At 31.9% G+C, this 230686-nt stretch carries 210 protein-coding genes, 3 tRNA genes, 1 rRNA gene and 1 other RNA gene (1 of these 215 cut by a window edge); 103 read left to right on the top strand and 112 right to left on the bottom strand.

Annotation, left to right across the window (positions count from 1 at the left end):
* Positions 1–213: 213 nt before the first annotated feature.
* A 5S ribosomal RNA gene (gene rrf, locus BM053_RS10695) occupies positions 214–323 on the top strand.
* Positions 324–696: 373 nt separating this feature from the next.
* Positions 697–1197: a CAP domain-containing protein gene (locus BM053_RS10700; protein WP_091476687.1), complete on the top strand. Its 501-nt coding sequence runs from the start codon at positions 697–699 to the stop codon at positions 1195–1197.
* Positions 1198–1459: 262 nt separating this feature from the next.
* On the opposite strand, the gene hutI is transcribed toward BM053_RS10700, so the two are convergent.
* Complete coding sequence (gene hutI, locus BM053_RS10705) at positions 1460–2695, bottom strand: imidazolonepropionase (RefSeq protein WP_091477275.1); 1236 nt, start codon at positions 2693–2695, stop codon at positions 1460–1462.
* 70 nt (positions 2696–2765) lie between these two features.
* Here hutI and corA point away from each other — a divergent pair, with 70 nt between their 5' ends.
* The 6 genes from corA to BM053_RS10735 all read left to right on the top strand — a co-directional run bounded on the left by corA (position 2766) and on the right by BM053_RS10735 (position 8113).
* Complete coding sequence (gene corA / locus BM053_RS10710; RefSeq protein ID WP_091477675.1) at positions 2766–3836, top strand: magnesium/cobalt transporter CorA; 1071 nt, start codon at positions 2766–2768, stop codon at positions 3834–3836.
* 23 nt (positions 3837–3859) lie between these two features.
* Positions 3860–4552 carry a DUF1003 domain-containing protein gene (locus BM053_RS10715; RefSeq protein ID WP_091477276.1) on the top strand — a complete coding sequence of 231 codons (693 nt, stop codon included), beginning with the start codon at positions 3860–3862 and terminating at the stop codon, positions 4550–4552.
* A gap of 158 nt (positions 4553–4710) precedes the next feature.
* On the top strand, positions 4711–5613 hold the full coding sequence (locus BM053_RS10720) for a retron St85 family effector protein (protein ID WP_091477278.1): 903 nt from the start codon (positions 4711–4713) through the stop codon (positions 5611–5613).
* A 192-nt stretch (positions 5614–5805) separates the two neighbouring features.
* On the top strand, positions 5806–6765 hold the full coding sequence (locus tag BM053_RS10725; protein ID WP_091477280.1) for a retron St85 family RNA-directed DNA polymerase: 960 nt from the start codon (positions 5806–5808) through the stop codon (positions 6763–6765).
* A gap of 271 nt (positions 6766–7036) precedes the next feature.
* Positions 7037–7495: an SRPBCC family protein gene (locus BM053_RS10730; protein WP_091477282.1), complete on the top strand. Its 459-nt coding sequence runs from the start codon at positions 7037–7039 to the stop codon at positions 7493–7495.
* A gap of 180 nt (positions 7496–7675) precedes the next feature.
* Complete coding sequence (locus tag BM053_RS10735) at positions 7676–8113, top strand: VOC family protein (protein WP_091477284.1); 438 nt, start codon at positions 7676–7678, stop codon at positions 8111–8113.
* Positions 8114–8208: 95 nt separating this feature from the next.
* Here BM053_RS10735 and fumC read toward each other — a convergent pair whose 3' ends face one another.
* The 3 genes from fumC to arsC form a co-directional block, all read right to left on the bottom strand.
* On the bottom strand, positions 8209–9606 hold the full coding sequence (fumC, locus tag BM053_RS10740) for a class II fumarate hydratase (protein WP_091477286.1): 1398 nt from the start codon (positions 9604–9606) through the stop codon (positions 8209–8211).
* 541 nt (positions 9607–10147) lie between these two features.
* On the bottom strand, positions 10148–12619 hold the full coding sequence (locus tag BM053_RS10750) for a TonB-dependent receptor (protein ID WP_091477290.1): 2472 nt from the start codon (positions 12617–12619) through the stop codon (positions 10148–10150).
* 65 nt (positions 12620–12684) lie between these two features.
* The gene (arsC, locus tag BM053_RS10755) at positions 12685–13026 is read right to left on the bottom strand and encodes an arsenate reductase (glutaredoxin) (protein WP_091477677.1); all 342 of its coding nucleotides are present in this window, start codon (positions 13024–13026) and stop codon (positions 12685–12687) included.
* A 59-nt stretch (positions 13027–13085) separates the two neighbouring features.
* On the opposite strand from arsC, the gene BM053_RS10760 reads away from it, so the two are divergent.
* From BM053_RS10760 to lpxD, 3 genes are read left to right on the top strand one after another with little or no spacing between them, the layout of a single operon-like run.
* Positions 13086–14018, top strand: a complete 933-nt coding sequence (locus BM053_RS10760) for a CPBP family intramembrane glutamic endopeptidase (RefSeq protein ID WP_091477292.1) — start codon at positions 13086–13088, stop codon at positions 14016–14018.
* Entirely contained in the window at positions 14011–15060 is a 1050-nt protein-coding gene (locus tag BM053_RS10765) for an AMP-binding protein (protein WP_091477294.1), read from the top strand. The genes BM053_RS10760 and BM053_RS10765 overlap by 8 nt, the downstream gene beginning before the upstream one ends.
* 25 nt (positions 15061–15085) lie before the next feature.
* The gene (gene lpxD, locus BM053_RS10770) at positions 15086–16084 is read left to right on the top strand and encodes a UDP-3-O-(3-hydroxymyristoyl)glucosamine N-acyltransferase (RefSeq protein ID WP_091477296.1); all 999 of its coding nucleotides are present in this window, start codon (positions 15086–15088) and stop codon (positions 16082–16084) included.
* A 68-nt stretch (positions 16085–16152) separates the two neighbouring features.
* On the opposite strand, the gene purL is transcribed toward lpxD, so the two are convergent.
* The 13 genes from purL to BM053_RS10835 all read right to left on the bottom strand — a co-directional run bounded on the left by purL (position 16153) and on the right by BM053_RS10835 (position 31527).
* Positions 16153–19812 (bottom strand): phosphoribosylformylglycinamidine synthase, encoded by a 3660-nt coding sequence (gene purL, locus BM053_RS10775; protein ID WP_091477298.1) that lies wholly within the window; start codon positions 19810–19812, stop codon positions 16153–16155.
* A 100-nt stretch (positions 19813–19912) separates the two neighbouring features.
* Positions 19913–21754, bottom strand: coding sequence for an endonuclease (locus tag BM053_RS10780; RefSeq protein WP_244148522.1), 1842 nt, complete (start codon positions 21752–21754; stop codon positions 19913–19915).
* 178 nt (positions 21755–21932) lie between these two features.
* Positions 21933–23024: an endonuclease gene (locus tag BM053_RS10785; RefSeq protein ID WP_091477302.1), complete on the bottom strand. Its 1092-nt coding sequence runs from the start codon at positions 23022–23024 to the stop codon at positions 21933–21935.
* A 138-nt stretch (positions 23025–23162) separates the two neighbouring features.
* Positions 23163–24377 (bottom strand): RsmB/NOP family class I SAM-dependent RNA methyltransferase, encoded by a 1215-nt coding sequence (locus tag BM053_RS10790; protein WP_091477679.1) that lies wholly within the window; start codon positions 24375–24377, stop codon positions 23163–23165.
* A 107-nt stretch (positions 24378–24484) separates the two neighbouring features.
* Positions 24485–25120: a hypothetical protein gene (locus tag BM053_RS10795; RefSeq protein WP_091477304.1), complete on the bottom strand. Its 636-nt coding sequence runs from the start codon at positions 25118–25120 to the stop codon at positions 24485–24487.
* A 3-nt stretch (positions 25121–25123) separates the two neighbouring features.
* Entirely contained in the window at positions 25124–26158 is a 1035-nt protein-coding gene (locus BM053_RS10800; protein WP_091477306.1) for an ATP-grasp domain-containing protein, read from the bottom strand.
* Positions 26158–26868: an NRDE family protein gene (locus BM053_RS10805; RefSeq protein WP_091477307.1), complete on the bottom strand. Its 711-nt coding sequence runs from the start codon at positions 26866–26868 to the stop codon at positions 26158–26160. Before BM053_RS10805 ends, BM053_RS10800 begins: the two co-directional genes overlap by 1 nt.
* The gene (locus tag BM053_RS10810) at positions 26856–27344 is read right to left on the bottom strand and encodes a hypothetical protein (RefSeq protein WP_091477309.1); all 489 of its coding nucleotides are present in this window, start codon (positions 27342–27344) and stop codon (positions 26856–26858) included. Before BM053_RS10810 ends, BM053_RS10805 begins: the two co-directional genes overlap by 13 nt.
* Positions 27345–27347: 3 nt before the next feature.
* Positions 27348–27947 (bottom strand): peroxiredoxin-like family protein, encoded by a 600-nt coding sequence (locus BM053_RS10815; protein ID WP_091477310.1) that lies wholly within the window; start codon positions 27945–27947, stop codon positions 27348–27350.
* A gap of 70 nt (positions 27948–28017) precedes the next feature.
* Positions 28018–28695 (bottom strand): Crp/Fnr family transcriptional regulator, encoded by a 678-nt coding sequence (locus tag BM053_RS10820; protein ID WP_091477312.1) that lies wholly within the window; start codon positions 28693–28695, stop codon positions 28018–28020.
* 44 nt (positions 28696–28739) lie between these two features.
* Positions 28740–30146, bottom strand: coding sequence for a hypothetical protein (locus BM053_RS10825; RefSeq protein ID WP_091477315.1), 1407 nt, complete (start codon positions 30144–30146; stop codon positions 28740–28742).
* 10 nt (positions 30147–30156) lie between these two features.
* Positions 30157–31083 (bottom strand): hypothetical protein, encoded by a 927-nt coding sequence (locus BM053_RS10830; protein WP_091477316.1) that lies wholly within the window; start codon positions 31081–31083, stop codon positions 30157–30159.
* An 18-nt stretch (positions 31084–31101) separates the two neighbouring features.
* Positions 31102–31527 (bottom strand): DM13 domain-containing protein, encoded by a 426-nt coding sequence (locus tag BM053_RS10835; RefSeq protein ID WP_167357345.1) that lies wholly within the window; start codon positions 31525–31527, stop codon positions 31102–31104.
* A 240-nt stretch (positions 31528–31767) separates the two neighbouring features.
* Here BM053_RS10835 and lpdA point away from each other — a divergent pair, with 240 nt between their 5' ends.
* From lpdA to BM053_RS10850, 3 genes are all read left to right on the top strand, one after another.
* Positions 31768–33156, top strand: coding sequence for a dihydrolipoyl dehydrogenase (gene lpdA, locus BM053_RS10840; protein ID WP_091477318.1), 1389 nt, complete (start codon positions 31768–31770; stop codon positions 33154–33156).
* Positions 33157–33407: 251 nt separating this feature from the next.
* A complete protein-coding gene (locus tag BM053_RS10845) occupies positions 33408–33824 on the top strand; it encodes a hypothetical protein (RefSeq protein WP_091477320.1) in 417 nt (138 codons plus the stop codon).
* 87 nt (positions 33825–33911) lie between these two features.
* The gene (locus tag BM053_RS10850; protein WP_244148523.1) at positions 33912–34199 is read left to right on the top strand and encodes a GlsB/YeaQ/YmgE family stress response membrane protein; all 288 of its coding nucleotides are present in this window, start codon (positions 33912–33914) and stop codon (positions 34197–34199) included.
* 35 nt (positions 34200–34234) lie between these two features.
* On the opposite strand, the gene BM053_RS10855 is transcribed toward BM053_RS10850, so the two are convergent.
* Positions 34235–35131, bottom strand: coding sequence for a glycerophosphodiester phosphodiesterase family protein (locus tag BM053_RS10855; RefSeq protein ID WP_091477324.1), 897 nt, complete (start codon positions 35129–35131; stop codon positions 34235–34237).
* A gap of 1 nt (position 35132) precedes the next feature.
* Positions 35133–36260: a cysteine desulfurase family protein gene (locus tag BM053_RS10860; protein ID WP_091477326.1), complete on the bottom strand. Its 1128-nt coding sequence runs from the start codon at positions 36258–36260 to the stop codon at positions 35133–35135.
* A gap of 66 nt (positions 36261–36326) precedes the next feature.
* On the opposite strand from BM053_RS10860, the gene BM053_RS10865 reads away from it, so the two are divergent.
* Positions 36327–36821: a metallophosphoesterase family protein gene (locus BM053_RS10865; protein ID WP_091477328.1), complete on the top strand. Its 495-nt coding sequence runs from the start codon at positions 36327–36329 to the stop codon at positions 36819–36821.
* Positions 36822–36912: 91 nt separating this feature from the next.
* Here BM053_RS10865 and BM053_RS10870 read toward each other — a convergent pair whose 3' ends face one another.
* The 4 genes from BM053_RS10870 to BM053_RS10885 form a co-directional block, all read right to left on the bottom strand.
* The gene (locus tag BM053_RS10870; protein ID WP_167357346.1) at positions 36913–38589 is read right to left on the bottom strand and encodes an ATP-binding protein; all 1677 of its coding nucleotides are present in this window, start codon (positions 38587–38589) and stop codon (positions 36913–36915) included.
* Between the two features lie 103 nt (positions 38590–38692).
* Positions 38693–38977 carry a hypothetical protein gene (locus BM053_RS10875; protein WP_091477332.1) on the bottom strand — a complete coding sequence of 95 codons (285 nt, stop codon included), beginning with the start codon at positions 38975–38977 and terminating at the stop codon, positions 38693–38695.
* Positions 38978–38995: 18 nt separating this feature from the next.
* Positions 38996–39664, bottom strand: coding sequence for a response regulator transcription factor (locus BM053_RS10880; RefSeq protein WP_091477680.1), 669 nt, complete (start codon positions 39662–39664; stop codon positions 38996–38998).
* A gap of 276 nt (positions 39665–39940) precedes the next feature.
* A complete protein-coding gene (locus BM053_RS10885; protein WP_091477334.1) occupies positions 39941–40351 on the bottom strand; it encodes a DUF4293 domain-containing protein in 411 nt (136 codons plus the stop codon).
* Positions 40352–40529: 178 nt separating this feature from the next.
* Here BM053_RS10885 and rho point away from each other — a divergent pair, with 178 nt between their 5' ends.
* Positions 40530–42263: a transcription termination factor Rho gene (rho, locus tag BM053_RS10890; protein WP_091477336.1), complete on the top strand. Its 1734-nt coding sequence runs from the start codon at positions 40530–40532 to the stop codon at positions 42261–42263.
* 116 nt (positions 42264–42379) lie between these two features.
* Here the strand turns inward: rho and yaaA are convergent, their stop codons facing one another.
* Positions 42380–43138 carry a peroxide stress protein YaaA gene (gene yaaA, locus BM053_RS10895; RefSeq protein WP_091477338.1) on the bottom strand — a complete coding sequence of 253 codons (759 nt, stop codon included), beginning with the start codon at positions 43136–43138 and terminating at the stop codon, positions 42380–42382.
* 44 nt (positions 43139–43182) lie between these two features.
* Positions 43183–43650, bottom strand: coding sequence for a hypothetical protein (locus tag BM053_RS10900; protein WP_091477340.1), 468 nt, complete (start codon positions 43648–43650; stop codon positions 43183–43185).
* 273 nt (positions 43651–43923) lie between these two features.
* Between BM053_RS10900 and BM053_RS10905 the strand changes: the two genes are divergently transcribed.
* Complete coding sequence (locus BM053_RS10905) at positions 43924–44307, top strand: hypothetical protein (RefSeq protein ID WP_143076480.1); 384 nt, start codon at positions 43924–43926, stop codon at positions 44305–44307.
* Between the two features lie 56 nt (positions 44308–44363).
* Here BM053_RS10905 and BM053_RS10910 read toward each other — a convergent pair whose 3' ends face one another.
* From BM053_RS10910 to BM053_RS10920, 3 genes are all read right to left on the bottom strand, one after another.
* The gene (locus BM053_RS10910; RefSeq protein WP_091477344.1) at positions 44364–44921 is read right to left on the bottom strand and encodes a fasciclin domain-containing protein; all 558 of its coding nucleotides are present in this window, start codon (positions 44919–44921) and stop codon (positions 44364–44366) included.
* 196 nt (positions 44922–45117) lie between these two features.
* Entirely contained in the window at positions 45118–47520 is a 2403-nt protein-coding gene (locus BM053_RS10915; RefSeq protein WP_091477346.1) for an alpha-ketoacid dehydrogenase subunit alpha/beta, read from the bottom strand.
* Positions 47521–47702: 182 nt separating this feature from the next.
* On the bottom strand, positions 47703–50453 hold the full coding sequence (locus tag BM053_RS10920) for a gluzincin family metallopeptidase (protein WP_091477682.1): 2751 nt from the start codon (positions 50451–50453) through the stop codon (positions 47703–47705).
* Positions 50454–50786: 333 nt separating this feature from the next.
* Between BM053_RS10920 and BM053_RS10925 the strand changes: the two genes are divergently transcribed.
* On the top strand, positions 50787–52754 hold the full coding sequence (locus tag BM053_RS10925; RefSeq protein ID WP_091477348.1) for an endonuclease: 1968 nt from the start codon (positions 50787–50789) through the stop codon (positions 52752–52754).
* A 53-nt stretch (positions 52755–52807) separates the two neighbouring features.
* Here the strand turns inward: BM053_RS10925 and BM053_RS10930 are convergent, their stop codons facing one another.
* Entirely contained in the window at positions 52808–53671 is an 864-nt protein-coding gene (locus BM053_RS10930) for a bestrophin family protein (RefSeq protein ID WP_091477350.1), read from the bottom strand.
* A gap of 6 nt (positions 53672–53677) precedes the next feature.
* Positions 53678–55642, bottom strand: coding sequence for a KUP/HAK/KT family potassium transporter (locus tag BM053_RS10935; protein WP_091477684.1), 1965 nt, complete (start codon positions 55640–55642; stop codon positions 53678–53680).
* Between the two features lie 122 nt (positions 55643–55764).
* Between BM053_RS10935 and BM053_RS10940 the strand changes: the two genes are divergently transcribed.
* Positions 55765–56817: a WD40/YVTN/BNR-like repeat-containing protein gene (locus BM053_RS10940; protein ID WP_091477353.1), complete on the top strand. Its 1053-nt coding sequence runs from the start codon at positions 55765–55767 to the stop codon at positions 56815–56817.
* Between the two features lie 41 nt (positions 56818–56858).
* Here the strand turns inward: BM053_RS10940 and BM053_RS10945 are convergent, their stop codons facing one another.
* The 3 genes from BM053_RS10945 to BM053_RS10955 are packed head-to-tail and all read right to left on the bottom strand — an operon-like array spanning position 56859 to position 58278.
* Positions 56859–57314 (bottom strand): hypothetical protein, encoded by a 456-nt coding sequence (locus tag BM053_RS10945; RefSeq protein WP_091477686.1) that lies wholly within the window; start codon positions 57312–57314, stop codon positions 56859–56861.
* Between the two features lie 10 nt (positions 57315–57324).
* Positions 57325–57705 carry a hypothetical protein gene (locus tag BM053_RS10950; RefSeq protein ID WP_091477354.1) on the bottom strand — a complete coding sequence of 127 codons (381 nt, stop codon included), beginning with the start codon at positions 57703–57705 and terminating at the stop codon, positions 57325–57327.
* A gap of 30 nt (positions 57706–57735) precedes the next feature.
* Positions 57736–58278, bottom strand: a complete 543-nt coding sequence (locus BM053_RS10955; RefSeq protein ID WP_091477356.1) for an RNA polymerase sigma factor — start codon at positions 58276–58278, stop codon at positions 57736–57738.
* A gap of 282 nt (positions 58279–58560) precedes the next feature.
* Here BM053_RS10955 and BM053_RS10960 point away from each other — a divergent pair, with 282 nt between their 5' ends.
* Positions 58561–59211 (top strand): HAD family hydrolase, encoded by a 651-nt coding sequence (locus BM053_RS10960; RefSeq protein ID WP_091477358.1) that lies wholly within the window; start codon positions 58561–58563, stop codon positions 59209–59211.
* Positions 59212–59410: 199 nt separating this feature from the next.
* Here the strand turns inward: BM053_RS10960 and BM053_RS10965 are convergent, their stop codons facing one another.
* The 3 genes from BM053_RS10965 to BM053_RS10975 all read right to left on the bottom strand — a co-directional run bounded on the left by BM053_RS10965 (position 59411) and on the right by BM053_RS10975 (position 62031).
* Positions 59411–60697, bottom strand: a complete 1287-nt coding sequence (locus BM053_RS10965) for a cryptochrome/photolyase family protein (protein WP_091477360.1) — start codon at positions 60695–60697, stop codon at positions 59411–59413.
* A 162-nt stretch (positions 60698–60859) separates the two neighbouring features.
* Positions 60860–61558 (bottom strand): SDR family NAD(P)-dependent oxidoreductase, encoded by a 699-nt coding sequence (locus BM053_RS10970; RefSeq protein WP_091477362.1) that lies wholly within the window; start codon positions 61556–61558, stop codon positions 60860–60862.
* A 2-nt stretch (positions 61559–61560) separates the two neighbouring features.
* Positions 61561–62031 carry an SRPBCC family protein gene (locus tag BM053_RS10975; protein ID WP_091477364.1) on the bottom strand — a complete coding sequence of 157 codons (471 nt, stop codon included), beginning with the start codon at positions 62029–62031 and terminating at the stop codon, positions 61561–61563.
* A gap of 138 nt (positions 62032–62169) precedes the next feature.
* Between BM053_RS10975 and BM053_RS10980 the strand changes: the two genes are divergently transcribed.
* Complete coding sequence (locus BM053_RS10980; RefSeq protein WP_091477366.1) at positions 62170–63015, top strand: DUF2911 domain-containing protein; 846 nt, start codon at positions 62170–62172, stop codon at positions 63013–63015.
* Between the two features lie 58 nt (positions 63016–63073).
* On the opposite strand, the gene BM053_RS10985 is transcribed toward BM053_RS10980, so the two are convergent.
* The 4 genes from BM053_RS10985 to BM053_RS11000 all read right to left on the bottom strand — a co-directional run bounded on the left by BM053_RS10985 (position 63074) and on the right by BM053_RS11000 (position 69125).
* A complete protein-coding gene (locus BM053_RS10985) occupies positions 63074–64006 on the bottom strand; it encodes a PorP/SprF family type IX secretion system membrane protein (RefSeq protein ID WP_091477367.1) in 933 nt (310 codons plus the stop codon).
* Positions 63999–66161: a T9SS type B sorting domain-containing protein gene (locus BM053_RS10990; RefSeq protein WP_091477369.1), complete on the bottom strand. Its 2163-nt coding sequence runs from the start codon at positions 66159–66161 to the stop codon at positions 63999–64001. Before BM053_RS10990 ends, BM053_RS10985 begins: the two co-directional genes overlap by 8 nt.
* A 66-nt stretch (positions 66162–66227) precedes the next feature.
* On the bottom strand, positions 66228–68336 hold the full coding sequence (recG, locus tag BM053_RS10995) for an ATP-dependent DNA helicase RecG (RefSeq protein ID WP_091477371.1): 2109 nt from the start codon (positions 68334–68336) through the stop codon (positions 66228–66230).
* A 54-nt stretch (positions 68337–68390) separates the two neighbouring features.
* Positions 68391–69125: a Dph6-related ATP pyrophosphatase gene (locus BM053_RS11000; protein ID WP_091477373.1), complete on the bottom strand. Its 735-nt coding sequence runs from the start codon at positions 69123–69125 to the stop codon at positions 68391–68393.
* A gap of 75 nt (positions 69126–69200) precedes the next feature.
* Between BM053_RS11000 and BM053_RS11005 the strand changes: the two genes are divergently transcribed.
* Positions 69201–71276 (top strand): M1 family metallopeptidase, encoded by a 2076-nt coding sequence (locus BM053_RS11005; RefSeq protein WP_091477375.1) that lies wholly within the window; start codon positions 69201–69203, stop codon positions 71274–71276.
* Between the two features lie 17 nt (positions 71277–71293).
* Here BM053_RS11005 and BM053_RS11010 read toward each other — a convergent pair whose 3' ends face one another.
* Positions 71294–71815 carry a DUF7935 family protein gene (locus BM053_RS11010; protein ID WP_091477377.1) on the bottom strand — a complete coding sequence of 174 codons (522 nt, stop codon included), beginning with the start codon at positions 71813–71815 and terminating at the stop codon, positions 71294–71296.
* 169 nt (positions 71816–71984) lie between these two features.
* On the opposite strand from BM053_RS11010, the gene BM053_RS11015 reads away from it, so the two are divergent.
* From BM053_RS11015 to BM053_RS11035, 5 genes are all read left to right on the top strand, one after another.
* Positions 71985–74318, top strand: a complete 2334-nt coding sequence (locus BM053_RS11015; protein ID WP_091477378.1) for an ATP-dependent helicase — start codon at positions 71985–71987, stop codon at positions 74316–74318.
* Between the two features lie 4 nt (positions 74319–74322).
* Entirely contained in the window at positions 74323–74670 is a 348-nt protein-coding gene (locus BM053_RS11020) for a TfoX/Sxy family protein (protein WP_091477380.1), read from the top strand.
* 54 nt (positions 74671–74724) lie between these two features.
* Positions 74725–75345 (top strand): L-threonylcarbamoyladenylate synthase, encoded by a 621-nt coding sequence (locus BM053_RS11025; protein WP_091477382.1) that lies wholly within the window; start codon positions 74725–74727, stop codon positions 75343–75345.
* A 91-nt stretch (positions 75346–75436) separates the two neighbouring features.
* Entirely contained in the window at positions 75437–77497 is a 2061-nt protein-coding gene (locus BM053_RS11030) for a S9 family peptidase (protein ID WP_091477384.1), read from the top strand.
* Positions 77498–77573: 76 nt separating this feature from the next.
* Positions 77574–78614, top strand: coding sequence for a cysteate synthase (locus BM053_RS11035; RefSeq protein WP_091477386.1), 1041 nt, complete (start codon positions 77574–77576; stop codon positions 78612–78614).
* A gap of 68 nt (positions 78615–78682) precedes the next feature.
* Here BM053_RS11035 and prfB read toward each other — a convergent pair.
* A protein-coding gene (prfB, locus tag BM053_RS11040) for a peptide chain release factor 2 (RefSeq protein WP_143076481.1) occupies positions 78683–79778 on the bottom strand; the annotation gives its coding sequence in 2 pieces (ribosomal slippage) (positions 78683–79714 and positions 79716–79778; 1095 coding nt in all).
* A 162-nt stretch (positions 79779–79940) separates the two neighbouring features.
* Between prfB and BM053_RS11045 the strand changes: the two genes are divergently transcribed.
* Together BM053_RS11045 and BM053_RS11050 are read left to right on the top strand one after the other, a co-directional pair.
* The gene (locus BM053_RS11045; protein ID WP_091477390.1) at positions 79941–80966 is read left to right on the top strand and encodes a threonine aldolase family protein; all 1026 of its coding nucleotides are present in this window, start codon (positions 79941–79943) and stop codon (positions 80964–80966) included.
* A gap of 99 nt (positions 80967–81065) precedes the next feature.
* Positions 81066–81620, top strand: coding sequence for a hypothetical protein (locus BM053_RS11050; protein ID WP_091477392.1), 555 nt, complete (start codon positions 81066–81068; stop codon positions 81618–81620).
* Positions 81621–81854: 234 nt separating this feature from the next.
* Here the strand turns inward: BM053_RS11050 and BM053_RS11055 are convergent, their stop codons facing one another.
* The gene (locus BM053_RS11055; RefSeq protein ID WP_091477394.1) at positions 81855–82175 is read right to left on the bottom strand and encodes a YbaB/EbfC family nucleoid-associated protein; all 321 of its coding nucleotides are present in this window, start codon (positions 82173–82175) and stop codon (positions 81855–81857) included.
* A 165-nt stretch (positions 82176–82340) separates the two neighbouring features.
* On the opposite strand from BM053_RS11055, the gene recJ reads away from it, so the two are divergent.
* Genes recJ through BM053_RS11070 form a run of 3 tightly spaced genes read left to right on the top strand, consistent with a single transcriptional unit; the run spans position 82341 to position 84800 of the window.
* Positions 82341–84059, top strand: a complete 1719-nt coding sequence (gene recJ, locus BM053_RS11060; RefSeq protein WP_091477395.1) for a single-stranded-DNA-specific exonuclease RecJ — start codon at positions 82341–82343, stop codon at positions 84057–84059.
* A gap of 4 nt (positions 84060–84063) precedes the next feature.
* A complete protein-coding gene (locus BM053_RS11065) occupies positions 84064–84243 on the top strand; it encodes a hypothetical protein (protein ID WP_091477397.1) in 180 nt (59 codons plus the stop codon).
* The gene (locus tag BM053_RS11070) at positions 84243–84800 is read left to right on the top strand and encodes a Smr/MutS family protein (protein ID WP_091477399.1); all 558 of its coding nucleotides are present in this window, start codon (positions 84243–84245) and stop codon (positions 84798–84800) included. Before BM053_RS11065 ends, BM053_RS11070 begins: the two co-directional genes overlap by 1 nt.
* Here the strand turns inward: BM053_RS11070 and BM053_RS11075 are convergent.
* The gene (locus BM053_RS11075; RefSeq protein WP_091477400.1) at positions 84795–85739 is read right to left on the bottom strand and encodes a hypothetical protein; all 945 of its coding nucleotides are present in this window, start codon (positions 85737–85739) and stop codon (positions 84795–84797) included. The two genes, BM053_RS11070 and BM053_RS11075, sit on opposite strands and share 6 nt — an antisense overlap.
* Positions 85740–85864: 125 nt before the next feature.
* Between BM053_RS11075 and BM053_RS11080 the strand changes: the two genes are divergently transcribed.
* From BM053_RS11080 to BM053_RS11090, 3 genes are all read left to right on the top strand, one after another.
* Positions 85865–87160 carry a sugar MFS transporter gene (locus BM053_RS11080; RefSeq protein WP_091477402.1) on the top strand — a complete coding sequence of 432 codons (1296 nt, stop codon included), beginning with the start codon at positions 85865–85867 and terminating at the stop codon, positions 87158–87160.
* 87 nt (positions 87161–87247) lie between these two features.
* On the top strand, positions 87248–88507 hold the full coding sequence (locus tag BM053_RS11085; RefSeq protein ID WP_091477404.1) for a TPR end-of-group domain-containing protein: 1260 nt from the start codon (positions 87248–87250) through the stop codon (positions 88505–88507).
* Positions 88508–88512: 5 nt separating this feature from the next.
* Positions 88513–89400, top strand: a complete 888-nt coding sequence (locus BM053_RS11090) for an EamA family transporter (RefSeq protein WP_091477406.1) — start codon at positions 88513–88515, stop codon at positions 89398–89400.
* 24 nt (positions 89401–89424) lie between these two features.
* On the opposite strand, the gene BM053_RS11095 is transcribed toward BM053_RS11090, so the two are convergent.
* A complete protein-coding gene (locus BM053_RS11095) occupies positions 89425–90840 on the bottom strand; it encodes a DUF6056 family protein (protein WP_091477407.1) in 1416 nt (471 codons plus the stop codon).
* 203 nt (positions 90841–91043) lie between these two features.
* Here BM053_RS11095 and dnaK point away from each other — a divergent pair, with 203 nt between their 5' ends.
* The gene (gene dnaK / locus BM053_RS11100) at positions 91044–92924 is read left to right on the top strand and encodes a molecular chaperone DnaK (RefSeq protein ID WP_091477409.1); all 1881 of its coding nucleotides are present in this window, start codon (positions 91044–91046) and stop codon (positions 92922–92924) included.
* Positions 92925–93056: 132 nt separating this feature from the next.
* On the opposite strand, the gene BM053_RS11105 is transcribed toward dnaK, so the two are convergent.
* The 3 genes from BM053_RS11105 to BM053_RS11115 all read right to left on the bottom strand — a co-directional run bounded on the left by BM053_RS11105 (position 93057) and on the right by BM053_RS11115 (position 95507).
* Entirely contained in the window at positions 93057–93473 is a 417-nt protein-coding gene (locus BM053_RS11105) for a thiol-disulfide oxidoreductase DCC family protein (protein ID WP_091477411.1), read from the bottom strand.
* Between the two features lie 18 nt (positions 93474–93491).
* Complete coding sequence (locus BM053_RS11110; RefSeq protein WP_091477413.1) at positions 93492–94253, bottom strand: C40 family peptidase; 762 nt, start codon at positions 94251–94253, stop codon at positions 93492–93494.
* 78 nt (positions 94254–94331) lie between these two features.
* Positions 94332–95507: an acetyl-CoA C-acyltransferase gene (locus tag BM053_RS11115; protein ID WP_091477414.1), complete on the bottom strand. Its 1176-nt coding sequence runs from the start codon at positions 95505–95507 to the stop codon at positions 94332–94334.
* 255 nt (positions 95508–95762) lie between these two features.
* On the opposite strand from BM053_RS11115, the gene BM053_RS11120 reads away from it, so the two are divergent.
* The 3 genes from BM053_RS11120 (at position 95763) to BM053_RS11130 (ending at position 96045) form a co-directional block, all read left to right on the top strand.
* Positions 95763–95849, top strand: a tRNA-Ser gene (locus tag BM053_RS11120).
* Between the two features lie 13 nt (positions 95850–95862).
* Positions 95863–95937: transfer RNA gene (locus BM053_RS11125), tRNA-Pro, on the top strand.
* Positions 95938–95971: 34 nt separating this feature from the next.
* Positions 95972–96045: transfer RNA gene (locus tag BM053_RS11130), tRNA-Arg, on the top strand.
* Between the two features lie 52 nt (positions 96046–96097).
* Here BM053_RS11130 and BM053_RS11135 read toward each other — a convergent pair.
* The 6 genes from BM053_RS11135 to gcvT form a co-directional block, all read right to left on the bottom strand.
* A complete protein-coding gene (locus BM053_RS11135) occupies positions 96098–97633 on the bottom strand; it encodes a YifB family Mg chelatase-like AAA ATPase (protein ID WP_091477416.1) in 1536 nt (511 codons plus the stop codon).
* 137 nt (positions 97634–97770) lie between these two features.
* Positions 97771–98313, bottom strand: coding sequence for a hypothetical protein (locus tag BM053_RS11140; RefSeq protein ID WP_091477417.1), 543 nt, complete (start codon positions 98311–98313; stop codon positions 97771–97773).
* A gap of 169 nt (positions 98314–98482) precedes the next feature.
* Positions 98483–99490, bottom strand: a complete 1008-nt coding sequence (locus BM053_RS11145; RefSeq protein ID WP_091477419.1) for an STM3941 family protein — start codon at positions 99488–99490, stop codon at positions 98483–98485.
* 87 nt (positions 99491–99577) lie between these two features.
* On the bottom strand, positions 99578–101365 hold the full coding sequence (locus BM053_RS11150) for an ABC transporter ATP-binding protein (protein WP_091477421.1): 1788 nt from the start codon (positions 101363–101365) through the stop codon (positions 99578–99580).
* A gap of 142 nt (positions 101366–101507) precedes the next feature.
* Positions 101508–102218: a YebC/PmpR family DNA-binding transcriptional regulator gene (locus tag BM053_RS11155; RefSeq protein ID WP_091477423.1), complete on the bottom strand. Its 711-nt coding sequence runs from the start codon at positions 102216–102218 to the stop codon at positions 101508–101510.
* A gap of 97 nt (positions 102219–102315) precedes the next feature.
* Entirely contained in the window at positions 102316–103398 is a 1083-nt protein-coding gene (gene gcvT, locus BM053_RS11160; protein WP_091477425.1) for a glycine cleavage system aminomethyltransferase GcvT, read from the bottom strand.
* A 178-nt stretch (positions 103399–103576) separates the two neighbouring features.
* Between gcvT and BM053_RS11165 the strand changes: the two genes are divergently transcribed.
* Positions 103577–104425 carry an NAD(P)H-hydrate dehydratase gene (locus BM053_RS11165; protein WP_091477427.1) on the top strand — a complete coding sequence of 283 codons (849 nt, stop codon included), beginning with the start codon at positions 103577–103579 and terminating at the stop codon, positions 104423–104425.
* Between the two features lie 79 nt (positions 104426–104504).
* Here BM053_RS11165 and BM053_RS11170 read toward each other — a convergent pair whose 3' ends face one another.
* Positions 104505–105863 (bottom strand): TlpA family protein disulfide reductase, encoded by a 1359-nt coding sequence (locus BM053_RS11170; RefSeq protein ID WP_091477429.1) that lies wholly within the window; start codon positions 105861–105863, stop codon positions 104505–104507.
* A 121-nt stretch (positions 105864–105984) separates the two neighbouring features.
* Here BM053_RS11170 and hutH point away from each other — a divergent pair, with 121 nt between their 5' ends.
* Both hutH and BM053_RS11180 read left to right on the top strand, forming a co-directional pair.
* Positions 105985–107484: a histidine ammonia-lyase gene (hutH, locus tag BM053_RS11175; protein ID WP_091477688.1), complete on the top strand. Its 1500-nt coding sequence runs from the start codon at positions 105985–105987 to the stop codon at positions 107482–107484.
* Positions 107484–107969, top strand: a complete 486-nt coding sequence (locus BM053_RS11180) for a GyrI-like domain-containing protein (protein ID WP_091477431.1) — start codon at positions 107484–107486, stop codon at positions 107967–107969. Before hutH ends, BM053_RS11180 begins: the two co-directional genes overlap by 1 nt.
* Here the strand turns inward: BM053_RS11180 and BM053_RS11185 are convergent.
* Positions 107952–108620: a spermidine synthase gene (locus BM053_RS11185; protein ID WP_091477433.1), complete on the bottom strand. Its 669-nt coding sequence runs from the start codon at positions 108618–108620 to the stop codon at positions 107952–107954. The genes BM053_RS11180 and BM053_RS11185 overlap by 18 nt on opposite strands.
* A 53-nt stretch (positions 108621–108673) precedes the next feature.
* On the opposite strand from BM053_RS11185, the gene BM053_RS11190 reads away from it, so the two are divergent.
* On the top strand, positions 108674–109231 hold the full coding sequence (locus BM053_RS11190) for a 1-acyl-sn-glycerol-3-phosphate acyltransferase (protein WP_091477435.1): 558 nt from the start codon (positions 108674–108676) through the stop codon (positions 109229–109231).
* A 1-nt stretch (position 109232) separates the two neighbouring features.
* On the opposite strand, the gene BM053_RS11195 is transcribed toward BM053_RS11190, so the two are convergent.
* Positions 109233–109712: a helix-turn-helix domain-containing protein gene (locus tag BM053_RS11195; RefSeq protein WP_091477437.1), complete on the bottom strand. Its 480-nt coding sequence runs from the start codon at positions 109710–109712 to the stop codon at positions 109233–109235.
* A gap of 303 nt (positions 109713–110015) precedes the next feature.
* Here BM053_RS11195 and BM053_RS11200 point away from each other — a divergent pair, with 303 nt between their 5' ends.
* The 3 genes from BM053_RS11200 (at position 110016) to BM053_RS11210 (ending at position 112279) form a co-directional block, all read left to right on the top strand.
* Positions 110016–111170, top strand: a complete 1155-nt coding sequence (locus BM053_RS11200; protein ID WP_091477439.1) for a M14 family metallopeptidase — start codon at positions 110016–110018, stop codon at positions 111168–111170.
* 76 nt (positions 111171–111246) lie between these two features.
* Complete coding sequence (locus BM053_RS11205) at positions 111247–111726, top strand: Lrp/AsnC family transcriptional regulator (RefSeq protein WP_091477442.1); 480 nt, start codon at positions 111247–111249, stop codon at positions 111724–111726.
* A 43-nt stretch (positions 111727–111769) separates the two neighbouring features.
* On the top strand, positions 111770–112279 hold the full coding sequence (locus BM053_RS11210; RefSeq protein ID WP_091477444.1) for a DinB family protein: 510 nt from the start codon (positions 111770–111772) through the stop codon (positions 112277–112279).
* A gap of 25 nt (positions 112280–112304) precedes the next feature.
* On the opposite strand, the gene BM053_RS11215 is transcribed toward BM053_RS11210, so the two are convergent.
* The 5 genes from BM053_RS11215 to BM053_RS11235 all read right to left on the bottom strand — a co-directional run bounded on the left by BM053_RS11215 (position 112305) and on the right by BM053_RS11235 (position 117398).
* On the bottom strand, positions 112305–112709 hold the full coding sequence (locus BM053_RS11215; RefSeq protein ID WP_091477446.1) for an energy transducer TonB: 405 nt from the start codon (positions 112707–112709) through the stop codon (positions 112305–112307).
* Between the two features lie 63 nt (positions 112710–112772).
* Positions 112773–113027: a hypothetical protein gene (locus BM053_RS11220; protein WP_091477448.1), complete on the bottom strand. Its 255-nt coding sequence runs from the start codon at positions 113025–113027 to the stop codon at positions 112773–112775.
* A gap of 21 nt (positions 113028–113048) precedes the next feature.
* A complete protein-coding gene (locus BM053_RS11225) occupies positions 113049–113777 on the bottom strand; it encodes an LOG family protein (RefSeq protein WP_091477450.1) in 729 nt (242 codons plus the stop codon).
* A gap of 137 nt (positions 113778–113914) precedes the next feature.
* A complete protein-coding gene (gene uvrA / locus BM053_RS11230) occupies positions 113915–116746 on the bottom strand; it encodes an excinuclease ABC subunit UvrA (protein WP_091477452.1) in 2832 nt (943 codons plus the stop codon).
* 67 nt (positions 116747–116813) lie between these two features.
* Complete coding sequence (locus BM053_RS11235; RefSeq protein ID WP_091477454.1) at positions 116814–117398, bottom strand: acyl carrier protein phosphodiesterase; 585 nt, start codon at positions 117396–117398, stop codon at positions 116814–116816.
* A 154-nt stretch (positions 117399–117552) separates the two neighbouring features.
* Between BM053_RS11235 and glmM the strand changes: the two genes are divergently transcribed.
* Entirely contained in the window at positions 117553–118941 is a 1389-nt protein-coding gene (gene glmM / locus BM053_RS11240; RefSeq protein WP_091477689.1) for a phosphoglucosamine mutase, read from the top strand.
* 50 nt (positions 118942–118991) lie between these two features.
* Here the strand turns inward: glmM and BM053_RS11245 are convergent, their stop codons facing one another.
* On the bottom strand, positions 118992–119426 hold the full coding sequence (locus BM053_RS11245; protein ID WP_091477456.1) for a VOC family protein: 435 nt from the start codon (positions 119424–119426) through the stop codon (positions 118992–118994).
* 22 nt (positions 119427–119448) lie between these two features.
* Positions 119449–119886: an SRPBCC family protein gene (locus tag BM053_RS11250; protein ID WP_091477458.1), complete on the bottom strand. Its 438-nt coding sequence runs from the start codon at positions 119884–119886 to the stop codon at positions 119449–119451.
* A 172-nt stretch (positions 119887–120058) separates the two neighbouring features.
* On the opposite strand from BM053_RS11250, the gene BM053_RS11255 reads away from it, so the two are divergent.
* Positions 120059–121546, top strand: a complete 1488-nt coding sequence (locus tag BM053_RS11255) for an aminotransferase class V-fold PLP-dependent enzyme (protein ID WP_091477460.1) — start codon at positions 120059–120061, stop codon at positions 121544–121546.
* Here BM053_RS11255 and BM053_RS11260 read toward each other — a convergent pair.
* A complete protein-coding gene (locus BM053_RS11260; RefSeq protein ID WP_091477461.1) occupies positions 121543–122418 on the bottom strand; it encodes a lysophospholipid acyltransferase family protein in 876 nt (291 codons plus the stop codon). The genes BM053_RS11255 and BM053_RS11260 overlap by 4 nt on opposite strands.
* 99 nt (positions 122419–122517) lie before the next feature.
* Here BM053_RS11260 and BM053_RS11265 point away from each other — a divergent pair, with 99 nt between their 5' ends.
* Complete coding sequence (locus BM053_RS11265; RefSeq protein WP_091477463.1) at positions 122518–123159, top strand: rhomboid family intramembrane serine protease; 642 nt, start codon at positions 122518–122520, stop codon at positions 123157–123159.
* Between the two features lie 46 nt (positions 123160–123205).
* Complete coding sequence (locus tag BM053_RS11270; protein WP_091477464.1) at positions 123206–123901, top strand: SIMPL domain-containing protein; 696 nt, start codon at positions 123206–123208, stop codon at positions 123899–123901.
* 123 nt (positions 123902–124024) lie between these two features.
* Here BM053_RS11270 and BM053_RS11275 read toward each other — a convergent pair whose 3' ends face one another.
* The 3 genes from BM053_RS11275 to BM053_RS11285 form a co-directional block, all read right to left on the bottom strand.
* The gene (locus BM053_RS11275) at positions 124025–124453 is read right to left on the bottom strand and encodes a DUF6998 domain-containing protein (RefSeq protein ID WP_143076483.1); all 429 of its coding nucleotides are present in this window, start codon (positions 124451–124453) and stop codon (positions 124025–124027) included.
* 172 nt (positions 124454–124625) lie between these two features.
* On the bottom strand, positions 124626–125264 hold the full coding sequence (locus BM053_RS11280) for a hypothetical protein (RefSeq protein ID WP_091477467.1): 639 nt from the start codon (positions 125262–125264) through the stop codon (positions 124626–124628).
* Between the two features lie 159 nt (positions 125265–125423).
* Positions 125424–126248, bottom strand: coding sequence for an Omp28-related outer membrane protein (locus tag BM053_RS11285; RefSeq protein ID WP_091477469.1), 825 nt, complete (start codon positions 126246–126248; stop codon positions 125424–125426).
* A 110-nt stretch (positions 126249–126358) separates the two neighbouring features.
* On the opposite strand from BM053_RS11285, the gene BM053_RS11290 reads away from it, so the two are divergent.
* The 3 genes from BM053_RS11290 (at position 126359) to BM053_RS11300 (ending at position 130758) form a co-directional block, all read left to right on the top strand.
* Complete coding sequence (locus tag BM053_RS11290; protein ID WP_091477470.1) at positions 126359–126841, top strand: TlpA family protein disulfide reductase; 483 nt, start codon at positions 126359–126361, stop codon at positions 126839–126841.
* On the top strand, positions 126841–128583 hold the full coding sequence (locus tag BM053_RS11295) for a DUF6029 family protein (protein WP_091477473.1): 1743 nt from the start codon (positions 126841–126843) through the stop codon (positions 128581–128583). Before BM053_RS11290 ends, BM053_RS11295 begins: the two co-directional genes overlap by 1 nt.
* A 453-nt stretch (positions 128584–129036) precedes the next feature.
* Positions 129037–130758, top strand: a complete 1722-nt coding sequence (locus BM053_RS11300) for a tetratricopeptide repeat protein (RefSeq protein ID WP_091477475.1) — start codon at positions 129037–129039, stop codon at positions 130756–130758.
* Here BM053_RS11300 and BM053_RS11305 read toward each other — a convergent pair.
* The 7 genes from BM053_RS11305 to BM053_RS11335 form a co-directional block, all read right to left on the bottom strand.
* Positions 130751–130957 (bottom strand): hypothetical protein, encoded by a 207-nt coding sequence (locus BM053_RS11305; protein WP_091477478.1) that lies wholly within the window; start codon positions 130955–130957, stop codon positions 130751–130753. The two genes, BM053_RS11300 and BM053_RS11305, sit on opposite strands and share 8 nt — an antisense overlap.
* Before the next feature lie 109 nt (positions 130958–131066).
* Positions 131067–131639: a hypothetical protein gene (locus BM053_RS11310; protein ID WP_091477480.1), complete on the bottom strand. Its 573-nt coding sequence runs from the start codon at positions 131637–131639 to the stop codon at positions 131067–131069.
* Positions 131640–131738: 99 nt separating this feature from the next.
* Positions 131739–133520, bottom strand: coding sequence for a T9SS-dependent choice-of-anchor J family protein (locus BM053_RS11315; RefSeq protein ID WP_091477482.1), 1782 nt, complete (start codon positions 133518–133520; stop codon positions 131739–131741).
* Between the two features lie 402 nt (positions 133521–133922).
* Complete coding sequence (locus BM053_RS11320) at positions 133923–135038, bottom strand: hypothetical protein (RefSeq protein WP_091477484.1); 1116 nt, start codon at positions 135036–135038, stop codon at positions 133923–133925.
* Between the two features lie 5 nt (positions 135039–135043).
* A complete protein-coding gene (locus tag BM053_RS11325; RefSeq protein ID WP_091477485.1) occupies positions 135044–137056 on the bottom strand; it encodes a protein-disulfide reductase DsbD family protein in 2013 nt (670 codons plus the stop codon).
* Positions 137056–138360, bottom strand: coding sequence for a tRNA lysidine(34) synthetase TilS (gene tilS, locus BM053_RS11330; protein WP_091477487.1), 1305 nt, complete (start codon positions 138358–138360; stop codon positions 137056–137058). The genes BM053_RS11325 and tilS overlap by 1 nt, the downstream gene beginning before the upstream one ends.
* Positions 138361–138381: 21 nt before the next feature.
* Positions 138382–139668, bottom strand: coding sequence for an anthranilate synthase component I family protein (locus tag BM053_RS11335; RefSeq protein WP_091477489.1), 1287 nt, complete (start codon positions 139666–139668; stop codon positions 138382–138384).
* Positions 139669–139854: 186 nt separating this feature from the next.
* Here BM053_RS11335 and BM053_RS11340 point away from each other — a divergent pair, with 186 nt between their 5' ends.
* Both BM053_RS11340 and BM053_RS11345 read left to right on the top strand, forming a co-directional pair.
* Positions 139855–140760 carry a DUF4349 domain-containing protein gene (locus BM053_RS11340; protein ID WP_244148525.1) on the top strand — a complete coding sequence of 302 codons (906 nt, stop codon included), beginning with the start codon at positions 139855–139857 and terminating at the stop codon, positions 140758–140760.
* A 139-nt stretch (positions 140761–140899) separates the two neighbouring features.
* Positions 140900–141541, top strand: coding sequence for a M15 family metallopeptidase (locus BM053_RS11345; RefSeq protein WP_091477493.1), 642 nt, complete (start codon positions 140900–140902; stop codon positions 141539–141541).
* A gap of 45 nt (positions 141542–141586) precedes the next feature.
* Here the strand turns inward: BM053_RS11345 and BM053_RS11350 are convergent, their stop codons facing one another.
* The 10 genes from BM053_RS11350 to tsaD all read right to left on the bottom strand — a co-directional run bounded on the left by BM053_RS11350 (position 141587) and on the right by tsaD (position 150621).
* Positions 141587–142000: a hypothetical protein gene (locus tag BM053_RS11350; RefSeq protein WP_091477495.1), complete on the bottom strand. Its 414-nt coding sequence runs from the start codon at positions 141998–142000 to the stop codon at positions 141587–141589.
* A 34-nt stretch (positions 142001–142034) separates the two neighbouring features.
* The gene (locus tag BM053_RS11355) at positions 142035–142604 is read right to left on the bottom strand and encodes a hypothetical protein (RefSeq protein ID WP_091477497.1); all 570 of its coding nucleotides are present in this window, start codon (positions 142602–142604) and stop codon (positions 142035–142037) included.
* A 5-nt stretch (positions 142605–142609) separates the two neighbouring features.
* The gene (locus BM053_RS11360) at positions 142610–143788 is read right to left on the bottom strand and encodes a THUMP-like domain-containing protein (protein ID WP_091477499.1); all 1179 of its coding nucleotides are present in this window, start codon (positions 143786–143788) and stop codon (positions 142610–142612) included.
* Positions 143788–144876: an AI-2E family transporter gene (locus tag BM053_RS11365; RefSeq protein WP_091477501.1), complete on the bottom strand. Its 1089-nt coding sequence runs from the start codon at positions 144874–144876 to the stop codon at positions 143788–143790. Before BM053_RS11365 ends, BM053_RS11360 begins: the two co-directional genes overlap by 1 nt.
* 77 nt (positions 144877–144953) lie before the next feature.
* Positions 144954–145925, bottom strand: a complete 972-nt coding sequence (locus BM053_RS11370) for a zinc metalloprotease (protein ID WP_091477691.1) — start codon at positions 145923–145925, stop codon at positions 144954–144956.
* A gap of 335 nt (positions 145926–146260) precedes the next feature.
* Positions 146261–147232, bottom strand: a complete 972-nt coding sequence (locus tag BM053_RS11375; RefSeq protein ID WP_091477503.1) for a zinc metalloprotease — start codon at positions 147230–147232, stop codon at positions 146261–146263.
* A 229-nt stretch (positions 147233–147461) separates the two neighbouring features.
* The gene (locus BM053_RS11380) at positions 147462–148100 is read right to left on the bottom strand and encodes a DUF4159 domain-containing protein (protein WP_091477505.1); all 639 of its coding nucleotides are present in this window, start codon (positions 148098–148100) and stop codon (positions 147462–147464) included.
* Between the two features lie 88 nt (positions 148101–148188).
* Entirely contained in the window at positions 148189–148836 is a 648-nt protein-coding gene (locus tag BM053_RS11385) for an HAD family hydrolase (RefSeq protein WP_091477506.1), read from the bottom strand.
* A gap of 56 nt (positions 148837–148892) precedes the next feature.
* On the bottom strand, positions 148893–149597 hold the full coding sequence (locus BM053_RS11390) for a 16S rRNA (uracil(1498)-N(3))-methyltransferase (RefSeq protein ID WP_091477508.1): 705 nt from the start codon (positions 149595–149597) through the stop codon (positions 148893–148895).
* 1 nt (position 149598) lies between these two features.
* The gene (gene tsaD / locus BM053_RS11395) at positions 149599–150621 is read right to left on the bottom strand and encodes a tRNA (adenosine(37)-N6)-threonylcarbamoyltransferase complex transferase subunit TsaD (RefSeq protein WP_167357347.1); all 1023 of its coding nucleotides are present in this window, start codon (positions 150619–150621) and stop codon (positions 149599–149601) included.
* Positions 150622–150752: 131 nt separating this feature from the next.
* On the opposite strand from tsaD, the gene BM053_RS11400 reads away from it, so the two are divergent.
* From BM053_RS11400 to BM053_RS11425, 6 genes are all read left to right on the top strand, one after another.
* A complete protein-coding gene (locus tag BM053_RS11400) occupies positions 150753–155279 on the top strand; it encodes a translocation/assembly module TamB domain-containing protein (RefSeq protein WP_091477510.1) in 4527 nt (1508 codons plus the stop codon).
* Positions 155280–155362: 83 nt separating this feature from the next.
* Positions 155363–156349, top strand: coding sequence for a 6-phosphofructokinase (gene pfkA, locus BM053_RS11405; protein WP_091477511.1), 987 nt, complete (start codon positions 155363–155365; stop codon positions 156347–156349).
* 64 nt (positions 156350–156413) lie between these two features.
* A complete protein-coding gene (gene gap / locus BM053_RS11410; RefSeq protein ID WP_091477695.1) occupies positions 156414–157415 on the top strand; it encodes a type I glyceraldehyde-3-phosphate dehydrogenase in 1002 nt (333 codons plus the stop codon).
* Between the two features lie 272 nt (positions 157416–157687).
* Positions 157688–158539, top strand: a complete 852-nt coding sequence (locus BM053_RS11415) for a BadF/BadG/BcrA/BcrD ATPase family protein (RefSeq protein WP_091477513.1) — start codon at positions 157688–157690, stop codon at positions 158537–158539.
* 3 nt (positions 158540–158542) lie between these two features.
* The gene (locus tag BM053_RS11420; RefSeq protein ID WP_091477515.1) at positions 158543–158911 is read left to right on the top strand and encodes a methylglyoxal synthase; all 369 of its coding nucleotides are present in this window, start codon (positions 158543–158545) and stop codon (positions 158909–158911) included.
* A 72-nt stretch (positions 158912–158983) separates the two neighbouring features.
* Positions 158984–159598 carry a hypothetical protein gene (locus BM053_RS11425; protein WP_091477517.1) on the top strand — a complete coding sequence of 205 codons (615 nt, stop codon included), beginning with the start codon at positions 158984–158986 and terminating at the stop codon, positions 159596–159598.
* Between the two features lie 30 nt (positions 159599–159628).
* Here BM053_RS11425 and BM053_RS11430 read toward each other — a convergent pair whose 3' ends face one another.
* Both BM053_RS11430 and BM053_RS11435 read right to left on the bottom strand, forming a co-directional pair.
* Positions 159629–160333 (bottom strand): carboxypeptidase-like regulatory domain-containing protein, encoded by a 705-nt coding sequence (locus BM053_RS11430; RefSeq protein ID WP_244148526.1) that lies wholly within the window; start codon positions 160331–160333, stop codon positions 159629–159631.
* A 78-nt stretch (positions 160334–160411) separates the two neighbouring features.
* Positions 160412–161458: a glutaminyl-peptide cyclotransferase gene (locus BM053_RS11435; protein ID WP_091477519.1), complete on the bottom strand. Its 1047-nt coding sequence runs from the start codon at positions 161456–161458 to the stop codon at positions 160412–160414.
* 88 nt (positions 161459–161546) lie between these two features.
* Between BM053_RS11435 and ffs the strand changes: the two genes are divergently transcribed.
* The 5 genes from ffs (at position 161547) to fsa (ending at position 164704) form a co-directional block, all read left to right on the top strand.
* Positions 161547–161644: signal recognition particle sRNA small type (gene ffs, locus BM053_RS11440), an RNA gene on the top strand.
* Positions 161645–161670: 26 nt separating this feature from the next.
* The gene (locus tag BM053_RS11445) at positions 161671–162687 is read left to right on the top strand and encodes an enolase C-terminal domain-like protein (RefSeq protein ID WP_244148527.1); all 1017 of its coding nucleotides are present in this window, start codon (positions 161671–161673) and stop codon (positions 162685–162687) included.
* A 6-nt stretch (positions 162688–162693) separates the two neighbouring features.
* Positions 162694–163497, top strand: a complete 804-nt coding sequence (locus BM053_RS11450; RefSeq protein WP_091477522.1) for an SDR family oxidoreductase — start codon at positions 162694–162696, stop codon at positions 163495–163497.
* Positions 163497–164030, top strand: coding sequence for a GNAT family N-acetyltransferase (locus BM053_RS11455; RefSeq protein WP_091477524.1), 534 nt, complete (start codon positions 163497–163499; stop codon positions 164028–164030). The genes BM053_RS11450 and BM053_RS11455 overlap by 1 nt, the downstream gene beginning before the upstream one ends.
* Positions 164031–164047: 17 nt before the next feature.
* A complete protein-coding gene (gene fsa, locus BM053_RS11460; protein ID WP_091477526.1) occupies positions 164048–164704 on the top strand; it encodes a fructose-6-phosphate aldolase in 657 nt (218 codons plus the stop codon).
* A gap of 87 nt (positions 164705–164791) precedes the next feature.
* On the opposite strand, the gene BM053_RS11465 is transcribed toward fsa, so the two are convergent.
* Positions 164792–166183 (bottom strand): TlpA family protein disulfide reductase, encoded by a 1392-nt coding sequence (locus tag BM053_RS11465; protein ID WP_091477529.1) that lies wholly within the window; start codon positions 166181–166183, stop codon positions 164792–164794.
* 153 nt (positions 166184–166336) lie between these two features.
* On the opposite strand from BM053_RS11465, the gene BM053_RS11470 reads away from it, so the two are divergent.
* Positions 166337–167953 carry an ABC-F family ATP-binding cassette domain-containing protein gene (locus tag BM053_RS11470; protein WP_091477531.1) on the top strand — a complete coding sequence of 539 codons (1617 nt, stop codon included), beginning with the start codon at positions 166337–166339 and terminating at the stop codon, positions 167951–167953.
* A gap of 69 nt (positions 167954–168022) precedes the next feature.
* Here the strand turns inward: BM053_RS11470 and BM053_RS11475 are convergent, their stop codons facing one another.
* Positions 168023–168385, bottom strand: coding sequence for a DUF983 domain-containing protein (locus tag BM053_RS11475; RefSeq protein ID WP_091477533.1), 363 nt, complete (start codon positions 168383–168385; stop codon positions 168023–168025).
* 93 nt (positions 168386–168478) lie between these two features.
* Between BM053_RS11475 and BM053_RS11480 the strand changes: the two genes are divergently transcribed.
* Complete coding sequence (locus BM053_RS11480; protein ID WP_091477535.1) at positions 168479–169339, top strand: helix-turn-helix domain-containing protein; 861 nt, start codon at positions 168479–168481, stop codon at positions 169337–169339.
* A 114-nt stretch (positions 169340–169453) separates the two neighbouring features.
* Here the strand turns inward: BM053_RS11480 and pheT are convergent, their stop codons facing one another.
* The 8 genes from pheT to BM053_RS11520 form a co-directional block, all read right to left on the bottom strand.
* Entirely contained in the window at positions 169454–171874 is a 2421-nt protein-coding gene (gene pheT / locus BM053_RS11485) for a phenylalanine--tRNA ligase subunit beta (protein ID WP_091477537.1), read from the bottom strand.
* 164 nt (positions 171875–172038) lie between these two features.
* Positions 172039–173688: an aryl-sulfate sulfotransferase gene (locus BM053_RS12240; protein WP_244148528.1), complete on the bottom strand. Its 1650-nt coding sequence runs from the start codon at positions 173686–173688 to the stop codon at positions 172039–172041.
* A gap of 92 nt (positions 173689–173780) precedes the next feature.
* The gene (locus BM053_RS11495; protein ID WP_091477539.1) at positions 173781–175133 is read right to left on the bottom strand and encodes a T9SS type A sorting domain-containing protein; all 1353 of its coding nucleotides are present in this window, start codon (positions 175131–175133) and stop codon (positions 173781–173783) included.
* A 67-nt stretch (positions 175134–175200) separates the two neighbouring features.
* Positions 175201–176220 (bottom strand): cytochrome-c peroxidase, encoded by a 1020-nt coding sequence (locus BM053_RS11500; protein ID WP_091477540.1) that lies wholly within the window; start codon positions 176218–176220, stop codon positions 175201–175203.
* Positions 176217–176822, bottom strand: coding sequence for an MbnP family protein (locus BM053_RS11505; RefSeq protein ID WP_143076484.1), 606 nt, complete (start codon positions 176820–176822; stop codon positions 176217–176219). Before BM053_RS11505 ends, BM053_RS11500 begins: the two co-directional genes overlap by 4 nt.
* A gap of 79 nt (positions 176823–176901) precedes the next feature.
* On the bottom strand, positions 176902–177366 hold the full coding sequence (locus BM053_RS11510) for a periplasmic heavy metal sensor (protein WP_091477542.1): 465 nt from the start codon (positions 177364–177366) through the stop codon (positions 176902–176904).
* Positions 177367–177368: 2 nt separating this feature from the next.
* Positions 177369–177635, bottom strand: coding sequence for a hypothetical protein (locus BM053_RS11515; protein WP_091477544.1), 267 nt, complete (start codon positions 177633–177635; stop codon positions 177369–177371).
* A 23-nt stretch (positions 177636–177658) separates the two neighbouring features.
* A complete protein-coding gene (locus BM053_RS11520) occupies positions 177659–178204 on the bottom strand; it encodes an RNA polymerase sigma factor (RefSeq protein ID WP_091477545.1) in 546 nt (181 codons plus the stop codon).
* Between the two features lie 131 nt (positions 178205–178335).
* Here BM053_RS11520 and fabG point away from each other — a divergent pair, with 131 nt between their 5' ends.
* The 11 genes from fabG (at position 178336) to hisIE (ending at position 189289) form a co-directional block, all read left to right on the top strand.
* Positions 178336–179082 (top strand): 3-oxoacyl-[acyl-carrier-protein] reductase, encoded by a 747-nt coding sequence (gene fabG / locus BM053_RS11525; RefSeq protein WP_091477546.1) that lies wholly within the window; start codon positions 178336–178338, stop codon positions 179080–179082.
* Between the two features lie 8 nt (positions 179083–179090).
* Entirely contained in the window at positions 179091–181118 is a 2028-nt protein-coding gene (locus BM053_RS11530; protein WP_091477549.1) for a hypothetical protein, read from the top strand.
* 79 nt (positions 181119–181197) lie between these two features.
* Positions 181198–181686: a DUF2231 domain-containing protein gene (locus BM053_RS11535; protein WP_091477550.1), complete on the top strand. Its 489-nt coding sequence runs from the start codon at positions 181198–181200 to the stop codon at positions 181684–181686.
* A 252-nt stretch (positions 181687–181938) separates the two neighbouring features.
* Complete coding sequence (hisG, locus tag BM053_RS11540; protein WP_091477552.1) at positions 181939–182796, top strand: ATP phosphoribosyltransferase; 858 nt, start codon at positions 181939–181941, stop codon at positions 182794–182796.
* An 11-nt stretch (positions 182797–182807) separates the two neighbouring features.
* Positions 182808–184097, top strand: coding sequence for a histidinol dehydrogenase (gene hisD, locus BM053_RS11545; RefSeq protein ID WP_091477554.1), 1290 nt, complete (start codon positions 182808–182810; stop codon positions 184095–184097).
* Complete coding sequence (hisC, locus tag BM053_RS11550; protein ID WP_091477556.1) at positions 184090–185130, top strand: histidinol-phosphate transaminase; 1041 nt, start codon at positions 184090–184092, stop codon at positions 185128–185130. The genes hisD and hisC overlap by 8 nt, the downstream gene beginning before the upstream one ends.
* The gene (hisB, locus tag BM053_RS11555) at positions 185130–186266 is read left to right on the top strand and encodes a bifunctional histidinol-phosphatase/imidazoleglycerol-phosphate dehydratase HisB (RefSeq protein WP_091477701.1); all 1137 of its coding nucleotides are present in this window, start codon (positions 185130–185132) and stop codon (positions 186264–186266) included. Before hisC ends, hisB begins: the two co-directional genes overlap by 1 nt.
* Positions 186267–186352: 86 nt before the next feature.
* Complete coding sequence (hisH, locus tag BM053_RS11560; RefSeq protein ID WP_091477558.1) at positions 186353–186934, top strand: imidazole glycerol phosphate synthase subunit HisH; 582 nt, start codon at positions 186353–186355, stop codon at positions 186932–186934.
* 192 nt (positions 186935–187126) lie between these two features.
* The gene (gene hisA / locus BM053_RS11565) at positions 187127–187864 is read left to right on the top strand and encodes a 1-(5-phosphoribosyl)-5-[(5-phosphoribosylamino)methylideneamino]imidazole-4-carboxamide isomerase (RefSeq protein ID WP_091477562.1); all 738 of its coding nucleotides are present in this window, start codon (positions 187127–187129) and stop codon (positions 187862–187864) included.
* Between the two features lie 67 nt (positions 187865–187931).
* Positions 187932–188687, top strand: a complete 756-nt coding sequence (gene hisF, locus BM053_RS11570; protein ID WP_091477564.1) for an imidazole glycerol phosphate synthase subunit HisF — start codon at positions 187932–187934, stop codon at positions 188685–188687.
* A gap of 2 nt (positions 188688–188689) precedes the next feature.
* Positions 188690–189289: a bifunctional phosphoribosyl-AMP cyclohydrolase/phosphoribosyl-ATP diphosphatase HisIE gene (hisIE, locus tag BM053_RS11575; protein ID WP_091477566.1), complete on the top strand. Its 600-nt coding sequence runs from the start codon at positions 188690–188692 to the stop codon at positions 189287–189289.
* Between the two features lie 10 nt (positions 189290–189299).
* On the opposite strand, the gene BM053_RS11580 is transcribed toward hisIE, so the two are convergent.
* Positions 189300–189692, bottom strand: coding sequence for a glyoxalase (locus tag BM053_RS11580; protein ID WP_091477568.1), 393 nt, complete (start codon positions 189690–189692; stop codon positions 189300–189302).
* 89 nt (positions 189693–189781) lie between these two features.
* Between BM053_RS11580 and BM053_RS11585 the strand changes: the two genes are divergently transcribed.
* Positions 189782–190198 (top strand): NUDIX domain-containing protein, encoded by a 417-nt coding sequence (locus BM053_RS11585; protein ID WP_091477570.1) that lies wholly within the window; start codon positions 189782–189784, stop codon positions 190196–190198.
* Positions 190195–190581, top strand: a complete 387-nt coding sequence (locus BM053_RS11590; RefSeq protein WP_091477571.1) for an acyl-CoA thioesterase — start codon at positions 190195–190197, stop codon at positions 190579–190581. Before BM053_RS11585 ends, BM053_RS11590 begins: the two co-directional genes overlap by 4 nt.
* Before the next feature lie 40 nt (positions 190582–190621).
* Here BM053_RS11590 and BM053_RS11595 read toward each other — a convergent pair whose 3' ends face one another.
* From BM053_RS11595 to BM053_RS11605, 3 genes are read right to left on the bottom strand one after another with little or no spacing between them, the layout of a single operon-like run.
* Complete coding sequence (locus tag BM053_RS11595; RefSeq protein ID WP_143076485.1) at positions 190622–191206, bottom strand: hypothetical protein; 585 nt, start codon at positions 191204–191206, stop codon at positions 190622–190624.
* Positions 191207–191263: 57 nt separating this feature from the next.
* The gene (locus BM053_RS11600; protein ID WP_091477574.1) at positions 191264–192526 is read right to left on the bottom strand and encodes a mechanosensitive ion channel family protein; all 1263 of its coding nucleotides are present in this window, start codon (positions 192524–192526) and stop codon (positions 191264–191266) included.
* Entirely contained in the window at positions 192519–192797 is a 279-nt protein-coding gene (locus BM053_RS11605; RefSeq protein ID WP_091477576.1) for a DUF3817 domain-containing protein, read from the bottom strand. Before BM053_RS11605 ends, BM053_RS11600 begins: the two co-directional genes overlap by 8 nt.
* A gap of 104 nt (positions 192798–192901) precedes the next feature.
* Between BM053_RS11605 and BM053_RS11610 the strand changes: the two genes are divergently transcribed.
* The 6 genes from BM053_RS11610 to BM053_RS11635 all read left to right on the top strand — a co-directional run bounded on the left by BM053_RS11610 (position 192902) and on the right by BM053_RS11635 (position 199719).
* On the top strand, positions 192902–193417 hold the full coding sequence (locus BM053_RS11610) for a DUF6155 family protein (RefSeq protein ID WP_091477578.1): 516 nt from the start codon (positions 192902–192904) through the stop codon (positions 193415–193417).
* A 235-nt stretch (positions 193418–193652) separates the two neighbouring features.
* On the top strand, positions 193653–195191 hold the full coding sequence (locus BM053_RS11615; RefSeq protein WP_091477579.1) for a DEAD/DEAH box helicase: 1539 nt from the start codon (positions 193653–193655) through the stop codon (positions 195189–195191).
* Positions 195192–195279: 88 nt separating this feature from the next.
* Positions 195280–196614 (top strand): DEAD/DEAH box helicase, encoded by a 1335-nt coding sequence (locus tag BM053_RS11620; RefSeq protein ID WP_091477581.1) that lies wholly within the window; start codon positions 195280–195282, stop codon positions 196612–196614.
* 135 nt (positions 196615–196749) lie between these two features.
* Positions 196750–198660, top strand: coding sequence for a DUF294 nucleotidyltransferase-like domain-containing protein (locus BM053_RS11625; protein WP_091477582.1), 1911 nt, complete (start codon positions 196750–196752; stop codon positions 198658–198660).
* Position 198661: 1 nt separating this feature from the next.
* Entirely contained in the window at positions 198662–199225 is a 564-nt protein-coding gene (locus BM053_RS11630; RefSeq protein WP_091477584.1) for a 3'-5' exonuclease family protein, read from the top strand.
* Between the two features lie 233 nt (positions 199226–199458).
* Positions 199459–199719 carry a hypothetical protein gene (locus BM053_RS11635; protein ID WP_143076486.1) on the top strand — a complete coding sequence of 87 codons (261 nt, stop codon included), beginning with the start codon at positions 199459–199461 and terminating at the stop codon, positions 199717–199719.
* A 98-nt stretch (positions 199720–199817) separates the two neighbouring features.
* On the opposite strand, the gene acs is transcribed toward BM053_RS11635, so the two are convergent.
* From acs to BM053_RS11680, 8 genes are all read right to left on the bottom strand, one after another.
* Positions 199818–201725, bottom strand: coding sequence for an acetate--CoA ligase (gene acs / locus BM053_RS11640; RefSeq protein ID WP_091477588.1), 1908 nt, complete (start codon positions 201723–201725; stop codon positions 199818–199820).
* Positions 201726–201743: 18 nt separating this feature from the next.
* Entirely contained in the window at positions 201744–203651 is a 1908-nt protein-coding gene (locus BM053_RS11645) for an acetate--CoA ligase (RefSeq protein ID WP_091477590.1), read from the bottom strand.
* 28 nt (positions 203652–203679) lie between these two features.
* A complete protein-coding gene (locus BM053_RS11650; protein ID WP_091477592.1) occupies positions 203680–204045 on the bottom strand; it encodes a response regulator transcription factor in 366 nt (121 codons plus the stop codon).
* Positions 204046–204051: 6 nt separating this feature from the next.
* On the bottom strand, positions 204052–206748 hold the full coding sequence (locus BM053_RS11655; RefSeq protein ID WP_091477593.1) for an ATP-binding protein: 2697 nt from the start codon (positions 206746–206748) through the stop codon (positions 204052–204054).
* Positions 206749–206998: 250 nt separating this feature from the next.
* Positions 206999–207214, bottom strand: coding sequence for a DUF6814 family protein (locus BM053_RS11665; protein WP_091477597.1), 216 nt, complete (start codon positions 207212–207214; stop codon positions 206999–207001).
* A 12-nt stretch (positions 207215–207226) separates the two neighbouring features.
* On the bottom strand, positions 207227–208765 hold the full coding sequence (locus BM053_RS11670) for an MFS transporter (RefSeq protein WP_091477599.1): 1539 nt from the start codon (positions 208763–208765) through the stop codon (positions 207227–207229).
* Positions 208766–208792: 27 nt separating this feature from the next.
* Positions 208793–210100 carry a DcaP family trimeric outer membrane transporter gene (locus BM053_RS11675; protein ID WP_091477602.1) on the bottom strand — a complete coding sequence of 436 codons (1308 nt, stop codon included), beginning with the start codon at positions 210098–210100 and terminating at the stop codon, positions 208793–208795.
* Positions 210101–210205: 105 nt separating this feature from the next.
* On the bottom strand, positions 210206–210625 hold the full coding sequence (locus BM053_RS11680) for an IS1/IS1595 family N-terminal zinc-binding domain-containing protein (RefSeq protein WP_091477604.1): 420 nt from the start codon (positions 210623–210625) through the stop codon (positions 210206–210208).
* Between the two features lie 260 nt (positions 210626–210885).
* Between BM053_RS11680 and BM053_RS11685 the strand changes: the two genes are divergently transcribed.
* The 11 genes from BM053_RS11685 to BM053_RS11735 all read left to right on the top strand — a co-directional run bounded on the left by BM053_RS11685 (position 210886) and on the right by BM053_RS11735 (position 222543).
* Positions 210886–211488 carry a flavin reductase family protein gene (locus BM053_RS11685; protein WP_091477605.1) on the top strand — a complete coding sequence of 201 codons (603 nt, stop codon included), beginning with the start codon at positions 210886–210888 and terminating at the stop codon, positions 211486–211488.
* 5 nt (positions 211489–211493) lie between these two features.
* Entirely contained in the window at positions 211494–211943 is a 450-nt protein-coding gene (locus BM053_RS11690; RefSeq protein ID WP_091477607.1) for an SRPBCC domain-containing protein, read from the top strand.
* A 50-nt stretch (positions 211944–211993) separates the two neighbouring features.
* Positions 211994–214285, top strand: a complete 2292-nt coding sequence (locus tag BM053_RS11695; protein ID WP_091477609.1) for an oxidoreductase — start codon at positions 211994–211996, stop codon at positions 214283–214285.
* Positions 214286–214294: 9 nt separating this feature from the next.
* Complete coding sequence (locus BM053_RS11700) at positions 214295–215884, top strand: AMP-binding protein (RefSeq protein WP_091477611.1); 1590 nt, start codon at positions 214295–214297, stop codon at positions 215882–215884.
* A 65-nt stretch (positions 215885–215949) separates the two neighbouring features.
* On the top strand, positions 215950–217533 hold the full coding sequence (locus BM053_RS11705) for an FMN-binding glutamate synthase family protein (protein WP_091477613.1): 1584 nt from the start codon (positions 215950–215952) through the stop codon (positions 217531–217533).
* A gap of 137 nt (positions 217534–217670) precedes the next feature.
* Entirely contained in the window at positions 217671–218087 is a 417-nt protein-coding gene (locus tag BM053_RS11710; protein WP_091477614.1) for an acyl-CoA thioesterase, read from the top strand.
* Positions 218088–218097: 10 nt separating this feature from the next.
* Complete coding sequence (locus tag BM053_RS11715; protein ID WP_091477615.1) at positions 218098–219078, top strand: carbon-nitrogen hydrolase family protein; 981 nt, start codon at positions 218098–218100, stop codon at positions 219076–219078.
* Positions 219079–219090: 12 nt separating this feature from the next.
* Positions 219091–220200 carry a cupin domain-containing protein gene (locus BM053_RS11720; protein WP_091477617.1) on the top strand — a complete coding sequence of 370 codons (1110 nt, stop codon included), beginning with the start codon at positions 219091–219093 and terminating at the stop codon, positions 220198–220200.
* A 48-nt stretch (positions 220201–220248) separates the two neighbouring features.
* Positions 220249–221157: a fumarylacetoacetate hydrolase family protein gene (locus BM053_RS11725; RefSeq protein ID WP_091477619.1), complete on the top strand. Its 909-nt coding sequence runs from the start codon at positions 220249–220251 to the stop codon at positions 221155–221157.
* 13 nt (positions 221158–221170) lie between these two features.
* The gene (locus BM053_RS11730; protein WP_091477621.1) at positions 221171–221797 is read left to right on the top strand and encodes a class I SAM-dependent DNA methyltransferase; all 627 of its coding nucleotides are present in this window, start codon (positions 221171–221173) and stop codon (positions 221795–221797) included.
* Entirely contained in the window at positions 221794–222543 is a 750-nt protein-coding gene (locus BM053_RS11735) for a maleate cis-trans isomerase family protein (protein WP_091477622.1), read from the top strand. The genes BM053_RS11730 and BM053_RS11735 overlap by 4 nt, the downstream gene beginning before the upstream one ends.
* Positions 222544–222613: 70 nt before the next feature.
* On the opposite strand, the gene BM053_RS11740 is transcribed toward BM053_RS11735, so the two are convergent.
* The 3 genes from BM053_RS11740 to BM053_RS11750 all read right to left on the bottom strand — a co-directional run bounded on the left by BM053_RS11740 (position 222614) and on the right by BM053_RS11750 (position 227060).
* The gene (locus BM053_RS11740; protein WP_091477625.1) at positions 222614–224107 is read right to left on the bottom strand and encodes a tail fiber domain-containing protein; all 1494 of its coding nucleotides are present in this window, start codon (positions 224105–224107) and stop codon (positions 222614–222616) included.
* An 8-nt stretch (positions 224108–224115) separates the two neighbouring features.
* Positions 224116–224598, bottom strand: coding sequence for a T9SS type A sorting domain-containing protein (locus BM053_RS11745; RefSeq protein WP_091477627.1), 483 nt, complete (start codon positions 224596–224598; stop codon positions 224116–224118).
* Positions 224599–225083: 485 nt separating this feature from the next.
* Positions 225084–227060 carry an alpha-ketoacid dehydrogenase subunit alpha/beta gene (locus BM053_RS11750; protein ID WP_091477629.1) on the bottom strand — a complete coding sequence of 659 codons (1977 nt, stop codon included), beginning with the start codon at positions 227058–227060 and terminating at the stop codon, positions 225084–225086.
* A 262-nt stretch (positions 227061–227322) separates the two neighbouring features.
* On the opposite strand from BM053_RS11750, the gene BM053_RS11760 reads away from it, so the two are divergent.
* From BM053_RS11760 to BM053_RS11780, 5 genes are all read left to right on the top strand, one after another.
* Positions 227323–228273, top strand: coding sequence for an isopenicillin N synthase family dioxygenase (locus BM053_RS11760; RefSeq protein ID WP_091477632.1), 951 nt, complete (start codon positions 227323–227325; stop codon positions 228271–228273).
* A 128-nt stretch (positions 228274–228401) separates the two neighbouring features.
* A complete protein-coding gene (locus BM053_RS11765; RefSeq protein WP_091477633.1) occupies positions 228402–228800 on the top strand; it encodes a GxxExxY protein in 399 nt (132 codons plus the stop codon).
* Between the two features lie 53 nt (positions 228801–228853).
* Positions 228854–229183: a translation initiation factor gene (locus BM053_RS11770; RefSeq protein WP_091477635.1), complete on the top strand. Its 330-nt coding sequence runs from the start codon at positions 228854–228856 to the stop codon at positions 229181–229183.
* Positions 229184–229245: 62 nt separating this feature from the next.
* Positions 229246–230112 carry a nucleoside phosphorylase gene (locus tag BM053_RS11775; protein WP_091477636.1) on the top strand — a complete coding sequence of 289 codons (867 nt, stop codon included), beginning with the start codon at positions 229246–229248 and terminating at the stop codon, positions 230110–230112.
* Between the two features lie 194 nt (positions 230113–230306).
* A protein-coding gene (locus BM053_RS11780; protein WP_091477637.1) for a GNAT family N-acetyltransferase crosses the window boundary here: on the top strand, positions 230307–230686 show its 5' portion. Its footprint extends 154 nt past the window's final position; 380 of the gene's 534 nt are visible here — the first part of the coding sequence; its start codon is at positions 230307–230309; the stop codon falls past the right edge of the window.

Here is a 230686-nt window from a genome sequence, read left to right on the forward strand (position 1 = left end):
TAGGCTATAGGTGTAAAGGCAGTAATGTCATAGCCGAGTAGTACTAATAACCCGTAAGCTTATGTACAAACTTTTCCCCGCCTCGGCGGGGAAGAAACTTTCTAAATAAATACTTCTTTATCTCAGTATGTTAAGATATTGTCCAATTGATAATTAACAATGTATAATTGCTAATTAACTTTGGAAATAATTGCCAAAGCAATTATAACCTCTTAAGGTGGTTATTGCGGCGGGGCTCACCTCTTCCCATCTCGAACAGAGAAGTTAAGCCCGCCTGCGCAGATGGTACTGCATTTTTGTGGGAGAGTATGTCGTCGCCTTTCTTTAAGAAAACCCTATCCAAATCGGATAGGGTTTTTTATTTTTTATAGGATTGACGTGTTCGCCTAACGGCTCGATTCGTCGTATTCCGATAGCTATCGGAACTTTTAAAAACCCCTATCCAATTCGGATAGGGGTTTTTGTTTATAAGAGGTTTTTTCTAATATGGTTTTCTATAATTTATAGATAATATGTTTTGTTTTACCGACGAATAACAGAATATTATTATTGCTATACCGCAAGAATTTATTTACTAATCAGTTGAATATTAACAGTTTGACGATTTTATTAGGTGTTTAATCGATTTTAATTGTAATGTTGTCCTGTCTAAACGTAACAAGTGGGTTTGGATACAACAACACAAATAATCTGATTATGAGAAGTACTTTATCAAAAATTGTTTTTTTAGTTTTAGTTTCTATTTCTATTGTTTCTTGTTCTAAAGAAGAGGCTGTTAGTGCTCCTGCTGTAGATATGTCTCAGGTCAGCGCAAAATATACTTATACTACTGAAGAAACACAAGTGTTGACTTTAGTAAACAACTATAGAGCCAGTATTGGTAAAAATACATTAGAAAAAATAGATTATATCTCTATCAAATCGGAAGAGCATGACAATTATATGATATCAACTGGAACGGTAAGCCATAATTATTTTCAGGATCGTTATGAGAACTTAGTTCAGGTGATTGGCGCAAAGAATGTAGCTGAGAATTTGGCTTATAATTATAGTACTCCAGAGGGTGTAGTAAACGCATGGTTAAACAGTGCATCGCACAAAGTGAATATTGATGGTGATTTTACCCATTTTGGAATTGCGATTAGAACCAACAGCGATGGAAAAAGATACTACACGAATATATTTGTGAAAAAATAAAGAGAGTTTGTTTTTAGTTTGTTTGATAAAAAAAATGCTTTAGTTGGGAAACTAAAGCATTTTTTATGGTTTATTGGTTTGTCTTTTGGAACGAGGATGAAACGGATTTAAACGGATTTTTTGTTTTGTGTGGGAATTTTGAATGTTGAAGTTTCGTCCGCGTGAGGGATAGCAGCGGAAATCCTTTAGTTTTTTTCTTTAAAAAACTAAAGATTGTAGCGGAGAGCCCGACCCTTGTGGTCACGCCCAAAAAAATAGGTAATTAAATAGCTTTTCCTTCAATAAAAACGGTTTCGATTAGATTACTGGTAAACGAGTAAGCCATTTCGTAATAGGTTGTTAGCGGTTTTGTAATGATAATATTCGCACTTTTTCCTTTTGTAATGCTTCCGTGAGTTTGAGAAATTCCCATAGCATAAGCGCCGTTTATTGTTGCGGCATTTATGGCTTCTTCTGGCGTCATTTTCATTTTTATACAGGCGGTTGCGACAACAAAGTTCATATTTCCTGATGGTGTAGTTCCTGGATTATAATCGGTGGCGAGGGCAAGTGGTAATCCTGCCGCCATCATTTTTCGTGCTGGAGTGTAAGGAATACTAATAAAATAGGAGCAACTAGGTAAAGCAACTGGCATGGTTTTGCTTCCTTTTAGGTCTTCGATATCTTCGTCGGTTACGATTTCGAGATGATCGACAGAAAGCGCTTCGTATTTTACACAAGCTTTGATTCCGTTGATGGCTGTAAACTGATTGACATGAATTTTTGGAATCAAACCATATTTTTTTCCTGCTTCCATGATTTTTTCGGTTTCTTGTACCGAAAAATAACCAGTTTCTAAAAAAGTATCAATATAATCTGCTAATTTTCCTTCTGAAATTTTAGGTAACATTTCATTAATAATCAAATCGATATAAGCCGCATGATTTTCTTTATATTCGGTAGGAAATGCGTGTGCTCCAAGAAAGGTTGCTTTTATTTTTATAGGATAATTTGCAGCCAATTTTCGGATTACTCGAAGCATTTTTAGTTCTCCATCGACTGTGAGTCCGTAACCAGATTTTATTTCGACCGCACCAGTTCCTTGTTGCATGATTTCTTCTAAACGAACTTTCGATTGGTTGTAAATATCTTCTTCGTTGGTTTCATTCAGTTTTTTAGCAGAATTTAAGATTCCACCGCCACGATTGGCAATTTCTTCATAACTCAAACCATTTATTCTATCTACAAATTCCTGAATTCGATTGCCTGCGTACACAATATGAGTATGGCTATCGCACCAAGTTGGTAAAACGGTTTTTCCTGTCGCATCAATAGTTTGATCAGCTTTAATTGTAGGACAATTAGCCATCGAACCAAAATCGGCAATTAGATTATCTTCTATTAATAAAAAAGCATTGTCAATTTTGGGTAAAATTGCCATTTCGGCACCAGAAACTTTATCGATAGGATTGTCTCGAACTTGAAGTAACTCTTTTATATTGATGATTAGTGTTTGCATTGAAAATAATTTTTGTAAAAATAATCTTTGATTTTTAAAAACGGCTATCTTTATGTCAAATTATTATAAGGTGCGAAAAATAAAATACAAAAAAGGAAAAAAAGTTGTTCCTACATTTTTAGAATATACAGGTCGTCATAAAAATGTTGCTACAGAAATGCAATTATTTGTATATGACAGTGAAAATTTGACGGAATGTGCCGATCATAAATGCCAAGATTTACTTTCGATAGTCGATTTTAACAAAGTAAATTGGTTAAATATTCACGGGTTAAATGAAACTACGGTTATAAAAGAAGTTGGAGATTTCCTGAAGGTTGATAATTTTATGTTGGGTGATATTTTAAATACCACAAAACGAACCAAACTAGATGAATACCATGATGTTTTATTCTTTAATGTCAAATCGTTATTGCCAATAGAAAATACGGACAATATAAATGTAGAACAAATTAGTTTTTTACTTAAAAACGGAATTTTATCTTCTTTTCAGGAAAAAAAGAGCGATTTTTTTACTCATATTAGAGAAAGAATCCGAACGCATTCTGGAATTGTAAGAGAGAAAAAAGCAGATTATTTACTGTATTTGTTGCTAGATGCGATTATGGAAAATTTCTATATTACTATCGAAAATGAAGAAGATAGGGTAGAAGCATTAATTAATTTATCTAAAACAAATACCAAACCAGAGATTTTAGAACAAATAGAAAAACATCGCGATAATTTTAATTTTCTGAAACGTTCTATCATTCCTTTGCGAGATTCCTTATATTCTATAAAAAGTATGAAAGACGATAATGTTTTTAATGCAATTGAAAAGGAAAACTATAGTTTTTTTGATCGTTTGCATCAAAAATGTTTAGAACTTTTAGAGCAAATAGAATACGATATTACCACGTTAGATAGTGCTTCGAATTTCTATTTTTCGGCACAAAGCCATAAGATGAATGAGATTATGAAAACCCTAACAGTTGTTTCGGTTTTCTTTATGCCACTTACATTTATAGTAGGAGTTTATGGTATGAATTTTGAAAATATGCCCGAATTGAAGTGGGAATACGGTTATTTTTATGTTCTGGCTGGTATGTTTGGATTATTTGTAGGTATGATTCTTTATTTTAAATGGAAAAAGTGGTACTAAATTTTCTAACACAATTATTTTAGATGAAAACATTCGTAAGCGCAATTTCAGAAAAAGAATTCCCAATTATCGATAGGATAAAAGGAAATATGATACGAAAATCTATTTTAGATTTTATACAAAAAGAACACCCAAACTTTACCGAAAATGACGAAATAGCGATTAGCGAACTCAATTTGTTTCGAGAAAAATATATTGCAGGATTTCTATTGCAAGAAGTTAGCGACTTAAATTCATTAGAGAAAAAAGTTTTCGACGCTGTTCAGAGCGAAACTACACTAACCAACAAACTCGATTTAGACACTAAAAAATACACTTTCGGACAGCAACTTGCCGACAATGTGGCTAAGTTTGGTGGAAGCTGGACCTTTATAATATCGTTTGTAATTTTCCTTATGATTTGGATTTTTGTAAACTTTTTTATTTTTATAAATAAAGGATTCGACCCGTATCCGTTTATATTACTAAACCTGATTTTGTCCTGTATTGCTGCGCTACAAGCACCTGTAATCATGATGAGTAACAACCGTCAGGAAGAAAAAGATCGCGAACGAGCCAAAAATGATTATATGATTAACCTAAAATCGGAGCTCGAAATTAGAATGCTTCATGAGAAAATAGACCATCTAATCATGCACCAAGAGCAAGCACTTATCGAGATTCAGAAAGTACAAATAGATATGATGAATGATATTTTGACTCGGATTGAGAAGTAAATTATATTTAAAAAATATTTTATAACCGAATTTAGTTTTATTTTTAACAAGTTTAGGATTACATTTGGAAAGTAAATAATTGCGAAAAGCTAACCTGGATAGATTATTGAGATGAAATATTTATACATACAAGTTAGTCGTTATTTTGAGCATGAAATATGAAAAAAGTAGAAGAAATATCAAATGAAGATTGTATAAAACTCTCAACTAAAATTAGAGAAGATATTTATACGCCTGCAAATAGTTTTAAAACTACAATTTTTTTGTGTGGAGCGGATATTCTACAAAAAGATAAAATACGATTTAAAATTGCCGAAGAAATAAAAAGCGGTTGGAGATCTTCAAGATATTACGATATTATTTATCCAGAAGACATCTTTGATGAGTTGCTTTATAGTTCAAAAAAAAGAGATTTATTATCCTTAGAGGCTTTATTAGCAGAAAGCGTTGATGCAATTGTTTTAATTCCAGAAAGTCCAGGTTCATTTGCTGAGTTGGGAGCATTTGCAAATGATGAAAAATTAAGAAAAAAACTAATTTGTTTAGTTGATAAAAAATATCAAAAAGACAAAAGTTTTATAAATCAAGGACCTTTAAATCTTGTAAAAAAAGAAAATAATAAAGGATTAATTTTTATAGATCCAAATGATATAAAAAGTGAAATGGATAAAATATATAAATCATTAAGGATTATGAAAAAATCCAGTTTGAAAATCAATGATAAAATTTCATTACTACAAATTGACAATTTTATATTACCATCAATATATTTATTAGAACCAATTTCAAAAGATACTTTAATTCAACTTGTTAAAGAAGCATCTAAAGATGAGATAAATTCTTTTCAAATTACAACAACAGCTTTAACAATTCTAACTAAAAAACGCCATATTGAGTTAACTACTAATGGATATAAATTAACAACTTTGGGTGTTGAAACATTTTTAAAGTTTAAAATTTCGAGTAGAAGAAATAAAATAAATAATAAAACAACACATATAGATAATTTAAGATTAGAAATACTAAATTTAAAAAATAGAAAAAAGAAATTAAAGGTATAGGGAGAAAAATTTTAGACGCGATTTGTATTTATATATTTCAGCGAGTGGTTGTTGTTCCGACAACCGAGTTTTAAACTCATTTTTATAATCGCAAATTTTAAATTAGAAAATCCGGTAGGTTTGCTAATTTAAATTTCACTCAAATGTTATGAAGTAAAATATTTCCCTATAACCTTTTCTTAAATAATTAATATGAGTAAATCAGAAATTATAAAACTAAATATGCTTGGATTACCAGTAATCCAAACAATTGATGATTTTTCTTTAATTACACATATTTCTAATTATACAATATTTCAACTTTCAAAAAATTCAGATAATTATTATAAAACTTACGATATTCCAAAAAAGTCTGGTAGACCAAGACAAATATGTCAACCAAGTAGAAAATTAAAAGGTTTTCAATCTTGGATATTAGTTAACATTTTGGACAAAACAAAAGTTTCAAGTTCGTGTAAAGGTTTTGAGAAAAAAACTTCAACATTAGATAATGCTTTGCCTCATAAAGGAGCAAATACTATTTTAACTATAGATTTAAAGGATTTTTTTCCAACCATTACAAGTAAGCAAGTATTCAACGTTTTCAAAACTTTAGGTTATAATAATTTAATTTCAACAATCTTTACAAATATTTGTACTTATAAAGGATTTTTACCACAAGGAAGTCCTTGCTCACCCAAACTTGCAAATTTATCGGCTTGGATGCTTGATTTAAGAATTCAAGGTTATGTAGGTAAACGAGGTATTAATTATACTCGCTATGCGGATGACTTATCATTTTCAGGTTTAAATCCTTCAAATGTTGTAAATATTTATCCAATGATAAAAACAATAGTCGAAAGTGAAAAATTTAAAATAAATAATTCTAAAACAAGAGTTGCAAGTTCTGCAAGAGCAAAAATTGTGACTGGATTAGTAATTTCGGATGAAAAAATTGGAATTGGAAAACAAAAATATAAAAATGTTAGGGCAAAAATTCATCATTTAACTTTGCCAAGTGAAATGGGAAATGTAAAATTATTAAATGAAGTTGGTGGTTGGCTTTCCTACTTAAATAGCGTTGATAAAGAACGATTATCTAAAGCAAGAAAATATATAAATGAATTACATAAAAAAAATCCTAAATCAATGATACAATATTTAGTAAAATAAGCAACAATTAAACAGTCTTTTGACAAGATTGGGTAACTATAAAGCCAAAAACAAAAGCCTGTAATTCTCATTACAGGCTTTTTATATAATTGTAAATATTATTTTAAGCTTCCAACCATTTCTTCTGGTTTTACCCAAGCATCAAAATCTTCGGCAGTTACATAACCCAAACGAACTGATAATAAATCACAAAAAGTTATTGAAGCATTTTGCAAAATGACTAAATTTGATATTAAAAAAATAATTAACACTTAAAGGAATAAAGCAAGCAATGCAAAAATTACAATTTAAAAAAGAAATAAACGCATCAGCTCAAAAAGTATATGAAACGATGCTGGGCTTAAAGAACAAAGCCACTTACGAATATTGGACAGCAACTTTTAACCCTACTTCTACTTATGAGGGTAGTTGGAACAAAGGAAACAAAATCCTTTTTGTAGGAATAGATGAAAATGGTAAAAAAGGGGGAATGGTTTCGGAAATTGCAGAACACAAACCTGCCAATTTTATTTCCATTCGTCATTACGGATTTTTGGACGGAGATACCGAAGTAACCACAGGCGAACAGGTAGAAAAATGGACAGGCGGACACGAAAATTACAGCTTTCAGGAAAATAACGGCATTACAACCGTAACCGTGGAGATGGATACTATTGATGAATATTTGGATTACTTCAATAACACTTATCCAAAAGCATTGGATAAATTAAAAGAAATTTCAGAACAGTAAAAAAGAACAGTAAAAAAGAACAGTAAAAAAGAACAGTAAAAAAGAACAGATAATAACTGACCAAAAGCGACACAAAAACCAACAACAAACAGATAATAAATCATAAAAAGTTATTGAAGCATTTTGCAAAATGACTAAATTTGATATTAAAAAAATAATTAACACTTAAAGGAATAAATTATGGCACTTATCAATCCTTATTTAAACTACAACGGAAATGCCGAAGAAGCATTCAATTTTTACAAATCAGTTTTTGGTGGTGAGTTCGCAAAAGTCATGCGTTTCAAAGACATGTCAAGCCCTGAGTTTCCAGTATCGGAAAGCGAAGCAAATAAAATAATGCACATTGCTTTACCTATTGGCAAAAATATTTTAATGGCCAATGACGTTCCAGCAAGTATGGGACGAACAAATGAAAACGAAAACAGGTCTAAGATATCTATTAGTGCAGAAAGTCGTGAAGAAGCCGATAAATTATTCAACGGACTTTCAGCAGGCGGACAAATTGAAATGCCTATTTCCGACAGTCCTTGGGGTTCTTATTTTGGTATGTTTAGAGACAAATACGGAATTGAATGGATGGTAGATTTTGACCCAAATTATAAAGGACAAATTTAATCTGAATACAAAGTTGGTTTTCACCTAAATTATTAATAACGTAAAAAAGCCTGTAATTCTCATTACAGGCTTTTATTATTATTAGGAATCAGCTATTATTTTAAACTTCCAACCATTTCTTCTGGTTTTACCCAAGCATCAAAATCTTCGGCAGTTACATAACCCAAACGAACTGATTCTTCTTTTAGCGTCGTTCCGTTTTTGTGTGCTGTTTGTGCAATTTCGGCCGCTTTGTAGTAACCAATTTTTGTGTTAAGAGCCGTAACAAGCATTAATGAGTTGTTTACCAATTCTTCAATTCTTTTGTAGTTAGGTTCTATTCCTTGTGCGCAATGTTCGTCGAAAGACATACAAGCATCTCCTAACAATCTTGCCGATTGTAAGAAATTGGCAGCCATGAGTGGTTTGAAAACATTCAACTCATAATGTCCTTGCATTCCTCCTACAGAAATTGCAACATCGTTACCCATAACTTGCGCGCAAACCATAGTTAATGCTTCGCATTGCGTTGGGTTTACTTTTCCTGGCATGATAGACGATCCTGGCTCATTTTCTGGGATTAAGATTTCTCCAATTCCTGAGCGTGGTCCTGAAGCCAACATACGCACATCATTTGCAATTTTGTTTAACGAAACTGCTAGTTGTTTTAGTGCTCCGTGAGTTTCTACAATAGCATCATGTGCTGCTAATGCTTCAAATTTGTTGGGTGCCGTTACAAATGGGTGACCTGTAAATTTGGCAATATATTCGGCAACTTTTACGTCATATCCTGCTGGTGTATTTAGTCCTGTTCCTACTGCTGTTCCACCAAGTGCTACTTCAGATAAGTGAGCCAATGTATTTTTTACTGCTTTTAAACCGTAGTTCAATTGTGCTACGTAACCAGAAATTTCTTGACCTAATGTTAGTGGTGTCGCATCCATAAGGTGTGTACGACCAATTTTTACTACATTATTATATGCTGTTGCTTTTGCTTGTAAAGTATCACGTAATTTTTCTACTCCTGGAATGGTGATTTCTACTACCGATTTGTAAGCTGCAATATGCATTCCTGTTGGATACGTATCGTTAGATGATTGTGATTTGTTTACATCATCATTGGCTTTTATAAATTGTTCGCCTTCGCCAATTTTGTGTCCTGCTAAAACTTGCGCACGATTAGCCACAACTTCATTTACGTTCATATTACTTTGTGTTCCCGAACCTGTTTGCCAGATTACAAGTGGAAACTCATCGTCTAATTTTCCGGCTAATATTTCGTCGCAAACCGCTGCAATGGCATCACGTTTGTCTGTTGGTAAAGCGCCTAAATCGCAATTTGCAAAAGCGGCTGCTTTTTTTAAGTAAGCAAAACCTTGTATAATTTCTTTTGGCATCGATGCCGATGGACCAATCTTGAAGTTGTTTCTTGAACGTTCTGTTTGAGCTCCCCAGTATTTGTTTGCTGGAACTTGTACTTCGCCCATTGTGTCTTTTTCTATTCTGTATTCCATTTTTTTGTTGATTTGTTTATTCGGTTATGTGTTTATTTGGTTTTTAGCCCAGATTGAAACGGAAATCCTTTTGCTTTTTTCTTTAGAAAGCAAAAGATTGAAGTGTAAAGCTGGAAATAGCTTCTAAAAAAAAGCTTGACAAAAATAATGATTCTTACTTGCTTAAAAAAATGTATTAAAATAAATTTCTAAATATTATTGGTAAAAAGAATAATTACATTTACATTTGTTGAGTATTAAAAAATTACGATTTATCATGGTTGAATTTCCACAGTATTTAGGTTTCATACTTTTCTTAACCGTTCTAACTATAGGTTTTTGGTTATTGTTTTTCCTTGTAGGATTTGTTCAGTACTGGATTGGCGGTGCTTTATGGGAATTGTATAAAGAGAAAAGAGCTAAGAAACAGGAAGAGTCTAAGTAATTAGGTTCTTTACAAAATAAAAAAACCACGCTATTAGCGTGGTTTTTTGTTACTATAAAGTTGAAAGTCATTGTCGATTAGCACAAGGCTTTATGACTTTATGACTTTCCTCTATTTTTACCCCATATTTTCGCCTTCACCATTTTCATTTTGTTTTGGCTTATTGTCTTTATCGGTTTTCTTTTTGTTGAAACGGTACGTAAAGGAGAGTGTAAATTGTCTTTGTCTCCATTGCATTTCGCTGTTTGAGTTTACTGTTGGTAGTTGCAAATCTTGTATTCTTTTTCGAGAATTGAAAACGTCACTTACGTTGAACGAGATAGTTCCCATATCTTTTAGCACGTCTTTACTAAAAGCAACATTTGCAGCAGCAATTCCTTTTATTGTTCCTTGACGGTATTTTTGAGGAGCATTATAGGTTGCATTGGTTTGCCATTCGATTTTATATGGCAAAGTTATTTTTGATGTTATTCTGGTAAACCATGTGTTGGCATTATAATCGAAGTTTTGTACCACTAAATTGTTTGCGCTATTTACATAAGAATAATCGCCTGTGGTTTTACTATTAAAGAAGTTGAAATTTCCGTTTAGTTTCCACCATTTTTTGAAAGCGTAGTTTAAAGTAAATTCGAAACCAGTTTTATCTTCAATTGCTAAGTTGAATGGTGTGTTGATGATTACAGGAACACCATTTATAAAATCGCCACGCTCTTTTCGTACTACTTGGAACGAGTTTGTAGTATGATTAAAATAAGCAGATGTGCTTAATGTTACTTTATCCCATTTTTTTAAATATCCTAAATCGTAAGCATCGCTCAATGCTGGATTGATGTCTGGATTTCCTTGAAATAAGTTGATATTACTCGTATAAGAAGCAAACGGATTGATAAAACGGTCTCTTGGTCTGTTAATTCGTTTGCTATAATTTAATGAAATATTACTGTTTTCAGATACTTCGTAAGTTAAGAAAGCACTTGGAAAGAAATTTTCGTAATTTTTAGTTTTATAAATGTTTGATGTCAATTGATTTACTTCGATATTAGAATTTTCATAACGAACACCAAATAAATAAGAAAACTTATTAATTTTTGAACCAAATTGCGTGTACATAGCATTTACATTTTCTTTGTATGCTAAAATGTTTGTAAATGCAGTAATATTTGTAAACGGGCTTGTAGGAGTAGCTCTTTCTTGAACTTGATAATCGGCAAGTAAATCGACATAATTACCTCTAAAACCAGCTTCTAATCGAGAGTTTTTTCCAATAGGCAAAACATAATCCGCTTGAATAAGGTTTCTATTTTGTTTGTTGACTTTTTTGGTATTTTCTGAAGAAACAAAAGTATTGGTTTCTAGAATTGTACCTTCAATACCTGAGAAGTCATTGTCTTTATCTTGCGAAAAGGCACCGTCAATACTTAATTGATGCCCATCTTTTTTAAATTTTGTGATAAAATTTGTGGTGTATTCTATATTTTCGCTATTAGATATTAAATCATTAAATCTTTGTCCTGTATTGATGAATGATTTGCTTCCGTCATAATTATAATACAATACATTTTCTTTGTTTCCACCTTTATTTTGGCGGTAACTTAAGGCATTTGTCCATGAGGTTTGTTTGTCTAAAAACAGTTCGATACCAAAATTTACATTAACTCCTTGGCCAAACCTTTTACTATCACGTCTTTCTTCAAGGTATGATTTTAGACTTCCGTCAGGATTTAGATTCTCTTGATCAATTTTTGTATTCCCAGGAGTTTTACGTTTGTTATAACCTATGGTTGTAAACAAATTAAATTGTTCGCTTTTTAGGTTAATATTTGCCGAAGCGCTTGAGTTTTCTGGTTCTCCAGCCGATACGATAAATGTTCCGTTAAGTCCTTGGTTTTTTCCTTTTTTTAGAATGATATTTATAATTCCGCCACCACCTTCGGCATCATAACGAGCAGATGGATTGGTAACAACTTCTACTTTGTCTATAGCATCGGCAGAAACAAGTCGCAAAGCATCGCTCACATTAATTGCGCTCGATGGTTTTCCATCTATTAATATTCTTACGTTTTCGTTACCACGAAGGCTTACAGTTCCTTCGGCACTTACTGCAACCGATGGTACATTGTCTAAAACATCACTCACGGTTCCACCTCTTACTAAAATATCTTTCCCAACATTATATACTTTTTTGTCTAGTTTGATATCGACAGTAGTTTTTTCGCCACGAATTTCGACAGCATCTAATTTTTGCGCATCATCTTCTAAAGAAATGGTACCTAGATTTGTATTGGAATTAAATGTTTGATTTTTAAGTTCGATAGTTTTAAAAGAAATATACTCATATCTCACATCATAAGTTCCAGCGTTTATTTCGATAGAAAATGCTCCTTTATTATCTGTGATTCCGCCAGAAACTGCTTGTGTAGTATTTGGTTTTCTAAAGGTAATTGTAGCGTATTCTAAAGGTAAAGAAGTCGTTTTTTCGATTAGTTTACCAGTAATGGTAATTTTTTTACTTTCCGGCTTTAGTTGCGCAAAAAGGGTCGAAATACTTATTAAAAATAGTAATACAAAGGCTTTTTTAGTAGAAATCATAATTTGACATTTATCAATTGCAAAAATAATATGCAAATAATTTATTTCTGCCAAAGTATTGTTAATTAAAGTATTTCGTTAATTCTCTCCGTTGGTCTTGCAATTACGGCTTTATCTCCATTTACAATAATGGGTCTTTCTATGAGTTTCGGATTGTCAATCATCGCTTGAATGATTTCGTCATCAGACAGATTTTTGTTTTTATAATCTGATATCCAGATGCTTTCTTTTTTTCGAACCAAGTCTATTGGAGAAATATTTAATTTTCGGAGTAATTCTTTCAGCTCATCTTTGGTAGGGATGTTTTCAAGATAATTGACAACTTGAAAATCTTCTTTTGTGTTTTCTAAAAAACAAACACCTTCTCTAGATTTAGAACAACGGGAATTATGGTAAATGGTAATCATATTTTTAGCTATATTTGGAATATTAATTAAGAAATACAAATCTAACAATTAAATAATACATGTTTATAGAACAAGCTTACAAAGGAAATAATACTTGGTGGAGAGTGCTAATAACCGCTGCCATAACAATGGGCATTTTTATTATGAATTTTATTATGTTTTTAATTGTATCTAAAGAAGATATGGCAAAAACTTATGATTTGATGAAGCAACTCCCAAAAAATTTATCGCTTTTTATTAACTTATTGCCTTTTGTCTTTTTGTTAGGAATTTTGTTTTTGTTGGTATATTTTCTTCATGAAAGGAGTATTTTGTCCTTAACAACATCTAGAAAAAAAGTTGATTATAAAAGGATTTTATTCTCGTTTGGTTTAATCGTTTTTATTTCTTTAGCCAGTTTTGTTGTTTCTTATCAAATGGATAGTTCTAATATAAAATGGAATTTTAATCCTATAAATTTCTCCATATTATTTGTTCTCAGCTGCTTATTATTACCATTTCAAATTGGCTTAGAAGAATATTTATTTAGAGGTTTTTTAATGCAACAAGTAGGAATAGTTGTTAAAAACAGATGGTTTCCGTTGGTTCTTACTTCCGTTTTATTCGGATTGTTTCATAGCGCAAATCCTGAAGTTGCCGAAATGGGATTTGGTGTGATGACATTTTATATCGGAACAGGTTTTTTATTGGGAATTATGACACTTATGGACGAAGGATTAGAACTGTCATTAGGATTTCATTTAGGAAATAATTTAATCGCAGCGACATTAATAACTTCCGATTTTTCAGCATTGCAAACCGATGCAGTTTTTAAATATTCTGGCGTTCAAAACCCAAATGATATGCTAACTGAAATGATAATTTCTATAGTTATTACGTATCCAATCATCTTATTTATTTTGGCAAAAAAATACAATTGGACCAATTGGAAACAAAAATTAACTGGAAAAATAATAGCAATTCCAGAATTGGTAAACGTAGAAAATGACTAAACCAACCTACAAAAATGTTCATAATAAGTTTAAACTAAATGGTTTTCATTTTACCAAAGATGATCTTTGTCGTGTGGCTTTTAGTTATATAAAAGAAGGGACGGAACACGAAAAACCACTAGGTTCCTTTATTCTCGATTGGTTTGATGATAAATCTTATCTAGAAATTAAGACTTCCGGAACAACAGGAACACCAAAAATAATTCGAGTCGAAAAACAAGCTATGGTCAATTCGGCAGTAGCAACGGGTGATTTTTTCGAGCTAAAATCAGGTGATAAAGCCCTAAATTGTTTGTCTGTAAAATATATTGCAGGGAAAATGATGTTTGTTCGTGCTTTTATTTTGGGTTTAGATTTAGATTCTGTTGATCCAACTTCTGCACCAATGAATCGGAACGAAAATCAATATGATTTTGTAGCTATGGTTCCATTACAAGTCGAAAATTCGTTAACACAATTACATCAAATAAAGACATTGATTATTGGTGGTGCAAAAATAAATTTTGGTTTAGAAAAAAAACTAATTCAATCTAAATGTAACGCTTTCGAAACTTACAGCATGACCGAAACCGTTACGCATATTGCGGCCAAAAGAGTAGGAGAGAAGGCATTTACAACCTTACCAAATGTTTCAATTTCGCAAGATGATAGGGATTGTTTGGTTATTTCTGCTCCAAATTTGAATGCAAAAAATATAATTACAAATGATGTTATCGAATTAGTTTCTAACAATCAATTTATATGGTTGGGAAGACAAGATAATGTTATAAATAGTGGTGGAATAAAATTATTTCCAGAACAAATAGAAGCAAAGCTTTCAGAAAAAATTGCCAATAGATTTTTTGTTTCAGGAATTCCTGACGAAAAATTAGGCGAACAATTAATACTTTTTATCGAAGGAAATCCATACGAAATTGAATCTTCCCTTTTTGATGATTTAGATAAATATGAAAAACCAAAACAAATAAAATTCATTCCTCATTTCGCTGAAACCGAAACTGGAAAAATTAAAAGAAATGAAGTTATAGCTTCATTTTTATAAATCAATCAAAATCCAACCAAACTATATGAAAACCTATTCAATATTAGAAATAAACGAAATCCTAAAAGGTGAAATCTCAGGAAATACAACACATAATATTACAGCTCCAGAACAACTGGAATTAGCCAAAGAAACAGAGATTTCATTCATTGGTCATAAAAAATATGAAAAATTTTGGGAAGCATCAAAAGCTTGTGCAGCAATTGTAAATGAAGATATTTCTATTGAACCTGGAGAAAACAGAGTTTTTATAAAAGTAAAAAATGCCGATTTGGCGATGTCGCAAGTCTTAGCCCTTTTTGCGCCACCAACGCCTGTTTTTAGAACAGCAATTCACCCAACATCAATTATCGATGAAACCGCAATTATTGGAGAAGGAACAAAAATTGGAGCAGGAAGTTATGTTGGTCCAGATGTAAAAATTGGAAAAAATGTGACTATTTATCCTAATGTGACCATTCTTGATGAATGTACGATTGGGAACAACACCATTATTTGGTCAGGAACAGTTATTAGAGAAAGATGTCATATAGGAAGCGATTGTATCCTTCATCCAAATGCAACTATTGGTGCGGATGGTTTTGGTTTTCGTCCAGATCCGGAAAAAGGATTGGTTAAAATCCCACAAATTGGAAATGTTATTATTGGGAATAATGTAGAAATTGGAGCCAATTCTTCAGTCGATAGAGGAAAATTTAGTTCGACGATTTTAGGAGATGGTTGCAAAATAGATAACTTAGTTCAAATAGGTCATAATAGTAAATTAGGGAAATTTTGTATTATGGCGGGTAACTCCGGTTTAGCAGGTTCTGTAACTTTAGGAAACGGAGTTATTATTGGAGGAAGCGCTTCGATAAAAGACCATTTAACATTAGGTGATGGCGCCATGGTTGGTGCGGGTTCTGGCGTTGCCGCTGATGTTCCTGCAGGAAAAGTAGTTTTAGGTTATCCCGCTGTCGAAGCCAGAGATGCACTAAAACAATGGGCCATTTTGAAGAGATTGGCCAGAGATTCTTCGAAATAATTTTTTAATAAAACAACAAAAAACTCATAAGTAATTATGAGTTTTTTGTTTAAAAATATTTTGAATATTTAGATTTTATCAATCCATTTTTTTGCATTTACAAAGGCTTCATGCCAAGGAGAAACTTCGTCTTTTTTGTTGGTTGGATAATTAGCCCAATTCCAAGGAAAAGTAGAACGTTCTATATGTGGCATCATCACTAAATGACGACCAGTCGTGTCACACATCATAGCTGTATTGTAATCGGAACCATTAGGATTAGCTGGATAGTTTTCGTAACCATATTTTCCTACAATGTTATAATTTTCTTCTGCTTCTGGTAAATTAAATTTACCTTCTCCGTGAGAAACCCAAACACCAAGAGTAGCACCTTCTAAAGTAGAAAGCATCACCGAATTGTTTTTTTGCACGGTTACCGATGTAAAAATACTTTCGTGTTTGTGACTTTCGTTATGCAACATTTTTCCGTGCACTTTATGCTCTGGATTAACGAGTTCTAATTCCATAAACAACTGACAACCGTTACAAATTCCAACAGAAAGTGTATCTTCTCGTTTGAAGAAGTTTTTTAATGCTGTATTTGCTTTTTCATTGTATAAAAAGGCTCCAGCCCAACCTTTCGCTGAACCTAAAACATCAGAATTCGAGAATCCACCGACAGCTCCAATAAACTGAATATCTTCTAACGTTTCACGACCAGAAATTAAATCGGTCATGTGAACATCTTTTACATCAAAACCTGCTAAATACATTGCATTTGCCATTTCACGTTCAGAATTACTTCCTTTCTCACGAATAATTGCTGCTTTCGGACGTGGTTTTGAATTGTCGATAACTGGTGCTTTTCCGTCAAAATGACTTGGGAAAGTATAAGTAAGCGGTTGGTTTTTATAGTTGGTATAACGTGCTAAAGCTGTTCCGTTTTTCGATTGTTTTGAGTCTAAAAGGAATGATGTTTTGTACCAAGTATCTCTTAATTCAGTAATATTGAAATTGAAATTATCATTGAAATTTGTTATTGAAATTCTATTTCCTTCGACTACTTTTCCAATATTGAAAATTTCGATATTGTTTTGAGCAAAAACATTTTCAATCGAAGCGTCAGCTTGGAAAACTATTGCAATATTTTCGTTGAATAAAGTTTTAACCGAATCATTTTCACCTAAAGAAGTTAAATCGTAAGTAGCTCCTAAATTTACATCGGCAAAAGACATTTCTAATAAAGTGGTGATTAAACCGCCGCTTCCAATGTCGTGTCCAGCTTTAATTTTACGTTCTTTGATTAAATCTTGTAAAATGTTGAATGCTTTTTTGAAATATTCTGAATTTGTAATCGTTGGAATTTCGGTACCAATTTTATTTAAAACCTGAGCAAAAGAACTTCCTCCTAATTTAAAATTATCCTGAGATAAATTAATATAGTAAATGTTTCCGCCGTTTCTTTGAAGAACAGGTTCAACAACTTTAGTAATATTAGTACAGTTTCCTGCTGCCGAAATAATAACCGTTCCAGGCGCAATTACTTCGTCATTTGGATATTTTTGTTTCATCGAAAGCGAATCTTTTCCTGTTGGAATATTGATTCCCAATTCGATAGCAAAGTCTGAACAACTTTTTACAGCCGCATACAAACGAGCATCTTCACCTTCGTTTTTACAAGCCCACATCCAGTTTGCCGAAAGTGAAATTCCGTTTAAACCATCTTTTATCGGAGCCCAAACAATATTTGATAATGCTTCTGCAATGGCAGTTCTTGTTCCTGCAACAGGATCTATCAAAGACGCAATTGGCGAATGACCTAAAGAAGTTGCAATTCCTTCTTTTCCTTGAAAATCCAAGGCCATGACACCACAATTATTCAGTGGTAATTGTAATGGTCCTGCACATTGTTGTTTGGCTACTTTTCCGCCAACGCAACGGTCTACTTTATTGGTTAACCAATCTTTACAAGCTACAGCTTCTAATTGTAAAACTTGTTCTAAATAGGTAGTAATATTTTTTGTTGAATAGTCTAATTCTGAATATTTTCTATCGATTGTTTTATCGGTCATCACCACTTTTGGAGAACTTCCGAAGAAATCTTCCAAAGCATAATCCATTGGTTTTGCACCAGTAGATTTTGATTGAAAAGTAAAACGATGATCGTTAGTAACATCACCAACTTGGTACATTGGCGAACGTTCTCTGTCGGCAATTCTTTGTAAAATATCAATATCTTTTTTACCAATAACCAATCCCATTCTTTCTTGAGATTCGTTACCAATAATTTCTTTGGCAGATAATGTTGGATCTCCAATAGGTAATTTATCTAAATCAATCAAACCTCCTGTTTCTTCTACTAATTCCGAAAGGCAATTTAAATGTCCGCCAGCACCATGATCGTGAATAGAAACAATTGGATTATTATCACTTTCCACCAAACCACGAATGGCATTGGCAGCACGTTTTTGCATTTCTGGGTTAGAACGTTGAATAGCATTTAATTCGATTCCAGTACTAAAAGCACCTGTATCGGCAGAAGAAACTGCTGCTCCTCCCATTCCGATTCTATAATTTTCTCCACCAAGAATAACGATTTTATCACCTTCTTGCGGTTTTTTCTTAATGGCTTGGTCTAATTTTCCGTATCCAATTCCTCCAGCTTGCATAATTACTTTGTCGAAACCGAGTTTACGAGCTTCTTCTTCGTGTTCAAAAGTCAATATTGAACCGGTAATTAAAGGTTGCCCGAATTTGTTACCAAAATCAGATGCTCCGTTAGATGCTTTTATCAAAATATCCATTGGCGTTTGGTACAACCATGGTCTTTCGTTCATCGCATCTTCCCATGGTCTTGTTTCCTCTAATCTTGAATAAGATGTCATATAAACAGCAGTTCCTGCCAATGGTAACGAACCTTGTCCGCCAGCCAATCGGTCACGAATTTCTCCTCCAGAACCAGTTGCAGCTCCGTTAAAAGGTTCAACAGTCGTTGGGAAATTATGTGTTTCTGCTTTTACAGAAATTACAGAATCAAATTCTTTAATTTCATAAAAATCAGGTTTGTCAGCACTTTTTGGTGCAAATTGTTGTACACGAGGTCCTTTTACAAAAGCCACATTGTCTTTGTAAGCAGAAACAATCCCGTTTGGATTTTCCGAAGATGTTTTTTTGATTAATTTGAATAGGGAAGTAGGCATTTCTTCACCATCAATAACAAAAGTTCCGTTGAATATTTTATGACGACAGTGTTCAGAATTGGCTTGTGAAAAGGCAAAAACTTCCGAATCGGTTAGTTTTCGTCCTAATTTTGTTGCCAAATTATCTAAATAAGCTACTTCTTCTTGACTTAATGCTAAACCTTCCTGTTTGTTGTAAGCTGCAATATCATCAATATCCAAAATAGGTTCAGGTTGAATATTGATAGTATAAATTTCTTGATTTAGTTCGGAATACTTTTGCGAAAGCATCGGGTCAAAATCATTAAAATCAGCTGCAATTTTTTCAAATTCTTCGATTCTGATGATTCCTGAAATTCCCATATTTTGAGTAATTTCGACTGCATTTGTACTCCAAGGCGTAATCATGGCGGCACGAGGACCAACAAAAAAATCCGACAAGGCGGATTTTTCTATTTTATGTGCGCTACTAAAAAGCCAGTTTAATTTATTGATATCTTCTGTAGATAGTTCGTTTTGCGACTGAACTGCAAAAACCGTGTTGGTTTGGTTTCCGAAGAAATGAATCATTGTGTGTGTATTTGTGTGTTGTTGTTTGAAAGTGCAAATTTAATGATTTCTAATTAAATTATAGCATAAAAAAAAGCGACATTTCTGTCGCTTCTTTATTTTAGTTAATTATCATTTTTTTAGTTATCGATTCGTTGCCTTTTGCTACTTTGATTAAATAAATTCCTTTTTGAAGGTTAGAAACAGATACCGTTGAATTTGTATTTTCTTTTTCAAATACTTTTTGACCTATTAATGAATAGATTTCTACAGAGTAGATTTCGTTTGAATCACTAAAATTGATATTAAAATTTCCTTTTGATGGATTTGGGTAAATATTGAAATCGTTTCTGCTTAACGTAGTTTCTTTTATTTCGCTTGCGTTTCCCATTTTGTTACCAAAACCAGTACAAGTGTCCATTGCTAAGACATCCCAATCAGTTGTTATATTAAAAGTTGCTTTTGGAACAGTAGCTGTTGTTTTTCTCCTTAAAGTTTGATCTATTGCGAAATTTGCGGTACCGCCATTGAAAGTTCCAATAACATCAATCAGAACGCCATTTTTAAACAATCCAATAGCATCATTTCCGTTGAAAGTCATATCTGTAGAAGTGGTAGATAAATTTGCAGTTGTTGTCGCATAACAAGCAGAAGAAATTAAACTGTTTACAATTACATATTTTCCGTTGTTTGAAATTGTTCCTGAAAGTGTTATTCCTGTACTCCAAGCACCAGCTCCATTGCTTTGTTTTTTAATAACATAACCTGTCAAACTTTTTGAAGCTCCTGTTGCATTTGCAATTTCTAAAGCTTTATTGTTAGAGGAACCTTCTAGATATTCAGAAAAATATAATTCAGTAACGCTAGATGTTGGAGCTGTTGTAGTTGTATTTATAGTTGTACTATTTGCCGATAAATTGCCTGCGGCATCTTTTGCTTTTACATAAAATGAATAAGCTGTTCCAGATGTAAGAGCAGTTATAGAAGCTGATGTCGAAGTTACTGAAGTTTTAAAAACACCATTCGTATAAACATCATAACCTGTAACCCTAACATTATCAGTAGATGCAGCCCAAGATAAACTTAATGAAGTTGTTGTAATTGATGAAGCAACTAAATTCGCAGGAACTGTTGGCGCTTGAGTATCTGAAGCTGGTACACCACCTCCCCAAATCATATTCACATATTCTGGATGATCTATATATGGGTTTCTATTTCCTTGACGCGCATAAATAGCATTGTTGCGAGCAATTTCTCTAGCACTAACGGGATCATTTGCGTGCCAAGTTTTAAGCATGTTTAAAAAAGCAGTGGTAAAAACCTGATTACTCGTTCCGTTAAACATTTCAAAAGAATAAGTTGCCACAGAATTTTCGTAACGAGTAGCAAAATAAAAATACATTCTTGCAATATCTCCTTTAAACTCATTAATTGGTTCAAAAACAGTCCCTGTATATCCAGAAACTGCACTTGTGCCTAATTTGCCTCCATTTCTAGTTGTTGTAGAAGCGGTTGCAACATTTCCGTGAGGATAATCAGAACGTAAACCATTTACTTTTCCATCAGTAGGAGGAATGTGGTGCGCATCTGAAACCATAGGAGCTACAGCATTAAAAGACGATTGCGGAACAATATGTTCTCTATTATAACAGTTTCCTTCAACGCTATAAGTACCGCATTGATTTGTATTTAAAGTAAATTTGTAAGGATCTACCCCTGTTGGATTTTCTGAATAAATATCGATGATGGAGTTGTCATTTTCGTATTGATTGTCTCTGTCTGAAGTGGCATAAGTTGTCCATAGTCCTGCATAACCTTTATCAGTATGTGCTTTAATCTTGTTATATAATTGTGTTTTTAGGGTGTAACCTGTTCCTGTTGCAGTGCTGTAATAACCAGTAGGAATTTGGGCAAAGGCAAATGCAGAAAACATCAATGTGAGTAATTGTAGTCTTATTTTCATGTAATTATTGTTTGTTAGTATTTTTTGGTTAAAATTTAAAACTCTGCAAAAATATTTATAAACGAAAGAACTAATGTGTAATCAATATTAACGAAAGGTTATCTTATTTCGTTATTGATACTTAATTAATTACAATAAAAATAGCCATAAAAAAAGCGGCAAATTTGCCGCTTTTTAATTAGTTAATAACAATCTTTTTAACAATTGATTTATTATCTGAACTTAATTTTAGGAAATAAAATCCGTGAGGTAAATTTTCTAAAGTGTATTTATTTTGATTTCTAACAGGATTAGAAATTTGTTGCATTATTTGTCCGTTTACACTAATTAACTGAATTTCGTCTAACTCATTTTCAGTTTCAATATTTACTGTTTGATCATTTGTTGGATTAGGATAAACATTTATATCAGCAATAAGTTCGAAAGAGTTAGTACTTAATGCACAAGCCGCATTCCATATTAAACAAACGTATTCTGGGTGGTCTATATAAGGATTTCGGTTGTTTTGTCTAGCATAAATAGCATTATTTCTAGTTGTTTCAAATTGACTTACAGGATCATTGGTATGCCATGTTATTAACATATTCAAAAATGCAGGAGTGAAAACTTGATTACTGGTATTATTGAACATTTCATATGAGTAACCTGATACTGTATTTTCATATCTCGTTGCAAAATAAAAATACATACGGGCTATGTCTCCTTTAAAAGCACTATTTGGCTCAAAAATATTTCCAACATACCCAGAAATTGCACTTGTTCCTAATTTACCACCGTTGTTTGATGTCCATGAAGTTGTAGCAACAGTTCCGTGAGGAAAATCTGCTCTGACTGCGTTAACTCTTTTATCAGCTGGAGGTATAAAATGCGCATCATTTCTCATAGGAGAGGCTTGACTGAAAATGGATTGAGGTATAATATGCTCCCTGTTGTAAAATTCACATTCACTACCGCCACCACTACCAGTATCTTGATCAGTAGCATAAATGTAATTACACTCACCTATACTCCCTGTGGGGTTTTCAGTATAAATGTCATAAATGGTATTGTCGTTTTCATAACCAGTACCTGTAAAGACATCTCTATCAGAAGTTTGATATGTTGTCCACAGCCCACCATACCCTAAGTCTGTATGACCATTAATTATATTGTACAATTGTGTTTTTAAAGTATAACCAGTTCCGGTAGCGGTGCTGTAATAACCTGCAGGAATTTGCGCAAAGCCTATTGATGCAATAAGAATTGCAATAAGTGAGTAGATTTTTTTCATAGTAATGGTATTAAATTACGTATATTATTTTTTTGAGTTTTGGGGACACAAATCTACGCTATATTTTAATTATAAATTAGCGTTTTAATAAAAAATAAAGGATTATTTAACTTTTTTTGAAATAAATTATGATTGTTGTTAAGCTTTTCTTTCTAAAAGTGCCATATAAAACCCATCAAAACCGGACTCTGAGGCAAGAATTTTTCTGTCTTCAATAAAGGTAAAACTTTTTCCAGTTTCGGTGGTTAAAAATTTTGCTATTTGTTCTTGATTTTCAGATGGCAAGATAGAACAAGTGGCGTAAACTAGTTTTCCTCCTGGTTTTACAATTCTTGAATAACTTTCTAGCACTTCGGCTTGTATTTTTTTGATGTTTTCGATGAATTCTGGTTGTAATTTCCATTTTGCATCTGGATTACGTTTTAGAACACCCAATCCGCTACAAGGAGCGTCAATAAGAACTCTATCGGCTTTTTCAGCTAGTTTCTTAATAACTTTTGTAGAATCGATAATTTTATATTCGATATTAAAGGCGCCATTACGTTTGGCACGAAGTTTCAATTGTTTTAATTTGCTTTCGTATAAATCCATTGCGATAAGTTGTCCTTTGTTTTCCATTAAGGAAGCCAAATGCAAGGTTTTTCCACCAGCACCAGCACAAGTATCAACAACTCTCATACCTGGTTTTACATCAAGAAAAGCAGCTACTAATTGAGAATTAGCGTCTTGAACTTCGAATAATCCTTGTTTGAAAGCGTCTGTTAAAAATACATTAGCTCTTTCTTTTAGTACTAAAGCGTCTGGTTGGTCTTTTAATATATCGGTATCAATATTCAAATCCATCAAAATAGCACGCAATTTTTCGCGGGTTGTGTTTAATGTATTTGTTCTTAGTATAACTTTTGCAGGTTGGTTTTGGGCAGCAATTTCGGTAGCCCAAACTTTTTCTCCTAGTTCTTTTACACCCAATTCATCTATCCAATCAGGAATAGATTCTTTGATGGCTCTGGTTTTAGATAATTCGTCGAAACGTCCTTTTATTTTACGCTCAGGCGTTCCTTCTAATTGTCTCCAATCGGGAATTGGATAGCCACGCATAACAGCCCAAGAGGCAAACATTCTCCAGATATTATCTCTATCAAAAGGTTCTTTAACTTCGGCAATTTCTGAATACAAACGCTTCCAACGTACAATTTCGTAGATAGTTTCGGCAACAAACTTACGGTCTGAACTTCCCCAACGTTTGTCTTTTTTTAAGGCACGTGCTACTACTTTGTCTGCATATTCTCCTTCGTTGAAAATTGCGTTTAATGAATCTATTGTGGTGTAAACTAAATTTCTATGTAATCTCATTTTTGTAAAATTGAGGTGCAAAGGTACAATATAATAGTCGAAAGTCATAAAGTCGAAAGTCGAAAGTCTTAAAGCAGTACAAAACGTCTTTAAAAAACAAAATTATATTATGATTTTCTGGTTTTTAACAACTGAAATAATTGAAAAATTGCCAATCCGAAAAAGATAATCCAAATATTATTTGATATAAAATTATCAGAAATAATTCCTTGATTGGTGATTTTTTTAAGACCTAAAACCAATAGTAACATACCAAAAAATGTTCCTATTATTGTTCCTAGAATATAAATAAATCCTATGTTTTTATCAGAAGAAATATAATTTTCGTTAACCAAAAAAATATTCCAACTAAACCAAAACGGTATTTGTGCAAAATTTAAAGAGCTCAATATTAGCCCAATAATAAAAGGCGGATACATTAAAAAAGTTACTGCATGATTATTGTTTTCAATCTTTTTATATTCTGAGGGATAAAAATATATTGCTATAAAAATTAAAAAAACAATTGAAAATATTGAAATATATTTTTTAAGCTTAGGATTTAAAAGTAGTTTGTTAGCAAAATAAAAAGTACTAGAAATTACGATTGCTTCAATAATTACAACACCAAATAAGTAATATAGTAATTGGGTGAAATTTGATTTATTATAAATTTCGAAACCAATAAAATTTAAATAACCAAGCGGAATCGAACCCACGAAACTTACTAAAAATCCGACTATAAAATTTTTTAAATATTTCACAATTTAGAAATTACATATTTTTTTGTTCTGTTCTAAATGTAATCGATATTGATACATCCCTTGTTTATTTGTCAGAAACGGAATGCCTTTTTTATTGTTTTCAATACTTATTTTGTACATATAAGTGATGTGTCGTGCCAATTCTTTCCAAGCAAAAAAGATAGAATGTTTGGGATCATAAATGTGAGTTGGTTCGCTCGCAGCACCATTTATTTCGACCACTTGAAAGTTTTTACCTGTTTCTAATTCTGCTATCGAATTGTACATAATATCTAATCGACCAAAATAAAAACCATCTATTTGCAAACACATTTCGTTTATCACATCGGTCAATTTATCTGAAATTAAATAACTAGCATCAACAAATTTTGAACCACGACAATGATTTCCAAAAGGGACTAAATTTAATTTTTCTTCTTTGGGCAATACTTCATTTAATTTGTTTTTATATTCTTTTTCTAGAGTAGTTAACTGCATTTCAAACCTTGGGTTTTGCTTTATTAACTCTTTGATTGTCGATTTTCCGTCGCCTGTAACAATTAGAAATTCTTTGGCAACAATTCCTGTAATTTTTCCTTTTTCTTGGTTGGGAAAGCGAACATAAAAAATACCAACTTCGTTAGGAAAAGGTATTAAATCTTGAACTAAGTAATCGAAATTTGCATGGTTGTTATAGTTTTCTAATTCAGCAACAGATTTTATTTTTTTTACTGCCGAACCACGCAAACCAATATCTGGTTTTACGATGAATGGAAAAGAAATATTTGAATTTTCTTTTGCAATTAAAACTTCTTCAAAAGCAGTTTTTTCTTTGATAAATTCCGTTTTTGGGTAATATTTTTGCGGAATTAAATCATAAATTTCCTTTTTACTTTCCATAAAGAAACCGCCATTTCGCATCGTTGGATTTGAGGTGTTAAAAAAGAAAATGGTCTTGGTTCGCAAAGCATAAAATGCCCACAAAAAATTGATTGGAAAATAGACAATTTCCGAAGGCCAATATTCCCAATTGGTCAATTTATGAAAAAATAATCGCATTAAATTACTATAAATGAATTAGTGAATTCCTGATTTTCTATCAAGTCGTAATGAGTTAAGGAAACTTTATTTTTTTCGATAACAGTTTGTGTGATGCTTAATGTTTTTAGCAAATTATTACGATTTATGACCAATCCGTTTTCTTGATTATTATCTTCGGTATTTTTATGAAAATGCAACATATCTAATTCCGAAACTATATTTTTTGGTTCTAAAAAATCATAAAACCATTGTTTTCTTTGCTCACGAATGGCTAATGGATACAAGGTTGATGACGACCAAATATGATTTTTTGTTGTATCTAATTTGGTAATTTCTTTCTCTAATTCATTCCATTGTAATTGATATAATTTTTGGTTTTCAAAAACAACCAATGTAAATGGTTCTATATTGTCTAGATCTATTTTTTGCCAAGATAAAATTACAGATTCCGAACTAATTAAATCTAAAACTATCAATCCGCGACTTTTCCTGTAACTAGATTTTAGTTCGTGTTTTTCTTTGGCACCGTTTAGTAAAACAACAATATGTGCCTTATCATCTACTGCATACCAAGTACCACCAGCTTTTTGGTCTTTTGGGAAAAATATTTTTTTTTCATTAATTAAATGAATCTTAGGTTCAATAGCTTTCTCTCGGGCGACTTTTTCATCTCTATTTGAAGTAATGATATATTTGTCATTACTGTTTACAAAACTTACTGTGCACATTGTTTTTTGTATTCGATAGTTGATGGTGCAATTCCAAAATTTTCGGTAACTTGTATGTCTTCTAATTGAAAAACAGCCACTTTTATAAGTGCTTGATGGTGTATACAATGTTCTAAGTTGTATAATAATTCTCTGAAATAATTGGTTTCTATTGATGTATAAGTTTCAAAAAGCAACTGTTTTAACACTATACTTTTATTTTCTCTTTCGATAGATTTGAGAATATCATCTATCGATTGAATAGCAAAATTGGTATCTGTTTGAATTAAATTCTTTCTTTGTCTATCATCATAATTCAATAAACCTGATTCGTAAGAGTTTAGCAAACATTGAAACATTTCGATAATATGTCTGGTATGTTCTCCGATAGACGAGTTACCCAAATACAAGATTGGCAACGCAAAATCATCGTTAGATAATTGATTTAATAAGTCCTTTAATTCTTCTAAAGTATGTCTTACAGCAATAAAATTCATAGTTTATTTTTTAAGTACAGCCGCAACAGCAAGTAGCAATTCGTTAGAAATTCTTGTTTTATAATCTGGACTGATATATTCGAACTCGATTTCGCTTTTTTCATCTATGATAAATAACGAAGGAACGGGAAGAAAATCATTTTTTACGCCGTGTATAGCTGTTTTTATTTTCTTTTTTAAACCATTAGGTACTCCATAACTTATTCCTAATGCTTTTATAAAATCGCCTTTACTGTCTGACAATAAAGTATAATTTAGTTTGTCTTTTGTAATAGTTTCTCTCAATGATTCGGGAGAATCTGGACTTATAGCAACAATCTGATACCCCATTTCGATTAGTTTTTCTTCGACTTCGCCCAAAGCACTTAAATGTAAATTGCAGTAAGGACACCAGCCACCACGATATATTGCCAGGATTGTTTTTTTAGATTTTGTTATATCATCAAAATTTATATTTTTTCCGTCGATGCTTTGAAGCGTTATTGACGGAATTTTTTCACCAATAAGCAACGGAGAAATTTCTGTTGCTAATTTTGGCAAATTAGTTTGGGCGTTTGCAAAAAGCCCTAAAAAAAGCGAAATAATATAAATTAGATTTTTCATGATTTTTTCTTGTAAAACTATTAATAGATAAACGCATTTTTTGTCAGTTATTTTACATTCTGATAAAAGTTTATAATTTTCCTAAATTAGGAATTATTATTTCCTTACGATTATATTGTATTATCCCATCATCTACAAATCCATTAAGCAGTGTTGTGGCAGTTTGTCTCGAGGTACAAATTATTTGCGCTATATCATTTTGGGTCAAATAATTTTCGATAATTACTTTTTCATTATCAAAAATGCCTTCTTTTTCTGCCCATTCTTTCAGGAAAGTAACTAATCTTGTTTTGGCATCTTTGGAAACTAAATTGGTATAATTATTTCTTAGTCGTTTCATTTTTAAACCCACAAATTTTGTGTAACCCAAAGCTAACTGAGGATTTTGGAGCATTAAATCTTCAAAATCAGACAGTAAAAAACTACAAATTGAAACTTCTTCAGTTAGTACTTTTGCATATTCGTTTACTTGAATGTCACTATCTAAAGAAAGTTCTCCAAACATATCTCCTTTCTGGATAATGTCTTTAATGGTTTCGATACCATCTTCATCTAAAGAGACAATTTTTATACTTCCTGTTTTCAAAAGAAAAATTCTTGGTAAATCGGAATCTGAAAAATATATTATTTCTCCTTTTTTAGCTTTTTTAAAACCTGAAATAATACATAACTGCTTTGTTTGTTCGGAACTTAATGTTTTAAATAGCTTATGATCACGCAGATACCAATATTTTAATTCGTCGTACATTTTATAATTTTTTTATTCTTTAAATATAAACTATTTATGAAAAACTATTCTTTAAAAAATAAAATTTTAAAATAACCAACATTATCTGTTTCTAACAACCAAATTCCGTTTTTAGCGTAAAAAGTCTTAAAAAATAATTTCTGATTGTTTTGAATACTACTCAGATAATTTGAAAATACTAAATTATTTTCTTGAGCAATTAATCCTTCCGTATCTAATGCTTTCTTCTCGTAACCAATATTATTAAAATAAGAATTAACTAATTTTCCGTTGCTAATTGCTTTGTTTTCGGTAGAAACATTAAAACCTATTTTATTAAATTTTATAACATTTCCAGTTATTTTATCAATAAATGAATATTGAATATATCCTTTCTTTTCTGATGGAGAAGTTATAGAAAGCAATAATTTTTCGTTTCTAAGTGTTAAACTCAACTTTAAGTTTGTTATATTTTGTTTGGTATTAAAATCATCTTTATCATTTATTGTTTGAACAGATTCCCAGATTTTATTCCCAGATTTATCAAATTTAAAAACATAAAAACCCAATGGTTCATTTGTAATATTACTCGAACTTTTTGCATTTTTGCCGAACAAACCGTACACATATACTTCCTCCGTTTTCTGGTCTATTACAAAATTATTAATCGTTAAATCACTTACAAAAGTATCTCCAGACTGCGGATTTGTATAAATATAGCCACCACCATTGTTACAATATATTAGGTTTTTGTATTGAAAATCGACTTTATAAGCAAAATCATTTAAAATTACACCACCATAACTATATATTGTGCGGTATAATGTTGCCGATTTGTAATCTTTAGCTATAGATTTTGTGATGAGTCCAAAATTATATTCATTTACACGAATGCCAAATGACAAATCATTGTATTTTGCAAAATTATCACCTATAATTCTAGTTAAATCTGGTTTTTTCATAGAAAATTTTTCATTTTCTCGAGTAACAATATCAGTAACGCTTAATGATAATTGGTCTTTTTCAAAATTGATATTTCCTTTATTATCTTGATTTAAAATGCTAAACTCGTAATCATCATTAAAATATTGAAAATTTTCGTTCATTTTAAAAAATGGAGAGGATTTTCCATTTATTACCAACTTAAACTGATCTGTTTTTTCTTGTGTTTTAGAAGTTTCCGAAACTATGAAAGCATTTTCGGTTGGCGAAAAAATACAGTTTGTTAATGCTTCATTTTCGATTAATTTTTCGAAAAAACCATCATTATCAAAACTATAAATATTTTTAATAATTTTATTAGTCGATGATGCTACATAATTCCCTTTTTGTATAACCAACCTGTTTTTATTAGGCAAAAAATTATAACCTACGGGAAAATTATTATCCTTAAATTTTTCTTCGACCACAATAGTTTGAGAATTTACTAAACTTGTAAACAATAAGAGCGAAACAATAATATTATTTTTCATACTCATTTACTTAAAAATTAACTTTATAACTCAACCCCAGTGTTAGTCCTCTGGTAAGCCCATCGGGACGTTCTTTTCTAACAACAAATGGCGATGCAAGCGAAGTTTCTAAATAACTTTTTTTGTTTAGTTTATAAGATACAATTAAGTTTCCGTTTATCGTAAGCCCATCAGAACCTACGATTGTTTCACGTTGTCCGAAAATATTCTCGAAACTATCCTCACCTAAATGATAAATAAATAATAAATTTGGCTTGAAAGTAAATTTCTCATTAGTTGTTTTTAGTCTGTATGTTGTTCTGAATAAAACATCCGATTTTCTTTCAAATAAATTAGTTGTGGCAAATTTATCAGTAATCAAAGAATTACTTATATAAGAGTTTTTATTATCGGATAAAGGGATTTGTACTGCGGTATTAAAATCCCATTTTTTGTATGTAAGACTCACACCACCAATAAAATCGAAGGTTCCCAAACTGGCTTGGTAAGCCATTGGCAGAGAAACATTATTTATTTTGTCGTTTGCGCCTGTTAGAGGAATCTTAACTCCAAATAATAATGACCAAGTTTTAGCACCTTCAAGGTCACTAAATTTATTTTTAAATTTGTAATTTCCGGTCAAGAAAACATCGCCTATATTTCCTCTTGTCCCAAAATCCCCATTAGCAATCGCCGATGTTAGTTTTGCGCTTATTGCAAATTTTTCGGTTACATCTCTTGTGTAAGTTAAATATTGAGAAAATACGGTCACACCTTCTTCGGCAACGCCATATACAACGCCAATATCTACACTGTTTTTCATGTTCTCTTCGTGGCCTTTAAACCCGTTTCCGACCGAACAAAAACCAGCATCGCTACAACCTTGTGCAAAGGAATTAGTAAAACTTACTGAGATAAATAAAAGGAATGCTAAAAATTTTAATTTTCTTGTTTTCATGTTTTGTTTGTTTTGATGTTAGTTATTAGTTAATGGAGCAATGGCAAATAAATGATTATATTGTTGACAGTGAATTAATACATATGGGTATTCAGAAACATTTACACCAGTTGGAATGGTATAAAATGTATTTCCGTTTCCTTTGAAATTTCCTAAATTCACAAAATTAATAGGTGTATTTTCTTTAGATAAATAAACCTTCAAATCTGGTCCGTCAGATATTGTCAGATTTTCTAATTTTAACTTGTATTCATTATTTTCCAGATAAATTTTAGCAAATCCAGAAACAGTTATCCCAGATGTTGGGGAAAATTCTCCTGAATATTTCAGAACAGCAGTATTGCTCGTGGTGTTATTTTCTAAACTTTTTGTTGATAGTTCTCCTTCTTTTTCACACGAAGTGAAAAGAAAAATTCCTAATAAGAAAGCAAATAGATTTTTCATGATTTTAAATTTTAAAATTATTATTGAATTGTTTTTTATAACCTTTCATTTATACTTACGTAATTTTTTGAATAATGGTTTTAAAATAACGCATTAAAAATAAAAAATCCTCTCGTTGCTAATTGTCAGCTACCTTACATTTGTATTGTATTTGTTATACTAAAAAAAGCACGGATTATTTTAGTAGTATTTATAATTTGCTTAATTTCGCTAACTGAAAATTCATTACAAAATTATATTATGAAATACGATATCATTGTTTTAGGAAGTGGTCCTGGAGGTTACGTTACTGCAATTAGAGCTTCTCAATTAGGATTTAAAGTGGCAGTTGTCGAGAAAGAAAATTTGGGTGGAGTTTGTTTAAATTGGGGTTGTATCCCAACTAAAGCCTTACTAAAATCGGCTCAAGTTTTTGATTACCTGAAACACGCTTCGGATTACGGACTAACAGTAAAAGAATTTGATAAAGATTTTGGTGCAGTAGTTTCTAGAAGTAGAAATGTAGCTGGAGATATGAGTAAAGGCGTTCAGTTTTTGATGAAAAAAAACAAAATTGACGTTATAGATGGTTTTGGAAAACTAAAACCAGGTAAAAAATTAGATGTAACTGCTGCTGACGGAAAAGTTACTGAATATAATGCAGATCATATTATTATTGCTACTGGCGCACGTTCTCGTGAGTTACCAAACCTGCCACAAGATGGTGTAAAAGTAATTGGTTACAGACAAGCAATGACTTTGCCTACACAACCAAAATCGATGATTATTGTAGGCTCTGGAGCGATAGGAGTAGAGTTTGCTCATTTTTATAACGCAATGGGAACAGAAGTTACTATTGTTGAATTTATGCCAAACGTTGTTCCTGTTGAAGACGAAGATATTTCGAAACAAATGGAGCGTTCGATGAAAAAAGCAGGTGTAAAAATTATGACATCTTCTTCTGTAGAAAAAATAGATACTTCAGGAAAAGGAGTAAAAGCTTTTGTAAAAACAGCTAAAGGTGAAGAAATAATTGAAGCTGATATTTTGCTTTCGGCAGTTGGAATTAAAACAAATATTGAAAACATAGGTTTAGAAGAGGTAGGGATTTCTACTGATAAAGATAAAATTTTAGTCAATGCATTTTCACAAACTAACATTCCAGGTTATTATGCCATTGGAGATGTAACTCCGGGTCAAGCTTTGGCACACGTTGCTTCTGCTGAAGGAATAAATTGTGTTGAGAAAATTGCAGGATTGCACGTAGATCCAATCGATTACGGAAACGTTCCTGGTTGTACTTATGCAACTCCAGAAATTGCTTCAGTAGGTTTGACAGAAAAACAAGCTAAAGAAAAAGGATACGAATTAAAAATTGGTAAATTTCCATTTTCTGCGTCAGGAAAAGCAAAAGCTTCAGGTACGCCAGATGGTTTTGTAAAAGTTATTTTTGATGCAAAATATGGTGAATGGTTGGGTTGCCACATGATAGGTGCTGGTGTTACCGATATGATAGCTGAGGCAGTTGTAGCACGTAAACTAGAAACAACAGGTCATGAAATCCTAAAAGCGATTCATCCACATCCAACAATGAGTGAAGCAGTTATGGAAGCAGTTGCTGATGCTTATGGTGAAGTGATTCATTTGTAATTTAGATTATTAGAAAGTCATATTTTTAGACTTCTTAGATATAAAACCGTTTTGTGAAAGCAAAGCGGTTTTTTTATCAACTTATGTTAAGTTATTTAATTTCAATATATTACAATAAATAAATTATTTTTTTGTAGCTTTATACAGTATAAATTTAACCTCAAGAATTTTAGTTTTTAACTGATGTTGTTTTAAAAAATAGAGATGACGAAAACTGCTTAGTAAAAAAGTAGGTGCTAAAATTTATAATAATGAAAAAAATTATCTTTATAATAACATTTTTCCTTGTTACAGGAAGGTTATTAAGTCAGGCTGAGACAAGTCCAGAATTTACTAAAGAAGATTACCTACAAAAGAGTAAAAACCAAAATACGATAGGTTGGGTTTTAGTTTCATCAGGAATTGTAATGACAGTTGTTGGTGCAATTGGATTTAGTAATGGTATGGATGATAACGATCAATCTGACTCCGAAACCGATACTTATGGATTTGTAATGCTTGCGGGACCACTTGTAAGCTTAGGAAGTATTCCATTTTTTATTTCTTCTGGAAGAAATTCAAAAAAATCGATAGCTTTAACTTTAAGTAATCAACCCAATTTTGCATCACAACAATATGCTTTTGTGGTAAGACCAGAACCAAGTCTAACTTTTAAAATTGTTTTTTAATAAAATTGATGTTATCAAAAGATTAAAGAAATTAGTACTATCAAAAAAATCATTATATTTGAGTCATAACCTTAAAAAACTAAAATTATGATGACTTACATTTGGTGGGCTGTTTTTGGCCTAATCGCAGGAGGAATTGCAAAATTAATTATGCCAGGAAAAGATCCAGGAGGGTTCTTAGTAACGGCAGTTATAGGAATCGCAGGTTCGATAATTGGAGGAACTGTTGGTAATGCACTTGGTTTCGAAAGTGCAGGAAGTAGTAATCTTTTAAGCATGGGATTGGTTTTTGCCGTTCTTGGAGCTTTATTAGTTTTATTCGTTTGGAAAAAATTTATTGCTCCAAACTTTTTTAAAGATCAAACGCCACAGTAATTCTTATTAAATAGTTATAAAAAAACCCGTAAGATTTATTTTTTCGGGTTTTCTTTTTTATTGATAATTTCAAAATATCTATTCGGATAATCTGAAATTAAACCATCTACTTTTAAATCGATAAGTTTTTGCATATCACTTATTTCATTGACTGTCCAAGGAATTACTCGAATCCTTTTTTTATGCAAAAAAGTAACATTTTCTTTATTTAGTAAAATATAATCTGGACTATAAACATTGGGTTTAAATCCTAGTATTTTTAGGTTTTCTTCTACAGAAAGATTATTCTCTACCAATAACACAGTTTTTATTTTGGTTTTTATTTTGTGTAAATATTGTAATGTTCTTACATCAAAAGACTGTATGTAAACTCGTTTAGAAATTTTTTTATCATCAATAATTTTTAATAATAAATCTACAAATTCCTTTGGTTTTGGATGAAAAATGTCATCGCCTTCAATCTCACTTTTGGTTTCAATGTTGTAGAAAATACTTTTGTTTGGATATTTATTTTTTATATAATTTTCAACACTATCAATCACTTCAGACAAAAGTGGTTTGTAAGTTTTTATTTTTGATTGACTTAAAAACCTTGGATGAATTTTAGAACCACAATCGCAATTTCTAATCTGATCATAATTCATTTTATACAAATTGAAAGACTTTTCGTTAGCTTCTGTAATTTCATTTCCATTTATATCGAAGCAAATTTCGTGTGACAAAAATGGCTCATGCGAGAGTAAAACTTGATTGTCGGCAGAAATAACAACATCGAGTTCGAGCGTTGTAACACCAATATCGATGGCTTTTTTCATGGCTTCGATAGAGTTTTCTGGAAGCAAACCACGACAACCTCGATGTCCTTGAATATCGAAATTTTGTGAAAAACAATTTAATGTAATCAGACATAAAAGGAAATATAACTTTTTCATTTTATAACAATTTCAAGTTTTTTATGAAATAATCAATATCTTCTGTTGTATTATAATGGCTGAACGAAATTCGTAAACTTGGTTTTTTTAAATCTTCCTTCGAGAGAATTTCGGCTAAAACATGCGACGGTTTTACACTTCCTGACTGGCAAGCACTTCCGCGAGAAACAGCAATACCTTTCATATCTAAATTAAACAAAATCATCGAAGTTTTTTCTTCAGAAAAAGGCAAAATAACATTCAATACATTATAAAATGTTTCTTTCGGATTTCCGTTAAATTTCACTTCCGTAAAATGAGATTTTAATTGAGAAATGGTATACTCTTTTAACTCAGTAATATATTTTTCTTCTTCGGATAAATGCAAATAGGATAATTCGAGCGCTTTTGCCATTCCTACAATATTATGTACACTTTCGGTTCCTGCTCGCATTCCTTTTTCTTGTTCTCCGCCCAATAATATGGGATTTAAAACAATTCCTTTTCGGATAAATGCAAAACCAATTCCTTTTGGGCCATGAAATTTATGAGCACTTGCAACAAGAAAATCTATTGGTGTTTCTTGTAAATCGAAGGTTGTTTTTCCAACCGATTGTACCGTATCAGTATGAAAATAAGCTTGGTATTGTTTGCATATTTTGGCAACTCTGTTCAAATTAAGAACAGTTCCAATTTCATTATTTACGTGCATCAAACTCACGAGTGTTTTTCCATCCGTTGAAAGTAAATCCGAAAGATGAACTAAATCTATCTCGCCCGAAGGTAAAATATTTACATAATCGATTCGAATATCATTCAGTTTTTGTAGAATTTGAACTGTATGCAAAACGGCATGATGCTCTATTTTACTTGTAATTATTCGATTTATTTTTAAATCTCTAATACAAGACTGAATAATAAAATTATTTGCTTCGGTGCCGCAAGAAGTAAAAATAATTTCTTGTGCGGAACAATTAAGGTTTTTTGCAATACCTTTTCGAGAAAGCTCAACTAAGTTTTTCGAATGACGACCAAAAGCGTGTGTAGATGACGGATTTCCGTAATCATTCATCAATACTTGAGTCATTTCTGCAATAACTTCCGGTCGAAGTGGCGTAGTCGAGGCGTTGTCTAAATATACTTTTTTCATTGTGACAAATATACTAATTTTAAATTTTTAGTATAGCTTTGTAATCTAGTTTCATAAAATTTCCTTTTGAAAAAAATTCTTTTACTTTCCGATACACACAGTCATATTGACGATACTATTTTAAAATATGTAAATCTTGCCGATGAGGTTTGGCACGCCGGCGATATTGGCGATTTATTGGTTACAGATACTTTGAAAAAGCACAAACCTTTGCGAGCTGTTTTTGGCAATATAGACGACGCAAAAGCAAGGCTAGATTTTCCTTTGCACAATCGTTTTATGTGCGAAGGTGTTGCTGTTTGGATAACGCATATTGGTGGTTATCCTGGAAAATACAATCCTAATATTAGGGAAGAATTACAGCAAAACCCGCCAAAATTATTCATTTGCGGACATTCTCATATACTAAAAGTGCAGTTTGACAAAAAGCTTAACTTATTACACATGAATCCAGGCGCTTGTGGCAAAAGTGGTTTTCATACGGTGAGAACCATGTTGCGGTTTGTGATTGATGGCGATAAAATAAAAGATTTAGAAATTATCGAGTTGGGAAGTAAGTAGTGGCTTCGACTTCGCTCAGCCTGACAAAATATGGTATTATCGAGTTTGGAAGTAAATAATTGTCTATTTTTTAATCTTTAATAAATAAAAATTAAGAAGCTTTATGCAGTAATGTTTTTATAATAATTGTAGTTCCTTGACCAATTTTAGATTTAATTTTCATATCTCCTTGCATATTTTTTATCCTTGCACGAATTTGAGTAATACCAAATCCATCAGACATACTAATATTTTTCGAATCGAAACCAATACCATTATCTTCGATTGTAATGACTAGTTTACCGTCAATTTCTTCTAACAATAATTTAGATTTTGATGCTTTGCTGTGTTTCATTACATTATTTAGTAATTCGGAAACGATAAAAAACATTTTTGTTTCAAACTCCCCATTAAACCTTCGGTCATTTGCTAAAGTAGAATGAAAATTAAATTGTACGAGTGAATTTGTATTGTTTTCGCAGAGATCTTTTAAAGCAAATTGCAAACCAAATTTCACTAATAATGGTGGTACTAATTCATGTGATAAATCTCTTACTTTGTCATGAGCATCTTTTAGCAAAGCCCTTGTTTTTTTCAAATCGGTAACTTGTTCCTTCGTTAAGCTACTTTCAAAAGCGGACAGATGTAATCCTACCGATGATAAAACAGCACTCACATGGTCGTGTAAAACGGCAGATATTTTGTTTCGCTCTTCGTCTTGCCCATCGAGTGTGGCACTAATAATTTTGTATTGTAACTTGGTATCTATATCTTTTAGTTTACCTTTTTGTTTTAATAATAAATTTTGATAATAGAAATAGAAAATAAATCCAGCCAGAATAAACAAAGAAGCAAATAATAGTAGCAATTTCTGATTTTTTTCTTGTTTTTCAAGAATAGCTTTTTCTTTTTCTTTAAACTCGTTTTCGACCTTATTTATAGCATATTTTATTTCAATTTCTTGGTTAGACTTGTACAGGTTTGCATTTTTTTCGTCTAGTAAGTCTAAATATTTGTTATTGTATGAGTAAGCATTCTTATAATCGCCTAATTTTTCGTAAGCATAAGAAATATTCAAATAAGCTTGGGATAAATCCATGGAGTTTTCTCCATTTGGAAACATTTTGATGATATCTAGGTATTCTTGTTTTGATTTTTCGTAGTCTTTCTCAACGGTCATATAATAAACGCCTAAATTATTTTTGCCACTTGCTATTAAAGCCTTATCACCAATTTTTAATGCAATAGTATAAGAACTGTCTAAATGTTTTTTTGCTTTTATATTATTGTTTTTAGAAGTATAATAGTTATAAAAATTATTCTGATTAAGTGCTATATCTCTTAGGTTTTTAGATTTTTTAGTATAAAAATCTACTTTGTTTAGATAGTATAAAGTACTATCTGATTGGGTCTCGAAGAATATTTTAGTAAGACCTTGGTTTGTTTTTATTAGTAAATCATTATTTTTTAGTTGTAAGGCTATTTTATTTGCTTTGTGCAAATATTTTTTTCCTTTAGTATATTCGAAAATTATTCCGTTTATATTACCGATGCCTCTATATACGAGTGCTTGTTTTTCTAATAAATGATTTGTTTCGGCAATGTTTCGTGCTTCATAAAGTGTTTTTATCGTGTTTACCATATCATTAAAACTTCGGTACACCTCCGATTTTTGAATCATCATGTCACAATAAGCCGCATAATTTTTAGTTTCTAAATAATAGTCTGATTTTTTGCGAGCATAATCTAATGCTTTTATCAAGTTGTTTTTTTCGATATAATAAGACACAGAATCGGTTTTGGTTTTCTCCCCAAAACTTTGGGACTGAAAACCAAAACAGAATTGACTAGCTACTAAAAAAAGTGCTAGTAATAATTTATATGTATTTTTTTTAAAGTGCAAAGGTACCAGAAGGTTTTTTAAGTATTACTCCAGAGTATTTGTACTGCTCGAAATTAGCAATCAATTTGTTGTTAAGGATAGGTACAGTTTCTTTGCAACCTACAAAAGTGGTAGAGGGTTGGGTTTCTCCAGGATTTAGTTTTATATCTATTTTGTAACTTGTAGCCGAAGGCGTAAGAACATAAAAACAATTGTCCGGAATTTCGAAACAAATTTCAAAATCGTCTGCGTTTACTTTACTAAAAGAAAACAATCCTAGCATGTCATAAGTCATAGTGTGTAATTTTATTGGTTAATTAGTTATTAAGTTATGTTTTGCAGCAAAAATGACAAGCCCAACAGAGCTTTTTACATTTAGCTTTTTCATTAAGTTTTTGCGATGTGTTTCTACCGTGTTTACACTAATATTTAGCGAATCACTAATGTATTTTCCGCTTCTTTCTTGGCTAATTAGTTTTAAGATTTCTAATTCCCTAGTGGTTATACTAGAAATTAAATCTTCGGTATTTAATGCCTGATTGTGGTCGTTATGATTTCCAGTATAAATATTAAATATCTTATCTTTTATAGTATCAGAAAAATATTGATTTCCATAAGCAACAGTTGTTATAGCATCTATAATATTTTCGCCTGCACATTGTTTTGTGAGATAACCGCTAGCACCTAGTTTTATAACCTCCTTTATTAGTTTTGCATCATCATAACTAGATAAAATAATGACTTTACAGGGAAATCCGGCTTCGTTCATTTCTCGTAATACTTGTATGCCATCTTTCTCGGGCATATTTATATCCATAATAAGGATATCGGCTTTATTTCTTACGACTCTATCTACTAGACCTTCCCCGTTTAGCGAGAAACCGACCACTTCAAAATCTGAATTGGTTTTTAGTACGGCCAGTATACCATCTATAAGTACTTGATGGTCATCTGCTAAATGTATTTTTATTTTGTTTTCCATTTTCATATTAATATTTTCAAATATATACGATTATAAAGTTACGTGAAATACCTAAAATTAATGATTTTTATCTAACTAAATTTAGTTAGATGGAGAAATATTTTCTTCATAAGATGCATTGAAAAGGTACAATGTTTAAAAAACTATAAATAATAGAAATAGTCGTATCCAATCTATATTAAAAATAACATTGAAAACAGACACTACTAAAACAAAAAATCCGTCTCAATTTCTTGAAACGGATTCTCCTCGCACTAATAAACTAAGATGAAAGGTTTATCTCAATCGATCCACAGATTTTACGAGATCTTCGTCTTTCTTGATGGCTTTATTGGCCAAAACCAATAAAAAGATAGCAACAATAGGAAGAAACATCCCAATACCCTTCTCCGAAACCGTAGTTTCTCCAGATACAGTTAGTGTACGATACACAAATAATCCTAGTAAAATTAAGTTTAATATTATATTCAATCTGTTCATCACAAATTGCTGTTGTCTTTTTTTAAACGAAAGTAAACTAACCAATGATAAGGCAGTACTTAATCCAAATAGCGCAGTATATTTCATGTCGTTCATAAAGTAAACAATTTCGCCATTTTCTAATTTCCATAAATGAAAAACAAAAGGAAGCGCACCAGTTACTATAAAAGCAAGTAATAAATAAATACTTTGTATTCTTTGAATCATTATAAATCTTATATTATAAAGACAAAAATATATTTTCTTTTTATAAAAAACTATTGTTTACTCAAAAAAAAAGTGTAATATTGCCATAAGAATCCGTAAGCACTTCATACTTCGGAAAATAAGATTCAAAAAAAATCATTCGCATTTTATCCCAAATAATTAATTCACACATCATTTTATGTTTGATATTTCTGTTTTAAAAGAAATGAAGCTCACTGAGCTACAAGAAATTGCAAAAGTTGCTAAAATTGCAAAATTCAAGACGTTAAAAAAAGACGAACTTGTTTACCAAATATTAGATTACCAAGCAGCAAACCCCGAAAAAATAGCTCCAATTGTTCCAGAAACTACTCCTGTAGTTGATGAAAAACCAAAAAGAGCAAGGATTGTCGAGCCTAAAGTTGCAAAAACAATTACGCCAAAAGCAGTTGTAACGCCACCAGTTCAGCAAGAAGTAATCTCTTTTGAAGTAGCAAAAATCGAAACAACCCCAGAATTAGAAAAACCAGTTGTCGAAGCAATACAAAAACAACGTCCGCCAAAAGTAATTCGTTTTACAAAAGACGAAAATAATGTGACTAAAGTTGATAATTCGCATAGAAATAAAAAAATAGTTAAACCTGTAATTGCTCCAACAACTACAGATGAAGTAGCTTCGGAAGCACCAGAAAATGCAGAGCCAGTTCAAAAAGAAAAGCCTGTAAATCCGAATCCAAATCAAAAAAACCCGAATCAAAACCCGAATCAAAATCCAAACGCAAAGCATAAAAATAATTTTAGAGAACCAGATTATGAGTTCGAAGGAATTATAGAAAGTGAAGGCGTTCTAGAAATGATGCCTGATGGTTACGGTTTCTTGCGTTCGTCAGATTATAATTATTTGGCTTCGCCCGATGATATTTATTTATCGACTTCACAAGTACGTTTGTTTGGTTTAAAAACGGGAGATACTGTAAAAGGTGTTGTTCGTCCTCCAAAAGAAGGAGAAAAATATTTTCCTTTAGTTAGAGTTCTAAAAATAAACGGACATGATCCGCAAGTAGTTCGTGACAGAGTTTCTTTCGAACACTTAACACCAATATTTCCAACAGAAAAATTCCGTTTGGCCGAAAAAGGAAGTTCAATTTCGACTCGTATTATCGACTTGTTTTCTCCAATTGGAAAAGGACAACGTGGTATGATTGTAGCACAACCAAAAACGGGTAAAACCATGTTGCTTAAGGAAATTGCCAATGCTATCGCAGCCAATCATCCAGAAGTATATTTAATTGTTTTATTAATAGATGAAAGACCAGAAGAGGTTACCGATATGCAACGTAGTGTGCGTGGCGAAGTAGTAGCTTCTACCTTTGATAGAGAACCACAAGAACACGTAAAAATCGCCAATATTGTACTGGAAAAAGCAAAACGTTTGGTCGAATGTGGTCATGATGTAGTGATACTTTTAGATTCAATTACACGTTTGGCAAGAGCTTACAATACTGTACAACCAGCATCTGGAAAAGTATTAAGTGGTGGTGTAGATGCTAATGCATTGCAAAAACCAAAACGTTTCTTCGGAGCAGCTCGTAATGTAGAAAATGGTGGTTCGTTAAGTATTATCGCAACAGCACTTACAGAAACAGGTTCTAAAATGGACGAAGTTATCTTCGAAGAATTTAAAGGAACTGGTAATATGGAATTACAATTGGATCGTAAAATTGCGAACCGTCGTATTTTCCCAGCTATCGATTTAACGTCTTCAAGTACGCGTCGTGATGATTTATTATTAGATGAAAAAACAATCCAGCGTATGTGGATTATGAGAAAATATCTTGCCGATATGAATCCTGTAGAAGCAATGGAATTTATAAATGACCGATTCAAGAAAACCAGAAACAACGAAGAGTTCCTGATTTCGATGAATGATTAGGTTTTAACGCAAAAGGCACAAAAGTAAAAAGCTCACAAAGGAATTTAAAATCCTTGTGAGCTTTTTTTATTTTTTTAGGCTTTGATAAATCTTTTGTGCCTTTTGTGGTTTTAAAACTATCGAGTAAAAACCAACGTATTTCCTATCGACAAATTCGCATCAAAAGAGTAACCTTCATAATTAAAACCTTTTAAACCATCTAACGTTTCAATATTATTGTCAATGATGTAACGAACCATCAACCCACGGGCTTTTTTGGCAAAAAATGAAATCATTTTTAGTTTTCCATCTTTATAATCTTTAAATTCTGGTATGATTACGGGAACTTTTAGTTTTTTTGTATCAATAACAGAAAAATATTCGTTACTCGCCAAATTGATAAATAATTCGTTCTTTTTTAGTTCTTTGTTTAAAGCATTTGTTAGTGTTTCTTTCCAAAAACTATAAAGATTTTTATGTTCGCCAATAGGTAATTGCGTTCCCATTTCTAATCGATAGGCTTGCATTAAATCTAATGGTTTTAGGATTCCGTATTGCCCAGAAAGAATGCGAAGTTTACTTTGCAAAATAGGAAGTTTTTCTTCGGGAATAGAGTAGGAGTCAAGGCCGTGATATACTTCGCCATTAAAAGTATAAACTGCAGGACGAGCATTTTCGGATGTGAAAGGTGTTTTGAATGCTTTATTTCGTTGCCAATTCAGTTGTGCCAAATTATCCGAAATTTCCATAAGTTCTGATAAATCTTTTGGTTTCAGTTTTTTTAAAACTTTCACAATTTCCTTGGTTTGCTTTATATAAACTGGTTTTGTAAATAGATTATGGGGTAATATTTTTTCAAAATCTAATGATTTGGCTGGCGAAATGACTATTTTCATGAAGAAGCTTTATTTTATGGCAACAAATATATTAAAGTTTCTATTTACATGGGTTTTGGTTTCACTTCTTTTGTGCTCATTGCCGAAACTTTATTCTCCGAATTTACAAAAACGGTAAGTTCTCGTTTGAAATATTTTTTTTCGTAATTGATATTATATTTAAAAATATATTGTTCATTAATTTCGTCGTGTTTTATATCGATTAAATTTAAAGAAATAAACTTCCCGTTTCTGAAATTAATTTTTTTGCAGGTTTCTGATAATTTTGCAGGCGTTATATTTTGTCTTACTTTATCAGTTGCTTCTTCACTAGAAAAAGGCTTGAAACGGGAAGTATTACAAGATTCTAATAGCCTTGTTCCTAAATCGTAAGCACGGTCTTTAGTTACGGCATCAACCTCGTTTGGATTTACCAACATGATTGATTTCTCTTCTGTTAATGAAGTTACCGTCTTTTTGGTTTTACAGCTATATAACAAAACCAAAACAATAATTAGGATTATCTTTTTCATTGTCAATCTTTTAAATATTAACGGAAATAAGACCGTTTTGGTATAACAGAAAAAGTAATTAAAGTTCTTATATTTGATTTTTGTAAAAATTAAAAAATACTAATGGAACGATTTCATGAGGTTATAAGAATTATAGATGTAAATTTAATTACTAGTCTAGTTCCCTTAATATTTGTCATAATATTGATTGAAGCATTTTTTAAAAATAGATTTAAAACCAAGCAAGTACTAAATTTAGTTAGATGGATTATTGTTTTTTACGCGATAGTAACAATGATTCAGTTTTTAATAAGAATTACCGTTTTTTCTGAAGAATCGGCATTTCTAAATCGAGCAACTGGACCTTACTGGTGGTCTTATTGGCTAATGTTTATAGGAGCTGCCATATTACCGTTTACATTACTGTATAAAAAATTATTCTCGAAAGCATTTTACATATTATTCATTGCAATATTTATGAAAATTGGAATGTATTTCGAACGTTTTGTAATAATTGTAACCAGTTTTCATAGAGATTATGCGTCAGATAATGAGCGTTTTGACCTGTCTAATTACCTAATAATTGGGTTTCTGATGTTAATTTTACAAGGTTTTATTTTAGCAATTATATTACTTGGTATTTTTGAGCTAATTGAACGAAAAAAATGCTCACAATAGTCTTTAAAAAAATAAACCCCGAATAACGGGATTTATTTAAAGCAAACGTTCTGGAATTAATTATGCATTATAACTGTATCTACAACATGAATAACACCATTAGATTGGTAAACATCAGCGATTGTAACTGTCGATTTGTTTCCTTTTTCATCAGTAATTACTAATTTTTTACCATCCATTTTACACCAAATTTTTCCACCTTGAACAGTTTTAAATTCTGCTGCTCCATTTCCAGCTTTAATTGCCGTGGCAATCATTTTACTATCTATTCTACCAGATACAACGTGGTATGTTAAAATACCTTGTAACATTGTTTTATTTTCCGGTTTTACTAGAGTTTCAACAGTTCCAGCTGGCAATTTAGCAAATGCTTCGTTTGTTGGTGCAAAAACTGTAAATGGTCCTTTACTAGATAATGTTTCTACTAAATCTCCTGCTTTTACCGCAGCTACCAATGTGGTATGGTCTTTTGAATTTACAGCGTTTTCAATAATATTTTTAGCTGGATACATTGGAGCTCCTCCAACTGTTACTGTTTTTTGAGCGAATGAGTTAGCTCCAAATACTAATGCCAATCCTAGAATAGCAACGGAAAAGAATTTTTGTGTTTTCATAATATTTTTTTATTTGTTATATTGATATATACGCAGTAAAATTATTTATGGTTTTAAAATAAATTAATTTAACATGTTTTAATATCTCAAGATAATTAAAGTTGACAGAATGTTTGTTCTGAAATTTAATTTTGAACAAAAAAAAATGCCGAACAAAATTACTTTCGTTCGGCGTCTTATAAAAATTTATTATTTCTTAGTACAAACTCGGAAACTTATTAGGATTCACTTCATGCATCATCGCATATACTTTCTCAAAAATATCTTCGACAGATGGTTTCGAAAAATAATCGCCATCGGTTCCGTAAGATGGTCTGTGTGCTTTTGAAGCTAATGTTTCAGGTTGGCTGTCTAATACTTTATATCCTTTTTGCTCATCGATAATTTGCTGTAAAATATATGCTGAAGCTCCACCAGGAACATCTTCATCTATAATTAACAATCGATTTGTTTTGGACAATGATTTTACAATATCGTGATTAACATCAAACGGCAATAACGATTGAATATCTATAATTTCGGCATCAATACCAATTTCTAATAATTCTTTTGCCGCTTGTTCTACTAATCGTAAAGTTGATCCGTAAGAAACTAGAGTAATATCATTTCCAGATTTTATCGTTTCAATAACTCCAATTGGCGTTTTAAATTCACCCAAATTAGTTGGCATTTTTTCTTTTAGACGGTAACCATTCAGACATTCAACCACAAGAGCAGGCTCGTCAGTTTCTAACAAAGTGTTATAAAAACCAGCCGCTTTAGTCATGTTTCTAGGAACCAAAACGTGAATACCACGAATCGCATTAATAATCATTCCCATAGGAGAACCTGAATGCCAAATTCCTTCTAAACGGTGACCACGAGTACGAATAATAAGCGGTGCTTTTTGGCGACCAGCAGTTCTATATTGTAAAGTTGCCAAATCGTCGCTCATGATTTGAATAGCGTAAAGCAAATAATCTAAATACTGAATTTCGGCAATAGGTTTCAAACCACGCATCGCCATTCCTATTCCTTGACCTAAAATAGTAGCTTCGCGAATACCAACATCGGCAACACGAAGTTCCCCATATTTTTCTTGCATTCCTTCTAAACCTTGGTTTACATCACCAATATTTCCTGCGTCTTCTCCAAAAATTAAACTTTCTGGATATTTTGTAAAAATAGCATCGAAATTATCACGCAAAACCAAACGAGCATCTACTTCTTCGGCAGAATTGTCATATGTTGGTAAAACTTCGTTAACAGAAAATATATTCTTATCTGATTGCGAGAATAGGTGAGAGCTAAATTTTGGCTGTATTTTATTCGTATAATTAGTAATCCAAGTTGCTAGTTGGTTTTTTCCGTTTTCTTTGACGATTAAACGTAAAATTTTACGAGCAATTGTAATATTATCTTTGCGAATAGGTTCTTTTATTGATGCTAAATCATTGGCATATTTTTCGATAAAAACTTTGTTTTCACTAGCATTTGCAATTGTATTTAATAACGAAACTAATTCGTCTCTTTCTTCTTTAATAGGTGTTACAAAGGCTGTCCAAGCTGCTTTTTTAGCTTCTAAAACGTCTTTTCTAGCTTGATTGTCTATAGTGTCAATTTCTTCGGCAGTGGCAATATTATTTTCAATCATCCACAATTTCATTTGGCGTAAACAATCGAAATCGCCTTCCCATTCTAGTCTTTCGGCATTTTTGTAACGTTCGTGTGATCCAGAAGTTGAATGTCCTTGTGGTTGTGTTAGTTCACGAACGTGAATTAATACAGGAACGTGTTCTTCACGAGCAATTACTGAAGCTTTTTGATACGTTTCGACTAATGTTGGGTAATCCCAACCGTTTACAGTCATGATTTCGTAGCCCTTATTGTCTTCATCACGTTGGAAACCTTTTAGGATTTCCGATATATTTTCTTTGGTAGTTTGATGACGAGCATGAACCGAAATTCCGTATTCGTCGTCCCAAACACTCATCACCATTGGCACTTGTAAAACACCAGCCGCATTGATGGTTTCAAAAAACAAACCTTCAGATGTAGAGGCATTTCCGATAGTTCCCCAAGCGACTTCGTTTCCTTTTTCAGAAAAGTTGATCTGCTCTATTCCGGCTACGTTTCTATATATTTTTGATGCTTGCGCGAGTCCTAACAAACGAGGCATTTGCCCAGCTGTTGGGGAAATATCGGCGCTCGAATTTTTTTGCTGCGTTAGGTTTTTCCAATTTCCGTTTTCGTCTAATGAATGTGTAGCGAAGTGCCCGCCCATTTGACGACCAGCACTCATAGGATCATGAGCCAAATCGGTATGGCCATACAAACCTGCAAAAAACTGTTGGTTTGTCATTTGACCAATCGCCATCATAAAGGTTTGATCACGATAATATCCTGAACGGAAATCGCCATTTTTGAAGGCTTTTGCCATGGCTAATTGCGGTATTTCTTTGCCATCTCCAAAAATTCCGAACTTGGCTTTTCCAGTCAAAACTTCACGTCTTCCTAGCAAACTACATTCGCGACTTGTGGTGGCAATGGTATAATCGTGTATAACTTCGGTTTTGAAATCTTCAAAAGTTAACGGCTGTTTTTCTTCTACTTGTATCATAAATTCGAAATGTAATAATGACAAATTTAAGTAAAAACTAGTTATGTTGTATATATGGAGAGAAAAATATTATTGAATTATCGATAATTTTTTTATTAATTACAAAGGTAAAATTACGATATGTATTTAAAATATTTAATTTTGATAAATTATATTTAAAAATAAAATCAAAAAACAAAAGATTAAAACCATTTTCGGGTAAAAAGTTTGGTTAGTGTCTTTGGTGAGATGGTAAAAATAAAGCGTATTTTTTCTTGATAATTTTTTTGCCCCATTTCGAATCCGTTTGTAGAATATATAGGTAAAAAAAGTTCTAAATAATTGGGAACCAAATCGAGATGTAATCCGCTATCGTAGCCAAATTTTACATTTTGATTTCTACTTTGGTAAAAGCCCGCATCTCCATATAATTCTATCCAATGCCAAACTGACGATGTTACATTTAGTGTGGTCATCCATTTATTGGCATACGGATTTTCAAGTTTCGATTTAAATCCTCCTTCGGCAATAATAATTTGTTGGCTAAAAAAACCAGTGCTTTCTGAGCGACCGTAAAAGTTATAATCGAGCAAAACATCTTTGGGTCTGTCAAGTCCAAAAGCATTGCTATTGATATCTTTGTTATAAAAAAATATTCCTGCAAACAATCGCAATCCAATCTGATAATTATTTTCAAAAAGTTTTCTATAAGAAATTCCTGTAGTAGCTTTTCCGAAATTTTTAGAAAATGAAAGCCCAGTACCAAAACCGAAACCACTTGACATTTCTGGTTTTTGGTAGGAATAACTACCATCGTAAGCCGCAAATTTTAATGGTGATTGACTATTAGGGTTGTTTAACGGTGAACTTTCCTTGTTTACATACGCCAATCTAAAACTAATATTTTGCCTTTTGTTACTTCTTAAATCTAAATCCCTAAAACTTAATGATACTGATGAATTTACCTTAAGATAAGCAGCATTTTGTATGTAATGATAATAGGAAGAGTTTAACCCATAACCGATATTGTATAATTTAGAATCACGTCTTTGTTGGTTAAAATAATAACTCATAGACCCTGTCATAGAGCGAGTTGCAGCCGAATAACTCGGGCTTAAATTATATCTAAATGGTTTGTTTAGTAATGTTTCGTTATCTAAAGTTAAAGAAATGATTGCTCCGTCATATAGATTATAACCAATTTCTGGAGTATAAAAAATCTGATTGTATCTAGAATCTTCCAAATCTCTGAGAAGGTTAAATTTTATAGGTCTGTTTAATGAAAATAGACCTTTTAAAGATTTGTAATTATTTTTTTTGCTGAACTCAGGAATGTTACTACTGTCGTTTAGGATTAATTTGTCTAGGTATTTTTCAGGAAATACAAGCGTCGTATCTGAAGTAATGTTTGGTAGCCATTTTCTAAAAATTACTTGGTTGTTCTTTATTCCAGAAACGCTTATGGGTACTGTAATAGTCGAATTATTTTGAATGGTAACTGCAATATGTTCTTTTGTTTTTTTTGTTTTTGAAAACGAATAATCAATTGGTTTATTAGAATAAATTAAATTATCAAAAAACCAATCGATATTTTGTGATGTATTTTTCTTTAAAATTTCTTGAAAATCATTCGTATCTGTTTGATTACTTTGGTTTAAAACAATAAATTCTTTAAAACTTTTTTCGACCGAATTATCGTTGAGGTAATCGTTTAAATATTTGAAAATCAAACCCGCTTTATATTTTCCAGCAATTTGCTCGTTAAATTTGATTAAAGTTTCTTTAGAATTTCCAATGCTCTGATCTAAATTTTTTCTGGCCATAAGTAAGAACAAATAATTGTATTGTTCGTTAAAATTTGCTTTGGACAAGAAATAACTTTTAGTGAGTTTGTAAGTGCCTAAATTGCCAATGAGTTTCATTTCTGGATGATTTTCTTCAATATATTTCATCATGATATAAACCTGAGTCGCATCAAAAATATAACTGTCTTTTCTTATGTCTATTTTTAAACTTGACTTGAGGTAATTATGCAAATAAGCTTTTAGGAATTTTATTTCATACAAAAACTCATTAGGAAAAGGACTTAAAAAAGAAGGCAATTGGTTTAGTCCGTAAAAAGGATTTCGCTCATAATCTACTTGTGATACTATGATTTTTTTTGCTGGTATTTTGCCTAAATTATCAGAGACATAATTTACAATTTTATCTATAATAATTGCTTTTTGTATGCCACTTATTTTAACATCATATAGGTTTGTTTGCACTTCGATGTTGTCGTTTTTAAAACTTTCGTAGCTGTTATTTTTCTCAATTGCAAATTGAATTTGAGAACTATTTTCATTACTAAAACTGATTTTTTTTGTTACATCAGACTCAATTTGAGTAATAAAATCTAAATTACAAGTGATTTCATAATTTTTAGGAATTACAAAATCGATATTTATTTTTGTATAAACTGCATTTGCAATATCTTCAAGATTTTCGTTGCTATAATAGGTAAATTGTCCGTCTTTAGATAATCGAGCTAATGACAAAAAGCAGTTATTTAGCAAATATTTTCCATTATCGTAACCAAAACGAGTAAATTTTGAGTTTGGAATCCTTAAATTATATTCGATATTAAGAGTAATAGATTTTGATGGTTCAAGATTATTTTTTAAAACTATTTCTACAATATCAAGATTATTTTCGGCACGATTCCAATCTGTAAGAGAATCATTTACAAGTATTTTAGTTATTGTGGTACTTCCTCTTTCATAATCAGAAGCTAAATGAAAATTTCTAACATATTCGTCCGAAAACCGTTTTCCTAAAGGAGAATATTTATTAGAATAGGCATGATTCCAATCATTAAGAACCAATTTCGAGATTGGTTTGTCCGAATTATTGGTAAATTGAATGGTTTGCTTAATAATTAGACTGCGAGAAAAGTCATCTAATAGAACAGTCATTTTAGTTTGCTGTTGCCCATAATTTCTTGTCATTAGGAGCAAAAAAGCAAATAAAAAGAGCGTTTTTGTAGAAAATTTCCAGCTTCTGGTCAAATGGTATAAATTTAAACTGCAATGTAAGATAATAATACTTTTTTTAGATAATTATGAAACTTAATTTTAACGTTAATTTTAAATAGAACTCAATAAAAAAATATAACTTTATCATTTACAAGTTGTTATATTATTAATTGATTTAAAGGTTGTAAAGATTGTGTGTTGATAAGGTTTTTTATATTAAATGTACATTCATACTTAAATTTTAATATATTGCACTCCCCAAATTTATGTAAAATGATAAAAAAATTACTATTATTTCTACTTGTAAGTAATGTAGGATTTTCGCAAGTTGTAATTAACGAATTAGATCCGGATACTAACAGTACAGATGTTTTAGAGTTTATAGAGCTAAAATCTGCTACGCCAAATCTATCGCTAGATGGTTATGTTTTGGTTTTTTATAATGCAAGTGGTACAGCTCCTTACTCAGGAACGGTTAGCTATTATAGTATAGATTTAGATGGGTATTCAACAGACGTAAATGGAATTATTCATTTTGGAAACCCGCAGGTTACACCAACTCCAGCATTTCTTGTTCCGGTTGCAATGATTCAGAATGGACCAGATGCCGTAGGTCTTTATCTAGGAAATGCAACCGATTTTCCAATAGGTACAACAGCGCATGCAAATGGTTTGATAGATGCATTGGCTAATTCTAATAGTGCATCGACACAACCAACGGCGCTGATGGGGATTTTAGGGTTAACTACTTGCATTAATGAAAATCTGCATTCTTTGGCATCCACAGAATCTATTCAGAGAAAAAATGATGGTACTTATGAAGTAAAAGCACCAACTCCAGGAAGAAATAATGATGGTTCTGGAATTGTATTAACTTATTTGAGATTAACAACTGACGCATCTATATTAACAGAAGGACAATCATTCACAGTTACTTTTACATCAACAAGCGCAGTTACAGGAAGTGATTTGGTTATCAATTTTACTTTAAATAATGGAACTTTTACGGCTGCTGATTATTCTGGAACTACATCGGTAACGATACCAGTTGGTGGAATAACAGGAAGTTCAATAATAACAGTTTCAAATGACGGAACGAATGATGGTGACGAGGAAATGAAAATTGTCGTAGGCGCTGTAGATTCTGGTTATAGTTTGTATAACAATAATATGATTATTAGGGTAAATGATGTTAATTTTCTGGCTATGCCATACGGAACACCAATAAATCCTACCCATGGATTATGTCCTAGCACAAGACCATTAGGTTATTATGACTCATTAGAAGGTTTGTCGGGAGCAGCTTTAAAACAAGCCATTCAAGATATTATTGCTGGCCCAAATGTAAGAGCTCAAAATTATGGAGATGTATATGACATACTAAAAGATGCAGATTCAAATCCTGAAAATAACAACCAAGTTTGGTTGATGTATGTAGAACGTGCAAGTTCAAAATTAAATCAACAAACGGGTACAAGTGGCGCTGTAGGATTCTGGAATAGAGAACATATTTACTGCCAGTCACGAGGCGGTTTTACCGATGGAACTTCTGGTTCAGCAGATGGAATAGATGTTTGGTTGCCTACAAATGCGAATGATATTTTAGCTGGTCATGCAGATGGTCATCATATTAGAGCCGAAGACAGTCCAGAAAACAGTTTAAGAAGCGAAAGAAATTACGGAGTAGATTATAACGGACCAGCAGGAAACCAAGGTAGTTGGCATGGTGATGTTGCTAGATCGGTATTTTATATGGCTGTACGATATAATGGCTTAAACGTTGTTAATGGCAATCCTTCACAAAATCCAGATGGATTTATAGGAGATTTAGCTACTTTATTAACTTGGAATGTTTCTGATTCTTCCGATGATTTCGAGATGAATCATAATAACGTGGTCTATACTTGGCAACAAAACCGTAACCCATTCGTAGATCACCCAGATTTAGCGGATCATATTTGGGGAACGAAAACGACAATTCCTTGGTCCGCCACTTTATCAAGACCAGATTTTAATGAATTGCAAATAGCAATGTATCCTAATCCTGCAAATGATTTTATTACAATTTCGGGATTAACAAATGAGGCGAAAATCCAAATTTCATCTATGACTGGTTTAAGTGTTTATAAAGGAAATTATAAAAACAACGAAAATCTGAGATTAAATTTAGCTTCAGGAATATATATGGTTAAAGTTGTAGAGGATAATAAAATAGCAATTAAGAAATTAATTATTAAATAATAATATGTTGTAATAAAAAAAGAAGCTTTTCAGAAATGAAAAGCTTCTTTTTTTTATAAAATTTCGTCAATATTTTTCTTAATGTTTTCGGCAATTCTTTCGGTAGGCAAATCGTTTTCGTCATTACCAAATGGTTCTTCAATTTCTTCTGCAATTAGCTCTAAACTCGCTAAAACATAAAAAATAAAAATCACTACAGGAATTGTATAATAACCCAAAACAAAAGCATAACCTAAAGGTAAAGTCATAACATAAAAAAAGATAAATTTTTTAAGAAAGACGCTGTATGAAAATGGTATTGGAGTATTTTTTATTCTTTCGCAAGCACCACAAATATCGGTAAATGATACTATCTCGATATTGATAAATAAAAGTTGTTCTCCAGTTATTTTTTTTGTTAAATAAAGCTCATTAATCTTTTTGAAAAGTAATTTTGCAACTTGATTTGGTCTGTGCTTTTTATGATCAATATTAATATTGTATTCATCAAATAATTCTTGACTAATACTTTGATTTTTAAGATGTAAATTCAAAACATTAGCATAGTATGGAATAATTTTCTTAAAAAAGGTCTTATCCTCTTTTTCAACTAAAATAGCAGAAAGTTTTAATGCCAAGTTTCGGCTATTATTTACAAGTGAACCCCATTGTTTTCTTCCTTCCCACCAGCGATCGTACGCTGTATTTGTCCTAAAAACTAATAATAAAGAAATTACAAAACCAAGCATGCTATGCATGATTGTTATGTTTTTAAGATGATGATTATCTGCTAAGTGTAAATAATCTTGAAAAAAATAAACAATAATTACACTATAGATTGATATACCAATAATTAGTGGAAGCAAAGTTCTAAAAGTGTCTGCTTTATGAAACCTGAATATAAATGTGAACCATTCTTTTGGATTATATGAAATCATATTTGATTATTCAACACGTTTTAATTCTATTTTTTCTGGTGCATGAAGTACCATTGGGAATTTTTCTACTTTTACAGAGCTGCTATCCAAACCGAAAGCTTGCTCTTCTGATAAACTCATTTTTTTGAAAAAGAAATAAGTATTCATAACTAATTTTTCGTGCCAATGCATAAAGCTATCATTCGACAGGAATTTTTCAGATAAAACAAATTTGAAATCGCCAATAATATTGTTTTTACTTAACGATTCGTAACGGCTTGTAATATCTACTTCGCCTTTTTTTACCATATCTTTAATAACCTCTTTAAACATTAGATTGATTTTAGTAGGCTCTCTAAAACCAAGATTAAAATCGATTCTAAATAAATCATCTTTTATTATTTCAGTAACCTTATATTCTTTTCTATAAGGTTCGCTAGTAATATTTACGTGTATAAACCAATATAAATCGGCTCTTTTTGGACGTTTTTGCAAAATAGAATACATTACTTTTTCCTCAATTTCATCTACACGATTGGCATTGGTCATATAAACCAAATGGGTTGCATATTTAGGTATCGATAAATCGACGCTTAACTCTGCTAAGACCTTTTTGTAGTGGTCTATTTTTACGATTTTGGTGTAGTTTTTACTAATTCGTTTGGCCATAAACCAAATTGACATTATAAATATCAAAACCGCTGCAATAATAATAGTTACGTAACCACCGTGAGGGAATTTATCTAAACAAGCAATTAGAAAACTAAACTCGATGACTAAATAAATTAATATTAATGGCAAAATGATGTACAAAGCCACTCTTTTTATAATCATAAAATAAGTAAGCAAAACAGTTGTCATAATCATGCAAAGAACAATGGCAAGACCATAAGCGGCTTCCATATTACTTGCTTTTTTGAAATATAAAACGACTCCGATACAACCAGCTAATAATAACCAATTGATTGACGGAATATATATTTGTCCTTTCTGATCTGTTGGGTATTTAATTTTAACTTTGGGCCAAAAATTTAATCGCATGGCTTCATTTATCAATGTAAATGAACCACTTATTAATGCTTGCGAAGCTATAACGGCCGCCAAAGTTGCAATTACAATTCCGTAAGGCTGAAACCAATCGGCCATAATCAAGTAAAATGGGTTTGCATTATTTGGGTTAATGCTTTGTAAAGTAACACCTTGATGCTTTATTAAGTACGCACCTTGTCCAAAATAATTTAGAAGCAAAGCTATTTTAACAAAAATCCAACTAATACGAATGTTTTTTCGACCACAATGTCCCATATCAGAATACAAAGCTTCGGCACCAGTTGTACAAAGAAAAACAAATCCTAAAACGTAAAATCCTTCAGGATGAACACTTAATAAATGATAAGCGTAATAAGGATTTACAGCACAAAGTACATCGGTGTTTTTTGTGATTTGAATTATTCCTAAAACAGCTAACATTCCGAACCAAATTGTCATCATTGGCGCAAAAAACTTTCCAACTAGCTTAGTACCAAATTGTTGAATCGTAAACAATAAAATAAGTATTCCAATTACAATCGGAACGGTATTTAAATCTGGATAATATGTTTTCACTCCTTCTACAGCCGATGAAACTGAGATGGGTGGTGTAATAATTCCATCAGCTAAAAGTGCGCTTCCACCAATAATTGCAGGGATTATAAGCCATTTTACTTTCGTTCGTTTTACTAATGCATAAAGAGCAAAAATTCCACCTTCACCATTATTGTCTGCCGAAAGGGTTATTAATACGTATTTTAATGTGGTTTGCAATGTTAATGTCCAAAATATTGCAGAAATTCCTCCCAAAACAACTTGGGGGTCAATAGCGTGTTTGCCTAATATTGAACTCATTACATATAATGGAGAAGTTCCAATATCACCAAAAATGATTCCTAATGTAATTAATATTCCGCCTAGTGATAATTTACTGTGAAGATCGTGATGTGATGAAGCACTCATTAATTTTGTGTTTGAAAAAGAGAACAAAATTAAAATATTTAATCCGATTTGGATGTCATTTTTATTAAAATTATGCATCATGTTGTATAAAAAATAGTAATTTAGAATCTTTAAACTATAGTATGAGAAATATATTTTTTATTTTATTGATTGTTAATGTTTTATCTTCTTGTAATACAACTAAAAATATTATATCTAATCCGATATTTTCTAAAATTATAATCGATACGCTTTTTAGCGAAAAAATAAGCTGCAGAGCATTAGCTATCGACAACAATAAAGTCTGGTATGCAGCAAATAATGGAAATTATGGTTTTGTCTCACTCGATTCTTCAGAGAATTATAATCAAAATATTACAAACGAAAATCTAAAAATAGAATTTAGAAGTATTGCCCAAACGGCAAAACATATTTTTATTCTTTCGGTAGGAAATCCTGCATTATTATACCGTATTGCAAAAAATGACTACCAAGTAAAACTAGTATATCAAGAAAATCACGAAAAAGTGTTTTATGATTCGCTGCAATTTTTTAATGATAACGAAGGAATTGCCATAGGAGATCCTACCGAAAATTGTCCGTCGATGATAAAAACGATAGATGGTGGTGAAACTTGGCAAAAAATACCTTGTGACAAACTACCAAAGCTTGCAGATGGCGAAGCTTTTTTTGCCGCAAGCAACACTAATTTAGTTATTAAAGGAAATAACGTTTGGATGGTTTCTGGTGGCAAAAAATCTCGAGTTTTTCATTCATCAGACAAAGGAAATACTTGGGAAACATCCGAAACACCAATTGTGCAAGGACAAACAATGACAGGATCTTTTACTGCCGATTTCTATGATAAAAACATTGGTTTTATTGCTGGTGGAAACTATGAAAAATTAGAACAGAATTTTCAAAATAAAGCCATCACAAACGACGGCGGAAAAACTTGGCAACTTATGGCCGAAAATGAAGGATTTGGTTACGCTTCTTGTCTTCAATATGTACCTAATAGTGGCGGAAAATCTATTGTAGTTGTTGGAGCTACAGGGATTTTCTATTCAGGAGATTCAGGCAAAAAATGGAAACAATTATCTATCGATAAAGATTTTTACACCATTAGATTTATAGACAATAAAACTGCAATTGCCGCAGGAAAAAATAAAATTGTAAAAATAAATTTCAAATAAAAAAAACCGCTAAATTATTTTTTAGCGGTTTTTTTGTTGTTTTAATTTCTTGGTGGTGGTCCGTTTCTTCGATCATTAAATTTCTTCAAAAGGGTACTTTTAAACTCTTCTTCCGCTTTTTTGAGCAATAATATTTTCTTAGGAGGAATTACGCCTTGTAAATCTTTTACAAACTGACGTTTTTTGTTTTCCATATCAGCATCAATATCTTCGGATTCATTTAACAATTTTAGAGTTGCCGCATCAGACATTCCAACTGTATTTTCAGGTTTTAGTTTCAGCATAAGCTGTCTTTTTTGCTTGTGTAAATCCAATTGACTATCGCTAAATTTATTAAAAATAGGCCAGAATTTTTCAGCTTCTTGAGTACTCAAATCTAGTTTAGTAGAAATAAATGCCACGCGAAGCGCTTTAACTCGTTCTGCTCTTTTCTCAAAATCTTGAGAGAAACTCATCCCAGAGATTAATAGCAATAAGAGTATAATTATTTTTTTCATTTTAGGAGTTTTAGTATAAATATTCTTTAGCATAATTTTGTGTGTCTTGATCATATAAATCTAACGATTCTTCAATTGCGGTGATATCATCATCAGATAAATTCTCTATAATATCTTCAGTACTTATTGTTGTTGCGCAAGCTAAATAATCTTCGGTACTTATATTTTCAGTTTTTATATTATTCAAATACATTGTAGTAAATAAACCAATAACAAACACTGCTGCCACTGCCGAAAACCAAAATTTTCGAGTTTCAAAAATTGAAATCACTTTCACTTCTTTTTCAGAAATCTGGCTCATTATTTTAGTTTCAAACTGCTCAAAATAGTTCTCTGGGATTCTAAATCCGCTGTCTATTTTTGGGTCGTTATCTAAATCAAATTGTTTCATATTGTTAAGACTATTATTGTATAAAAAGGTTTAATCTGTTTTCAAAAAATCTTCAATTTTCTTTACCGCATGAAAATAAGAAGCTTTCAAACCACCAACTGATGTTCCTGTAATTTCGGCAATTTGTTCGTATTTTAGTTCTTCAAAGTATTTCATTTTAAAAACCAATTGTTGTTTTTCGGGCAAAATTGCAATCGCTTTTTGCAATTTTAGTTGAATCTCATTTCCATCAAAATAAACATCACTTTCCAACTTATTTATCGCTTTTTGTTGTACTTCCTCACTCGAAATGCCACTTTTTTTAGCGCGTTGTTGCATAAACGTAATGGCTTCGTTGGTCGCAATCCGATACATCCAAGAAAAAAGTTTGCTGTCGCCTTTAAAATTCTTCAAATTCTGAAAAACCTTCACAAACACATTTTGCAACACATCATCGGCATCGTCGTGACTCAAAACCATGTTTCGCACATGATGATACAACGGTTTCTGATACAATTGCAAGAGCTTCCTAAACGCATCATTTTGCGTTTTCGGATTCAATAATTCAGCGATAAAAGCTTTTTCGTCTTGCAAAAGTAGGTTTGTTTTATAAGTAAGACTAAAGATATCTAAAAAGGTTTAATCTAATTGTTTTTTTGAAGCGAAAATTTTCGCCTTCTTGCAAACCATATTCCTGCTGTCGTTACAATCTTTTTTCGTGTTCTCGATACTCCTCGCTAAAAAAAGCGAGGAACTCGAACTGACGAAAAAAGGATTTCCACTTCCATCAGGGCTAAAAAGGAATCCATTTCATTATTTATAAAACTACTAAAAACTTAGTACCTTAGCACCTCAGAACCTTAGTCCCTTAAAAAAATGATTCAAACCGTAATTTTCGATATGGACGGCGTAATTGTCGATACCGAACCAGTTCACCATTATGCCTACAACCAACATTTTTCCGAATTAAATATCGAAGTTTCTAACGAAATGTATGCTTCACTAACTGGCAATTCGACTCGAAATGTTTTTCAGAAACTAAAAGAAAGTTTCAAACTAGAACATGATGTCGAAGACTTAATTCTTCGCAAACGTCATTTGTTTAACGAAGCTTTCGATACCAAACCAGATTTAGAACTCATAGACGGCGTACACAAACTAATTCAGGATTTGCATACAAACAAAATGCAACTCATAGTTGCTTCATCGGCTTCAAAAAGTACCATCAATAGGGTTTTCAATCGATTCGATTTGCATCAATACTTCACACATATTGTTTCGGGCGAAGATTTTCCAAAATCGAAACCAGACCCAGCTATTTTTTTGCATGCAGCTTCATTATCAATAGCTCCAAAAGAAAACTGTATCGTTATTGAAGACAGCACAAACGGAATAAAAGCTGCAAAAGCCGCTGGAATTTACTGTATTGGTTATGACAGTGTGAATTCTAAATTGCAAGATTATTCGCTGGCAGATAGAGTGATTAGTCATTTTAATGAGCTAATTTTAGATAAATTAAAGAATTAGGGATTACATCTAATATAAACTTGTCATGCTGACGAAGGAAGCATCTCACAGACAAATCTATAATTTCGAAGAGATGCTTCCTTCGTAAGCATGACAAACAGATGGATAAGTATTCTCAAAAATACTTCAAAAATCTTTTTCAATAATATTCATAATTTTTCCAGCCCGACCTTCGGGCACCCTTCCAAAGGAGGAGGAATCATCCAACAGCATCTTTATAAACTTTCAAGCAACGTTCTCTAGCAAATTTGTGCTCTACAATAGGTTCAGGATAGTAAGAAGTTTCTAATTCTGGAATCCATTTTTTGATGTATTTTAAGTCTTTGTCGAACTTTTTTATTTGCTCTGTTGGATTAAAAATTCTGAAATATGGTGCTGCATCTACACCAGAACCAGCTGCCCATTGCCAGTTACCTACATTACTTGATTGCTCATAATCTAAAAGTTTTGTAGCAAAATAAGTTTCTCCCCAACGCCAATCGATTAGTAAATGTTTACATAAAAAACTTGCTACAATCATTCGCACTCTATTGTGCATGTGTCCAGTGGCATTAAGTTCTCTCATTCCTGCATCTACAAAGGGATAACCTGTTTTCCCGTTGCACCATTTTTGGAATAAATCCTCATTGTTTTCCCAAACAATAGCATCGTATTTTTCTCTGAAACTTTTATTTATAGTATGCGGAAAATGCCACAATATTTGCATAAAAAATTCTCTCCAAATGAGTTCTTTGAAAAAAGTTTCGTTTTTACTTTTTATAGCTTCCTTCATCATTTTTCTGATAGAAACGGCTCCGAAACGAAGATAAACACCTAGAAATGAAGTTTTGTTTAGCGATGGAAAATTTCTTGTAGCTTCGTAATTGTCTATTAAATTGTCAGAAATGTCATAAGAAGAAATTTTTATTTTTGAAGTTTCAAATCCAATAGACTCTAAACCTAAAAAAGGGTAGGAGTGAACAGAAATATTGTCTAAATAATCTTCTGAATTGTAATTTTTCAGGGTTGTTTGCTTAAATTTTTCTTTCCATTTATTAGAATAAGGTGTGTACACAACATAAGGTTTTCCGTCGTCTTTTGTGACTTCGCTTTTCTCGAAAATAACTTGGTCTTTGCTGGTTAGGAATTGGATATTATGGTTTACAAAAAGCTGATTTAGCTCTTTGTCTCGTTTGCGAGCATAAGGTTCGTAATCGTGGTTTGTGTATATTGTTTTTACTTTATTTTCGGTAATTAGTTTTTCGAAAATTTCTGATGGTTTTCCGTAAAAAACAGCCAACGATTTTCCTTTTTCTTTCAATTGTTCCTGCATTTTTGCTAATAATTCGTGAATAAAAGTAACACGAGCATCATCTTTGGGTAATTGAGAAAGTATAGTATCATCGAAAATGAATATGGGCAAAATAGCTTCATCGCTGTTTAAAGCATGAAAAAATCCTACATTATCATCTAATCGCAAATCACGGCGGAACCAGAATATATTCATTTGTATTATTTTGTTGTAAAAAATGTTGTAAAAAAACTTAAAGTTACGATTTAGCCCTGATTGAAGCTTGTATCCTTTTGGCTCATTTTTCTTGAGCCAAAAGATACTGCGAAAAGCGGGAAAATGGTTATAAATAAACGGAATGTTGTGCTCCTAAAAAAACTATCCGTTGACTAAAAGTGTCGACATTCCACCATCGACATGGTGAATTTGACCAGAAATCCAACTGCTTTTATCACTAATCAGGAAGTTTGCCATTTGGGCAATATCATTTGCAGTTCCGAAGCGTTTTAGCGGATGACGCAAGGCTGACGTTACTTTTTTCTCCTCATTGTTCAAGAATTTATCAGCCAGTGGTGTATCGGTTAATGATGGCGCAATGACGTTTACCCTAATTTTTGGTGCGTACTCGGCAGCTAATGCCTTTGCAAAACCTTCGATAGCACCTTTTGCAGCGGAAATACTGGTATGAAAGGGCATTCCCATACTTGCCGCAACACTACTAAATAGTACAATACTTGATTGTTTTGAAGCAGTTAGATTGGGTAAAATAGTTTGAATTACTCTGACTGCTCCTATGAAATTGATTTGCAAATCGTTTTCGAAAGCTTCTATTTTTAGTGCTCTGAATGGACGTAGGTTGATGCTTCCTGGGCAATATATTAATCCGTCGATAATTTCTGGCAATTTTGTGGTGTCTAAAGTGTCAGTAATAACATTGAAAGGAATGTGTGTGACATTCAAATTGGTTAAACCTTCGTTTGTTCTGGAAGCTACAAAAACGTTGTTTTCTGCCTGTAATTCTTTGACAATTGCTAAACCAATTCCGTAGGAACCTCCTATTAATACTATGTTTTTCATAATTATTGTGCTTTAAATTCTCCAAAAAGTTCAATTAGTTTTTTCTTTCGGTATTCGAATATTTCTTTCAATTTTGGTTTCACCAAAAAAGGATGAACTAGTTGTCCTAATATTCCCATCGGAATTTTATAATCTATAATGTCTTCCATTTCGACACCACCAGGAATTTCTCTTAAAAAATGTTTGTGATGCCAAAGTGAGTAAGGACCAAAACGTTGTTCATCGACAAAATATTTTTTGTCTTCAACATGTGTGATTTCGGTCACCCATTTGGTTTTTATTCCTAAAATTGGTGTTACAATATATTGAATAATTTGTCCAGCAAACATAGGTTTATCTGCACCAGATTTTATTATAAAACCCATATAATCAGGTGTTATTGTTTTTAGGTTTTTAGGATCTGAAAGAAAATCCCAAGCTTGTTGTAAAGTTATTGGAAGGTTTTGTTTTGAATTTAAAGTATAAATTTTCATTTTATATGATTTTGTGTAAATGTATAAAATGTTTAATGTTTTTACTATAAAGTTAAACAGAATATTTTCATTTTATCTTTTTCTTAACAATTGATTTCGATTTGATACTTTATCTTTGAGGAAATAAATTTAAAAAAAATGTATAAAATAATTGTTGCCTTAGCTCTCATGATTGCTTCCTATACTATTGAAGCACAAGTAAAAATTCCACAGGCGAGCCCAAAAGCGTCTGTTATGCAAAAGGTTGGTTTAACAGATGTTGAAATCGATTATAATAGACCAAGTATGAAAGGAAGAGTTGTTTTTGGAGAATTAGTGCCTTTTGAAAAAGTATGGAGAACTGGAGCTAATGAGAATACAATTATTTCTTTAAGCGAAGATGTAGTTATTAATGGTGCAACTTTAAAAAAAGGGAAATATTCTATTTATACGATTCCAAATGCGGATAATTGGGAAATTATTTTTTATGCAACGACAGACAACTGGGGGAATCCTGAAACTTGGGATGAAGCTAAAGTAGTTTTAAAAGCAAATGCTAAACCAGAAGTTTTAAACAGAAATATAGAAACTTTTACCATCGCTATTAATAATGTTGATAATAATTTTGCCAATTTAGAATTTTCCTGGGAAAAGACTTTGGTTGCTTTAAAATTTGAAGTGCCAACACAAAAAGCGGCCTTGGCAAGTATTGATAAAACATTGGCTGGCCCTGCGGCGAGTGATTATTTTTCGGCAGCACAGTATTTTTATCAATCGAATGGTGATTTGAATAAAGCATTGACTTACGTGAATAAAGCATACGAAATGCATGACAAAAAGCCATATTGGTACACACGTTTGAAATCGCAAATACAAGCTAAATTAGGGGATAAAAAAGGAGCAATTGAAACGGCAAAATTATCATTGGCAGCAGCACAAGCAGCAAAAAATGATGATTATGTAAAAATGAATCAAGACAGTATTTCAGATTGGTCTAAAAAATAGTTACCAGATTAAATATCAAAGTTAAAAATCCTGGGAGTTTTTCTCAGGATTTTTATTTTTAAAAGAGTTTACAAGAACATTTTTCTCCACTATTTTGATTGTATAAAGTATAGGTTAGGAATAGTGTATGATTTCCGCCATTATAATTGCTAAACTTCTTAATCGATAAATCATAAGAATATCCAACTTTAAAATTTTCCAAAACATTTGCTGCAAAATAAGCACCTATACTTGAATTGTAATCAAAATTTAGCCCTGTTAAATATTTCTCTCTCCAGTTAAAATTTAGAGAAGTCAAAGCGCTAATTGGTGCTCCTTGCGTTTCTCTGACAAGTATTGAAGGGGTTAAAGTAAATTCATAATCTAAATTTATTTTATAACCAGCAGTAAGATAGTAGTAGTTTCTTTTTTTAGCGGTAATATAGGAATAATTGGGATTGTAATATTTTACGCCTAAAACATTGGGTGCTGAAAGACCAACAAAAAGACGGTTTGAATAGAAATTAAATCCAACACCAACTGTTGGTGTATCATTTCTAAGCTTTTCACTGCCAAAAATTTCTTCTTCAGGATTTAATCTTTTTAAAAGATCTAAATCCACACTGTTTGAATTCAATCCTGCTTTTAAACCAAAGGCTAAATTATATTTTTGGTTTAAATTAAGGTAATAAGCAAAATTTCCTTCAATATTATATTCTCTTGTTACCCCAGCTTGATCATTTGAAAAATCAATTCCATATCCAATAGGTCTGTTTTCGTTTTTTGTGTGTATGGTAAGAAATTGAGTTTTAGGAGCTCCTTCAAAACCAACCCATTGCGTAGCATACATTCCAACAATATTTAAACCGTCAGACGAACCTGCATAGGCTGGATTGTAAAACAACGGATTGAAATTAAAGATTGATAATTTAGGATCATTTTGTCCAATAAGAATGTTGGGACTTAAAAATAATACTGACATCAAGAGTACTCTAAATATAATTTTATTCATTGTTTAGAATGTAAATAAATCCTTTTTTTGTTTTGTTCAATTGTAAAGACTCTTTTTTGAAATTTATGATGTAGTAATAAGTTCCAGTGGGTAGTTTTTTATTTTTTTCAATAATATCTCCTGCGTTTGCTTTTCCGTTAAACCAATTATTATTAAAACCGTAATTGTCTTTTTTATATACTATTTGGCCAAAGCGGTTGTAAATTTCTATATCGTTATCAGGGAAATATTCAATGTTTTTAATGGCAAAGTAATCATTCTGATTATTGTCATTTATAGTGATTGTATTGTATGGATAAATCTCACATGGAACAATAGATACACTAATCTCACATCGCTTATCACTTTCACATGCATCTGCTGCATTGTATACTGAGGCGTAATAGGTATTACCGTCATTAAGAGTTTCATTTTCTGCTAAAGGGGTATTTGAATTTATGTTATCATAAACAATTGTGATGAGACCTTCAAAAAACAGATTTTGGACAGTAGGATTATCTTCTTCACAAAATTCCTTAAATAATGTATCTGGAATTAATGATGAATAATCACCCACATGGACATTTACTGCAAATCCGGTTTTACTTCTACATCCTGAAATAGGATCGTATTCAAAGGCATAATAGGTTGAATTACTTAATGGTGTTGTTGAGGAAAGTATACTTCCTCCTTGAGCTTGAGAATGCCATTCGATATAATTTCCTGTGACGGTCAAGCTTGCTATAGTTGGATGGTTTATCAGACAAAACTTCTGAATGCTTTCTCCAGTTGGTACTTTAACATTTTTCAATATAGCTTTTATTGCTTTTCTTGGACCATAACAATTTCCCTGTAGCAATGCACAATAATAAATTGTGTTATGAATTAAAGGAGTTGATAAAGGCAACATAACAGTCGCAGTAGGACTATCATACCAGAAAAATGTATTTCCATTAGAATTAAAATCACTGATTGTGGGAGCTGGTGGCATACAGAATGTCTGAGGGTCAGTTATATTAGGCAAAGGAATGGGGTTATTGTTTACTACAATATTTGTAGAGTAAGTTTTATAGCATCCTGTTTCTGAAATTGCTTTTAAAGTGACAGTAAAAGTCCCTGAATTCAGATATACATGTTGTGGGTCTCTTTCGGTTGAAGTCGTTCCGTCACCAAAATCCCAAAGCCATTGTTGGATTGTCCCGTTTTGAAAAGTAGTCTGATTGACAAAAGAGATTGGGTTTGAGGTTAATTGTGAATTCCCACAAGTTGTGGCTACATTAAAAAGCGGATTAATAATAACGGATTCAGTAAGAACTCCAATAATATTTGAAGTACAGGCAACACCATTACTGAATGATGTCAACGCACAATTAAATGTGTCACCTGGAACATAACTACCAATAGGTAACGTTAAGCTTTGAGTTGAGCCAATAGGTTGGTTATTATGAGTCCATAAATATTGAGCAAACCCTTCAGGTGCTGATAATGTGAAATTAGAATCTCCAGAACAAATTTTAACATTTACTTTTAAATTTGAACACTTTGCTGATATATAAGCATAGCCATAATGACCTCCTCTCGAACAATCTCTTGTCGTAAATTCTATTTTTAGATTCTGACCAATATAAGGAGATAAATCAATTCCAATAGTTTTCCAAGGCAACCAAACTACATCGTTACAATATTGAAAATCTTGTCCGGGTTGTCCAGCATACACATCATATACACCACAGTCTGGGTTTATAACATCACCATTGCTATTTAAAATTCTTATTGTAAAACGAGGTTGTTCATACTCTTCATGACCAGGATCTTGTAATACAACGGCATATTTATAGATAAAGACAGTATTGTTACTATCAACAGAAATGGTATAATTCAATTCTTCAGCTTCAGATCCAGTCTGCATATTACCTAATCTGGCAGAAAATAATTCTCCTGGAGGTATTTTAGGTAAAAGACCACAAGTATTTTCATCGAATGCTTGAGTAGAAATAATAGTTTGTCTACCAGTTATAATTCCTGAATACTCACTTGGATAGCCATATGAGCCAGAATTACCATCCCAGCCTGTAAAATCTCCGCTCGAAAAATCTGAATTTAGGCAATTTGACTGACCAACTGATTTTTGAGATAAAAATAGGATTAATACTAATAAAAAGTAGTGCTTATTCATAGAAATGATAAAAAGCAAAAGTAAGAAAAATACACAAAGAAATAGGCTTTTAAAACATAATATTTTTTAACTTATATAATTCCAGATATTCTTTTTCTTAGAGATTTCTATAAATACTTTTCGCAAAGTTTGATGTTCGGGTTTTTCCATAGGAGCATCGTCTTTTAGTAATTGTAAGGCATAATTTCGAGCCAGTAATAATATGTCTTTGTCACGAACTAAATCGGCAATTTGAAGATTTAAAACGCCACTTTGTTGTTTACCCATAATATCGCCAGGACCACGAAGTTTGAGATCTACTTCGGCAATTTCGAAGCCATCATTGGTAGTCACCATGGTTTCCATTCTAGTTTTAGAATCGGCACCAATTTTGTGTGAAGTCATTAAGATGCAATAACTTTGGTCGGCACCACGACCTACACGACCACGCAATTGATGTAGTTGCGACAAGCCAAAGCGTTCGGCACTTTCTACAATCATGACACTGGCGTTAGGAATGTTTACGCCAACTTCAATTACTGTTGTGGCGACCATAATATTGGTTTTCCCTTCGGCAAAGCGCTTCATTTCGGCATCTTTATCGGCAGGTTTCATTTTTCCGTGAAGAATAGAAATCGCATATTTTGGTAACGGAAAATCGCGAGAAATACTCTCGTAACCGTCCATCAAATCTTTGAAATCCATTTTTTCAGATTCTTGTATTAATGGATATACGATATATATCTGTCTACCTTTTGCAATTTCCTCACGAATAAAATGCCAAACTTTCAATCGATTAGAATCGTATCGATGCACGGTTTGTATTGGTTTTCTACCTGGAGGTAACTCATCTATTACCGAAATATCTAAGTCGCCATATAAACTCATGGCTAAAGTTCTGGGAATTGGTGTGGCAGTCATAACCAAAACATGGGGCGGAATCGTGTTTTTTTTCCATAATTTAGAACGTTGTTCTACACCAAAACGATGTTGCTCATCGATAATTGCCAGTCCTAAATTTTTGAATTTTACTTTGTCTTCCAACAAAGCATGTGTACCAATTAAAATATCTAAACTGCCGTTTTCTAGTTCTTCATGAATGATTTTTCTGGCTTTGGTATTACTTGAACCAGTTAGTATTTTTATATTGATATTTAAGTCTTTAGCTAATTCAGATAATCCTATAAAATGTTGGTTGGCTAAGATTTCTGTTGGTGCCATCAAACAAGCTTGAAAACCATTATCTAGTGCCAAAAGCATACTCATAAAGGCAACAATTGTTTTTCCTGAACCAACATCGCCTTGCAATAATCGGTTCATTTGGGCAGGATTTCCCATGTCATTTCTAATTTCTTTGAGTACTCTTTTTTGAGCATTGGTCAAATCGAAAGGCAAATGATTGTTGAAAAATTCCGTAAAATAAGTTCCTACTTTATCAAAAGGGAAACCTTTTATTTTGTGTTTTCGGATTAAGTTTTTGGTAATTAATTGCAATTGAATAAAAAATAATTCTTCAAATTTTAATCGAAATTGGGCTTTCGCCAAAGCTTCTGCATTTCTTGGGAAATGAATGTTTATTAAAGCATCTTTTTTAGAAATCAGTTTTAATTCTTCGGTTAAATAAGTGGGTAATGTTTCCGAAAATAAAGTATGGGTTTCCAGGAACAATTGTTGCATCATTTTGTTTACAACCTTGTTTGAAATTCCTCTGCTAGTCAATTTTTCAGTACTTGGATACACTGGTTGCATGGCGGAACGTATGCTTTGCTCGTGTTCTGTAAGCAATTCCATTTCTGGATGTGCCATATTAAATGTATTATTGAACGAAGTTGTTTTTCCGAAAATGACGTAAACCACATTGAGTTTCAAGCTTTCTTTAACCCATTTTTGACCTTGAAACCAAACCAATTCCATTTGACCTGTATCATCGATAAAAGTAGCTACCAATCGGCTTTTTCCTTTGGCAAATTCGACCGTTTTTATATTAATAACTTTACCAATTATTTGAACTTCAGCAGTAGAATTCTGTAATTCATTAATCTTATAATATTTGGTTCGGTCTAAATATCTGTTTGGATAAAAATTAATTAAATCTCCGTATTTGAAAATCCCCAATTCCTTGCGCAACAAATCTCCACGTTGCGGACCAACGCCTTTTAGGTATTCTATGGGAGTTTCGAAGAGATTGTTAGACATTTATTATTTTGAATTGATAAAGCGAAGATAATGATAATTTAAAATTTCGTAAACCTATTTCGGAATCAAATCACAATACCAAAATCCGAAATCGAAAGCATCGGAACTACTCGTGTCGCAAGCTGTATTAGAAGATTCTTGTTTTGGTTTTTCGTATTTTCTATATACAATTTCTCCAATTTCAAATTCTATTGGTTTTTTAAAAATTGGTCCATCGAAAGTAAAAGTATGAAATTCGCCATTTTCGCCACAAACATCGACATCATCTGGTAAATCGGCAATAAACTGCGCATCAATAATTCGACCGACGAAACTTTTGTCAAGATTTTTCTCATTGACACAAACAACAATAGTTTTGAAGCCTAAATCTAAAAATTCATGAATTAAATCTTTGGTCGGAATTTTCCATAAAGGGAAAATAGCTTCCAGTTGCATTTGGGCTAATTTATCTTCACGATATTTTCGTAAATCTTCTAGAAAAATATCACCAAAAATAGAATGCGTTATTCCTTTTTCTTTGAATTTAGTTAATGTTTCTTGCATCACTTTTTCATAATCTTCCATGCTAGGCATTTCAGGAATTTCCATGATATGAAGCGGTAAACCAATACTTTTGGCTTGTTGTTCTAATAATTCAGTACGAACACCGTGCATGGAAATGCGATTATATTTTTTATTGACGCTTGTAAGCAACGAAACAATTTCTATTTCAGAATTTTGTAAAGTTTTATATAATGCCAAAGCAGAATCTTTTCCGCTACTCCAATTAAAAATGGCTTTCTTTTTCACAATTTTTTATTTGAGTGTAAACTTACTAAAAAGTCAGAAATTCCTTTGTATTTTTGAACTTTAGATTCAAATTGTATGAAATATATTTTTCTTTTATTTTCCGCATTTTCTTTTGCCCAACAAACGCAAAAAGTTGATTTTATTTCGATGAATGGTTTGCTAGTTCCAAGTGCTATTGAAAAATCGATTTCGGGTCAAATAAAATATGATTTTATTGTAAAATCTTCTGTCGACACGATTAAAATTGATGCAAAACGAATGGAATTTTCATCAGTAAAAATTAATGGAAATGAAGTGAATTTTAAAAATTCAGGCAAAGAATTGCAATTGTTTGAAGGTTTTAAAACAGGAAAAAACACTCTAATTTTTGACTATAAAGCAACACCAAAACAAACACTTTATTTCAATGGAGAAAATGAAGGACTTCAGATCTGGACGCAAGGTCAAGGGAAATATACAAGTAATTGGTTGCCTAGTTTTGATGATGTAAATGAGAAAATAATTTTTAATTTAACTATAGCTTTCGATTCTGATTATCAAGTGATTTCTAATGGAAAATTGATACAAAATACCGAAAATAAATATTTGAAATCTTGGCATTACCAAATGCAAAAACCAATGTCTTCTTATTTAGTGATGATTGCTATTGGGAAATTTGAAAAACAAGTTCTAAATTCGAAATCTGGAATTGTTTTAGAACAATATTTAAAGCCAGAAGACAAAAATAAATTTGCATCAACATATAGATATTCAAAGGAAATATTCGATTTTTTTGAATCCGAAATAGGAGTGAAGTATCCTTGGGAGATATACAAACAAGTTCCTGTAAACGATTTTTTATATGCCGGAATGGAAAACACATCGGCAACTATTTTCTCTCAAGATTTTGTGGTTGATGCCATAGGTTTCAATGATAGAAATTATATAAATGTAAATGCGCATGAGTTGGCGCACCAATGGTTTGGTGACATGATTACTGCAAAATCAGGCAAAGATCATTGGTTACAAGAAGGTTTTGCAAGTTATTATGCGCTTTTGGCAGAAAAGAAAATTTTTGGAGATGATCATTTTAATTATGAATTGCTAAAAATGGCTGAAGAACTAAAAGAAGCTAGTAAAACCGATACAATTCCAATCCTAAATGAAAAAGCCAGTTCACTTTCTTTTTACAAAAAAGGAGCTTGGGCTTTGCATGTTTTAAGAGAAGGAGTTGGAGAAAAAAACTTCCAAAAAGCGGTAAAAAATTATCTAAACAAATACAAATTTAAAAATGTGGTTACCGATGATTTTTTGGCTGAGATAAAAAAAGTTTCCAATTATAATGTAGATAATTTTAAGGAAAATTGGCTCGAAAAACCAGGTTTCAATGTTAATGAAGCTATTCAGATTTTAAATAAAAATAAATTTATAAAACAGTATTTAGATTTACAAAAAAATGAGAATATCCCGTTTGCAGAAAAGAAGATTCAGTTTGAAAATATCTTAAAATCAAACCTATTTTATCCAATAAAACAAGAAGTAATTTATCAATTAGCAACTACTTCTTTCGATGAAAAAAAGGAATTAATACAAATTGCAATGCAAAGTGGTGGTATAAATATCCGTCAAGCTGTTGCTGAAACAATGCCAAAAATCCCTTTAGAGTTCAAACAACAATATGAAAGCTTTTTAGATGATAAATCTTATACAACAAGAGAAATAGCGTTGCAAAATTTGTGGGCACAATTTCCTGAAAACCGAACAATGTTAATAGAAAAATCGAAAGACTGGCAAGGAAGAAACGACAAAAATCTTCCTATAATTTGGCTTACATTAGCTTTGGGAACAAAGGAATATGAGCCAACAAAAAAAGTCGAATTTTATAACGAAATTGTAAATTATGCTTCTACTAACTTTGACAGTTCAATTAGGCAAAATGCATTAGAAATTTTAATTAAAATAAATCCTTCGGACGAAAGAGTTTTAACTTCGTTAGTAAATGCGACAACGCATCACAAATGGCAGTTCGTAAAATTTGGCAAAGAAACCATTCGTGAAATGATTAAAAAAGAAGAATTTAGAAAGCTTTTTAATGATTTATTGCCAAAACTTATTGATAAAGAAAAAGTTAGTTTAGAAAAACTATTAAACGAAAACCAAATAACCAAATAATCGAATTAACGAATAACCTAAATAATCCTTCCCACTTCATCTTTCAAAAACGACAAAGCAATTGTACTTGGAGATTGGCCGTCTAATAAATCTCTCAAAATAGCTTCACGAAGTTTGTTTGCAGAATCTACTTTCTCATTCATATTCGTTTTACGAATGTTTTGAATCGTTGTGTTTTTAGCGGTTTGAATTAGAGTCCAACATTCGTCAGTTACATAAATTTGTTGGGTAATATTGTGTTCGTATTCTTGATTAATATGCTCAATAATTAAGTTTTCGTAGTGGTTTTTATCCGAAGAAAAAGGAGTAATTCTAATTAATAAATTCGACGGATTAATACGTTCTAAAAACAATGCCATACGTTCATAAGCCTGCAAACGCAAAGGCAACGAATCTTTCTGATTTTCTTTTTGTAATAACCAACGACGCGTATTTTGCTGGTCTTTAAAATAAGAATTAAATAAAAAATATGCCACAGCGCCAGTAATTATTGATGGTAAAGTATAAGCCAGTATTTCTAATATTTTTGAGTTATCCATTTTTATTTAATTTTTTTATTGATATTGATTTTTGCAATTGACATTGAAATTTCTTCTGCAAATAAACTTAAAAAAATAATTGTAATACAACTTTTCTAAACGTATTTTTGTTGTTCATGAGAAAACCTTAGAAACTCAGTAACTTAGAACCTTTGCCACTTTAAATATTATGCAAAAATACATCAGCCAACTTAACGAAGCACAACAAGCACCTGTCTTACAAAAAGATGGACCAATGATTGTAATTGCTGGAGCAGGCTCAGGAAAAACACGGGTACTTACAGTAAGAATTGCCAATTTGATGAGTCAAGGCGTCGATGCTTTTAATATTCTTGCACTTACATTTACCAACAAAGCAGCACGTGAAATGAAAAAACGTATTGCAGATATTGTAGGAAATGCCGAAGCTAAAAACCTTTGGATGGGAACTTTTCACTCGGTTTTTGCAAGAATTCTTCGTTCGGAAGCAGATAAATTGGGTTATCCAAGCAATTTTACGATTTATGACGCACAAGATTCGGTACGATTAATCGGCGCCATTATCAAAGAAATGCAGTTGGACAAAGATATTTACAAACCAAAACAGGTTTTCAGTAAAATATCGTCTTATAAAAACAGTTTAATTACTGTAAAAGCTTACTTCAATAATCCCGAATTGCAGGAATCTGATGCGATGGCAAAAAAGCCACGTTTGGGCGAAATTTACCAAAATTATGTCGAAAGATGTTTTAAAGCTGGAGCAATGGATTTTGATGATTTGTTACTAAAAACCAATGAATTACTAACCCGTTTTCCTGAAGTTTTAATGAAATATCAGGATCGTTTCCGTTATATTTTGGTCGATGAGTACCAAGACACAAACCATTCGCAGTATCTAATTGTTCGAGCGCTGTCGGATAGATTTCAGAATATTTGTGTGGTTGGTGATGATGCGCAAAGTATTTACGGTTTCCGTGGTGCCAACATTAATAATATATTGAACTTTCAAAAAGATTACGAAAACGTAAAAATGTTTCGATTGGAACAAAATTATCGTTCATCAAAAAATATAGTCGAAGCAGCAAATTCCGTTATCGATAAAAATAAAACCAAACTAGATAAAGTAGTTTGGACAGCCAATGATTTTGGTCAAAAAATAAAAGTAAATCGAAGCGTAACCGACAACGATGAAGGTCGTTTTGTGGCAGGAGAAATCTGGACGCAAAAAATGACCAACCAGATGACAAACGGTCAGTTTGCCATTTTGTATCGTACCAATGCACAATCTCGTGCTATGGAAGATGCTTTGCGAAAACGTGATATTCCGTACAGGATTTATGGTGGATTGTCCTTCTATCAAAGGAAAGAAATAAAAGATGTGCTCTGTTATTTGCGTTTGGTTATCAATACAAAAGACGAAGAAGCGCTTATTCGTGTCATTAATTATCCAGCGCGTGGAATAGGAGATACCACCGTCGAAAAACTAACCATTGCAGCCAATCATTACAAACGTTCCATTTTTGAAGTGATGGAGCATATTGATAAAATCGATTTAAAACTGAATTCTGGAACCAAAACAAGATTGCAAGATTTTGTAACAATGATAAAAAGTTTTCAGGTTATTAATGAAACTCAAGATGCCTTTTTTCTTGCTGATCATGTGGCAAAAAAAACAGGATATATTCAGGAACTAAAAAAAGACGGAACGCCAGAAGGTATTGCCCGAATTGAAAATATCGAAGAATTACTAAACGGAATCAAGGATTTTACCGATGGTCAAGTAGAAGTAGATGGTGCTCGTGGTGCACTATCCGAGTTTTTAGAAGACGTTGCTCTGGCAACCGATTTAGATAAAGATACTTCCGATGAAGATCGCGTGGCATTAATGACAATTCACTTGGCAAAAGGCTTAGAATTTCCTACGGTTTTTGTCGTAGGAATGGAAGAAGATTTGTTTCCAAGTGCCATGAGTATGAGTACCCGAAGCGAACTCGAAGAAGAACGTCGTTTGTTTTATGTAGCGTTAACTCGTGCGGAACACCAAGCGTATTTAACGTATGCACAATCACGTTACCGTTGGGGAAAACTCACTGATAGCGAGCCTTCACGATTTATTGAAGAAATAGATGGCGAATATTTAGAATATCTGACACCACATGAAACAAATTATAGATACAAACCCCAAATAGATCATGATATTTTTGGTGATGTAGACAAATCGAAACTAAGATTGGCAAAACCTATAACAGGAACGCCACCTAAATATATTACAGATAACGAACCCAAATCGGATATAAATATTCGTAAACTAAAACCTGTTTCAAGCAATTCAGGTTCTAATAATGCAAATTTATTTGATAATAAATTGGTTGCAGGAAATATAGTCATGCACGAACGCTTCGGAAAAGGAGAAATCTTAAATCTAGAAGGAGCTGGTGCCGATAAAAAAGCCGAAATTAAGTTTGAAGTTGGCGGAATTAAAAAATTATTATTGCGATTTGCAAAGTTAGATGTTATAGCATAAAATCATGGCTTACAATGAAGAACTAGCGTTTAGAATAAAGAAAAACCTAATTTTACAGAACATAGATTTTGTAGAGAAAAAAATGTTTGGTGGTTTAGCATTTATGATAAATGACAAAATGTGCATTGGTATAATTAAAGAAGAACTCATGTTGCGAGTTTTGGAAACTAATTATGAAGATTTATTAAAGAAAGATTATGTTCGACCGATGAATTTTACAGGAAAAATAATCAAAGGAATGGTTTTTGTCGAATCTGAAGGGTTATCAAACGAAAAAAAGTTACTAGAATTTATTAATTACGGTTTAGAATTTGCCGAAAAAGGAGTTGTAAAAAGCAAGAAAAAGAAGTAAATTTAATTACCCAAAAAATCTAAAATCAGAAGTCTAAAATCTAATATTTTTCTTATGTCACAATTCATCAAAATATATCCAGACAATCCCAGTGAAGCTGCCATTAAAAAAGTAGTTGATGTACTAAAAAATGGTGGACTTATCATTTATCCAACCGATACCGTTTATGGTTTGGGTTGCGATATTACCAATACCAAAGCATTAGAGAGAATCGCAAAAATAAAAGGAATCAAGCTCGAAAAAGCCAATTTTTCTTTTGTTTGTCATGATTTGAGCAATATTTCCGATTATGTAAAGCAAATAGATACTTCTACTTTTAAGATTTTAAAACGAGCTTTACCAGGACCGTATACTTTTATTTTACCAGGAAATAATAATTTACCTAAAGAATTCAAAAAGAAAACCACGGTCGGAATTCGTGTTCCAGATAATAATATTGCTTTAGAAATCGTAAAAATGTTAGGAAATCCTATCGTTTCAACTTCGATTCACGATGATGATGATGTAATAGAATACACAACCGATCCAGAATTGATTTTTGAGAAATGGCAAAACCTTGTCGATTTAGTTATCGATGGTGGTTATGGAGATAATATAGGCTCGACAATTATCGATTTGTCAGGTCATGAACCCGAAGTTATTCGTGAAGGAAAAGGAAGTTTAGATATTTTGTAAATTTCTAAATTTAAAATACATATAAATTCGTTAATTAGTGGTTAGAAAAAGTATTTCTACCCTATTTTTGCCGTCCAAATTAAATATAAAAATGTCTAAAAAAATACAAGCTCCTTTAGCAACTATAAAACCACATACTTTAGAAAAACATAAAGATATTCGTATCGATAATTATTATTGGCTTAACGATCGCGAAAACTCAGAAGTAATTGATTATCTAAACAAAGAAAACGAATATTACAACGAAATGACAGCCGATACAAAGGCTTTTCAAACGGAATTATTCGAAGAAATGAAAGCCAGAATTAAGGAAGACGACCAGTCGGTTCCTTACTTATACAACGGATATTATTATATTACTCGTTTCGAAAAAGGACAAGATTACCCAATATATTCTCGTAAAAAAGGAAATTTAGAAGCTATCGAAGAAATTTTGTTCGATTGTAACGAAATGGCAAAAGACCAAACTTACTTTCAATTGGGTGGATTAAGTGTTAGTCCAGATAATAAATTGGCGATTTTTAGTTCAGATGTTGTAGGAAGAAGAATTTATACGATTCAAATAAAAAACTTAGAAACAAACGAAATTTTATCTGATAAGATAGAAAATACATCAGGTTCGGCAGTTTGGGCAAACGATAATTTTACCATATTTTATTCGACACAAAACGAAGTTACTTTGCGTTCGGACAAGATTTTTAAACACAAATTAGGTTCAAAATCTTCTGAAGACGTTTTGGTTTATTTTGAAAAAGACGAAACTTATAATGTAGATATTGCTAAATCGAAATCTAAAAAATACTTGGCAATCGAGTCTGGAAGTACGCTCACAACCGAATATCAGATTTTGGAAGCCGATAATCCTGACGGAAAATTCAGAATGTTTCAAAAACGTGTTCGTGGTTTAGAATACAGTATCAATCATTACGGCGATAGTTTTTATATCATGACGAATAAAGACGAAGCTGAGAATTTCAAATTGATGAAAACCTTAGAAACGTCAACATCAAAAGAAAATTGGACAGAAGTAATTGCCCATCGTGAAGACGTTTTGTTAGAAGATATCGAAATTTTTAAAGATTATTTAGTTGTTGAAGAACGCGAGAATGGTTTGCATAAAATACGAATCATGCCATGGAGTGGGAAAGGAGAATATTATTTGCCTTTCGATAGCGAAACGTATTCGGCAGCAACAGGTGCTAACGTCGATTTTGACACTGAAATTCTTCGCTACGGTTACCAATCGTTAACAACACCATCTTCGGTTATCGATTTTAATATGAAAACCAAAACCAAAGAAATTAAAAAAGAACAAGAAGTTTTAGGTGGGAAATTCGATAAAAATAACTATATTGAAAAAAGAATTTGGGCTACAGCCAATGACGGAACAAAAATCCCGATCTCGATGATTCATCAAGTAGGAGTGAAGCTCGATGGAAGCAATCCGCTATTGCAATATGCTTACGGATCTTACGGATATTCAATGGATTGTACATTTTCGACCACAAGATTATCTCTTTTAGATAGAGGTTTTGTTTTTGCTATTGCACATATTCGTGGAGGTGAAGATTTGGGAAGACCTTGGTATGAAGACGGAAAATTATTAAAAAAGAAAAATACTTTTAGCGATTTTGTAGATTGTTCAAAATATTTAATATCAGAAAAATACACATCAGCCGAGCATTTATATGCAGAAGGCGGATCAGCAGGAGGATTACTTATGGGAGCAGTAATAAATATGGCGCCAGAATTGTATAACGGAATCATAGCACAAGTTCCTTTTGTAGATGTTATTACGACAATGTTAGACGATTCTATACCATTAACAACGGGAGAATATGACGAATGGGGAAATCCGAACAAGAAAAAATATTACGATTATATGAAATCTTATTCGCCTTATGACAATATTATAGCACAAAAATACCCGAATATGTTAGTAACCACAGGACTTCATGATTCGCAAGTGCAATATTGGGAACCAGCGAAATGGGTGGCAAAATTACGAACTTTAAAAACAGATAATAATTTACTTTATCTTAACACAAATATGGATGCAGGCCACGGTGGCGCGTCGGGACGCTTCGAATCGCTTAAGGAAGTTGCAAAAGAATTCAGTTTTTTATTAGATTTAGAAGGAATTAAAAGGTAGTTAGATTTTTTTTTATAAATTTGCAGAGTTTGGAGTGATATAAATTTCAACAAGATAAGCCACGATTACAATATATATGAAACAAGAAATAAAAGCTTACGATAACGTTTTAGGGCTAATAGGTAATACACCACTTATTAAAATCAATAAAATTACCGAAGAATTAAGAGGTAATTTTTATGCTAAAGTGGAAGCCTTTAACCCAGGACATTCTACTAAAGACAGGATTGCGTTATATATTATTGAAGAAGCAGAAAGACAAGGAATACTAAAACCTGGGGATACAATTATAGAAACCACATCTGGTAATACAGGTTTCAGTTTGGCGATGGTTAGTATTATAAAAGGATACGAATGTATTCTTGCAGTAAGTTCTAAATCTTCAGCAGATAAAATAGATATGTTGCGAAGTATGGGAGCAAAAGTTTATGTTTGTCCAGCACACGTATCTGCCGATGACGAACGCTCTTATTACAATGTAGCAAAACGTTTGCACGAAGAAACAAAAGGTTCAGTATATATCAATCAGTATTTCAATGATTTGAATATTGAAGCACATTATAAAACTACTGGTCCAGAAATCTGGGAACAAACTTCAGGAAAAATAACACATTTAATAGCTTGTACAGGAACAGGAGGAACACTTTCTGGCGCTGCAAAATATTTAAAAGAACAAAATCCAAATATTAGAATTTTAGGTGTTGATGCTTTTGGTTCTGTGATAAAAAAATACCACGAAACCAAAGAATTCGATAACGATGAAATTTATCCATACAGAATAGAAGGATTGGGTAAAAATTTAATTCCTACTGCAACTGATTTTGATATTATTGATAAGTTTGTCAAAGTAACGGATGAAGAAAGTGCACACATGACAAGAAATATCGCAAAAACCGAAGGTCTTTTTGTAGGATATACTTCAGGAGCAGTAATGCAAGCTATTTTACAATATGCAGAAGAAGGAGAATTTGATGAGAACAGTAATGTAATTGCTATTTTTCCAGATCACGGTTCTCGTTATATGAGTAAAGTATTTAGTGACGAATGGATGAATGCTCAAGGTTTCTTTGACAGCATAAATCTTGAAGAAGCTCAAAAAATAGAATATATAAAGTAATTTATTATTTTAAAATATAACAAAAAGGTCTGAAATTTTCAGACCTTTTTCTATTATATAAACTTAAATTACTCTTCTTTTTGTCCCATTTTCATTAAATATGCTTTCAGAAAAGCATCAATGTTTCCATTCATTACGCCGTCTACATCGCTAGTTTCATGACCAGTTCGCACATCTTTCACTAACTTGTAAGGTTGCATGACATAATTTCTAATTTGAGAACCCCATTCTATTTTCATTTTTCCGGCTTCAATATCGTTGCGTTGCTCTTGCTGTTTTTTGAGTTCAATTTCATACAATTGCGAACGTAACATTTGCATCGCTCGATTCCTATTATCGTGTTGTGAACGTGTTTCGGAACACTGAATCTGAATTCCCGTCGGTTTGTGTGTCAATTGTACTTTAGTTTCCACCTTGTTCACATTTTGACCACCAGCACCACTAGAACGAGCCGTTATGATTTCAATATCAGCAGGATTTATCTCAATTTCAATCGTATCATCAACCAGCGGATACACATAAACCGAAGCAAACGAAGTATGACGCTTGGCATTGCTATCAAAAGGGGAAATTCGCACCAATCTATGCACGCCGTTTTCACCTTTCAGATAACCAAAAGAATAATCGCCTTCAATTTCTAAAGTCACCGTTTTAATTCCTGCCGCATCACCTTTCTGAAAATTCAGTTCTTTTATCTTATAACCTTGATTTTCGGCCCACATCATATACATACGCATAAGCATTTCGGCCCAATCGCAGCTTTCAGTACCACCAGCACCAGCAGTAATTTGCAAAACAGCACTTAGAGAATCGCCTTCGTCCGAAAGCATATTTTTAAACTCAATTCCTTCAATATGCGTATTGGTAACCTCATATTGCTGGTCTAATTCTTGTTCAGAAAGTTCTCCTTCTTTATAAAAATCATAGGCCAATTGCAATTCGTCGGCCATTTCGACCGCTTTGTTGTAATCTTCGACCCATTTTTTCTTCGAACGGAGATTTTTTACGATTATTTCGGCTGCTTTTGCGTTGTTCCAAAAATCGGGGGCAAAAGTTTTTTCTTCCTCGTTTGTAATTTCTATTAGTTTCGCATCAACGTCAAAGATACCTCCTCAACGCACCAAGACGCTCCACAATACCTTTTATTTGTTCGGTATTTGTCATAAAATTGTTTAGTTTTGTAATAGTTATTTGAAGCTATTCCCGCTATCCGTTCTAATCTTTTGCTTTCTAAAGAAAAAAGCAAAAGGATTTCCACTACTATCGGGGCTAGAAAAGGACAGTAATCTATAATTAAGCATCAAAAATAAGAATTTTACCCGAAGTATGGAAATAAATTTAGTTAGCGACACCGTAACCAAGCCTACTCAAGAAATGTTAAACGCTATGTTTACTGCAAAAGTAGGCGATGATGTGTACAAACAAGACCCAACAGTTAACGCCTTAGAAGAAAAAGTAGCAGCAATGTTTGGTATGGAAAGTGCCTTGTTTTTCCCGTCAGGAACTATGGCAAACCAAACGGCAATCAAGTTACATACAAATCCTGGAGAGCAAGTAATTTGCGACAAATACTCGCATATTTACCATTACGAAGGCGGCGGGGCATCTTTTAACAGTGGTGTTTCCTGTAATCTTGTCGATGGAAATCGAGGTATGATTACTGCCGATTTAGTAAAAAATGCGATAAACGATCCAGAATTTTATCATGCACCACTTACGAGTTTAGTAAGTATCGAAAATACAACAAATAAAGGTGGTGGCGCTTGTTATGACCTGCAACCACTTCGAGAAATAAAGCAAGTTTGTTTAGATAATAATTTAAAATACCATCTTGACGGTGCCAGATTATGGAATGCTTTGGTTGCTAAAAAACAATCACCAACACAATTCGGAGAATTATTTGATTCCATTTCGGTTTGTTTGTCTAAAGGATTGGGTGCGCCAATAGGTTCAGTTTTGGTATCTGATGCAAAAACTATTCACAGAGCATTACGAATTCGTAAAATTTTTGGTGGCGGTATGCGACAAGCAGGTTATTTAGCTGCTGCAGGAATTTACGCTTTAGACAATCATATAGAACGTCTGGCAGAAGACCATCGCCGAGCAAGAGAAATCGCGCAAGTTTTGCAAACTTTACCTTGGATAGCGCAAATAGAACCTGTAGAAACTAATATTCTAATATTTTCTATCCAACCTTATCTAAACGAAAAAATAATTACCGAAAAATTCAAAGAAAAAGGAATTTATATCAGCTCTATGGGGCAAGGAAAGCTGCGAATTGTGACGCATTTAGATTATCGTCAAGTGATGCATGAGTATGTTTTGGAAACACTTTTAAAATTGAGAATGTAAGATTATAAATTAATAATTTATGCGAATCCAAACGTTAGTAGACATTACCGAGCAGAGCCACAAAACTATTAAAGTGGCAAATATTTAAAGAAATGAATAATGCCACATATTTATAGAATTGATAGTAGAATTAATATAGTAAGGAAACTTATTGAACCTTTTCAGCTACAGTTAAATGAAATTGTAGAATCTGTTAAAATCCAAGGCAATGAATACTGGGATATGCTATATGCTGATGACGCAGAGCATTTTGTAGGCACGGTCTTTATCATTTTACAAAACTACATTAATAGTAGTATATCTGATTTATATCCAGAATTAGAAAAAATACATTTAAAATATTTAATCGGCACAAAAATAGAGAATACACAATCAACAAAAATTCAACTCATAGTTTCTATTGCTAATTATTATAAACATCGAGATTTACCATCTGTATTGCATAAATACACTTCAAATACTTTAAATGATTTAGGTATTGAGTATAAATATTTTTATGATGAGCAAAATGATAAATATTTTCACGAAGTTGGTTCTAATTCACCTGTATTTACAGGATTTACAAAATTATCTGACTCTTGGAACTTCAATGACGTGATAGATGCAGTCTCCTTATGGCGTGAAAATATGTGGGAGATTGAAGAAAATAAGTAACGTTTACTAACACACGCTACAAGCAATTTGGGTATTAGGCTTAATCTGAAACTGGTTTTGTATTTGGAAGATTTGGCAAATCCGAATAATGGGCTTAATTTAGTCCCAAACTGCGTGTAGCGCGGGGACGTTGAATCTATAATTTTTAGTTTACAACACAAACCTGACAGGTTTCAAAAACCTGTCAGGTCTAAATTATCAACGTTTTTATAAACCTTATAAAATCCGTATTTTTTATTTAAACATATCTTCCATACCAGGAATCATAGGCATATCTACTTTTGTAACTGCGTCAAGTTCGGTTAGGTTTACTCTTGTCGCTTTTTCGATAGCTTTGTTTATTACCGTAACAAGATAATCTTCTAATTGTTCTTTGTCTTCAAGTAAAGCATCGCTAACAGAGATGTTTTTTATCGTATTATTTGCAGTTATAGTTACTTTAAGTAATCCGTCAGTACTTTGTTCGTCAATAAGAACGGTGTCTAAACGTTTTTTCGTGTCTTCTATTCTTTGTTGGGTTTCTTTCATTTTGCCCATCATTGCCATTAAATCCATCTGTAATATATTTTTAATTGAATGCAAATTTAATAATTAAAAGTCAGAGATTCACTGATTTTTAAGTTTAATAAAATTGATAATTTTTTACTTTTTTTGACCATAAATTATTCGATGTTTTACGCTAAATTTGTTTTTCTATATAATTTATAATCCGAAATAACTATGCGTTGGACAATCAAGCCAAAACCTTCAGAAGATAAAATCAAACATTTGGCGCAAGCCTTAAATATTGAAGATTTTGTAGCTTCATTGCTAATCCAACGCGGAATAGAAACTTACGACCAAGCCAAAACATTTTTTCGTCCCAGTTTAGATGATTTGCACAATCCGTATTTGATGAAAGATATGGATAAAGCTGTCGAAAGAATTGAAAAAGCGATTGCAAACAAGGAAAATATAATGGTTTTTGGCGATTACGATGTCGATGGAACAACCGCAGTTTCGTTGGTTTCCTCTTACTTAAAATCCTATTATAAAAACGTAGCAACTTATATTCCTGACCGTTACGACGAAGGTTACGGGATTTCGTATAAAGGAATCGATTATGCAGATGATAACGAAATCACACTTATTATTGCCTTAGATTGTGGAATAAAATCGATAGAACATGTGGCTTATGCCAAAGAAAAAAATATCGATTTTATTATTTGTGACCACCATCGTCCAGGAGTATTTTTGCCTGAAGCTGTTGCCGTTTTAGACCCAAAACGAGATGATTGCACTTATCCTTACGACGAACTTTGTGGTTGTGGAGTTGGTTTTAAATTGATACAAGCTTTAGGTCAAAATCGAAACCAAACGATAGAAGATTTTATTCCATATTTAGATTTGGTAGCTACTGCAATTGCTGCCGATATTGTTCCTATGACAGGTGAAAATAGAGTTTTAGCAAAATTTGGATTGGAAGTCATCAATACAAATCCGCGTCCAGGAATTCAGGCTTTAATTACTTCGTCTGTTCGACCTTCGGTCTCGGGTCAGAATTTAAAAAAGAAAGTACTCACGATTACCGATGTAGTTTTTATCATTGCACCAAGAATAAATGCCGCAGGACGAATAAAACATGGTAATTATGCAGTCGAATTATTAACAGAATTCGATTTGCCACAAGCAGAAGAATTTGCTTCACAAATAGAAATTTTTAACGCCGACAGAAAAGATTTAGACAAACAAATTACCGTTGAAGCTTTACAGCAAATAGAAAATAATAAAGAAGAAAATAACTTTACAACTGTTGTTTACCAAGAAGATTGGCACAAAGGAGTTATCGGAATTGTCGCTTCAAGATTGATAGAAACACATTATAAACCAACGATTGTTTTTACAAAAAGTGGTCATAAATTAGCAGCTTCAGCACGTTCTGTTAAGGATTTTGATATTTATAATGCTTTAGAATCTAGTGCGGAATATCTAGAACAATTTGGCGGACACATGTATGCTGCAGGAATGACTTTGAAAGAAGAAAATTACGAAGCTTTCAAAAATAAATTTGAAGAAGTTGTTAAGGATAGTATTCATCCAGATTTGCTTATTCCTGAAATTTCTATTGATGCCGAAATTAATTTATCAGCTATAAATGAAAAATTAGTTAGAATTTTAAAACAATTTGAACCATTTGGTCCACAAAATATGACACCTGTTTTTGTTTCAAAAAGCATAAACGATACAGGTTACGCAAAAACATTGGGTAAAGAAGAAGAACATTTGCGATTGTTTGTAAAACAAGATAATAGCGAAGGTTTTGCCGCGATTGGTTTTAATTTATCACAAAAAATGGATTGTTTATCTAACAAAAAAACATTTGATGCAGTATATTGTATCGATGAAAACGAATGGAATGGAAACGTAACTTTGCAACTGAGATTAAGAGATATAAACTAAAAAAATGAAAGTAAAAAACATATATATCATACTAATGATTCTAATTGCAATCGCTTTATTTTGGAATCAGAATACTGTAAAACCAAACCTTTGGATGAAAATTATAGGAATAGTTGTATTCTTTTTTGGTATGATGAAGTTAAGTGCAAAAACGCCGAGTAAAAATCAAGATAACGAAGAATAATGTTTGCAAAAGGAGATAATATTTCGGTTTTAGACGATGCTATAAATGGTGTTGTTCTTAAAGTGAATGGAAAAATAGTAACGATTGAAACCGAAGATGGTTTTGAACTCGATTATAACGAAAAAGAACTTATTTTGATAGAATCTTCAAGCGATTTGATGCATAATATTTCTAAAACTAATTTTACATCAGTAGCAAAAGAAAAGGAAATTCCCAAACCAAGAAGTTTTGTAAAAGAGAAAAAATCTAAAAAAGAAGAATTTGTTCTCGAGATAGATTTGCATATCGAAAAACTGGTTTCCAACAAACGAGGAATGAGTAATTATGACATTCTAAACATTCAAACTGAAACGGTAAAACGACAAATGGATTTTGCACTCCGCAACCGAATTCCCAAAGTAGTTTTTATACATGGAGTAGGTGAAGGCGTGCTAAAATCGGAACTCGATTTTTTGTTAGGTCGTTACGAAAACATTACTTTCCAAGATGCAAATTACCAGAAATATGGTGTTGGCGCAACGGAAGTTTATTTTATTCAGAAGAAGAATAGTTTATAAAGTCGTTATATATTCACCAAAAACAAAATCATCACTTGTTGGATAAATATATGTTAGAATCCCTTTCTTGAAAGTTGTTTTGTATAAAGTAATGGTGTGTTTAAAATGTGTTGCATCAATAGCAACTGTTTCCACTCTAATTTCGCCACTTGTTCCAGCCACACCATTTTCAGCAATCCATTCTTCGGTAAGTGTTGGAGTAGAAGGTGTAATGGCAGCACAAAAGAAATTCGTATTTAAACTACCGTTATAAACTCTATAAACGACTTTGTTTGTCGTATTATTTATCAATGCAGTTCTAGGCGAACCAACTGAAGTTACGGCGTTAGTGAACAATGAAGCATCTACATCTAATAACAAAGCATTATTGTTATTGTATTTAAATATTAAATTATTTCCACTACAGTTTTGTGTTGTAGCGAGAGAATAATCAAAATTTAAGTTCACAATTTCGGTTCTATAACTTCCAAAAGTGTACGAATCGTAAACTATTTGTTTGTCTGGCGTTACAAATGTTATGTTTTTAAAAACAATATTGTGATTGTAAGCAACGGCAATTCCGTTAGTATCTAAAATTTTGGTTGTCGTAATTTCGGCAGTTCCACCAGTTACTGTCCATTGTTCTAGAACAGGAATTGTTGGTGTATCGCAAATATTAGTTGTAGATGTTGTTGTTGCAAATTTTCTGTAAATTAACGATGTGCTACCACCAATAGCTACAATTCTAGGTGTGTTTGCAGCAGTTTCGGTATTTGGAAAATTGGTTTCTGGAGTATTGAAAATTAAAGCTTCTACATCATTAATTTTATATAAAACATTCGAATTACTACATTTTTGTACCGATGCGTTTTCAAAAACAAAATTTTCGGTAATTAAATCACCGTCATCGCAACCTGTTAATAATAAAACACTTATAAATATAGTTAGGAAATATTTCATTGTCATAAATTTTAAACAAAAATAATATTTTTAATTACTAATGAAAGCTTTATTCTTCGATTTAAGAAAAATTAAACAATATTGCTATATTTGAAGAAACTAAATCAAACTAAATTTCATTATTTATGACTTCTGAAACAAACAAAACAACAAAGCCACTTGTAATTATTGTCGCTTTATTTTTCATCTTCGGGTTTGTAACATGGGCAAACGGTACTTTGATTCCATTTTTCAAACTGTCTTTTGGTTTATCTAATACGCAAGCTTTTTTCGTCACTTTTGCTTCTTATATTGCTTATTTCTTTTTAGCATTACCGTCTTCATGGATTTTAAAGAAAACGGGATTTAAAAACGGAATTATAGTTGGTTTATTGATATTAGGCTTGGGTTCTTTAGTTTTTATTCCCGCAGCAGAAACTCGTTCTTTTCCGCTATTTTTAGCAGGTATTTTTATACAAGGAGCTGCTTTAGCCTTATTGCAAACAGCGGCAAATCCGTATCTAATAATTATTGGTCCAATAGAAAGTGCTGCAAAAAGAATCAGTATTGCTGGTATTTGCAACAAATTTGCGGGTATGATTGTTCCTATAATTATGGGTTCGTTATTTTTGAAAAATGCTGCTGAAATCGAAAAAAAGATTGCCGATGCAACCGGAATTGAAAAAGAAAATATATTAGCCGATGTTTTATCAAGAGTAAACACACCATATATCGTTTTGGCTATCATTTTTTGTGCTTTTGCTCTATTGATAAAATACACTCATTTACCAGAAGTTGAGGTTGAAGAAGATATTATTGATGAAACCAAAGGTGAAGTGATTAAACACAAATCGATCTTTCAATTTCCACATTTATTTTTAGGTGCATTTTGTATTTTCGTTTATGTTGCTGCCGAAGTTATGGCTGGAGATATTATTGGAGTGTACGGAAAAGCGTTAGGAATTGCTCCGGATACGGCTAAATACTTAACTTCTTTGACTTTGTTTAGTATGTTAGTAGGTTATGTGGTGGGGATTTTCACTATTCCAAAATACATTTCTCAACAAAAAGCATTGCGTATTTGTGCGATTTTAGGAATCGTATTTTGCACTTTGGCTTTTTTAACGGCAAGTTCTCAATTGTCCGTTATTTTTATTGCTTTATTGGGATTATCAAACTCATTAATGTGGCCAGCAATATTCCCGCTAGGAATTAATCATTTAGGAAAATTCACCAAAACTGGTTCTGCAATTATGATTATGGGTATTGCAGGTGGTGCTATTTGGCCTTTAATTTATGGTTATTTAAGCGATTTGCCATCTCATGGCGGATTAGGAGTTCCGTTTCATATTGCCTTTTATATTGCTATACTTCCTTGTTATTTGTATATTTTGTTTTTTGCAATAAAAGGACATAAAATTGGTGTCGAACACAAATTTTAATTGATTAAGAAAACTCTTAAATATATATTAATAAAAAAAATCGGAGGAAAGTAATTTGTTACTTTTACTTCGATTTTTTTATTTACTATGAAGCACTTTTATTTAAAACTAATATTATTTTGTTTGTTTTTTAATTTTTCTTTTGCGCAATCCCAAAAGGAAACATACAATCAAAGCGTTCAAGCATATCAGAATAAAAATTTTGTTCAGTTTCTGCAACTGACGCAAAAACTAGACAGTTTACGACCTTCACACCCAACTTATACTTATAATTTAGCTTGTGCTTTTGCTTTAAACGGAAAAACTGACGAAGCTATTTCTGTCCTAGAAAAATGTCTTTTAATGAATAATAAGATTGATTTTGAATCAGAAAATGATTTAGCATCAATTAAAAACTCAGAAAGATATCAGAAATTAATATCATTAAAAACAGAATTAGGAACCTTAGTTTCAACATCAAATAAAGTAGTTTCATTATCAGAAAAAACTTTGCATCCAGAAGGATTATTGTATTTGAACAAAAATAAAATTTGGTTAGTAACGAGTATTCGAAACCGCAAAATTGTTTCTTTTGATGCAAAAACTGGAAAATGTATCGATTGGTTTACGGATAAAGATTTGCTTTCTGTTTTTGCTATAAAAGCTGATAAAAATGAAAAAATAGTATGGGTTGCAGCTTCGTCTATTCCAGAAATGAAAGGCTATAATAAAAACTTGGAAGGAAAATCGGAAGTTCTAAAAATTGATATTAAAACAAAGAAAGTTTTGCAACGTTTTCCATTACAGGGAAATCACGTTTTAGGTGATTTGGTTGTGGCAAAAAATGGAGATGTATATGTTTCAGATAGTGGTGAATCCAATATTTACAAAATAGTAAAAGACAAGATGTCACTTTGGTTAGATTTGAAAAAAGAAGCGTTCAACTTGCAAGGATTAACATTCAATGAGGACGAATCTCAATTATTTATTGCCGATTATTTGAAAGGAATTTTAAAAATACCGATGCAAAATCCGAAAGACAGAAATTGGTTAATTTTTTCAAAGCAAACCACTGTCAAAGGAATTGATGGATTACTTTGGCATAAAAACTCATTATTAGCTATTCATAACGGAGTAAAACCAATCAGAATAATTCAATATTTTTTAAACCAAAATAATGAAATAATAGCTTCTGAAATTTTAGATAATAACCGACCAGAATTTGATGAACCTGCAAATGCAACCATATCTGATGGTAAGTTGTATTTCTTCGCCAATTCACCATGGAAAGGCTATGACAAGAATTTTGAACTAGATGAAACTAAGTTCGATTACCCAACGTTATATAGCAATCCCTTAACTAAATAAGAAAAATGCAAATCAATAAATATTACTTATCGGCATTATCATCTTTTGTTATTTGGGGATTTTTTAGTTTGGCACTAAAACCATTACACAATTATCCGTCATTGGATATCTTGTTTTACAGGGTTTTTTATGCGACGGGATTATTGCTAATCATCAATCTTTTGTTGAGAAAAGAAAAGCTAAAAACCGATTGGCAATCATTCGTTACTTTAGAAAAAAAGGAGAAGATAAAAACATTGTCACTAACCATTCTTGGTGGGTTTTTACTCATTTTTAATTGGTTTCTGTTTATGTATGCCGTCAATCATGTTAGTTTGAAATCGGCTTCATTTGCGTATTTAATTTGTCCTATTATAACTACAATTTTAGCCTATTTTATTCTGAAAGAGAAGTTGAGTAAATGGCAGTGGTTTTCGGTGTTTTTGTGTGTAATTAGTTGCGGAATACTTTCGTATGGAGAGATAACAGAATTAATTTACAGCTTAGTTATTGCCATTTCTTTCGCCTTATACTTAATAAGTCAACGAAAAAACAATAAGTTCGATCGATTTGTAGTATTGACAGTCCAGATGGTTATTGCCTCATTAGTTATAGCACCATTTTTCCCTTTTTACAGCGGAGAAACTCCTACAGAACCAATATTTTATATACTCATGATTGTAATTGTAGTATTATTTACAATTATTCCGTTATTTTTGAATTTGTTTGCTCTGAAAGGTATGAATTCTTCGGCAGTTGGGATTTTAATGTACACCAATCCCATGATAAATTTCTTGTTGGCTATTTTTTATTTTAAAGAAGAAATTACAAATATTCAAATTATCTCGTATTCTTTGATTTTGATTTCGGTTATTATATTTAATGAAAAATTTTTCAAATTTAAAAAAAACTAAATCTAAATAAATCATCACACTTTTTTATTCCTTAACAATAATCTTTTTTATCTTAAAATACTTTTCGTGACCATTTTTCACAAAATCGGAATCATTATTAGTGTCACTTATTTTGAAATCACTAAAATAATAACAAGGACTTTGAAGTTGGGGATTAATTAGTTTTATTTCTACAATTTTACCTCTTGAATTTTTAAGAATTTGTTCTCGTTTTGAAATTTCTTGCTTTAGAGTATTTCCTTTTTTTAAATTAAAGATTGTAAAAATTAAAACAGTACAAAAAATAAATGAAAATAAATAGATGTACAAATTACTTTGATTTTTATGAATTGTTTCTTTGGATTTATCTGCTTTTAAAATAGATGTAATTATGAATATTTCGAAAAAGAAAATAAAATAAATAGTTGTTCTGTAGGAAGCCATTATCGGCATAATTATAAATGGAGTTGTGGTACTTATAGCAATAAGTAACCATTTGTAATCATTTAAAAAACAGGATAATTTTTCCTTTGTATTGGGTATATAAAAACGAATTTTAGATTGGTAACTATTGTTTGGATAAACTAGAAAATAAATTCCAAAAGCGGCTAAAATACCAATAAAAAATAGTACAAAAGATCTTTTTAAATAGGATAAAAGAACCCATATAAAACCTTTGGTAATTGAAAATAGGGTAATCGAGTCTTTTAATTCTGGTATCGAATTTAATCGAGCTAAATTACCTGGTGCAACCAATATAATAGTTATTCCAATAATTAAAGAGAATAATACTGCTATACTAAATAAATAATTGTCTTTTTTATCGGTTAAAAAAATTAATATTAAATCTATAATTACCAGTGTTATTAATCCAATAGATAAATTTTGTGTAGAATCACCAACAATAATAGAGAAAATAATAAACAAAAGTAAATGCTGTTTTTTGATTTTGATTTTTTTTAATCGTAAATAAAGTAATAGCCAAATAGCGCCAAGAAGCAAGTCAAACGAATAAAATCCTCCAGTTGCCCAATAAATTGTTTCAGAAATATGCGTGTAAGAACCTATCCACAGTGTTACACAGGTGATAATAGACATTAAAACCTTCAATTTAAAACTTAATTCTCTAATGTTTAGTTCCTCAATCACAATATAAAAAATAATACTTCCACTACTTAGGAAACAAAAACTCCAAAGTAAAGTAATGTATTCAACTTGAATATATTTAAGACAAAACGCTTGAAGAAAACCTCCAATAGTTAGAATACGACCATCCCATTTATAATATCCCTCAATACAATTTTCAAGTATACCTTTATCATTTAAAGCATTCATAAAAATATAATCATCGGCCGAATAAAATGTATTTATACACAATAATAATATTAAAAAGACTGTCAAAAAACCGAATATTAATAATAAATTCAGATATTCTTTTTGATACTTGAAGTTGATAAACATAAAATATTAATTTTTTCAAATGTATAATAAATATTAGTATAACCTTTATTTTTTTGCACACTTAATGACACCTTGTCATATCATTTTGCGCCAATTACTTATAAAACTGACAATTATATAGCTACTTTTTTATTGGCACAAAACTTGACTATAGCAACTCAAGTTATAAAAAACGAATTACTCAATAATTAAATATAATAAAAATGGGAAAGATTATCGGAATCGATTTAGGTACAACCAACTCTTGTGTATCTGTAATGGAAGGACAAGAAGCAGTAGTAATTCCTAATGCTGAAGGTAAAAGAACAACACCATCTATCATTGCGTTTGTAGAAGGTGGAGAAATTAAAGTAGGAGATCCTGCCAAAAGACAAGCGGTTACAAACCCAACTAAAACGATTGCATCTATCAAACGTTTTATGGGACACTCTTTTGGTGAAATCACTGAAGAAGCAAAAAGAGTACCTTATTCAGTTGTAAAAGGTGACAACAATACGCCTCGTGTAGATATTGATGGTCGTTTATATACTGCTCAAGAATTGTCAGCTATGACGCTTCAAAAAATGAAAAAAACAGCTGAAGACTATTTAGGTCAAACAGTTACAGAAGCAGTTATTACTGTTCCTGCTTACTTTAACGATGCACAACGTCAAGCGACTAAAGAAGCTGGAGAAATTGCAGGTCTTAAAGTAATGAGAATTATAAATGAGCCTACTGCTGCGGCATTAGCTTACGGATTAGACAAAAAAGGTGTTGACCAAAAAATCGCAGTTTACGATTTAGGTGGAGGTACTTTTGATATCTCTGTTCTTGAATTAGGAGACGGAGTTTTCGAAGTATTGTCAACAGATGGAGATACTCACTTAGGTGGAGATGATTTTGACCACGAAATTATTGACTGGTTAGCTGACGAATTTAAAGCTGAAGAAGGAATTGACTTACGTCTTGACCCAATGTCATTACAAAGAATTAAAGAAGCTGCTGAAAAAGCTAAAATCGAGTTGTCATCTTCTGCTGAAACAGAAATCAACTTGCCTTACGTTACAGCTACGGCTTCTGGACCAAAACACTTAGTTAAAAAATTAACTAGAGCTAAATTTGAGCAATTAACTGACGCATTAGTAAAACGTTCTATGGCACCAGTTGCTAAAGCGTTGAAAAATGCAGGTTTATCTGTTTCTGATATTGACGAAGTTATCTTAGTAGGAGGTTCTACTCGTATTCCAAGAATCGTTGAAGAAGTTGAAAAATTCTTTGGTAAAAAAGCATCAAAAGGAGTAAATCCTGATGAGGTTGTAGCTATCGGAGCAGCTATTCAAGGTGGAGTTCTTTCTGGAGATGTAAAAGATGTATTGTTATTAGACGTTACACCTTTATCTTTAGGTATCGAAACTATGGGTGGTGTTATGACAATCTTAATCGAATCTAACACAACTATTCCAACTAAAAAATCACAAATATTCTCTACTGCTGCAGATTCTCAACCAACTGTTGAACTTCACGTTCTTCAAGGTGCAAGAGCTATGGCTGTTGATAACAAAACTATTGGTCGTTTCAACTTAGACGGTATTCCACCAGCACCAAGAGGTGTTCCACAAATTGAAGTAACTTTTGATATTGATGCTAATGGTATCATCAAAGTTTCTGCAACTGACAAAGGAACTGGAAAATCTCACGATATTCGTATCGAAGCTTCTTCTGGATTAACTTCTGAAGAAATCGAAAGAATGAAAAAAGACGCTGAAGCTAACGCTGGAGCTGACAAAATCGCTAGAGAAAGAGTTGAAAAAATCAATGAAGCTGACAGTTTAATTTTCCAAACTGAAACTCAATTGAAAGAATTGGCAGATAAAATTACTGACGAGCACAAAACTGCAATCGAATATGCATTGACAGAATTGAGAATGGCTCACCAATCTCAAGACCTAGAAGCGATTCAAAAAGGATTAGACAATGTAAATGCAGCTTGGAAAACAGCTACAGAAGCAATGTACGCTCAAGGAGAACAAGGTCAACAAGCACAGCCACAAGCTGAAGCGCAAGGAGACGATGTTCAAGATGTAGAATTTGAAGAAGTAAAATAATTCTTTTTTAGATAAAAGAAAAACCGAGTCAGAAATGGCTCGGTTTTTTTGTTTTTATGAATGTAGGTTTTATTAAAATAAGTCAACTTAAATAACCTTATATGTCTTAAATGGTTAAAAACTAATTTGTTTTTATTCTAAAAATTTTGATTTTAATTCAGGAGTAGGAATCATGCAAGATTCATTTTTTCCATACCATTTATATCGATTTTTAGCAATATAATCATAAAAAACATCTCGTATTCCTGATGGAATAATCCTGAAAATAGTAGCGTAAGTAAAAATTCCACCAAGACATTTTGCAATTTCTAATGCGGCAGTAGATTTGTAGTAATAGACTTTTCCGGGTTTATAAAAAATAACACTATCTACATTTTTTTCGGAAATTCCAATATGTTTTATAATTTTTTGCCCTAATTCGGATTGGATAGGGACAAATCTAAACTTATCTTTCTTGTCATGTTTTATGACATACTGAACGGACGAATTGCATAAATTGCAAACACCGTCAAAGAGGATTATTTTTTTCTTATTTGGTATTCCTTCCATAAATTATTTATTTACTATTTAAATAATTTTCTTAATAACTCTTAGTTTGTGTGTGTGCTTGTTTACTTCGGCATTATAAATCCCAAGATGATCTAGTCTGTCAATACGGACTTTTCCACTGGCGTGAATGATATAATTATCGTCCATAATTATGCCAACATGTATAATATTTCCCTCATCATTGTCAAAAAAAGCCAAATCACCAGGTTCACTTTCTTCGATAAAACTTAACGCTTCCCCTTGACTTGATTGTTGCGATGCATCACGAAATAATTTGTAACCATTTAACTTATAAACCATTTGTGTAAATCCAGAACAATCAATCCCAAAAGGCGTTTTTCCGCCCCATAAATACGGTGCATTCATGTACATAAAAGCAGTATTTATAAGGTTTGATTTTGGTTTTACACCACTTATTTTTAGTCCTTCAAAAGAAAAATTCTCGGTGTTTATCGATTCGTAATTCAAGAAAGATAATGAAGCTCCAAGCGGAATAGGTATTAATAAATTTTTAGGAGAAGTAATGTATTCAATCAAATCAGAGTTTAAAACAATACAATCTTTCGATAATTGTTCAAATTGCTCTTCTGTAATTGTTGCAAACTGTTTGTTGTCTATCCAGCCTTCATAATCATCAAAAAACAAACGGATTTTAGCCCATTTTTGAGTTTTTTCTAAAACAGTAAAATGTTCGCCAAACAAAACCTGCGAAACCAATTCACTTCGGTCGTTAGGCTCTATTCGTAAAGGGATATTGGCTAAATTACAAATTCCAAACATTCAGTTATAATTGATAATTAACAATTGATAATTAAAGATTCAATTATCAATTGTTAATTTTTTTTAATTGTTAATTAGTTACGCTCTTTCAATCACAATTGCTGAAGCGCCACCACCACCATTACAAATAGCAGCCGCACCAATCTTAGCATTGTTTTGCTCTAAAACGTTTATCAAAGTAACGATTATTCTAGCTCCAGAACATCCAAGAGGATGGCCTAAAGAAACCGCTCCACCATTTACATTAATTTTATTATTATCTAAGCCAAGAATTTGAGCATTTGCTAATCCTACTACTGAAAAAGCTTCGTTAAATTCGAAGAAATCTACATCAGAAGTTGATAAACCAGCTTTCTTCAAAGCGATTGGTAATGCTTTTGCAGGAGCAGTTGTAAACCATTTTGGTTCTTGTGCTGCATCTGAATATCCTTTTATGTAAGCTAAAGGCTTTAATCCCATTGCTAATGCTTTTTCTTCACTCATTAATACCATTGCTGCAGCTCCGTCATTTATAGTTGAAGCATTTGCCGCAGTAACTGTTCCGTCTTTAGTAAAAACAGCGTTTAGAGTTGGAATTCTGTCTAATTTTACATTAGTATATTCTTCGTCTTTAGAAACTACGATTGGATCACCTTTTCTTTGCGGAATACTAACAGGAACAATTTCGTTATCAAATTTCCCAGCATCCCAAGCTTTTGAAGAACGCTCGTAAGATTGAATTGCAAAGTTATCTTGGTCTTCTCTAGAAATTTTATATTCTGTAGCGCATAAATCAGCAAAGACACCCATCGCTTGTTGATCATAAGCATCAACCAATCCGTCTTTTTGCATACCATCTGCAAAAGAGGTTGGTCCAAATTTAACACCATTTCTTAAATGAACATAATGCGGAATCAAACTCATGTTTTCCATACCACCAGCTACAACGATTTCAGCGTCACCACACATAATTGCTTGTGCACCTAACATAACCGATTTCATTCCAGAAGCACATACTTTATTTACAGTTGTACAAGCTACTTCGTTAGATAAACCAGCGAAAATAGCCGCTTGTCTTGCAGGAGCTTGTCCAACACCAGCTTGTACTACGTTACCCATATACACTTCATTTACTAAAGCTGGATCAAGATTTATTTTGTTTAATGCACCTTTGATGGCAATTGCGCCTAATTGTGGCGCAGGAACGCTAGATAATGCTCCCATAAAACTTCCAATAGGAGTACGAACTGCTGATACTATAACTACTTTTTTCATTTTTGAAATATTCTTAAATTACAGTTGCGAATTTACTAATTTTAAAAAGATTTTATACTTCTTAATAAGTTTTTTTTAAATTTGAGACTTATTTAATTTTAAATAAGTCTCTTGGTTTTACTGTATAATGTTGATTATTAAATGTTTTAAATTTTTAAAATAAATAAAATAAAAATAAATAAACAAAAAGTTGGTAATATTCGTTTGATACCCTACATTTGCAACCGCTTAAAAGAAAGAATTTAATTCTTTATTGGAGAGTTGCCTGAGTGGCCGAAAGGACTTGTTTGCTAAACAAGCGTATGGGAAACTGTACCAAGGGTTCGAATCCCTTACTCTCCGCTTTTTTTGCTTTCGGGGTGTAGCGTAGCCCGGTTATCGCGCCTGCTTTGGGAGCAGGAGGCCGCAGGTTCGAATCCTGCCACCCCGACAACTTTTGGTTGTCACCAGAATAATTTTTTTAAGGTTGCGTAGCTCAGCTGGATAGAGCAACTCACTTCTAATGAGTAGGTCCCAGGTTCGAATCCTGGCGCGATCACAAAAAGCCTCGATATTTATCGAGGCTTTTTTATTTTTAATAATTTGAAATTTTATCCCAACCAACCATCTCTGTCTAGGCTTCGATATTGAATTGCTTCTGCAATATGGGTTGAGTTTACTTTATCTGTAGCTTCTAAATCGGCAATAGTTCTAGATACTTTTAGAATTCTGTCAAACGCACGAGCCGAAAGATTAAGTCTTTCCATTGCAGTTTTTAGTAACTGTAACGAAGCTTCATCTAGAGCACAATGTTCTCTAATTTGTTTGGTATTCATCTGTGCGTTGTAATGAATATTGTCAAAAAGCTCGAATCTTTCCGTTTGAATTTCACGAGCGGCAGTAACACGTTTTCTAATTTCGACACTGCTTTCTCCGTTTCTTTTTTCGGTCAATTTATCGAAAGGAACAGGAGTCACTTCTATATGAATATCTATTCTATCTAATAAAGGTCCAGAAATTTTACTCAGGTATCGATTCATTTCATGTGGTGAAGAAGTATTTGGAGAATCGGGATCGTTAAAAAATCCGCTCGGACTAGGATTCATACTGGCTACCAACATAAATGATGATGGATAGGTTATGGTAAACTTCGCTCTCGAAATAGTAACTTCTCTATCCTCAAGCGGTTGACGCATGACTTCTAAAACTTCTCGTTTAAATTCGGGTAATTCATCAAGAAACAAAACACCATTGTGTGCCAACGAAATTTCTCCGGGTTGTGGATAACTTCCGCCACCAACAAGAGCAACAGAAGAAGCAGTATGATGGGGACTTCTAAACGGACGTTGGTTCATGAGTCCAACATCTTTTACTTTTCCTGCAACACTGTGTATTTTGGTAGTTTCTAATGCTTCTTTAAGCGTCATTGGAGGTAAAATACTTGGTAATCGTTTGGCAATCATTGTTTTTCCAGAACCTGGAGGTCCAATTAGAATAATATTGTGTCCGCCAGCAGCAGCAATTTCCATGCAACGTTTGATGCTTTCTTGTCCACGAACTTCCGAAAAATCGAATTCGGGGAAATCTAATGTCTTATAAAATTCGTCACGAGTATTGATGACGGTTGGTTCTAGCGTTCCTTTTCCTTCAAAAAAATCGATGACTTCGAGTACATTTTCTACGCCATATACATCAAGACCAGCTACGATTGCGGCTTCTTTTACATTTTGTTTGGGTAGAAAAAAACCTTTAAAACCTTCTTCTTTTGCTTTTATGGCAATGGGTAAAACTCCTTTTATGGGTTGTAAACTTCCATCGAGCGACAATTCGCCCATGATAATATATTTGTCAACTTCTTCCGATTTGATTTGCCCTGAAGCGGCAAGAATTCCTATAGCCAATGTCAAATCGTAGGCTGAACCTTCTTTTCGTAAATCGGCAGGAGCCATATTTATCGTAATTTTCTTAACAGGAAGATTGTAACCGTTATTTTTTAGAGCAGCAGCAATGCGGTAGCTACTTTCTTTGATGGCATTATCGGGTAACCCAACTAGGTGGTATCCGACACCTTTATCTATATTTACTTCGACGGTTATGGTTGTGGCTTCTACTCCGAAAACGGCACTTCCAAATACTTTTACTAACATGGCGTATAATTTTATATTTTCAAATATAGTTAAAAAAAATATTTGTTTTAATGGGTTTAGCTTTTAAAAAAAGTAGAAGAAATTGGATTTATTAATGTTCCGTCGGCTTGTCGAGGTTTTTGGGATTAAATTAAGACTTATTTTTCTGTCAAATACTCAAATAATTGTTGAGTTGTCCCCAAAGTAAATTCTTTTGCACATAATAAAATATCCGCATCTTTAAAACCAAAAAGTCCTTGAAGTAATGGTATTGGGGTTTTTACGTCTGCCCCGATGTCAATACCATATTTTGTAACTAGTATAGTCATATATTCAAACTCAAAGTTGATGCTATATTGTTTTCCAATACTTTTATAAACTGTTGAGCATTTTGAGCATGTGTAAACTAAGTCAGCATTATAGTCACCGATAACATTATCTGTAATACGTTCTGTTAATTTTAAAAATCCTATTTCGTTGGAACAGGCAGAAGAAACTAAATAATTTGTGTCTGCACAAAACACTGGTCCAGCTTTATAGTTGTCGTGTTGAAAGCTAATAAAGTGTCTAAACCTGGGATAATGACAAGGGCAAGAATCTTTGAGCATTTCAGTTAAAGCATTTCTTAGTGTTTTACTAAGCTCATTTGTCGATTCAACGGTTAGCTGTCTGCGAGGAATATTTTTGTCAGAAACGCTCATAGTCTATTTGTATTTTGTCTGCCGTATTGGTTATAACGTTCCCGCGCTACACGCAGGCTGGGATTAAAAATACGTAATCATTCGGTTAAAACTAATTTTTCAGATACAAAACCATATTCAAATTTTGCCAAATCCCCAGCTTGCTTGTAGCGTGTGTTGGCGGTAGTATTTATCTCCATTCTCCATTGTTTTTGTCGTATTTCTTTCGTTTTCCAAATATCATTGTTGCTTCAATTTCATAATCATTGTCTAAAGGTTTATAGTCAATTTGTTCAATGAAAATACGCTCAATAATATTTGACTCTAATTTGCTTGTTATAGAGTTAATCTCAGTCGGGAATGAAGTGTTTTGTTTTTGAAACTCTTCGATTTCAATCGCTAATTTTTCTCCTACTTCTTCGGTAACATTGTCATAAATTTTCATTGTCCCGAAAAGCAAAACCATATTCAAAAAACCAAGCCAAGTCACTATTCCTGCATACTTTCTAATAATTGCATTATCTGGTTGCCAACGAGCTGTCAAAGCTGAAACACCCGAAACACCCATTACAACCAAAAACGCCACAAAACTTGAAAGTGTCAGTATTAAAATGATTAAAGAGATAAAAATATAAATAAGGATTTTCTGTAAGTCTGAAAGCGAGAAATTGGTTCTCTTTACTTTAAATGTCTTAATTGTCTTTCTCCGTTCATCAATGCTTTGTAGGCTTAGTTGGTTTATGAAATTGGTCAATTCAATTTCGTCAATGTTTATTTGTCCTAAATGCAGGTTGAGATTTTGTGCTCCAACAAATTTATTAATTTTTGCAGCCCACTTGTAGGGTTTCTTCTTAAAAACGAACGTGTCGTCTGTTACTAATGAAATAAACTTTTGTCCGTGAATGTCGAGGGGATAGGCTTCAATTATTTGTTCCCATTTTACTGCGGTTTGATTTGTTGTCCTGTCCCAAATACCTTTTTCTGTGATAAGAATTTGTGGTCTTTTGTCAAATGTCTGAAAAAGTCCGACTGGAATGCCAAGTCCAAAAAAACACGTACCAAACCATCCCATAATGTATTCGGTGCTTCCATAAGGATTGTCCATAATCATCCATATTCCAATTGCTACGAATGGTAGACACATACCGATAATTTTCAGTCCCTTTGTTGTCGTCTTATATAGTTTAATCTCTGTCATTATCTACTTCTCTTTCGTTACTGTCGGTTTTGTAATATTACCGCCAACTTAAAAATTAGTGCAATTTGTGTTAAATAATAAATATTTCTAAAAATCTCGGAACTGTAAATTACTTAAATTCTTATAAATTCCGTTTTCAATTTCGATGAGTTCTTTGTGAGTGCCTTGTTCGGCAATGATTCCGTTATCGAGAACCAAAATAGCATCTGCATTTCGAATGGTCGATAATCTGTGGGCAATAATAATACTGGTTCGTCCTTCCATTAGAGTTTCTAGTGCTTCTTGAACTAGTTTTTCGCTTTCGCTATCTAAAGAAGAAGTGGCTTCATCGAGAATTAAAATACTTGGATTTTTTAATAAAGCACGAGCAATGGCAATACGTTGGCGTTGTCCGCCAGATAATTTGATGCCTCGTTCGCCAACAATGGTTTCAAATTTTTCGGGAAATCCGTTCACAAAATTGAGTGCATTGGCTTGTTTGGCGGCAATCATAATCTCTTCTTCGGTAGCATCGGGTTTTCCGTAAGCGATATTTTCTCTGATGCTTCCGCCAAATAAAATGACATCTTGTGGTACAATACTCATATTGCCACGAAGATTTTGTAAATCGTAATCGTAAATATTTTTGTCATCTATAAGAATGGTTCCGCTTTCGATATCATAAAAACGGAGTAATAATGAGGATATTGTCGATTTTCCTGCACCACTTGGACCAACAATGGCTATTTTTTGACCAAAACTAGCTTTGAAACTAACATCTTTTAAAACCTGAATTTCTTTTCGAGAAGGATATGTAAAAGCTACATTTTGGAAAGTTACTTCGCCTTTTATTTTTTCTTTAATTGATGATTGAATTCCGCTTATTTTTTCTGGAGTTTCTTCTAACAATTCGAAAATTCTTTCGGTCGATCCAATGGCTTTTTGCAGTTGCGAATATAATTCGGCAATACCACCAAAAGATGCTCCGATAAATGCAGAATACAATACAAATGAAATTAATTGGCCCACATTTTTCATTTCACCAGAAATAGTTAAGGTAACACCGTACCAAACCACTGAAACCACTGCTCCAAAAAGACAAATGATGATAAATGAAGCGAAAAATCCACGATATTGTCCGCCTTTTATGGCAATTTTTACAATTTCGTTTATTTTATTTTTGTAGCGTTCTATTTCGTACCATTCGTTTGCAAAAGCTTTTACATTGGTTATTCCTTGCAGTGTTTCTTCAACAACGACTTGACTTTCGGCGATTTTATCTTGTGTTTTCTTTCCGTATTTTCTGATAAATCTTCCAAAAATAACTGCTGCAACAGCAACGATAGGAACGATAGACATCATCATTAAAGTTAACTTTGGACTGATGGTTGCCAAAATGATAAATCCTCCAATTATCAATATAAATTGACGTAAAAACTCGGCAATTGTACTGGTTAATGTATCTTGAAGTTGAGAAATATCGGCACTTAATCGGCTATTTAATTCACCAACACGCTTTTGAGAGTAAAAAGACATGGGTAATTTTATCAAATTTTTATACAATGCAAATCGCAAGTTTGCTAAAGTATTTTCGGTAAAATTGATGAATAATGACAATCTGAAAAATGAAAAACCAGATTGTAAAACTAAGATTCCGAACAAACCCAAAGCAATTTTATTGGCTTGAGCTAAGTCTTTGTTGGCAACACAATCGACCAACATTCCTAAAAATTTAGGAAATGCTAATGCCGTAATACTCGTTAGAAGCAAGAAAAATAAGCCTACATAAAATTTCCATTGATGATTTTCAGCATATTTGAAGATTAATTTTGCTTTGTTTAATGAACTTGCATTTATTTTTGATTTTGGTAAATCGTTTTCTACGAACCTCGCCATTTGCTTTTATTTTAATACAAAAATACTACAAATGATAGTTTCATAAATGGTTGTGATTTTAGTTTTTAGTTAAATTTAATATAAAAAAAACTCTGTTTCATTTTTGAAAACGAAACAGAGTTTAAATATATATAATCCGAAATTATTCTTGCATAGTATGATATACGTTCATCACGTCATCATCTTCTTCAATTTTTTCGATTAGTTTTTCTACATCGGCCATTTGAGCTTCAGTAAGTTCTTTTGTAATTTGTGGAATACGCTCGAAACCAGAAGATAAAATTTCAATTCCTCTTGTTTCTAATTCTTTTTGAATGGTTCCAAAGCTTCCAAAAGGTGCATAAATTAAGATTCCGTCTTCGTCTTCAAAAACCTCTTCGGCACCAAAATCGATTAATTCTAATTCTAATTCTTCAGGATCCATTCCGTTTGCAGGAATTCGGAAATTACAAGTATGGTCAAACATAAATTCAACCGAACCTTGCGTTCCCATTGTTCCGTTACATTTATTAAAATAGCTTCTAATATTAGCAACAGTTCTGTTATTATTGTCGGAAGCAGTTTCTATCAAAATCGCGATTCCGTGTGGTGCATAACCTTCAAAAAGAATTTCTTTGTAGTTCGCAGTGTCTTTGTCGGTTGCTTTCTTAATAGCACGTTCTACGTTTTCTTTAGGCATATTTACTGCCTTCGAGTTTTGAATTACGGCTCTTAATCTTGAATTTGCTTCAGGATTTGGACCACCTTCTTTAACCGCCATGACAATATCTTTACCAATTCTGGTAAATGCTTTGGCCATTGCTGACCAACGCTTCATTTTTCTTCCTTTTCTAAATTCGAATGCTCTTCCCATTTCTAAGAATGTATTTATTTTTTAATTAAATGCAAAAGTAATTGTTTTAAACCAAATTCAAAAAACTTTGAACCTTTGTTCTTTTGCAACTTTGAACCTATTTCTTATAAAACGGCAATTTTACCACCTTGGCCAAAACATCATTTTTTCTAATTCTGATAAAAATATCGCTATCAACAGCTGAAAATGAAGTGGGAACATAACCTAAACCAATTCCAACATTCATACTTGGCGACATCGTTCCTGAAGTTACAATTCCGATTACATTTCCAGTTGCATCAACGATTTCGTAGTCGTGACGAGGAACTGCACGTTCTTGCATTTCAAAAGCAACTAATTTTCTAGAAACACCTTCTTCTTTTTGCTTTTTTAAGTTAGCAGAATTAGTAAATTCTTTATCAAATTTTGTAATCCAACCCAAACCAGCTTCCAATGGTGAAGTGCTGTCGTTTATGTCGTTTCCGTACAAACAGAATCCCATTTCTAAACGTAAAGTATCACGAGCAGCTAATCCAATTGGTTTGATTCCGAAAGGTTTTCCAGCTTCAAAAATTTTGTTCCAAATTGCTTCTGCATCTTCGTTTTTGAAATAAATTTCAAATCCTCCAGAACCAGTATAACCAGTTGCCGAAACGGTAACGTCTTTTAAACCTGCAAATTCTCCAATTTGGAATGAATAATAAGGCATGTTTATTAAATCGATAGAAGTTAAACTTTGCATTGCTTCCGCAGCTTTTGGTCCTTGAATAGCTAGTAATGAGTAACCATCAGAAAGATTTTGCATATCGACACCTAAATCATTGTGTGATGAAATCCAATTCCAATCTTTTTCTATGTTTGAAGCGTTTACAACTAACATATAATGATTATCTTCAATTTTATAAATGATTAAATCATCTACAATTCCACCATCATTATTTGGTAAACAAGAATATTGTGCTTTTCCGTCTACTAATTTTGAAGCATCATTTGATGTTACTTTTTGTATTAATGCTAATGCGTTTTCGCCTTTTAAGAAAAATTCTCCCATGTGCGAAACATCAAAAACACCTACACCAGTACGAACAATTTCATGTTCTGCGTTTACTCCTTCATATTGCACAGGCATATTGTAACCTGCAAATGGAACCATTTTTGCTCCTAAACTTTCGTGAATGTGCGTTAATGCTGTATTTTTCATTGTGTGTTGAATGTAAATTTTAAGGTGCTAAAGTATTGATTTTTTATGGAGTGACAAAAAGTGTAAGAAGTAATTTTATTATTGATAGAATAATATATTTCGTTTCCTATTTTCAAGGTATTTATGATATTTTTTATTTTTAAAGTCGTAAATTTAGTATCTAAATTAAATCTTGATTATGGGAGATTTTTGCCAAATTGATAAACAAGAAATTATCAAAAGATACAAACCCATTGATAAATACACTCATAAGGGATTGAGAGGTCATGCTTTGATTATTGGTGGAAGTTATGGCAAAATGGGCTCGGTGGTTTTAGCTTCAAAAGCTTGTATAAAAGCGGGAGCAGGACTCGTTACTGCCTATATTCCAAAATGCGGTTATGATATTGTACAAATTTCGGTACCAGAAGTTATGGTTATTACCGATGATTATTTAGAACATATTATAAAAATAGATTATAAATTACAGCCACAAGCGATTGGTATTGGAATAGGAATGGGGCAACATCCAGACACAGGGCATGCTTTTCTCAATTTTTTAAAAATGAATAAATTGCCATTGGTTGTTGACGCCGATGCGCTGAATATTCTTTCTCAAAATAAAGAATGGTTATCATTATTACCCAAAAAAACAATTCTGACACCGCATCAGAAAGAATTGGAACGACTAATTGGTGAATGGAATTCTGAAGATGAAAAACTTGAAATGGTTAGAAAAATTTGTATTGAATACGATCTAATATTTGTTTTAAAAGGTGTTCCTACAATTATTATAGACAATACTTCTACTTACGAAAATACAACAGGAAATCAAGCGTTAGCCACTGCAGGTAGTGGAGATGTGCTAACAGGAATTATTACGAGTCTTGTTGCACAATCTTACAAACCTATTGATGCGGCGATTATTGGTGTTTATTTGCACGGATTAACAGCCGACATTGCATATCCAGATGTAAGTTACCAATCTTTTATTGCATCAGACATTATCGAAACTCTTGGTGAAGCCTATTTGCATATTATTGCATGATTTTTTGGTTGGATATTCATTTCTTAAATGAAAAAAGAATGATAAAAAAAAGAGCTTCGATTGAAACTCTTTTTACTTTTTATAATCCTAATTCTTTTAAGTTTTCTATTAATTTGGGGTCAGATGGGCGGGGTGCATCAGCATTGATAATTTTGCCTTCTTTGTCAAGCAAAATGAAGCGAGGTATAGTGCTTACGACATATTTCTTAAAGAAATCAGAATTTCTTTCATCATCAGTAATTAATTGAATTCCACCTAATTTTTTTTCTTCAATCATTTTTTTCCATTTAATGATATCTGTTTTTTTATCTACTGATATACTTACAAAAGCTATGTTTTTATCTTCAAAATCTTTTTGTAATTTTTCTAATGATGGGATTTGTGCAACACAAGGACCACACCAAGTTGCCCAAACATCTATATAAACATATTTTCCTTTTAAACTTTCTAAAGAAGTTGAGCCACCATTATAATTTTCATAATTAAAGGTAGGAGATGGAGAACCTTTTACTAATTTTTTTACAGCATTGTATTTTTCTGTTATCTCTTTACTTAAATTATCATCATTTATTAACTTTAATAATTCATTATACAAATAATCTAAATCCGGATTTTGAGGTTTTATTTTACCTATGAGACTTTTAATAATTTTATCTTTTAAATATTCATTTTTTAATTTTTTTACCTCGCCAAATTTAATTTTAAATTCAGAGTTTGGATTGTTTTTAATCAATCTTTGAATATGATTATAGTATTCTGAATCAATCATAGTTAAATAAATTTCTGAAAATAAATAATCTTCTACATTGTTAAAGTCAAAATTGAATTCCATTTTATTTTTTGGAAAATTTTCTGATAAAGTAGACTTACCATCATCAGTACGGTGAAAAAGGCTAAAAATGTTAAAGAAATAAGATTCAGTGTAATCTATATTTTTAATTTCATGTTCCTTAAAATAGGAATTTTGAAATTTTGTTGAGTTATAAAGTTTATCTATTTCAGATTTCCATAACGTCACTTTTTCTAAAAAATCATTTTCGTTTAAACTATATAATTTTTCTTCAGGAGCTATTACTTTATTAAAAACATCTTCTTTCTTTTTAAGGTAATTATTTTCAATAGCATTATCTCCTCCAAAAATTAAACTATTATCAAAGTTTTTTTCGTCAGCTTTTAAAATTATTTTACTACCGTTTGTAAGATAAATTTTAAATTGCTTGTCATTGAAACACAAATTGTAAACTCCGGTATATTTTAAATCAAAATTCTTTTTAAACTCTCCATTTTTATTTAGATCAATTTCAATATTGTACTTTTCACCTCTAATAATAAGCTTATCTTGTGTGTGATTATTTATTTTTCCAGAAATTGAATTATTTTCTGATGCAAATGAAAAGCTTGAAGTAAAAAGAATTAGTGTGATTAAAAATTTAATCATAGTGTTGTTAGTTTTTGGTTTAGCAAATAACGATTAAAAAAAATAAAAAGTATTTAATGCTAAAAATATTTTGCTTTTAACCACATTTTACTGAAATTTGGCACTCAAACAAACAACCAAAATGAATACTCATTATATTACTTCCGATGTTATCTCAATTGAAGATATAAACCAAATTATTTACGAAGGAAAACAAATTGCACTTTCTGAAGAAGCGACTTTAAATATCGAAAAATGTCGTGCTTATTTAGACAAAAAAATGCAAAATAACGAGAAACCAATTTACGGTATTAATACAGGTTTTGGTTCGCTTTGCAATGTGATTATTTCTGATGAAAACTTGTCTAAACTACAAGAAAATCTGGTTAAATCTCACGCCTGCGGAACTGGTGACGAAGTACCACAAGAGATTGTAAAACTGATGTTGTTGCTTAAAATTCAGTCTTTAAGTTACGGGCATTCTGGAGTGCAATTACAAACAGTTCATCGATTAATCGATTTTTATAACAATGATATTCTTCCAATAATATATACACAAGGTTCACTTGGTGCATCGGGCGATTTAGCACCTTTAGCACATTTATCATTACCATTATTAGGAGAAGGCGAAGTATATTATGGAGGTTTCAGACAACCATCTCATAAAGTTTTAGAAAAAATGGGGTGGAAGCCAATCATTTTACAATCTAAAGAAGGTTTGGCTTTATTAAACGGGACTCAATTTATGAGTGCTTACGGTGTTTATTCATTAATAAAAGTTTCAAAATTATCATACTTAGCCGATGTTATTGCGGCTATTTCTTTAGAAGGTTTCGATGGAAGAATAGAACCATTTAATGAGTTAATACACATGGTTCGCCCGCACAAAGGACAAATAAATACAGCTCGTCGTTTCAATGATTTATTAGAAGGAAGTCAGATTATTGCTCAAGAGAAAAAGCATGTTCAAGATCCGTATTCTTTCCGTTGTATTCCTCAAGTTCACGGAGCAAGTAAAGATGCTTTCGATTATGCCAAAAAAACATTTAAAACCGAAATTAATTCGGTAACCGATAATCCAAATATTTTTATCGAAAGTGATATTATTATTTCCGGCGGAAATTTTCACGGACAACCTTTGGCTTTAGCCTTAGATTTTCTAGGAATTGCTGTGGCAGAATTAGGAAGTATTTCCGAAAGAAGAACCTACCAATTAATATCAGGTTTGCGTGATTTACCACCATTTTTAGTGAGTAATCCAGGATTAAATTCAGGATTTATGATTCCGCAATATACAGCAGCGAGTATTGCTAGCCAGAACAAACAGTTAGCAACACCAGCAAGTATAGATAGTATTGTTTCGAGTAACGGGCAGGAAGATCATGTGAGTATGGGAGCGAATGCGGCGACAAAAACGTTAAAAATTGTCGAAAACCTTGAACGTATTTTAGCTATTGAATTAATGAATGCTTCGCAAGCTATTGAATTTAGAAGACCATTACAATCGAGTGATTTCCTAGAAATGTTCCTTAAATCATTTAGAGATGAAGTGCCCTTAGTTACCGAAGATAGAATCTTGCATTATGATATCGAAAAAGCTATTTTGTTTTTGAATAGTTTTCAAATTGATGATGTAGAGTAATGTTAGAAGATCCGAAAATTGTTACGTTTTCCGAAACAAAATTGATTGGAAATAAATTAGAAATGTCTTTTGCAGAAGATAAAACTTTTCAGCTTTGGAGTAGTTTTATGCCAAGACATAGAGAAATTCAAAATCGAATTGGAACGTATAAATTTTCACTTCAAAATTATAGTAAAAACTTTCAATCAGACCCTAAAATTCCTTTTGTGAAATGGGCATTAATAGAAGTTTCAGATTATAATCATGTTCCAGAAGGAATGGAAACTTATACCATAAAAGAAGGTTTGTTTGCTGTTTTTAACTACAACGGACCTTCAAAAAATGCTTTGCCAATTTTTGAATATATTTTTAAAAATTGGCTGCCTAATTCTTTATACGAATTAGATAATCGAGAGCATTTTGAAATTTTAGGAGAAAATTATAATCCTCACGGTAATGCTGAGGAAGAAATTTATATTCCCATAAGGTTAAAGCAAGTTGTTTAAAATCAACAACTCATTATCTCCTTCAAGATTAGGGATTCTTTGCAGTTTTATGTTTTTTGACGCTATCAATTTCACGAATTTTTCATTTCTAATTTGAGCTGAATTGTCACTTACAATTGTATTAAAAACAACAAAGCCATCAATGTTTAAAAGGTTTAAGACGTTAGTAATAAATGCATTTCCAAAAAGAAAATCGGGCATGATATTATCTTCAAAAATATCGATGATTATTAAATCATAAGTTTCTCTAGTTTCTGCTACAAATTTTTCAGCATCAGTAATAATAATCTGAAGATTTTCAGTTTTATCTAAACCAAAATATTTATTGGCAAGATTTATAGTTTCAGCATCTATTTCGACACCAGTAATTTTTCCTTTATATTGAAATTCATCAACCAAAGTTTTAATAACACTTCCGCCAGCAACGCCTAATATCAAAGCACTTTTGAAGGATTTAATTCCCTCTAAACCTATTTCTTTCAATCCAAAACGCAATACTTTTTGCAAACTTCCATAAGAAAAATTAGTATTTTCAGAATCCAATACTAATTGTCCGTTATTCCAAGTTATTTCCAGATTTTTATTAATGTCAGATTTCGCCTCATCTATTTTTATTGGGATTAAATAGCTTAAAAGTCGCTTAAAATTCATAATTTACCTTTTCAAATAGTAAATATAATGCTATTTTTGATAAAAGATTAGAAATGAAAAAACGAATATATAAGTTAATTTTCTTCAAACTCATGGGTTGGAAAGTTAACGGAACCATTTCGCCTGAAATAAAAAAATGTGTCATGATTGTTGTGCCACACACGAGTGCACATGATTTTTATTTGGGTATTTTTACAAGAGGCGTTACAGGTTTAGAAATGAATTTTGTAGCCAAAAAAGAATTATTCAAATTTCCATTTGGCGCTTATTTTCGTTGGATGGGAGGAGAGCCACTGGACAGATCAGGCGGTTTAAATAAAGTAGATGCGATTGCAAATATTTTTACCAAAAGAGAAACTTTTCGTCTTGCCATTGCGCCCGAAGGAACTCGCAAAAAAGTAACGGAATGGAAAACGGGTTTTTATTACATTGCCATGAAAGCCAATGTGCCAATAATTCCAGTAGTTTTTAATTTTGGCGAGAAAGAAGTAAAACTTTGCGAACCATTTTCTCCAACTGGAAATATAGAAGCGGATTTTAAAATACTAGAAAAAAATTATATTGGTGTTTTAGGAAAAATTCCAGAAAATAGTTTTGTGCCAAAAGAATAATTTATTCGGGCAAATAATTTTTGAAACTTCCATTTTTGTAAAAAACGACAATTCGTTCAATTTCCGACTCATTTTTTGCACTTGACATATTTCCCGTATTTGAAAAATTATTTTTTATATTTTCAAATACGGGATTTTTTTGATTCTCATTTTCATCAGAAAATAAATTAGGAAAATCTTCGGTTACATTTTCTTCAATAGTATTTTTTAAAATTGGAGTAGCAGTTTGAAAATCTGACTCCATTTTAATTTCTGATTTCGGAAAATTTCCTTTTCCATTCAAAATCCAATACAAATCTACTTCGGGAAAATTTTCGACAATTTTAAGAATCAAATCCAAACTTGGCTTGTTTCTGCCAGAGAGTAGGTGAGACAAACTGGAGCGTTGCACACCAACTTTATCAGCAAAACCAGAAGCCGATAATGCATAATAATCGAGTATAATTTCGAGTCTTTTTATAAAATCATCTATGTTTACCATTGTAAATTTACATTAAATAAATTGTAGATTACAAATGTAAACAATAGTATTCACATATCCTATTTTACAATTGTAAAACATTAAATACATATGATTTTTAGCTTTAATTAAATATATTTAAAATATTGATAATTAATAACTTAAATATTATTTATATAAATGTAAACTTAACAATAACAATACTTAACAATCAATCTATTTAAACATTAATTATTGTTTACAAATGACAATTAAATGATTGAAATTATTGTTTACAATTGTAAAAAATAAGATGTTTACTTTTGTAAACTATAAATTAGTACTATGAATTTGATTGAAATATTCTCAGAAATAAAACAACAAAAACTCTTCGGAAGATATATTACGAATAAACATATCGAACCAATTTTGGAAACTTTGTCGAATGATTTTGAAGTTTCTACGATAGGTCATTCGGTAAATAAAAAACCAATATATGCTGTCGAAATTGGAAGTGGTTCTAAAAAAATATTCATGTGGTCTCAAATGCATGGAAACGAATCGACGACTACAAAAGCACTTTTTGATTTGTTTAATTTCTTAAAACAAGATTCTGAAGAAGCAAATAAGATAAAAAAAGAGTTTACCTTATTATGTATTCCTATTCTTAATCCTGACGGAGCAGAAGCTTATACTCGTGTAAATGCTAACGAAATTGATTTAAATCGTGATTCTGTAAATTTATCACAACCAGAAAGTCAATTGTTGCGGAAAATGTTCGGAGATTTTAAACCTGATTACTGTTTTAATCTTCATGATCAGCGTACTATTTTTGCAGCAGGAAATACCCGAAATCCTGCAACGGTTTCTTTCTTAGCACCTGCATATAATGATGCTAGAGAGTATAATAATGTGCGTAATAAAGCTGTAAATGTTATTGTGGCTATGAATGACGAGTTGCAAAAACACATTCCTAATCAAGTAGGAAGATTTGATGATTCGTTTAATATAAACTGTATCGGTGATATGTTTCAGTCGTTAAATGTACCAACTATATTGTTCGAGGCAGGTCATTATCAAGGAGATTACGAGCGCGAAGAAACGCGAAAGTATATTTTTGTTGCATTAATGTCTGGTTTACAATTTATTTACAAAAACATCACAATAGAAGATAAAACTACTAATTATGTAAATATTCCACAAAATAAAGTGTCATTTGTCGATTTCGCTTACAGAAATTTTAATATTAATTATAATTCATTAAATATAATTACTACCTTTGCCGCCCAGTATAAAGAAATGCTTATTGACGGTAAAATCGTTTTTGAAGCTTATTTTTCTGAGATTGAAGACGGAGCAACATTTTTCGGACACCAAGAATATGATGGAGAAGAAGGTGATTATAGCGATGATTCGAGTAGTTTACCTGAAATTGGTAAAAAAGCAGATTTTTATTTAAATAAAAACATTAGATTTGTTAATGGTTTGATAAAAATGTAATAAATTTGCTATAATTGTAAGTAAAATACAAAATTTAAAGTATATTTTTAAGATTATATAATATAAACAGTTAGTTATGAGTAAGTTTCGTTTAGATGAAGTTGACCACCAAATTCTTGATATGTTAATTGACAACACAAGAATCCCATTTACAGATATTGCAAAAAAATTATTAATTTCTGCAGGAACAGTTCACGTTCGAGTAAAAAAATTAGAAGATGCAGGAATTATTCAAGGTTCTTCATTAACTTTAGATTATGAGAAATTAGGATATTCTTTTATTGCTTACGTAGGTGTTTTTCTTAACAACACTTCGCAAACTAAATTTGTATTAGAAAGAATTAGCGAAATTCCTTATGTTACTGTAGCGCACGTTACGACAGGGAAATTTAATATTTTTTGCAAAATTAGAGCAAGAGATACAAAACATGCTAAAGATGTTATTTATATGATAGATGACATTGAGGGTGTTTACAGAACAGAAACGATGATTTCGCTCGACGAAAGCATCAACGATAAGAAAAGGTTAATGCACACCATATTCAAAAATATGTAATATAAAAGTTCGCTTCGGCGGACTTTTTTTATATCTTTAATTTATGAAAAATTTATTAGAATCAGATTATCCAGCTTATTTTGGTACCTATATAAATCACGTGCAAAACGATGATTGTATTGCTGTAATGGAAGAAAACTTAAGCGATTTTGTAACTTTTATCGAAAATATTTCGGTAGAAAAGTACAATTATAAATACCAAGAAGATAAATGGACTATTAAAGATATTGTTCGTCATATTATTGATGCCGAAAGAATTTTTGCGTACAGAGCTTTGCGTTTCGCAAGATTTGATAGAACTCCAATTCCAGGTTTTGAAGAAAATGATTATGCTGCAAATGTAAACACAACGACTATTGAAATGGCCGATTTACTTCAGGAATTTATACTGGTTAGAAAATCGACCATAAAATTATTTGAAAGTTTTACAGAAGATATGTTAGTTGCAAAAGGAATCGCTTCAGGAAAAGAAATATCGGTTTTAGCACTCGGATTTATTATTTCCGGTCATGCTATTCACCATCAAAATGTTATTAGAGAAAGATATTTGTAGGTTAAAAAACAAAACAAGTAGATATTTATCTGTTGTTGCCGTTAATATGAATTTCACGATTCAGATTCAGTGGAAGCATATACTTCGTTCTAACTGGAGAACCATTCTTTTTTCCTGGCTTCCATTTAGGAGATTTTTTCAGAACTCTAGTATATTCTTCACCAGTTCCATAGCCAGCGTCTTGAATTATTTCAATTTCAGATATATAGCCATCTTTTTCAATAACAAATACTGAAATAACTTTACCTTTAATTCTTTCATCTGGAAAACGAAAATTTTTAACCATAAATCGACCAAATTTTTCCATACCGCCCGGAAATTCAGGTTTTATATCTACGTCATCTATTTTATAAATAGTATCTCTAGTGGATTCTTGACAATATCCAAAAATTGAAATGTTTACAAGTAAAACACAAAAAAGGACTTTCATAATTTCTAATTTATAAATTTGTATTTAAAATCTACGTTTTTCATAATATTCCGCCAGCGATACCTATTTTACTTCTAAATCAGTTTTTTTAATCCACAATGAATTTTTAATTGGATTATGGTTTTCAACTCTAAATTCATCTAAATTTTTGTCAAATAAAACTAAAACTCTTCCGTCGTTAATTTCTCTGACATCAATTACTTTTCCTTTTTCTCCAATCAATTTCCAGTAATTTTCATTATCATTAATTCTTTTTGTTGGAGCCAAAGTTCCTAAGAATAATTTTAGTTTAATTACAGTATTTTTTTCTATTTTCATTTTTATATAAACAAAAACAAACTAAAAATTCGGACTCAAATTATATTTTTTGTAGAAATTATCTAAAGCATCAACGACTTCCTCAGCAGTATCTACTATTTTTATCAATTTCATATCATCTGGAGAAACCGTTTTTTCGCGTTCAATCATAACTTGTTGCACCCAATCCATCAATCCAGTCCAGAAACTAGTTCCCACTAAAATAATAGGGAATTTTCCAATTTTTTTCGTCTGAATCAAGGTAATCGCTTCAAATAACTCGTCAAGTGTTCCAAAGCCACCAGGCATCACTACAAAACCCTGAGAATATTTTACAAACATAACTTTGCGCACAAAGAAATAATCAAAATTTAGGTTCTTGTCTTTATCAATATAAGGATTAAAATGTTGTTCGAAAGGTAATTCGATATTCAATCCAACCGAAGTTCCTTCGCCACGATGTGCACCTTTGTTTCCGGCTTCCATAATACCAGGACCACCACCAGTAATCACACCATAACCAGCTTTACTTATTTTGTAAGCAATATTTTCGGCCAAAATATAATATTTATCCTCTGGTTTTGTTCTCGCCGAACCAAAAATAGACACACAAGGTCCAATTCTCGCCATGCTTTCGTAACCATTTACAAACTCGGACATAATCTTAAAAATCGCCCACGAATCGTTCGTACGAATCTCATTCCACGTTTTTTGCTTCAGTTTGTCTTGTATTACTTTGTCTTCGTCGTTATCAAAATCTTCTAATCTCATCTTTTTTTATTTTTTAGGAGCTATTTCCTGCTTTCCACTATATCTTTTCCTTGCTAAAGAAGCAAGAAAAAGGATATCGTTCCAATCAGGGCTAGGGCATTAGTATTCAAATTCTATTTTCGGTAAAAAACAGCCAGCTAAAGTAATTCTTTTTTCAAAAACTGAGCTGTATAACTTTTTTTATTTTTCGCAACTTCTTCAGGAGTTCCTTTAGCCACCACATTTCCGCCACCTTTTCCGCCTTCGGGACCAATATCTATAATATAATCCGAGAGTTTTATCACGTCCATATTGTGTTCTATAATCAGGATGGTATTTCCTTTATCTACCAATCTATTAATCACGTCCATCAAAACCCGAATATCCTCAAAATGCAAACCCGTTGTGGGTTCGTCGAGAATATAAAACGTATTTCCTGTATCTTTTTTAGACAATTCTCCAGCCAGTTTTATACGCTGTGCTTCGCCACCAGAAAGCGTGGTGCTTTGCTGACCAAGTGTAATATATCCCAAACCAACATCTTGTAAGGTTTTTACTTTTCGGTGTATTTTCGGAATCATTTCAAAAAACGGAACAGCCTCATCAATCGTCATATTCAACACATCGGAAATTGACTTTCCTTTGAAACGTATTTCCAGTGTTTCTCTGTTAAAACGCTTGCCTTGACAGGTTTCACATTCTACATAAACATCGGGTAAAAAACTCATTTCGATAGTTCTTACACCAGAACCTTCACAGGTTTCGCAGCGTCCGCCTTTTACATTAAAACTAAATCGTCCCGCTTTATAACCACGAATCATACTTTCGGAAGTCATTGTAAACATATTCCTGATTTCGGTAAAAACTTCGGTATAAGTAGCAGGATTCGAGCGCGGTGTTCTTCCAATCGGACTTTGATCTATATCAATAACTTTATCGATATGTTCTAAACCTTCAATTTTTTTGTACGGTTTTGGTTTTTTGACACCATTAAAATAAAAGGCATTCAGAATAGGGTAGAGCGTTTCATTTATTAATGTCGATTTTCCTGAACCCGAAACTCCAGTCACACAAATTAATTTCCCCAAAGGCAATTCTATCGAAACATTTTTTAGATTATTTCCAGTTGCACCAGTCAGTTTTAGGAATTTTCCGTTTCCTTCACGACGTTTTTTAGGAATGTCAAATTTCATTTTTCCATTCAAATATTGAGCAGTAATTGTATCACCTTTTAGTATTTCCGAAGGTGTTCCTTTGCTGATTATTTCGCCACCGTATTTCCCTGCTTTTGGACCAATATCAATCACATAATCAGCGCGTTCTATCATGTCTTTGTCATGTTCTACAACGATTACCGAGTTGCCAATATCTCGTAATTGTTCTAACGAATGAATCAGTTTTTCGTTGTCACGTTGGTGTAAACCAATACTTGGTTCGTCTAGAATATACAAAACACCAACCAATTGCGATCCTATTTGAGTTGCCAAACGAATGCGTTGTGCTTCGCCACCAGAAAGCGATTTCGAGCTTCGGCTAATGGCGAGATATTCTAAACCAACATTCATCAAAAAGTTTAATCGGTCTTTAATTTCCTTAATAACTTCGGTAGCAATTCGCTTTTGTTTGTCTGACAAATGATTTTCTAAATCGTGAAACCAAGCCGTCAAATCCGAAATATCCATATTGGACAAATCAGCAATATTTTGTTCGTTTATTTTAAAATAAAGCGATTCTTTTTTCAGTCGTGAACCTTCGCAAGTAGGACAATTTACTTCATCCATAAATTCTTTTGCCCAACGTTTTAAGGTCGATGAACCCGAATCGTCGTGTTGCGATTTTATAAATGCTGAAATTCCTTCAAATTCAATTTTGTATTCTTTGGTAACTCCAGCAGTTTTTGATGTTACGGAGAATTTTTCTTTTCCACCATTTAGAATCATTTCCATAGCTTCGTCGGAAATGGTTTCGATAGGATCGGTTAATTTGAACTCAAACTTTTCGCCAATAATTTCCAATTGTTTAAAAATCCACGAACTTTTATATTCTCCCAAAGGAGCAAAACCACCAACTTTTATAGATAATTTAGGGTTTGGAATTATTTTTTTGATGTTTATTTCATTAATTGTTCCCAAACCGTTACAATCAGGACAAGCTCCTTTTGGCGAATTGAATGAAAACAAATTTGGTTCAGGATTCTGGTAGGAAATTCCAGTTGTTGGACACATCAAGTTTCTACTAAAAAATCGAACTTCGTTTGAATCTTGATCCAAAACCATCAATACATTTTCGCCATAATGCATCGCAGTATTAATACTTTCAGATATTCTTTTCTGCACATCTTCGGAATCATCTACTACAATTCGGTCGATAACGGTTTCAATATCGTGGGTTTTGTATCGGTCAAGTTTCATTCCTGTGGTAATGTCTTTTACTTCACCATTTATACGAACTTTCAGGAAACCTTGCTTGGCAATTTGCTGAAATAATTCGGCATAATGTCCTTTTCGAGCACGAATAATAGGAGCGAGGATGTTGATTCTTTTTCCAGAGAAATCTTTGATAATTAAATCCTTGATTTGCTCGTCAGAATAGGAAACCATTTTTTCGCCTGTGTTGTAACTGTACGCATCGCCAGCACGAGCGAAAAGCAAACGAAGGAAATCATATATTTCGGTAATGGTTCCTACTGTAGAACGTGGCGATTTAGAAGTTGTTTTTTGTTCGATAGCAATTACGGGCGACAAGCCATCAATCTTGTCGACATCGGGACGTTCTAATCCGCCTAGAAATTGTCTGGCGTAAGCCGAAAAAGTTTCTATATAACGGCGTTGTCCTTCAGCATAAATGGTATCGAAAGCCAAAGATGATTTTCCCGAACCAGAAAGCCCAGTAATAACTACCAATTTTTCACGAGGAATGGAAATGTCTATATTTTTGAGATTATGAACGCGAGCGCCAATAACTTCGATGGTATTATCGTTTTCTAACATAGTTGTTGTAAAAAAACAAAGATACAATTTTGATGCTTCTTTTAAAAATTGATTTGAAAAGGAATTTTTATATTTTTTTCATCTGTTGTAAACAAAAAGCTCTTAATTCTTCAAAAAACAAAGTAAATTCTTCTTCAAATTCTGAATAAAATTCTTGTAATTCGACAACAGCTTCTTGCATATTGGCTCTGTGCTTTGTGCGATAATCCATTTGGAACAAAATCATTTCGATTCCTGCAATTGTGCCATAACTTGTTAACCAATTTCTTTCGGTCATATAAGGCAAAAGATTTCGAGTTTTTTCGGTTAAAATGGCATAATTATCTTCTAGCGATTTATAGAAATTAGCAACATAATCATCCAGTTTTTCATCGGAATAATTACTCCAATTTTTAGCCAAAAAATGATCGTATAAAATATCCATAATTACGCCAGCATAATGTCCGTATTTTTCGTGCAAACGGTGTTTGCTTTTTCTGTAAATAGGGTGCGCATCGGTAAAAGTATCTATATGACGGTGCAAAATAATTCCGTTTTTCACATCTTCTGGAAAATTCATATAATCATTCCCACGAATACCATCAGCCATAAAATTGCCGATTTTTAGTAAATCGTTATTTCCAGAAAGGAATATGTGAGCGAGATAGTTCATTTTAAGAGGCGCTAAGGTTCTACAGCATCTAAGTTGCAATGGTTTTTGTAAATATATAAAAAAACTTAGTGCCTTTGTACCTTTGTAACTTAGAACATTTTTATATTTGTGTGAATTTAAAATTCATCATTTAAAATTTATAATAAAAAACACAATGACTTTAATAAAATCAATATCAGGAATTCGTGGAACTATAGGTGGAAAAGTTGGAGACAATTTGACTCCAGTCGATGCTGTAAAATTTGCTTCGGCTTACGGAACTTTTCTAAAACAAAATAGTAACAAAGACAAACTAAAAGTAGTAATAGGTCGTGACGCTAGAATTTCAGGACCAATGATTCATAATTTAGTAATGAATACTTTATTAGGTTTGGGAATTGATGTTATCGATTTAGGACTTTCTACCACGCCAACAGTCGAAATTGCTGTTCCTTTAGAAAATGCCGATGGCGGAATTATTCTTACCGCTTCTCACAATCCAAAACAATGGAATGCTTTGAAGTTATTGAATGCCAAAGGCGAGTTTTTAAGCGGAGATGATGGTGCAAAAATTCTAGAAATTGCTGATGCCGAAGCTTTCGATTTTTCTGATGTAGATACTTTAGGTGAAATTACCATCAATGATTCCTATATGGATATTCATATTGATGAAGTTTTGAATTTGCCATTGGTTGATGCAGAAGCCGTTGCCAAAAGAAAATATAAAGTAGTAGTTGATGCCGTAAATTCTTCGGGAGGAATCATTATTCCTAATTTGTTAGAGCAAATGGGAGTAGAAGTAGTAAAATTATATTGCACACCAAACGGACATTTTCCACACAATCCGGAACCGTTAAAAGAGCATTTGGGTGACATTTGCAAATTGGTTCTTGAAGAGAAAGCCGATTTTGGAATCGTTGTCGATCCAGATGTTGATAGATTGGCATTTATATCTAACGACGGCGAAATGTTTGGCGAAGAATATACTCTTGTGGCTTGTGCCGATTATGTTTTGAGTAAAACACCAGGAAATACGGTTTCTAATATGTCATCATCTCGTGCTTTGCGTGATATTACCAACAAACACAACGGAAGCTACCAAGCCAGTGCTGTTGGAGAAGTAAATGTGGTTGAATTGATGAAAAAAACGAACGCGATTATTGGTGGTGAAGGAAACGGTGGAATCATTTACCCAGAATTGCATTACGGTCGTGATAGTTTGGTTGGAGTTGCTTTATTTTTAACTTATTTAGCCAATCAAGAGAAAACAGTGGCCGAATTAAGAGCGAGTTATCCGCAATATTACATGAGCAAGAATAAAATTGAATTGACACCACAAATAGATGTCGATGCGATTCTAACTGCCATGACTGAAAAATATAAAAACGAAAATATTACCACTATAGATGGTGTAAAAATAGATTTTGCAGAAAACTGGGTTCATTTACGAAAATCGAATACAGAACCTATTATTCGTATTTATACCGAAGCGGCAACACAGCAAGAAGCCGATAAATTGGCTTTACGAATTATTGATGAGATTAAAGTAATCGCTGGAATTTAGTAAAAGAGAAAAAACACCTGACAGTTTTCAAACACCTGTCAGGTGTTTTTTTATTTTGGAATTTCATCAAAATTGACCATCCAATCGATACCAAATTTGTCGGTAAACATACCAAAATACGCTCCCCAAAAGGTTTTATTCATTGCCATAGTTATACTTCCTCCAGCAGAAAGTCCGTTAAATAATTTGTCGGCTTCAGCTGTGCTTTCTGCATTTATAGAAATTGAAATGTTATGACCAAATTGTACATCACCACTTTGAGAATTGCTATCGCTTCCCATGAGTATAGTTTCTTTCCCGATAGGTAAGGAAACATGCATGACTCTGTTCGCATCAGCTTCAGATAATTTTGGTGTGTTTTCATCGGCGGGCATATCGCTAAACTTTCCTATGTAAGGAAATTCGCCTCCAAAAACTGATTTGTAAAAAAGGAATGCTTCTTCGCAATTTCCGTTGAAAATTAAATAAGGGTTTACTGTTGCCATTTTTTTATTTTTTTAGAGGTTTTTATTTTTCTGAAAGTGTTTTTACCATTTCTAATCCGTTTGGGAAAGTATTTTTGAAATAATCTACATATTTTTCGAGCGTATCTATTTTTACTTCTAGAATAATAGTCGAATTATTTTGAGTTAATCGATACGTTTCTAAAGAGCCAGTCCATTCATTACTTTCGTCATCGATAGGCATTGCTTCAAAATTTTTTATAGTGCTTAAATGTTTGAAAGCAATGTATTCATTTTCTATTTTTTTATCAATAATACTATTCATCCCCTCGCCATTTGGAGAAAGAAAATGAATTTTATCTCCTTCGTTCCAATTGCTTACCGCATAAGTTCCTTCGCAAAAAACATTGGTCCATTTTCTGTATGTTTCATCATTCCATAATGTATTCCAAACTTTTTCTTTGGGTGCATTTATCTCAATTTTGAATTCTAATGTTGTCATATTTTTTTATTTTAAAAATGCATTACTCGTTATTCAAAATTACTAAATAAATATTTAATGCCATAAAGTAGAAAGTAAATAGAGATAAGGCTTTATGACCTTAAAAACTTTATGACTTGTGACTTTTTGGAATATCTAAAAAAATGTATCTTTGAAGCCAAATTAAAACATCATGATTGCTACCGAAGCTTCAACTCAATTAGAACAATATTTTCAACAGTTCCGTAATAATATTATTGGTATTAATCAGGAATTTGAGTCGCCTTTTGGTACACAAAAAATAATTTATACCGATTGGACTGCCAGCGGTCGTTTGTATCGTCCAATAGAAGAAAAACTGATGAACGAATTTGGTCCTTTTGTAGCCAATACTCATACCGAAACTACTGTTTCGGGTACCGCAATGACTATGGCTTATCATGAAGCAAGGCATATTATAAAACACCACGTAAATGCAAATGATGATGATGTTTTGATAAATGACGGAACAGGAATGACAGGCGTGATAAATAAATTTCAGCGTATTTTGGGACTTAAAATGCCCGAAAACCTAAAAGAATTTGCAAATATCCCTAAGGAAATAAAGCCTATAGTTTTTATTTCTCACATGGAACACCATTCGAATCAAACTTCTTGGCTAGAAACTATTGCTGATGTTGAAGTAATTCCTTCTTGCGAGCAAGGTTTGTTTTGTATGGATAATCTTAAAATATTATTAGAGAAATATAAGGATAGAAGTTTCAAAATTGCCTCAATTACATCGTGTTCTAACGTGACGGGAATAAGAACGCCTTACCATGAAGTTGCAAAGTTAATGCATCAAAATAAAGGGGTTTGCTTTGTCGATTTTGCTTGCTCAGGACCTTATGTTTCTATCGATATGCATCCAACAGATTCAGAAAGTTATCTTGATGCTATTTTCTTTTCACCACACAAATTTTTGGGAGGACCAGGAACTTCGGGCGTATTAATTTTTAATAAAAATTTGTACAAAAATAACATACCAGATTGTCCAGGAGGAGGAACCGTTTCTTGGACAAATCCATGGGGCGAACACAAGTATATAGATAATATTGAAGATAGAGAAGACGGCGGAACACCAGGATTTCTTCAGGTTATAAAAACAGCATTGGCTATTCAGCTAAAAGAGCAAATGGGAATAGATAATATTTTGAAACGAGAACACGAAATCGTTTCATTAGTTTTTGAAAGCCTTGGAAATATCGAAAATATAAATATTCTTGCCAGTCAGCACCAAGATAGATTGGGTGTCATTTCTTTTTATATTACCGATTTACATTTTAATTTAGGTGTAAAAATATTGAATGACAAATTCGGGATTCAAACTCGTGGCGGTTGCAGTTGTGCGGGAACTTACGGGCATCATTTGCTTCACGTAGATCAAGAAATGTCACACGATTTAGTTTGCCAAATAGATTCAGGAGATTTATTGCAAAAACCAGGTTGGATAAGAATGTCTATTCATCCAACAACTACAACTCCTGAAATAGAGTTTGTTTGTAATAGTATAAAAGCTTTGGCAGAAAACCACAAACAATGGTCTAAGGATTATGATTATAACCCAAAAAGTAATGAGTTTGTCCACAAAAAGGCTTTGAATAAGGAATTAGAAATGGTAAAAAGTTGGTTTAAAGTTTAAACTTTTTTCTTGTGTTTCCAGCGTTTGTGAGTCCAAAGATAATACTCAGGTTGTTCGTATATTTGTTGCTCAACACGATTCATAAACTCTTCCGATATTTTGTAGTTGGGAACGTTTTGAATGTCATCGGTTAGTACTTCTAAACTTGCTTCGTAGTAACCACGTTTTATTTTTTTTGTTTTTAAGAAAACAACATTCATATCGTATCTTTTAGCTAGAACTTCTGCACCAACATGAATAGGAGTTTCAATTCCCATAAAATGGTACCAATGCAAATTGTCAGACCATCTTGGTGTTTGGTCACTTGCAAAACCAAAAACTCCTAAATTTCCAGTAATAGCGTTTTCCTGAATCGTTTTTGATGTTTCTTTGGTTGTAATTAGAATGGCTTTAAATTTCGATCGAATGTCTTTTACCAGTTTATCAAAATATTTATTAGCAATTTTTTTATAAATACCATAACCTGTAAAATTGATATGATAATTCATAGAAACAACCCATTCGTAACTCGCATAATGAGCACACATTAGGGCAATACTTTTTTGTTTTTTTTCTAAATCTAAATAAACATCTAGATTATTAAATTTGAATCTTTTTTCTATTTCGGATTGAGAAATTGAGATTGTTTTTATCATTTCTAAAAACATATCACACATATGACGGAAAAACTTTTTTTCAATAACCAATCGCTCATTATCAGACAAGTGAGGTAAAGCCAAAGCTAAATTGTTTCGAACCGTTTTTTTTCGGTAGCCAATAATATAATAAACGATCAAATAAACACCATCAGAAAAAAGATATAATAATCGAAACGGAAGTATCGAAATGAGCCAAAGAATTGGGTAAAATAATAAGTATATAAGTAGTTGCATACAGTTATAAATTTAGGCAAATATACTTTTTATTCTCCTTTTAGTAACAATTCTATGTCAAATGCTTTTAGTATATTTACTTTCTAAATTTATTTATATATGAATGTTTTTTTGATACTTATAATAGCATCGAATGTGCTTTTTAGTTACAAAGGTTTTACTGATATTTCTTTTTTTAGAAAAAATGAATTTCACATAGGAAGTATTCGTGCAGGAGAACAAAGCAGAATGTTTTCATCGGCATTTCTTCACGGCGATTGGGGACATTTATTCTTTAATATGTTTACCTTGTTTATGTTTGCGCCTGTCGTTATCGAAAATTTAGGAAATACTTCTTTTTTACTAATTTATATGTGCAGTTTATTAGCAGGAAGTTTACTTACATTATATTTCCATAAAAATGATTATGGTTATCGTGCGATTGGTGCATCTGGAGCAGTTACGGGAATCTTGTATTCGGCAATTTTATTAAATCCGGATATGAGTTTGTATCTGTATTTCATTCCAATCCCAATTCCTGCGTATGTTTTCGGAATTGGTTATTTGTTATATTCTATTTATGGTATGAAAGCTAAAAATGATAATATTGGTCACACAGCCCATTTTGGTGGTGCAATTGGCGGATATTTAATCACAATTTGCAAAGAACCAATAATGCTAACTGAAAATACCAATATGGTTGTTTTGTTAGTCCTACCCATTATTTTATTATTTGTTTTAGAAAAAATGGGAAAACTATAGTTTGGCACGTCGTTTGTTTACTTAAGATTAATTTAAAAAGATAATTATGAAAAATTTAGTAGTAACATTAATAACATTTTTTACAGTGATGACATACGCACAAGATCAAAAAATGAATCAAATTCCTCAAATAACAGTTTCTGGCGAAGGAAAAATAAAACTTGTTCCAGACCAAGGAATCATTTCTCTTGGTGTCGAAAATACAGGAAAAGAAGCTGCCGAAGTAAAAAAAGCGAATGATATTATTATTGATAAAATTCTGAAATTTATAAAAAGCAATAATATTCCTGCTACCGATTTTCAGACTACAAATGTAAGTTTGAATAAGAATTACGATTACGAAAAAAAGAAATACAATTATGTAGCGAGCCAAACTGTTACAGTTACCTTAAAAGATTTAACAAAATACAACGAGTTTATGATGGGAATTACCGAAACTGGTGTAACCAACATACGTGGTGTCGAGTTTAAATCATCAAAAATGGAAACTTATGAAGCCGAAGCTAGAAAAAAAGCCATATTAAATGCCAAACAAAAAGCGTTAGATTATGTTTCGGTTTTAAATCAAAAAATAGGGAAGGCATTACTAATTTCGGACAATTCGCAAACATTTTATCCGCAACCCATGTTTAAAGGAGGTATGATGGCAATGGCTGAAGATGCATCTGCACCAAGAGAAACATTAGCCGTTGGCGAAATAGAAATAAACGCAAACGTTCAAGTAACTTTTGTTTTAGATTAAAAACTAAAGTTTAATGTATAAAAAAAACCTGTCTCGTTTTTTGGAATGAGACAGGTCTTTTATGAAATTTTTTAAAAAAATGTAAGCGATACAGTTGTTATGAACCGATGTTATGTGATGTTTTTATATTTTCTCTAGTTGAAGCTTTTTAATTTTGGATATGTCTAGTTCGTAATTGTTTACCCAAGTTCTGCAATAAGGAATTATAGAATCCGAAGTACCAAAATATATTTCTTTCAAACCTTCATCGGAGTATTGTACAATCATCACATCATCAGCTAAATTCAATGTTCGTTTATTAAAAGTAACAAACCCTGATTTTTGAGCTGTTGTTTTTACGCTAATTTTTCGATTATTTGAACATACTACATCATAGCCACGTTGATTTACTTGAGTAGCTAGAACTCCATTTGTTTTCGCAGCACAATAAAACTCTCCGATTCTTCCTAATAAATGCCGAACTTCTGTAGGTTTACAGCCTAATTGATTAATCTCAATATCTATAATTTGAAGATATTTATCTAAAAGCAATTTTATGTTTTCTATTTTCAATTTCAAGACTTTTTTGATTCTCGTTGGGCAAAATATCGCATAACGTTTCGCGGCTTTATCTAGTCGCAACTAATGGAAATTAAATTCCCCATTAGGAAAAACGAAGTTATGAAAAAAAGTGTTCTATAAATACAAAACTAGCGATTAGATAAAACCGCTGTTGTAAGCCGTTTTATTTTAGTAAATCTTCTGAAATTATTTCACAAAGCCTTTCTGTCCATACAAATCCGGTTGATGATATGTCCAAAACAAACCAACCTAAACCAACCGATAAATAAAGATGTTTTCTGATATGCTCGACTTTATTTAAGTCAATATTTTTCCAACCTTTTAATGCTAAAATATCACTCGTCGGTAATTTTTCTATTATAAATGAAACTCGCCAAAATTCATTTTTTGTAATGATTTCTTGCCCGAACAGATTTAATAATTTACCAATTAAAATTGCTTTAGATGATGATTCTATATTGTCAATTATTGCTATTAACTTTTCTCCAGCTTCTTTTTGAAAGTCATTATCTTCTAAATCTTCAATTAGCTGCAATCTTTTTTCTAGCGGTAATTTTGAAGATTCGTGCAGAAAAAGAAGAAGTTTATTTGAAAACCTATAATCTCTAATTGCAACTCCTGTCTTCCATATTCCACTAAGTACGCTAATTACGGGGATATCTTTTAGCAAACCATTCTTGAGAATTGAGTCTATTCCAACTTCTATTAGTTCACCTGAAACTTTTGTTAATTCTGAACTTTTGATAGTTTCTGTTAACGAAATTGATAATTGTTGCGTCTTTTCTATATTGTCGTCTTTCATTAGCAGAGTTTTAAAATGGCTTACAACTTATAAATTGTTGTAAAATAGTAACTCTATTTTTTAAATTTAGAAATTCCTTTTTTCAACCAAGTTTTGTATTCCTGAATGTTTGGCGTGTAAGGTGATTGACGCCTTTTTTAACAAAAATAGGAGTTTTTATTATAAGTTTTCTTGAAAAGTTTGAGTTATGTTTGGTTCTGCACCTCTTACATTAATAGCTCTTCCAGTAGAGTCGACAACAAAAGCCACAAAAGAAATATTATTAACATTTGCAATATTTGAAGGAACTGGAATTGTAAAGTTTTGAGTAATAGTTGCACCATTACTTGTACCTGATAGCGCAACGCCATTTACAAGATCTGTTAAACAAGATTTTAAAACATGGTTGTGTTCATAATTAGGAATAGGATTTATCCCGCCAAAAAAACTAGTTGCATTTGTTTGGTCAGCATATAAACCGTCTTCTAAAACATAAACAATTAGCTTTAATCCTGAAAAATTTTCAACAAATTTAATATTTACATCTAAATTTATATTCCCAGAAGCTACAGTTGAATTTAATGCGATTCCTAAATCTGAATTAGGCTTTATTAGATTTTTAATTTCAGTAGTAGTGGTTTCATTGTCCCATAATATGTTTCTATTTAACATTGCTGTTGGTAATCCAGAAACACCCATGGCTTGTTGTAAAGTATTAGCTGGAAAAATATACGGATCTGTATTCGGATTGTTAGCAATGTGTATTGAAACAGGATAAGCATCAAGGTGTTCTTCTTCAACTTTATCTAAACCAAATAAAACTCTAGGACAATACTGACACCATGTTCCTGTATAATCTTCAATTAAAACATTTTTTAAAAATTTTCCAGGTATAGGTTGTTCAACAACAGCTGTATTTACAGATTTGTCTTCCCAATCGTCTGAGATACAAGATTGGCTCATAATGCTTAAAAAAGCAGCTGTAATAATTAGTATTTTTTTCATATGATTATGTTTTTCAGTAGTTTGGTGTAAAGATAATGTTGCGAATTTAAAAAAAATTTTTTATAATGATGGAAATATCTTTTATTTGCTATAAATAACACACTTTAACAATGAAAAAACTAATTTTAACTCTAATGCTATTTGTTTCAGCGTTAGGGTTTTCACAAAAAAAACTACCAAGTTTAACACTTAAAAATTTAGAAGGAACTACTGTTTCTACAACTCAAGATTATAATGAAAAAGACAAAATTTATATGTTTTGTTTTTGGGCAACTTGGTGTGCACCGTGTATTCAAGAGTTAGATGCAATTAGTGAAGTTTATGAAGATTGGAAATCGCAATTAAACGTTGAGGTTATTGCTGTTTCAATTGACGATGCAAGAACTAATAAAAGAGTAAAACCATTAGTAAATGGTAAAGGTTGGGATTATTCTATCCTTTTAGATATTAACCAAGATTTTAAAAGAAGTTTAGGTATTTCTAACCCACCATATACAGCAGTTGTTAAAAATGGTGAAATAGTTTTTACCCAAAACGGACATACTCCAGGTAGCGAAAGTCATTTATTAGAACAGTTAAAAGCATTGAAATAATGAATAAAATATTAACCTACGCATTTTTATTTTCATCATTATTTGCATTTTCCCAAGAGGCAGATTCTACTAAAACAAAACTAAAATTTTTTGGAAGTTACGAAGGTAACGGACAATGGTATACCAACGACAAAAACAGAAAAATACAACATGATTCGGTTCCATTACGATCAAATAATTACTTAAATTTTAATGTTAATTACGGAAAATTTACTGTTGGAACACAAATAGAATCATACACTAACGAAGCTTTATTAAATTTTAATCCAAAATTTAAAGGAACAGATTTTGCTACTTATTATGCCAATTATAAAAGCAAAAAATTAGATGTTACTTTAGGTCATTATTATGTTCAGTTCGGAAGCGGTATGATTTTACGAACCTGGGAAGACAGAGCTTTAGGAATTAATAATGCTTTAAGAGGTACAAAATTAGTTTATTCACCTATTGAAGATGTTACTTTAACCGCTTTGTATGGAAGAGCTAGAACAGGTTTTGATGTTGCAAATAGTGATGTTTATGGGTTTAATACCGATATCAACTTAGGAAAATTAATTCAACTAAAAGCTTTTGATTTTAAATACGGTTTCAGTGCCGTAAGTAGATTTGAAGAACTACCTGAAAACGTTCAAAATTTTGAAGAATTGACTAATTTATTTTCAAACCGATTTGAATTTGGATTTAAAAACTACTATTTAAATACAGAATATGTTTTCAAAACTCGAGATGCAATAATTAAAGAAGGTAATTTAGATACTGATTTTGCAAAAGAAGGCAGCGCTTTGTTAGTAAATTTTGGATATTCAAAAAAAGGGTTAGGTTTTGATGCTACTTTAAGACGTGTTGAAAACATGCAATTATTAGCTCAAAGAAGTCCAGATAAATATGCAGCACTTTCAAGTACTAGTGTAAATTACAATGATAAAATATTAAATTTTGTACCAAGTTTAACCAAACAACATCATTCAAATTTAGCAAATATTTACGTTTATCAATCGCAATATCAAGTTGTTATGGATCAATCTACAGGAATAAATAAATTTGGAGAAATAGGTGGTCAATTAGACTTTTTCTACGACTTTAAAAAAGGTTCAGCTCTTGGAGGAGAATATGGTACAAAAGTAAATCTTAATGCGTCTTCATGGTTTAATTTGAAAGCAAAATACAGATATGTTAATAATGCTGGTGAAGATATTTATAATTATCAAACAGAATTGTTCCAAACAAACGAAAAATATTTTTCAGATTATAATGTTGAAATCACTAAAAAAGTATCTCGTAATTTCAGAACGGCATTTACTTACATCAATCAATATTACAACAACAAACAAATTCAAGGTATTTTCAATGAATATGTTGTAAATTCTCATACTGTTTTCTCAGAGTCAACATATCAATTATCGGGAACAAAATCTATTACTTTTGGATTAGAACACATGTGGGCTGATAATGACAGAAAAAATTGGGCTGGTGGAAATATCGAATACAATCATAATGAAAATTGGTCAGTATTTGCTATGGATATGTACAATTACGGATTTGATGAAAAAACGCATACTATTAGCGAAACAGATTTGTTTGACATTCATTTTTATAATTTTGGGACAGCATACAAAAATGGGAGTACGCGTATTGCTTTAAATTATGGTCGTCAACGTGGAGGTTTAGTTTGTGCAGGTGGAGTTTGCCGATTTGTACCGCCAAGTACAGGACTAGGAATTCAAATTTCTACTTCATTCTAAAATAAAATAATTTTAAAAACTCGGTTAGCCTTCTAACCGAGTTTTTTTTTGTTTAAAATCAAACTATAATTACATTCAGAAACTGCATGTAAATGAAGAAGTCTAAAATACTTGCATAGACTTTTATTTGGTCTTAAATCCAGCTAAAATATGCACTTTAGGGTGTTTTCTTTGGTTCATAAAAACTAAGTCATGTATTTCACAAATTACAGAATTGAAGTTTGCAAACCAAAATTGAGCGGTTTCGTGGTCACCACAAAAAAAAATATTATTTGTTATTGATTATTAAATACTCAATTTCCTCACTTTGTTTAATATTTGATTTAGAAATTAGAAACGCATTAAATAGATTATTTTTTTTAATCTGAAATCAGAATTTGATTCTGAATGAACAAATTAAATCATTAATTTTTAGTAAATTTATACTGATTTTCAGTTAAATAAGTTACGATTATGAAAAAAAATAATTTTTTACTGCTGATTATTGTTTTTCTGTTTTTTTCCTGCAAAAAAGAAATTACACCAAACAAAGAAGTAGTAATTGGAAAAAAAAGTATGAGTTGTGCACCTCCAACTGTTGATGCGAAATGGTACACTTCAAACAATAAAGCACCTTTGTTTGAAGGACTTGATGTTGTTAATTATCCTATCAGTACTAAAAATCAAGAAGCTCAAAAGTATTTCAATCAAGGTCTAGCTTTATCCTACGGGTTTAATCATGCAGAAGCTGCTCGTTCCTTTTATTATGCAACTAAACTTGATCCAGAATGCGCCATGTGTTTTTGGGGATTTGCCTATGTTTTAGGGCCAAATTATAATGCTGGTATGGAACCAGATAATTACGAAAGAGCCTATAAGGCCATTCAACAAGCGATAAAATTGCAAGATAAAGCTACAGAGAAAGAAAAAGCTTTAATTCAAGCTTTAGCGAAACGATATGTTCCCAAACTGGTTGACGACAGAAGCAAGCTCGATATTGCTTATTCCAATGCGATGAAAGAAGTCAATGCTAAGTTTCCGGATGATGTGGATATTAATGCGTTGTATGCCGAGTCGGTAATGGATTTGCATCCTTGGGATTTATACGAAAAGAATGGAACTTCTAAAAAATGGACGCCAGAAATAGTCGCTTTATTTGAAAAAATACTCAAAAAAAATCCAAAACATATTGGAGCCAACCATTTTTACATTCACGCAGTAGAAGCTTCGAATACGCCACAACGAGCGAATGCTTCAGCTAAATTTTTTGATGATGGAAATGCCAAATCTTTAGGACATTTGGTTCATATGTCTTCTCATATTTATATCAGAACGGGAGAATATCATAAAGGAACTTTGGCTAATATTAACGCTGTTAAGGTAGATAGTAATTATGTTACCATGTGCCACGCGCAAGGTGCTTATCCGTTAGCCTATTATCCGCACAATTATCATTTTATGGCGGGAACAGCCACTATGGAAGGCAACTCAAAATGGGCTATGATTGGAGCTAATGAAACTTCAAATCATGTACATCCAAAATCTATGATTGAACCTGGATGGTCAACGCTACAACATTATTATGTGATTCCGTATTATGTGGCAGTGAAATTTGGTAAATGGGATGATATTCAAAAAATGAAATTGGTTTCCGATACTTTAAAATATCCTGTGGCAATCTCTCATTATGCGAGAGGAATGGCTTATTTGGGTAAAAATAATTTAAGAATGGCTAAAGCCGAATTCCTTAGACTCGATGTTTTGGCGAATGATAAATCCCTTGAGAAAATGACCATTTGGGAAATCAATTCGATGTCGAGTATTGTTCAAATTGCTTCCAAAGTTCTAAAAGCAGAAATTTTAGCTTCTCAAAGAAACTATACTCAGAGCATTAATCTGTTGCAAAAAGCAGTGGCTATAGAAGATGGTTTAAATTATAATGAGCCGCCGGATTGGTTTTTTTCGGTAAGACATCATTTGGGAGCCATACAAATTGAAGCTGGAAAATATGATGATGCAATAAAAACATATGAAGAGGATTTAAAAAGATTACCAAAAAACGGTTGGGCACATCACGGATTGAAATTGGCTTATGAAAAACTAAACAACAGAGCTAAAGTTAAAGAAATGGAAAGACTGATTGCTAAAAGTTGGGCCACTGCCGATGTAAAAATTACAACTTCAAGGATTAAATAAAAAACGCTAATTTTAAGGATTTTTTATTTTCAATAGTCAATGCAAGCCCTGAAAAATCAATTTGAAACTCAATTATTTTTTCAAATTCAGGGATGATATTCATTTTAAAATAATCAACTAATTCTTCTCGACCAACTACAAAATATTTGTTTCGTTTTAATTTTGATAAATATCTTGAAGCCTTATTTGAAAATCTCATTTTTATTCAGTTAAAGTGCCGCACAACTTCATAGTACATGTGATTTAGTTAAATAAAAAAGAGTGAACCCGTTTGAGTTCACTCTTCTTTAATTTATAAAGCAAATTTATTAATTATATCTGTAAGTAAATTTCACTTTATTTCCAACTTCATTTCCATTTGCATCTAGTTGAAATGCTTCTAATACATAATCTACAGCTGTTGCAGGAGAAACAGGTTGAGCAGTATTTTGAAATTTATTAGCACCACCAGTTCCAACAGTTCCGTTTGCAGGAACTATTATTTGAGCTTCATTATTTCGAGGATATGAATTACCAACTGTTAATGCAGTCCCTAATAAACAAACTCCATCATTTATATTAGGGCCATAACAAAATGACACAGAACCTGTATCAGGAACTCCTGATAAAGAAACCAATCTTATTTTAACTTTCATTTCTGATGATGAAGTATTCTTAAAATAAAATTTTAATGCATTTGTTGGATCAACTAAACCAGCAGTACCGCTAAAATTAACAACACTGTTATTTGTAATTTCTGTGTTTGCTGGATAATTATAAATTTTCAAGGTGTTAGTATCTGTAATTGGTGCTGTAATTGGTGCCGCTGCTTCAGGAGTATCGTCCTTTGAACAACTAATAGTAGCTAAACCAATAAGTAATAGCATTGCTAATTTTTTCATAAGATTTGGAATTTAAATTATTTAATTATTATTGTTATTTGTTAGGAAAACAAGAAGTAAAAAATTTACTTCTTGCTTTTTTTAAAAATTTGTAAAATCTTAATTTAAGATGATTTTTTGTGTGAATTCTGCACTCTCATTTGAAACTTTTACTAAATACATTCCTTTTTCTAAAGAAGACAAATTCATTTGAGAATCATTACTCACTTGGTTCATTGTGAATACTGTTTTACCAGTAACATCTGAAACAACCACATTTACAGGAGATTCTGTTCTAATCTTAACAATTCCATTTGAAGGATTTGGATACAATTTAATTTTTGAAGCTAAGCTATAATCGTTTGTAGATAGAGCTTGTGTAGCGATAGTAGATTGCATTACAATTTTACCAGCATCATTTTGTATAAATGCGATAACTTCTAAATCTGACATTTCTTCAATGTGTAATCCAGATAAATCAGCAATTAATGTAGTTGATGTTGGAGTATTGTTAACAAAGTTTACAGTGGTACCATTTCCATCAGGCATCATTTTCATTAATACATGTTTAAATGAAGTTTCACCGTTAGTAGCAACATTACCCGTTGTTAATTTTTCAACTACTGCAACATGTATTTTATATGTTCCAGTTAGGTAAGGTGTAGCATTTACATTAACTGTCATAGTAGTACCTACTAAATCTTTGGTTGCACTCATAGTAAAATATGAAGGAACTGTAAGTGCCGCATTTTGTGCTGTTTGTAATAATGCGGTACTACCAACAGTTGAAACCTTTTTATCTATCAATAAGGTTGGAGCACCACTTATACCATAATATATTCTTCTAGTATTTACATCTGCAAAAAAATACGGATCACCAGCACCTGGCCAATTCACTTGGTATGAGATAAATGAGTATTTACCATCATTTGAAGCGGTATTATAAAATGGTGTAAAAACATTTGTATTAAAGCTTGCACAAGGAGGACAAGTTGAACTTGAAAATTTCTCATATAATGGTAAACGAGGAGTAGTATTGCTTGCAACTGAAACTGCTTTTGTAATTTGATCATTTGAAGCATTAGAATCTCCTGAACCACCATTTATATTAGATACCCATACTTTTAATGAATAATTCCCTGGTGTAGCTACCCATTGGTTTGCATGGTTGTAATTATATGTTGCGTTCGGTGCAATATTCAAACCTGTTATATTTTGCGTATATATTGTTCCAGAATCTGCCTGCCATTTTAAATCCATAGAGGTAATTGGTGTAGAACCATAATTCTTAATTTGACCAGTTATCGCTTTCGATCCAGCTAATTCAATAGAATTAATAACAAAAGTCTCTAAAGAGGCATCAATTGGAGTAATTTGATCAACGTTAATGTCATCAATAAAAATATTATAACCGTATTTACTTGTTCCTCTGATATTAATATAACGTGTTCCTGTTAGAGCGCCTGCAATATCAAAAGAATAACTATACCAACCCTCTGCCGGAACAACAGGTGCTGCTGTAGTTAGCCTATTTACGGTACCTAAAAGAGTCCCACCTGCACCAGCTGCAGTGTGAATATAAACATCTATTTTATCTAGTTCTGGTCCAGCAGGATCTCTGTACATTTTAAATTTTACTCTATAGGTTGCACCTGTAAAATTGATTGCAGGAGAAGACAAAATAGCAGTTGTGTTATTAGCTAAATTATAAGAATCAAATTTTGCCATACCAGTACCTTCAAACGGAGAACATGTAGGAGTTCCTCCTGATGTTACTCTTGTCCAAGTAGTAGTAAGAGGAGTAGTCCAACCCAAGGCTGTATTAAAATTTTGTGAGTGTATTTGTGCCTCTGCCAGAAAAGCAACAAATAAAAAAATCAGTGTTAAAGTAATTTTTTTCATTTTTAGAAGTTAGTTGGTTAATTTGTATGCAATTATACAAAATGTTTTATACAATTGTTATAAAAACAAACTTATATTTATCAAAAATTTATTTTTTTCATAACAAAGCCTACAAAAACATTGAAAACAGTAGGTTTTGTACTTATTTTCAATATTTAATAATTATTAAATAAGTTGAAAGTTTGAAAGTCGTAAAGTCAAAAGAATAACATCAATAAAAATAGTTTAAAATCAGTGCATTAGATAGTTTTATCCGATTTTAAAATGCGACATTATATTTTTTTGGGTTATTACTTACTTCCAATTATATCAGAACGATATATCCTTAAATTTGCAAGAGAAAAGTCATTAAAAGATGACTCGGCTTTATGAGCTGCGAGTTTTGAAACTTATCAATTATGCTTAATCACAAGTTGTTAATGAGTTTATCCATTCTTCAATTAGTCGCACTCCTTCTTTGTGTTTAATTGTTCGACCCAAAGGAGGCATCATAAAGTTAGTATCTGTGGTAGTGTTTACTCGATAATGTAAAATAGATTGGGTATAATCTCCTATATATACAATCCTGTCTCGATATCCTACTACTGAATGTTCTGCTGTCAAACAAACTCCCATGTATAATGGCGTTGTAGTTTGATTGAAAGAGAAACGTAAATTAAAATGATCTGCTTCGCCACCAGTTACATGACAATGTGAACAATTAGAATCAAAATACGAACGTACTCTTAAATTTAATGATTGTGTCGTGTCTTTATAATCTACAACAGATACTATTGAAGCAGGTAAATTATTTTCTAAGTAACCAAATTCTATCAGTTTATTTAATTGATTTTTTGTTCCCTCAGAATAAGAATAATTACTGTTTAGGTTTTGGGGTTTTATTCCAATAGGAAGAACTTCAGTAAGATTATTTACTCCATGACATCTTTTGCAATCTAATGTTGTTGAAGGAATTTTATAATCAATGGTCTGTATAATGTTGTTCTCATCTTTCCAAGAAACAGGAGTTGTTGAACCATCAGTTTGTAAGAAAGCATCGCTTTGTTGGCTATCCCAAACATATTCTGCAAAAATCCAACCATCAGATTTGCGAATCATCACGCGTGTTTCTATAATTTTTGTACTATTGTTTGGTTGTACGTTATTGTAATAAAAATTCTTTATAAGTGCTGCACCAACGGGCAAATTTAAAACATTCCCATCGCCATTGTAAGTTGCTTTAGCCCCTTTTGGTAACCAAATAAAACGCTTCTTTATAGCATAATCAGTAAAAAGTTCACTGGTAGGTTTGTATGGAATAACTCCATAAGAAGGCGTAAGGTTTTTAATTACTCCTTCAAAGAATTTATAATCCGACAGTTTTGCATAGGGCACTTGTGTTAAATCGAGAATGACAGGAGACTCCAAAGCGACAGTAGGAACTATAGGAACATAATTATCATCATCGTCATTACATGAAATAAAAAATGGTAAAAAACCAACTAATAAAACTACTATTAATCTTTGATAATTTACCATTTTTTTTATTTTTTAAATTTAGAAATTCCGTCTTCTAACCAAGTTTTGTATTCCTGAATGTTTGGCGTGTAAGGTACAGCTTCGTTTAATTTTTTTTCATTTAAATCTATCAAAACATAATATGGTCTTGCATTTGTACCATAGTTCAATCGTTGAAATTCGCTCCATTTCTGACCAACAGTCGTAACTTTGTTTCCCGTTTCTTTAGAAATGTATTGTTCATTTTCGGGTAACTCTTTTCTATCATCACCATAAAGTGAAATTAATACAATCTCATTTTTAAGTATTTTTAAAACCGTTTCGTCAGACCAAACATTGTTTTCCATAACTCTACAATTCTGACATTGCTTTCCTGTAAAATCTATCAAAATTGGCTTGTTTACTTCTTTTGCATAAGCCAAACCTTGCTCATAATCTTCGAAAGAAACTAAATTATGAACACCCAAAACAGCATTTTTTGGTAATTCTGTCGTGTTGCTTGAAACTGTATTATTTCCAAATCCTTGTGGACTTTCGCTATAAGTACTTGGTGGCGGAAATGCCGAAATCATTTTTAGTGGTGCTCCCCAAAGTCCAGGAATCATATAAATTGTAAAGGATAATGTTATAACTGCCAACACCAATCGACCAACTGAAATATGATTTAGTGGACTATCATGCGGCAAGGTAAATTTACCAAATAAATATAAAGATAAGGCTCCGAAAATGGCAATCCAAATCGCAATAAAAACTTCTCTTTCTAATAAATGTAAATCTAAACCAATGTCTGCGTTAGAAATAAATTTCATTGCCAATGCGAGTTCTATAAATCCAAAAACGACTTTTACAGTGTTTAGCCAACCACCAGATTTTGGCAAATTACTAAGTAGGCTAGGAGCAAGAGCAAAGAACATAAAAGGTAAAGCCAATCCTAAACCAAAACCTAGCATTGCTATCGATAGAATTGTCGCTCCTCCATCAGAATTTAATGAGGTTCCCATTACCAAACCAATTGCTGGACCAATACAAGAAAAGGAAACAATAATTAAGGTTAATGCCATAAAAAAGACACCAATTAATCCGCCTTTGTTGGAAGCATTATCTACTTTATTTGCAAATTTGTTAGGAATTGTAATTTCGAAAGCACCAAAAAAGGATATGGCGAATATTGTAAATATTAGAAAAAAGAAAATATTCAAATAAACATTATTGGATATTTCCGCAAAAATATCTCTATTTATTCCTTCTATCAAATGGAACGGAATTGTAATTAACACACAAATGGCAACAATACAAAATCCGTAGAAAAACGCATTAAATTTCCCTTTAGATTTGCTTGTAGATTGTTTCAAGAAAAAACTAACCGTCATAGGAATCATAGGGAATACACAAGGTGTGATGGTAGCAAATAATCCTCCTAAAATTGATAACAAAAAGATAGACCAAATCCCATTATTTTCGCTTTTTTCTTCATTTTTTGGAGTAACAATTGGAGCGATTTCTTTTGCAATATCAGTTTTTACAGTTTCTGTTACTGCTGTAGATGAATCTATATTTTCAATAGCAATTACAGGTTTTGTAGCTTGAATTTCTGCTGATTTTGGAATTTCAAATTGAAATGATTTATTAGAATTAATACAAGATTCTTTACAAACTTGGTAATCTAAATCAACTTTTATGTTTTTTAAATTGGGATTTGTAACTTTTATTTTCTGAGTTAAAGTCACATTTTTCTCAAAATAAGTTTCATTTACTTCAAAAACATCATTAAAAGCAGTTTTTGTTTTACTTTCTTGAGTTTTCCCAACCAATTCGTAATCACCTTTTGTAAATTTTAACTCCGTTGGAAGTGGTCCGCCATCTGGTGTAAACTGTGAATAAACATGCCAACCAGCATCTATTTTTCCTTCAAGAATTAGGTTAAATTCTGTTTCAGATAATTTTTCAACTCGTGAGTTCCATTTTACTGGTTCTATAATTTGAGCTTGTGTACTTAAAAAAGTGAAAAATAGGAGTAAAGCTGCTAGTAGTTTCTTCATTATAATAATTCTAATTGTATACTATTTTTGGTTGTTTTATTTGCTATAAATCTTTGGTCTGCTCGTTTTCCAATTACCCAAACAATTTGATTGTTGGAACATAAAAGCCAAGTTTTTTCTTTTTCTATCAATGACATTTTTTCGTCTTTAAAGTACTTACTCAACTTTTTTTTGCCATTCATTCCCGATGGATAAAAAGAATCACCTTCGCTCCATTTTCTTATTGTTAATGGAAATTGTAATAAATCTTCATTCACAAATATAATTGAATTATTAGGAGCAAAAATGTCATTTACTTTACAAATATATAAATTTAAGGGAATTTTAACTTCTTTTTGTTCTTTTTCGATAAAATAGACTTCATTTTCTAATTCTTTTATTTCTTCTAAAATTAAAAAATCTCGGTTTTTTAGTAATCGATAATTTTTTGAAAATATTTGTTTTCCTGATTGAGATTCGACTAAATTATAAATATCCTCCCAAGCTGTAAAATCATATTCTCGCAACCATTGGTACAAATAGGATTTGTAATTGGGTAATTGATTCAGTTTTTTTAAATCAAAGGAAATTATATCATTATCTTCTTGTACTACTTGTTGATAAATCATAATCGAAGCATCTTCGACCATAATTTGTGATTCTTGCAAATAATTTTGTGTCTTTTGGAAGGAATCCAAAAAATTAGGATTCAATTCTTTTAATATTGGAATCAAATCATGACGAATTTTATTTCTCAAATATTTATCGGAAGCATTGCTCGAATCTTCTCTCCATTTTAGGTTGTTTACTTTGGCATATTCTTCTATTTCCGAACGAGAAAATGGTAATAATGGACGAATAATTTGTTCGTTTTGTTCAGGAATTCCTGTCAATCCATCTAAACCTGTTCCTCGAGTTAGATTTATGATAAAAGTTTCCAGATTATCATCAGCATGGTGCGCAGTAAGAATAAAATCGAAATTTTCGGTCTCTAACAATTCATAAAACCAATTGTAGCGAAGTTCTCGAGCGGCAATTTGAGTTGATAATTTATAATCTTTAGCAAAATTCTCAGTATCAAAAAGCGTTACAAACACTTCAATATTATGAGTAGAAGCATAATCTTGAACAAATTGCTGATCGCCAAAACTCTCTAAACCACGCAACTGGAAATTACAATGCGCAATGGCAATATTATAATTCAGTTCCTGAAATAAATGCAATAGTATCATACTGTCAATTCCTCCGCTTGTGGCCAAAAGAAGTTTTTTCTCCTTCAGAAAAGGAAAATTTTTAGATAGATGATTTTGTAGTTTTAAAAGCATTTTCAAAAGTAATTATTTAATTTAACTTAATACTTCTAACATGGCTTTAGCTTTTAACAAACATTCTTCATATTCATTTTCAGGAATTGAGCCAGCAGTAATGGCGCTTCCAACAGAAAAAGAAACATATTTTTCTTCCGAATTATGTAAAATACTACGAATCACGACATTAAAATCGAAATCGCCAGTAGGAGTGAAGTAACCCAATGCGCCACTGTACAAACCACGTTTTGTTTCTTCTAATTCTTCAATAATTTTCATTGCCGAAATTTTTGGAGCACCAGTCATACTTCCCATAGGGAAAGTAGTTTTCAGAATATCAATCGGAGAAGTTGTGTGAGAAACTTCCGAAACAACTGTTGAAATCATATGATGAACTTGTTTGAAAGTATAAATTTTGCACAATTCAGCAACTTGAACAGAACCTTTTGTGGCGGTATGTGATAAATCGTTTCGAACCAAATCGACAATCATCACATTTTCCGAGCGTTCTTTAGGGTTTTGTGATAATTCTAGTTTCGATTTTTCGTCTTCAATAACATCAGAAAATCGTTTTGAAGTTCCTTTTATAGGTTGCGAAATTATTTTTGTTTCTTCTTTTCGTAAATAACGCTCTGGCGATGCCGAAAGCAAATAATTTGTATTGTTTTTGAAAAACACAGAAAAGGGTGGTTCCGAAATTGTATTCAGTTTAGTATAAATTTCTAATGGATTTATTACGACATTTTCGGCAAAAAACTCCATACAAAAATTAGCTTCATAAATATCGCCACGATTGATATGTGTTAGCATTGTGCCAACTTTTTCTAAATATTTTTCTTTAGAAATTTGTTGTTCAATTTTGATATTAACATCACTAATGTCTTTTGATTCTTTACTTTGGATTATTTCTTCAAAATCATCTTCAACTTCATCATCACACATATTTAGGTATTGAATTTCGAGCTGATTTCCTTTCAATAAAAATATTTTTTTAGGCTGAAAGAAAAACAAATCAGGAAAATGCAAACCATCATAATTTTTAGAAAATAAATCTTCGGTATTGTTTTTTAAATCATACGATAAATAACCAAAAAGCCAATCTCGTGTTTGCGATTGGTATTGTTTTAAATATTCAAAAGCGTTGTAATAGTCAGTTTTTATTGATGTAAAAGCATCTACAGCCAAAACACAATCGTAGCCGGAATATTCTTGCGGATAATTATTACTGTCTAGAAAAACAACTTCTCTAAACTGATTTCCCCAAGCTAAAAGTTGCTTTTTAAATAAAATTGGATCTTGTAAATCCTTAAAAATAGATGTTCTCAAATCGAAAATGAATATTTAACAAAATTACAACATTTTACCTGTAATGAATCAAAGTTTTTGGCACAGTTTTTAGTACAGCTAGAATTATGTATTAACAAATAAATTCATATTAAATTATTGATTGAAAACTACCTTCAAAATTCTTTTTTAAAACAGTAACCTCAATTAATATTAAATATGAAAATCATGAAAAAAACTCCAACAATCGGCTTGGCATTATTACTGGTAGCTATTGCTTATTCTTGCAAAGATGGAGCTGCAGAATCACCAACTACCGAAGAATCTGCTTCTGCAATGGAAGAATCAATCGATGCAAAAGCAGCAACATCTTCATCGGCAGCAGTCGAACCCAAGAATTCTAAAAGAAAATTTGTTAGAACGGCCGACATTAAATTTAAAGTAAAAAACGTCCCGAAATCGACTTATGCCATTGAAGATGCGACGACAAAATTTGGTGGTTTTGTAACCTATACAAACCTGGAAAGCAACGTTTCTAGCAAAGACGAAACCAAGGTAAGTCAAGACAGTACGCTGGTTACCACAAAATTTACGGTCGAAAATAATATTACCATTAGAGTTCCCAATGCTCGATTGGATACGGTCATAAAAACCATTGCAAAACAAATAGATTTTCTCGATTTTCGAGTTATAAAAGCTGACGATGTTACTTTACAAATGTTATCGAATCAAATGGCGCAAAACAGAAGCAATAATTCCGAGAAAAGAATCGAAAAAGCGATTGATGATAAAGGCAAAAAATTAAATAATATTATCGATGCCGAAGATCATTTAGATGATAAAAAAGAACAAAATGATGCTAGCAAACTCGAAAATTTATCATTGAAAGATCAAGTGAATTTTAGCACATTAACATTACAAATTTACCAACGAGAAGCCGTAAAACAAGAAATGGTTGCGAATGAAAAAAGTATAAACGCATATCGTCCCAACATTGGTTTGCAAATTTGGGATAGCTTAAAAACTGGCTGGTTTATGCTTGAAGCCATTATTGCATTTGTCGTACAATTATGGGGAATCGCCTTAATTGCAATTTTGGGTTATTTTGGATATAAGAAATACTTTAAAAAATAAACCTTTTTGTCTTCCTGAGCGGAGTCGAAGGACAAAAAGGTTTCGACTCCGCTCAACCAGACAAAAATGTAAAAGCTATAAACCACTGGGAAACTGGTGGTTTTTTATTTATATTTGTGTTTAACAACTCCAAAGAATAATGAAAATAAAAACACTATTGCTTTTCGTATTTATTATAAATTATATAATTCCCTGTAAATCACAAAACACACAGCAAAATCAAGTAATTATTAGCGATACAACTTTTGTAAACATAAAAGATTATAGTTCTGATTTTATTTTAGACATGAAATATGCTACCGAAGATAATTTCTTAAAAACCAAAGTTTACGATTGCGAATCCTGTTTTTCACGTCTAAAAACGGTAAAATCCTTGATAGAAGCCAATGACGAATTTAAGAGAAAAGGCTACAAAATAAAGATCTTCGATTGTTACCGACCGATTGATGTTCAGAAAAAAATGTGGGCCATTGTTCCCGATGTAAATTATGTAGCGAATCCAACAAGAGGTTCAATTCACAATCGTGGTGGTGCAGTAGATATTACTTTAGTTGATGAAAATGGTATCGAGCTTGAAATGGGAACTGCTTTCGATTTTTTTGGCATAGAATCTAGCCACGATTACAGAGATTTTCCACGAAAAGTTTTGAGAAATAGACGATTACTCAAAAAAATTATGACACGAAATAATTTTGAATCTTATGATTCAGAATGGTGGCATTATAATTTAATAGATTCTAAAAAAGATAATTTATCTAATTTTAAGTGGAAATGTGAATAAAAATTGAATTATAACTAATATTTTTTTAATAATATATATTTAAGATTATTTTTGTTTCCGAATTCCTTTTATGATAACCACTGAAAACAAAAATGATATTATAATTTCTAACACTCCAATCATAGAATCAAGTAAAGTCCAAGCAAAACCTTCTTCCATATCTCCATTTACATTTCTATATTCAGGAGCAATTATCCAGTACCATTGAAAGAAAAGAATTGTTTTTGCAACTAAAAACCCAAAAATTGATGCAAAAGACAATTTCAAATAAATTGATCGAAAATTTTGAGTGTCGATTATTTTTCTGCTAAAAAAAGATGTTACAAATGATGCAATTATCAACGACAACAATTCCACTAAGTAACCAACTTCGTGATATTTAAATTGCTTTACAAAAGTTCTTAAAATATATTCGGTTACAAGAAATAGAATGAAAGCAAAAATCAGTTTGTTTTTCATGGTTTAAGCGATGTTTCTTAACAATTACTGCTAACTATTCGATACATGAAATATTATCAATAAAGAAATTTTCGGGTTCAAAAATACCAGTTATTTTTTCGCCACGAAGTTCTTTTTGTAATATGTAATCTTGGGTTTCGGAAGCTAATTTTATTCGCATCATTATTATCGGATATTTTTTCAAATCATCAAAATTGTCTTTTATAAACAGAAAATGAGCATTTAGCAAGCGATTGTTTAGTTTTTCTTGAGCATTGTAAATCAAATTATCACATTCGTTTTCGCTAGCATTTACTAAAGTATATATTTTCCCATTTGATAATTGAAAATATACTTTCGAGTTTTTATCGAGGCATTTAGGTGTAATAAAATCAGTGTTTTTTTGAATGATTTGAAGGTTTAAAACTGGCGTTCCGTTATCAGATATTAGTGATAAGAAAACTAGTTGCGCCGAATTACCAAAGACTTTTTCGTAAACCAAACAACTTTTGGTTTCTTTTAGTGTTCCAATAGAATCGGTAACATTTACGCTATATTCACAAGGTTTTTGTGCAAATAATACGGTTTGAAATAAGAAAAATAAAATTAATATAGGAATTCTCATTGGGTTTAAATTTTGGCGCAAATTAAGACAGTTTTACAATTATTCATATCGGTCGTAAAAAAAGTATAGGTATTTCCGCCATCGCTTATTCTCCATTTTTTTCTAATGTTTTCGACAGTTTCTGGAAAGTTTCTGGTTGTAATATTGGCTTTGGTATTTACTAGAAATTCTTTCATTTCATTTTTATTATATTCAAAATAATTTTCAATTTTGAATACTCGTCCTGGAAAATCTATTATTTCGTCCGATGTATATAAATGAGAATGTTGGTGTAGTTTTTCGAGCTTAAAATGATTTGAAACCAACTCGAAAGCTCCCGATTTTAATATAGCGGAATTGGGTTCGTAAATGTATTTTTTAGGTAAGGTGTAATTTTTGTTTTCTATTTCTTGATTCAAAATAAAGTCAAATTTTTCTTCTTTTTCTTTATTAAAATTGATGGTTTTTATAGTAATTGAATCTTCATGATTTTTCTCGATTTCCCATAATAATTCTTTTACTTCATTATTTATAGCAACAATATGTATGGTTTTTACATTCTGTAATTCATTCAAACCTGAGGTAATATCTAGTATTGGTGCTGTTTTTATAAGTATTTTATCAGAAAACTGAAAATAATCTTCTAGAAGTTCAGGAACATTGGGCAAGCAATCTTTTAGCATAAAAACTTTGCCTTTTGTATTGCTTCTTCTGGATGGATCGATATAAATCCAATCGAATTTTTGATTTAATTTTTTTAATGTTTCAAAACTATCTCCTTGTAGACAAGTGATGTTTTTAGCGTTTAAAATTTCAAAATTATGTTTTACAATTTCAGATAATTCTTTATTTAATTCACAATGAAATACTTGATTTATTTTTTTTGAAAAATAATAATCATCTACACCAAAACCACCAGTTAAATCGATTAAATTTTTGCCCGAAATAAGATTAGATTTGTATAAAGCTGTTTTCTCGGACGAAGTTTGCTCGACCGATATTTTGCTTGGATAAATAATTTTTTCGTGAGCATACCAAGTTGGTAATTTTTCTTTTGCTTTGCTTTTTGCTGAAATTTGTGTCAGTATTTCCACCCAAGGAATTTCTGGAAAAGGATTTTTTTGTAAAGCTAATTTCGAAATGTTAGCATCAATATTTTGAGAGATAAACTCTTGTACAGCAACTGATAATAATGCAGTAATCATTAGATGTTTTTTGTAATGAGTTGCACAATTTTATTCTCAGGAAAAAATTCTTTGGCAATAACTTTTAGCATTGTATAAAACGGAATGGCGATAATCATTCCTGTAATTCCAAAAAGAAATCCGCTAATTAAGGTGATTAAAAATATTTCGAGCGGATGAGAATTGACACTTTTTGAAAAAATTATGGGTTGAGAAATATTATTATCAATTAACTGAACAATCCAAAAACCGATTAAAACATATAAAGTTGTAGGTAAAATATCATGCTGAAAATCGCCTCCTAAATTGCTAATCATTGTTAATATTGCTGCTAAAACTGAACCAATTAATGGGCCAACATAAGGAATGATATTTAATAACGCGCATAAAAAAGCAATGACGAAAGCGTTTTCTACTCCAAAAATGAGTAAAACAATTAGATATAAAATAAAAACAATCGATAGTTGAATGAGCAATCCAATAAAATAACGGCTGAGCATTTCATTTGTTTTAGTAAATGAATTCAGAATTTGTTCTTCGTGATTGTCTGGTAAAATTCTTTTGATACCTTTTGAGAACATAATTTTGTCTTTCAAAAAGAAAAAAGTAATAAACAAAATCGAAGCCAATCCCATGCCAAAACTGCTCATCGTTCCTAAAATAGAATTTAAAATTGTTGGAATAAAATTGAAATCTATTTTTGAGGTTAAACTCGAATCATTCAACAATTTTCCAGCATTTATATGATGATTTGTTAGATAAATTTTAAACTGATTAATCAATTCGGTGGCATTAGTTTCAATTGTTTTGGTATCTAATAAAGATAAATTTTCGCTTTGAGATACAATAAGCGGTACAAACATCAATATTAATCCGACAAAGGCAAGAGCTAACAAAAACATGGTAAATACAACGGCTAGTGTGTTGGAAAATTTTAATCTTCTTTTCAAAAAAACTACAAATGGGCTTGTAATAAGTGTAAGTATCAGTGAAACTATCAAATAAATGATTACAGATTGAATTTCATATAAAAAAAATAAGAGTAAAGCAATTCCAACAATAATAGCCAATGCTTTTATAATTCCGTTTGCAATAATTTTTGATGTCATTTCATATAAATTGAGAAACGAATATAATAAAAAAAACTCGCTATAAGAGCGAGTTTTTAGTTTATTTAAGAAAGATATTACAATCTGAATGAAGCTCTAGAACCTCCTACAGCAAATACTGCATTAGCTCTGGTTTTTTGTCCTAATGAGAACATGTACATTCCTCTATCGTCAGTATAATCCATATAGTTCATATACATTTCTAATGGAGCACCAGAACATGTACTTCTGTGACCTACAGCTGGAACACCACCATTAGCGGCATTATGTACAGGTGTATCAGAAACTAAATCAGATCCACAAGTTGCATCTCCCCAAATGTGACGTAAATTCATCCAGTGACCTACTTCGTGCGTTGCAGTTCTTCCTAAGTTAAAAGGATAAGAAGATGAAGTTGAGCTTGTTACTCCAGTATATTTTCCGTCGCAAACAACTCCGTCAGTTGTAGATGATCCTCCAGGAAATTGAGCATATCCTAAAATTCCTCCACCAATAGTACAAACCCAGAAGTTTAATTTTGTAGTTGGTGAAGTTGGTGCTAAACCACCAGAAGCAGTTTTTTTCATAGCGTCGTTAGTTCCCCAAGAAGTTTTTGTAGTCGATTTTCTGATAACTTGATCTAATACAAATGTAATTCCTACATTTGCTCTTACTGATGAGTAAGGATTGTTAGCAGTATTGTAATCTGAATTCAAAGCATTGAAATCTTTGTTTAACACATCAATTTGTGATTGAAGTCGCGCTAAAGAAACATTTTCAGTAGTTGTACGATACAATACATTAAATACTACTGGAATTTCAATTTTCCCATTTACAATTCTTCCTGTTGATATTGCATTTTGAGTAAATCTTTCGATTTCAGCCATTTTAGATGCTAAAGCAGGATTTTCTTTAATTTGACGCTCTAATACTTCTTGAGAAGCACAACTTTTGTGTGTAATAGATGCACTTGGTGTAGCGTCTTGTTGAATATCAGATGCAACATTCTCATCTTTTTGACAAGAAAACATAAAGAATACTACCGAAGCAGTTAATAACAATTTTTTCATAATTTGTTGGTTTGGTTGGTAATTTGTTAGTTTTTTATTTAAATGTTTGGCAATACTATAAATAATTAAACAATTTGCAAAATTTTTATTAAAAAAAAACACTTAAAAGTATAAAAGAATAAATCTATTAAATGTTAATAACTTCGGTATTGATAGTAAAATAAGGTAATGAGGATTATATTGTTGTTAAAAATTATTTAACAAAAAAATAATACTTTTTTTACGTATTTGACAAAATTTGACTCTATTAATTATATAATTATTAAAATATGTAAAAATGTTTAAAATATAAAACTCGCTACAAGAGCGAGTTTTAATTTATTATATAAGGGATATTACAATCTGAAAGAAGCTCTAACGCCTCCAACAGCAAATATTGCATCAATTCTAGATTTTTGTCCTAAAGAGAACATATACATTCCTCTATCATCAGTATAATCCATATAATTCATAGTCATTTCAACCGGAGTACCAGAACAAGTACTATAATGTGGATAAGCTGGAACACCATAATTAGCCGTATTGTGAACAGGCGTGTCTGAAACTAAATCAGATCCACAAGTTGCATCTCCCCAAATGTGACGTAAATTCATCCAGTGACCTACTTCGTGAGATGCTGTTCTTCCTAAATTATAAGGATAAGAAGATGAGCTAGAACTTGTAACTCCAAAATAATTAGCATCAATTACAACACCATCAGTTGCTGAAGAACCTCCAGGAAATTGTGCATATCCTAAAATACCACCACCAATAGTACAAGACCATATGTTTAGTTTTGTTGTTGGGGAAGTAGGGTTCAAACCTCCTTGTTTAGATTTTTTCATTGCATCTCTTGTTCCCCAAGACGATTTTGTAGTCGATTTTCTAATTACTTGATCTAGTACGAAAGATATCTCAACATTGGCTTTTACTCCAGAAAATAAAGCTGGAACTTGGTTGTAGTCTGTGTTTTGAGCATTAAAATCTTTATTTAGAACATCAATCTGAGATTGAATTAATGCTAAAGAAATATTTTCAGCAGTTGTTCTGTACAAAACATTAACGACTACCGGAATTTCAATTTTACCATTTACAAGTCTTCCTGTAGCTATTGCATTTTCAGTAAATCTTTCAATTTCAGCCATTTTAGACGCTAAATTCGGGTTTTCTTTAAGTTGATTTTCTAAGACTTCTTGCGAAGCACAACCTCTTTGAGCTGAAGTGTTTAATGGATTTTGGGTTGGTGATTGATTTTCATCAACATTGTTGTCATTTTGACAAGAAAACAGTAGCAAAGCTACTACGGAAGTTAAAAACAATTTTTTCATAATAAATTTTGGTTTGGTTAATAATTTGTAATAGTTTTTAATAATTGTATCGAAATACTTTTAAAAAACTACAAATACTTAAATTTATTGTGTGGAATAATTATTAAAACATAATTTAAAACAAAACATAAATTGTTAATATCTTGTTAAAGCGTTGTAAAATTAAGACTTTAATGTAAAAGGAATGTTAATAACTTACTTGTGTAAAATTGATATTTTTTTATTAAAATTAATTATTGAAAATATAGTTGATGATGTTTGCACCCATTTTTAAAGCTTTTTCTCTAATTGCTGAAGGGTCATTATGCACTTCTGAATCTTCCCAGCCATCACCTAAGTCACATTCGTAAGTATAAAGCAGAACCAATTTAGTTTCTATAAATATTCCAAAAGCTTGAGGCCTTTTCATGTCATGCTCGTGAATTTTGGGTAATCCGTCGGGAAAAGGAAATGGTTTTTGGAAAATAGGATGGTTTGCTGGAATTTCGACTAAAGCTTCATTTGGGAAAAGTTTTACAATTTCTTTCCTTATATATTGGTCCATTCCGTAATTATCATCAATATGAAGAAAACCTCCAGAACGAAGGTAGTTTTGTAGGTTCTGAACTTCTGCTTCATTAAAAACTACATTTCCGTGTCCTGTCATGTGAATAAATGGATACGAAAAAATATCAGCACTTGCTGGAGTAACAGTAATAGGTTTGGTTTTTATAGTAGTATTTATATTCTGATTGCAAAACTTTATCAAATTAGGTAACGATGTAGGATTTGCATACCAATCTCCGCCGCCACTATATTTTAGTAAAGCGATTTCTTGCGAAAAGGATAATGTTGAAGTAAAAAATATAAGATAAATTATTTTTTTCATTTTTAAAACTTATGTCTTTTGTTGTCTCGCACGCTTTAAGCAGTGGTGGAGTATTTATCACTGCTGTTAGCTGTTATTTCTAATTAATTCAATTTTTAAAACTTAGCAAACTCGCTAATTCTTCGAAACTATAAAAGATTATAGCTCCTTCGTCTTTTAATTCTTTTTCATTGTTTTCGTTTGCAAATCCATAAACTTTAAATCCTCCTTTTTTCGCAGAAATCACGCCAGCTTTACTGTCCTCAATTACGATGCATTCGTTTGTTGTAAATCCCATTTCTCTTGAAGCAAATAGAAATATTTCAGGATCTGGTTTCCAACTATTAATTTGGTATGAACTGAATATTTTATTTTCAAATTTTTCAATCAAACCTGTTGTTGTTAAATTCAAATTAATTTTTTCTATTGGTCCACTTGAAGCAACACAATAAGAAATAGATAAACTGTCAATAAATTTTTTTACGCCTTTAATCGGTTTCAATTCAGTTTTAAATGCCTCGAAAGTTTGTTTTCTATATTCACTCTCAAATTTATCAGGCAATGTCTTATTTGTCAACTTTTCAATTTGTTGAAAACTATCTTTTAAACTTCTACCATTGAAATTTTTAATAGCATCTTCAATAGTCATTTCAAGACCAAATTCCTTTGCCATTGAAAGCAATATTTGATTTCCAATAATTTCACTGTCAACGAGTACTCCGTCACAATCAAAAATTATACATTTAATATCTTCCATATTTTATTGAGTTCATTTTTTACTGATGCCTTTTACTAAATGGCTTATTACTAAATTTACTCATTCACAAAAACCACACTATGACAAGCGACCATTGCTGCCGTTTCTGTTCGTAATCGTGTGTTTCCCAAAGATACAGGAATATAATTGTTGGTTAAGGCTAATTGGATTTCTTTTTCAGAAAAATCGCCTTCAGGTCCAATGAGTATAGTATATTTTTCTTTTGGTTTGATGGTGTTTTTTAATAATTTTTTTTTGGTTTCCACGCAATGTGCAATGCATAAGTTTCCGTCGTGTTGCTGACTGATAAATTCTTTGAAGGAAATTGGTTCGTTTAATTTTGGTAGAAAAAATTGCAATGATTGTTTCATTGCCGACAATATAATCTTATCGAAACGCTCATTCTTAACTATTTTTCTTTCGGAACGATCGCATATAATAGGAGTAATTTCGTGAATTCCCATTTCAGTAGCTTTTTCGAGAAACCATTCGAAACGATCATTCATTTTTGTTGGTGCAACAGCAAGATGAATATAAAAATCTGTCGGTTTAGATGTTTCGGTTGTAACGATTCTTACCGTACATTTTTTTTCGGAAGCTAAAATAATTTCTGTCGAAAATAAATTGCCTAAACCATTAGTAACATGTAAAATATCGCCTTCGGTTTTACGTAGTACTTTAACAATGTGTTTGCTTTCTTCTTTATCAAAAGAAAACTCATTTGCAGCGTTATTTATATCGGGATTGTAAAATAATTGCATACTAAAAATCGATTCGTGCTTTGCTAACCACAGAAGCATCATTAAATTTATTTTCTAAAAAACGCTGGTAACCTACAATGCCAATCATGGCTGCATTATCAGTTGTATATTCAAATTTTGGAATAAATGTTTTCCAACCGTATTTTTTTTCGGCTTCTTTTAATGTGTTTCTAATTCCTGAATTTGCCGAAACGCCACCGCCAATTGCAATTTGTTTTATTCCTGTTTGTTGTACGGCGAGTTTTAGTTTTTCCATCAAAATTTCTATAATAATATTTTGTATAGAAGCGCAAATATCATTCCGATTTTCATCGATAAAATTTGGATTCTCTTTTACATTATTCTGAATGAAGTATAAAATTTGGGTTTTTAATCCAGAAAAACTAAAATCTAAATTAGGCATTTTTGGTTTCGTAAATTTATAAGCCTTCGGATTTCCCAATTGTGCATATTTATCTACTAATGGCCCACCAGGATAGGGAAGTCCTAATATTTTAGCACTTTTATCGAATGCTTCTCCTACAGCATCATCAGTAGTTTCACCTATGATTTCCATATCAAAAAAACTACTTACTTTTACAATTTGGGTATGTCCGCCAGAAATGGTTAATGCCAAAAATGGAAATTCGGGTTTATCGAAACCTTCTTCATCAATAAAATGAGCTAAAATATGTGCGTGCATGTGGTTTACCGCAATTATCGGAATATCTAACGACATCGCCATGCTTTTTGCAAACGAACTTCCTACTAATAGCGAACCCATAAGTCCTGGACCTTGCGTGAATGCAATGGCCGACAACTGGTCTTTAGTAACATTGGCTTTTTTTAGCGCAACATCTATTACTGGAACAATATTTTGTTGGTGAGCACGTGACGCCAATTCAGGAACTACACCGCCATATTGCTCATGTATAGCTTGTTGCGCAACAATATTAGACAATACTTTGTCATTTTGCATCACAGCCGCCGCAGTATCATCGCAAGAACTTTCGATAGCTAGAATAAAAATTGGTTTTTGATGCATAAAAGGCACGGATTTTGCGTTATATTTGATAAACCGATATAAAATATTTAATTTTACATCGAAGCCCAAAAATAAAGATTTTTTATCAAATCTAAAGGTTTAGGGCTGTTTACCTTTGCAAAAAACTATTGTTGGAAGAAAAGAAAAAAAATACAGGCCTCAAAAAACTTAGAAAATACACATTATTATTCCTTCTCGGATTGGTGCTGCTATTGCTATCGCTTGGTATTGCTCTTTCTTTGCCATCAGTTCAAACTTATTTGGGGCAAAAGGCCACTGAATATCTAAATGAAGAATTTGGTACCGATATTACTATTCAAGAAGCGAATTTTACCATATTTGGAGGTGTAAAACTAAAGCAAGTTCTGATTAGAGATCACAAAAAAGATACTTTATTTTATATTAATAGATTAAAAACGAATATTCTTGATATCAAAAAATTAGCAGATGGCGATTTGCATTTTGGTGATGTTGCTCTCGACGGATTGTTTTTTAACCTTAAAAATTATAAAGGTGAAAAAGATAATAATCTTGATAAATTTATTGCGCTTCTAGATGACGGAAAACCATCTAAATCGGGAAAAAAGTTTTTGTTAACTGCAAATAAATTTAATTTAACCAACAGTACTTTTTCATTCAATGATTATAACCTCGAAAAGCCATTACTTTTTGGGGCAAAAAAGCTAAATGCAGTTACTACAAATTTTAAAATTCTTGGACCAGATGTCACAACTTCTATAGAAGAAATGTCGTTTGTAGACAATCGCGGTCTTGTGGTTGACAATCTCGTTTCGGAATTTACTTATACCAAAAAGCATATTCTGTTAGAAAAACTAACCGTAAAAACACCAGAATCCGATCTAAAAGGAAATGTGGCTTTGCGATACGATAGGAAAGATTTTTCAGATTTTAACAACAAAGTTATTTTTGATGTAAAAGTTGATAAAGGCTCAATTTCTTCTAATGATTTAAATCATTATTATGGCGAATTTGGTAAAAATCAACGATTCAATTTAAGTGGAAATCTTTTAGGAACATTAAATAATTTTTCTACAAAAAAGTTAAAATTAATAGACAATAATAAGTCCGAAATTATAGGAGATTTTACGTTTAAAAACCTTTTTTCTAAAAATAAAGGTGATTTTTATATGAAAGGAAATTTTTCTAAAGTATCCTCAACCTATAATAATCTTAATGCGATTTTGCCTAGAGTTTTAGGAGAGAATTTGCCAACAACTTTCAAGAAATTTGGTGTATTTAATCTTTCTGGAACGACTGAAGTTACTTTAAAAACCATAAAAGCGGATATTTTACTACAAACTGCTTTGGGAAATGTACAGTCTAATTTGAGTATGACAAGCATCGATAATATAGACAATGCAACCTATATTGGAAACGTAAAATTGGATAATTTTAATTTAGGAAAACTCTTAAATAGAACCGATGTTGGCGTTGTAAATCTTGATTTAGATGTTGATGGGAAAGGGTTTAATCAAAAATATTTAAATACAGAAATAAAAGGAACAGTACAAAGTGTTTATTATAATAAGTACAATTACAAGAATTTGGTTGTTGACGGAACCATGATAAAATCTATATTCAAAGGTGATATTAATGTAAATGACCCGAATTTACAAATGGATTTTGATGGAATTCTGAATCTAAACAACAAGGAAAATAAGTATGACTTTCATGCCAATGTAGAATATGCGAATCTTAAAAAGCTAAAACTATATACTACCGATTCGATTTCGGTTTTTCGTGGTGATGTTACAATGAAATTGCAAGGAAATACAATAGACAATTTGTACGGAGAAGTTTTTATTAATAGTACCTCTTACGAAAACAACAAAGACACCTACTTTTTTGATGATTTTGTAGTAAAATCCTCTTTCGACGAGAACCGTATTAGAACCATGACTATCAATTCTCCCGATATTATTGAAGGAAAAGTGGTAGGAAAATTTCAGTTTAATCAGCTTCAAAAACTGGTAGAAAACTCTTTAGGAAGTTTGTATGCCAATTATTCGCCAAATAAAGTAAACAAAGGACAGTTCTTGAAATTCGATTTTAATGTGTACAGCAAACTAATCGAAATTTTTCTCCCAGAAGTTTCTCTTGGAGAAAATACGTTTATGAAAGGAATGATAAATTCAGATAGTGATGAGTTTAAGTTTAATTTCAAATCGCCAACAATTACAGCTTACAATAATTATTTCGACAATATAAATATAGATATCGATAACAAAAATCCTTTGTATAATGTTTATGTCGAGATGGATAGCATCAAAACAAAGCATTATAAAGTATCAGATTTTAGTCTGATAAATGTAACAGCAAACGACACTTTATTTTTTAGAACAGAGTTTAAAGGTGGCAAAAAAGCAGATGATTTTTATAATTTGAACTTGTATCACACCATTAATAAAGACAAAAATAGTGTGGTTGGAATAAAAAAATCAGAAGTAAACTTCAAAAATTATTTGTGGTTTATAAACGAAAATGAATCTAAAGACAATAAGATTATTTTCAACAAAAAATTAACCGATTTTTCTGTCGAAAGAATATCAATGTCGCACAAAAATCAAGTAATGGAACTCATGGGCGTTTTGCGAGATTCAACTTATAAAGATTTGAAACTTTCGTTAAAAGATATCGAACTAGATAAAATTACACCATCGGTAGATAGTTTAAAATTTAAAGGAAAAGTAAACGGATTAGTCAATTTTAAACAAAATAAATCTATTTATGAGCCAACGGCATCAGTAACTATTGATAGTTTAAGCATAAATAATTTAGCATTAGGAAAATTAGGAATAGATGTAAAAGGTGATGATAGTTTTAAGAATTTTAAAATCAATTCAGTCTTAAAAAACGACGGATTAGAATCTTTTTCTGCCGATGGAAACGTATTTATCGAAAACAAGAAAACCTTACTCGATTTAGATCTTCGACTGAATAATTTTAATATGGGAATTTTTAGTGCTTTAGGTGGTGATGTGATTACAAATATTCGAGGATTAGCTTCAGGAACAGCTAGTTTTGAAGGAGAATTAGAAAATCCAGAAATTAAAGGACGATTGTATTTAAATAAAGCAGGACTAAAAATTCCGTACTTAAATGTCGATTATAATTTCGAAAATAATTCGGTTGTCGACATAACAGAAAATCAATTTTCATTCAGAAATATAAAAATGAACGACTCTAAATACAGTACAAAAGGTGTTTTGAGTGGAGGAATTTATCATCATAACTTAGGAGATTGGCTTTTAGATTTAAATCTTGCATCTAATAGAATCGTGGCTTTAGATACCAAAGATTCTGACGATGCTTTATATTACGGAACAGCTTTTATAGATGGAGAAGCCACCATAAAAGGACCAATAAATGGGTTGGTTATTAATGTAAATGCAAAATCGGAAAAAGGAACTTCTATAAAAATTCCAATTACTGATTCTGAAGCTTCATCAGAAAATGATTTTATAAAATTTAAATCATCAAAGGACGATATTGCTAATAAAACAAAAAGTAAAAAAACTAAAGGTTATAATGGAGTCGAACTTAATTTTGAACTCGATATTACTAAAGATGCCGAAATAGAAGTAATTATAGATAAAAACTCTGGACATTCACTAAAAGGTAGAGGAGCAGGAAGTTTACTAATGGAAATAAATACATTAGGAAAATTTAATATGTGGGGGGATTTTCAGGTTTATGAAGGAAACTATAATTTTAAATACGGAGGAATTATAGACAAGAAATTTGATATTAAAAAAGGTGGTTCTATCTCTTGGGACGGAGATCCGCTAAATGCAACATTAAACATGGAAGCGGTTTATAAAACCGAAGCAAATCCGGGTATATTGCTAGAAAATTCTTCGTTTACTAAAAAAATCCCTACGGAAGTTGTTATCAAACTTACAGACAAATTAACGAGTCCTACACCTGATATTTCTATTAATTTTCCAACTTTAAGCTCTGTCCTAAAATCAGAAATTGAATATAAATTAAGTGATAGCGACAAGAGACAAACGCAAGCCATGGCATTACTATCGTCTGGAAGTTTTCTGAGTGATAAAGGTGTTGGGGAGAATATAATTGCTGGTAATATTCTTGAAAAAGCAAATAGTTTGTTTCAAGATATTTTTTCTAATGATGATGATAAACTAAAAGTAGATCCATACTTTATACAAGGTAACAAGCAAAATTTAGATTCTAGAACTGAAGGCCAAGTTGGTGTAACGCTATCAACAAAAATTAGCGACAAAGTGACTATTAATGGGAAGTTAGGTGTTCCAGTTGGTGGTGTAAACGAGTCCGTTATTGTAGGCGACGTTGAAGTACAATTACGTCTTAATGAAGATGGTTCTCTGAAAGCGAGATTTTTTAATAGAGAGAATGATACCAATTATATAGGAGAAAGTATTGGTTATACTCAAGGTTTAGGAATTTCTTATGAAGTGGATTTTAATACTTTCAAAGAATTGGTTGCAAAAATTTTAGGTTCTAAAAAAGACAAGAAAGAAAAAGAATCTAAAAAAGAAGAAGTGCCAGATTCCGATTTAACACCAGATTTCATTCAGTTTACAGAACAGCGTCAGAAAAAAGCAACTGAAAAACCCAAAACCATTCCAGAAAAGGTTCCTGATTTAAATTAAAGATAAATATTAATTGATTTTTTAATGTTATCACATTTAAAATTGTAATACTTTAGTAATCCAAATTTCAATAATCATAATTAATGCCAAAAACGATAAAAAAAATTGGAGTTTTAACCTCAGGAGGAGATGCTCCGGGTATGAATGCGGCAATCCGTTCGGTAGTGCGTACTTGTGCTTATCATAATATAGAATGTATAGGAATATATCGTGGTTATCAAGGTATGATAGAAGGCGATTTTAAAGAAATGGGACCACGTTCTGTAAATAATATCGTCAATAAAGGAGGAACAATCTTAAAATCTGCACGATCTAAAGAGTTTATGACAGCCGAAGGCCGCCAAAAAGCACACCAACATCTTATCAATTCAAATGTCGATGCACTAGTAGTTATTGGTGGTGACGGAACATTTACAGGAGCCGAAATCTTTAATAACGAATTCGATTATCCAGTTATGGGAATTCCCGGGACTATCGACAATGATATTTTTGGCACCAGCCATACTTTAGGTTACGATACTGCTTTAAATACGGTGGTAGAAGTTATCGATAAAATTCGTGATACTGCCAGTTCTCATAACAGATTGTTTTTTGTCGAAGTCATGGGGCGAGATGCGGGTCACATTGCATTAAATGCAGGAATTGGAGCAGGAGCAGAGGAAATCCTAATTCCCGAAGATAACTTGGGATTAGAAAGATTGTTAGAATCGTTACAAAAAAGTAAAGCTTCAGGAAAATCATCGAGTATTGTTGTCGTTTCCGAAGGAGATAAAATAGGTAAAAATGTATTTGAACTCAAAGATTACGTTGAAGAAAATTTGCCAGAATATGATGTCCGTGTTTCGGTATTAGGGCATATGCAACGTGGAGGATCTCCATCTTGTTTCGATAGGGTTCTAGCTTCTCGTTTGGGTGTAAAAGCTGTCGAATCATTATTAGAAGGGAAATCAAATTTTATGGTGGGATTGCTTAGCGACAAAGTAGCATTAACACCATTAGAACAAGCCATCAAAGGCAAATCTGAAATAGATAAAGAATTATTGAGAGTTTCAGATATTATGTCTACTTAAAAAGTGAAAATTAAATTAATATAAATTGGCGAAGCACGCTGTTAAGCCTTAAGAGAAAATGAAAATGAAAGTAAAATTAGGAATTAACGGTTTCGGAAGAATTGGAAGAATCGTTTTTAGAGAAACCTTTAACAGAGACAATGTAGAAGTAGTAGCCATCAATGATTTATTAGACGTAGATCATTTGGCTTATTTATTAAAATATGATTCGGTTCATGGTCGTTTCAGTGGAAAAGTAGAAGTAAAAGACGGAAAACTTTTCGTAAACGATAAAAATATTAGAGTTACTGCCGAAAAAGACCCAGCAGTCCTAAAATGGGACGAAGTAGGAGTAGATGTAGTTGCGGAATGTACAGGAATTTTCACCACTTTAGAAACAGCTCAAGCACATATCAAAGGTGGCGCTAAAAAAGTAGTTATTTCTGCGCCGTCAGCAAATGCACCAATGTTTGTTATGGGAGTAAATCACGAAAAAGCGACTGCAAATGACACGATAGTTTCAAACGCTTCTTGTACTACAAATTGTTTGGCGCCTTTGGCCAAAGTTATCAATGATAATTTCGGAATTGTAGAAGGATTAATGACCACAATTCACGCAACCACTGCAACACAATTAACGGTCGATGGACCTTCAAAAAGAGATTTTCGTGGAGGTCGTGCAGCTTTGTTAAATGTGATTCCGGCTTCAACTGGAGCAGCAAAAGCAGTAGGAAAAGTAATCCCAGAACTAAACGGAAAACTAACAGGAATGTCTATGCGCGTACCTGTTGCCGATGTTTCAGTAGTCGATTTAACCGTAAAATTAGCCAAACAAACTACCTACGAAGAAATCATGAAAGTACTAAAAAATGCAACAGAAACTTCTATGAAAGGTATTATGGGCTTCACCGATGACGATGTCGTTTCTCAAGATTTTGTTGGCGAAACACTTACTTCAGTTGTAGATGCAAAAGCCGGAATTGGGTTGAATTCAACATTTTTCAAAATCGTATCTTGGTATGACAACGAGTACGGATATTCAAGCAAACTAATCGACTTATCAGTTCATATTTCGAGTTTAAAATAAATCAAAAACAATAAGAAAAAAATCCTGTTTTACGATGGGATTTTTTTGTTTATATTTGAAGCTATTCCTGCTATCCGTTACAATCTTTCTCTGGCTAAAGGAGCCAGAAAAAGGATTTTCACTACAAACGAAGTTCACTGAACTCCGATGAAAATGGAAATCAAGTGAAGTAATCAGGGCTAAAAATAGAAACAAAAACAACTATCGACTAAACGATTAACCACACGAGCGTTAGCGAACTGACGAAGTAAATAACCGAATAAACAAAAAGAATGAAATTACTCGTAGATAGTGGCTCTACAAAAGCCGATTGGATTGCTGTAAACGATGCAGGAAAAGTATTATTTACTACACAATCGTTGGGATTAAATCCAGAGGTTTTAACCAAAGAAGAAATTATTATTAGGTTAAACGACACATTCGATATTTCGAATAATAAAGAGAAAGTAACACATCTTTTCTTTTACGGCGCAGGTTGTGGAACCAATAGAACGAAAGTTTTCTTAACCGAAGTTTTTCAAAATTATTTTCCAAATTCAAAAATAACCGTTCACGAAGACACGTATGCCGCAGTATATGCTACAACGCCTAAAAACGAAAAAGCGATAGTTTGTATTCTCGGCACAGGATCTAATTGCAGTTATTATGACGGACAAGTATTGCATCAAAAAGTGCAATCGCTAGGTTACATTGCTATGGACGATTGCTCAGGAAACCGTTTCGGACGACATTTGTTACGAGCGTATTATTTTAATAAAATGCCAGCAGATTTAGCCAAAGAGTTTGAAACAACTTATAATGTCGAACCAGATCCTATCAAGCATAATTTATACAAAGAACCCAATCCTAACGCGTATTTAGCAACATTTGCTCAGTTTTTAGTAAAACACAAAAACACCGAATTTTGCCAAAAAATAATAGCCGAAGAAATCGAAATTTTTGTCGAAAACTACATTAAGCAATTCGATAATTACAAAGAAGTTCCAGTGCATTTTATAGGTTCGATAGCTTTTTATCTAAAAGAAGAATTACAAAATATTTTAGAGACCCACGAAATTAAATTAGGAAATGTATTGCGCCGCCCAGTAGATGGCTTGATAGATTTTCATATTTTAAATAGATAATAAATGGAAATTGCTATAATTGCTCACGACCGAATGAAAGCTGATTTAGTTCAGTTTCTAAATAAAAATCAATCAATTCTTCATGCAAAAAACATTTCTTTAATAGCAACAGGAACAACGGGTGCTAAAGCAGAAAATGCAGGTTTTCAGGTAACAAAAATGCTTTCCGGACCTATGGGAGGAGATGCTCAAATTGCAGCTCGAGTAGCAGAAGGAAAAACGCAAATGGTTTTGTTCTTCAAAGACCCAAACTCAAGCCATCCGCACGAAGTAGATATAAATATGCTTATTCGTGTTTGCGATGTTCATAATATTCCTTTGGCCACAAATGAAGCTACAGCGCAGTTATTATTGAATGCAATTTCTAAATAAAATAATAATGTTTTTTTTATTTTGTGGCTCAAATATTTTTGTATATTGGCACAACCAAATTACCAAATTATTATGAAAAAAATCGCACTATTAGTCTTACTTGTTTTCTGTGGAAATGTATATTCTCAAAAAAAGAAAGCAACACCTAAAGCAGCGCCACCAGTGGTTATTACAAAAGGGAATAATTATTCGGCAGAATTAGTTAAAAACAAATTTTATCTTTTTATAAATAATGCTACTGCAAAAGACACATTATTACTTAAAACTTATCCAGATAAAGGAACACCTACAGATTGTAAAATATCAACATTTACAACAAAAGGAACAGCAATGTATTTTGTGACTTGGACTGATAAACAAAAAACAGAAACCAAACTAAAAACAGAAGACAATATAGTCACAGAATCTCAAATTTGGAATCCAGCTACAAAAACTTTATTAATAGGAAACACACAAACTGTTTCAAAAATTAAAGAAATTGTATTTTTAGATAAAATGAAAACCGCTTCAGAAACACAAGAAAAAACAAGAAGATCAGGTTATGAATTTACTCTTTTAGGAGGAGAAGATTTTTCATTAAGTGACAAATCATCAAGTACAAAATATTCTTACAACCCAACTTCGATGAAATATGAAGTGGCTAAAGCAAAAGCGGCACCAGCGCCACCAAAGAAAAAAAGAAGATAAAACAAAAAACGAGCATTTAGCTCGTTTTTTTTATTTAAACCAATTTCCAATTTTATAAAATGTTCTGCCGAGAAAGTTTCTTCGTTTTCCAGAAATTCCTCCGACCATCATAATCATATTTCCTTTAACATCATTAACCATTTCTATTTTATAATAATTGTTTTTATCAATAATCAAATTTTCTTCTTTCATTCCCATAAAAGAAAAAACTAAGATTTCTCCTTCTTTTGCTTTTATAGAATATTTACCTTCAAAATTAGTTGAAACTCCTCTTTGCGTTCCTTTTACAACCACAATTACTCCAGGAAATGGTCCAGATTCATCGGAAACAATGCCTGTAATTTCTTTTTCTTCGTTTGTTTGTACTACTTGCTGTTGTGCTGGTTTTCCTAAAAAATGTTTGGTTTCTGTTTGCTCTGTTTTTGGCGTTTCTTGCGCTTTAATCTCGTTATTTCCAAAAGCTAGTAAGCTAAATAGAGTAGAAGTAGTAGCAAGCCAAAGGGAACCTTTTTCTTTTGGCGTAACTAAATCACGATTTAGTTGCGTGCTTAAAAATCTTCCACAGAGTTTATTATCTTTATTGTAAGCATCAATAATTTGTCTGTCGGTTGCTTTTGTAAAATCGAATACATTTTTCTGGCAAGAACCACAAAATTTTCCTTTTTCAATTTTAGTCATTGCTTGCCAGTTTTCATGACAAGGTTCTGGAATTGAAATATTGATTTTACTTTTCATTTTTTGCTGTTTAAAATTGTTTCTACATTTATATAGAGTCAATTTTCACCAAAAAGGTTGGGACAGTTTTTAAAATTGTTAATTATTAACTTTTATCTCAAACATTTTGTCCCAATTTTTTCCAGTCACAAAAATGGTTTTAGTTTTAGGATTGTAAGCAATACCATTCAAAGTATCATCGGGTGTTACTTTTGCTAATTTTCTTAAACCTGATAAATCTACTAAAGCTTCAACTTCTCCAGTGTTAGGATTTATAATGATTATCGCATCTTTTTGCCAAATGTTAGCATAAATTTTTCCGTTTATCCATTCTAATTCGTTTACGCTTTTTATTTTACTTGTATTGGTATAAACATTCACAAAATCGATCATTTTTTGATTTTCTGGGTTCATTTTCCAAATTTTTTCTGTTCCGTCAGATTGGTAAATGTATTTTTTGTCGTTTGTCATTCCCCAACCTTCAATTTTTTTGTCAAACTTGAAAGTTTTTTCCAATTTTAATGTGCTTGCGTTGTAAATAAAACCCGTAGAATCTTGCCAAGTTAATTGAAACATTTTACCATTGATAAAAGTAATTCCTTCTCCAAAATATTTAGAATCGATATTTATTTGTTGCAAAGATTTTCCTGTTTTGTAATCTGTTTTTCTAAAATAGGAAGTTCCATTTTTTCCTGTACTTTCATACAAATAATCACCATAAAACTCTAAACCTTCAGTAAATGAACCACTATCGTGAGGATAAGTGTTTAAAACTGTATAAGTTAGTATTTTTGGTTCTATGCTAGAAAGCATTTCGACTCTTGTAGTTGTTTCCGAGTTTTCTCCTTCAAAATGTGCTATAGCTTTCAGATTTTGATAGCCTAATTTCTCATTGGTTAATAAATAATTAAAAGCTGAATTTCCTTTTACAGCACCAATTTTTTTATCATTATTGTAATAAGTTACCGAATCTATTGTTTTGTTGGCTTCATTTTTTAAAGTCAAATGAATTGTGTCACTACTATGAAACATCGATTTAAACTTACTTTCATCTATAGAAAATAAATTTTTAGAATTATTTTTATCACCACAACCAATTAATATTGTTGTTAACAAGATGAATGTTAATGCGTTATATTTTTTCATTTCTAATTATTTTACGATTACAATATACAACACCATTTTATATAAAACAATGCGCTTGCAAAAATACAAAAAGTTTGTATATTTGCACCGGCAAGTCCTACACGACCAGCTCCTGCAGACTCCTCCAGGGTGGGAACGCAGCAAAGGTATGTGGTTGAGCGGTGCGATGTAGGTCGCTTGCCATTTTTAAATCTGACATCGTTCAGATTTTTTTGTTTACAGATATTCCTACTTTTATGAATGTATCTTGGCAAATTGTTCGTTTCGAACTCAAAGAAACTTTTTCGATAGCTTATGGGAATTATTCCCACAGAGAAGCCTTGATTATTACATTAAATCATAAAGGAATTTCAGGTTATGGCGAATGTACTGCTATTGATTATTACAATATTAAATTAGAAGATTTTGTTGTTAAATTAAATTCAATTAAAACTTTAATTGATAATCATCAAATAATCTATCCAACAGTATTTTATGATTTTTTATTAACCTTAGAATTACCAAGTTTTTTGCGTTCTGCCCTTGATTGTGGGTATTGGGATTTGTACGGAAAATTAGAAAATAAAAGTTTTTTAGAACTAAATTCTATCGAAATAAGTAAACTTCCAGAATCATCAATAACTATTTCTGTGGCTTCGGTAGAAGATCAAATTAAAAAAATTGAAGCTTCAAATTGGAATAAATTTAAAGTAAAATGCAATCATTTCGACAAAAAAGCAATTCAAAAATTAGCAACATTAGATAATAATATAGCACTCGATTCTAACGGGAGTTTTATTTCAGAAGATTGTATTTGGTTGCAAAACGAAGTGATTTCTGGCCAATTTAGTTATATAGAACAACCTATGGAGCCTAATAATTATTCTGTTTTGCATCATAATTTATTCGCAAATTGGATGGCAGATGAAGATTGTCAGGATAACATAAATTTACTTACTTTACAGCCACATTATAGCAGTATCAATATTAAATTAGTAAAATGTGGTGGATTAACACCTGCTTTGCAACTCATAAAAGAAGCTAGAGCATTAAATTTTAAATTAATGATTGGTTGCATGACCGAATCTACGATTGGAATTTCTGCTGGAGCAGTTTTAGCACCATTAGTAGATTATGCAGATTTAGATGGAGCCAATCTAATTGCAAATGATATTGCTAACGGCAGTAAAATTATAAACGGAAAAATACAATTATCAGATAAACCTGGATTAGGAATATCAATATTATAAATTATTATGAGTAAAGTAGTTTTAATAACTGGTGGTTCATCAGGAATAGGGAAGTCGATTGGAGAATTTTTGCATCAAAAAGGATTTGTCGTTTATGGTACAAGCAGAAACCCTGAAAAAGCAGAAAATTCAAATTTTCCGTTAGTGGCGCTCGATGTTCGTGATACAAATTCAATTCAGAAAGCAGTTGCTGAAGTCATTGAAAAATCAGGAAGATTAGATGTGGTCATAAACAATGCAGGTGTAGGAATTACTGGCCCAATTGAAGAAATTCCGACTCAGGAAATCAAAAATCATTTTGATACTAATTTCTTTGGACCAATAGAAGTTATGAAAGCTGTTTTGCCACAAATGCGTAGTCAAAAATCGGGATTAATTATTAATATTACTTCGATTGCAGGCTATATGGGTTTGCCTTATCGAGGCATTTATTCAGCATCAAAAGGAGCTTTAGAACTAATTACCGAAGCCATTCGTATGGAAACCAAATCTTTTGGCATACACGTTACAAATATTGCTCCAGGCGATTTTGCAACTAATATCGCTGCGGGTCGTTATCACGCACCGGTTATTAAGGGTTCTGCCTACGAAATTCCTTATGGAAATACATTAAAATCGATGGACGAACACGTAGATTCTGGTAGTAATCCAAACGAAATGGCGGAAGCAGTTTTTGCAATTATTCAAAATCCAAACCCGAAAATACATTATAAAGTAGGCGCTTTTATGCAAAAATTTTCAATTGTATTGAAAAGAATTTTACCCGATAAAGTTTATGAAAAAATGTTAATGAACCATTATAAATTGTAATGATAGTTTTTCCAAATAAATTTTCAAGTCTTGAAACCGAGAGGCTTATTTTGAACGAAATTTCAATGAATGATGTTGATTTTTTATTTGAAATTAGAAACAATAATGACAATAATAAATTTATCGGTAGAAAAAAATCTTCATTAGAAGAAGTTAAACAATTTATTGTTGATAGAATCTCTGATTTTAAAGAAAAAAAAGGACTCATTTGGATGATTTATAATAGAGATACCAAACAGAATATAGGCTCCATTTGTTTTTGGAATTTCAATTTTGAAACAAATATTGCAGAAATAGGTTATGAATTAGCACCAGAATTTCAAAGCAAAGGATTTATACAAGAAGCATTATCAAAAGTTATTAATTTTGGATTTAATGAACTAAATTTGCAAACAATTGAAGCTTTTACTGATAAAAATAATAAACCTTCAATCAATGCATTATTAAAGTTTAACTTTGTTGAAGAAACAGAATTTGAATCGAATACAGAAGAAAATTTAATAATGTTTAAGTTAATTAGTACACAACTATAATTTTTAAATAAAATCAGATGAAATTTTTTATTGACACAGCAAATCTTGCACAAATTAAAGAAGCACAAGCACTTGGTGTTCTTGATGGCGTTACAACAAACCCATCTCTTATGGCAAAAGAAGGAATTACGGGAAAAAATAACATTTTGAAACATTATGTTGATATTTGTAATATTGTAGAAGGTGATGTGAGTGCCGAAGTAAATGCAATGGATTTTGAAGGAATGGTTCGTGAAGGTGAAGAACTAGCCGAATTACACGATCAGATTGTGGTAAAATTGCCTATGACCAAAGAAGGAATTATGGCATGTAAATATTTTTCTGATAGAGGAATTAGAACAAATGTTACCCTAATTTTCTCAGCTGGACAAGCACTTTTGGCTGCAAAAGCTGGTGCAACTTATTGCTCTCCATTCTTAGGAAGATTAGATGATGTTTCTACCGATGGTTTAAATTTGATTCAGGAAATTCGTGATATTTATGATAATTATGGTTTCGAAACACAAATTCTTGCAGCATCAGTTCGTCATACAATGCACGTTGTAAATTGTGCAAAAATTGGTGCCGATGTCATGACAGGACCTTTGTCATCTATCTTAGGATTGCTAAAACATCCTTTGACAGACATTGGAATCGCTCAGTTTATTGCCGATTTCGAGAAAGGGAATAAATAGTTTTCAAAAATCAATATCAATAACAATAAAAAAAGCAATTTCATATAACTGAAATTGCTTTTTTACTTTTATCTAAAGAGCTTAATTCTATTTCAAATAATTCTCAAAATTAGCATTAAATAAACTTACAAAACCATTATTTATTTTCCCGCCAGAACCAATAAGCATAGCACGATGTATTTTTGTAATTACCCATTTGTCTTTAATATCTTGAAAATTCGCGGCGTGTAATTCGGTTGTATTTTTAAAATTATATTTAGTTAGTAAATTTTTCCATTGTTTGTCAGAATCATCAATGTTTATTGATACAAAATCCCAATTAGGATATTTCGATTTCAATTCGGTAACTCTTTGATGTGCTAATTCTAGATGAGATTTCGCTTCCGATGTCCAGAAGAAAACAACTGTATTTTTAGTAAATAGTTTATTTACTGCAACAGTTTTTCCATTGGCATCAATTAAATCGATATTTGGTAATAATTTATTTGGTGCTAAATGCTGAATAGATTCTTCAATTTTCTTAATTTCTTTTTGTTTTTCTTTATCAGTCGAAAGTTGAAAATATTTATCCAAAAATGTTTTATTACTCATCATGTTTTGGTCTTCAAGCAAATACATAAAAGCAATATTGTTTAAAACCGAATTTTTTATCTTAACATTTGTAAATAACGAATCGGCAACATGTAATTTTTTAATGTTATTTTCTAATGATTTTTCGTTATTGTCTTTGCAAGTTACATTGTTAAGCATCGATGTTAAATAGCGAACAAACGGAGAAAATGTGGTTAGTTTTTCGTTGTTAAAATCTATTTTTTTTCTGAAATCATAATAACTATTAGGTAAGTATTTACAAACTTTTTTGTTCGTACGACGCTCATGCACAAATGGATACATTTCTTTTTTGGTAAAATAATGCATGTCTAACATTGTTTTTGCATACAAATCGAAATCTTCGCTCCAACCTACTTCAGTCTCTCGTCTTAAATAAAAAGCTTTGCTAGAATTGTAGTTTTTTTCTATGACTTTCGAAAATGTTTTAAAATCTTTATCGTACAAATCGAATGTTGCGTTTTTGTCGGCTTCATTTTTCAAGAAAAGTTCCATCAAAAAATTATTTTTTTCGTCGCCACGACCACAAAATGTTAATGAATTATCAAATTCGTTAGTGTTTAAACGAATCATCAAACTATCATTTTTTTCGAAATAAATTTGCTGATATTCTGGTTCATGCTTAAAAGTGTACATGCCCGGAACGAGAGAATCGTATTTTTTTAGAAACCTATTTTTGTCATCTAAAACAATAGTGTCTATAACCTCATTGTCCTTGCACAAATAGACATATTTCGAGTTCGGATTTATTATTTCTCCACCAAAATAGGCATTATGACCTTCCTCATTTGTTCCTTGTTTGCAAGAACACAAAAGTGTGATAGATGTAATAGGTAATAGGTAAAGTATTTTTTTGAAATAGGCAGTCATCGAATATTATTTATTGATAAACAAATGTATTTTTATAATTGATATAATGCTGTTAATAGACAGTTAAATTAAACTTACAGATATTGTAAAATATTAGCCTCAAAACTCCACTATTTTTGTTACTTTTGCAACACTTTTATAAAAAATATATCAATGTTAACAATTTCAAATTTATCAGTACAATTTGGTAAGCGAATTTTATTCGACGAAGTAAATACAACCTTTACGCAAGGTAATTGCTACGGAATTATTGGAGCTAACGGTGCTGGAAAATCTACTTTCTTAAAAATAATTGCAGGAGAAATAGATCCAACTTCGGGTCGTGTTATTCTAGAGCCAGGAAAACGTATGTCGGTTCTAAACCAGAATCACAATATGTTTGATGATAAAACGGTACTGGAAACAGTAATGATGGGAAATAAAACTTTGTTTGATGTAAAAAGTCAAATGGACGAATTATACCTTAATTATACTGATGAAAATGCTGACAAAATAGGAGAGTTGCAAGTTCGTTTTGAAGAAATGAATGGTTGGAATGCCGAATCTGATGCCGGTGCGATGCTTTCAAACCTTGGAATTTCGGCCGATTATCAATATACGCTTATGGGCGATATGGAAGGAAAACTAAAATTGCGTGTGCTTTTGGCGCAAGCTTTATTTGGTAATCCTGACGTTCTTATTATGGATGAGCCTACCAACGACTTGGATTTTGAAACCATAGGTTGGTTAGAAAATTTCTTAGCAAATTATGAAAATACAGTTTTAGTAGTTTCTCACGACAGACACTTTTTAGATTCAGTTTGTACGCACGTTTCCGATATCGATTTTGGAAAAATAAACCATTATTCAGGAAACTATACTTTTTGGTACGAATCATCGCAGTTAGCAGCGAAACAAAGAGCACAACAAAATAAGAAAGCCGAAGAAAAGAAACAAGAATTAGAAGAATTTATCCGTCGTTTTAGTGCCAATGTTGCCAAGTCTAAACAAGCAACTTCTCGTAAAAAAATGATCGATAAATTAAATTTATCAGATATAAAACCTTCATCTCGTCGTTATCCTGCGATTATTTTTGATACCGAACGTGAAGCTGGAGATCAGATTTTGAATGTAGAAAACTTAAGTGCTTCGATAGATGGTGAAGTCTTATTCAAAAACGTAGATTTGAATATGGCAAAAGGAGATAAAGTCGTTATTTTCTCGAAAGATTCTCGTGCTACTTCTGCTTTTTATGAAATATTAAACGGAAATATGACTGCCGATTCTGGTACTTTCGATTGGGGAATTACAACCAACCAGTCCTATTTGCCTGCGGACAATCATAGTTTTTTCGAAAATGATTTGACACTTGTAGATTGGTTGCGCCAATGGGCAAAAACCGAAGAAGAGCGTGACGAAGTTTATGTGCGTGGTTTCCTTGGGAAAATGATTTTTTCTGGTGAAGAAGCTTTAAAAACAGGTCGTGTTTTGTCTGGAGGAGAAAAAGTACGTTGTATGTTATCTCGTATGATGATGATGCGTGCCAATGTATTGATGCTTGACGAACCAACAAATCACTTAGATTTAGAGTCGATTACTGCATTTAACAACTCATTGAAAAACTTTAAAGGTTCAATATTATTTACTACTCATGACCACGAATTTGCACAAACTGTTGCCAATCGTGTATTAGAAATTACACCAAAAGGAGTAATAGACCGTTATACCACTTTTGATGAGTATCTGGAAGATGAGAAAATTCAGGAATTAAGAAAGAAAATGTATTCTTAGATTATATAGAAAACTCCAGTAATTACTGGAGTTTTTTTATCATATATATTTAAATTTTTAGATGTAATATTATGCCGAATAGTCTTTAAATATATAAATCCAAATCATTCTTGATAATCGGATATTAAAAAAGCATAATGATATTACTACGATACAAATTATTGGTATGATTCTTAAATCGAATGTTTCATCAAAAAATGGATGAGCAATAAAATAGGTTATTAGCCCTTCTATAACGGTTAATGCGTAGCTTACAAACATAGCTCCGAAAAAATAACCAGGTTCTTTTTTAAATTTAAAATTACATTGACTACAATACTCATTCATTTTTGGGAAACCAATACTAAAGAAAAAATTTTTGTCTTTAAATACTTTTCCTTTGTTACATTTTGGACATTCGTTACTGAAAATGTGTTTTATTGTACTAATCATAACTATCTTTTTTAGACTACAAATTTATAATATAAGGTTGAATAATAATTTTCTTATATTCGCTAAAAATGGTAATATTAAGACATTTTGTTTATGAAAAAACTACCTATTTATCAAATAAATAAATTTTATTGTGAGTCGAGCGAAAATGATTTGTATTTTAATGATTTCAAATCTCATTTAATAGACAACAGTTTTATTGAAAATTCGCATAGTCACAACTTTTATTTATTGGTCTTATTTACACAAGGAAGTGGAGTGCATGTAATTGATTTTGATAGCTTTGAAATAAAAATTGGTAGTCTTTATTTTCTTAAACCAGGTCAAGTACACAGCTGGAAACTTTCAGAAGATATTGATGGTTATATAGCTTTCTATTCTCAAGAAGTTTATAATTTACATTTTGGAAAAAAGAAATTAGAAGAATATTCTTTTTATAGAACTTTAATGAATAGACCAGAATTGTTATTGACAGAATTACAGATTTTAGAATTTAAACAATATTTTGACATGTTAATTTATGAAAATAGAGATAATAAATTAAAAAAATCTGATAAGTTATTAAACGTTCTGGACATTATTCATATAGAAATAGATAGAATATACAATTCAATAGATAAACATTCCGTTCATCAGTATAATTTTAAAATTAATGAGTTAAAAGAACTTGTTGATAGTCATTATAAAGAGGAAAAAGCACCTTCTTATTATGCAAACAAAATGAATATTAGCTTAAAACATTTAAATAGAATTTGCAAAGATGTTTTAAATATAACTTTAACAGAATTTATTTATCGAAAAATTATTTTAGAAAGTAAACGATTGTTATCAATAAAAGGAATGACTATTAGTGACGTTGCAAATGAATTTGGTTTTGAAAATTATTCCTATTTTACTAAAGTTTTTAAAAAATATACAGGAATGACACCACAAAATTTCAAAAAAAATATTTAATAATGTGATTTTGGTTCATCACTCTTAAAATATAAGCTAACTATAAAATATTATCTTACTAATAAAAAAGGGACAATTTTAAAAAATGTCCCTTTTCAAATTTATATAAAAAGCTTATCTTAATGTTGCTCCCAATTCGCTTTCAAAATTCTGAGTTAATTTACTCATTACTTTGTCAATTTGCGAATCGGTTAGTGTTTTTGCATTGTCTTGCAACACAAAACTAATAGCGTATGATTTCTTACCAGCTGGAAGATTTTTTCCTTCGTAAACATCAAATAAATTAATGTTTTTTAGCAAAGATTTTTCTGTTTTTTTAGCAATATCAAAAAGTTGCACGAATTCGATTTCATTATCTAGCAAAAGCGCTAAATCACGACGAACTTCAGGATATTTAGAGATTTCGGTAAACTTAATGTTGTTTGAAATTTGTTTGATAATTGCATTCCAATTAAAATCGGCAAAGAAAACTTCTTGTTTAATATCAAAATGCTTCAATATCGATTTTTTAACCGTACCAAATTCTACTAAAGTAGAATTCCCCATTTCGTAAACCATTCCTTCAGCAAAAACATCAGTTTTTAAAGGCGAAGCGATAATTTTAGACAATCCCAATCTTTCTAAAATTGCCAATACATAACCTTTAAAGAAAAAGAAATCGGAAGGTTTTTGAGGATTTGTCCAGCTTTCTGAAGTTTTATCTCCTGTCATAAACAAAGTTAAATGGTTATTTTCCTGATTTCCTGACAATAATTTGTGGTATGTTTTTCCGAATTCGAATAATCTTAAATCGTTATTTCTTCTATTAATATTAAATGAAACAGCTTCTAATCCTGAAAACAATAATGATTGCCTCATGGCTGATAAATCATTACTTAACGGATTGATTATTAAAACATTATTGTTTTCATTTAAACTATTACTTAAATTAACATAACTTGGTGTTGTTAACGAATTTGCCATCATTTCGTTGAAGCCATTACCAACTAATAAATTGGCAATTATATTCTGAATTTTGTAATCCTCAGTTCTTGAAGAATGAGAAGTTGTAGCATTTAGTTTTTGTGTAAAATCGATATTATTATAACCGTAAACTCTTAGAATTTCTTCAATTACATCTATTTCTCGAGTCACATCGACACGATAAGCAGGAATTACTAATCCTAAAGCTACTTTAGAAATACTATTTACTTTAATATCTAACGAAGCTAATATATTTTTGATGGTATCGTCTGGAATTTCTTGACCAATTATTTTGCTTACTTTTTCAAGATTTAGCATCACTTGATGATCTTCTATTTTCTTTGGATAAATATCTACAATATCTGAAGTGATTTCGCCACCAGAAACTTCACAAATCAAAATTGCGGCACGTTTTAGCGCATATTCCGTAATACTTGGGTCAATTCCTCTTTCAAATCTGAAAGAAGCATCGGTACTAATTGTATGTCTTTTTGCTGTTTTTCTTACAGAAACAGCATTAAAATAAGCACTTTCTAAAAATATAGACGTTGTATTTTGAGAAACACCAGAGTCTTTTCCGCCAAGAACACCTGCAATGCAAAGTGGTCCGTTTTCGTCGCAAATCATAATATCTTCAGTGCTCAAAGAACGTTCTACATCATCTAATGTTGTAAATTTTGTTCCTTCTGCAACATTTTGTACGATGATTTTCCCGTTAATTTTTGCTGCGTCAAAAGCATGTAATGGTTGCCCTAATTCGTGTAAAACATAATTTGTTACATCGACAACATTATTTTTTGGTGTAATTCCAATTGCTTTCAATCTATTTTGAAGCCAAGCTGGTGAAGTTCCAATTTTTATATCAGAAATGGTTACACCACAATAACGAGGAACCAGTTTGTTATCATCGACTTTCACATCAATTTTTAAAGTTCTTTTTTCGATTTTAAAATTTGAAACCGATGGTGTAATTAGTTCGATATTTGTTCCGTTTTGAAGCATTCCCGCTTTCAAATCTCTTGCTGTTCCCCAATGAGACATTGCATCGGCACGGTTTGGTGTTAATCCAATTTCGAAAACTTCATCATTTTCAATATTAAAAACTGTCGCAGCAGGTGTTCCTGGTTTTAGATTTTCTTCGAGAATCATAATGCCTTCGTGACTATCGCCAAGACCTAATTCATCTTCTGCGCAAATCATTCCGTGACTTTCTTCTCCACGAATTTTTCCTTTTTTTATCTCGAATGATTTTCCTTCTTTATCATATAAAATAGTTCCAATTGTAGCTACAGGAACTTTTTGTCCTTCCGCTACATTACTGGCGCCACAAACAATTTGAATTGGATTACCATCTCCTAAATCGACTGTTGTTATTTTTAATTTATCGGCGTTTGGATGCTGAACACAAGTAAGTACGTGACCTACAACGATTCCTTCTAATCCACCTTTTACAGATTGGTATTTTTCGATTCCTTCTACTTCAAGACCTAAATCGGTAAGCATAGAAGCTGTCTTTTCCGAATCCCAATCAGTTTTTATAAATTGTTTTAACCAGTTATATGAAATTTTCATGTGTAGTAATTATTGAAGCGCAAATATAAGTATTGTAGTTCGTAGTATAAAAAAAAGTTTCCCTTTTTTGAAATAGAATAATTTAGTCTTGTAAGTAAAAAAATAAAACCTCTAATTTAAATAAAATTCGAGGTTTATTAATTAATGATGATTTAGAATCTAGCTTATTTATTAATAATCACTTTATAAGTTTTTGATGCGTTTTCATTCGAAATCTTCATAAAGTAAAAGCCATTATGAATAGTATGAGTTTCAAAAATACTTAGATTGTTTCCTTGAAGAATTTTATCTTCTTTTACTACTTTACCAAATTCATTTATTAATTCAACTTTTAAATCAGTTTCAGTTATTTTAGATTTAATAGTAATAAAATCTTGAGCTGGATTTGGGTATATTAAAACGTCATTCTCAATTTTATTTTCCACATTTGATAATGTTAAATTACAAGAAGCAGAAACTGTATTTGAACTTTCAATGGTGCTACTGGCCGTTAAGTCTTGTCCTGAAAAACCAATATAATTACTTGGATAAAAACTACTTCGAAATGTTATATTTTGAGTTGGAGTGGTGCCTTGACTTATAATTCCTGTATTATTAATCGGGTTAATATATTTCCAAACAGTTGTTCCTGCTGAATTTACTTCTCTAAAAGTTCCTAATGGGCCATCACAAAGTATTACATTTCCATTTGATAATTGTTGTGATCCAGAAATATTTGCGGCATATATAGTATTAGGATTTCCTGAATTGTATATCCACGATGTTATAGTTGGCCCATAAGGTAAAGTTGCAGTGTAATTGTAGCCATTTACTGGTGGATTTATTATTTCTACGGTGGAATAATTGCCGCCAGTTCTACCATTTCCATTGTTGAAAATCATAATTTGGTTTTGATATGGAAGTCCGCTTTCTATCCAATTTGCATTATGTTGGCCAAATAACTTCTGATTTGTAGCGTTACCGTTGTTATAGGCTTGGGGATTTCCCCAACGATATAATAAATCCCCACCTTTTCCTGAATTTCCTTCCGTATGACTTGCTGCTTGTGCAGTTGTAGTGCTGTGATCAATAATCCAAACTTCATCAAAAGCATGAGAACTTAATAATATTTGGTCTAAAGTAACATTGTAGTCAATCGAATTTAAATGTATCCAATCTGAGTTTGTTGCACTTGCTTCAAAGTTCATGTTTAATAATTGGGGACTTGTTGAAACGGAGCCATAATTAGGTTTTGTAACATCGAAATCTTGAACTAAATGATCCCACAAATGCCATTCCCAAACAATATTTCCTCCTGTTGCTCCAACGGGTTGAATTTCAATAATTTTTTCACTCCAAACCGTTGCAGGAACTAGTGATGGGTTTCTTCCTTGTGCAGTGGCTTCTGTATTGGTTTTAGATTCCCAAACGATGGCTAGTACATTTCCGTTTGGTAAAGCTTTAATATCGTGATGTTGACACTCTAACGTATTTGAAATAGTATAACTCCAAGTTAGATTACCATTCCAGTCAATTTTTTGAATAATTCCTCCTTTTCCACCAGCTGTAAACGTTGTGTTGTTAGCATTTCCTGACCGTAATAATGTTCCGTCAGGGAGTATATAAACAGATTGTCCAGGTCTATAAGTACTTGCCCATGTTTTTACTTGTTTGCCACATTTATCAATAAGATATGTGTTTGTACTAGAAATAGGAGCAAATAATACATATCCATCGTCTAAAGTTCCAGTGTCATGTTGTAATAAACCAACGGTTTGAGAATTAGATTTTAGAAAAACTAATAACAAAAGTGTACAAAAAATATATTTTTTCATTAGGTATAATTTTATTATTTGATATTAAAAAAGAGAAAAGGTTTAATCTAAATTTGATTAAACCTTTTTTAATTAATTAATTTTTTATAGGATTACTTACTTACAATAATAGTTTTAGTAATGGTGCTTGTTCCATCAGAGATTTTAACTAAATAAGTTCCGTTGTAAATGTCTTGTATATCAAAGAAAGCAATAGTTTGTCCAGCATTTATTTCTGTCTTTTTTATGAGTTTTCCGGTTAAATCAAATAACTCAACTTGTAAATTAGTTGTTATTAAATCGCCAATTTGAATGGCAATTAAATCTGAACTTGGGTTAGGAAATATTTTAATCACTTTATTAGTAAAACTATTTTCAGAAAGTGATAATGGTGCATTATATGTTGTAACGGTTTCGGTTATAGTAGTAACTTTTGCAGCTGTCTTATTTCCATAAAAAGTTGGTCCTACTAGATAAGGATAGGCTGAATTATGATTCGAATCGACCGTTGCAAAATAGCAATAAATACCTGCTGGATATTCTGGTGTTACACAAAAACGACCGTTGTGCTCATCTAAATAACTGGCATCTGTTGGGTGCGAAATCCATTCGTAGTCTTCTCTGTAATAACCTAAAGGGTAAGTTGTACTAACTGCTGGACCGTCGCCAACATCTGTTCCGTTTGCGGCATGCGTTCTTACAGTAATATTTCTTAGTTGATAACCTGATTTTATTCTTGTAATTCCACCAGTACCATCCGCATTGGCATATCCGTAAGCACCATATACAGGAAAACCATCATAAGCAAAACCTATTAGTGGAGAGTGTTGAGATGTATTTATTGCATATAATCCGTCAGAATCATACAAATTGCAAATATTTGATATTACATTAATATCTAAATCAAATGCACTAGGGTTTTGATGATGATGGTAATTTGTTCCTCCGGGATGTCCCTTTGAGCAATCAAAACCTGGTCTTTCTGCAACAATAGCATCTCTGTACCATGAAGGTGTTCCTGTGCAAGCGGTATTTCCTGGTCCACCACAAGGAGCATTTGTTGTACTACTCCAAGCAACTCCATCTCTAAAATCGTACATCGCTACTCCATTTATAAAAACGCCTATATTACCACCAGTTGTTGCCGTTAATGTACCAGTATTCTGAGTAGGATTTAATGGAAATCTAAAAATTGCATTCTGATTCCCTGCTTGGTTTGGGTTACCATCTAAATAGGGGCCTATTTTATAGGACGGAATTCCGGTTGTGTTAACATATACATTATTTGTTGAGTATCTAACTTGCTGACAGTTTACTAAAATACCATTAGAAATAGGAGTAGAGTTACCTGACACATAATAATTTCCTGTAACAGTAGTGTTTTGAAGCCATTTTGTAATTGCAGGATTTGTCTGAGCATTAGATAAAATACTTGCAAAAATTAAAAAAGAGAAAAGTTTTTTCATTTTGATTTTGTTAGGGTTTAAATGTTAGACAACAATTAAATTTAATTCTTGCGACAAAAAATGATTTTTATTTAGGAAAAGAATATTTTGAATTAAAAAGAAATTCTTTGTCTGTTAAAGTTTTTAAAAAAGCTAACAATTCAGTTCTTTCATTATCGGATAAATTCATTGGTTTTACTAATTGTTTCGACAATGTTTTACTAGTTTTAAACTCCAAATTATAGTGTTTTATGACTTCGGTTAAAGTTTTAAACCGTCCATCATGCATGTAGGGATAAGTAAATTCGATATTTCGTAATGTGGGGACTTTAAATAGTAAATAATCCTTAGGATTCTGAGTGTATTTTATTCTTCCAAAATCGTTTAAAGTTGTATCTATTTCTAAACCATTATTTTCAAATTTATCGCTCGAAAATAAAGGTTCTTGATGACAACTAGCACAATTGGTTTTAAATAAGTTGTATCCTTTTTGTTCTATATCTGTAAATAATTCTTCTTTTCTCATCACCTTATCGTATTTTGAATTAGAAGTTTTTAGCATTACTAAAAATTGTGATAAAGCTTTCAATGTTAATTGTCCTGTAACTTTATTTGTACCGAAAGCATTATAAAATAGTTCTTTGTATTTTTTGCTATTTTGAAGTTTATAAACTACATTTTGCAATGTTTCGTCCATCTCTACAAGACTTGTAATTGGAGCAAGTGGTTGCACATCTAGGTGATTTACAGCTCCGTCCCACATAAAATTTTTGCTCCAAGCCAAATTTTGCAAGGTTAACGAATTTCTGTTTCCAATTTTGCCTTCTATACCGTGACTCAAAGCATGATCTACATGAGTAAAACCAGTTGCTTGCAAATGACAGCTTGCACAAGAAATGGTACTGTCTTTAGATAAAATTGGGTCATAAAACAATTGTCTTCCTAATTGAAATCCTTCTTCAGTTAACGGATTATTTTTAAAATCATAATAAGGTTTTGGCCAACCTTTTGGAATATCGAAATAAATAGGGGTAAGCGTCTTTTTTACAAAAGCTAGCAAAATAATAAGTACAAAACCAAAAAATATATAGGCTATTTTTTTTCTCATTCTATGTAAAACATTTTTGCGCTCAAATTAGCTAATTCCATTGCTTTCTTACCTGGAATCATGACAGAATTAGTTTCTGAAAGTTGTATTTTATCAAAAAAAGAAGCAAAATTTACTACAATATCAAGATTGTTTGATTTTGGAAATAAAACTACTTCTCGCATAGCATAATTGGGTTTTAAATAGCCGCCAATATGAAACTGAAATTCATTTTTTCTAGTTTTACAACTGTTGCTTTTGCCTTCAATTTTCATATTAATATAACCACTTTGCCAAGCCCAATACATTCCTTTTGTAGGATCTAAATCACCAGATAATGCTCCAGAAACGTTAGTAAGACTGTCAATACCAATATTAAATGTGATTTTATTTACAATTTTATTTTCAGTTTTACAAATAGGTATTTTTAGTGAACTTTGGTTTTCTATATCAATTAGATAATGGCTATTTGATTGTAAAAAAAATGTTTTATTCGCATATTCAATTTGGATATCAGAGATATAAAATTTAACTAAATTGATTTGTAAAGTATCTTTATACTTAGAAACATAAGTTTTGTTTAGTTCTAAAGGATTTTCGTCAAACTTTAAATTTAAGTTCATAAATAAAGAGTCTTTTTCTTTCTGAGCTTGAGAGCTTTCAGAAAAAAACAGACAAAGAATGAAATAAAATATTATTTTTTTAATCATTTCGTGGTTTCGGTTTAGAAAATATTTTAGCCAATTCCGTAGTTAAATCAGAAAAGCGGCCCAATTGCTCTTTCTTACAAAGTTTTTTAATATCCTGAAAATGCTTGAAATGTGTGCTTTCAATTTCTTTCTGAATATTTGCCAACTTATTTACTAAACTATCTTTAGTTTTATTATCAACCTCAGGTTTTACTAACTCTGAATATAAATTTTGTTTTGTATTTTTAATTTGTTCCTGCAAACTATCTATATTCAATCTGTGCCAATTTATTAACTCTTGGTATGCTTTTGCTTGTTGTTTATCAAAACCTAATTTTCGGATAATTATTTCTCTAGGTTTTGGTTTCTTCCTAAAATCTTCGGATTTATTCTCTGAAAAAATAAAAAAACCTAACATTGCAATATTTAGAATAATTAGTGCAATTACCGAGAAAGTTAGTAATTTAATCTTGTTCATAATTAATAAAGTTGATTTGATTTATAAATAGAAGCTACTAGCATTTCGGTATCAGTATTGGATTTATTAGGTCCTGAAAAAATAACTTTAAAATTTAATGAAAACAAAATAGCAAAAGAAGCCGCTGCAATCCAAATCCATTTGTTAGAAACCACATTTTGTCTTTTTATTTTATTTTCAATTTTAGAAAACAGCAAAACATCAGGTTTAACTTGCGTTATCCCATCGGTGCTATTCATAACACTATTTATCCATTTTTCTTGTTCCATAATTGTTTAGACAAATTATTTAATTATTTCTTGCGATGTTCTTCAAATTTATTTGATAATTTTTCTTTCAAACTAGTTTTGGCTCTAAAAATTAGAGATTCGACCGATGAGATACTTAGTTGCATAATGTCTGAAATTTCAGGATTGCTTAGTCCGTCTATTTTAGAGAGCATAAAAGCTGTTTTCTGATTTTCAGTTAGTTCATTTATAACTCCAAACAAAATAGTCGATTTTTCTTTATTTTCTAATAATATTCCAGGATGCTCAAAATTAGATAAATTACTAATTTCTAACTCATTATTACTTTTACGTCCAAAAACAAAAAAACGTTTTTTACTAGCTTTATGTTTGATAAAATTTAAGCTTTTATTGATTGTTATTCTGTAAATCCATGTTTTTAGAGAAGATTTTTCATTAAATTGATCTAAAGATTCGTGTACTTCAACAAAAACATCTTGTGTAACTTCTTCGGCATCTTCAGTATTTTGGAGATAATTTAGCGCAACATTATAAACCAATACTTTGTATTCATTGTATAAATTCTTAAAATTGGTTTGGTTGTGCTTCATATATTTATTGAAGATATAAATAATTTAGACTTTAAATTTTAACAAAGGTTTAATTGAAAAATGTATTTTTTTTCAAAAGGGATTTATTATATATTTGACATTTAAAATTAAAGAACAAAACCAATAATAAAATGAAATTACTAGAAGGAAAAGTAGCCATTATAACAGGCGCAAGTCGCGGAATAGGAAGTGGAATTGCTAAGGTATTCGCACAACATGGTGCAAATGTGGCGTTTACATACAGTTCGTCTGTGGAATCTGCGATGGCTTTAGAAACAGAATTAAATGCTTTAGGAATAAAAGCAAAAGGATATCAGTCTAATGCAGCCGATTTTAATGAAGCGCAAACCTTTGTAGATGCAGTAATTGCTGAATTTGGAACAGTAGATGTTTTAATAAACAACGCAGGAATTACTAAAGATAATTTGCTAATGCGTATGTCTGAAGAAGATTTTGATAAAGTTATCGATGTTAATTTGAAATCTGTTTTTAATATGACAAAAGCCATACAAAAAACATTCTTGAAACAACGTTCAGGTTCTATTATCAATATGAGTAGTGTAGTGGGAGTGAAGGGTAACGCCGGACAAACGAATTATGCGGCTTCAAAAGCAGGAGTTATTGGATTCACAAAATCGGTAGCTTTAGAGTTAGGTTCTCGTAATATTCGTTGTAATGCTATTGCTCCAGGATTTATAGAAACTGAAATGACTGCAAAACTAAACGAAGATGTGGTACAAGGTTGGAGAGAAAGTATTCCGTTGCGTCGTGGTGGAACTCCAGAAGATGTTGCCAATGCTTGTGTTTTCTTAGCTTGCGACTTGAGCGCTTATGTAACTGGACAAGTACTAAATGTTGATGGAGGAATGTTAACGTAAGAAACTAAATGAATACAGCCACAATTCTACTCATAATACTTTCTTTAGTAATTGCTGGAGGATTGTCGTTTTATCAATATTTTTATAAAAACAAAAACTACAACAAAGTCAATATTTTATTGGCTTTGTTGCGTTTTCTTTCTGTTTTTTCGATTCTTTTATTGCTGATTAATCCAATCATATCAAGAAAAACTTACGAAACTAGCAAAACACCTTTGCCAATTGTTGTCGATAATTCTCAATCAATATCAGAATTAAAACAAGAAAATATATCGAAAGAATTATCTCAAAAATTATCAGAAAATAGTCAATTGAAAGACAAATATGATGTTCAATTGTTTAGTTTCGATACTGATTTTTATTCTGATAAGCCAATAGATTATGAAGGAAAACAATCTAATATTCATAAAGTTGCTCAAAATTTAAAGCAATTATATCGAAATCAAAATTTTCCAATTGTATTGCTTTCTGACGGAAACCAAACTATCGGGAACGATTATGTGTATTCATTTCCGCAGAATAATCAGGTTTACCCATTGGTTTTAGGCGATACAACTAACTTTTTAGATGTAAAAATCAATCAGTTGAATGTAAATAAATATGCATTCCTAAAAAATAAATTTCCAGTTGAAGTTTTCTTGCAATACAACGGAAACAAAAGCATCAATACTACTTTTAGTATTCAACAAGGAAATAATACGATTCACAAACAAACAGTTTCGTTTTCTGCTAATAAAAAATCGCAAGAAATCACCGTTTTATTAAATGCTGATAGAGTAGGAGTCCATACTTATAAAGCAATTATTTCTACTTCCGAAGCAGAGAAAAATAAATACAATAATGTTAAGAATTTTGCGGTTGAAATAATTGATGAACGATCAGAAATCGCATTAATTTCGGCAATAAATCATCCAGATTTAGGTGCTATAAAACGTGCGATAGAATCTAATGTACAACGCAAAGTAACGTTGCTTAAACCACAACAAATTAAAACATTACAAGATTATAATGTTTTAATTTTGTATCAACCCAATGCAGAATTTAAATCTATTTTAGAACAAAATAAAAATCTGCAATTAAACACTTTTGTAATTACGGGTTTGAGTACAGATTATAGTGTTTTGAACCAATATCAAGACCAATTAGCATTTAGAATGTCTGGTCAGCAAGAAGATTTTACGGCCGAATTTAATCTACAATTTAATTCATTTGCATTAGATAATATTGGTTTCGAACAGTTTCCACCTTTAGAAAATTCGTTTGGAAATATTGATATTAAAGGAAATGTAAATACCTTATTGCAATCGCAAATTAGAAATATTAAGACCGAAAATCCGTTATTGGCTTTTGCCGAAAACGGAATGAAACGAAATGCCTATCTTTTTGGAGAAAATATTTGGAAATGGCGTGTAGAAAGTCATTTAAAAACCAAATCATTCGAACAATTTGATGTTTTTATGGATAAAATCATTCAGTTTTTAGCTTCTAACGCTTCAAAAAAATCATTGATTGTCACGCACGAAAGTTTTTATAATTCTGGCGAAAACATCGAAATTTCTGCTCAGTATTTTAATAAAAACTATGAGTTTGAAGAAAATGCGCAATTGACCATTCAATTAAAAAATAAGAAAACGAATGTTACTAAAACCTATGATTTCTTAAAAGGAAATGGAGAATATAAAGTGAATTTTGAAGATTTAGAAGCAGGGAATTATAGTTTTACAGTCAAAGAAAACAACTCGAAAGCTTCGTATTCAGGTAATTTTGAAGTTTTAGATTTTGAAATTGAAAAACAATCTGTAAATCCAGATGTTTCGCGTTTAACGCAATTGGCAACAAATACAAAAGGAAAAATATTTTATCCAACACAAGTAGATAAATTAATTGCGGAGTTACTTAAAAAAGAAAGTTTTCCAGCTATTCAGAAAGAAATAGTTAAAAAATCACCTTTAATAGATTTAATATGGTTGCTTATTCTTTTAGCAATTACGCTAACTACAGAATGGTTTGTTAGAAAATACAACGGAATGTTGTAAAAAAAAAATCAATTTCAATGTCAAAATTCAATGGTAATATCAAAGAGAAATTTCAATTAAAACTTTAAAACTAAAAACTATGAACGACGCACATTTACACATGTTAGTAAACCATTTTCCAATAATCGGATTATTTTTTGGAATTGGAATTTTACTTTTTGGGATTATAAAAAAAAATCCATTACTTATTAATACAGCTTATATTATTTTTATTTTTTGCATGATAATGGGTAAAATCTCAATGTTTACAGGAGAAAAATCCGAAGATATTGTCGAGGATTTAGGTATTTCACATGACTTAATTCACAACCACGAAGAACTAGCTGAAAGTTTTATGAAAATATTTTACCTACTCGGATTAGCTTCTATTTTAGGATTATATGCCAATTATAAGAAACATTCTAAATCACTTTTAGTAGCCTATTTAGCAATTACCATTGCTATTGTTACGGCAATAATGTCTAAATCTGTAGGAACATCTGGAGGCGAAATTCGTCATACTGAAATTAGAGCTAATGCAACAAAAACTCCAACAACTACTGTGGCTGAGGGAAAAGACAAAGATTAAACAAATCATAAATTAGTAAGAATTATAAAAAATAATTTGTTTTCTATTTTTATTTGAGCATATATTTGCAACGTATTAAAAAAACAAAAATGTTCACAAATCAATTACATCAACATCATTTTCATATTTGCTCTCAGGCGAAGTGTTAATGGTATGCGTGTAAATCACAATATTCTAAAACCCGTTTGAGTACATCAAACGGGTTTTTTATTTTCTCCAAGTTGTACTCATTCATAATATTTAATCAAAAAAATGAGTACTCTAAAAATTGCAATTCAAAAATCAGGTCGTCTGAATGAAGACAGCTTAAAAATCCTTAAAGATTGTGGTGTTTCTATTCATAATGGAAACGATCAACTGAAAGCCACTGCTACAAATTTTCCTTTAGAAGTTTTGTTTCTTCGTAATTCAGATATTCCACAATATCTCATTGATGGTGTTGTAGATATCGCTATTGTTGGCGATAATATTTTGGTCGAAAAAGGTGGTAATATTCAAATTGCAGAAAAATTAGGATTTTCAAAATGCAAAGTTTCAATTGCTGTCCCAAAAGCTTTTCAATACAATTCTATTCAAGATTTAAAAGGCTTGCGTGTTGCTACTTCTTACCCAAATACCGTCAATAATTACTTTAAATCTAAAAATACTGAAGTCGATTTACACGAAATATCAGGATCTGTAGAAATTGCTCCCAATATTGGTTTGGCAGATGCTATCGTAGATATTGTTTCTAGCGGGAGTACCTTATTCAAAAACAACCTTAAAGAAGTTGAAGTGATTTTTAAAAGCGAAGCTGTTTTGGCTGTTTCTCCAAAAATAACCGCAGAAAATCAAATCGTTTTAAACAAGTTACTTTTTAGAATTCAATCGGTTCTAAAAGCTAGAAAATCTAAATATATTTTGATGAATGTGCCTAATAATAAAATAGCTGAAATTAGTAAAATCCTTCCAGTTCTAAAAAGCCCAACCGTTATGCCATTAGCAGAAGAAGGGTGGAGTAGTGTACATTCTGTTATTGATGAAGAATTATTTTGGGAAGTTATAGACCAATTAAAAACAGCTGGTGCTGAAGGAATTCTCGTTTGTCCAATTGAAAAAATGGTAATTTAAATTTTAATAAAATGAATAAAATATACAATCCAAAACCAGAAACTTGGTCTGAAATTTTAAAAAGACCAACACAATCCTTCAATGATATTGAAGAAACTGTAAAAGGAATTTTTAAAGAAATTCAACAAAAAGGAGATATTGCAGTTACAAAATACACCTCATTTTTTGACGGAATTATTTTAGATAATATAGAAGTTTCGAACGAAGAAATTCAAGAAGCTATTGCTTTAGTATCAACAGAATTGAAACAAGCTATTGCTTTAGCAAAATCGAATATTGAGAAATTTCACACCGCTCAAAAAACTTCAAAAATTGAAGTCGAAACGATTGAAGGTGTAAATTGTTGGCAGGAAAAGCGTCCAATTCAAAAAGTTGGATTATATATTCCTGGAGGAACTGCGCCTTTGTTTTCTACGGTATTAATGTTGACTATTCCGGCTCAAATTGCGGGTTGCAAAGAAATTATTCTATGTTCGCCACCAGATAAATCAGGAAAAATAAACCCAGCTATTTTATACGTTGCCAATTTGTGTGGTGTAACAAAAGTCCTAAAAGTAGGAGGGATTCAAGCAATAGCAGGAATGGCTTTTGGTACACAAACTATCCCAAAAGTGTATAAGATATTTGGACCTGGAAATCAGTTTGTAACAGTTGCCAAACAATTTGCTACACGATTTGGAGTAGCTATCGATATGCCTGCTGGTCCAAGCGAATTACTTATTGTTGCGGATGATACTGCAATTCCAAGCTTTGTGGCTTCCGATTTATTAAGCCAAGCCGAACATGGAACAGATAGTCAAGTGATTTTAGTTTCGACTTCAAAAGAATTGATAGATGTTGTTGAGACCGAAATCAACAAGCAAATTGAAGTGTTACCTAGAAAAAATATTGCACAAAAAGCTATCGAAAATTCTAAACTAATTTATGTTGAAAATGATACAATAGCTATTGATTTAATTAACGAATATGGCCCAGAACACTTTATTATTTGTACTAATAAGGATAATTTTTATATTGATAATATAGAAAATGCAGGTTCTGTTTTCATAGGAAATTATACACCTGAAAGTGCTGGAGATTATGCCTCTGGAACCAATCATACTTTACCAACAAACGGTTATGCTAAAAATTATTCGGGTGTCAACTTAGATAGTTTTCTGAAATCGATGACTTTCCAAAAAATATCTAAAATTGGCATTCAAAAAATTGGTACCGCAATAGAAATTATGGCAGAAGCCGAAGGTTTACAAGCGCACAAAAATGCTGTTTCATTACGATTAAAAGCAATAGAAAATGAATAATTTCAATATCAATAATCTCATCAGAGAAAATATAAAAAACATGCAATCTTATTCTTCTGCACGAGATGAGTTTAAAGATTTTACGCACAATATGGTTTATCTTGATGCCAATGAAAATCCGTTTTCTAACGGAATAAATCGTTATCCAGATCCGCAACAAAAGAAATTAAAAGGTTTTTTGTCACAACAAAATAAGATTAATGAAAACCAAATCCTGTTAGGAAATGGTAGTGATGAAGTACTTGATCTATTGTTTAGAGCATTTTGCGAACCCAATAAAGATAATGTAATTACATTGCCGCCAACGTATGGAATGTATGGAGTTCTTGCCAATATTAATGCCATAGAAAACAAAGAAGTCTTATTGTCAAAGAATTTTCAACCCAATATTGATGAAATAGTAAAGAATGTAAATGAGAATACTAAAATAATTTTCCTTTGTTCACCCAATAATCCAACAGGAAATTCTTTTGATGATCAAGCTATTTTATCATTACTAAAAAAGTTTAACGGACTGATAGTTATCGATGAAGCTTACATAGATTTCTCTAAAAATGACAGTTGGTTGCAAGTAATAGACGATTATCCAAATCTTGTTATCACGCAAACACTTTCTAAAGCCTATGCAATGGCAGGTTTAAGAGTTGGAATTTTGTATGCTTCTACAGAAATAATCTCAGTATTAAATAAAATAAAACCACCATATAATATCAATAATTTATCGCAAGAATCGGCTTTAAAAAAATTGGAACAAAACACCTTAAATTTTCAGATCAAAAAAATTATAAATGAGCGAAAAAAAATGTTCGAATCTTTAGTTTCTATACCATTTGTAGAAAAAACATATCCTTCAGATGCTAATTTTATTCTTATAAAAGTAGATGACGCAAACAAAAGATACAACCAACTAATCGAAAACGGAATCGTCATTAGAAACAGAAGCAATCAGGCTCTGTGCGAGAATTGTTTGAGAATTACTATTGGTACCAAAGAAGAAAACGAAAAATTAATAACCGTTTTAAAATTATTATAATGAAAAAGAAAGTATTATTTATAGACAGAGACGGAACGATGATTAAGGAAACTATCGACGAACAGATTGATGGTTTCAATAAAATGATTTTTTATCCAAAATGTATTCCTTTTTTGAGTAAAATTGCCCAAGAATTAGATTATGAATTGGTTATGATTACCAATCAAGATGGTTTAGGAACGTCAAGTTTTCCTGAAGAAACCTTTTGGCCTGTACATAATTTTATTATGAAAACCTTTGAAAACGAAGGCGTAATTTTCAATAAAGTGTGCATCGACAGAACATTTCCTTCAGAAAATGCCAATACTAGAAAACCAAAAACTGGCTGGCTAACCGAATATTTTTCTGAAGACTATGATTTACAAAACTCATTTGTCATTGGTGATCGATTAACTGATTTAGAATTAGGGAAAAATCTTGGTTCAAAAGCTATTTTTATAAATGATGATACTAATTTGGGAACAAGCGAAATATCTGTAAAAAAAGAAGAACTAAATCAATATATTGCTTTAGAAACCAACGATTGGCAAAAAATTTATGAGTTTTTGAAACTGGAAAATCGTTCAGCTTCTATCGTTAGAAAAACAAACGAGACAGAAATTTCGATTCTATTAAATCTTGATGGAACAGGTAAAAGTAAAATTGATACTGGAATCGCTTTTTTCGACCACATGTTAGACCAAATTGCACGCCACGGACAAATGGATTTAGAAATTCTTGTAAAAGGAGATTTGCAAGTTGACGAACACCACACAATTGAAGACACTGCTATTGCTTTGGGTGAAGTTTTTGCACAAGCTTTAGGGAATAAACTAGGAATAGAACGCTACGGATTTTGCTTGCCCATGGACGATTGTTTGGCGCAAGTAGCAATCGATTTTGGAGGACGAAATTGGTTGGTTTGGGAAGCCGATTTCAAACGTGAAATGATTGGACAAATGCCAACCGAAATGTTTTTTCATTTCTTTAAATCTTTCTCTGACGGAGCAAAAGTCAACCTAAATATTAAAGCTGAAGGTACGAATGAGCACCACAAAATTGAAGCTATTTTTAAAGCTTTTGCTAAAGCCATAAAAGCAGCTGTAAAACGAGATTCAGAAAAAATGATTTTACCGAGTACAAAAGGAATGCTTTAAATAGTCATAATGTCTAAAGTATTAAAGTCTATGCGTTTAGAATTGACTTTATGACTTTTGACTTTACAACTTTAAGACAGATATAAATGAAAATAGTCATTATAAATTACGGAGCAGGAAACATACAAAGTATTCAGTTTGCCTTACAAAGATTGGGTTACGAAGGTATTTTGTCAAATAATATTACCGAAATTCAATCGGCAGATAAGGTCATTTTTCCAGGAGTTGGAGAAGCAAGTTCTGCCATGCAAAAACTCCGAGATAGCGGAATAGACAAAATAATTCCAAATCTGAAACAACCCGTTTTAGGAATTTGCCTTGGCATGCAACTCATGTGTAACTCGTCTGAAGAAGGAAATACAAAGGGTTTAGGAATTTTCGATATCGATATTATTAAATTTTCCAACAAGGTAAAAGTGCCACAAATGGGTTGGAATAACATTTATAATTTGAAATCTAGTTTGTTTGAGGGAATTCCTGAAAACGAATACATGTATTTAATTCATAGTTTTTATGCTCCAAAATGTACCGAATCCATTGCTTTCACGAGTTATGAAACCGAATATTCGTCAGCCTTACAAAAAGATAATTTCTACGGAGTACAATTTCACCCCGAAAAAAGCGGAAAAATTGGAGAACAAATTTTGTCTAATTTTTTAGAATTATAATTTACTTCGTCTGTTCGCACTTTCAGGCTCGGGTGGGCGTTCGAGCGGGCTTTCCGTTGCAATCTTTTGTTTTTTAAAGGAAAAAACAAAAGGATTTCCACTTTAATCCCTAACGCAAAACAGCATATCAGTTATAAAATATTTTTTAAATCTAAAATCTAAAATCAGAAATCTAATATCTAAAATCAGAATATGAGAATAATTCCAGCAATAGATATCATCGAAGGGAAATGTGTCCGACTTTCCAAAGGCGATTACAATACGAAGATAATTTATAACGAAAATCCACTAGAAGTAGCTAAAGAATTTGAAGCTCACGGGATTCAATATTTGCATTTAGTCGATTTAGATGGTGCTAAATCTAGTCAGATTGTAAATTATAAAATTTTAGAACAAATTGCTTCTCAAACATCTCTAAAAATCGATTTTGGTGGCGGATTAAAATCAGATAACGATTTGCGAATCGCTTTCGAATCGGGTGCTAATCAAATAACAGGCGGAAGTATCGCTGTAAAAAATCCTGGTTTATTCAACGAATGGATTATTAAATACGGAGCCGATAAAATCATTTTAGGTGCCGATGCAAACAATGAAAAGGTTGCAATTTCGGGTTGGTTAGAAGAAAGTAAAGAAGAGTTAATTCCGTTTATTCAAAACTATCAAAACAAAGGAATTCAGTATGTTATTTGTACTGATATTAATAAAGACGGTATGCTTGAAGGTCCAAGTTTCGATTTGTATGCAAAAATTTTGCAGAAAGCTAAAGGAATTAAACTCATTGCTTCTGGAGGAATTTCCACTTTTGATGAGTTACCAAAACTAGCCGAATTAGGTTGTGAAGGAACCATTATTGGAAAAGCAATTTATGAAAACAGAATTACATTAAAACAATTGGAAAATTTCATTCTATCTATACCTAACAGCTTTTAAAAACTAAAAGTTATTCATTAAACACCTGACAGGTTTTAAAAACCTGTCAGGTCTAAAAGAAAGAAATATGCTAACAAAAAGAATAATTCCTTGTCTAGATATAAAAAATGGAAGAACTGTAAAAGGTGTCAATTTTCTAGATTTAAAAGATGCTGGAGATCCAGTAGAATTAGCTAAAAAATACTCCGACGAAGGAGCAGACGAATTGGTTTTTCTAGATATTTCTGCTACGGAAGAAGACCGGAAAACATTGATAGATCTAGTTCGAAAAGTAGGCGAAACCATCAATATTCCGTTTACTGTTGGCGGTGGAATATCTTCTGTAAATGATGTCGAAATATTGCTAAAAAATGGAGCCGATAAAGTTTCTATTAATTCATCGGCGGTTAAGAACCCACAATTAATCAATGATTTAGCTTCGGCTTTTGGAAGCCAATGCATTGTCGTTGCTATCGATGCCAAGCAAATTAACGGAAATTGGAAAGTACATCTCGTGGGCGGAAAAATAGCTACCGAAATCGATTTGTTCGATTGGGCAAAAGAAGTCGAAAATCGCGGTGCTGGAGAAATTCTTTTTACCTCGATGGATAATGACGGGACTAAAAATGGTTTTGCAAATGAAGCTTTAGCTAAATTATCCCAAACTATAAATATTCCAATCATTGCTTCTGGTGGAGCAGGAACAATTCAACATTTTACTGATGCTTTTCTTGTAGGAAATGCAGATGCTGCTTTGGCTGCCAGTGTTTTTCACTTTCAAGAAATTAGCATTCAAGATTTAAAAAAAGAACTAAAAAACAATAATATCCAAATAAGATTATAAAGATGGAAGCAAATTTTCAAAAAAATACAGACGGATTAATTCCAGCCATTATTCAAGATAATGGTTCTAAAACAGTTTTGATGCTCGGTTACATGAATGAAGAAGCATATAATAAAACATTAGAAACAAAAAAAGTTACTTTTTTTAGCCGTTCAAAAAATAGATTATGGACAAAAGGAGAGGAGAGTGGTAACTTTTTGAACCTTGTTGATATTAAATTAGATTGTGATAATGATACTTTTTTAGTACAAGTAAATCCAGAAGGAAAAACCTGTCATACAGGTTCATATAATTGCTGGCAAGAATCTAAAAATCAAAATCTTAATTTTTTATTAAAACTTGAAGAAACTATTAGAGAAAGAAAAGAAACAGCCAATTCATCTACAAGTTATGTAGCCAGTTTATTTCAAAAAGGGATTAATAAAATTGCACAAAAAGTAGGAGAGGAGGCAATAGAAGTTGTCATTGAAGCCAAAGACAACAATGACATTCTATTTGTGAGCGAAAGTGCTGATTTACTTTTTCACTATCTCATTTTACTGCAAGCTAAAGGCTTTAAATTACAAGATGTTGTCAATGTTTTAGAATCTAGAAATAAATAATTTTTTAGCGTTATTCTTCCAATAAGTGCAACTGACTTTTTAGTCGTTCTATTAATAAATTCATCATTCTTTTGTTTAAGTTTGATGAGTTTTTTATATAATTTTGATATTCATTTACAGTAAAAAAACCAATAATCATACCTTTTAGCGAGTTTCTAAATTTTATATCTTTTTGAATTACGTTTTCAATATAGTTTTGTTTTTTTTCGGGTGTTAATGCAAAGAAAACACTCTTTTGCTTCTGAGCATAATTGATAAAAACTTGAATAAGTAAATCATTTTGCAACTTCAAAATAGGTCGTAAAGTAATGTTCTGAAAAGCTTCTTCTTCCGATGATTGTGGCGTTACAGTTCCTAAAACACCACCTCTTAAATCAAAAATTGCTGTATCACGATTTTCCATTTGTTTTTCTTTTAAAATTAAGAAATATAGCTGCTTATTTAGGATTAAAATTTAAAAGTTATTAGTAATTTAGTGTTGAAAACATAATTATGAGAACTTCAAAAATATTCGTCACGGTAGATGCTGTTGTTGTCAAAAAAACGGCTGTTAATCAATTACTTTTAATAAAAAGAAAGAACGAACCATATAAAGATTGTTGGGCTTTGCCTGGTGGTTTTGTAGATGAAAATGAGGATTTAGAAGTAGCTGCAAAACGAGAATTAGAAGAAGAAACTCAGGTAAAAATCGATTCGTTACAACAATTTGGTGTTTTTGGTAAACCATTTCGTGATCCTAGAGGACACATGATTTCGGTGGCTTATTTCGGAGAAGTTCCAGAAAATACCATAGCAATTGCTTCAGACGATGCTAAGGAAGTGGCTTGGTTTCCTATAAATGAATTGCCAAATTTAGCCTTCGATCATCAAGAAATTATAGAAAAAGCTTTTAAAATATTTAAAATATGAGATTTCATACAAGAAAATGGGTAAAACCACAAGATTTAAATCCAAATCACACACTTTTTGGCGGACAATTATTGGCTTGGATAGACGAAGAATTAGCTTTATATTCAATCGTGCAGCTCGAAAATCCTAGAATTGTGACCAAACACATGTCGGAAATTAACTTTATAAGCTCCGCAAAACAAGGAGATATTATCGAAATTGGAATTGATGTGGTTAAGTTTGGAAATTCCTCATTGACACTAAAATGTGAGGCCAGAAACATTATGACTCGTGAAACGATTATCACAATCGATTCGATAACAATGGTAAGTTTAGGAGATAATGGTAAACCAAAAGCACACGGAAAAACAGAAATAGAATTTGTGAGGAATAGGATTAAATAGTGTAGTAATTTTGTAAAATTACTGTTTGTAGAAGTTTTTTTTAAATTACCATATGACCAGCTTTGAAGTAAGTCAATTTAGCATTTTTAATAAATTTTTCTATTGAAGTTTTGTTATCAGCCTTTTCATTTATTAATTCAAAAAAATAAACTTGAGGATTCGCAAAACCATGCCTGAAGCTCCAGAATCTAAATCTTTTTATTTTTGGTGAATTACTCAGAAAGATTAATTCTTCTAATTCTGAAATACTAAATGAATCATTTCGATTTAAGTTGTATCGAAATCTTTCTTCTGGATTTAATTTTGCAACATCTTCATCAGTTAGTACTTTGTTATTTTCGGTATTTCCAATTATTATTTGAGGAAAGAAAATTCCTGTAGAGAAAATTGGCAAGTATATTTTTGGGCAGTGAATATTTAAAATCTTGTTATCAAATTTGATTTGATTATTATTTAAAATTTCAATTTTGCCTTTGAATTTTTCAAAGTCTTGTTTTTTATATTCTTTTTTGAATAATTGCTCAGCCCAATAATTTTCCTGTTCCCCTTGATTTGCGAACTCTTTTTTTTGTGAGAAGCAAATTAGAAAATTAAATAGAAATATTATTGTTATTATCTTTTTCATCTGAATGTTGATTAAAATTACCGTTAACATATTAATCTGTGAATCTGCGGTAAAATTCTAAGCTTCCGTAAAACTATTCTTTCCAGAAGGCATTTCGAAAATTTCTAAATCGAAATAAACTACTGAGGCTAATATATGATCGAAAATATCGCTCATAATATACTCGTAATTTTCAAAGCGTTTGTCGCTCGTAAAAGCATAAATTTCTAACGGAATCCCTTGCGAAGTTGGTTGTAAATGTCTGCAAAGCAAAATCATATCTTTATTCAGACTTGGATAATTTTCTAGATAATTCGTCAAATATTTTCTAAAAAGCCCAAAATTCGTCAAATTCCTACCGTTTACCGATAGCGATTTGTCAACATTATATTGTGAATTGTATTTGTTTATATCGGCTTGTTTTTTTTCGATATAGGTTTTTATGAGTTGTATTTGTTTAAAATCTTCCAATTCATCTTCTTTAACAAAACGAATGCTACTAGATTTTATCAGAATATGACGTTTTATCCTTCTTCCATCGGCATTTAGCATACCACGCCAGTTTCTGAAACTATCAGAAATTAAGCTATAAGTGGGAATTGTAGTGGTTGTATTATCAAAATTTCGAACTTTAACTGTTGCTAGATTTATTTCGATAACATCACCATCGGCACCAAATTTATCCATCGTAATCCAATCGCCAATACGAACCATATCGTTTACCGAAACCTGAATACTGGCAACAAAACCTAAAATGGTATCTCTAAATATTAATAAAATAATGGCCGAAATTGCTCCAAAAGTGGTTAGAAGATCTCTAATTTCTATTTCAAATAATTTAGATGAAATAGCTGTAAAACCTATCATCCAAAGGACAATCATAATAACCTGAATGTAACTATCTATAGGTTTGTCGCTATAAGCTGGAATTGTTTTTAGATGATCACGAAGTGCATTGAAAACGGTTCTAATGATCCATAAAACCAATAAAATGATATAAATTCCGACTAATTTCCCGAAAATAGATTCCCAAGAATTAAAATTTTCTAAAATAATTGGAACCGATTTGTAAATATATATTAGCGGAATAAGATGCGAAATATATTTTGCGGTTTGGTTTGAAACTAATAAATCATCAAACTTTGTCTTGGTTTTTTTTGCTACAATTGCCATAATTGTAACCAAAATAAACCTGAAAATCATATATAAAACGTACGAAATAGCAAAAAGAATAACCAAATTAATGATTAAGCCTAAATATGATGCAATGGTTTCGTTGAAACCAAATTTTATTAAAAGTTTATCACACCAACCAAATATTTTCTCAGTCAATTTAAGCATTTTTCAAATATTTTTTTTCGATATAAAATGTGCCAAAAGGAGGAATAGAAGCCAGACAAATTTCGATATACTTTTTAATTTCCCATTTATGAGAAAATTTTAATATTGTTGCAATAATAATATATGCTGTAAATAAAATTCCATGCGCCATTCCTATGTGTTTTACATAAATTGGATTGTCAAAAATATATTTCATTGGCATCGCAAAAAAGAACAATAATAAAGCAGAAATTCCTTCTGTAAGGGCAAGATATTTGAAAATTTTTAGCATTTTTAGATTTAGATTTTAATTTGACCGTAAAATTATGAATTATCATCGATAATATAAGTATCCAAACCTAAAGTAATTATACATTTGCAGTATAAATTCGAATAATGAGCAAACGAGATTTAAAAAAATATCTTTCAGAGCTAAACAAAGAGCAACTTCAAGAACAAATAATCGAGTTATATGACAAGTTTGTTCCTGTAAAAACGTATTATAATTTTGTTTTTAATCCAAATGAAAATAATTTGGTCAAAGAAGCAAAACTCAAAATTTCGAACGAATATTTCCCAATTCGAGGCAAAAAACCAAAAATGCGACGTTCGGTTGCACAAAAATTCATCAAACAGTTTATTTTACTTGGCGTAGATCCTTTTATCATTTCCGATTTAATGTTATACAACATCGAAATCGCCCAAACACTATCATCAGAAAAAGAAATAAAAGCCGAATTGTTTTACAAAAGCATGTTAACCTCTTTCAGTCAAGCCATTAGCTTCCTAATAGAAAAAGGAATTTTAAGTGATTTTCAAAGTAGAGTAGTGGCAATAAAAAACGAAACACTAGATCAAAATTGGGGCAATCATTATGAATTTAATGCCATTGTAGAAAGATTTGAATATTAATTTTAAGCTATGAGTTGTAAAAAACATCAAATTTAAAAGCCACAGATTAAAAGGATTTTCACAGATTTCTTTATTTTTCATACCAAAAAAAAACTTTTAATCTTTTTAATCTGTGGCAAAAAACTTTATTTATGATATTCCTTTGGTTAGATTAAACTTTTTTTATTCATTTTTTGATTAAAATGACCAAATAACCCTTTTTATGGCGTACTTTTGCAAAAATTGACCCTAAAGTATGCCGTACAACGACCTAGAAATTGAAGTAGAAGAGAAAAAAGTATTATACGATTATCAATCTCGCGACATTGATGCCATTTTTAGCAAAATGAACAATGTGGGCAACAACTACCACTTGTTGTATCAACTGCCAACAGGAGGAGGAAAGACTGTAATTTTTTCGGAAATTGTTCGTCGTTATTTAGAACTTTATGACAAAAAAGTAGTCGTTCTTACTCACCGAATAGAGCTTTGCAAACAAACTTCAAAAATGTTGAAAGGTTTTGATGTAAAAAACAAAATCATCAACTCTAAAATTAAAGAATTACCAGACCAAGACGAGTATTCGTGCTTTGTTGCGATGGTTGAAACTTTAAAAAACAGACTAAACGACGAGAAATTGCTAATAGACAATATTGGTTTAGTAATTATTGATGAAGCCCATTATAATTCGTTCAGAAAACTGTTAGGTTCGTTCAAAAATGCCTTTATTTTAGGAGTTACAGCGACGCCTTTAAGCTCGAATGTTAAGTTACCAATGTATGAAAACTACAAAGAACTGATAGTTGGTGATCCAATAAATAAACTAATCGAAAACGGATTTTTGGCAAAAGCCAATACTTACAGCTACGACGTAGGATTATCTAGTTTGAAAGTCGGAATAAATGGCGATTATACTATCAAATCTTCAGACGAATTGTACTCGCAACTCGATATGCAAAATAAATTATTGCATTCGTACGAGGAAAAATCTAAAGGCAAGAAAACCTTAATTTTCAATAACGGAATAAACACATCGTTATACGTTTACGAAACTTTTAAAGAAGCTAATTATCCTATAAAACACTTAGATAACACGACTTCTGCCGAAGACAGAAAAGATATTTTAACTTGGTTCAAACACACACCAGACGCCATTTTAACCTCGGTAGGAATCCTTACCACAGGTTTTGATGAGCCAACTGTCGAGACAATTATTATAAATCGTGCCACAAAATCACTAACATTATATTACCAAATGATTGGTCGTGGTTCTCGAAAATTGCCCAACAAAAACGAGTTTACAATTATCGATTTAGGTAACAATGCTGCACGTTTCGGATTGTGGAGCGAACCTGTCGATTGGCAACATATTTTCAAATCTCCCGAATATTATCTAGATAATTTACGTGAAGATGCCGAAATCGAATTGTATTTCAAATACCAAATGCCACCAGAATTGCGTGCAAAGTTTAGTAAAACAGATATCGTAACTTTCGATGTCGATGCAGAACACAAACTAGCCATTTCTTTAAATTTACGTTCGAAAGTAGTACTCGAAAAATCGCTCGAACAACACGCAGAAATGTGTGTCGATAACACTGAGGAGCTTATAGATGCTAAGAATTTATCGAAAGAATTATACGATGATATCGAATGTCGCATGAAACGTTACACCAAATGTCTCAGCCAATGTAGCAAAAACTACCGAGAATGGTTGGTCGAAGATTATAAGGTAAAATTATTACTTTTAGTAGGAAAAAAATACAGAGAAAAATTATTTGCACAAGAAGATTAAGTGCAGTAAGCTTTAAGCAATATGCTTTAGGCAAAAATAATTCAACACTTGCTTACGGCTTATAGCTTTAAGCTTAAAGCATAAAAATATGTCAAAACAATTCGCCAATTTAGGAATATCAGAACCAATTATAAAAGCTTTAATCGATCTTAAAATTTCTGTTCCTACAGAAATTCAGGAAAAATCGATATCAGTTTTACTTTCCAGTCAAGACGATTTTATTGGATTAGCTAAAACAGGAACAGGAAAAACAGCTGCTTTTGGATTGCCTTTACTGCAATTAGTTGACACAAATAATAACAAAATACAAGCCGTAATATTAGTTCCAACCAGAGAATTAGGAAACCAGATATTTGCTAATTTAGAAGTTTTTTCTAAATATTTACCAGAAGTTTCTATAGCTTCTGTTTGTGGCGGAATCCCAATAAAACCTCAAATAGAACGTTTGCAACAAACCACTCATATTGTTGTAGCAACACCAGGAAGACTGATAGATTTAATAAAAAGAGGTGCCATAAACATCAAAGAAATTAAGTATTTAATCCTTGATGAAGCCGACGAAATGGCAACTGCACTCAAAGAGGGATTAGACGAAATTGCCATCGATTTACCTAAAAACCGCAAAACTTGGTTATTCTCGGCAACTATGCCAGGAACTGTAAAGCAATTGGTACAAAACTATATGTCAAAAAAAGTGACACAAGTTAGTGCTAGCATGGAAATTGTTGGGAATTCGAGCATCAATCACGAATATATTGTAGTTGATCCAATTGAAAAATTAGAAGTTTTAATGCATTTTCTAACTTCAAAAGAAGGACAAAGAGGAATTATTTTCTGTAAAACTAAGGCTGCAGTCAACAAATTAGCTAAGAATTTAGCGATCAATCGTTTTTCATCTGGAGCAATCCACGGAAGTTTAACACAACCAATCCGTGATAGAATCATGGATCAGTTTCGTGCTGGACATATTAACATATTAGTTGCTACGGATTTAGCAGCTCGTGGAATCGATGTAAAGGAAATTTCTTATGTTGTAAATTATCATTTGCCAGATGTTCATGAAACGTATGTTCACCGTAGCGGACGTACTGCAAGAGCTGGTGCTGACGGATTTTCATTAACCATTTTGCAACAAGAAGAAATCGCAGAAATTGCCGATTTTGAAAAAGCATTGGGAATTAAATTCAAAAAATTTCAAAAACCAAATGCAGAAAGCATCGAAGAAAATAATGCGTATTTGTGGGCAAAACAAATCTTCAAAACCAAACCAAATCATGAATTATCAAGTGATTTGAAAGATAAAATAAAAACCGTTTTTCATCATCTAACTAAAGATGAATTGATTGAAAAATTAATGGCTAATTATTTTTTGCAAAATAAACCGGATACAACGCCAGTTGTAAAAAGGCAAAAAATGAAATAAAGCCTAAAAATCACCCATTTTGAATATGTAATCTATGTGAACTATAATTTATATTATGTAAAATAGAATATTGCAAATAAGGCTTTTTTCTTTGCAAATTTATCATAAATTTACAACATAGTAATCTATCCTATTATGAAGAATTCAATTGCAGAAAGTGTTGCCAATTTTCTAAAAGATTATAAGCCTTTTAGTTTTTTAAGTTTTGAGGACTTAAAAAGTATTTCTAAAACGATTCGTGTAATTCATTTAGAAAAAAATCAAAAGCTTTTTCAAATCAATGATACTTTGCATGACGTATTTTATGTCATGAATTCTGGTGTCATACATTTATCAGTAATTTCTGATGCCGAAGAAACTTTACTTAACAAATGTTATTCTGGCGATGTTTTTGGTTTGCGTCCATTTTTCGCAAAGAATAATTACCAAATGACTGCAAAAACTAACGAAGAAGCCATTTTATACGCTATTCCTATCGAAAGTTTCAAACCATTCGTGGTTCAAAATACCGAAGTTTTACACTTTTTATTAGAAAGTTTTGCTCAAAACTCTAACAATTCAGCAGATAAAAACAATAATAAATTAATTTCAGATTCTGTGCAATTATCTGAATTTCAGAATGATTTTTCATTTTTCCAAGCATTAACGTATAATAAAAAACCATTGGTTGTAAACTACGATCAAACGATTCGTGAAGTTGCAACGCTAATGGCTGATAACTTATTAGATTCGGTATTTGTAAACAATGACAATAAATTAGTAGGTATTGTCACCGACGCTGATTTTAGAGGAAAAGTAGCTACAGGAAAGCAAGCAATTCAGTCGCATATCGACAAGATAATGACCCATGCAGTTATTACTGTTTCAGAAAATATTTCGCTAGCAGAAGCCCAATTGGTTATGCTTTCACATAAAGTACATCATTTATGCGTCACTATCGATGGTACGATTTATACTGATGTAAAAGGAGTTATTACTCAAAACGATTTGGTTCAGGCTCAAGCCAATTCTCCAGGGGTTTTAATCAAAGAAATAAAACGTTCTACAAATCCTTCTGAATTAAAATCGACACGAAATTCTCTTGCAAATATCATACAGCAAGCGGTAACCAAAAATATTCCTTTGCAACATATTTTCAATGTTTCTGGCGAAATTACATTGGCAATTATTCGAAGAGCCATCGAAATGAGTATTTTAGAATTAGGCTCCCCTCCTGTCCCATTTGCGTTCTTAAGCATAGGAAGCCAAGGGCGAAAAGAACAATTATTATTGACGGATCATGACAATTTTTTAATATTTAATGATGTCGATATTCAGCAAGTTCGTGGTGTGAAAGATTATTTTAACCAATTGACGAAAAAAGTAAATGAGATTTTAGAAAAAGTTGGGTTTAAACATTGTGAATTTGGACACAATGCAAACAACCAAAATTATTCTAAGTCATTGACTGAATGGGAAAAACAATACGAAAGCTGGATTAATACTCCAGGTGAATTTACAAACGAACATTGTTCTATATTTTTTGATTATGAATTTGTTTTTGGTGACCAAAATTTAGAAAATAGTATAACCGAAACCATATTTAAAGCTAAAAACAAAGCCTTGTTTTTCGATTATTTGGGTAATGATGCACTAAAAAAGCCAGCACCACTTAATTTCTTCAAAAAGTTTAATGAGGAAGAAGATGGTCAGCATAAAGACAAATTTAATATCAAATCGAAAGCAATAAATCAATTGGTTGATATTGCTCGTTTACTAGCTATTCATCATGGTTTAAGAGGGATTAATAATACATTTTCGAGATACAAAGAATTAGCGATTAAGGATACTTCAAATACTGAAATTTATTTGAATGCCGCCGATACTTTCTTGCTTTTATCCAGATATAGAACCCTTGAAGGACTTAAAAATGATAATTCTGGAGAATATATCGATTTAGAAAAAATATCTAAATCGGACAAAGAAAAACTAAAAGAATCTTTACACGTTTTAAAAGATTTAGAAGAAATCGTAAAAGATACTTTTCAACTAACACAATTTTCGTAATATGCTCGATTGGTTAAAAAACATAGGTAAAGATTACCCCGAATTCTGGAAAAATTACGTTCTTCAGTTTGAAACTCCAACTGCAAGAAAAGTAGCGTTGTATCTAGAAACAACGGGAATAAATTCTGTTAAAGATAGAATTATATCTATTGGAGCCATTGCTATCGAAAATAATCAGATTCGTATAGAAAACTGTCTGGAAATCGAACTAAATAAAGCCGACATTTTAGAGGGTAAAGATTTAAGTTACCAAGAAGTTCAGGCTATAGAAGCTTTAATAAATTTTATAGGAAATGCAACTCTGGTAGGGCATCGTATTCATTATGATATTGAAATTATTAATGAATATTTGTCTAAAATTCAAAGTGGTCGTCTAAAAAATGATTTATTTGATGTCGAAGTCATGCATAGCAAAATTATCGACCAAAATTCGAAACAATTTTCATTAGTAGAATTATTATCTCTTTATAAAATAGATTCTCCACATATTGCAACCTCTGCAAATATCTCATTTTCAATCGCTATGTTGTTTTTGAAATTGAAAAGTAGATTGAAAATGGAGTAAATAAGTGCAATATTTAAAAACCTTAAATTTATATGAAATTATTTTTAACATTAATATTATTTTTTCTCTCTGTCAGTATTTACTCGCAGACAAATAATAATATCCATCGTATTATTTTTAGGCATAACAATTCAGTGGTTATAAATAGTGGAGTTGAAATATATTTCTTTAAAGATTTTTATGATAAATTTTATATTGATGTTATAACATATAAATCGAAAAATAAATATTCTGTGAGCAATGAAAAAGCCTCAGATTTGATTAATGCGGTTTCTAAAATTTCTCCTATTGCCGTTGTACAAGAAGTTAGAAATTGTTTAGATGGAGGCAGGACTGAAATTGAATTTTCAACCTCAATAATTGCTGGAAACACAGTAAATTACTCAATATATTGTTTGAATATTGAAGATGAAAAAACTGCTTGGAGTGATTATTTAAATGCTGTAAATCTAATTTTAGATCTAGCAAAACTCAAATTTTCTGATTTAGAATAAAAACGCCACATAACAATATTTTTTTGTTATTGTAGATTTGACAATCAGACTTTTTTACCAACAAGAGTTTTTTACAAATAGAAATCTATCATAAAAAACTACAACTTCCCATCTTTTATCTCATCAACAATTTCAGGATTTAATAAAGTAGTGATATCACCAAAATTAGAAAAATCACCTTCAGCAATTTTGCGTAAAATGCGGCGCATAATTTTTCCAGAACGAGTTTTAGGTAAACCAGAAACAAACTGAATTTTATCTAACTTAGCAATAGGTCCAATATGGTCGGAAACGTGTTGGTTTATTTCTTTGGCAAGATTCGTTTTGTCACGCGTTTCTCCGCTTTCTTTTAGAATTACAAAACCATATAACGCATTTCCTTTTATATCATGAGGAAAACCAACAATAGCAGATTCTGCAACAGCAGGATGTTCATTTATAGCATCTTCTATTGGTGCAGTTCCTAAATTATGTCCAGAAACAATAACTACATCATCTACTCTACCTGTAATTCTATAATACCCCACTTCGTCACGTAAAGCGCCGTCGCCAGTAAAATATTTTCCCGGAAAAGCAGAAAAATAAGTTTCTTTATACCGCTGATGATCTCCCCAAATGGTTCTTGCAATTCCTGGCCACGGAAACTTAATACACAAACTTCCTGTCACTTGATTTCCTTCAATTTCGTTGCGTTTTTCGTCCATCAAAACGGGTTGAATTCCTGGTAATGGTAACGATGCATAGGTTGGTTTTGTTGGGGTTACAAAGGCTATTGGCGAAATCATAATACCACCAGTTTCGGTTTGCCACCAAGTATCTACCACTGGGCAACGCTTCCCTCCTACGTGATCGTTGTACCAATGCCAAGCTTCTTCATTAATAGGTTCACCAACAGAACCAATGACTTTTAATGATTTTAATGGATATTTTTGCACATAAGACAAATTCTCTTTTGCCAAAGCACGAATGGCAGTTGGTGCCGTATAAAACTGAGTTACTTTATGTTTTTCAATCACTTCCCAAAAACGAGAAAAATCTGGATAAGATGGAACTCCTTCAAAAATTACGGTCGTAGCTCCATTTAATAAAGGTCCGTAAAGTATATATGAATGACCAGTTATCCAACCAATATCGGCTGTACACCAAAAAACATCATTGTCTTCGTAATTAAAAACATTCTTGAAAGTATAAGCAGAATAAACCATATATCCAGCCGTTGTATGCACCATTCCTTTAGGTTTTCCTGTCGATCCCGAAGTATAAAGTATGAATAACGGATCTTCAGCATCCATAATTTCGGCAACATTATTATCGAGCGCTTCGTCTAAAAGTGGTTGTAACCAAATATCACGACCTTCTTTCATTTTCACGGAAGTATTGGTTCTTTTTGCCACCAAAACTTTAGCTACACAAGGACATTTTTCCAAGGCTTCATCGATAATTCCTTTCAAATCGATAGTTTTTTCGCCACGGAAACCTCCATCGGAAGTAATGACCATTTTACATTCGGAATCATTTATTCTTGAGGCTACTGCTGAAGCAGAAAATCCCGCAAATACTACAGAATGTATGGCTCCAATTCTGGCACAAGCTAATGTTGCAATGGCTAATTCTGGAATCATAGGCAAATAAATACAAACTCTATCGCCTTTTGTAATGCCTTGTTCTCGCAACACATTTGCCATTTTAGAAACTCGTACATACAATTCGTTATACGAAATATGCAATGCTTCTTCGTTTGGATTATTCGGTTCGAAAATAATTGCTGTTTTTTCACCACGACGAGCTAAATGTCTGTCTATACAGTTTTTTACGATGTTTACTTTTGCTCCTTTAAACCATTCGATTTTGGCTTCGGCCATATCAAATTCTACTACTTTTTCGCATTCTTGGTACCAAGTAAAGTTTTCGGAAGCAATTTTACCCCAAAATTTTCTTGGTTCACGAATAGATTTATTGTAATGTTTGAAGTATTGTTCTAGGTTTTGTATTTTATAATAACTCATAACTATTCTTATTTTTTATTAATTCTTTTTTTTGTTATAAACACCAATTTCATATTTTTTTAAAACATCTCTAATTTCATCTATAATCTTTTCATCATCGATGGTTGATGGTGTTTGAAAATTTTCTCCATCTGCTATACTTCTCATTAATTTTCGAAGAATTTTTCCAGAACGTGTTTTAGGTAAATGATCTACAATAACTACATCTCGCAATGAAGCAACAGCTCCTATTTGTTGTCTTACCAATTTTACAATCTCTTGTTCTAATTGAAAATGTTGGATCGATTCACCTGATTTATTAACTACTAATGCTAATGGAATTTGTCCTTTTAGATCATCATTAATTCCAATAACCGCACATTCAGCAACCGAATGATGAGAAGAAACTATTTCTTCCATCTCGGCGGTAGATAACCGATGTCCTGCAACATTAATAACATCATCAACTCTACCTGTAATAAATATATAATCCTCATCGTCTTTAAAACCACCATCGCCAGAAAAATAATAACCCGGAAATTTATTCAAATACCCCATTTTAAAACGTTCGGTATCACCCCATAAATCAAGCATTGTTCCAGGAGGTAACGGCAATTTAATAACAACATATCCTTCTTGATTTGGACCTAATTCTTGCCCATTTTCTCCAAAGATTCGAATGTCATAACCTGCAACTGCTTTTCCGGCTGAACCAGGTTTTACAGGTAAAAACTCCACCCCCATCATATTAGCAATCATGGGCCACCCTGATTCGGTTTGCCACCAATGGTCTATTGCCGGAACAGGAATGTGTTCGTTATACCATTCTAAAGTAGCTACATCACAACGTTCTCCAGCTAAAAACTGAGTACGAAGACATGATAAATCATATTGCTTGATAAAGGCACCATTTGGATCTTCTTTTTTGATCGCTCTAATTGCTGTTGGAGCGGTAAACATTACTTTTACTTTATGTTCTGCAATAATTCTCCAAAAAGTAGATGCATCTGGTGTTTTAATTGGTTTTCCTTCAAAAATAATAGTCGCATTTCTGTTGATTAATGGACCATAAATAATAAAACTATGACCTACAACCCAGCCTACATCTGATGCAGCCCAAAAAACCTCATCTGGTTTCGCTCCATAAATATATTGCATTGAAAATTTAAGTGCAGTAGCATAACCTCCTGTATCTCTGACAATTCCTTTGGGTTTTCCTGTGGTGCCAGATGTATACAAAACATATAATGGATGAGTTGCATTTACGGGAACACATGGTGTCTCTTCAGAACCATAAACCAGTGCATCATAATCTACATCATATTTTTTGAAAGGAACTCTAGCTCCTAATTTTCTATTGAAAACGATAACTTTTTTGGGTTTATGTGACGACAATTCTATAGCTTCATCAACCAGTGGTTTATAGGCTATTAATCTATCTACTTCTATTCCTGATGAAGCAGTAATAATACCTTTTGGTTTACAATCATCTATTCTAACAGCTAATTCGTGTGGTGCAAAACCACCAAAAACTACCGAATGTGTTACTCCAATTCTGGCACATGCCAATATAGCAAATGCTGCTTGCGGAATCATTGGCATATAAATTACCGCTGTATCCCCTTTTTTAAATCCCAATGAAATCATTCCTCCTGCTAATTTAGCTACTTCAGTTTTTACATCATTAAAGGTATATTTCTTTATAGTTTGTGTTACGGGTGAATCGTAAATTATGGCAATATTATCTCCATAACCGTCTTGAATATGTTTATCTAAAGTTAGATAGCAAATATTTAATTCTCCATCTTTAAACCAAAGAGGATAATTATTTTCATCTTTTGATAAAATGATTGATGGCTTACTATACCATTCGATTTGATTTGCTTGATCTTCCCAAAAGGCTTCAGGAGATTGAATACTTTGATTGTAAAATTCTTTATAAATCATTGTTATTATGATGTCTATATTTATTGAATCAGTTTTCTAAAAGCTCACTTACTTGATCTACAATTTTTTTTATAGAGAAAGGTTTTGTCATATAAGCATTAGCACCAAGCGACAATCCTTTTGCTATATCACTTTCTTTATTTTTGGCCGAAAGAAAAATGACTTTGGTATGTTTCAGATTATCCTCTTTTTTAATTTGTTCTAAGGTAGCGTAACCATCAACCATTGGCATCATAATATCCAAAATAATAACATCTGGATAATTTGTTTTTAGAATATCTAAAGCTTCTTGTCCGTCACGTGCAATAAATACTTGATAATTATTTTTTTTGAATGTATATTCAAGAGCCATTACAATGTTTGGTTCATCATCAACAATTAAAATTTTTTTCATGCCTTTTTAGTTTTCTGTATTCTTATTTTTAGGTAATGTAAAGCTAATACAAGCTCCTTTTATGCTGGGCTGTGCCCAAATTCTCCCTTTATGATGTTCAATAATTTGTCTGCAAATAGCTAATCCTAAACCACTTCCTACTGGTTTTTTGATATTTTGATTGGTTGATTGGTAAAATTTATCAAAAATCACTTCAAAATCACTTGTGGGAATACCTTTTCCATTGTCTAGAACAGAAGTTTGTATAAAATCTGAGTTTTCAGCAATTTGAATGGTAATTAATCCTTCTTTTTCTGGACAAAATTTTATGGCATTAGAAACTAAATTGGTAATTACCTGAAAAATTCGATCTTCATCGTAATAAGCATTAAACTTATGTTTACTTTCAATATGAATTGTAATATTCTTATTCTTGATTAACTGTTGTAAAGGTTCAATCGCTTTTTCGATAGTATTTGACAAATTATTTTTTGATGGATTAATGGTTTGTTTTCCTGTTTCAAATTTTTCTAAATCAAGAATTTTATCAATTAATCTATTTAATCTATCCGATTCTGAAATAATATTTTGAAGGAATTGTTTTCTCAAATCCTCAGGAATTTCGTCATCATCATGCAAAATTTCGCTTGCTGCTCTTATTGCTGTTATTGGAGTTCGCAATTCGTGCGTTACAGTATCTAAAAATTCGTCTTTTTGAAGGTCTTTTTTTATTAAAGAACTATTTGCTGTTTGTAATTTGGCTGAAATTTCTTTTAATTCTTTAGAAGTTTCAGTTAGTTTTTTATTGGTAATAATATTCTCTTTCGACTCTTCTAAAATTTTTAAAACTTCTGGTAAACTAATCTTTTCTTCTTTTACAACACTAGAAATCAATATTCTAGCAGATGCAGTTCCGATATGACCTGTGAGTAAATTCTCGGAAAATTTAATTAATCGTGCATCAGCCAATTCTTGGTTTTTATCTACATTGTATTTGACATTAAAAATATTCATGGCTCGTTTGGTTCGTTCTTCTCCTAGAAAACGAATTAGTACTTTTTCGATATCATTTCGGTAGGCAGTTCCTTTCCAAATAAAAGCATTTTCATGATTGATTATATATTTATTGATATCTACAAACATTTCGGCGTAATTGCGTTCGCGATAATTTCCTTTGAAACTTACTGAAACTGCAAAATATGTAAACGAATTAAACAATAAACTCCAAAATAAAGCATGTGGAACAGGTTGTAGGTAATCCAATCCAAATAATTGAAAAGGTCTTAGCAATTCAATTCCCATAAATCCTTTAGATATAAAAAAACTTTCTAAATTACTTATTCCGATAGTATACGGAATTAATAAAGTATAAATACAGATTAAAAAACCAATAATAATACTATAAATGGCACCCAATCTTGAACCTCTTCTCCAGAATAAGGCACCAAAAAAAGCAGGTGCTAATTGGGCAATAATTACAAAAGCCACTAGACCAATAGAGACTAAGCTATAATCTAATCCAAAATAGCGATAAATAAAATAAGAGAGAATAATAAGTATGAAAATTCCAAATTTTCGACTGTTTATGATTTTTCGGCTACTAATAGTTTGCTCATCACTTTTTAATTTCCCTAATAAGTTATAAGGAATTAAAACGTTGTTAGTTAGCATTGTAGAAAGCCCGATGGAAGAAACAACAATCATAGATATGGCTGCTGAAAATCCGCCAAGAAAAACAAGAACAGTCAATGTTTTATTGTTAAAAAATTGTGGAATTAACAAGGAATAAGAATCAGAATTTACGTCTTGTCCTTCAAATAAAATATTGCCTCCCCAAGCGATTGGATATACAAAAAGATTGAAAATTAATAAGTATAATGGAAATAACCAAACCGCTGTATTGATGTGATTTTCTCGATTATTTTCGATAACAGAAACCTGAAATTGTCTTGGTAATAAGAAAATGGCAAACATAGATAATACACAAAGTAAAAACCAATTGATGGCTTGTGGTAAACCACCAATTGTGTTTTTTTCTTTAAAATTTTCTAACAAAGATGCTTTTTGATAAATATCATCAAAACCATCAAAAACGAAATAAGTGACATAAATGCCAATAATCACAAAGAAAACCAGTTTCAAAATACTTTCCATGGCAACAGCAGTTACTATTCCTTTTCTTTTTTCGGATGCATCAACATAACGAGTTCCATAATAAGAAGCAAATAGTGCCAATGCTACTGCGACGTATGTAGTTGTGTCATCGAAGATAAATGAATTGGTAGCAGTTTTAGTAACTAGATGAAAAGTTTCGGAAATCGCTTTGAGCTGTAAGGCAATATAAGGCAAAATTCCTGTAAGACAGATAACAGTAACGATAGCACCTAAAAAACGGCTGTTTCCGTAACGAAGAGAAATAAAATCAGCAATACTTGAAATTTTATTAACCCTTGAAATTCGGATAATTTTCTTTAGAATTAAAATCCAAGAAGGCGCAATAATTATGGGTCCCAAATAAATGGGTAAATAACCTAATCCGCTTTTAGCAGCCACACCGATACTTCCGTAATAAGTCCAAGCTGTACAATAAACTGCCAATGACAATGTATATACGTAAGGATTGTTTGTCCATTTGCTATTTCCTTTTTTCTCTGCCCAATGCGCAATGAAAAAAAGAACTGCTAAATAGCCAGACAATATTATTAGAAGTAGTATACTATTCATTGTATCGTTTTACAATTAATAATGAAATTAAAATGGAAAGAAGCCAAATAGAAAAAAAATAAATATAAATGGCAGGAAATCCCAGCACATTTTGTGAAGAATCAAATAGTAAAAGAATAGGGAGATTAAGACCTATGAGTAAAACTATAGATACAATTACTAATTTTTGTAGGTGTCTTTTTTTCATATTTAATTAAAAAATCTAAAGCCCTTGAATATTCAAAAGCTTTAGATTTAATACAATTATTAATTAATCTTCATATTCGTTAGTTAATGAGTACCATCCAAAAATAGTCAAACCTGTAACAATTAAGGGTAATAAAATAAAAAATATAATTATTCCAAAAACCAAGTCATCTTGTTTTCCTGAGGTTAACTTTCCTCCAAATATTCCAATACTATAGTAAGCAATTGCGATAGATAATGCAATCCAAACTATTCCTAAATATTTTTTTATTGTGTTCATAATTTTTATGTTTTAGTCGTGAAGTGTATTAATTTTTTTATCAATGTAAATCATTCCAATTACGAAACAAACTGCTGCAATTCCTATTGGATACCATAATCCTTCTAAATAAAATTCTGGGTTTCCAGCATCTTTAGCCGAAGTTACGAAATAAGTAGATATGGCAGGAAGTAATCCTCCAAAAATACCGTTTCCAACGTGATATGGTAATGACATTGATGTATATCTAATTTTTACAGGGAACATTTCGACAAGGAAAGCTGCAATTGGACCATAGACCATTGTTACAAAAATTACTTGAATAAAGACTAGAAAAATAAGCATCCATCGATCATTACTATTAATAGTTTTAGTAATTTTAGTATCTACTTTATCCTTTCCTTTATCATCTATCAATACTTTTCCGTTTTCTATGTGAATGGTTTTTATCTCTTCTACGGTAGTTCCATCTACATAAGCTTTTGTTGTAGTATAAATAGAATCTAATTTAGTAGCATCAATTTCTTTGATAGATGGAACCACTTTAGTTTGCTCTACAATTTCAGTTTTCAAAGCTAAATCTGTAGTTTGATACATGGCTTTGTATATTGGTCTGTATAGCAAAATTGCCAATAACATTCCGCCCATCATGATGTATTTTCTACCTATTTTATCGCTCAACCAACCAAATACGATAAAAAATGGTGTTCCAAGAATTAAAGCTATTCCTAACGACATGTCAACTTGAGAAGAATCGACACCCATTACGGTTTTCATAAAGTTCATCGCATAAAATTGCCCTGTATACCACACAACTCCTTGTCCCATTGTGGCACCAAATAATGCAAGTAAAACAAATTTTAAATTGTATTTGTTTCCAAAACTCTCTTTTAGAGGATTTGTAGATGTTTTTCCTTCTGATTTTGCTTTTGCAAATACAGGAGATTCATCCATATTTTTACGAATCATATACGATACAAATACCATGATGATTGAAACCCAAAATGGTACTCTCCATCCCCATTCATCAAAAGCTTCTTTTGATAAAGCACTTTTTGTTAAAAGAATAACCATCAATGAAATAAACAAACCAACTGTTGCTGTCGTTTGAATCCATGAAGTCCAATATCCTTTTTGACCAGCTGGCGCATGTTCTGCCACATAAGTTGCAGCTCCACCATATTCGCCACCAAGTGCTAAGCCTTGTAGCAAACGCAGTATAAGAACTAAAACTGGTGCCATAAATCCAATGGTTTCATAACTCGGAATACAACCTATCAGAAAAGTTGCACCACCCATTAATAGTAATGTAACCATAAATGTATATTTTCTTCCAATCAAATCGCCTAAACGACCGAAGAATAATGCTCCAAAAGGGCGAACTACAAAACCTGCTGCAAATGTTGCTAATGTAGATAAGAAGGCAGCTGTAGGATTATCTGATGGGAAAAATTTAGTAGAAATTACTACTGCTAAACTTCCAAAGATGTAGAAGTCATACCATTCTATCATTGTTCCCATTGAGGAGGCTGAAATTACTTTCCAGATTCCTTTTGTTGATTTTTCTTTCATATAGTATACTTTTTAAATTTATTTTTATTAAAATGAATAAGCGCAAGAAACCATTACTCTAACATTAGAAACATCTCTAGAGTTTAAATCAGCTGATCCGTTTCCATTCGCATTTAAATCACCCCAAGTCGCTGCTGTATATTCAACTTCTGGAGTTACTCTGAATTTATTTTGTTTAAAATCTACTCTTCCTGCAACTCTCATTACCTGATCAACTACCCTAGTTCCAGAAACACCTCTCATATAATATTTTACTGTTTCACCAGGATTTAAAGAACGACCAGTTCCATCATTAGTTGTCATACCTAAGAATATTGCTGGAGCCACTTTTTTACCATTACTAGCTATATCTAACCAAAAAGCATTTGTTTTTGATGCTTCGTATTTTTCAACTTCATTTACAGCAGTGTACCCAGCAAAACCTCCTAACATTACTAAATTTTGCATGTTTGAACCTGAAATTCCGTAAGCTTTAACAGAAAATATATCATTAGAATACTTAACATATCCCACAACAGACGAACTATTTACTTTTTCAGTTGTTAAAACTTTTGTTCCTGATGGAGCTAAAGTAAAATCGGTTAAGGGTTGGATAGATTTAAATTCCGCTCCCAAGCCAGCAATCCAGTTTTTATTTTTATATTGAAATTGTCCATGTAAAGTAGGCATCACAGAATTAATTGTACCTGAGTTTTGGGTTCCAATTGTTGCTGTTGTTGCAGCAAACTCTCTCTCTTTATATACTGTTAAAGCAAAAGACAATTCTTTAGTGAAGTTTTGTTTCAATTTTATTTGAGTTGCCCAACCAAACGGATTGAACATAATTCCTGTGTTAAAATTTGCTACAGCTGGAAAAACCTCTGGAATAAATGTTGGATACCAAGTTTGTCCCACTGTCAATGAAGTTTTTGACCAATCCATGTTAACATAAGCATGTCTTAATCTAAAAAGTCCAATTGAAGAACCTTCTACATTTCCGAAGAAATCGCCTTCTAATGTTCCGCTCATTTTTGCACCCCATACATTTGGACCTTTTACTTTAGTTCCAAGTCTTGAGATTACAGATAGATAGTTTGATGATGGAACATCATTAAAATCATCACCAGAAACTGGAGAATCTAATGGGTAAAGATTTAGTTCCCCTTCTCTTACTTGTGCAGATTTTCTAGTATCATAAAAAAAATCAGTTCTAATAAAACCATATAGGCTAACATCCCATTCTTTTTCTATAGGTATGGGAGTAGGAACAATAGGAATTGTTTCTGCGGCTGGAGTTTGTGAAAATCCTTTTGTGGAAACGATTCCCAATAAAAGAATTAAATAGTGTTTTTTCATAATAGATACAATTTGGTTAATTTGTTGGTTGGTTTTAACACAGCCAAATTGTTACTTTTAATCAAGAAAAAAAATAATACTATATATTTTTGTAAACTAATATAGTTAATCTTTAAAACGCTCCCATTTTATAAGCATAAACTTATCCCCAAGCTCTGTTATGACCATACCTGCTCCAGATAATAAACTTTTATTTTTAACATATTCTACAAGTTCTAAATGGTTAAATATCTTATAAGTGGGATGGTAATCGCCATGAGGCGGTTTCTTTATTTTATATTCTTTTACCCAGTTACTTACTGTAACATGAGAAACCCCAATAATACGTTCAATTTCTCGATAACTAAGGCCTTCAAGATAGAGTTGCATGGCCTTGATAATGTAATAATTATCTATCTTTTTACCTAGTTTGTTGACTGTGAAATAATAATTGCATTTTTTACATAAATACCTTTGTTTATTATTAATCACACCACTTTTTACAATATTATTGTTTTGACATTTTGGACAAGCTAAAATCTCCATATATATAAATTTTGCATAAATATATTAAATTAGCAATAATAATAAAAACATATTTATTATTATTATATATTAAGAATTATGTAGTAGTTAATTTTACTTCTAAAAAATTACATTTATAATAATTTAATGAAAATTTTGCTTTCTAAATCATTTACAGAGTATTAAGATGTCTTTTTATTAAAAGTTAATAATTTTTAATAACTGATTTATATATCTATCTATTATTTCGTTTAATTTGTAGTACAACAATATTATTTTATATGGAATTCGATCCAGAAAGTCTTGAACAATCAGCCATTTATAAATTACTTACTGGTGCTGTCATTCCGCGCCCTATTGGCTGGATTTCTAGTATAAGCGAAGACGGAATTCTGAATCTCGCTCCATTTTCCTTTTTTAATGCTGTTGGAGATGATCCGCCACACGTTATGTTTTCGACCGTTCGAGGAAACAATACCAATAAAGATACTTTAAACAATGTCTTAGCAACCAAACAATTTGTAGTAAATATGGTTACCGAAGACTTGGTTGAACGAATGAATACAACTTCGCAACCCGTTCCTTCAAATGAAAGTGAATTCGATTTGGCAAACCTCACTCCTATTGCTTCTACAAAAGTAAAACCACCAAGAGTTAAGGAAAGTCCCATTACGATGGAATGTGAATTAGTGCATCATTATACTTTAGAAAACCATAAATATGGCGGTGCCACTATGATTATTGGTCGAATTGTGATGTTTCATATTGATGAAAGTGTTTTGCTAGATAATTACAAAATAAACATAGATACTTACAAACCTGTAGCTCGTTTAGCAGGTTCCAATTATTCCAAACTTGGAGAAATTTTCTCCATTAAAAGATAAATTTTATGGATAAGTTAGAAATTAAATGCGCGATGCAAATTCAAAAACCAATTCACGAAGTTTTTGATGCGATTATCATTCCTGAAAAAATGTCAAATTATTTTATTTCACAAAGCACAGGAGTCATGGAAGAAGGAAAAAACCTAATCTGGAAATTTCCTGAATTCGATTTCGAATGTCCAGTTAAAGTTCAAAAAATAGAAAAAGACAAATACATTTCATTTTATTGGGATAACTCAGGATTTGAATTACTTGTAGAAATCACGCTTTCAGAAAAAGAAAACAATTCCACATTAGTTTCTATTTCCGAAAAAAGTATGGAAAATAACGAAGCCGGATTAAAATGGCTTTCCGGAAATTCATTCGGTTGGTCAAATTTTTTAGCTTGTCTAAAAGCTTATCTTGAATATAATATCAATTTACGCAAAGGCGCATTTGATTTTATGAAAAAATAATCAAGAACCCTTCTAGGGTTTTAAACCCTAGAAGGGTTAAAATTTAAAATATGAAAATAGCAGTAATTGGTGGTGGTCCAGGCGGACTTTACTTTTCAATATTAACCAAAAAAGCCATGCCACATTGTCAAATCGATGTGTATGAGCGAAACAAACCGGATGATAGTTTCGGATTTGGAGTGGTCTTTTCCGATGAAACTTTAGGTGAATTCTTAAAACGCGACATGCAATCCTATGAATTAATTCGTAGCAAGTTTGCCTATTGGGATGATATTATTATCGCTCGTGATGGTGAAGAAGTCAGCATCGCTGGAAATGGATTTTGTGGTTGTTCTCGAAAAACTTTATTGCAATTATTACAACAACGCTGTAAAGAAGAAGGTGTCAATTTGCATTTCGAACAAAACGTAGATGATGTTTCTCTGTTCGAAAACGCTGATATGGTTATCGCTTCAGATGGAATTGCAAGTGGCATTCGTACGAAATACGAAAAGGAGTTCGGAACAAAAATAGAAATGAAACAAAACCGTTTCGTTTGGTTAGGTTCAACAAAACCATTAGACGCTTTTACTTATTTTTTCAGAAATACAGCACACGGTTTAATCGTTGCCCATTCGTATCAATACCAAGAAGGAATGAGTACATGGATTTTTGAATGTTCAGATGAAACCTGGCAAAAACATGGTTTTGAAGTTACTAACGAAGAAGATACTATCTCTAAAATAGCTGAAATTTTCAAAGAAGAATTAGATGGTCATTCGCTTATCTCAAACAAATCACATTGGCGTCAATTTCCACACGTAACCAACGAAAATTGGTATCATAAAAATATCGTTTTATTAGGCGATGCCAAAGCTACAGCGCATTATTCAATTGGTTCTGGAACAAAACTAGCCATGGATTCGGCCATCGGATTATCGGATGCAGTAATCGCAAATCCAACTGATGTACAAGCTGCTTTTCAACAATATGATAAGTCGAGAAGAAATACTGTTGAAATGATTCAATACGCGGCTTTAGTCTCGTTAGATTGGTTCGAAAATATGAATCGTCACAACCAACATCCTTTTTATCAATTCGCTTTCGGATGTATGACACGCGCTAAAAAAGTGACTTTCGAAAACTTACGCTTGCGCGATAAATCTTTTACAGATAAAGTTCTTAAAGAATTTAATGCGAATTGTCACACTGAGCTTGTCGAAGTGCCTGCAGCTTTCACACCATTCCAACTTCGTAATTTACAATTGCAAAACCGAATTGTGATGTCGCCAATGGGACAATATTCAGCGGAAAACGGTTTAGTAAACGATTGGCATTTCCAACATTACACGTCAAGAGCAATTGGTGGTTTAGGGTTGATTTTAACCGAAATGACTGCGGTTTCTGAAACAGGTAGAATTACAGAAGGCTGCGCCGGAATTTATACTCAAAATCAAATATTAGAATGGAAAAGAATCAACGATTTCATTCATCAACATACACAAACGAAAATCGGAATCCAATTAGGACATTCTGGTCGAAAAGGTGCGACAAAAAAACCTTGGGAAGATGCATTTAATGGTAAGAGTTGGGAATTACTTTCCGCTTCAGCGATTTCATTTAATGAGAATTCAGCAACACCAAAAGCAATGACTTTAGCTGATATGGATTTGGTAACTTCTGAATTCGTACAAGCTACAAAAAATGCCAATGCTGCGAATTTCGATATGATTGAATTGCAAGCGCATCACGGATTTTTACTAGCATCTTTCTTGTCGCCATTAACGAATACTAGAACAGATGAATTCGGCGGAAGCATCGAAAACCGATTAAAATTTCCATTACGAGTTTTTACAGAAATGCGAAATGCGTTACCAAAAGAGAAACCAATGTCAGTTCGAATTTCAGCTACAGATTGGGCACAAAACGGAATTTCTGAGCAAGATGTTATCACAATTGCAACAGCTTTCAAAAATGCTGGAGCTGATATCATCAATGTTTCTACAGGAAATACGGTGGCTGGACAAAAACCACAAACGGGAAGAATGTGGCAAACACCTTTTTCTGATGCGGTAAGAAATACGGTTCATATTCCAACTATAACAGCAGGTTATATTCAAGATATAGATCAAATTAATACGATAATTTTAAACGGTCGTGCCGATTTAGTTGCATTAGGAAGACCATTATTATTGGATGCAAACTTTGTACGAAATGCACAAGCTTACGAACAATTTCAACCAACTGATATTCCAAATCCATACAAAATGGGCATCTCACATTTGTATCCTTTAAAAGCTACAGAAAGAAAACAAATGGAAGGCATGAAAAAAGCATTGAAACCAAAGAGTAATAAGAAGTAATTAGAAATTATGAAACATTACGAAGATAATTTCGCACATATAAGTTTACCCAATCTGGAATTGCAACCAGAATATAAATTCTTGGATTTACCACAATTCAATCGACCAGAAATGCTCAATTGTGTGGAAAAATTACTTGACAATCATATTGCTGAAGGTGGAGGAAACACTATTTGTATCCGAACTTTCGAAGAAACTTGGACGTATCAAGATTTATATGAAAAAGCCAATCAAATTGCTCATGTTTTAGTGGACGATTTAGGTTTCCAATCTGGAAATCGGGTATTAATTCGTTCGGCAAATAATCCGATGATGGTCGCTTGCTGGTTCGCCGTGTTAAAAGCGGGCGGAATTGTAGTCGCAACTATGCCTTTATTACGTTCCAAAGAATTAACAACCATTATAGATTGCGCAGAAATTTCACACGCTTTTTGCGATAGCGATTTAGCCGAAGAAATGCATTTAGTGCAATCCGACTTTCTAAAAAAAGTGTGTTTCTACAGAAATTCGGATTTAGAAAAGTTAATGGAATTTAAACCAAAAACGTTTCATAATTATCATACCAAAGCTGATTCGGTAGCTTTAATCGGTTTTACCTCTGGAACAACAGGTTTGCCGAAAATGACCGCACATTATCATAAAGATATTTTAAATATTTGCGAAGCTTTTCCACAATATGCTTTACAACCAACCAAAAATGATGTTTTTATCGGAAGTCCGCCACTTGGATTTACGTTCGGTTTAGGCGGATTGGTTTTGTTTCCGATGTATTTTGGCGCTTCGACTTTCTTAATCGAAAAACCAAGTCCAGATTTACTATTAAAAGCCATTCAAGACTATAAAGTCACCATTTGTTTTACAGCACCAACCGCTTGGCGAATTATCACCACAAAAGTGAACGATTTTGATGTTTCAAGTCTACGAAAATGTGTTTCGGCTGGTGAAACTTTACCGTTAAAAGTTTGGCAAGATTGGTATGACGCAACAGGATTAAAAATCATTGACGGAATTGGCGCTACAGAAATGCTACATATTTTTATTTCGTCGAATGAAGAAAATATGAAACCTGGTGCAACTGGATTAGCGATTACAGGTTACGAAGCGAAAATCATAGATGCAAATGGTAATGAAGTACCAACAAATAATCCAGGACGATTAGCGGTTAAAGGAATTACGGGTTGTAAATATTTAAATCGAGAAGAAAAACAAAAAGAATATGTAGAAAATGGATGGAACATCACAGGCGATATTTTTCGTCAAGATGAAGACGGTTATTTCTTTTTTGTAGCTCGTGGCGATGACATGATCATTTCTTCTGGCTATAATATTGCCGCAATTGAAGTAGAATCCGTACTTTTAACTCACGAAGCTATTTTAGAATGTGCGGTTGTCGGTTTGCCCGATGAAGAACGAGGTATGTTAGTTTGTGCACATATTGTTTTAAAAGAACAGGATAAAGCGGCAGATGATTTTAAAATTCAAATTCAAAATTGGTTTAAAAACACAGCAGCACCTTATAAATATCCGAGAATCATTAATTTTGTAGAAGCTTTACCAAAAACTGAAACAGGAAAAATTCAACGATTTAAATTAAAATAAATATAATTTTAAGCCTTGCGAACTTTGCGTAAATCATTGCGAGCTTTGCGGTTAAAAATCAAATTATGAGAAAAGTATTTCTAATAATAAGTATAACAATCCTTTCTTTAACAGGAATTCTAATTTATATCAATTGGAAATTCGGTTTTCTGCTTATGATATTTATTCCGTTAATTGCAATGGGATTATACGATATGTTGCAATCGAAAAAAACCATTCGTAGAAACTTTCCTTTAGTTGGAAGAATGCGCTATATCTTGGAAGCACTTGGACCAGGAGCTCGTCAGTATTTTATAGAAAGTGATACCGATGGAAAACCTTTCAATAGATTACAAAGAAGTTTGGTATACCAACGAAGTAAAAAAGAAACAGATTCTATGCCGTTCGGAACGCAGTTAAATGTGTACGAACCAGGTTATAAATGGATCAATCATAGTATAAAAGCGATTCCTTTTTCGGAAGTAAATTCCAATCCAAAAGTTAAAATAGGTTCTTCTCAATGTGAAAAACCATACGATGCGAGTTTGTTTAATATTAGCGCCATGAGTTTTGGGTCATTAAGTAAAAATGCCATTTTAGCATTAAATTCTGGTGCCAAACAAGGTGGATTTTTTCATAACACAGGTGAAGGTGGACTTTCACCTTATCATCTAGAACCAGGCGGAGATGTGGTTTGGAATATTGGAACTGGATATTTTAGTTGCCGCGACAATAATGGAAAGTTTTCTTATGAAGAATTCACCAAAAGAGCGACATTGGATAACGTAAAAATGATTGAAATTAAGTTTTCGCAAGGAGCAAAACCTGGTCATGGTGGAATTTTACCAAAGCAAAAAGTGACGGATGAAATTGCTGCTATTCGATTAGTAGAAAAAGGGAACGATATTATTTCTCCTCCAAGGCATTCTGCATTTACCAATCCGTTAGAATTAATGGATTTCATCAAATTGCTAAGAAAAGGCTCAGGTGGAAAACCGATTGGAATGAAAATCTGTATCGGAAACAAATCAGAATTTTTATCCATTTGTAAAGCGATGGTTCAAACTAAAACGTATTTCGATTTTATCACGGTTGATGGTGGTGAAGGTGGAACTGGTGCAGCACCACAAGAATATTCAGATCATGTTGGAATGCCATTACGAGAAGCTTTAGCTTTTGTATATGATGCACTAAACGGTTTCGGAATCAAAAATGAAATTAAAATTATTGCCAGCGGAAAAGTAATTACTGGTTTTGATATTATAAAATGCCTTTCCATTGGTGCCGATGTTTGTAATTCAGCTCGTGGAATGATGTTCGCTTTAGGTTGTATTCAAGCGTTGGAATGTCACGCGAATACTTGTCCAACTGGAGTTGCGACTCAAGATCCAAGATTAACAAAAGGTTTAGTTCCTGAACAAAAAAGCATACGCGTAGCTCGTTTCCAACATGAAACGGTGAAAAGTGCCATGGAATTAATGGCTTCTGCTGGTTTAGAACATCCAGATCAGGTGGACAGAACGATTATCAGTGCACGTGTTAGCGGTACAAAAATAGAAACCTATTACGAAATGTATCCTGAAATTGAACCAAGTTGCTTGTTAAATGAAAATACAGTTCCGAAAGAATATCAGTTTTTCTGGAAAAAAGCAACAGCAGAAAGTTTTTAGAAGCTAATCCCGCTATCCGCTATATTCCCGATGAAAAATCGGGAGATGCCGCTGCTATCGGGGCTAAATGTATAATAAGAAATAGTACTAATTTTAAAGTTTTAACAACTTGAAACCTTAAACTTGAAACAAAAAAAATGATATTCACAAAACAAGAAAAAATTCGTTTCCAACATATTGATTACGCTGGAATTGTGTTCTATCCAAGATTTCTAGAAATGCTAAATGGTATTGTAGAAGATTGGTTTGAAGAAGCTTTAGACAGACCATTTTCAAAAATGCACGAAACCAACGGAATTCCAACTGTAGATTTGAAAGTGCAGTTTAAAAAAGCGGCTCGTTTAGGAGAAACTCTAACCAAAAAATTGTGGGTAAAAAACTTAGGTGGCGCTTCTATTTTATGCGGATTTTCATTTGAAGACGAACAAGGAAAATTATGTTTAGAAGGTGAAGTAACTTTAGTAAATGTTGCCTTTCAAGAAAACAAAACCGATATCAAAGCAGAACCTTTTAACGAGGAAATGAAACAAAAAATTTCAAAATTCATCATTTAAAATAATATAAATGGATTTCAAAAAATTCAAAGCAGCAACCGTTCAAACATCACCCGTTTTTCTAAACGTAGAAAAAACAGTTGAAAAAGCAATTACATTCATTAAAGAAGCCAGTCAAAATGGCGCGCAATTGATAGCTTTTCCTGAAGTTTTTGTAGCAGGTTATCCGTATTGGAATTGGATCATGACGCCAGTTCAAGGAAGTAAATGGTATGAAAAATTATATAAATGTTCTGTAAAAACAGATGATGAAGCGATGCAGCCTTTGTTTCAAGCTGCAAAAGACCATAACATTCATATCGTAATCGGAATTAACGAACGTGGCGATTCTTATGGCGAAATTTATAACACGAATTTAATCATTGATAACAACGGAATCTTAATCGGAAAACACAGAAAGTTAGTGCCAACTTGGGCCGAAAAACTAACGTGGACTTCTGGAGATGGTTCTTCGTTAAAAGTATATAACACAGAAATCGGTCCAATTGGAACCTTAGCTTGTGGTGAAAACACCAACACTTTAGCGCGTTTTACGTTGCTTTCTCAAGGTGAATTAATTCATATTGCGAATTACATTTCATTACCTGTTGCGCCACCAGATTATAACATGGCGGAAGCGATTAAAATTCGTGCAGCTGCTCATTCTTTCGAAGGAAAATTGTTTACGATTGTTTCGTGTTCCACAGTTTCTAAAGAAATTATGGAAGCTTTAAAAGAAGATGTTCCAAATGTGGAGGAATTATTGACGCGTAAAAACTCGGCTTTTTCTGGATTTATTGGTCCGAATGGTGCTGTAATTGGCGAGCCATTAATTGACGATGAAGGAATGGTGTATGCAGATATCGATTTAGAAAAATGCATCCAACCGAAACAAATGCACGATATTCTAGGGCATTACAACAGATTCGATATTTTTGACTTACGTGTAAACATCGCACCAACTCGAAAAATTACGTTTATCGATAATCACGAGGAATTTAATAAAAGATAGCATTAAAATACTATGGAAGATAAATTTTCAGATGACCAAATTGGTCGTGCAAGAGTACAAGATTCGCCAGAATTAGTCGCGTATTATAAAGAATTAGAAACGCTTGGTGCTGGTGCTTTATGGACAGTTGCCAACGATATTGAACCTTGGGAACCAAGAAGTTCTTCTGTTCCAATGCTTTGGAAATATGACGATTTACGTGAATTAGTACTGAAATCATCAGAATTAGTGACGCCAGAACAAGCGGGAAGAAGAGTGGTGTATTTGGTAAACGACAAACGTAAAGATGTTTCGGCAGCTGTAGGTTGGCTATACACTGGAATTCAAGTAACTCGTCCTGGAGAAAGCACATCAGCACATAAACATAAAGCATCAGCACTTCGATTTATAATGGAAGGCGAAGGCGGTTATACTGTTGTGGATGGAAACAAAATCACTTTTGAAGTGAACGATTTCGTAATTACACCAAATTCAACTTGGCATGAACACGGAGTTGCCGAAAATGGTAAAACGTGTATTTGGCAAGATGGTTTAGATATTCCACTAGTAAATGCTTTGGAAGCGAATGATTACGCCGTTTACGATGGAAAACAAGCTTTGGAAAAACCATTGAATTATTCTCCAATTACATACAATTGTGCCGGATTAATTCCTGCAGATAAAACTTGGGACAAACCGTATTCGCCATTATTCAAATATTCTTGGAAGAATGTATATCCAGCGCTTTTAGAAGCACAAAAAGTAACAGAAGTGAATCCGTTTGATGGAATTTTTATGCAATATTCGAATCCATTAACTGGCGGACACGTGATGCAAACTATGGGAGCAGCGATGCAATTATTGCCAGCTGGTTTCAAAGGAAAAGCACATAAACACACAGGTTCATTTGTATATCAATGTGCGAAAGGAAAAGGATATTCAATCATCAACGGGAAAAGATACGATTGGAAAGAAAGAGATATTTTCTGTGTTCCATCTTGGGCTTGGCATGAACATCACAACTTATCAGAAACGGAAGACGCTTGCTTATTTCAATTCAACGATTTACCGGTAATTGAAAGTTTAGGCTTGTTTCAATCAAGAGAATTAGAGGAAAATAACGGAAATCAAGAGATTAAATAATAATATCAATTTCAAAAATCAATAGCAAAAAGCTTAGAACTTAAAAAAATGAAACTACTTACTTATAAAACATCAGATTCAGAATCAAGATTAGGATTTATTCATAACAATCAGGTTGTTGATATGGAAGATTTTGGGGAAATCTCTAATTTTCCATTACCAAACGATATGTTGGAATTAATTGATATGGGATTTGAAATTATTGCAGAAATTTCTGAAATGATTAATGACACACGTCCACAGGATTTTGAAGCTATTTCATTACCAATAAGCGAAATTACTATCCTCGCTCCTATCGAAAAACCTAGGAAAAATATCATTGGAATTGGTTTAAATTACACCGAACACGTTGCGGAAAGTGCAAGAACTTTAGATACAACAGGAAAATTACCTGCAAAACCAATTATTTTCTCTAAACCAACTACGACCGTAACTGGAACAAATACTAACATTATTAAAAATACCAAACTAACGGAACAATTGGATTGGGAAGTAGAATTGGCGGTGGTTATAGGTAAAAAAGGAAAATATGTTACTAAAGAAGACGCTTTAGATTATGTATTTGGTTACACTGTAATTAACGACATTTCCGCACGTGATTGTCGTCGTGAAGGACAATGGATTGTATCAAAAGGGCAAGATACTTTTGCGCCAATGGGTCCAATTTTAGTAACCAAAGACGAAATCGAGAATCCACACAACTTGAATTTATCATTAAAAGTAAACGGTGTTGAAAAACAAAATTCGAATACAAAATTCTTATTGTTCAATATCAATGATTTGATTGAAGATTTAAGTATCGTTTTCACTTTAGAACCAGGGGATATTATCGCAACTGGAACACCAGCAGGAGTAGGAGCTGGAAGAAATCCACAAGAGTGGATGTACGATGGTGATGTGGTTGAAGCTACAGTTGAAGGAATTGGAACAATAGTGAATACGATTAAAGAGATTTAATTTTTGGCTAAAGATGGATCAAACAAAAATTGCAGTTGACATATTCAATAAACTTGCCACTGTTTATCAGGATAAGTTTATGGATGTTTCGTTGTATTATGATTCGCTTGATGTATTTTGCCAAAGCATCCCAAAACAAAATGCTGAAATTTTAGAATTGGCTTGTGGTCCGGGAAACATTACAAAATATTTGTTAGAAAAACGCCCCGACTTTAAAATATTGGGAACAGATTTAGCTCCTAAAATGATTGAGTTAGCGCAAATCAATAATCCAACTGCCAAATTTCAATTATTGGATTGTAGAGATGTCAATAAAATAAATGCAAAATTTGATGCGATTGTGTGTGGATTTGGTCTGCCTTATCTGTCAAAAGAAGATGCTATACAATTCATCACGGATGCTGGTAATCAATTAAATTCCAATGGTGTTCTTTACATAAGTACTATGGAGGATGATAATTCTAAATCGGGATTTAAAACTGGAAGTACAGGTGACAAAATGTATCAAAATTTCCATCAAGCCGATTATTTGACTAAAGCTCTCGAAGACAATGGGTTTAAAATTATAAATTTGCAGCGTAAAAACTATTTTTACAATGAACAAGACACAACAGATTTAATTATTATTGCAACAAAATGAAAAAATTTAGAATAGGACAAATAGTTCCATCATCAAACGTAACGATGGAAACCGAAATACCAGCCATTTTTCGTTCACGAGAAACCATTTTACCAGAACGTTTTACGTTTCACAGTAGTAGAATGCGTATGAAAAAAGTAACCAAAGAAGAATTGGAAGCGATGGATGCCATGAGTTTAAAATGCGCTCAAGAATTGTCAGATGCTCACGTTGATGTGATGGGTTATGCATGTTTAGTGGCGATTATGAGTATGGGTCGCGGATATCACTGCGTTTCGGAAGTGAATTTACATCAAGAAACTGTGGCTAACGATTTTCCAACACCAATTGTAACTTCGGCTGGAGCTTTAATTAATGGGTTAAAAGTTTTAGGTGCGAAACAAATTTCGATAATTACACCTTATATGCGACCATTAACGGATATGGTGGTGGATTATATTGAACATCAAGGTATAAAGGTAAAGCAAAGTATCGCGTTGGAAATTCCTGATAATTTAGAAGTTGCGGCTCAAAACCCACTTAATTTATTAGAAATCTACAAACAATTAGATTTAACGGATGTTGATGTTTTAGTGGCTTCGGCTTGTGTGCAAATGCCATCGTTAGAAGCAATTGATTTAATTCAAGCGGAATGTGGAATTCCAGTTACTTCAGCAGCAGTTTGTACGACATATGAAATGATGAAAAAACTAGGCATCGAAGCCAAATCAGCTATTGGCGGTGAATTGTTGAGTGGGAAATATTAAAATAAAAAACGCCTAAAATAAAAAAGGTTCAACACAATTGTTGAACCTTTTTGTTTATAAAAACTAATCTTTACTTCTTCGATAATAGTTTTTCTATATTTTGCATTCTTTTTTCAAGTGCTTCATTTTTAGCTTTTAATACTTCAATTTGCTCTTGTTGTTCTTTAATACCTTGTGTAAGAATTGAAATTAAACCTGTGTAGTTGATTCCTTTGAATTCTTCTTTCTTTCTATCATCATTTTGGTTACCTGTTGTATTTGAATTTGCAGTTTTGATAATCTCACCATTAGAATCCAATTCAATTTTTTCCTCACCACCATTACCTGTTGTGGACAGATTCACAATTTGTTTGGAAACAAGATTAGGAAAAATCTTTTCTAAATCTTGAGCAATGAAACCATACTGTAATTTTTTCGGTAAATTCAAACCTGTAGTTTTTTCAGCGTCATAAAAATAAGTAACTGGCTCTAACGCCTTAATTTTATCTAGAGCTGAATCAATTGAATGGATATCCTTTTTAAGTTTTCTGTCTGAAGGTTGTATCAGAGTACCTGTAATTGTTACGTCTCCTATGAAAAAGCCGGCATAATTAAAAGCACCATTTGCTGCCGAGCTGTAAACACCATAATTTGTTCCATTAGTTGATACCGATGAAGCACGAGCTGCCACACCATAATTATCGCCATTTGTAGATGGTGCAGCATCTGCGTAACCTCCTACAGCAATATTAGAAACTTCCGAACCTCCAGTCCATCCTGTAACACCATAATTCCATCCGGTTGGAGTAGCTGTTGTCGCATAACCCATTACACCTCTATTTTCTTTTCCATCTATCGCATTTGCACCTACTCCCCAAACTCCGTAATTATCACCTGCAGTGGCATAAGCCTGCCCGTATATTCCATTATTTAAAATTGTAGCATTGACTGCAAAACCTGATACTCCTGTATTTCTTTGAGGATTTACTCCATTTGATAAAGCCTGTATACTTCTGGTATTTCCATTAGTTCCTGTTATTGTACTTGAAATCCCTCGATAGGTAACATTGGTAGTATATCCACCTGTTGTATTTAATACAACTGAATTTGGAGCAGCATCAGTAGTTGCTTTTGTTGCACTATTTCCTGCGTCAATAACCTGCTGTAATGTAGAATTACTTCCTGAACTTTGCGCATACAAAGCATAAGGCACACTTAATAATTGGCTTGTTCCAGTAATTGTATAGTTAGTTCCACCTGCTGGATCTGTTTCTGTTTTTATAAAATAGGAATTTCCCGCCCAGTTTATTTCATAAAAACTACCACTCCCCATCACAAGAGTCCCTTCTCCAATTTCTAAGCTTACTAAACCATTATTGTTTGTATCCACTCCTTGTGTTTCTGCATAAACAGAAGGTCCCGTGGCGCTACCTTGTAAAATACTGATGCGCATTCCAACATGTGTGTTAGCAAGCAGCATATCACTGCTATTACGAAGTACAGCCTGATAACTCATTTTTTGAGGTGCCTGAGCAAAAATTGTCAGTGAAGCAAATAGTGCTAGAATAATAATTGTTTTTTTCATTTTGGTTGTTATTTTTTAATGATTTTAAAGGTTTTAATTTCTTTGTTATTTTCTGTTATTTTCAAAAAATAGAGAGCCGATTGCTGGCCAGTCATATCAATTTTGGTCTGACTAACTGTAACCTTATTATTTGCTATAACTTTTCCAGTAATATCAAAAAGCAGATATCTTAGATTATCAGTGTTATAGTTACCAACCTCTAATGTTAGAATGTCAGTAGTTGGATTAGGATAAACCGAAAAGTTCAGACTAATTTCAGGATGCTCGTCCATTCCTAAAGTTAAAATTTCATATGGCTGTTGCACGCCTTGTGCCAAATTTCCATTTGTTCCTGAATTGGTGGTATAAACCACTTGACCTACAGAATAACTGGTGGAACCTCCGGAACCTATAGCATTATTTCCAGAAGCAGTTACTGATTGCTGAGCAGTTACTGAAAGTGAAAATAAGGCTAAGAATAACGCAATCAGAATTGGATGTTTTTGTTTCATTTTAAAATACGATATGATTAGTAAGATTTTTCTGCAATTTTAAAAAAAATTTAGCTTAAAATCATGATATTTTGTAAGTTTTTTATTAACAAAATAAATGACTCTAAGTAACTAATTATAAGAATAGTCTCATTTTTTTTGTGGAATACTAATAAAAAATGCTTAACAAAAAAATGTTAAGCATTTACAGTTTTTAATATTTCATAATAATATTATGAATATAATGATTCCTCTTTCGTCATTGCTAACGAAACGAAAATAACTCTATATGTGTTTTATAACGAGTGTAAATAGTTGGTAAATCACAGTGTCCTATGTATTTCTTTAAATTTGTTATATAGTTCGCTTTTTCAAAAAATATCGCCTAACCCATAAATATATGAACATTTTTAGTATTCACAACCCTTTTATAAAATTGTTATTTCACTCCAACAAAAAAGCCGCTCCAATTATGAGCGGCTTTTAATGTTATTTAATGTGGCGTATTAGTAAGCTAACAATTCTTTCAAACCTTCTTCAAACCTAACTTTAGGTAAATATTGATCTTCTAGTGCTTTTACAAAAGGAATGGCACTTTCTAAACTTCCCACACGTTTTACTGGCGCATCTAGGTGTTCGAAGCAATTTTCCATGATTAATGCTGAAATATCACTAGAAATCCCTCCAAACATAGAATCTTCTTGCAAAATAATACATTTTCCAGTTTTCTTTACCGAGGCAAAAATAGTTTCAGTATCTAAAGGTTGTAGCGAACGTAAATCAATCAAATCAGCTGAAATTTCAGGATTTTTAGACAATGTATCTAATGCCCAATGAACTCCTGCTCCGAACGAAATAATAGTAACATCATTTCCTTCTTTTATCATCGAAGCTTTTCCAAATGGAATTGTATAATAATCTTTTGGAACATCTTGATAAACAGAACGGTATAATTGTTTGTGTTCGAAGAACATAACAGGATTTGGGTCGTTTATCGCAGTATTCAACAATCCTTTTACGTCGTATGGAAATGCTGGATATATCACTTTTAGCCCTGGTGTTTTTGTAAACCAAGCTTCATTTGTTTGTGAATGAAAAGGTCCCGCTTGCGTTCCGCCACCACAAGGCATACGAACAACAACATCGGCATTTTCTAACCAACGGTAATGCGATTTTGCCAATAAATTTACAATCGGATTGAATCCTGTAGATACGAAATCGGCAAACTGCATTTCAACAATCGCTTTGTGTCCGTTGATAGACAATCCCATTGCCGCCGATACAATGGCACTTTCACAAATTGGTGTATTACGAACTCTTTCTTTTCCGAATTGGTCTACAAAACCATCGGTAATTTTGAATGCCCCACCATATTCAGCAATATCTTGTCCCATAATAACCAAGTTATCATGACGTTCCATCGATTGACGTAAACTGTTGGAAATAGCATCGACAACACGAATATTTTCCACTTCATTATTATGGTTAAACTCCTCAAATACATAAGGTTTGTAAACATCATTTAATTCTTCGCTTAAACTAGCTACGATTTCAGGTTCTTTTTGAACTAAAGCCCAATCGGTATCTATTTCTTTTTTTAATGCTGCTCTAAAAGCTTCATCATCTTCGTCAGATAAAACCGCTGTTGATTTAAGGTAACTTCTGAAATTTTCTACTGGATCTTTTATCGCCCACATGTCCATCAATTCTTGCGGAACATATTTTGTACCACTCGCCTCTTCGTGTCCACGCATTCTGAAAGTCTTGAATTCTAACAAAACTGGACGAGGATTTTCTTTCATTGATGCTTTTAATTCTGATATTAAATTATACACCTCTAGAATATTATTACCATCGACAATATGAGATTCCATTCCAAAACCAATTCCTTTATCAGCTAAGTTTTTGCAACGGTATTGTTCGTTTGTTGGTGTCGATAATCCGTAACCGTTATTTTCGATAACAAAAAGAACTGGCAAATCCCAAACAGAAGCAATATTTAAGGCTTCATGAAAATCTCCTTCTGAAGTTGCACCTTCTCCTGTGAAAACTGCAGTTACTTTTCCGTTCTTTTTTAATTTATTTGCTAAAGCGATTCCATCAGCCACACCTAATTGTGGACCCAAATGCGAAATCATTCCTATTATATTGAATTCTTGTGTACCAAAGTGAAACGAACGGTCACGACCTTTTGTAAATCCATTGGCTTTTCCTTGCCATTGAGAAAAAAGTCTATGTAACGGAATATCTCTTCCTGTAAAAACTCCTAAATTACGGTGCATTGGTAAGATGTATTCATCTTTGTCGAGAACTGCTGTAATTCCTACTGAAATGGCTTCTTGACCAATTCCTGAAAACCATTTTGACACTTTTCCTTGACGGATAAGAATCAGCATTTTTTCTTCGATTAATCTTGGTTTTAGGATTCGTTTGTATAAATCGAGTAAGGTTTCGTTGGATATGTTTTTTCTGTCGAAATTCATTTTTGTTGCATTTTTTTAATGTGGCGTAAAAGTATAAAAAAATGGCACGAGAATGAAACGGATTTTTCGGATTTTTTTAAATAATTATGAATGTTTTCGGGTATGCCTAGCCCTGATAGTAGTGGAAATCCTTTTTTGAGGTTTTTTCCGAAAAAAAGATTGCAACGGATAGCGGGAAATAGCTTCAAATAAAAAAAGTTTTTATACATTTGTTTTATGATGGTATTGTCCATTTGTAAGTTATTAACATATTATTTAAGAGATGCAAAACATTCCTAGTGTTGACTTGCGTGATTTCCTTTCGGGTAACCCGGAACGTAAACAAAAATTTGTAAATGAAATCGGAAAAGCTTTCGAAGAGATTGGCTTCGTAGCGTTAAAAGGTCATTTTTTAGATGACAAATTGGTTGGTGAATTGTATGGTGAAATTAGAAATTTTTTCTCCTTACCGTTAGAAACCAAATATAGTTATGAAATCCCTGGTATTGGTGGTCAGCGTGGTTATGTTTCTTTCGGGAAAGAGCACGCTAAGGGCAAAAAAGAAGGAGATTTGAAAGAGTTTTGGCACTTTGGTCAATATGTTGACAAAGATTCGAAATATGCGGCTGAATATCCTGATAATGTTGAAGTTACGGAACTTCCTAGATTTAATGTTGTAGGAAAAGAAGCATACCAAATGCTAGAAAAAACTGGAATTACGGTTTTACAGGCTTTGGCTTTGCATTTAGGTTTAGATGAGCATTATTTTGACCAATATGGTTATGAAGGAAACTCAATTTTAAGACCTATTCATTATCCGCCAATTACTTCTGAGCCTGAAAATGCTATTCGTGCTGCAGCTCACGGAGATATTAATCTGATTACTTTATTAATGGGTGCTCAAGGTCGTGGTTTGCAAGTGCAAAATCACGATGGAGAATGGATTGATGCTATTGCTGAACCAGACGAATTAGTAATAAATGTGGGAGATATGTTGTCTCGTCATACTAATAATAGATTAAAATCGACTATTCACCAAGTTGTAAATCCACCAAGAGAATTGTGGGGAACTTCACGTTATTCGATTCCATTTTTTATGCATCCTGTGAGCGATATGCGTTTAGATGTTTTAGAAAATTGTATTGATGCGGAAAATCCAAAATTATACGACGATATTTCGGCAGGAGAATTCTTGTACGAAAGATTGGTAGATTTAGGATTGATTAAGAAATAATACTCAATTATATAGCTTTAAAGACATTGAGTTCGCTTGATGTCTTTTTTGTTTTTTTGATGCTTTAATTTGGAACGCGGATGACACGGATTTACTTCGTAAAACGCGGATAAAAACTGATTTTTTATATGGAATTATTGCATAAAGATTTGACGGATTTAATTTTGAAAACCTATTATGAAGTTTATAACGAACTTGGTTATGGTTTTTTAGAAAAAGTATATCAGAATGCATTATACATTGAATTAAAAAATAAAGGTTTAGATGTAGTCCCTCAAAAGAAAATAAAAGTCTATTATAAAAACCTTGAAGTTGGTGATTATTATGCTGATTTAATGGTTAACGATATAATTATATTAGAGTTAAAAGCTGCAGAATATATAGTTGAAGAATTTGAACATCAATTATTAAATTATCTAACAGGTACTGATTGTGAAGTTGGATTATTACTTAATTTTGGTAAAAAACCAGAGTTTAGAAGAAAAGTATTCGAAAATAAAAGAAAGACAAGAAAAAATCCGTTTTAATCCGCGATTTCGCGATAGCGAATCCGTTTAATCCGCGTTCAATTAATATAATTATGGATTTACAAGACCAACTAAAAAACCTTTTTCCTAATCACGAACCAGCTCCTGAAGAAGCAATTCCGGAAGTAGAACACGAATTATATGTTCAAAAAGAACCTATGATTTGCAAATACGAAAAACGAAAAGGAAAAGCAACTACCATTATTGAAGGTTACGAAGGAAGCGACGAGGATTTTAAAATTCTGGCCAAAGAAATAAAAACCAAACTCAGCGTTGGCGGAACTTTCAAAGACGATTCAATAATAATTCAAGGAGATTACCGTGACAAAATCATGGAAATACTAAAAATAAAAGGATTTAAAGTAAAACGTGTTGGAGGATAAATAATTACAAATTACGATAAAATAATAACTTAGTGAACTTTGCGGTTAAAAAAAATAAAAAAATGATAAAATCATCAGAATTAATACTAAACCCAGACGGAAGTGTATATCACTTAAACCTACTTCCTGAAAACATTGCAAACGACATCATCTTTGTAGGTGATCAAGAACGCGTATCAAAAATTACACAGCATTTCGATAGTATCGAATTTTCTACTCAAAAAAGAGAATTTAAAACAGAAACCGGAATGTATAAAGGCAAAAGAATTACAGTACAATCAACAGGAATTGGTCCAGATAACATCGATATTGTTTTTAATGAATTAGACGCATTAGTAAATGTCGATTTAAAAACCAGAGAGATAAAACCAAATCATACCGCTTTAAATATTGTCCGTATCGGAACTTCAGGTTCTTTACAAGCCGATATTCCTGTAGATAGTTGGGTTATGAGTAAATATGCTGTTGGATTAGACAATATGCTACGCTCCTATTTAATCGAAGAACATTCTATTGCCGAATTAGAAGATGCTTTTATCCAACAAACCAATTGGGATTTGCGCAAAGGCCGTCCGACAGTTGTGGCTTGTGACGTAACATTAGAAAACAAAATATATTCGGACAAATTTCACAAAGGATTTACAGGAACAGCAGGCGGATTTTACGGACCACAAGGTCGTGTAGTGCGTTTAAACATTCAAGATCCAAACCTAAATAAAAAAATGGACGCTTTTAATCATAACGGAACCCGCATGACGAATCTCGAAATGGAAACTTCCGCAATTTACGGTTTAGGAAAATTATTGGGACACAACTGTTTATCATTAAACGCCATCATTGCAAATAGAGCTGTAGGCGAATTTAGTTCAAACCCAGAAAAAACTGTCAATGAGCTAATTGCATATACTTTAGATAAATTGATTAAATAATTTTAGGAGCTATTTCCCGCCATCCGTTGCAATCTTTTCTTTTTTAAAGGAAAAAAGAAAAGGATTTTCACTGCTGTCTGGGCTAAAAAAAGTAAATGACCTAATTGACTATACTTAAATAAAATAAAATCCGCGAAAATCCGCGTCTTTGCTTTAGCAAATCTGCGAAAATCCGCGTTCAAATTTTTTACAATATGAACCTAATCCTAGAAACCGAACGACTTCTTCTTCGTCCGTTTGAATTATCAGATGCTGAAGCATTATTTGATATGGACAAAAATCCTGAAGTTCATACCTATTTATGGCAAAAACCAATAACAAAAATTGAAGAAGTACACGACTATATCAATATGGTTCGTCAACAGTATTTAGATAATAATATTGGTCGTTTTTCAACAATCATAAAAGAAACAGGGGAACTAATTGGCTGGACAGGAATAAAATTTGTAACTGGTCATATCGAAAATGGAAACACCAATTTCTATGATTATGGCTATCGTCTAAACGAAAAATTTTGGAACAAGGGATATGCCACAGAAGCATCAGTTGCTTGGTTAGATTATGGTTTTAATAC

This window comes from Flavobacterium swingsii, from assembly GCF_900111965.1.
In the GTDB taxonomy this organism is placed as follows: Bacteria; Bacteroidota; Bacteroidia; order Flavobacteriales; family Flavobacteriaceae; genus Flavobacterium; species Flavobacterium swingsii.

Bases quoted from the DNA above. Each gene is read 5' to 3' on its own strand.
- BM053_RS11740 (WP_091477625.1), bottom strand. From the start codon at position 224,107: ATGAAAAAAACAATTATTATTCTAGCACTATTTGCTTCACTGACAATT.
- BM053_RS10730 (WP_091477282.1), top strand. From the start codon at position 7,037: ATGCAAAAATTACAATTTAAAAAAGAAATAAACGCATCAGCTCAAAAA.
- BM053_RS10765 (WP_091477294.1), top strand. From the start codon at position 14,011: ATGACTAAACCAACCTACAAAAATGTTCATAATAAGTTTAAACTAAAT.
- BM053_RS11165 (WP_091477427.1), top strand. From the start codon at position 103,577: ATGGGAGATTTTTGCCAAATTGATAAACAAGAAATTATCAAAAGATAC.
- BM053_RS11350 (WP_091477495.1), bottom strand. From the start codon at position 142,000: ATGAAAAACAAACTGATTTTTGCTTTCATTCTATTTCTTGTAACCGAA.
- BM053_RS10905 (WP_143076480.1), top strand. From the start codon at position 43,924: ATGATTCAGTTTTTAATAAGAATTACCGTTTTTTCTGAAGAATCGGCA.
- BM053_RS11420 (WP_091477515.1), top strand. From the start codon at position 158,543: ATGGAAATTGCTATAATTGCTCACGACCGAATGAAAGCTGATTTAGTT.
- BM053_RS11305 (WP_091477478.1), bottom strand. From the start codon at position 130,957: ATGAGATTTTCAAATAAGGCTTCAAGATATTTATCAAAATTAAAACGA.
- BM053_RS11095 (WP_091477407.1), bottom strand. From the start codon at position 90,840: ATGTTTATCAACTTCAAGTATCAAAAAGAATATCTGAATTTATTATTA.
- yaaA (WP_091477338.1), bottom strand. From the start codon at position 43,138: ATGAAAATAGTCATTTCGCCAGCCAAATCATTAGATTTTGAAAAAATA.
- BM053_RS11320 (WP_091477484.1), bottom strand. From the start codon at position 135,038: ATGGTAAATTATCAAAGATTAATAGTAGTTTTATTAGTTGGTTTTTTA.
- BM053_RS10835 (WP_167357345.1), bottom strand. From the start codon at position 31,527: ATGAAAAATCTATTTGCTTTCTTATTAGGAATTTTTCTTTTCACTTCG.
- BM053_RS11535 (WP_091477550.1), top strand. From the start codon at position 181,198: ATGAACGACGCACATTTACACATGTTAGTAAACCATTTTCCAATAATC.
- gap (WP_091477695.1), top strand. From the start codon at position 156,414: ATGAAAGTAAAATTAGGAATTAACGGTTTCGGAAGAATTGGAAGAATC.
- BM053_RS11010 (WP_091477377.1), bottom strand. From the start codon at position 71,815: ATGGATAACTCAAAAATATTAGAAATACTGGCTTATACTTTACCATCA.
- BM053_RS11430 (WP_244148526.1), bottom strand. From the start codon at position 160,333: ATGAAAAGTAAAATCAATATTTCAATTCCAGAACCTTGTCATGAAAAC.
- BM053_RS10950 (WP_091477354.1), bottom strand. From the start codon at position 57,705: ATGAAACAATTTGATTTAGATAACGACCCAAAAATAGACAGCGGATTT.
- hisG (WP_091477552.1), top strand. From the start codon at position 181,939: ATGAGTACTCTAAAAATTGCAATTCAAAAATCAGGTCGTCTGAATGAA.
- BM053_RS11245 (WP_091477456.1), bottom strand. From the start codon at position 119,426: ATGGCAACAGTAAACCCTTATTTAATTTTCAACGGAAATTGCGAAGAA.
- BM053_RS11495 (WP_091477539.1), bottom strand. From the start codon at position 175,133: ATGAAAAAACTTTTCTCTTTTTTAATTTTTGCAAGTATTTTATCTAAT.
- BM053_RS11580 (WP_091477568.1), bottom strand. From the start codon at position 189,692: ATGGAAAATCGTGATACAGCAATTTTTGATTTAAGAGGTGGTGTTTTA.
- BM053_RS10850 (WP_244148523.1), top strand. From the start codon at position 33,912: ATGATGACTTACATTTGGTGGGCTGTTTTTGGCCTAATCGCAGGAGGA.
- BM053_RS11725 (WP_091477619.1), top strand. From the start codon at position 220,249: ATGAAACTACTTACTTATAAAACATCAGATTCAGAATCAAGATTAGGA.
- BM053_RS11590 (WP_091477571.1), top strand. From the start codon at position 190,195: ATGAGATTTCATACAAGAAAATGGGTAAAACCACAAGATTTAAATCCA.
- BM053_RS11415 (WP_091477513.1), top strand. From the start codon at position 157,688: ATGAAATTACTCGTAGATAGTGGCTCTACAAAAGCCGATTGGATTGCT.
- BM053_RS11505 (WP_143076484.1), bottom strand. From the start codon at position 176,822: ATGAACTTAAATTTAAAGTTTGACGAAAATCCTTTAGAACTAAACAAA.
- BM053_RS11585 (WP_091477570.1), top strand. From the start codon at position 189,782: ATGAGAACTTCAAAAATATTCGTCACGGTAGATGCTGTTGTTGTCAAA.
- BM053_RS11255 (WP_091477460.1), top strand. From the start codon at position 120,059: ATGATTGCTACCGAAGCTTCAACTCAATTAGAACAATATTTTCAACAG.
- BM053_RS11465 (WP_091477529.1), bottom strand. From the start codon at position 166,183: ATGACTGCCTATTTCAAAAAAATACTTTACCTATTACCTATTACATCT.
- hisF (WP_091477564.1), top strand. From the start codon at position 187,932: ATGCTAACAAAAAGAATAATTCCTTGTCTAGATATAAAAAATGGAAGA.
- BM053_RS11055 (WP_091477394.1), bottom strand. From the start codon at position 82,175: ATGGATTTAATGGCAATGATGGGCAAAATGAAAGAAACCCAACAAAGA.
- tsaD (WP_167357347.1), bottom strand. From the start codon at position 150,621: ATGCATCAAAAACCAATTTTTATTCTAGCTATCGAAAGTTCTTGCGAT.
- BM053_RS11135 (WP_091477416.1), bottom strand. From the start codon at position 97,633: ATGTTAGTAAAAGTATTTGGAAGTGCCGTTTTCGGAGTAGAAGCCACA.
- BM053_RS10715 (WP_091477276.1), top strand. From the start codon at position 3,860: ATGAAAACATTCGTAAGCGCAATTTCAGAAAAAGAATTCCCAATTATC.
- BM053_RS11720 (WP_091477617.1), top strand. From the start codon at position 219,091: ATGGAAGATAAATTTTCAGATGACCAAATTGGTCGTGCAAGAGTACAA.
- BM053_RS11760 (WP_091477632.1), top strand. From the start codon at position 227,323: ATGCAAAACATTCCTAGTGTTGACTTGCGTGATTTCCTTTCGGGTAAC.
- BM053_RS11375 (WP_091477503.1), bottom strand. From the start codon at position 147,232: ATGAAAAAATTGTTTTTAACTTCCGTAGTAGCTTTGCTACTGTTTTCT.
- BM053_RS10975 (WP_091477364.1), bottom strand. From the start codon at position 62,031: ATGAAAATTTATACTTTAAATTCAAAACAAAACCTTCCAATAACTTTA.
- BM053_RS11595 (WP_143076485.1), bottom strand. From the start codon at position 191,206: ATGAAAAAGATAATAACAATAATATTTCTATTTAATTTTCTAATTTGC.
- BM053_RS11750 (WP_091477629.1), bottom strand. From the start codon at position 227,060: ATGAATTTCGACAGAAAAAACATATCCAACGAAACCTTACTCGATTTA.
- tilS (WP_091477487.1), bottom strand. From the start codon at position 138,360: ATGCTTTTAAAACTACAAAATCATCTATCTAAAAATTTTCCTTTTCTG.
- BM053_RS11025 (WP_091477382.1), top strand. From the start codon at position 74,725: ATGTCACAATTCATCAAAATATATCCAGACAATCCCAGTGAAGCTGCC.
- fabG (WP_091477546.1), top strand. From the start codon at position 178,336: ATGAAATTACTAGAAGGAAAAGTAGCCATTATAACAGGCGCAAGTCGC.
- BM053_RS11195 (WP_091477437.1), bottom strand. From the start codon at position 109,712: ATGGTAAACATAGATGATTTTATAAAAAGACTCGAAATTATACTCGAT.
- recJ (WP_091477395.1), top strand. From the start codon at position 82,341: ATGCGTTGGACAATCAAGCCAAAACCTTCAGAAGATAAAATCAAACAT.
- BM053_RS11265 (WP_091477463.1), top strand. From the start codon at position 122,518: ATGAATGTTTTTTTGATACTTATAATAGCATCGAATGTGCTTTTTAGT.
- BM053_RS11685 (WP_091477605.1), top strand. From the start codon at position 210,886: ATGGAATTCGATCCAGAAAGTCTTGAACAATCAGCCATTTATAAATTA.
- hisD (WP_091477554.1), top strand. From the start codon at position 182,808: ATGAATAAAATATACAATCCAAAACCAGAAACTTGGTCTGAAATTTTA.
- BM053_RS10935 (WP_091477684.1), bottom strand. From the start codon at position 55,642: ATGAGTGCTTCATCACATCACGATCTTCACAGTAAATTATCACTAGGC.
- BM053_RS11020 (WP_091477380.1), top strand. From the start codon at position 74,323: ATGGCTTACAATGAAGAACTAGCGTTTAGAATAAAGAAAAACCTAATT.
- BM053_RS11385 (WP_091477506.1), bottom strand. From the start codon at position 148,836: ATGGAAGATATTAAATGTATAATTTTTGATTGTGACGGAGTACTCGTT.
- BM053_RS10940 (WP_091477353.1), top strand. From the start codon at position 55,765: ATGAGAAATATATTTTTTATTTTATTGATTGTTAATGTTTTATCTTCT.
- BM053_RS11105 (WP_091477411.1), bottom strand. From the start codon at position 93,473: ATGGAAGGAATACCAAATAAGAAAAAAATAATCCTCTTTGACGGTGTT.
- arsC (WP_091477677.1), bottom strand. From the start codon at position 13,026: ATGATTACCATTTACCATAATTCCCGTTGTTCTAAATCTAGAGAAGGT.
- BM053_RS10825 (WP_091477315.1), bottom strand. From the start codon at position 30,146: ATGAAAAATAATATTATTGTTTCGCTCTTATTGTTTACAAGTTTAGTA.
- BM053_RS10810 (WP_091477309.1), bottom strand. From the start codon at position 27,344: ATGAATTTTATTGCTGTAAGACATACTTTAGAAGAATTAAAGGACTTA.
- BM053_RS10700 (WP_091476687.1), top strand. From the start codon at position 697: ATGAGAAGTACTTTATCAAAAATTGTTTTTTTAGTTTTAGTTTCTATT.
- uvrA (WP_091477452.1), bottom strand. From the start codon at position 116,746: ATGTTAGAAAACGATAATACCATCGAAGTTATTGGCGCTCGCGTTCAT.
- BM053_RS11425 (WP_091477517.1), top strand. From the start codon at position 158,984: ATGAAAAAAATCGCACTATTAGTCTTACTTGTTTTCTGTGGAAATGTA.
- BM053_RS10845 (WP_091477320.1), top strand. From the start codon at position 33,408: ATGAAAAAAATTATCTTTATAATAACATTTTTCCTTGTTACAGGAAGG.
- BM053_RS11110 (WP_091477413.1), bottom strand. From the start codon at position 94,253: ATGTTTGGAATTTGTAATTTAGCCAATATCCCTTTACGAATAGAGCCT.
- BM053_RS11730 (WP_091477621.1), top strand. From the start codon at position 221,171: ATGGATCAAACAAAAATTGCAGTTGACATATTCAATAAACTTGCCACT.
- BM053_RS11530 (WP_091477549.1), top strand. From the start codon at position 179,091: ATGAATACAGCCACAATTCTACTCATAATACTTTCTTTAGTAATTGCT.
- BM053_RS10945 (WP_091477686.1), bottom strand. From the start codon at position 57,314: ATGAAAAAAATAATTATACTCTTATTGCTATTAATCTCTGGGATGAGT.
- BM053_RS10820 (WP_091477312.1), bottom strand. From the start codon at position 28,695: ATGTACGACGAATTAAAATATTGGTATCTGCGTGATCATAAGCTATTT.
- BM053_RS11295 (WP_091477473.1), top strand. From the start codon at position 126,841: ATGAATAAAATATTAACCTACGCATTTTTATTTTCATCATTATTTGCA.
- BM053_RS11250 (WP_091477458.1), bottom strand. From the start codon at position 119,886: ATGACAACATTAGAATTCAAAATTGAGATAAATGCACCCAAAGAAAAA.
- BM053_RS10925 (WP_091477348.1), top strand. From the start codon at position 50,787: ATGATAAAAAAATTACTATTATTTCTACTTGTAAGTAATGTAGGATTT.
- BM053_RS11770 (WP_091477635.1), top strand. From the start codon at position 228,854: ATGGATTTACAAGACCAACTAAAAAACCTTTTTCCTAATCACGAACCA.
- BM053_RS11315 (WP_091477482.1), bottom strand. From the start codon at position 133,520: ATGAAAAAAATTACTTTAACACTGATTTTTTTATTTGTTGCTTTTCTG.
- BM053_RS11690 (WP_091477607.1), top strand. From the start codon at position 211,494: ATGGATAAGTTAGAAATTAAATGCGCGATGCAAATTCAAAAACCAATT.
- BM053_RS11290 (WP_091477470.1), top strand. From the start codon at position 126,359: ATGAAAAAACTAATTTTAACTCTAATGCTATTTGTTTCAGCGTTAGGG.
- BM053_RS11735 (WP_091477622.1), top strand. From the start codon at position 221,794: ATGAAAAAATTTAGAATAGGACAAATAGTTCCATCATCAAACGTAACG.
- BM053_RS10735 (WP_091477284.1), top strand. From the start codon at position 7,676: ATGGCACTTATCAATCCTTATTTAAACTACAACGGAAATGCCGAAGAA.
- BM053_RS11205 (WP_091477442.1), top strand. From the start codon at position 111,247: ATGAGTAAGTTTCGTTTAGATGAAGTTGACCACCAAATTCTTGATATG.
- BM053_RS10960 (WP_091477358.1), top strand. From the start codon at position 58,561: ATGATTCAAACCGTAATTTTCGATATGGACGGCGTAATTGTCGATACC.
- recG (WP_091477371.1), bottom strand. From the start codon at position 68,336: ATGTCTAACAATCTCTTCGAAACTCCCATAGAATACCTAAAAGGCGTT.
- hisB (WP_091477701.1), top strand. From the start codon at position 185,130: ATGAAAAAGAAAGTATTATTTATAGACAGAGACGGAACGATGATTAAG.
- BM053_RS10720 (WP_091477278.1), top strand. From the start codon at position 4,711: ATGAAAAAAGTAGAAGAAATATCAAATGAAGATTGTATAAAACTCTCA.
- BM053_RS10855 (WP_091477324.1), bottom strand. From the start codon at position 35,131: ATGAAAAAGTTATATTTCCTTTTATGTCTGATTACATTAAATTGTTTT.
- BM053_RS11630 (WP_091477584.1), top strand. From the start codon at position 198,662: ATGCTCGATTGGTTAAAAAACATAGGTAAAGATTACCCCGAATTCTGG.
- BM053_RS11260 (WP_091477461.1), bottom strand. From the start codon at position 122,418: ATGCAACTACTTATATACTTATTATTTTACCCAATTCTTTGGCTCATT.
- BM053_RS10800 (WP_091477306.1), bottom strand. From the start codon at position 26,158: ATGCGATTATTTTTTCATAAATTGACCAATTGGGAATATTGGCCTTCG.
- BM053_RS11715 (WP_091477615.1), top strand. From the start codon at position 218,098: ATGGATTTCAAAAAATTCAAAGCAGCAACCGTTCAAACATCACCCGTT.
- BM053_RS11090 (WP_091477406.1), top strand. From the start codon at position 88,513: ATGCAAATCAATAAATATTACTTATCGGCATTATCATCTTTTGTTATT.
- acs (WP_091477588.1), bottom strand. From the start codon at position 201,725: ATGAGTTATTATAAAATACAAAACCTAGAACAATACTTCAAACATTAC.
- BM053_RS10815 (WP_091477310.1), bottom strand. From the start codon at position 27,947: ATGAAAAATCTAATTTATATTATTTCGCTTTTTTTAGGGCTTTTTGCA.
- hisC (WP_091477556.1), top strand. From the start codon at position 184,090: ATGAATAATTTCAATATCAATAATCTCATCAGAGAAAATATAAAAAAC.
- BM053_RS10875 (WP_091477332.1), bottom strand. From the start codon at position 38,977: ATGACTTATGACATGCTAGGATTGTTTTCTTTTAGTAAAGTAAACGCA.
- BM053_RS11235 (WP_091477454.1), bottom strand. From the start codon at position 117,398: ATGAACTATCTCGCTCACATATTCCTTTCTGGAAATAACGATTTACTA.
- hisA (WP_091477562.1), top strand. From the start codon at position 187,127: ATGAGAATAATTCCAGCAATAGATATCATCGAAGGGAAATGTGTCCGA.
- pheT (WP_091477537.1), bottom strand. From the start codon at position 171,874: ATGAAAATTTCATATAACTGGTTAAAACAATTTATAAAAACTGATTGG.
- BM053_RS11045 (WP_091477390.1), top strand. From the start codon at position 79,941: ATGGAAATAAATTTAGTTAGCGACACCGTAACCAAGCCTACTCAAGAA.
- BM053_RS11620 (WP_091477581.1), top strand. From the start codon at position 195,280: ATGTCAAAACAATTCGCCAATTTAGGAATATCAGAACCAATTATAAAA.
- BM053_RS10880 (WP_091477680.1), bottom strand. From the start codon at position 39,664: ATGGAAAACAAAATAAAAATACATTTAGCAGATGACCATCAAGTACTT.
- BM053_RS11645 (WP_091477590.1), bottom strand. From the start codon at position 203,651: ATGATTTATAAAGAATTTTACAATCAAAGTATTCAATCTCCTGAAGCC.
- BM053_RS10750 (WP_091477290.1), bottom strand. From the start codon at position 12,619: ATGATTTCTACTAAAAAAGCCTTTGTATTACTATTTTTAATAAGTATT.
- BM053_RS11210 (WP_091477444.1), top strand. From the start codon at position 111,770: ATGAAAAATTTATTAGAATCAGATTATCCAGCTTATTTTGGTACCTAT.
- BM053_RS11300 (WP_091477475.1), top strand. From the start codon at position 129,037: ATGAAAAAAAATAATTTTTTACTGCTGATTATTGTTTTTCTGTTTTTT.
- BM053_RS11700 (WP_091477611.1), top strand. From the start codon at position 214,295: ATGAAACATTACGAAGATAATTTCGCACATATAAGTTTACCCAATCTG.
- BM053_RS10910 (WP_091477344.1), bottom strand. From the start codon at position 44,921: ATGAAAACACAAAAATTCTTTTCCGTTGCTATTCTAGGATTGGCATTA.
- BM053_RS11765 (WP_091477633.1), top strand. From the start codon at position 228,402: ATGGAATTATTGCATAAAGATTTGACGGATTTAATTTTGAAAACCTAT.
- hutI (WP_091477275.1), bottom strand. From the start codon at position 2,695: ATGCAAACACTAATCATCAATATAAAAGAGTTACTTCAAGTTCGAGAC.
- BM053_RS11085 (WP_091477404.1), top strand. From the start codon at position 87,248: ATGAAGCACTTTTATTTAAAACTAATATTATTTTGTTTGTTTTTTAAT.
- BM053_RS11115 (WP_091477414.1), bottom strand. From the start codon at position 95,507: ATGAAAAAAGTAGTTATAGTATCAGCAGTTCGTACTCCTATTGGAAGT.
- BM053_RS11370 (WP_091477691.1), bottom strand. From the start codon at position 145,925: ATGAAAAAATTGTTATTAACTGCTTCGGTAGTATTCTTTATGTTTTCT.
- BM053_RS11745 (WP_091477627.1), bottom strand. From the start codon at position 224,598: ATGAAACAAAAACATCCAATTCTGATTGCGTTATTCTTAGCCTTATTT.
- BM053_RS11610 (WP_091477578.1), top strand. From the start codon at position 192,902: ATGAGCAAACGAGATTTAAAAAAATATCTTTCAGAGCTAAACAAAGAG.
- BM053_RS11520 (WP_091477545.1), bottom strand. From the start codon at position 178,204: ATGAAGCACAACCAAACCAATTTTAAGAATTTATACAATGAATACAAA.
- BM053_RS11650 (WP_091477592.1), bottom strand. From the start codon at position 204,045: ATGAAAAAAATTTTAATTGTTGATGATGAACCAAACATTGTAATGGCT.
- BM053_RS10970 (WP_091477362.1), bottom strand. From the start codon at position 61,558: ATGAAAAACATAGTATTAATAGGAGGTTCCTACGGAATTGGTTTAGCA.
- BM053_RS11510 (WP_091477542.1), bottom strand. From the start codon at position 177,366: ATGAACAAGATTAAATTACTAACTTTCTCGGTAATTGCACTAATTATT.
- BM053_RS10830 (WP_091477316.1), bottom strand. From the start codon at position 31,083: ATGAAAACAAGAAAATTAAAATTTTTAGCATTCCTTTTATTTATCTCA.
- BM053_RS10785 (WP_091477302.1), bottom strand. From the start codon at position 23,024: ATGAAAAAAATCTACTCACTTATTGCAATTCTTATTGCATCAATAGGC.
- BM053_RS11680 (WP_091477604.1), bottom strand. From the start codon at position 210,625: ATGGAGATTTTAGCTTGTCCAAAATGTCAAAACAATAATATTGTAAAA.
- BM053_RS11270 (WP_091477464.1), top strand. From the start codon at position 123,206: ATGAAAAATTTAGTAGTAACATTAATAACATTTTTTACAGTGATGACA.
- BM053_RS11035 (WP_091477386.1), top strand. From the start codon at position 77,574: ATGAAACAAGAAATAAAAGCTTACGATAACGTTTTAGGGCTAATAGGT.
- BM053_RS10920 (WP_091477682.1), bottom strand. From the start codon at position 50,453: ATGACTGTTCTATTAGATGACTTTTCTCGCAGTCTAATTATTAAGCAA.
- BM053_RS11600 (WP_091477574.1), bottom strand. From the start codon at position 192,526: ATGCTTAAATTGACTGAGAAAATATTTGGTTGGTGTGATAAACTTTTA.
- BM053_RS11695 (WP_091477609.1), top strand. From the start codon at position 211,994: ATGAAAATAGCAGTAATTGGTGGTGGTCCAGGCGGACTTTACTTTTCA.
- BM053_RS11380 (WP_091477505.1), bottom strand. From the start codon at position 148,100: ATGAAAAAAATAATTTATCTTATATTTTTTACTTCAACATTATCCTTT.
- BM053_RS10985 (WP_091477367.1), bottom strand. From the start codon at position 64,006: ATGAATAAAATTATATTTAGAGTACTCTTGATGTCAGTATTATTTTTA.
- BM053_RS11140 (WP_091477417.1), bottom strand. From the start codon at position 98,313: ATGAGCGTTTCTGACAAAAATATTCCTCGCAGACAGCTAACCGTTGAA.
- BM053_RS11500 (WP_091477540.1), bottom strand. From the start codon at position 176,220: ATGAGAAAAAAAATAGCCTATATATTTTTTGGTTTTGTACTTATTATT.
- BM053_RS11515 (WP_091477544.1), bottom strand. From the start codon at position 177,635: ATGGAACAAGAAAAATGGATAAATAGTGTTATGAATAGCACCGATGGG.
- BM053_RS11455 (WP_091477524.1), top strand. From the start codon at position 163,497: ATGATAGTTTTTCCAAATAAATTTTCAAGTCTTGAAACCGAGAGGCTT.
- BM053_RS10930 (WP_091477350.1), bottom strand. From the start codon at position 53,671: ATGATTTCATATAATCCAAAAGAATGGTTCACATTTATATTCAGGTTT.
- BM053_RS10790 (WP_091477679.1), bottom strand. From the start codon at position 24,377: ATGAGATTACATAGAAATTTAGTTTACACCACAATAGATTCATTAAAC.
- BM053_RS11670 (WP_091477599.1), bottom strand. From the start codon at position 208,765: ATGAAAGAAAAATCAACAAAAGGAATCTGGAAAGTAATTTCAGCCTCC.
- dnaK (WP_091477409.1), top strand. From the start codon at position 91,044: ATGGGAAAGATTATCGGAATCGATTTAGGTACAACCAACTCTTGTGTA.
- BM053_RS11065 (WP_091477397.1), top strand. From the start codon at position 84,064: ATGAAAGTAAAAAACATATATATCATACTAATGATTCTAATTGCAATC.
- BM053_RS11390 (WP_091477508.1), bottom strand. From the start codon at position 149,597: ATGCAATTATTTTACAATCCCGATATAAATAACGCTGCAAATGAGTTT.
- BM053_RS11355 (WP_091477497.1), bottom strand. From the start codon at position 142,604: ATGAGAATTCCTATATTAATTTTATTTTTCTTATTTCAAACCGTATTA.
- BM053_RS10860 (WP_091477326.1), bottom strand. From the start codon at position 36,260: ATGAAAAAAGTATATTTAGACAACGCCTCGACTACGCCACTTCGACCG.
- hutH (WP_091477688.1), top strand. From the start codon at position 105,985: ATGAATACTCATTATATTACTTCCGATGTTATCTCAATTGAAGATATA.
- BM053_RS11215 (WP_091477446.1), bottom strand. From the start codon at position 112,709: ATGAAAGTCCTTTTTTGTGTTTTACTTGTAAACATTTCAATTTTTGGA.
- BM053_RS11360 (WP_091477499.1), bottom strand. From the start codon at position 143,788: ATGATTACTGCATTATTATCAGTTGCTGTACAAGAGTTTATCTCTCAA.
- BM053_RS11450 (WP_091477522.1), top strand. From the start codon at position 162,694: ATGAGTAAAGTAGTTTTAATAACTGGTGGTTCATCAGGAATAGGGAAG.
- BM053_RS10805 (WP_091477307.1), bottom strand. From the start codon at position 26,868: ATGTGCACAGTAAGTTTTGTAAACAGTAATGACAAATATATCATTACT.
- BM053_RS11280 (WP_091477467.1), bottom strand. From the start codon at position 125,264: ATGAAAGACGACAATATAGAAAAGACGCAACAATTATCAATTTCGTTA.
- BM053_RS11050 (WP_091477392.1), top strand. From the start codon at position 81,066: ATGCCACATATTTATAGAATTGATAGTAGAATTAATATAGTAAGGAAA.
- BM053_RS11470 (WP_091477531.1), top strand. From the start codon at position 166,337: ATGTTAACAATTTCAAATTTATCAGTACAATTTGGTAAGCGAATTTTA.
- BM053_RS11015 (WP_091477378.1), top strand. From the start codon at position 71,985: ATGCAAAAATACATCAGCCAACTTAACGAAGCACAACAAGCACCTGTC.
- lpxD (WP_091477296.1), top strand. From the start codon at position 15,086: ATGAAAACCTATTCAATATTAGAAATAAACGAAATCCTAAAAGGTGAA.
- BM053_RS11475 (WP_091477533.1), bottom strand. From the start codon at position 168,385: ATGATTAGTACAATAAAACACATTTTCAGTAACGAATGTCCAAAATGT.
- lpdA (WP_091477318.1), top strand. From the start codon at position 31,768: ATGAAATACGATATCATTGTTTTAGGAAGTGGTCCTGGAGGTTACGTT.
- hisH (WP_091477558.1), top strand. From the start codon at position 186,353: ATGAAAATAGTCATTATAAATTACGGAGCAGGAAACATACAAAGTATT.
- BM053_RS10980 (WP_091477366.1), top strand. From the start codon at position 62,170: ATGTATAAAATAATTGTTGCCTTAGCTCTCATGATTGCTTCCTATACT.
- BM053_RS11155 (WP_091477423.1), bottom strand. From the start codon at position 102,218: ATGGGAAGAGCATTCGAATTTAGAAAAGGAAGAAAAATGAAGCGTTGG.
- BM053_RS12240 (WP_244148528.1), bottom strand. From the start codon at position 173,688: ATGAAAAAATATATTTTTTGTACACTTTTGTTATTAGTTTTTCTAAAA.
- BM053_RS11325 (WP_091477485.1), bottom strand. From the start codon at position 137,056: ATGAAGAAACTACTAGCAGCTTTACTCCTATTTTTCACTTTTTTAAGT.
- BM053_RS11310 (WP_091477480.1), bottom strand. From the start codon at position 131,639: ATGAAAAAATTAGCAATGCTATTACTTATTGGTTTAGCTACTATTAGT.
- BM053_RS11220 (WP_091477448.1), bottom strand. From the start codon at position 113,027: ATGAAAATAGAAAAAAATACTGTAATTAAACTAAAATTATTCTTAGGA.
- BM053_RS11080 (WP_091477402.1), top strand. From the start codon at position 85,865: ATGACTTCTGAAACAAACAAAACAACAAAGCCACTTGTAATTATTGTC.
- BM053_RS11070 (WP_091477399.1), top strand. From the start codon at position 84,243: ATGTTTGCAAAAGGAGATAATATTTCGGTTTTAGACGATGCTATAAAT.
- BM053_RS11200 (WP_091477439.1), top strand. From the start codon at position 110,016: ATGAATTTGATTGAAATATTCTCAGAAATAAAACAACAAAAACTCTTC.
- purL (WP_091477298.1), bottom strand. From the start codon at position 19,812: ATGATTCATTTCTTCGGAAACCAAACCAACACGGTTTTTGCAGTTCAG.
- BM053_RS11710 (WP_091477614.1), top strand. From the start codon at position 217,671: ATGATATTCACAAAACAAGAAAAAATTCGTTTCCAACATATTGATTAC.
- BM053_RS11185 (WP_091477433.1), bottom strand. From the start codon at position 108,620: ATGAATTTTAAGCGACTTTTAAGCTATTTAATCCCAATAAAAATAGAT.
- BM053_RS11150 (WP_091477421.1), bottom strand. From the start codon at position 101,365: ATGGCGAGGTTCGTAGAAAACGATTTACCAAAATCAAAAATAAATGCA.
- BM053_RS11005 (WP_091477375.1), top strand. From the start codon at position 69,201: ATGAAATATATTTTTCTTTTATTTTCCGCATTTTCTTTTGCCCAACAA.
- BM053_RS10885 (WP_091477334.1), bottom strand. From the start codon at position 40,351: ATGATTCAAAGAATACAAAGTATTTATTTATTACTTGCTTTTATAGTA.
- BM053_RS11075 (WP_091477400.1), bottom strand. From the start codon at position 85,739: ATGAAATATTTCCTAACTATATTTATAAGTGTTTTATTATTAACAGGT.
- glmM (WP_091477689.1), top strand. From the start codon at position 117,553: ATGACTTTAATAAAATCAATATCAGGAATTCGTGGAACTATAGGTGGA.
- BM053_RS11605 (WP_091477576.1), bottom strand. From the start codon at position 192,797: ATGCTAAAAATTTTCAAATATCTTGCCCTTACAGAAGGAATTTCTGCT.
- BM053_RS11190 (WP_091477435.1), top strand. From the start codon at position 108,674: ATGAAAAAACGAATATATAAGTTAATTTTCTTCAAACTCATGGGTTGG.
- BM053_RS11665 (WP_091477597.1), bottom strand. From the start codon at position 207,214: ATGAACACAATAAAAAAATATTTAGGAATAGTTTGGATTGCATTATCT.
- BM053_RS11625 (WP_091477582.1), top strand. From the start codon at position 196,750: ATGAAGAATTCAATTGCAGAAAGTGTTGCCAATTTTCTAAAAGATTAT.
- BM053_RS10725 (WP_091477280.1), top strand. From the start codon at position 5,806: ATGAGTAAATCAGAAATTATAAAACTAAATATGCTTGGATTACCAGTA.
- BM053_RS11435 (WP_091477519.1), bottom strand. From the start codon at position 161,458: ATGAAAAAATATAACGCATTAACATTCATCTTGTTAACAACAATATTA.
- BM053_RS11675 (WP_091477602.1), bottom strand. From the start codon at position 210,100: ATGAAAAAACACTATTTAATTCTTTTATTGGGAATCGTTTCCACAAAA.
- BM053_RS11170 (WP_091477429.1), bottom strand. From the start codon at position 105,863: ATGATTAAATTTTTAATCACACTAATTCTTTTTACTTCAAGCTTTTCA.
- fumC (WP_091477286.1), bottom strand. From the start codon at position 9,606: ATGGAATACAGAATAGAAAAAGACACAATGGGCGAAGTACAAGTTCCA.
- BM053_RS10760 (WP_091477292.1), top strand. From the start codon at position 13,086: ATGTTTATAGAACAAGCTTACAAAGGAAATAATACTTGGTGGAGAGTG.
- pfkA (WP_091477511.1), top strand. From the start codon at position 155,363: ATGCCAAAAACGATAAAAAAAATTGGAGTTTTAACCTCAGGAGGAGAT.
- BM053_RS11180 (WP_091477431.1), top strand. From the start codon at position 107,484: ATGTTAGAAGATCCGAAAATTGTTACGTTTTCCGAAACAAAATTGATT.
- BM053_RS11655 (WP_091477593.1), bottom strand. From the start codon at position 206,748: ATGAATAGTATACTACTTCTAATAATATTGTCTGGCTATTTAGCAGTT.
- BM053_RS11615 (WP_091477579.1), top strand. From the start codon at position 193,653: ATGCCGTACAACGACCTAGAAATTGAAGTAGAAGAGAAAAAAGTATTA.
- BM053_RS11145 (WP_091477419.1), bottom strand. From the start codon at position 99,490: ATGACAGAGATTAAACTATATAAGACGACAACAAAGGGACTGAAAATT.
- hisIE (WP_091477566.1), top strand. From the start codon at position 188,690: ATGGAAGCAAATTTTCAAAAAAATACAGACGGATTAATTCCAGCCATT.
- BM053_RS10915 (WP_091477346.1), bottom strand. From the start codon at position 47,520: ATGATACAAGTAGAAGAAAAACAGCCGTTAACTTTTGAAGATTTCAAA.
- BM053_RS11030 (WP_091477384.1), top strand. From the start codon at position 75,437: ATGTCTAAAAAAATACAAGCTCCTTTAGCAACTATAAAACCACATACT.
- BM053_RS10780 (WP_244148522.1), bottom strand. From the start codon at position 21,754: ATGAAAATAAGACTACAATTACTCACATTGATGTTTTCTGCATTTGCC.
- gcvT (WP_091477425.1), bottom strand. From the start codon at position 103,398: ATGAAAAATACAGCATTAACGCACATTCACGAAAGTTTAGGAGCAAAA.
- fsa (WP_091477526.1), top strand. From the start codon at position 164,048: ATGAAATTTTTTATTGACACAGCAAATCTTGCACAAATTAAAGAAGCA.
- rho (WP_091477336.1), top strand. From the start codon at position 40,530: ATGTTTGATATTTCTGTTTTAAAAGAAATGAAGCTCACTGAGCTACAA.
- BM053_RS11480 (WP_091477535.1), top strand. From the start codon at position 168,479: ATGAAAAAACTACCTATTTATCAAATAAATAAATTTTATTGTGAGTCG.
- BM053_RS11225 (WP_091477450.1), bottom strand. From the start codon at position 113,777: ATGAGATTAGAAGATTTTGATAACGACGAAGACAAAGTAATACAAGAC.
- BM053_RS11365 (WP_091477501.1), bottom strand. From the start codon at position 144,876: ATGACATCAAAAATTATTGCAAACGGAATTATAAAAGCATTGGCTATT.
- BM053_RS11775 (WP_091477636.1), top strand. From the start codon at position 229,246: ATGATAAAATCATCAGAATTAATACTAAACCCAGACGGAAGTGTATAT.
- BM053_RS10965 (WP_091477360.1), bottom strand. From the start codon at position 60,697: ATGAATATATTCTGGTTCCGCCGTGATTTGCGATTAGATGATAATGTA.
- BM053_RS11285 (WP_091477469.1), bottom strand. From the start codon at position 126,248: ATGAAAAAAATACTAATTATTACAGCTGCTTTTTTAAGCATTATGAGC.
- BM053_RS10990 (WP_091477369.1), bottom strand. From the start codon at position 66,161: ATGAATAAGCACTACTTTTTATTAGTATTAATCCTATTTTTATCTCAA.
- BM053_RS11345 (WP_091477493.1), top strand. From the start codon at position 140,900: ATGAAAATAAAAACACTATTGCTTTTCGTATTTATTATAAATTATATA.
- BM053_RS11340 (WP_244148525.1), top strand. From the start codon at position 139,855: ATGAAAAAAACTCCAACAATCGGCTTGGCATTATTACTGGTAGCTATT.
- BM053_RS10900 (WP_091477340.1), bottom strand. From the start codon at position 43,650: ATGAAAAAGATAATCCTAATTATTGTTTTGGTTTTGTTATATAGCTGT.
- BM053_RS11705 (WP_091477613.1), top strand. From the start codon at position 215,950: ATGAGAAAAGTATTTCTAATAATAAGTATAACAATCCTTTCTTTAACA.